Below are 230,686 nucleotides of genomic sequence, written 5' to 3' on the forward strand. Positions count from 1 at the left end.
CTAAAGATAAATCTTTATTTTTCATATTACCTTTTGCATACCAATCTGCATCATTAAAAACTTGGCGTAATAAAGCCATTGCACCCATTCTAGAACTAGGGTAAGCTTGTGTAGATTTAGCACTTTTATTAAATGATAAATACTGTGCAGATTTAGTGTTTAAAATTCGGTAAGCATCAGAAGTATTCGGGTTTAAGGCTATTAATAATCCGTTTCCTTGTACAATTCCGTCATTAGAATGTGTGTTTACAACTCCAAAACCAGCATCAATTAAACTCTTTGCTTTTTTGTCATCAAACTTAAAATTACTAATTGGGTTTGTTTCTGGTCTAATATGATCGTTCCAATAATACCCTTCACGAGTTGGCTCGTATTGTGTTGTTCTATTTCTAGATCTGGGTTGTCTTTCTGGTTTAGAAATTCCAAAATCAGAATAAATATCAATAAATGAAGGGTAGATCGTTTTTCCTTCTAAATCGATTGTTTTTGTCCCATTCGGAATTTTAACAGATTTACCAATGCTAACAACTTTACCGTCTTTAATTAGTAAAGTTCCTTTTTTTACAATCTTTTTATGCGTTACATAAATAGTAGCATTTGTAAATGCAAAACTGCTGTTTTCAGTAGTTTTTACTCCGCTATCTGTAGGGAAATATTCTTGCGAATGCATCGAATAAGCCACAAATAAGGAGAAAAATAAGAGTAATTTTCTCATATAAGTTTGGTTTTTTAATGAATTAAGTTTCTAAAATAATTAGAAGCTTTTTAGAAAATGTTAAAACCAATTATTTTAACATAATTTTAGGAAGATTAAGAAGGATTTGCTTCATTAAAATAAGAAATAAATAAATCTACCACATAATTATAAGATTGCACACCTTTATCTTGTTTATTGGCTTTTAAATAGGCATTGTAACCTTTTTTAACAATTGGCTCAAATGGGTTTTTGTATTGCTGCCAAAATGTATAACTCGCACTAAAATCTTTTAGAATTCCTCTATGAACAGTTTTCCAAAGTTCTTGGGATAAATTTTGGTCACGTTTTCTTAATTCAGAAATACAATAGCCCAAAGCCATTCTATAACTCGCGTATTTAAAATGAAGATCGTCATTATAATTAGCTGCTAAAAAACCAACAAAATTAGCTTCGTTTTCTGCAGCAAAACCAATTTGATGTGCCATTTCGTGACATGTTGTAGTTGGATAACTTGTTTTTGGAAGTTTGTCGTTTACCTGAGCTTCACCTGTTAATGGATTCAGATATCCAGCGGTTCCATTATAAGTTTGCAACAAACTCATTAAAGAACTTTTTACAGATTTATGTTGATATTCTAACTGTGGAAAATCTTTAGATAAATTATCATAACCAGAAATTGCCATTGTATACATCTCTTTTTGAGAATAAGGATTTTCTACCTTTAAAGTATCATTTTTTGTAATTTTATAATGATATTCATTTAGTTTTTTAATTACATGTGTTGTTACTTTTTTAAGTTGCTCTGTGGTATATTTTGTTTGTTGATACTGTAAGTTTTTAGCCAAAGGTTCTCTGTAATAATTCAAGCCCCAAAAAAGATAAAAACAAAAATAAATTACTGATAAAATCGCTGTAAAATGAAGTAGTTTCGGAATTAAATTTTTAAACTTCGTTTTTATCAATCTAACTATAAAACGAATTAAAATAAAGAGTCCGAAAGCCAATAATACATCACCTACAGAAAAAGGAATCCATCCTAAAATAATTCTAAAAAATGATGAAATAGGAGGGTAGATTCCGTTTGAATAATATTTTTCTATAAACGCAGCGTTTTTTGCAGCCAATTGAATTAATAAAATCTGAACAGGAAGTAAAACTGTAAATATTAAATGTTTTTTTTTGAATCTTCAAGGATACTTTTTTGTGTAAATATGCGTTTATATATATTCAAATAAGAGGGTGTTCTAATTTAAAAAAGCCCAATTTAATTGTAAAAATAAGATTTCATTTTGGAAGTTGACTGGTTATTAACAAGATAATAACAATTTTGTTTACAATAAATGTTTACAAATTAAAGCAAAGTTTAACAGACCAATTTCAACCTAAAAAAAGTACATTTGTAGCCATGGAAAAAACGACTCCTGTTACGGGTAAAAAGATAGATAAATCAAGGTTAGTACAACTTGAGAAAGGGAAGATTCCGCCGCAGGCAGTGGAATTAGAAGAAGCTGTGTTGGGTGCAATGATGATTGATAAAAAAGGTATTGACGATGTTATAGACATCTTAAGTGCCGATGCTTTTTACGATCAGAAGCACCAAGATATTTACGCAACTATTTACGAATTATTTCAAAATTCTGAACCAATTGACCTTTTAACTGTATCTAACTTGTTAAAAAAGAATGGAAAATTAGAATTTGTTGGTGGAGATTTCTTTTTAATTCGTTTAACTCAAAAAGTGGCATCTTCTGCACACATAGAGTTCCATGCTAGAATTATTTTACAAAAATTTATTCAGCGTAGATTAATTTCAATTTCTAGTGAAATTATAGAAAATGCGTATGATGAAAGTACCGATGTATTTGACTTATTAGATGATGCGGAGGCAAAACTGTTTGAAGTTACCCAAGGAAATTTAAAAAAGAGTTCTGAAGATGCAGGATCTTTAGTAAAACAAGCCTTAGCTAAGATTCAAGAAATTGGTAATCAAGAAGGAATGTCTGGTTTGGCAACTGGTTTTACCAAATTAGATGCACTAACTTCTGGTTGGCAACCATCCGATTTAGTTATTATAGCTGCACGTCCTGGTATGGGGAAAACAGCATTTGTAATTTCGATGGCGAAAAACATGGCGATTGATTTTGGTCATGGTGTTGCTGTGTTCTCATTAGAGATGTCTTCTGTGCAGTTAATTACGCGTATGATTTCTTCGGAAACAGGCTTAACATCAGAAAAATTAAGAAAAGGAAACTTAGAACCACACGAATGGGAGCAGTTAAACGTAAAAGTAAAACGTTTGTCTGATGCACCTATTTTTATTGATGATACACCGTCTCTTTCTGTATTTGATTTACGAGCAAAAGCACGAAGATTGGTGTCGCAACACGGAGTTAGAATTATTGTAATTGATTATTTACAATTAATGACTGCTGGTGGAAAATCTAATGGAAATCGTGAACAAGAAATCTCTATGATTTCTAGAAACTTAAAGGCTTTAGCAAAAGAATTAGAAGTACCAGTAATTGCACTTTCTCAGTTATCTCGTGCGGTAGAAACACGTGGAGGATCTAAAAGACCTTTACTTTCTGATTTACGTGAATCTGGAGCAATTGAGCAAGATGCCGATATTGTATCGTTTATTTTCCGTCCGGAATACTACGGAATGACAGAATGGGATGATGATGATCATTCACCATGTGAAGGACAAGGAGAATTCATTGTAGCAAAACACAGAAATGGTGGTTTAGAAAATATCCGATTAAAATTTACGGGGCATTTAGCAAAATTCTCAGATTTAGAAGAAGGATTTAGTAGTGAATTTCAATCATCTATGAATGCAGATTTCCCTGAAGATCCTTTTGCAGGACAAGGTGGAGTAGATCCAAAAGATGCTTTTGGAGGTGCTGATGATGTTCCTTTTTAAAACATAAAGAATTTATAATATTATAGAAATACACAATTGCTTTAAAGTAATTGTGTATTTTAGTTTTTAGATATGAAAAAACTCCTCACAATCTTAACTTTTCTCTTAATATCAAACTCAATTTGGGCATCATTTATTTATATCCCTATGAGCCATGATAACCAAGTAAACCACTTAAAATCATACGGAATTGTCTATTTTTCTTTAGAAGCAGGTTTAAAATCTAAATGGTTATTAAATTATGATGGAGGTGCTTTTTTAATTGAAAACAATAAAATTGCAGAAAATGAATGTAAAATACGTGGTGTTTCTTATCAAATAATTTCGGATGCAAAAGCACAATTAATATTACAAGAAATTTCATCACCATCTTCTAATCAAGATGCAGTAACTTTAGAAAAAGTACCAAAAATAGTAGTCTATTCCCCAGAAGATAAAATGCCTTGGGACGATGCTGTTACAATGGTTTTAACGTATGCTGAGATTCCGTTTGATGTGATTTATGATAAAGAAGTTTTAGAAGATAAACTAATTTTATATGACTGGTTGCATTTACATCACGAAGATTTTACGGGGCAATATGGTAAGTTTTACGGTTCTTTTAGAACTGCCCCTTGGTATTTAGAAGCTAAGAAAAATTCAGAAAAAAAAGCTTTAGAATTAGGATTTTCAAAGGTTTCTGAAGAGAAATTAGCTGTTGCAAAAAAAATAAGAGATTATGTAATTGGTGGTGGTTTTATGTTTGCCATGTGTTCTGCAACCGATAGTTTTGATATTGCTTTATCTGCAGAAGGAGTAGATATTGCCGAAGCAATGTTTGATGGAGATGCTTCTGACTTAAACTATCAATCGAAAATAAATTATAATAAAACCTTTGCTTTTAAAGACTTTCAATTGGTTAAAAACCCAAGAACGTACGAGTTTTCTAATATAGATACGACTGATAAGCGAATAATTCCTAAAACTTCAGATTATTTTTCTTTAGGTGAGTTTTCTGCAAAATGGGATCCAGTACCAACGATGTTAACACAAAATCATACTGTTTTAGTAAAAGGGTTTATGGGGCAAACTACGGCGTTTAATAGAAATACGATTAAATCTAATGTATTGGTTTTAGGTGAAAATAAAACCAATAGAGAAGCTCGTTATATTCATGGAACTAAAGGAAAAGGAATGTTTACTTTTTATGGAGGTCATGATCCAGAAGATTATTCACACAGAGTAAACGATCCAAAAACGGAATTAGACTTACACCCAACTTCACCTGGTTATCGCTTAATTTTAAATAATGTGTTGTTTCCTGCTGCAAAGAAAAAGAAACAAAAAACATAGATTTTTATCATTTTAAAATTCTTCTTTTCATAAAATATCATTTTAATTGATCATAAAGCTGTTTTTGCTTACAATTAATCTTGTAAGTTGCTATTAAAAAAATTACTTTTGTCCAAATTAAAATAACAAAATGCCAACAACACAACAATTACAAGATTTTACGCAACAAGTTCGTAGAGATATATTACGCATGGTTCATAAAGTTAACTCTGGTCACCCAGGTGGTTCTTTAGGATGTGCAGAATTTATTACTTGCTTATATCAAGAAGTAATGGACTATTCTACAGATTTTACAATGGACGGAAAGAATGAAGATTTATTCTTCCTTTCAAACGGACATATTTCTCCAGTATTTTATAGTGTTTTGGCGCATAGTGGATTTTTCCCAGTAGAAGAATTATCAACTTTTAGATTGTTAAATTCTCGTTTACAAGGTCACCCAACTACGCATGAAGGTTTACCTGGTGTAAGAATTGCTTCTGGATCTTTAGGTCAAGGAATGTCTAATGCTTTAGGTGCTGCACAAGCAAAAAAGTTAAATGGAGACGATAAAATAGTATATAGTTTACATGGTGATGGTGAATTGCAAGAAGGACAGAACTGGGAAGCAATTATGTACGCATCAGCAAAAAAAGTAGACAACATTATTTGTACAATTGATTTAAACAAAAAACAAATTGACGGGACTACAGATGAAGTTTTAGCAATGGGAAGCATTAGAGCTAAATTTGAAGCTTTTGATTGGGACGTTATTGATGTTGAGAAAGGGAATGATATTGAGGCGATTTTAGCTGGTTTAGCTGAAGCGAAAGCATTAACAGGAAAAGGAAAACCAGTTTGTATTTTATTACATACAGAAATGGGGAATGGTGTAGATTTTATGATGCATACACATGCTTGGCATGGTAAAGCACCAAGTGATGAGCAGTTAGAAAATGCATTAGCTCAAAATCCTGCAACTTTAGGAGATTACTAAAAAATTAGCGTCTTTAGATTCTAAAATTAATATATTAAAAAAGCTTTTCGATCTAATTGAAAAGCTTTTTTTATGCTTTTATTTTGATTTCGACTGTAAGAATAGAAGTATATTTACAACTAATGAATAATATTTATGGATCTTTTACTGTAAATCATTTAATATTTCAAAAAATTATATGAAAATAGGAATTGTTTGTTACCCAACATTTGGGGGAAGTGGAGTAGTAGCTACGGAATTAGGAATGGCTTTGGCAGATAAAGGACATGAAGTCCATTTTATTACTTATAACCAGCCTGTTCGTTTAGATTTTCTATCTCATAACCTACATTTTCATCAAGTTGTAATAGAAGAATACCCTCTTTTTGAATACCAACCGTATGAATTAGCGCTGTCTAGTAAAATGGTAGAAGTAGTTAAAAAGCATGATTTAGAAGTTTTACATGTACATTATGCAATACCACATGCGTATGCAGCATATATGGCAAAACAAATGTTAAAAGAAAAAGGGTTAGATGTTAGAGTTGTAACTACGTTGCACGGAACAGATATTACTTTGGTAGGGAGTCATCCTACTTATAAAACGGCTGTAGAATTTAGTATTAATAATTCTGATGTGGTTACTGCTGTTTCTAACAATTTAAAAGAAACCACAAATACGTTATTCAATATTACAAAAGATATTAAAGTAATTTATAATTTTATTGATGTTGAGAAATATAATAATGCACATAAAGAAGAGTGTAAAAGAATAGCATTAGCAAAACCAAATGAAAGAATTTTTACACACGTAAGTAATTTTAGACCTGTAAAGAGAGTAGAAGATGTTGTTAGAATTTTTAGTGAAGTAAGAAAAGAAATTCCTTCTAAACTATTAATGATTGGTGAAGGACCAGAAAGAGCAAATGCAGAAAAAGTTGTAAAAGACTTAAAGCTAACAGAAGATGTATTCTTTTTAGGAAACAGTACAGAAGTTGCTAAAATATTATGTTATACAGATGTTTTTCTTTTGCCTTCGCAAACAGAAAGTTTTGGTTTAGCTGCTTTAGAAGCAATGGCAGCAGGTACTGCTGTAATATCTACCAATACAGGTGGCTTACCAGAAGTAAATATTCATGGAGAAACAGGTTATTTAAGCAATTTGGGTGATATAGCAGATATGGCAAAAAATGCGATCTCAATTGTAAAAGATGATATTACTTTAGAAAGGTTTAAGAAAAATGCTAAAAATCATACGAAGCAATTTTCTTTAGAAAATATATTACCGGTTTATGAAGAAATTTATAAATCTTGTTATAAAAGTAATGTTATATAAACATAAAAAAAGCTCAAACAAATGTTTGAGCTTTTTTATGTTTAAGATTTAGAAAGTCTTATTTTCCAAAAAGGCCACCTAACATACCACCAATTCCTCCAGAGTTTTTATTATCACCACCTAAAAACATTCCAGCAACATCATCTACAACACTTCCATCTCCATCTGCATCTAATATTTTTTCCAAGAAGCTTTGTTCGTTAGTTGCATCATTACCACCTAACATTCCGCCCAATAAACCTCCTAATCCAGAAGAATCTGTAACGTTGTTTTCTTTAGATTTTTTTGCTAAAACACCCATTAATATTGGTGCAGCTACTTTTAAAATGTTTGCAACAGAACCAGCATCTAAACCAGATTTCTGACCAATGACTTGCTCAACACCTTGTTGTTTACTTCCTAAAATATGTCCTAAAATTCCAGCACCATCTTGTTTTACACTTTCGTCTACACCGCCATCAAATAAACCACCAAGATTGTCTAAAATACTACCATCATGTTTACCAGATAGAGCACCCATTAATCCAGCAGCACCTTCTGGTGTAGCGGAGTTTCTCTCCATAGCTTTCATTAACACTGGTAAAGCCATTGTTAAAACACTACTTGTTTTACTTGTGTCATTTCCTGTTGACCCAGAAACTCCTGAGATTATTTGTTTTCCTAAATCACTATTTAATATGTCTAAAATACCTGCCATTTTATGTTTTTAATAATTAATATGAATCTTTTCTAAAAATTATGACACAATATACAAATAAAGTCACATATACTTTAATTTTTTTTTTACCTTTCAAAATCTTAATTTTTTAAACTATTTAATGAAAAAACTAGCATTACACTGGAAGATTTTAATTGGTATGGTTCTTGGAATTCTTTTCGGTTTCATCATGAACTCTGTTGAAGGAGGTAAAGGTTTTGTTACAGATTGGATAAAACCATTTGGTACCATTTTTATAAACTTATTAAAACTAATTGCAGTACCCCTAATTTTGGCCTCTTTAATTAAAGGAATTTCTGATTTAAAAGATATTTCTAAAATTAAAAAAATGGGAATTAGAACTATGGTTATCTACATGTTAACCACATTGGTTGCTATTATAATTGGCTTAGGTATTGTAAATGTGGTAAAACCAGGAGCAGGTATGTCTGCAGACACTATAGAGAAGATAAAGGTTAAATATGAAACATCTTCTGATGTTGTAGATAAATTAACAAAAGCGAGTGCACAAAGTAATACAGGACCACTACAGTCTTTAGTAGATATTTTTCCGAGTAATATTTTTACATCATTAAGTGATGCAAGTATGCTTCAAATTATCTTTTTTGCACTATTTGTCGGCGTTTCTCTATTATTAATTCCAGAGAAAAAAGCAAAACCATTAATGAACTTCTTTGATTCCTTAAATGAAGTTGTCATGAAAATGGTAGATTTAATTATGCTTTTTGCTCCGTATGCAGTATTTGCGCTATTAGCAAATGTTATTATTGCTTTTGATGATACAGAAATCCTTTTAAAACTTTTAGTCTATGCACTTTGTGTAGTTGGAGGTTTATTATTGATGATAGGGTTCTATCTAATTTTAGTGAGTGTTTATACAAAAAAATCGCCTCTTTGGTTTTTAAAACAAATAAGTCCGGCGCAATTATTAGCATTTTCAACAAGTTCTAGCGCTGCAACCTTACCAGTAACTATGGAAAGGGTAGAAGAACATTTAGGTGTAGATCCAGAAGTAGCTGGTTTTGTTTTACCAGTAGGAGCCACCATTAATATGGATGGTACAAGTTTGTACCAAGCCATTGCAGCAGTTTTTATTATGCAAGTAATTTGGCCAGAAGGACTTACATTTTCTAATCAGCTTGTTATTGTAGCCACAGCTTTATTAGCTTCCATTGGTTCTGCAGCTGTACCTAGTGCAGGTATGGTTATGTTGGTTATTGTTTTAGAATCTATAGGTTTTCCAGCGGAATTATTACCAATTGGATTGGCGCTTATATTTGCTGTAGACAGGCCTTTAGATATGATGAGAACCACTGTAAATGTAACGGGAGATGCTACTGTAGCTATGATAATTGCTAAGTCGTTAGATAAATTACATGATGATCCTAAACCGAAAGATTGGGATGATAATTATGAAGATGTAAAGTAGTTTTATATAACTTTTCTAATTCTTTAATACGATGATGTCCTTAAAAATATCAAAACCGATAGTTTCCGTAGCTTGGTTACAAGAGCATTTAGATCATAAAAATCTGATTATTTTAGATTGTACGATTCCAAAAGTTACAGAAAAGTTTAATGCCGTTAATTCTGATGAAAAGTTACAGATTAAAGGCGCTATTTTTTTTGATATTAAAAATACTTTTTCAGATGTAAACGGAAAATTTCCGAACACCATTTTATCTCCAAAAGAATTTGAACATAAAGCACAAGAATTAGGTATTAATAATAATAGTCTTATTGTTTGTTATGACGATTTAGGAGTATATTCTTCACCAAGAGTTTGGTGGATGTTTCAATTAATGGGGTTTACAAACGTTGCTGTTTTAGATGGAGGTTTACCTAAATGGATAGAACATAAATATCCTATTGAAAAACAACAAAATAATTCACGTTCAAAAGGTAATTTTAAGACTAATTATCAATCAGGAAAAATAAAATTTACAAACGATATTTTGAGTGCAATTAATAATAAAACTATTTTAATTGCAGATGCACGCTCTAAAGGTCGTTTTAATAGTACTGAATCAGAACCAAGAAGTGATGTAAAAGGAGGTCATATTCCTAATTCTGTAAGTTTGCCTTTTAGTGAGATTATAGAAAATGGGACTTTTAAGTCTGAAGAAGCATTAAAGGTTATTTTTAATGAAATAAACCCAAAAAAGAAACCTTTTATTTTTTCTTGCGGAACAGGAATCACTGCGTCCGTGTTGGCTTTGGGCGCAGAAATATCAGGATCTAAAAACTATGCTGTTTATGATGGTTCTTGGACAGAGTGGGGAAGTACGGAGAATTTACCAATAGAAATTTAAAATAAACATTATGAACATCAATTGGACAAAAGAAGAATTTCAAACTTATGTATTGTTGTACGCGGCACAAAGTAATTATATAGAAACCGAATCTGAAAGTGCCTATATTTTATCGAAAGTAAATGAAACTTTATTTAATCGGATTCATACAGAGATTGTACATGATAATGATTATCAATCTATGGAAAAAATTAAAACGTATTTAGCTGAAAATAAATATACAGATATTGAAAAAGAAAATCTTTTAAAAGATATAAAAAATGTCTTTTTTGCAGATGGTTCTGTAGATGTTTTAGAACGAAATGTATTTCTCTTATTGAAAAAAATTATAGCGTAAAATTAAAAAAGCTTCACAAATTGTGAAGCTTTTTTAATTTTATATAAAGACTTAGATTCTATTTAGCAGGTAGAATTTTACCTACACATTCTCCAAAACCAATACGTACTTTATCATTTTTACAATGTGCACGCATAATTACAGTATCGTTATCATTTATAAATTTACGTTCTGTACCATCGTTTAACTTAATTGGGTTTTGTCCTCGCCAAGTTAACTCTAACATAGAACCGTAACTATCTTTTGTTGGACCAGAAATAGTACCAGATCCCATTAAATCTCCAGCTTCTACAGGACAACCATTCACAGTATGATGTGCCAATTGCTGTGCCATAGTCCAATACATATATTTAAAATTAGAATTAGAAACGATGGTTTCTTTTCCTTTTTCTGGTTGTATACCAACTTGTAAATGAATATCGTAACTTCCTTTTCCTTTTTGCTTTAAATACGGTAATGGCTCATGTACTTGTTTAGGGCTTTCTACTCTAAAAGGCTCTAAAGCATCTAAAGTTACAATCCAAGGAGATATGGTAGATGCAAAACTTTTTCCTAAAAATGGGCCTAATGGTACATATTCCCAAGCTTGAATGTCTCTTGCAGACCAATCGTTAAATTGCACCAATCCAAATATATATTCTTCCGTTTCTTCAATCGGAATTCTATCACCTAAAACGTTTGCATCTGTGGTTATAAATGCCATTTCTAGCTCAAAATCTAATAATTGAGAAGGACCAAAACCAGGAGTATTACTTCCTTCTTCAGGTTTTGTTTGTCCGTAAGGTCTTCTAATTTTTGTTCCTGATGGCACTATCGAAGAACTTCTACCGTGGTAACCAATAGGTATGTGTAACCAATTTGGTAGCAATGCATTTTCTGGGTCTCTAAACAAAGAACCTACATTGGTAGCGTGTTCTTTACTCGCATAAAAATCAGTATAATCACCTACAGCAACAGGTATTAACATTTCTACTTCATCCATTCTAAAGATTATTTTATCTTTATGATTGGCATTATCTCTTAAAGTTCCATTGGTAACATCAAAAACTTCAGCAATTCTGTTTCTAACTAAACGCCAAGTTTTACGACCATCCGCAATAAAGTCATTTAAATTATCTTGTAGAAAAATATCATCAGTTAATGGTATCCCTTCAAAATAACCTAATTGATGAAAAGCACCTAAATCTATAGCAAAATTTCCAATTCTACTACCAATAGTAATAATATCATCTCTTGTTATGAAAACACCAAAGGGAATGTTTTGAATAGGGAAGTCTGAATCTTTGTCTACTTTTAACCAAGATTTTCTATTAGGATTATTTGCTGTTATGATCATTCTTTTGAAATTTATTTTTCATCAAACCTACATAATTTTTTTTATTTTAAAATAAAAAAACAATTAAAAACGCATTTTTAACAGTACATTTTTAATAAATATACAATTATAATAAATAATGATAAAATATAGTTAAAACATGTTTTTTACAAATTTGATTTTATTATTTTTGATGCTTCTTTAAAAACAACAACAATGCAAATAGACAATCAAATTTTTGACCTTATACAGGAAGAAAAAGAAAGACAGTTAAATGGATTAGAATTAATCGCTTCAGAAAACTTTGTAAGTGATGATGTTATGAGAGCCCAAGGTTCTATTTTAACTAATAAATACGCTGAAGGATATCCTGGTAAAAGATATTATGGAGGTTGTGAAGTAGTTGATGTTATTGAGCAGATTGCTATAGACAGAGCAAAGGAATTATTTGGTGCAGAATATGTAAATGTTCAACCACACTCAGGTTCTCAAGCAAATACAGCTGTTTATGCTGCTTGTTTAAAACCAGGTGATACCGTTTTAGGATTTGATTTATCTCATGGGGGGCATTTAACTCATGGTTCTCCGGTAAACTTTTCTGGAAAATTATACAATCCTGTTTTTTACGGAGTTGTTAAAGAAACTGGAATTATAGATTACGATCATTTAGCTGCACAAGCTAAAGAGCACAAGCCAAAATTAATTATTGCTGGTGCTTCTGCATATTCTAGAGATATCGATTTTAAGAAATTTAGAGAAGTTGCGGATAGTGTTGGAGCTATTTTAATGGCAGACATTTCTCACCCTGCTGGTTTAATTGCTAAAGGAATTTTAAATGATCCAATTCCTCATTGTCATATTGTTACTACAACTACCCACAAAACGTTACGTGGACCAAGAGGTGGTATGATTATGATTGGTAAAGATTTTGACAATCCTTTTGGAGAAACTTTAAAAAATGGAAATCCTAAAAAGATGTCTACTTTAATTAATTCTTCTGTTTTCCCTGGAAACCAAGGTGGACCTTTAGAGCACGTTATTGCTGCTAAAGCAGTTGCTTTTGGAGAGGCTTTAACAGATGAGTTTTTAGAATATCAATTACAAGTAAAAGCAAATGCTGCAGAAATGGCTAAAGAATTTGTTGCAAAAGGATATAATATTATCTCTGGAGGAACAGACAACCACTGTATGCTAATAGATTTACGTAATAAAAACATTTCTGGTAAAGATGCAGAAATTGCATTAGGAAAAGCAGATATTACTGTAAACAAAAACATGGTTCCTTTTGATGATAAAAGCCCATTTGTAACTTCAGGAATCCGTATTGGAACTGCTGCAATTACTACTCGTGGTTTAGAAGAAGAGGATATGAAAGCTGTTGTTAATTTTATTGATGAAGCTATTATAAACGCTGCAAATGAAGATGCTTTACACAAAATTGGTGAGCGTGTTGCGCACATGATGAGTGCAAGAAGATTATTCGTAATGTAGAAGGCAATGCCTTCTTTACATAAGGTATATAATGATCATATTAGTTCGAGTGATTTTGTTTTTAACAAAATAGTGTCGACAACTTATTTGAATACATATAAAAAAAGCATCAAGTTAATTCTTGATGCTTTTTTAGTTTTAAATATATTATAAAGTTGTTTTACCAACTTTTTACTTCTTTTTCTATGGCTTCACGAGTTTCACCATATTTTTCTTGGATTTCTCCAACTAGTTTATCAAAAGAACCTTCTGCTTCCGTACTCTCATCATTGGTAATACGACCATATTTTTCTTTAAATTCTCCTTTTATTTGTTTCCAATTTCCTTTTGTTGTATCCGAGTTCATATTCATTTCATTTATGTACTACAATAGTACTGGTTAATAATAGTGTAAATTTAGAAAGATTTATAATTGCTTATGAATGCTATCTATTAAAATTTTGACTCATTAGATAAAAGTTATTCTTTTTCTGAACTTTTAATTTTTCCAGCAATTTCATCTGCATCATCAGTAGCACTCTGTATTTGGTTTTTTAATTCATCTTTCTCTTTTTTCTTATCAATTTCTGCTACGATACTTTCTTTTTTGTTATCTGAATCTTTTTCATTCTTTTCATCTGTTTTTACTGTTCCTTTTAAAGGATGTAAACCTCTTTCGTGTTTTATAACTGACATATTTTTTAGTTTTTTAGGTTAATACTCACTTCAAAAGTAAAAAATAAGTAAATTTCAGCTTAACTACATTCGGTTAAATAATAACGCATTAGCTATTCATCAACTTCATTAGCACGTTTAATAATGTTCTCTGGGATAGCCTTTTTAGCTTTAGCACCCATTTTTTTTAACTTTTCTACAGAAGTAATTAAGTTTCCTCTACCTTCAAAAAGCTTATTCATTGCATTTGAGTATTCATTTTTACTGTCGTCAATTCGTTTACCAATTCCAACTAAATCACCTAATAAACCATTAAACTTGTCATATAAAGCACCAGCTTGTCTTGCAATTTCTAAAGCATTTCTTTGTTGTTTTTCATTATTCCACATAGAATCTATGGTTCTTAAAGTCGCCAAAAGAGTAGTAGGAGTTACAATCACAATATTTTTTTCAAATGCTTTATTGTATAAGTGATTATCAGAATTTATGGCAACAGCAAAAGCAGGTTCTATGGGAATGAAAAGTAAGACAAAATCTGGAGATTCAATTCTATAAATATCTTCATATTTTTTTTCTGATAATTGATGTACATGTCTTTGAAGTGATGCCACATGCTCTTTTAAAAACTGTGCTTTTAAGGTTTCATCTTCTTCATTTATAAACTGCTCATAAGCCGTTAAAGAAACCTTAGAATCTACAATCATTTTTTTATTATCTGGTAAATGAATCACCACATCGGGTAGAATTCTCTTACCATCTTCATTGGTGAAGCTTTGCTGTACATAATACTCTCTATCTTTCTCTAATCCAGATTTTTCTAAAACTCTTTCTAATACTAATTCTCCCCAATTACCTTGCATTTTATTATCGCCTTTTAAGGCCTTGGTAAGATTTAATGTTTCTTTACTCATTTGTTGGTTTAGCTCTTTTAAACCTAAAATTTGCTGACGTAAAGCAGCATGATAATCGATACTTTCCTTATGTGTTTTATCTACTTTATCTTCAAAAACTTTAATTTTTTCTTGCAGTGGATTTAAGATAATTTTTAAGTTTTCTTGATTTTGTTGGGTAAATTTGGTTGACTTTTCTTCTAAAATTTTATTGGCTAATACTTCAAAATTATTGGTAAATTTTTCTTGTAATTTTTCGACTTCATTTTTATTATGCGCTAGTTTTTCCTCAACATTTTTGAATTCTGTTTCTAAACGTGTTTTATCTGAAATTAAAGTTTCTTTTTCTTTTTGAACGTATCTAAGTTCACCTTGCAAATCATCGATTGTAATTTCTGTATTTTTAAGTGTTTCATTTAGTTTAGAAATTTCAAATTCTAATACAGATTTTTCCTTTTCAGAAACTCCTTTTGCTTTTTCAAATTTTAATTTGGTTAATAGTTTGCCTATAAAAAAACCTATCACACTAAATATTAGTGCAATTAAAGCGTAAATTATTAATTCGTTCATCCTCTAAATTTTAATATTGTAAATGTAATAAATATTGTATCCCTTTAATCTTTATCAACATTTGAAAACTCATACTTCTTCATTGTCTTTTGTAGTATCTTCCAATGATTTCTTAATTGTCTTTTAATTTCTGGCGCATTTAAGTCGTCTGAAGCTCTGTAAGCATATCGTAAATAATTACCTCTAAATTTTCTGTCAAAATATTTAGTTTTAGCTCTTCCATTAATAAAATCGGTTCTTTTTGCAGGAATTTTTCTTGATTTTACACCTTTAAAAGAGTAAAGTCTATATAATTTTCTTTTAAAAAGAGGAGCTTCATCTACTAAGTTTTCTTCTTTAATATGTTCAACTCGTTTATGTTTTCTTTTTACAGTTTGTTTCATTTCTCTGTAAAACTGAGCAAGATTTTTAGATTTTATTAAAGTTTGATATCCATAAAATTCAAAACCTAAATAATTAAGAGGAACATTTACTTGCAAACTTTTGTCTTTGTTTATCTTAAATGATTGAAGTCTATTATTCTGAGTTTTAAATAATGTAATTTCAGTTTTTTCTTTTGATATTGTTAAATCAATTTTTGCAACTTCATCTATAATAAATTTTTCAACAAAATCTATTTGATTTTCTTTACAGAGAACAACAATATCATCAGAATATCTTCTATAAAAAACATCATGTTTAACTGACAATTCATTAATAACAGCTTCATCAAAAGCTAACATGTACATATTGGCTAATAAAGCACTTATTGGTAAGCCTTGAGGAATTCCAATTAATTTTTTATCTGAATTCTTTTTTTGATTTTTATGAATGATAACTTCAGAGTCTAAAAGTTCTTGAATATTATCAAAAAAAGTATGTTTTCCGTTTTTCTTATTTTTTGCTAATTGTTTTTCATCAAAATGATTATTCTTCGTTTTTAAATCATCTAATTTCACATAAGAAAACCTTGTTACTGCTTTAAAAAGATTATAATGATCTTTTGGTAATGTTTTATTACCTAATATTTTTGCCCAAGCTAATTTTAGCTTTTTATGATTTAGAGTAGGGAAGAAGTTTTCAATATCTAAAACTAAAGCGACACAGTTTTCTCGTCTCTTAATTTCATCAAATACATCTTTAGCAAAATGAACATTATTTTTAAACTTTACATTATCTTCAGTTTCAATTCTTCTGTAAGCAGTTATTGATTCTGAAAGTAATTTGTTTTTACTTAAATACGATTCATATTTAGGAGTAATAATTTTTTGAGTATAATAAGAATACACATGTGCATCCATATGTGTAGCGTATAAAATTTCTCTGATTTTTGTATTAGAAACTAAATCACCCTCTTTTAGCTTTTTATGAGAACGTTTTAATTCTCCGTCAAAACAGGATTCTTTATATCTACGTTGTTTTATCTCTTTAAAAATTAAAGGCGAAAAAGAGTGTTTTGCAATTTTTATTGGATTGAAAACATAGTGTTTTACTTTTTCTTTAACAGACATAGGTGTCTTATTAGAAAAATGAGGATACCCTCTGTCTTTAAACCAATCTTTTTCTTTTTTCTTTATCATAACTAATAAAAGTAAGAGAAGTTCTCGCTCGGTATTTAATCTAATAAACGTAACATCATTAAATGACTGAGCTATTAACCGTGTTCACGATTCCCGATGCAATTGAACGTACTATTGTATTTAGATATAGCAATGCAGCTATTTAAACTTCTAATCCTTATTAATATGATATTAAACAGACTTGAACTTCATTGGTTCTTCAATATATTTATATATATGACTGAACTCACAACTAAATTACTTCAATTAAACACGATTATGTTGACATCATCGTGTTTAATTGAAATAAATAACACTTTTACTAATTCACGTATGTATTAATCCCTTTTAGAAAAAGGTCTGAATTAATTGAAATTAAAAATTTACAATGGCTCAATAAATGTTTATTAAAAATAACTAAAGAACTTCCTTACTTAGAAGTAAATATAAGATTTTTAGTTATCTTTAATGAAAAAATAAGTATGAAAAATAAATATCCTGTTGGTTGTATTGTAACATTTAAATCTCATCCTTTATTATATGATTTTATGATTAAAGGAGACGGAAAGCTAGTTCCTCCTTTTATGATTGTAAAAGAAGCTTTTATTGAAGATATAAAAAAGAAAATTGTAGACGATGTTACTGGAGAACAAATTGCAGAAAGAGTAAAATATACATGTGTTTTTTTTGATGATAATAAGACGGAGTTTAAAGAAGTTATTCTGTATGAATCAATGTTAACTAATTTTAAAGAGATTTTTATAGCAAAAATGGATGGTGATACGAAATCGAAAGAATCAGATTATAAATCTCTAATTAAAGAAGCTTCAGAATATATTGTTCCTGATTATAATTATGGAAATATTATTTACTTTAGAACTAAAAAGTTTGAAGTTTTCAAAAAAAGAAGTTCTATTAAAAGAACTAGAGATTTAATAGATAACAAATCAGTAGAAAATAAAGAATTCACTAGAAAAGAAACTATTCAATATGTAGTTAACTATTCTACACCTGAATTTGTTTTATCCGGAATTAAAAAAGAAAATCACGATAATTTATTTTATCCAAATGGAGATATTAAAAAGTAGTATCAGAAGTTTTATATAAAGTAAAATGGTTTAATTCAAATCAGATGAAGTTTAGTGAAATTTATTTACCAGCAGAATGTTTTACAGATATTCAACCCTATGAAACAAAAGTTCCACATAATTTTAAACCAAAGCTTATTAATGCTTAATTTTGTTCTTTGATTAGAGAATGAAATGAAAACAATTGCAAGGTTTATATTATTTACGATATTAGGATGGAAACTAGAAAACGATTTTCCAAAAGAGCCTAAGAAATACGTTGTTATTGCTGCACCGCATACCAGTTGGTTAGATTTTCCGATTGCAATTTTATCTAGAATGTCTTCGGGTACTATGGTTCATTTTATAGGTAAATCTTCACTTTTTAAAGGTCCGTTTGGTTTTATATTTAAAGCTTTAGGAGGCACACCTGTAGACAGAAGTAAGAGTACAAATATGGTAGATGCCGTTATTGATGTGTTTAACAATAAGGAAGAATTCAGGTTAGGAATTTCGCCTGAAGGAACAAGAAAAAAAGTAGATAAATGGAAAACAGGGTTCTACTATATTGCAAAAGGAGCGAATGTTCCTATTGTTATGGCAACCTTAGACTTTAAAAATAAGAAGATAAAAATATCTAAACCTTATTATGCCACAGCAAGTATAGATGCTGATTTTGAGGTGTTTCACTCTTTTTTTAAAGACGTAAAAGGGAAAAACCCTGAATTATTTTAATTATTTGGTTGGTTTTATAAAAAAGTTTATATTTGTGTGTTACATATAATTATTGATAGAGATTAGGGGCTTTATTTTTAAGAAATATGTTACGCAAATAGTATCATGCTATGATATGGAGTCTTCAGGATACTGAAGACTCTTTTTTTTGTTATGCAAATTTCACAGAAATTTTTTCTGCAATACCTATAATTACTTCTGTTGCTTTCACCATAGATTCTACAGGTACATACTCATATCTACCATGAAAATTATGTCCGCCAGCAAAAATATTAGGACAAGGCAAACCTTTAAATGATAATTGAGAACCATCTGTCCCACCACGAATCGCTTTAATTAAAGGTGTAATTCCCAAATCTGTCATTACTTCTTCTGCAATATCTACAATATGCATTACTGGAGTAATTTTTTCTTTCATATTAAAGTATTGATCTTTAATCGTTACTTCAATTAAGTCTTGATTGTATCTTGTATTAAAATCTAACGCAATTTTGTGCATTAAACTTTTTCTCTTTTCAAATAAATCTAAATCATGATCTCTTACGATGTATTCTAAAACAGTTTTTTCTACATTTCCATTGATATCATGTAAATGAAAAAAACCTTCATAACCTTCTGTTCTTTGCGGAATCTCGTTTGTTGGAAGTGCTGTAATAAATTCATTAGCAATTAGCATAGAGTTTATCATTTTACCTTTTGCATATCCTGGATGTACAATTTTACCAGTAATGGTTACTATTGCCCCGGCAGCATTAAAATTCTCATATTCTAATTCCCCAATCTGACTTCCATCCATAGTGTATGCCCATTCTGCACCAAATTTATCCACATCAAACATGTGTGCGCCTTTACCAACTTCTTCATCTGGAGTAAAGCAAATTCTAATTTTACCATGTTTAATTTCTGGATGCTGAATTAGGTATTCCATCGCGGTTACAATTTCTGTAACTCCGGCTTTATCATCTGCACCTAAAAGGGTAGTACCATCCGTTGTAATAATCGTTTGACCTTTATATTGTAATAAATCATCAAAATAATCTGGCGATAAAACGATGTTTTCCTCTACATTTAAAATAATATTATTGCCTTGATAGTTTTCTACAATTTGAGGTTTTACATTTTTACCTGAAAAATCTGGACTCGTATCTATATGTGCTACAAAACCAATGGTTGGCACTTCATAATCTAAATTACTTGGTAGAGTTGCCATGATGTAGCAATTGGCATCTAAATCTACCTCTTTCATACCAATTTGTTTTAGCTCATCCACTAATACATTGGCTAAATCCCATTGTTTTTCGGTACTCGGAAAAGCAGGATTGTTAGGATCTGACTCTGTGTCTATAGTTACGTATTTTATAAATCTATCGGTAATATGTTGTTTTTCAATCATTTTGTTGAATATTTTTAATTTTTTTCATTAATGCAAGTGCGTCGCATAATCTTTTGTTAACTAAAGAATCGCCATAAACTTCCGCCTTTGCAAGTATAAAATTCTGGTCGTTTATTTTTATAAATAAGTGGCAAACTTGGTATTCAAACTTTCTTTTTTTTCCTTTTGAAACGGTGTAATAAGAAGGTTTTTCTAAAAAAGTAGTCTCTTCAGATTTTATTTTGATGAGATTTTTTGATAGATCTTCTTGCGCTCGTTCTAGTTTAAAAGACGTATCAAAATTAATGTTTTTATTGATAAATGTAACATCTAAAAGCAAAGTTTCTGTTAATTGTTTTGTAGTGTCTGCTGTGTAAATAGAAGATTGTAAATCGTCATAATACAAATTCGTTTTCCATGTATTTGGTATCTCTAAAGAAAACAAATTTTTAACGTCTTTTACTTCTTCTAAATTGTTAAAAGTAGTGGCGTTACAATTAAAGTACTTGCTAATTTCTGTTTGATTTGAACAGGAAACAAAGAGAAGTGAAGTAATTAGTATTAAAAGGATATTTTTCATAAAAATATTTAGAAATATTAAAATGTATATTTTAGAAACACTTTATTTTAAAATTGGTTTTAAAACAGTCCAAACATTTTTAGCCAATATTTGATGTCCTTCTTTTGTAGGATGAATACCATCTTTTTGATTTAAATCTGAAATACCTCCTACATTTTCTAACAAGAAAGGAACTAAATACAGATCGTTTTTTGTTGCCAAATCAGGAAACATATTTTTAAATTCAGTAGTATATTCTTGTCCCATATTTGGTGGAATTTGCATTCCGGCTAACACAATAATTGTTTCTGGATATTTCTTTTTTACAGCATCTATAATATCTTGCAAATTTTCTTTAGACTGCTTTAATGGCACACCTCTTAAACCATCATTTGCACCTAATTCTAATATAAAAATGGTTGGTTTTTGATTTAGTACCCAATCAATTCTATTTTTTCCACCAGATGTAGTTTCTCCACTCACGCCAGAATTTACAATGCTATAATTCAATTGTAAAGAGTCTATTTTCTGTTGAATAATTCCAGGAAAAGCATCGTTAACATCATCTAAACCATAGCCTGCGGTTAAACTATCACCAAAAAAAACAATTGTTTTTACATTGTTATTTTCGGTCTGATTGATTTCAGTATCAGGAGTCGTTGTTTCAGCATTTGTTGTTTTTTTAGAAGCATCTTGTTTGCAAGAGAATATGAATATCAGTAAAAAAATGCAACAAAATTTTAAGAAAACCTTTTGAGATAAATTGTTGATATGTATAAGCAATTGATTATTTTTCAACATCGGAATATTTTAGTAAGAAATTAAATAAAAGTAATGTCAAATATATTAAAGATTAATGATTTAGAGAAAACTTATACTAGTGGTTCTAAAAAATTAACAGTAATTAGCAATATCTCTTTTGAAGTAGAAAAAGGAAGTATTTTTTCTATTGTAGGGCCTTCTGGAAGTGGAAAAACGACTTTATTGGGGTTGTCTGCAGGTTTAGATTACCCAACTGCTGGAACTATTGAGTTGTGCGGCAATTCTTTACAAGATTTAAATGAAGATGAACGTGCTGCATTGCGTAACAAAGAAGTCGGTTTTATTTTTCAGAATTTTCAATTATTACCTACTTTAACAGCTTTAGAAAACGTAATTGTTCCTTTAGAGTTACAAGGCGAAAAAAATGCAGCTAAATTTGGAATAGCATTGTTAGAAAAAGTAGGTTTAGCAGATCGGTTACACCATTATCCATCGCAATTATCTGGAGGAGAGCAGCAGAGAGTTGCATTGGCAAGAGCTTTTGCTAATAGACCTTCTATTTTGTTTGCAGATGAACCAACTGGTAATTTAGATGAAGAAACTGGCGAAAAGGTCATTCAATTATTGTTTGAATTGAACAAAGAAGCGGGCACGACTTTAATCATTATTACACACGATTTAGATTTAGCTAACAGAACACAACAGATTTTACGATTAAAAGGTGGTAAGATTATTTCTAACGAAAAAACAAACACTATTAATGCGTAAAATGACTTCAAAAGTAAATTTTAAGTGGCTATTAAAAATGGCTTGGAGAGACGGAAAAGCAAGCCTTTCTAGGTTGATGCTTTTTATGGCATCTATTATTTTAGGTATTGCAGCTGTAGTTTCCATTCAGTTATTTAGTGACAATTTAAAGCAAAACATAAAGCTACAGTCGAAATCCTTAATGGGAGCCGATTTTATTATTGATAGTAAACAAATACCTTCTAAAAAAGTACAAGCTATTATAGATTCTTTAGGCGCAGATGCATCTGAAGTCAATTTTGTGTCTATGGCTGCTTTTCCTAAAAATAATGGGACAAAATTAGTAAAGGTTAGAGCTATGGAAGGTGATTTTCCGTTTTACGGAGATTTATCTACGGAACCTGAAAATGCTGGTAAAAAATATCAAGAATTGGGAGGTGCTTTGGTAGATGCTACCTTGCTTTTACAATATAATATAAACCCTGGAGATTCTATTAAATTAGGTAAAAATACGTTTAAAATTATTGGTGCTTTAAAATCAATTCCGGGTAGTACAGCAATTTCTTCTTCTGTGGCACCAACGGTTTTAATTCCGTTTCGTTTTGTTGAAGAAACAGGATTGTTACAATTAGGAAGTAGAAAAGAATATCAGTACTTTTTTGAAGCTCCTACAATGGATTTAGTCACTTTAGAAAACAAAATAGATACTATTCTTAAGGCAGAAAATGCCGATTTAGATACGCATACAAGTACCAGTGAGCGATTGGGGAGAAGGTATGATAATGTAAGTCGATTTTTAAATTTAGTCGCTTTTATAGCACTTTTGTTAGGTTGTATTGGTATTGCGAGCTCTGTACATATTTATATTAAGGAAAAACTAAAAAATGTAGCTGTTTTAAAATGTTTAGGAGCTTCTAGAAAACAAACTTTTTTAATTTATTTAATCCAAATTATTGGTATTGGGTTGATTGGCGGTTTAATTGGTGCTGTTATTGGAGTTAGTTTACAATATGCTTTTCCGTATCTCTTACAAGATTTTTTACCTTTTGATGTTGCCATTTCAATTTCTGCTCAACCTATAATAATGGGCGTTGCTTTAGGTGTTTTAATGTCCGTTTTATTTGCATTATTACCCTTGTTAGGTACTTGGTACGTCTCTCCTTTAGAGGTTTTAAGAGGTTCTGAAGATAATTTACAAAAACCTAAAAAAGCACGAATTGCAGTAGTATTGGCAATTTTACTTTTCATTTATTTGTTTTCTTTTTGGATGCTAAAAGATGCCGTAAACGGATTGATTTTTACCGCAGGTATTTTTATCACTTTTGCAATTATGGCAGGTGTTGCTAATCTTTTCATCAAATTGATTAAAAAATTCTTCCCAAGTTCTTGGGGATATACAAAACGTCAAAGTTTATTGAATTTATTTAGACCCAATAATCAAACGATGGTGCTTGTTTTAGCGATTGGGTTGGGGACTTTTCTAATAAGTACGTTATACTTTACGAAGGATATTTTACTAGCAAAAACATCCATAGAAAATAAAAAGAATGATGCGAATATTATTCTAATGGATGTTCAACAAAAGCAGGAAACGGCTATTTTAGAAACTTTTACTAGCAAAGGATTGGAAGTAATTGATAACATACCAATTATTACCATGCGTATGGAAACTATTCATGGTAAAACGGTAAATGAGATTCGGAAAGATTCTACTATTAAAATGAAAAAATGGATCTTAAACAGAGAATTTAGAGTTACCTACAGAGAAGAATTAGCAGAAACCGAAGAAATTATAGAAGGTGAGTGGACAGGAAAAATGACTAAAGGAGTACCAATTAATATTTCTATTTCCGATAATTTTGCTGAAGATGCCAATTTAAAGGTAGGAGATCCAATTGTTTTCAACATTCAAGGTGTGTTGATGGAAACCATCGTGGGAAGCATCAGAAAAGTAGATTGGAGTAGTATGAAAGTCAATTTTATGATTTTGTTTCCAACGGGAGTTTTAGAAAATGCACCTCAATTTAATGTAATGACTACCCATGTGCCAAATAAAGAAGGTTCTGCGGAATTACAGAGAGCGTTGGTGCAAGAATTCCCAAATGTTACTATTTTAGATTTACGTCAGGTTTTTACCATTGTAGAAGATATTTTAGATAAAATCTCTTGGATCATTAATTTTATGGCGTTTTTTAGCATTTTAACAGGTTTTATTGTGTTGATTGGTTCCGTTAGAAATAGTAAATACCAACGAATTAAAGAAAGTGTATTGTTAAGAACATTAGGTGCAAAAAGCAAACAAATTTTACAAATTACGGCCTTAGAATATGTCTACCTAGGAGTTTTGGGTAGTTTAACGGGTATTTTATTGTCTTTAATTGGTAGTCAATTATTAGCCACCTTTATATTTAAAGAACCGTTTATACCATCTGCAATTCCGTTTTTAGTTTTTCTCCCAGGAATTACATTTTTAGTAGTTGTAATTGGTTTGAGTAATTTAAAATCGGTTTTAAAAAGTCCGCCATTGGAAGTGTTGAGGAAAGAAGTTTAATCGAACATAGATAAAACCTAGTTTATTAGTTTTAAAAATATAAAAATAACTGATGAAAGTACACCATGCTACCTATTATAAACAGACTAAAAATTTTGTACTGTACAGCCTGTTGTTAGCCTGTTTTTTTACCCCAATAACAATTGTTAGTCAGGGAATTACGGAGGGTGCTACCAATGCTACAGAAGTAATAGAGACTTCTGTCAAAAATCCTTTAGACCAAAAGACGGTTGAGCAACTAAAAATTACTTATCCAAGGTTTAAAGTACCAGTTTATAATAGTGGTAAAGAAAGTTATTCAATTAAAGAAGTACCGAGTCCAAGAGGCAAAGGAATTATTGGATATGTATCTGATCCATATGATTATATTGATGCTTCTTCAGAAATTCAAATAAATCGATTATTATTTGAATTAGAACAAAAATCATCTGTAGAAGTTGCAGTAGTTGTGGTTCCGAGTATTGGTAAAGAAATACCTAAAGAATTTGCTGTAGATCTTTTCGAATTATGGGGCATTGGTAAAGCAGATACAGACAACGGATTGCTAATTTTAACGGTAATGGACCAGCGGAGAACAGAGTTTGAGGTTGGTTATGGTCTAGAACCAATTTTAACGGATGCTGTTTGTTATCGCATTGGTGTAAATGAAATTGTGCCTAATTTTAAGAATGGAAATTATGGTGAAGGGTTGGTAAATTCGGTGGTTAGAATACGTGAGTTTTTAGACAATCCACAAGTTATACAAGAAGTCTACGGTACTAGTATTGTACATCAAAAAGATGATCATTATCAGTGGTATCATTATTTGTTATTTGGTTATGCTTTTGTTTGTATATTATTTTTTGTGTGGTATTACGGTGTAATATTTCAAACACAAGTATCTAAAGACGATTTTTATGACAAGTATAATCGATTGGACGAATTTAAATTAGGTTGTCTTATCTATTTATTTCCAATTCCAATACTTTTCATTTCTAAATTGGTAAAAAAACGCTTGCAAGAATATCGAACAGCTCCTCGTTATAGTAAAGTGAATGGAGAATTATTACATCTAAAAAACGAATGGACAGAAAATGAATTTTTAGAAGCTGCTCAAATTTTAGAAGAAAATCTCAAATCTACTCGTTACGATGTTTGGGTAACGGAAGACCAAAGTGATATTTTAATTTTAGAATACGAAGGAATTAATAGCAGAAAATATAGTGATTGCACAAAATGTGGTTATAAAACGTACGGAAAAAAATCATCTAAACTTCTAAAAGCTGCAACTTATGCATCTGCAGGAGAGCGCGTTGATTTTTATGAATGTAGGAATTGTAATTATCAAGATGAAAAGAAGGTAGTTCTTGCTAAAAAAGTAAGACAGACTTCCTCGTCTTCTGGTTCTTCGTCATCTTTTTCTTCGTCATCAAGTTTTGGAGGCGGTAGTTCTGGTGGTGGTGGAGCGGGTGTTAGTTGGTAATCATTTACATCATAAAAAGGGTTCGAATATTTCGATTTTTATTATCTTGCACGGTTTTAATTAGATACTTTAATTCAATCAAAATCAGTTTAAATTAAAATTTATGAGGTCCTTTTTATTATTTATATTTCTAAGTACAACACTCTGTTTATCAGCTCAGAAAATATACAACGGAAAAGTTATTGATATCAATAACTCACCATTAGAAGACGTAAATGTTATTATCGAAGGTACATCAACAGGAACTATTACAGATAACAGTGGTAATTTTTCTGTTTCTAGCAATAATGAAAACGCAATTTTAGTTTTTTCTGCATTAGGGTTTAAAACTCAGAAACAACAAGGAGGACGAAACTTAACGATTGTTTTACAAGAATCATCAGAGATTCTTTCGGAAGTTGTACTGGTAGGAACAAGAAATCCAAGACAAACGAAATTAGAAACTCCTGTAGCGGTAGATATTGTAGATGTGTCTAAAATTAAATTAACAAGTGCACAAACTACGGCGAATGATTTGCTAGCGAATTTAGTACCTTCATTTAATTCTAATCGACAATCTTCTTCGGACGGAACAGAACATGTAGATCCTGCTTCTTTAAGAGGTTTAGGTCCAGATCAAGTTTTGGTACTTATCAACGGAAAAAGAAGACACACGACCTCGTTATTAAATAATCAAAACACGGTTGGAAACGGATCTGTTGGTACAGATTTATCTTCGATACCTTCAGCCGCTATCGATAGAATTGAAGTACTTAGAGATGGGGCTGCTGCTCAATACGGATCTGATGCTATTGCAGGGGTCATTAATATTATTTTAAAGAAAAATACTGGTTTAGAGGTTGGTACTACTTATGGTTTAACTTCGGAAGGCGATGGAGAGACTTTTAATTTAAATGTAAATTATGGTACCAAAATTGGCAATAAAGGTGGTTTTATAAACCTTACGGCAGAATTTAATGATAGAGGTAAAACAAGTAGAAGCCAAAATCATAATTTGGTTATTTATGACCAGTCTGATTTAGGCAATTTCTTTGCGTATGATTTTTCTAATGATGGTGCCAGAGAACGTGATAACGAATTGATTAATGCTGCTGGTTTAACTCGTGATGATTTTAATTTTCAAATTGGAGATGCGGCTATAACCAATACCCAGGTTTTTGTAAACCTTGAACTTCCCACAAGTGAAAATGGTACTTTTTACGCAGCAGGTGGTGGAAACTATAGAACGGGTAATGGTTTTGGTTTTAGAAGATTACCTTCAGAAGGTCATGTTTTAGAGTTATATCCAAACGGGTTTCAACCCATGTTGGAATCTACAATAATCGACCTTTCTTTAATCGCAGGTTATAAAACAAAACTTGGTGAATGGGATTTTGATTTGAGTAATACCAATGGTTACAATCAATTTGATTATGGCATTTCTAATACTGTAAATGATGCATTGGGCACTAATAGTCCGACTTCTTTTGATGCAGGTGGACATACTTTTTTACAAAATACCATAAACTTAGACTTTTCTAAATTTGATGATACTATCATGAGCGGACTTGGTTTGGCTTTTGGTGCTGAATACAGATACGAGAATTATACGATTTATGCAGGTGAAGAAGGTTCGTATATTGGCAATGGAGCAAATTCATTTCCAGGTTTTGCACCGAATAATGAAGTAGATGAGCAAAGATCTTCTGTAGGAATATATGCAGATGTTGAGCTTAATTTTACTGACAAATTCTTAGTTGATGTAGCTGGTAGATTCGAAAATTATAATGATTTTGGGAACACCATTAACGGAAAAATAGCAGCAAGATATAAATTAACAGATGCTGTTGTTTTAAGAGGTGCATTTGGAACTGGATTTAGAGCGCCATCTTTACAACAACAATATTTTAATAATATCGCTACCGATTTGGTTGACGGAAACCTTATTAATGGAGGTACGTTTAGAAACGATAGTGAAATTGCTCAGACTTTAGGTATTCCTGAATTAAAAGAAGAAACTTCTACAAGTATAAGTCTTGGTTTAACAGCTAAGGTTACCAATAATTTTCAAATTACTTTAGATGCTTATAAAGTTGATATTGACGATAGAATTATTTATACAGGTAGTTTAGGTAATGATGTTTATGGTGATGAAATATCAGAATTACAAGATATTCTTAAGCCACTAGGTGTTTCTTCTGCACGTTTTTTTACCAATGCAATTAATACATCCACTGCAGGTGTAGATTTGGTAATGAATTATAAAGTACCTTTAAATGAAGGTGCTTTAAACTTTTCTTTATTGTACAACCATAATGAAACGGAAGTAGACGATACACTTAATAATGTTCCGGACATTTTTGTAGGTCAAGAAGATGTGTATTTTGGTGCTCAAGAAAAAAGTTTAATTGAATCTAATAATCCTCAGGACAAAGCAATATTTACGGTCGATTTAACAAAAAATAAGTTTGGCGTAATGTTAAGAAACACGTATTGGGGAGAAATAACTAGAAATGGTTTTCCTTTTGGAGGCGCTCAATTACATTCAGGAAAAGTGACTACAGACTTAACAGGCTCTTACAATATAAATGATAATCTTTCTTTAACAGTTGGAGCAAATAATTTATTTGATGTATTGCCAGATGAACAAATTTATGACAACAGTTATTTTGGTGTATTTAAATATGCATCGGTTCAAATGGGAACAACGGGAGCATTTTATTTTGCAAGATTAAACTACAAAATATAATTAGATATTTCTGAAAAGGAAATAACCAAAGTTCATGAAAGGTAAACACAAAATAGGTTGGAAGACAGCAGCAGCTTTGGTTATTTCCAATATGATTGGTACTGGAGTTTTTACCAGTTTAGGGTATCAATTAACTGATATTCAAAATACATGGAGTATCGTGCTAATTTGGTTGTTAGGTGGTTTATTTGCTTTAATTGGTGCATTAACTTATGCCGAATTAGGTACAAATTTTGATGATTCTGGTGGAGATTACGTATTTCTATCTAAATTAATTCATCCAATTGTTGGGTATATTTACGCTTGGGTTTCCTTAACTGTTGGTTTTTCGGCTCCGATTGCTATTTCTGTAATGGCTATGAAAAGCTATTTAAATCCTATAAATCCAACTATATTTAACGATTGGTTCGGTATTTTGGTGATTTTAATATTGACTGCAATTCACTCTATAAGCGTTGGGCAAAGCGGAAAATTTCAAAACATTTCTACAGGTGTTAAAATTGGTTTTGTACTAATTTTAATTATACTCGGTTTTAGTTTTGTACCTACGCAAGATGTAACCGCTATAGATCTTAGTAATTCTTGGCAAGACGAAATATTATTACCTGGTTTTGCTGTTTCACTATTATATGTAACATATGCATATACAGGTTGGAATTCTGCCGCATACATCGTGGATGAAATTGATGATGCAAGAAGAAATTTACCAAAAGCTTTACTATTCGGAACTGCATTAGTCACCATAATTTACGTACTGTTGCAAGTTGTATTTTTAAAACATGCTTCTGTAGATCAACTTTCGGGTAAGGTGGAAGTCGCTTTTATTTCTTTTAAAAACATCTTTGGCACAGAAGGAGGGAACTGGGTGAGTTACTTAATTGCCATACAACTTATTGCAACCGTAAGCGGTTATCTTTGGATTGGATCTAGAATAACATTTGCAATGGCTAAAGATCATTCTTTTTGGAGGAAAATAGCCGTTAAAAACAAAAACGGAATACCAGTAAGAGCCTTGTGGTTACAAGCAGGAATAAGTATTGTATTAACGCTTACAGGTACTTTTGAGCAAGTTCTTTTATATGCTAGTTTCTTATTACAATTAATGGGAACCTTAACCGTTGCTTCTATATTTTGGTTAAAAGGAAGAAAAGGAGCTTTTAAGAGTCCGTTAAAACCATTTCTACAAATTGTTTTTGTGGTTTTTAGTATATGGATATTAGGGTATATGCTAATGGAAAAACCGAAAGAAAGTGCCATCGGGTTGTTGTTTGTATTAACTGGTATTGTAACGTACTTCTTTTCTGACAGAACAAATAAACAGTAATTCTTATTGTAAAAGAGTTCATTAAAACTCAAATATTTTTATCAATTTATGTTAAAACAACACTTATAGAAACCACTTAATGTTGAGTTTATGCAGCTTCATTTAAAGTTTTAGTTTAATATTTAAAAATATTATGTATTCATCAGCTTTAAGAATTCTAACTTTGGAAAAGTTGCAAAATAGGGGTAAAATATGGTGTATTTAACGTGTGTTTGTAAGTCTTAACATTTATATATTAACACCAACACTTTTATCTTTTTCAAGTACAGAAAAACCCCAATCTGCTATAGATTGTACAACCGGAATTAGAGTTTTACCAAAATCGGTTAATGAATATGATACTTTTAAAGGAGCTTTAGAGGTAAAAACGGTTCTATTAATAATACCATCCTCCTCCAGTGCTTTTAATTGTAAACTTAAGGTTCTTTCTGTAACTGTTGGCATTTCCTTTCTTAATTCATTGTAGCGAAGTGCAGTGTTGCGTAAATGAAATAAAATAACCGTTTTCCATTTACCACCAATCATTCCCATAGTTAAACTTGCGCAACAAGGATATTCTTTTCCTTTATATGTGTACATAAGGCTGTAATTTTTTTTGAACCAACAAAGATATATTACTATACTAAGGTATACAACTATACTTTTTATAGTAAATTTAACATTTAATTTAAGTAGTTGTATTTTAGTTGTTTAAGTATGTTTTGTAAGAGGTTTTGGGTACTATCCTTTTTGACCGTTCTTGTAAGATACAAATGCTCTGTATACTTTTGTCACTATAAAAATGATAGTAAAATAAAAAAATATAATATGAACTTACAAGAAACATTAAACTGGAGATACACCACTAAGGAATTTGATCCGACCAAGAAAATATCTGATGCAGATATGGTGCAAGTTAAAAATTTACTAAGAATGAGCCCTTCAAGTGTAAACCTTCAACCTTGGCATTTTATTATTGCAGAAACTACCGAAGGAAAAGCACGTATGGCAAAGGGAACGAAAGGTTTTTTTCATTTTAACGAACCAAAAGTGGTAAACGCTTCTGCAGTTGTATTATTCTGTTCAAAAACAAGTGAAGGTGCAGATGATGCTTATTTTAAACACCTTTTAGAGTTACAAGATAAAGATGGAAGATTCCCAAATGAAGACGTCAAAAATGGTATGTATGGAGCAATGAACGCTTTTGCAAACATTCATAAATATGACTTAAAAGACTATCAACATTGGATGGAAAAACAAGTATATTTAAACATTGGAAGCTTTTTATTAGGAGTTGCAAGTTTAGAAATAGATGCAACAGCAATGGAGGGTATTGATGTAAAAGCATTAGATGAAGAATTCGGATTAAGAGAAAAAGGTTTTACTTCTTTAGTAGCTGTTTCTTTGGGCTATAGAACTGAATCTGATTTTAATTCAACAGAAAAAACACCAAAATCTAGATTGGCTGAAAGTGAGATTTTTACGGAAATATAAACTTTTAGGATATTATAGAATAAATGAACCTACAAGTATTTTTTTTGGAGCTACTTAAAATTCGTTATAAAAAATATATACAGTTACAGAAACATTATTTGCATAGGAAATAACGGTAATTTTAAGTCGAATAAACAGTATAAGTATCTACTTTTTACTAATAAAATCTTTTGATCATAAATTAAAATTAAGCGTATTATAAAACCAATTAAATAAATTACAAGTTATTTAGTTGGTTTTTTTATCCAATACATTCTTCACATTTCCCTTGTATAAGCACCTGGGAAAAAGCTATTTGTCTGTTCTCTATTTTAGGAATAACAACTTTTACTTGTAAGCAATCTACTTTACCGCAACTTAGACATTGAAAATGCGGATGCACATCTTTGTGCTCTGTAGCTGAACATCCGGTACATTTAGCATACCATTTAAGTCCATCTTTACCAAGAAAAGAATGCAAAACACCATCATCTTCTAGCTTATCTAAAATACGATATATCGTTGTTTTGTTAAATTCAGTATCTAATTGATTTATTAGCATTTTTGCAGAAATAGCTACAGAACTGTTTTTAAACTCATTAAGTAATACTTCTACAGCCTTTGTTTTTCTAATAATTCCCATATAACAAATATAGTGCAACTTAGTTGTAATAACAAATTTATTATTTACATTTGCAACTCAGTTGTATTAATAAAATAGTAATGATTATTTCAAAACAAAAATCCGATAGCATTGGTGCTATAGCAAGTTCTCTTTGTCTTATACATTGTGCTGCTACTCCCTTATTGTTTATAGTGCAAGCAGGCGCATCAGCCTGTTGCAGTACGACACCTGTTTGGTGGAAATTTATAGATTACTTCTTTTTAGTAATCTCATTTTTTGCCATTTATAGATCTACGGAAACTACTACAAATACCTGGATGAAACCTGCCTTGTGGTTTAGTTGGTTGCTACTGTTTATTGTGATTATCAATGAAAAAATAGCATTGCTTTCTATACCAGAAAGCGCAATTTATATACCAGCAATTGCACTAATTATTTTACATACCTATAATAGAAAATATTGCCAGTGTAAAACCGATAAATGTTGTACAAATGAAAAATAAAAAACAAATAGAAATTGTAGGTGACAATCATTTCTCATCAAGTATAAGAACACCTTTACGTGCAGATGCTTTTGATAAAAGTGATGAAGAAAAAATAGAAAACATCCAGCATCATTTTAAAAAGATCATGGAAGAAATGGGCTTAGATTTAACTGATGATAGTTTGTCTGGCACTCCATATCGTGTTGCTAAAATGTATGTAAAAGAGTTGTTTTATGGCTTAAATCCTATAAACAAACCTAAACTATCCACTTTTGAAAACAAATATGGGTATAATAAAATGTTAGTAGAACAAAATATTACGATAGATTCTGCTTGCGAACATCACTTTTTGCCAATAATAGGGTATGCAAATGTGGCATATGTTCCTAAAGACAAAGTAATCGGTTTGTCTAAGATAAATCGGTTAGTAGATTATTATGCACGCCGTCCGCAAGTACAAGAAAGACTTGTACTTCAAATTTTGAACGATTTACAAACTATTTTAGGTACTAAAGATGTAATTGTTTCGGTGACAGCAAAACACCTTTGTGTTTCTTCTAGAGGTATCAAAGATCAAAGCAGTTTTACAACCACTTTAGAATATGGAGGTTGTTTTACTGAAACAGAAAAACGTAACGATTTCTTAAAGATTATCGCTCAAGAAAAAATATAATTTAGCTTTTAATTAATTACGAATTAATAATTATTTAAAGCAAGAATGTAATATGGAATATAATCGAAGAAAATTTATATCTTTTATTGGTAAAGCAGGAGTAGGTTTAGCGATTGCTCCTCAGTTTTTAGTAAGTTGTGGCAATACAACAACTCCTGCAAAAGGAATTGATGTTATGTCTAATGACCAATTCAAAATTTTAAAAAATTTGGTTTTAGAAGGATTATTGCCTTCGGATAAAGACGATTTATTATTAGCCAATGGATTAGAGTATCATTCCATCATTAAATGGGGAGAAAGCATTAATAATACTGATACTTTTGGCTTCAATAATGATTTTATCTGTTTTATTCCTTTGGATGAAAACAACCCTAAAGACGGTTTATTATGGATAAATCATGAATATATAAATCCGTTTTTTGTTTCTGATTTTAATAAATCCGAAGAAAATAAAACACCAAAAACCAAAGAGCAAGTAGATAGAGAAATGTACAATGTTGGTGGCAGTATTGTACGAATAAAAGAGGAAAATGGCATTTGGAACGTTGTTGAAAATGATCCTCATAACAGACGTATTACATCCCAAACTCCCATGACGCTAAATTGGGATACTCCAATTAAAGAAGCGACTACCGTATTTGGAACGAATAGTAATTGTTCTGGCGGAATTACACCATGGAAAACATTTATTACCTGCGAAGAAAACTATGATGCCTGTTTTGGAGAAACAGAATATGATGAAAATAACAATCCTTCTCATCGAGCAAGTGAATATGGATGGGAAGCATTTTATAAATACCCACCAGAACATTATGGTTGGGTCGTAGAAGTAAACCCAAAAGACGGAACTGCACAAAAACACATTGCTTTAGGGCGTTTTGCACACGAATGTTGTACTCTTTACGAACTAGAAGATAAACGTGTTGTTGCATATACTGGTGATGATCATAACGATGAACATCTGTATAAATTTATTTCTTCTAAACCAGGTTCTTTAAAAGAAGGAACTCTTTATGTGGCAGATACCATCAACGGAAAATGGTTGGCTATGGATTGGGAGAATCAACCGATTTTAAAAAGTAAATTCAAAGACCAAACAGAAGTTTTAATTAGAGCTAGAGAAGCTGCAAAACTAATTGGAGCTACTGCATTAAACAGACCTGAAGACATAGAAATAGATCCTATTACCGGAAACATTTTTGTCTCCTTAACAAATAACAAACCAAAAGGTGATTACCACGGATCAATTTTAAAAATTGAAGAAACAAATGGTGCTTTTGATTCGCTAACCTTTAAAGCAGAAACGTACAAAGCAGGAGGAGAGGAATCAGGATTTTCTTGTCCGGATAACTTAGCATTCGATTTAGCAGGGAATCTTTGGATGACATCAGACATGTCTGGTAGTGCAATGAATAGAGCCGATAAACCGTATTTACCTTTTAAAAACAACAGTTTATTTGTAATTCCGAGATACGGAAAAGACGCTGGTAAAGTAATTAGAGTTGCCACTGCACCAAGAGATGCAGAACTAACAGGACCTTGGTTTTCTCCTGATGGTAAAACCTTGTTTTTAAGTGTGCAACATCCTGGTGAACAAACAAAAGATTTAAGTAGGCCTACAAGTACGTGGCCTTTTGATAAAGATAATATTCCTAAACCTGCAGTGGTAGCAATTACAGGAAATTTAATTGAAAAAATGAATAAATTAAATTTACTAGAAGTATAAATCAGCGTAAGCGTTTTTACAATATGGAAGCAATTATTACCATTGTCGGCTTTTTAGGATCAGGGAAAACTACTTTATTAAACTATTTAATAGATCGTTTTACTGAAAAAGAATGGAATCCTTTTGTGATCTTAAATGATTATGAAAATGCCAATATGGATGTACAGCAGTTTCTAGATAAAGTAAATAACAAACATATAAAAGCGCTTACCGGAAGTTGTATTTGTTGCAGTGGCATACATGAACTTAGAAATTATGTAAACGGAATTCCTATTAGAAAAAACGGAATTACTTTAATTGAAGCCAACGGAACATCAGATGCATGTACGCTTATGGAGTTTTTAGGAGTAGGTGTAAACAATCGGTTTTTACCACCTATACAAATCTCTGTGGTAGATGTACTAAATTGGCAAAAACGTGGTGAACACAATGATTTAGAAGCGAATCAAATACAGGTATCCTCTTTAATTGTGTTGACACATCTTGATGGACCTTCAGAACATAGGAAGGAATTGGTAATTAAAGACTTAAAAAAACACAACCCTTTTGCTAAAATTATCGCTATGGAGAAGCTAGATGTGGAGTTGTTACCCATTCTTTTACCTTCTAAAAATGTGGTTGATAAATTAGCGCATCAAAAAGCACATTGGTCTTCTTGTTCTATAGATTTACCTGTTTTACCTTCTAAAGAGTGCATAGATCTTATATGTAATCAGTTGCCTAAGAGTATACTTAGAGTTAAAGGTTGTGTACAAATAGCTAAAGAAACAAATTACACTTATTTTGAAAGAACTCCAGACGGAAAAATATTTGTAAGACCATTTAAAGGCGTGCCAATAACAGGAACTAAATTACTAACTATTGGTGCTGGTAGTGAACCTGCTGTTTTAGAACAAGCGATTGCAAATAGCTTAAATATCTTCAATTAATTACGATAACCTTCATAAATAATCCCAATTCTAAATATAAAATAATAATGATAAAAGGAATTAAAAAATTACCAGTAACTGTTTTAAGTGGATTTTTAGGAGCTGGTAAAACCACATTATTAAATCATATTTTGCATAACAAAGAAGGGTTAAAAGTAGCTGTTATTGTAAATGATATGAGTGAGGTGAATATAGACGCTCAGTTTCTAGAAAATGAAAACACACTTTCTAGAACCGAAGAAAAGTTAGTCGAAATGTCTAACGGATGTATTTGCTGTACGTTACGAGAAGATTTAATGATTGAGGTTGAAAAACTAGCTGCTCAAAATAAATTTGATTATTTACTTATAGAAAGCACCGGAATTAGTGAACCGATTCCTGTTGCTCAAACTTTTACATTTGAAAGTGAAGATGGTAAAATAGATTTAAGCAAGTTTAGCTATATAGATACGATGGTTACGGTGGTAGATGCTTTTAATTTCTTAAAAGATTTTTCTAGTGCAGATTATTTAGCCACAAGAGAGTTGACGAATATAGAAGGAGACGATAGAACTATTGTAAACCTGTTAACAGACCAAATTGAATTTGCAAACGTAATTATTTTGAATAAAATAGATTTAGTTACTGAAGAACAAGTAGCAACGCTGCATGCAATTATTCAAAAATTAAATCCTGAAGCAAGTATTATTACCACACAAAACTCTAAAGTTGTAATAGAAAGCGTTTTAAACACGGGGTTATTTGATTATGAAAAAGCAGAAGCTTCTGCAGGTTGGTTAAAAGAATTAGAAAATGAGCACGTGCCAGAAACGGAAGAATACGGAATTAACTCTCTCGTTTATAGGAGTAAAAAACCATTTCATCCAGCTCGATTTTTAAACTATTTAAATACAGATTTTCCTCAGAATATTATAAGAAGTAAAGGGCTTTTTTGGTTAGCCTCTAGGTCTGACCAAGCTTTACTTTGGAGTTCCGCAGGAGGATCTTGTAAAGCAGACTCTGCAGGTGTTTGGTGGGCATCGATGTCTTTTGGAGAACGCATTAGTTCTGCTGTTTTTGTAGAAAATAAAGACGATATAGAAAAAGGTTGGGACGCCATATATGGAGACCGTAAAATAGAATTAGTTTTTATTGGTCAATATTTAGAGAAAGAAGCCATAATCGCTCGATTAAACACCTGTTTATTAACAGATGAAGAAATAGAGACTTGGAAAGCTAAATCATTTCCTCAAGAAGATCAATGGCCAATAACACAATAAAACATCACTAAAATAAATCACATGATTAAAACAGAGAAACTGACAAAGAAATATGGAGATTTTGTTGCCTTAAATGAATTATCCTTACAGGTAAAACCAGGCGAAATATATTGTCTTTTAGGTGCTAATGGAGCGGGAAAATCTACCACTATAAATTTATTATTAGGTTTTCTGAAAGCAACTTCTGGTACAGCATTGATTAATGGAAAAGATGTAGAAAAGAACAATTTAGAAACCAAAAAAGACATCGCTTATATTCCCGAAAACTTAATGTTGTACCCAACATTGAACGCTGTAGAAAATCTTGATTACTTTTCTGGTATCGGTGGTCAGAATTTAAAAAAGGAACAGTTAGAATCTCTTTTAACACAAGCTGGTTTACAATCGGATGCTTTTTACAAACGCACCAATGCTTTTTCTAAGGGAATGCGACAAAAAGTAGGGATTGCTATTGCACTTGCTAAACAGGCAAAAGTACTTTTGTTAGATGAACCAACCTCTGGTTTAGATCCTAAAGCAAGTAACGAATTTGGTTTATTACTACAAGAACTTAAAAAGAAAAATGTAGCTATTTTAATGGCTACTCACGATCTTTTTAGAGCAAAAGAAATCGCTACAAATATAGGGATTATGAAAAACGGACAATTGTTTGAACAATTTGTTTCTAAAGACATTTCTTTATCAGAATTAGAGAAAGTATATCTTAAAACCATGATTGTAAATACGCCGTAAAAATGATTAAAAAAACAATTATAAAAGAAATCCAAGAGCTCTTTAGAGATGGTCGTGTTAAACTTTCTGGAATTATTGTATTGTTATTATTGCTTGTTTCCGTTTGGATAAGCAGAAATCAATATAAAAAATCGATTGGAGAAGTAGCATCAGCAAAAACAGAAGAACGTGCTGTTTGGGAAAATCAGGGAGAGAAAAATCCGCATTCTGCGGCACATTATGGTAATTATGTATTTAAACCTAAACATCCACTTTCGTTATTAGATCAAGGGGTTAATAAATACACAGGTACTTCTATTTTTTTAGAAGCACACAAACGTAATGAAGCACAATATAGTAGTGTTGCAGACCAAACAGGTTTGGCGCGTTTTGGAGTGCTTTCACCAGATTTTATTTTACTATTTATCTTACCGCTTTTAATTATTTTAATAGGATATAATAGTGTTACCAAAGAAAGAGAAATGGAAACTATGGCTTTATTAAAGAGTCAGGGTATGGTATATTGGAAAATGATTTTAGGAAAGTGGGTCTCTATTTTTCTACCTATTTTTATTCTTACAACTTTATTATTTGTGCTTTCTGGTATAGTACTCTCATCTATAGAAGGCTATACATCGTTTAGTTGGCTTTCTTTAGGTTTATTGCTATTGATCTATTTATTTTATTATACTGTATTTATCAATATTGTACTTTTTATTTCTATTCAAGTTAAAAAATCGAGTGTGTCGCTTGTTGTCGCATTGGGTGTTTGGATTATCTCTTGCTTAGTAGCTCCAAAAGTTGCTAGTAATTTTGCAGAATCAAAATATCCATATCCAACTCATCAAGAATTTGCGACTACTATTTCTGATGCTAAAAAAGAAGGGTTAGACGGACATAACCCTTGGAGTGAAGCTTCTAAACAATTAGAAAAAGACGTGTTATTAGAATATGGTGTGGATAGTTTAAACCAACTTCCTTTTAATTTTATTGCGTATCGTATGCAAAAAGGAGAGGAGTATCAAGCTAGTATATATAAAAAGCATTATGCTGTTTTAAAGGCACAGTTTCAAAAGCAAGTAGCTACGTACAATACACTTTCTGTTATTTCACCGTTTCTTTCTGCTCGATTTTTATCTATGGGAATTGCTCGTACGGATTATCAATCTCATTGGGATTTTGCTGATGCTTCTGAAAGTTATAGAATTGAAACACAAAAGTTTTTAAATGATAATTACGCGAATAACACAAGTTATATGGAGCGTGGTTATTTAGCAAAATCAGATACCTGGAAAAACCTTCCGAAGTTTGAATACGAGCATGTAAACTTAAGCACTGTTTTAAAACAACAGAAAATTAGTATGCTTATTTTATTGGCTTGGATATTGTTTACTACCTCTTTATTATTCGTTTTTAACCGTAAAAAAAATTAACTATCGCATGCTGTACTATAATTTTAAATATGAATTAAAAATACTTCTGCGCAGTCGTTGGATACAGTTGATTAGTATTCTTTTATTGGGTTTATTTGTTTTTGCTGCTTTTAATGGCGAAAATAAAGTAGAAAAAAGGAAAGTAAATATTTCGAAAGCAAGAACTGAAGTGCAAGCTTCAGATAAAAACAAGCTAGCTGTTTTAGATTCTTTGGAAAACGGAATGAATGTGCATGTGTCTCGTTATAAAATTCCGACGAGCCCAATTTCTATTGGAAATTACTACCCTAGAGTTGCTGCAATGGATTCTAATGATATGGGCTTTTTAGCTGTAGGACAAAGTGATATTTTTACGCATTATGTATTGCCAACAGTATTTGGAGATGATTTTGCACTGAATTTCACCGAAATGACCAGTCCAATTCAGTTGCTTTTTGGAAGTTTCGATTTAATGTTTGTCATCGTTTATTTACTTCCGTTGCTTATAATAGCATTTTCTTACAATGTTTTATCCGAAGAAAAAGAAAGAGGTACTTTACGTTTGCTGGCATCGCAACCGATATCTATTAGAAAATGGGTATTGCAAAAATTAGCCATGCGCTTGTTTTGTTTGTTTATCATTATTATTGTGGTATCCGCCATTGTATTTGGTTTTTTCGCTAATGTACCTTTTATAAGTTTCCTTTCGTTTTTAGCCCTGGTATTTTGTTATATGCTATTTTGGTTTAGTTTGGCTTTTGCTATTAATATTAGTAGCTCTAAATCTGCAAAAAACGCTTTGTCTCTTTTAGGATTATGGATTGTTTTTGTATTGCTAATGCCTTCTATTATCAGTCAGACCGGAGATATTTTTTATCCAATTCCGCCAAGAACAGAAATGATTAGTGAAATACGTGAACACAAAGCAGCAGCTACTAAAAAGCAAGATCAAATATTAGATAACTTTTTAAGAGATCACCCCGAATATGCTGTAAATGATCCATCTCAAGCGCGTTCGTTTTGGCACGGATATATTGCTTCTCAGCAATTAATTAAAGAAGAATTGGAACCACTTTTCTCTGATTATGAAGATAAATTAAAAAAACAACAATCTTGGGTATCTAAATTTCAATGGATATCTCCAGCAATTATTACGCAAAGTGCCTTAGGTACTATGGCAGGTACTACAAAAGAAGATTATAACAATTACCAAAATCAAGTGTATCAATTTGCTGCAGATTGGCGTAATTATTTTGTTCCTTTATTGTACAACAACAAAACGTTTAATAAAACGATGTATAAGGAATTACCAACATTTACGTATGCGCCTAAAAAAGATCATTCTTTACTTTATGCCATTGTTGGTTTGTTACTAATTTCTGTGGTTGTTATTGCCATTACCATGTTTAGTTATACCATCAATTTAAAAAGAAAAGGAATGGTATTGATGCAATAATGATGTCAATTAAAAATATAAAGTAAAAGTGTCATAAACACATTAAAATGCTAAAAACAAGTAGTCTTACTTTTCAATATAATAAAAATGATCGTATTTTTAGTTTTCCTGATATCGCTTTAGATAAACAAGAAAACTTACTCGTTATAGGAAAATCGGGTATTGGTAAGACTACTTTTTTACATTTATTGGCAGGATTATTAGAACCTGTAAATGGGACTGTTGTAGTTAATGATATCGATATTAATGCATTGTCTAACCACAAATTAGATGCTTTTAGAGGGGAGAATATCGGACTTGTATTTCAGAAAAAATATGCAATTCAAGCTTTAAATGTATTTCAAAACCTACAAGCGAGGCTTTTATTTAGTAAAAAACCGATTAATCATAAGGAAATAGAAGTTTTATTAGCGCAATTAGGTTTATCTAAATTTAAAAAAAGTAGCATAAAAACACTTAGTGAAGGCCAATTACAACGTTTAGGTATTGCTTTAGCAGTGATTCATAAACCTAAAATTATTTTAGCAGATGAACCTACTTCTAGTTTAGACGATGAAAATTGTGAAATTGTGATGAATTTACTCCTGAAACAAGCAAAGCAAACTGGAGCGAATTTAATTGTAATTACACATGATCAGAGAGTAAAACCGTTCTTTAATAAAACCGTTTTATTATGAAAATCTGGAGCATAAGCCTACATAATATAAAATCGAAACCTTTATATACTTTTTTAAGTGTCTTTATTTTGTCGTTAAGTATTGCCCTTTTAATAGGGATTCAACAATTAAAAAACGCTTTTAAAAACCAAATTGAACACAATGTAGGTAATATCGATTTAGTAATAGGAGCAAAGGGAAGTCCGTTACAACTGGTGTTAGCTTCGGTATTGCATTTAGACAATCCTACTGGAAATATTTCTTATAAAGAAGCCAAAAAAATTGGCAAGCATCCAATGATACAATCTGCCATACCTATTTCTTATGGCGATAATTACAAAGGATATAGAATTGTAGGAACCACCAAAGACTATTTTGGTCTTTACAATGCAACTTTAGAAAAAGGAAGATTTGTATCAGCCTCTATGGAAGTTGTTTTAGGAGCTACTGTTGCAGCACAATTACATTTAAATATTGGTGATACTTTTTTAAGTTCTCACGGTTTGGTAGAAAATAGTTTAGATGTGCATCAAGATGCAATAACTGTAGTTGGAATATTAAAGCCTACACAAAAAGTTATTGATCGTTTATTGATTACTAATTTAGAAAGCATTTGGGATGTACATCATCATGAAGAGGAAAAACATGAAGAACATGCAGCAGGGCATCATGATGAACACGATGTGCACCACGAAGAAGAGAAAGAAATCACTTCTTTATTAGTTCGTTTTAAAAGTAAAAGAGCACTTCTAAGCATACCTAGAAAAATAAATAAGGATACCAATATGCAAGCTGCATTGCCTGCTTATGAGCTGCATAAACTACAGGAATATACAAGCATTGGTTTTAAAACCATTTCAGGAATCGCTTATTTAATTTTAGTAATTTCTTGTCTCACAATTTTTACGAGTTTGTATAAAATGGTAAAAGAACGTGCTTTTGATTTGGCTGTTTTACGTACCTACGGAGCTAGTAATTTTCAATTGGTGCAAATGGTTTTATATGAAGCACTAACTATTGTATTTACAGCGTTTTTATTGGGTTTTCTGTTTGTTAAAACAGTCTTCTTTTTTACACTAATTAGCATGCAAACTAATTATCAGCAAGATGTACTGCAAGCATTGCCTTTTAAAGATTTATTACAAATAGCAACCCTCATTTTTACAATGATAATTGTATCGGTTGTATTGGCTATTTATCCTATTATAAAAATGAATATTTCAACAATTTTAAGTAATGAAAAATAAACAATTACTTCTTGTTTTGCTTTTCTGTAGCTTTTATGGTTACAGTCAACAAGAAATTACCTGGCAAGATTTAGCAGCAGTAACGTATACAGATAAATTTTTTACAGAATATAATGAAACTTTTATGTATCCTACTTTTTTACCGTCTGTAAAGGCGTTAGATGGAAAGCAAATTACTATTAAAGGGTATTTTTTAAATATTGCTCCAGAAGAAAATATTTACATATTATCTAAAGGACCTATGTCTTCTTGTTTTTTTTGTGGAGAAGGTGGTCCAGAAACTGCAGTAGAACTTTATTTTAAGAACAAACCAAACTTTAAAACAGATAAAATTGTAACCGTAACAGGTGTTTTTAAGTTAAATAGAGACGATGTGGAGCATTTTAATTATATTTTAACAGAATGTACAGGTAAATTAATAGAATAAAAAAAGGATACTATTTTTTAAATTATTAGCTTTCGGCCTCATATGAAAACCATGAAATTATTACATTTTATTTGCGGTCTACTGCTTGTAGTTTCTTGCAAAAAAGCCGATCAGCAACTCACAAAAATAACGGCTAAAAATATTGCTATAGATAGTACATTTGTACCATCTACAAAAATAACAAATCTCATAGCACCTTATAAAGAACAACTTACCGGTGATATGCAAGAAACCTTAACGTATACACCTATAAAGTTAACCAAGCAAAATATTGGTAGACAAAGTACTTTAGGCAACCTATTGGCAGATATGTGTGTAGCAGTGGCAAACCCACTTTTTAAAGAGAAAACTAATAATTCTATCGATTTTTCGATGTTTAATAGTGGAGGAATCCGTGCGAGCATTCCGGCAGGAAACATTACCAAAGAACACGCATTTAAATTAATGCCATTCGATAATGAATTGGTTGTTGCTACCCTTACAGGTGATAAAATAAAAGAATTAGTTACCTATTTTATAAAAAACAGCGCCGCACATCCTTTGTCTAAAAATATAGAATTGACCATTATAGGAGACACTTATACATTACTAATTAATGGCAAGCCATTGGATCAAATGAAGACCTATACTGTATTAACTTCAGATTATTTACAAGATGGAGGTGATAAAATGAATTTTTTTAAAAATCCTGTAGCATTAACTGTATTAGATTACAAAATGAGAGATGCTATTATAGATTACTTTAAAAAAGTAGATACATTACAAACTACCATTGATAACCGTGTAAAACTGAACTAATGAAAAGAAGAGATTTTATAAAACGTACAGGAGCCTTTTCTACTATGGCCTTAGTTGGTGGTATTACATTACCGTCTTTTATTGCAAAAAAACAAAGACATATTACTATTTTACACACCAATGATACGCACAGTCATATAGAACCTTTTAAAGCCAACCACAACAGATTTCCGAATGGAGGAGGAGTAGCAAGACGCGCTACCTTGATAGAACAAATACGAAAAGAAAATGAAAACACCTTGTTATTAGATGCTGGTGATATTTTTCAAGGAACGCCTTATTTTAATTATTTTGGAGGAGAATTGGAGTTTAAGTTGATGAGTATCTTAAAATATGATGTTGCTACAATTGGTAATCATGATTTTGACAATTCTATAGAAGGATTGTACAAACAATTACCAAACGCTAAGTTCGATTTTGTTTCTGCCAATTACGATTTTAAAAATACAGTGTTAGATACGCATGTGAAACCTTATAAAATACTGCATAAAGACGGACTTAAAATAGGTGTTTTTGGTTTGGGGATTGAGTTAGAAGGTTTGGTAGGTAAGAAGATGTACAAAGAAACCGGTTATTTAAATCCGATTGAAATTACACAAGATATTACACGTCAATTAAAGCAAGAAGAACAATGCGATTTGATTATTTGTTTATCGCATTTAGGATATTACTATAAAAGCAATCCAGATAAAGTTTCAGATTTAACACTAGCGAAGGCTACTAAAGACATCGATTTAATTATTGGCGGTCATACCCATACTTTTTTACCAAAACCAACCATTGTAAAAAATGCAGATGGAAAAAACACCTTGGTCAACCAAGTAGGAGCTTATGGTGTAAACTTAGGACGTATTGATTTTTATTTTGATGAAGATGCAAATAAAACTGCAAAAGGAACTACTATTTTGGTGTAATTAACATTGCAAACCCGAAACGCTTTATTTTCAGATTGTTACTCTTATAAAGGTTTGCTAGCCTAACAAAGCAACAAGTTCTGAACATTAAATTAAAGCATAAAACTGAAAAAAAAACAAAATATTTTTAGGTCATTTATGAAAACTTTGTATATTCGCACACCTTAAGAAAACAAGGTAGTTCTTTACAACAAAATCTGATGTTATTTGGTTAACTTTTACAACAGATTTGTAGGAAAAATAAGTAAAAAGGGGAGATACTCAAGCGGCCAACGAGGACGGACTGTAACTCCGTTGACTACGTCTTCGCAGGTTCGAATCCTGCTCTCCCCACAATTACTTTCCTCTTTAAAATGAATTAAATTCCTTCTTAATTTTCAGTATTAAACCGTTTATATTACTTCTTATTTTTAACATTTTAACCATCAATATTCAATTCTCCTGTACTAGGTTTTTTTTTATCTAAAACCAGTTAAATACTTGTTTTTACACTTCTAAAAATTAGACAAGACGTTTTTAAATGTTTTAAAAATAGAGCAAGTATTTTAAATGCTCGTGAAATTGGTGAAAGAATTATATCAAAAATGAAAAAATTTATTGATGTATTTGTTACAGGAATGACTGCATAATTTATAGCCTTCAATATTGACCTCGTTTTTTATTTAAATTAAGTTAGATTATTACATCTGTAGAATCCCGTATTTGAAAATTATTTAACCATTATACCGAATATTCAATTCTAGTGCCAACTAGAAAAAAGGATTTAATGCTCAATTAATAGGATATCAGATTTGACAAACCTAGAGTTGTTGTTTCTTATATTATTTATTGTTGGATTGAATCCATAACATTTATACTAGAATCATAGACACAATTAACTTTAAATATTAAAATATTATCGTAAAATTGCATTAAATAAATATGTATTATAATTTATATTATGTTAAATAGGGTTTTTAAGAACATACAATCCTCTCTTTAAACAGGTAAATTATATAAATACAGCTATTAAGTGCAAAACAGCAGTATTTATATAATTTGATAAAACTAAGAACTAAAAGATTACATATTCTGTGTGTAGAAATTATAGTCCTTTAAAACAACATCTAAGAACTCTTTATCTGTTTTGTGAATAGATTTTATTCCGGTAACTTCTAAAACTTTAGAGCGAAGTTTTATTAAGGTTTTAAAATCGTTATATTTCTTTGCTGAATTAAACGTGTTTTTAATAATACGAACATCATTGTCAGACAGTTTAATAACATTCGGATACGTTGGTACATAAGCATTTGAAATATTTTCTAAGATGGTTTCAGAAAACTGTACATCATCCTTTAGGTAAACAACAACCGTATTAGCAATGATATCACCAAAACGTTGTTGATTATCTGTGAATAATATCAATAAAAAACCAATCATTTTTCCAAAGAAAAAAAGCAACATTAATAAAGCTACTTCATCATCTAATCCTAATGAAGCCACATAAACAAATAGTAATGTAAAAAGGTTAAAATCTACCACTCTTAAAAACCAACGGATGATGAAATCTGTTGTAGAAGGTTTAAAACCATCAATATTAATTACCTTTAAATGGAATAATTTTTTACCTACTGTTTGTCCGTTTAAGAGTATTTCTGAATACAAAGAATAAAAGGTAACTGGCAGAAAAATGAGTACATCTATGGCACGTAAAGACCAAGAATCTCCTTCCAATGCCGTTTGAAACATTCTAAAATCTAAAATTTCAATGGCAAAATAGAGATATGCAAATTTTATAACATTATCTACTCCAAATGCAAATAGCCTTTGGCCAACATTTGCAAGGGTAAAATTGATGTTTACATTTTGTGCTGTTTTTATTTGGAGTCTTTTCATGCAATGGTTAAATTCGCTCTGTATGAGAGAGGTCGCTTTTATAAAGCAAAATAAAGAAAAATGGCTCGAATTTGAACAAGGTTTTTCAAATAAAGAGAAAAAAAGTCCAGATGACATTGCAAACCTGCATATAAAAATCATGAACGATTTGGTATATGCACAAACCTATTATCCTAAAAGTAAAGTTACTCAGTATTTAAATAAGTTGGCAAAGTCTAGTTTTGACAAGGTTTATCACTCAAAAAGACGCAACAAAAATGTTTTATTGTATTTCTTTTTTGACAAAGTACCACTACTCGCCTACCAGTACAGAAAATATATTTATCTCTCTTTTATTGTCTTTTTTGCTTGTTTTTTCATCGGTTTGTTATCAACATTAAACGATACTTCATTTGCAAGACAGATTTTAGGAAACAATTATATAGATCAAACGCTAGAAAACATAGAAAGTGGCGATGCCATGGCAATTTATAAAGGAGGTAGCAATTGGGGTACTTTTATTGGTATTTACGATAATAACCAACGAGTTGGATTAAAAATGTTCTTATCTGGGTTATTTATAGGTATTGGTACTGGTTTTTACGTGGTATATAATGCTATAATGGTGGCTGTTTTTCAAGCATTCTTTTATCAAAATAATAGTTTGTTCGACAGTTTAAAAGGAATTTGGATTCATGGTACCTACGAGATTTTTAGCATGATCATAGAAGCAGCAGCAGGATATATTATTGGCGCTAGCATTTTGTTTCCAGGAGCATACAAACGTTTCGAATCCTTTAAAATAGGTATGAAAGCAGCGTTTTATATTTTTATAAGCACCATTCCGTTTACCTTAGCAGCTGCTTTTTTAGAAGGTTATATTACCCGATACTCTAATATTATGCCTACCGTTTTGTGTTTTGCAATCATTGGTTTTAGCTTAGCTACTATTAGTTATTACTACTTAATTTTACCTTTTAAGGTAGCTAATAAACATCAATTACGTTAATGCAAAAAAAGGTATTTCTTTTCGTCTTAATTTTTACTTCCATTAGTTTTGGACAGGTTGATAATGACAGTCTTATTTTATTTGAAAAAGACACTGTTCATTATGAAAAATCTATTGAGTATGCCCAAAAAAGAGCGTTTACAGAAAATATAAAAGAAAAGTATAACGACAAAGAGTTTCAATATACAGAAGAAGAAATTGAAGAGACAGAGCCAGAAAAACCTTCTGCAGGAGAATCTGCATTTGTTGGAGCCTTTTTATTTTTTATCAGTACTATTTTTCCTTTTTTATTAGGGGGTATTATCATATTTATTATTTTAAAAACCTTGTTAGGTACAGAAACCAATTTTTGGAATTTTAAAAAATCTAAAAAGATAGTGGCCAAAAAACTGATTTATGAAGATGAAGATATTCATGAAACAGATATTGACGGATTGTTACAAAATGCTATTCAAGATAAAGAATATCGATTGGCTATTCGTTATTATTATTTATCGGTTTTAAAAACACTATCAGAAAAGAAAATGATAGATTATCATAAAGATAAAACCAATTCAGAATACCTTTTTGAAATTGAAAATACCGCTACAAGAACTGATTTTTCATATTTATCGTATGTATATTCTTATGTATGGTATGGAGATTTTCCGATAGACGAAACCAATTTTAAATTGGCAGAAAGCAAGTATCAATCTTTTAAAAACACTTTAAAATAATGATACTACAACATTTAAAAAAATACGCTCCTCTCCTGCTCTTGATTCTACTAATTGGTTGTAATAAAACAGATTGGAACGAGAATTTTAAAGAGAAAGAGAAAAGTCCGTTTGGCAATTATATTATTTACAATGAAGCTGAAACGCTGTTTAAGAATCAAAAAGTAACCTTGTTAAAGGAAAATATTTATGACTATTTAGCATTTAAATCAGCGTATGACAGCACAAGAATACACAATTATGTTGCCATAAAACATAGTGGTTATAAATTGACAAATACAGGTGTTACAGAGCTTTTAGACTTTGTAGCTAAAGGAAATAACGTGTTTTTAGCATTTAATAGTTTTAAAGACAGTTTAAAATCCTCTTTAAAATTTACTACGAATAATTTAGATAAAGACGTATATGATGTAAAGGGTTTAAAAAAGTTAGAAGGAACTTTTGAATTGAATAACAAAGCTTTTTCTAAAACATCTTTTTCTTTTGATAGAAACATTAGAAGAAACTACTTTTTACAATACAATGAGAATACTACAAGTGTTTTAGGAACCTTTGCGGTTGATAGAGAAAAAGTACCTAATTTTATTAAAATCCATTATGGAGAAGGAGCTTTTTACTTACACACACAACCCATTGCTTTTACCAATTACTATTTGTTAAATAATAAAGAGGAGTATGCAGCCAATGTATTTTCGTATTTACCAAATGCAGACGTTATTTGGGATCCGCAGATAAAATCTAGTAAATATGAAGATAAAAAAGAGGATGATAATAATGTGTTTAAATTCTTTTTAGAGCATCCAACGTTAACATGGTTTTTATTTGTTTCTTCAATAGGGTTATTGCTGTTTATGCTTTTCAATGCAAGAAGAAAACAACGTCCGATTCCTATTATAAAACCCTTACAAAATTCGACAGTAGAATTTACTCAAACTATTGCCAATTTGTATTTAAAAGAACAAGATCATAAGAATTTAGTTGATAAAAAAATAGCCTACTTTTTAGAGAAGGTTCGTTCTAAATACCTTTTAGATACCAGCAATTTAAATACTGATTTTATAGAAAAATTAGCTTCTAAATCTGGTAATGATTTGCAAAGAACAAAGTATTTAGTAAATACAATTATTACTTTAAATAAGAAGACAGAATGTCTTGAAGAAGAATTAATTGTATTGCATAAAATGATAGAAAATTTCTTAAATAAATAAGATATGGAAACACCGAATAACGAAGAAGTACAACAAGGTATCTCTTTTGAAAATAGAATTGATTTATCTGAATTACAAGAGAGTGTTTTTAAGATAAAAAAAGAACTACAAAAAGTAATTGTAGGTCAAAAAGACATGATGGATTTATTGATCGTTGCACTGCTTGCAGATGGTCATGTTTTAATAGAAGGTGTACCTGGAGTTGCCAAAACCATTACTGCTAAATTACTAGCAAGAACTATAGATGTTGGCTTTAGTAGAATTCAGTTTACGCCAGATTTAATGCCTTCAGATATTTTAGGAACTTCGGTTTTTAATGTAAAAACATCTGAATTTGAGTTTAAAAAAGGTCCTATTTTTTCGAGTATGATTTTAATTGATGAAATAAACAGAGCGCCTGCAAAAACACAAGCTGCTTTGTTTGAAGTCATGGAAGAAAAACAAATTACTATAGACGGACAAACATTTAAGTTACAAGAGCCTTTTGTAGTTTTAGCAACGCAAAACCCTATAGAACAAGAAGGAACGTATAGATTACCTGAAGCACAATTAGATCGCTTTTTATTCAAGATTAATGTCGATTATCCTAATGCAGATGAGGAGTTACAAATTCTCTTAAAAGAGCAAGCTTTAGAGAATACGACAAAAGCAAGTAAAATTGAAACGGTTATTTCTGGAGCTAAAATAAATGAATTTAGAAATTTAGTCAACCAGATTAAAATTGAAGAGAATCTATTAAAATACATTGCCAATATTGTGGTGAATACTAGAACGAATTCCTTTTTATATTTAGGAGCTTCACCAAGAGCAAGTATTGCAATTTTAGGTGCATCAAAAGCGTTTGCTGCTATTGAAGGACGTGATTTTGTGACGCCAGAAGATATTAAAAGAGCCACAATACCAGTATTGCAACACAGGGTTATTGTTACACCAGAAAGAGAAATGGAAGGTTTAACAAGTAAACAAATTATAGAGCAAATTATTGAAGCGGTGGAAATTCCTAGGTAGTGCTTGTTGACCAGTAATCAATTATCCGTAAAAAAAAAGTAGAAAGTCTTCGATAAAGCGCAGACTGATATTGATAAAAACACGCGTCATTACAAGGAACGAAGTAATCTGTTTGTTATTTAGTTCTTTGTTAAGTAGAGATTGCTTCGTACCTCGAAATGACAAAAAAAACGAATACAAATAAACAATTACATAAAATATTGAAACATTTTTACAACACTTTATTCTTAAACAATCGATTTTTCTATATTTTAGGAAGTATCTCAGCTCTTTTTGTGGTTGGTTTTTTCATTCCTTTCTTTTTTGAAGTTTCTAAAATGTTGCTTTTTGTTTTAGTGGTGCTACTATTGGTTGATGTTTTTATTTTATACAATACCAAAAATGCAATTAAGGTGAATCGCTATTTACCAGAGCGATTATCTAATGGAGATGTAAATAAAATATCGATGCAACTGCAAAGTTTATATGGTTTTAAAGCACATCTTTCTATTATAGAAGAAATTCCATTTCAATTTCAAAAAAGAGATTTTATATTCAATATTATCCTATCAAAAAAAGAAGAAAAAACAATTCATTACGATTTAATTCCAACAGAACGAGGTGTTTATTTATTTGGAAATATAAACGTGTACGCCAGTTCTCCGTTGCAATTAGCAACTAAAAAACACGTTTTAGGAGAAGGAAAAGAAGTAAAATGCTATCCATCTTTTTTAAAGTTGAGAGAATTCGATTTTAAAGCATTTAACAATGATGCTGTTTCTTACGGAACAAAAAAAGTAAGAAGAATTGGGCATTCTTTAGAGTTTGAACAAATTAAAGAATATGTTTCTGGAGATGATATTCGGTCTTTAAACTGGAAAGCCACTGCAAAGAGAAATCAGTTGATGATCAATCAGTATGTAGAAGAAAAATCGCAACCTGTTTATGCTATTATCGATAAAGGTCGTGCCATGCAAATGCATTTCAATAATTTAAGTCTGTTAGATTATGCAATCAATTCTACATTAGCAATTAGCAATGTTATTTTAAGAAAACAAGACAAAGCAGGTATGTTATCGTTTTCAACAAAGTTGGAAGATTGGGTGGTTGCAGAAAAAAGAAACTCTCAAATGAGTTTAATTTCGGAAGCATTACATAATATCAAAACAGATTTCTCAGAATCGGATTTCAGTACGTTATACGCCGTTGTTAAAAGAAAAATTACACAAAGAAGTTTACTGATTCTTTATACAAATTTTGAAACTATGGATGGTTTAAAGAGACAACTCCCCTATTTACGGGCGTTGGCTAAAAATCATTTGGTATTGGTGGTCTTTTTTGAAAATATAGCATTAGAAGCTTTAACCACAACACAAAGTGAAGATGTTTTAGGGGTATATGATAGTATTATTGCAGAAAAATTTATGTACGAAAAGAAAAGTATTGTAAAAGAACTCAAAAAATACGGAATTCAAGCTGTTTTAACAAAACCAGAAAACTTAACAGGAGATACCATTAACAAGTATTTAGAGTTAAAATCTAGGGGGTTATTTTAGGTTAGAAATCATAAATAAAAACGTTAATGTAGGACAGATATAGATTAAGTTAATCGAGTAATTATTGCTTCTAAAATTCATCACTTTTATGAGTCTTATTTTAGTTACAGATTGTATTATGGAAAACAATTATGCATAATTAATAAGGACTAACACTTAAAACATGTGTAAAAATAATTAGATTAATGCTGTTGGTAAAGAATAAATAATATATTTGTAAGCTTATTAAAAAAACTAAACTTTTTAGAGTGAATTGGTATATAAAAGTAATAAAACAGTATTCAGACTTTAAAGGAAGAGCAAGACGTCAAGAATATTGGATGTTTATTTTAATAAATTCGATTATTTCTATCGGTTTTATGTTTATGGACAAAATTTTTGGTACAAATTACGGAGAATTTGGTGAAGATGGATATCTTGAAACGTTCTATAGTTTAGCTGTTTTATTGCCATATATAGCTGTTACAGTAAGAAGAATGCATGATGTTGGTAAAAGTGGTTGGTATATGTTAATACCAATCTATAATTTTATTTTAGCTTGTACAAATAGTGAGAATGGCGAAAATAAATGGGGAGAAAACCCAAAAGGTGAAGGAAATAGCTCAGAAATTAATCAAATAGGTCAAGAATAGTATAATTATTAAAAATTAAAAAAATGAATTGGTATTTAAAAGTAGTAAAAGAACATTACGCAGATTTTAACGGTAGAGCAAGAAGAGAGGAGTATTGGATGTTTACATTATTTAATGCAATAATTTCTATTGTAATAAGTATTGTGTTTGCAGGGATTGGTATTGCTTTAGAATCACCATTATTAACAGGTTTAAGCTATATTTATACTTTGGCTGTTTTAGTACCAAGTTTAGCTGTTCTGGTTAGAAGATTACATGACACCGGAAAAAGTGGTTGGTTCATTTTAATTGGACTAATACCTTTAATTGGTGCTATATGGTTATTGGTAATATTATGTACTGATAGTGTTTCTGGTGCAAATAAATGGGGAGAAAACCCTAAGGGAATTGGAAATAATGCTGCTATAAATGAAATAGGTAGAGAATAATCCTTTCAAATATTAAAATACAATAGAAGGTTGCTTATTTAGCAACCTTTTTTTTTGTTTATTTTTCTCAACTTTAACCCCTAAATAAAACTACTTTTGCCTTGTGAAAATTAGACAAAAATCAGAATCGGAATTTATTATTGTAATGGCCTCATTAATGTCTTTAGTTGCTTTTGCAATAGACGCATTATTACCTGCTATTTCAGATATTAGTGAAACAATTCATATTATAGACCCCAAAAACAATCAGTTATTTATAACAATGATTTTTTTAGGAATTGGTTTTGGGCAACTTATTTCAGGACCATTATCTGATAGTTTTGGTAGAAAACCTATTATCTATGTTGGATTTAGTGTTTTTGTACTTGCTAGTTTTATTTGTCTTTTTGCTACTAATTTAGAAATGATGATTGTTGGTCGGTTTTTACAAGGAATTGGCTTATCTGCCCCAAGAACCATAAGTATTGCTATGGTTAGAGATCGTTTTAGCGGTAATTACATGGCGAGAGTTATGTCTTTTATTACGGTAATCTTTCTTTTAGTACCTGTTATTGCTCCTGCTTTAGGTAAAATATTATTAGATGCCTATGGATGGAAATCTATTTTTTACAGTCAGTTAATTATTGGAGTTTTCATTATGCTTTGGGTTTGGAAAAGACAACCTGAAACTTTAGTGGTAGAAAAAAGAAAGAAATTTAAGTTAGCACTTTTTGTAGAAGGTCTTAAAGAATTTGTAAAGTATAAATATGCTGTAATTTTTACCATATTCTCTGGTTTTATTACAGGATCTTTTATGGTATATTTAAGTGCTAGTCAACATATTTTTGTAGAACAATATCAGTTAGAAGAAGAGTTTCCTTTTATTTTTGCTTGTTTGGCAATTAGTATTGGAATGGCTACTTTTTTAAATGGGAAGCTCGTAGTAAGAATGGGAATGTTTAAACTAGTTTCCTTTTTTACAATAATGTTTACAGTAGTTTCACTAATCTACATTCTCTTTTTTTATGGAGATGCAAATCCTAATATTTATGTTTTATTGATATTTTTTGGTTTGCAGTTCTTTTCAATCGGATTTTTATTTGGTAATACTAGAGCTTTGGCAATGGAGCCTATAGGACATATTGCAGGTGTTGGAGCGGCTATTAATGGTTTTGTTTCTACTATAATGGCAGTACCAATTGCAACTTTTATTGGTAGTTATATTACGGACACCGCTTTGCCTCTATTCATTGGTTTTTTTGTTTGTGGTACTATTGCTCTTTTGTTAATTCTACTTCTAAAGTTAAGGAGAAATTAATTTTAAAAGACGTGTATTTATATAAAAATAGCAGATAAAAATAACCAAATATTAGCTTATCAACTTTAAAAATTATTATAATATTTTAGTATGGAAATTCCTATAATTTATCAAGATGAGTTTATTATTTGCGTTGCTAAACCTAATAATGTACTTGTACATCATGCACATCATTCTAGAAATGTTGCTGATGAAAAATCTCTTTTACAGCTTTTAGATGAACAAGTTGGTGGTAAGTTTTATCCGATTCATCGGTTGGATAGAAAAACATCTGGAATTATTCTGTTAGCAAAGGAAACACACTTTGTTTCTAAGTTTCAAGATTTGTTTACTACTAATGAAATTCAGAAAACGTATTATGGAGTGGTTCGTGGTTTTTCTCCGGAATCAAAAATTATTGATTCTCCAGTAAAAGGAAGAGATGCGAATGTGCACAAAGAAGCTTTAACACATTTAAGAACTCTGGAGCAAGTCACTTTAGATATTCCTGTAAAACCGTATGATTCTTCTCGTTATAGCTTGGTAGAATTATCTCCTAAAACAGGAAGAATGCATCAATTACGTGTGCACTCTAATAAAATAAGTCACCCATTAATTGGTGATACAAAATATGGAGACAAGAATCATGATGTAATGTTTGAGGAAAATTTTGGTTGGAAAAATATGTTTTTACATGCAGGAAAACTAGAGTTTAAACATCCTTTTACGGAAGAAGAACTTATCTTAAAAGCTTCTTTTCCTGAAGATTGGACTAGCTTATTTAAAGCTTTTTCTTGGGTTAATCCCATTGGGTAAACAAGTTGTTTCGCAGAGATTCATAGAGAAAAAGCACAGCGTTTTACGGAGTTTTTTTTAAAATATCTTTGTAAATCTCTGTGTAATAATTATTGTTCTATAGATTGTGCGCTAAAACTAGTCAATTCTCCTTCTTCAAAAATTGGTGTAATTTCTATAGGATTACAACAAACTTCGCAATCTTCTATGTAGGTTTGCTGGTAGACGCTTTGGTCTAATATCATTGATATTTCTTCCCAACAATGTGGACATTGAAAAAAATGCTCTACTTCCACTATTCTATTACTTTTAGCACTAATTTACCTTTTTTATCTCCAGAAAATAGTCTGTTATAGGTTTCTTGAAAATTTTCAATACCCTCATAGATATCTTCACGAGACTTTAATTTACCCTCTTTTAACCAAAGTGCCATTTGCTTTGCTGCTTTGCCAAAATCTTTTGTATAATCCATAACAACCATACCTTTCATTGTAGAACGTGTAACTAGTAAAGACAGGTAATTACTTGGTCCGGCTACCTTAGATTTGTTGTTGTATTGAGAAATTGCTCCACAAATTACTACGGTTGCTTTCATGCGCAGCTTGCTTAAAGCGGCGTCCAAAATTTTTCCGCCTACGTTGTCAAAATAAACATCAATTCCTTTTGGGCATTTTTGTTTTAAAGCAGTGTAAATGTTTTCGGACTTATAGTCGATTGCGGCATCAAAACCTAGTTCATTTACAATATAATCACATTTTTCTTTACCACCAGCAATACCAATAACTCTACATCCTTTAATTTTTGCAATCTGCCCAACAACACTACCAACAGCACCTGCAGCGCCTGAAACTAATACAATATCTCCTTCTTTTACATTCGCTACTTCTAAAATACCAAAATAAGCAGTCATTCCGGGCATACCTAAGATACCGAGATACGCTGGCATTGGAGCTAATTTTTCATCTACCTTAAAACAGCCTTCACCATTTGAAACAACATATTGCTGTACGCCTCCCCAACCAGAAACACAATCGCCAATTTGAAAATTAGGATTGTTATTGTTGTTGATTACTTTACCAATAGCACCGGCTCTCATAACACTATCTAATGCTACTGGCGGTATGTAAGATTTGGTATCGTTCATCCAACCACGCATTGCTGGGTCTAAAGAAATATAATGTTGCTGAATTAAAATTTCTCCTTCTTCTAAAGCCGGAATTGGATTTTCTTCAAATTGCCAAGTATTTTTGTCAGGTGTTCCTATCGGACGGTTTTTTAAAGTGATTTGTTTGTTGTTCATTAGAAGATATTTAAGATCTAAAAATAGCAAATTTTAATAATCTATCAAATTTAAAATCGCTTTTTCTAATCTATTTTTTCCTAAATATTGATTTTCTAAATTTTTATCAAACGGAATTGGAGTTCCTAAACTAGCGACTCTTTTTACAGGAGTATCTAAGTGTTCAAAACAGTTTTAATTGATTAAAGCTAAGATATCGTTCAAAATTCCGCCAAACAACGAGTCTTCTTGACCGATTTAAGAAAACCATTTAGATATTTTTCCTTGCCTTTAAAGAATCAGTATTTTCTCCTCGATTAAGCGAGGTTTTATCATATTTTTATAGAGGCTTAATGATGTATCCTTATAAATGGAAGAAGGTTCAATAAAATCAATTTTTGAAGACATAAATTGTAGATTTTATCGTTATGCTAACAAACATACAGATAAAGGGATAATCCATAAAAAAAACCTTATCATTTTACTGATAAGGTTTTAAATGGTATTAAAAAAAAAGAAGCTTACAATTGTTGAAAAATTTCGTGCATCATTCTTTTTTTATCATTGATGCTTTCTTCTAAAGCAATCATTGTTTCTGTTCTATTTACTCCAGGAATATCGTCTATTCTGTAAATAATATCTTTTGCATCGTTAGTACCTTTTGCTCTTACTTTACAAAAAATATTGTATTTGCCAGCAGTTACATAAGCTACAGTAACATTAGGAATATTTCTTAAATCTGCAATAACATTCTGAGTCATAGAGGTTTTTTCTAGATACACACCTACATGTGCTATGAAAGAATACCCCATTTTCTCATAGTTTAAAGTAAGCGTAGATCCCTGAATAATACCCTCATCTTCCATCTTTTTTACACGTACGTGGATGGTACCTGCAGATACTAATAGTTGTTTTGCAATATCGGTAAAAGGAGTCCTTGCGTTTTCAATTAACACATCTAAAATCTGATGATCAATTTCGTCTAATATAAATTTTTTCATTTTTTACGTATTATTCAAATTACTACGCAAATTTATGATTTTAATTTAATTAAACTAACATAAAACTAACAAATACTTAAACTTTTTTACCTTCGAAAACGATTTCGCAGTGTCCAATCTTAGAAATTAAACTATTTTCATCTACTTTGTTTAATTTTGAGACAAATTTACCTTCTATTATTTTGTCATCATACTGATATGCAACGTCTTGTTTTGGATCAGCATATCTATGAATGATATCGTAGAAAATTTTATCATTATTCGGAATATTAAAATATTCCTCGTAATTGATAAATGAAGTTGAATTTGCAATGTGATGCAATCCTTGTAATATAGAAAAGAAAGTATATTTTCTCGACTCTTCCCTGTCGTAGTCATCCGGATAATGACCAGATTCAATTAAAATAGTATTGTATCCTAATTTTTGAAAATTATCTCCTGTAGCTGTTGGATAAAATTCATCCGTATATCTACCAACAAAATTAGGAATCACGTTTTGTAACATCGCATTCATACTCACAATCACATCCATGGTAGCTATTCTCCCTTTTGTAAGTCCTCTTGTAATTTCTTCCGAAGGAGCTAAAAAAGAAATCGTTGCAGGGTTTTTGGTTCCCTCTACGCTAAAAATAGTTCTCTGATCGTGTAGGTTAAAACAAAACTGTGGATTAAAATCTACTAAAATACTACGTAAAAGTTTACTTTCCTTTGCTTCTCTATTTACTGCATCTCTATTAAGATCTACATTATTAGCATTAACTCTAGTGTATGCTAATGCACCATCAGGGTTTAACATCGGTATAAAAAGCAACGTACATTCTTCTAGTATTTTATGAAAAGTACGCTCAGATGAATTTAAAATACAGTTAAAAAGATCAAATAATGCTCTTGTACCTGTGCTTTCGTTTCCGTGCATTTGAGACCATAATAATATTTTTTTAGACCCCGTACCAATTTTTAATTGATGAATAGGTCTGTTTTCTTCAGAAGTACCAATTTTAGAAACCTCAAATTTTGAATCGTATTTAGAAAATAGGTTTTCGATGTCTTTATAGGTAATCCATTTTCCTTGTAGTGTGTTTTCTTTTTCTGCGGAATAAATATTTTCTAAAAAATCGATTGGTAAAGTATTCATGGTATGCTGATATTTTTTTTTCAAAAATAAAGAATTTTTAAAAGTTAGCTATCATTTAAATTTAATCATATCCATAATTATTTATAAAAAAAGAAGGTTTAAGGATTACATGAATTGTCGTTTTAAAATATTTTTTTATTAAGTAATTGATGATCATTTATGCATTTACAATTGTTAATAGTTTACAAGTTACAATTGTAAATTCATTACTTGTTACAAATGTAAATTGAGTTTCGGGACACGTATGTTACTTTTGTAAATTGCATTATGTAATCAGTACTATTCGTGTTGTTCTCAAGTAAAACTAGATAGCAAAATTCTATATGTTAAATTTAAAATACTATTATTAAGGTATTTATGTGGTTTATATAAAGTTTTACTTCATTATAAATATCGCTATTTAAACTGTTTACAATTATATCTTTTGCTGCTATCATTAGATTGTATACATTTGTATAAAGAAACGTTATTACAATGGTAAACATATCTGAATTTACTACACGATTAAAACAAGTGATGGAATTTCACCAGTTATCTGCCTCTATGTTTGCAGATAAAGTTGGTGTACAGCGTTCCAGTATTTCCCATATCCTATCCGGAAGAAATAAACCAAGTTTAGATTTTATTCTAAAAGTAACTACAGAATTTAATGATGTAGATATGTATTGGTTGTTAAACGGAAAAGGTAGTTTTCCTAAAAATGCAGAACCGAAGGCAACTACTGCTCCAACTTTTTTTAATGATACTTCATCTGAAACAGTTGGAAAAAAAATACAGCGTATTGTCGTTTTTTATTCTGATGGTACTTTTGATGAATATCAGAAATAGTAAAAACTTTAACAAAAGGAGATCAAAACAAATATTCCTCTTTTATCTTCAATTTAGATAAATAGCATAATTTAGTCTTTATGAATAAAATTGATATTAGAACAGTAAATGTTGTACAATACTTACAACCTTTACGAGAAGGTGGTTCTTTGCCTGCAATCGTAAAAGCAGATGATGGTTTTTTATATGTACTTAAGTTTAAAGGTGCAGGCCAAGGTAAAAAAGCATTGATTTCAGAATTTATTGGAGGAGAACTTGCTAGAGCAATTGGCTTACATGTACCAGAATTGGTTTTTATGAATTTAGATGATTCTTTTAGTAAAACAGAACCCGATGAAGAAATTCAGGATTTATTAAAATTTAGTGTAGGTTTAAATTTAGGATTACATTTCTTATCGAGTGCAATTACCTATGATCCTTTGGTTTCTACTGTAGATACATTAACAGCTTCTAAAGTTGTTATTTTAGATAGTTTAATTAGTAATATAGATAGGACTGCAAAAAACACCAATCTTTTAAATTGGAATAATGAACTTTGGATTATTGATAATGGAGCTAGTTTTTATTTTCATCATAATTGGGCAACTTGGGAAAATCATTTAACAAGAACTTTTCCTTTAATTAAAGATCATGTGCTTTTACCTAAAGCAACAAATTTACAAGAAGCTTCATCAGAAATTAAAAAAGAGATAAATGCAGATGTAATACATGAAATTGTTGCCAACATTCCAGAAGATTGGTTATTAAATGAAGGAGAAGTTTTAACGTCAGATGAAATTAGAGCAGCATATATTCAATTTTTAAACGCAAAACTTTCTATGATTGATCAATTAGTAAAAGAAGCGGAAGATGCAAGATAAAGTTACATTCGAATACGCCATTATTAGATTGGTGCCAAAAGTAGAACGTGAAGAATTCTTTAACGTGGGCGTAATTTTGTTTTCGAAACGTAAAAAATTCTTAGGGATAAAATACAAGATAAATGAAGATAAACTAAAGGCACTAGCACCAGAATTAGAGTTAGATTTTTTAAACAATTATTTAAATGCTTGGAAATTAATTTGCGAAGGAAAAGCTGCTGGTGGCAAAATTGGTAAATTTGAAATATCAGATCGCTTTAGATGGTTGGTGGCTTGTAGAAGCACCATTATACAGAGTTCTAAAACGCATCCTGGTTTGTGCGAAAATCCTGAAGGAGAATTAAAGGATATTTTTGAAAAGTATGTTTTATAATTTTAATAAAAATTAAATGGAGTTGTTAAAGACAATTTTAGAATTCGAACTTTTTAGTTTTGAAGAATACAGCCTAAAGTTAGGTGCTTTATTCCTAGTGTTACTAATTTACTTAGTAACAAAAGTAGTTTTGTGGTTGTTAAAAAAATCTTTATTTAGAAATAAAAGTGTAGATGAGTTTAGTAAAGGAAATACTTATTCTTTATTTCAAATTATCAAATATATAATTTGGGTTCTTTCATTTGGTTTTATGTTAGAGGCTTTAGGTATTGAAGTAACTCTTCTAATCGCAGGTTCTGCAGCATTATTAGTCGGGGTTGGACTTGGTTTACAACAAACGTTCAATGATGTTATTTCTGGTATTATTTTACTCTCAGAAAGGTCTATTAGAATTTCTGATGTTCTAGAAATTGATGGAGATACTGTAAAAATACAAGAGATTGGTTTGCGAACATCAAAAGGATTAAATACAGACGATATTTCTATTATTATCCCCAACTCTTTAATCACTACTAATAAAGTGATTAATTGGAGTCATCAAGCTAACTTGAATCGTTTTAGAATTGATATTAGAGTTTCTTACAATTGTGATGTAGAATTTGTAATTAAAATTCTAGAAGAAAGTGCTAGAGAACACGCGGAAGTTAGTATAAATAAAAATGTAGAAGCAAGATTACTGAGTTTTGGAGAATCGTCTTTAAATTTTCAAGTATTGTTTTATAGTAGTACCATTTTTAGATCCGATAGAATGAAAAGTGATATCCGTAGAGTTATAAGGCGTAAATTTGTTGAAAATAATATTGCTATCCCTTTTCCACAAATGGATGTACACATGAAACCAAGCAAATAACATTACTTAAAAAAACACACAATTAACATTAAACTTTTAACTAACATTAAAGTCTATATAATAGATTTTTAAAATAAAACAATCATGGCAAAAAGAAAGACACCAGCATCACTTCAAGTTAGAATTATTCACAGATATTTAGGTTATTTTTTATCCGGAATTATGTTTGTGTATGCTTTAAGCGGAATTATAATGGTGTACAGAAACACAAACTTCTTAAAAACCGAAGTTGTTACCGAGAAAAAATTAGCTCCAAACTTAAACGACCGTCAATTAAAGCCTATTTTTAAGAAAGGTGCAGAAGTGTTAAAAAAAGAAGGTGACGTTGTATATCTTAAAAATGGAAATTATAATAAAAAAACAGGTATTGCTACCATAAAAAAAATGGAGCTTCCTTTTATTCTTGATAAAATGGAACACCTTCATAAAGCAAATACTAACAGTCCGCTGTATTTTTTAAACATCTTTTTTGGAGTATCCTTATTATTTTTTGTTTTTTCTGCTTTTTGGATGTATACACCTAAAATGCCTGTATTTAAAAAAGGAATGTATTTTACGGCTGGCGGAATTATCCTAACACTTATTCTATTGTTTATATAAATTATTTAAGACAATACGAAATTTAAATAAAGTCTTATAGTTCACTATAATTTTTCTCCGCTAATAAGTACATTGATTTTTTAATGTATTTATTAGCGGCTTTAAGTTAATACGTATCTTAATTCAAATTACGAATATATCCGTACGTTATCAACTCTTCATTTGTCTTAATTTCTTTTACAGAACCATCTTTAATAATTACTGTTCTAGTTGTAATATCTAAAATGTTTAGATAATCATGGTCTGTAATAATAAAAGCTTTGTATTTAGATTGTTCAATTATCAAATTCTTTATTTCTTCTTTATAAATAGGTGCAATTGCATTAAAAGGTTCATCCATTAAAATATATTTAGCGTTAGATAAAACAATTAGAAATATTTCTACAACTCTCTTTTCTCCTCCAGATAGTTGTTTGCTTTTCTTATTAAGAAGTGGTTTTATTAAATGATTATTAAATATTGTAGAAGCATTTTCTTTATCGCAGAACAGTTTTATAATTGTGCTAATTTTGATGTGATTAGGGAGGAAATTTTCTTGAGGTAAATATTTTATTAAATTTCGGGTGTCTAGGATTCCTTTTATTAATTTACTATCTGCTCTTACAAATTTATGATCTGCTTTTATGGAACCAAAAATAATTTCTAATAATGTTGACTTCCCTACTCCATTTCTACCAAGCAATCCAACAATTTCTCCTTTTTTACAGGTTATAAAAATATCCGTTAATATTTGTTTATTTCCGTATGTTTTTAAGACACTATCAACATGTAATTTCTTCATAAAAAACCAATTAATATTGACAATATTAAACTAAAAATAAAATTACTAAACCATAATATATATTTACTTAACCCAAGGTTGTAATAAAAATAGTATTCATTTGGATTTTTTGTTTCGTAAATAATGTATTGAAAGAATAATGAAAAAACAAAACATGATCCAGCAGCGGCTTCAGAAGAAAAGATAGGGATTGTATCACCTGAATTTCCTAATAAAATTAAAATATATTTCTGAAGAAACCCAATTAAAATAGACATCAAAAGTGTAGGAACTATTAGTTTTTTGTAAAATAACAGAAGTGAAGTAATGATTTTCATAATTTTTTATTGAACTCAGATTGCATACAGTGACTATTAATAATTACTTTAAGTATTTTGCTTTTTAAAATAAATAAAACAAAATCCTTATAATTATTCTGCAATATCTTTTAAACCCCAAGTATCTAAACTTTTTAGAATTGCTTCTAAAGATTGCCCTCTTTCTGTTAGCGTATACTCTACTTTTGGGGGAACAACAGGATATACTTTTCTTGAAATTAGCCCGTCTTTTTCTAACTCTCTTACCGTTTGTGTAAACATTTTGTTAGAAATACCTATAATGTGTTTTTGCAACACTCCAGAACGCAAACCTCCTTCTAATAAATGGAATAATATTAAAGGTTTCCACTTAGTACCTATTAAATTCATGGTGTAATTTAATGGACATACATTTTTTTCTATCAAATTATAATTTTTAAAATACTCATAATCATTAATTTATTCGTTTAGGTAACTATACTACTTTTAGGTAAGTTATTGCCTATAAGGCAAATATAAATTAATTTTGAAGTCTAAATTAAAAATTATGACTAAAAATACAAGTTACCCAAAATCATTCTCACATATTGGTCTTACCGTTCCTAATATTAATGAGGCTGTAAAATTTTATTCAGAAGTAATGGGTTGGTACATTATTATGGAACCTTCTACTGTTAAAAAAGAAACTGAAACTGCCATTGGTAAAATGTGTATTGATGTTTTTGGTGAAGATTGGACAGAGTTTGAAATTGCACATCTGTCAACTTCAGATGGTATTGGTGTTGAGTTGTTTTGTTTTCCGAACGGAATTAAAGAAGCACCAGAATTTAGTCCTTTTAATACAGGTCTTTTTCATTTTTGCATTCAAGATCCTAATATAGAAGAATTGGTCGATAAAATTGTTGCTTACGGAGGAAAACAAAGAATGCCAATTAGAGAGTATTATCCAAAAGACAAGCCATTTAAAATGTGTTATGTAGAAGATCCTTTCGGAATTGTTTTTGAAGTGTACACACATAGTTACGAGTTAACCTATTCTTCTGGAGCGTATGCAAAGTAAAGCGAACAGTTTTGTCATTACGAATGAAGTACGAATGAAGTAATACCTATTTGGCCAAAGAGATTGCTTCGTTCCTCGCAATGACAAACAGACTGTCATTACGAGGACGACAGGACGACGTAATCTGTTTATTCCGAGTTACAAATTATGAGATTGTTTCGTAACCTCGCAATGACAAACGGACTGTCATTACGAGGACGATGGGACGAAGTAATCTGTTTATTCTGAGCTACAGATTAAGAGATTTCCTTGTTTCTTCTCAATGATAATTAAAACTGAAATAACCAACCATCAGACAAATCATTCCAATTAGGATTTTCTAAATTTACCATATCATTTTTACGTTTTCTATTTCCAGCTTTTAATTGTTTCTCTCTTGCTATAGCAGAATTTATATCATCATATTCTTCAAAATACACTAATTTATCACAATTGTATTTTGCTGTAAAACCTTTGTACTCTTTCGTTTTATGCTGATAAATTCTTTTTAATAAATTACTAGTGACTCCAATATATAGAACAGTATTATTTTTATTGGTTAAAAAGTAAATATGGTATTTTTTCATGCTTTTTCCCTCTAAAATAAATAATTTTGTCATTACGAGGAAGTTCTGACGAAGTAATCTGTTTATTTTGAGTTACACATTAAGAGATTGCTTCGTTCCTCGCAATGACAAATGGACTGTCATTACGAGGACGATAGGACGAAGTAATCTGTTTGTTTTGAGTAGCATATTATGAGATTGCTTCGTAACCTCGCAATGACAAATGGACTGTCATTACGAGGACGGTAGGACGAAGTAATCTGTTTATTTTGAGTTACACATTATGGGATTGCTTCGTAACTTCGCAATGACAAACGGACTGTCATTACGAGGACAATAGGACAAAGTAATCTGTTTATTTTGAGTAGCATATTATGGGATTGCTTCGTAACCTCGCAATGACAAACGGACTGTCATTACGAGGACGATAGGACGAAGTAATCTGTTTATTTTGAGTAGTATATTATGGGATTGCTTCGTTCCTCGCAATGACAAACGTACTGTCATTACGAGGAAGTTCTGACGAAGTAATCTGTTTATTTTGAGTTACACATTATGGGATTGCTTCGTAACTTCGCAATGACAAACGGACTGTCATTACGAGGACAATAGGACAAAGTAATCTGTTTATTTTGAGTAGCATATTATGGGATTGCTTCGTAACCTCGCAATGACAAATCTACTGTCATTACGAGGACGATAGGACGAAGTAATCTGTTTATTTTGAGTGATACATTAAGAGGTTGCTTCGTTCCTCGCAATGACGTTGAAAAACTACTCTTTCAAGCATTTTTCAATCAAATTACTTTCTAGCGTTATTCTAGGAACCTTAAAATCGAAATATTTGTGCAGCGGAATTTCAAATCCTTTGTGATTTAAGTAGTTGTTTAAAGCTGAATTTAAACCCTCGCTATATAAATGATGCTCTGCTCCTGTTGGATCTTCGTGATATAAATCGTTTTCTGCAAATCCTTTAAATTCTGGACCAATAATATTAATCTCAAATTCGTCTGGGTTTTTACCAACCGGACTGTGGCTTGTGCACGCAAATTGATGCCAAAAAGCAGACTGAATGCAATTGTTGTAAAATAACTGACGTACCACTTCTAAAGAATCGATGGTTTCTTGCGCTGTTTCTGTAGGAAAACCAAACATTAAATAGGCATGTACCATAATATTTTCATCAGAAAAGGCTTTGGTTACCCTTGCAACTTGTCCGATGTCAACTCCTTTTTTCATTTTCTCTAACAATCTATCAGAGGCAACTTCTAATCCGCCAGTAACCGCAATACAACCAGATTTAGATAATAAGGCACACAATTCTGCATTAAACGTTTTCTCGAAACGAATGTTGGTCCACCAAGTAATATACACTTTACGCTCTATCAACTTGTTTGCCAAGGCTCTTAACATTTTTGGTGGCGCTGCTTCGTCTACAAAATGGAAACCTGTAATTCCGGTTTCTGATATTATTTGTTCAATTTTATCCACCAAATCATCGGCTGTGGTGTTTTGGTAATTGCTAATATAATCTAGATTTACATCACAAAAAGAACATTTTTTCCAGTAACAACCGTGAGAAATGGTGAGTTTGTTCCACTTTCCGTCAGACCACATTCTGTGCATCGGATTCATTACATCTAAAAAAGACAAATATTTTTCCGTTGGCAAACCAATATAACTTGGTGCAGGTAAATTCTTATGATGAAATATTGTGTTGGGCAATTTATTTGCATATACAACTTCGTTATTTCTACAGATATAGGTTCTTTCTAGTTGCTCCTCACCTATTTTTCCGTCTAAAAATTCTGTGATTCTTAACAACGGACCTTCGCCATCATCTAACGTGATAAAATCTACAAAATCGAAAATTCTAGGATCCGACAAACGTCTTAATTCGGTGTTGCAATAACCGCCACCCATTCCTATTTTAATGTTCGGATAATTCTGTTTGATAAACTGTCCGCACCGCAACGCAGAAAACAAATTACCAGGAAAAGGCACTGTAAAACAGATTAAATCGTACTTGTTTTCTTGTAATTCTTGGTCTAACAAATACAACATTTCGTCTTCTATCAGCGTCGTTTCAAACTGCAAACAGTCGTCTAACTCATCGAAACTAGAGGCTGCTCTACCAATTTGTTCGGCATAACGAGTAAACGAGAAAAACTCATCTACATTGGCGTTTATAAAATCGCCCAATTCTTCTACAAACAACGTGGCAATATGTTTGGCTTTGTCTAAGATTCCTAATTTGCCAAACTCGGTACTTAAATCTTTGTCTAATTTTATGCGTCGATGTCCGTGTGGCAAATAATCTTTATGTACAATTTGATACGCTGCCGTAACTTCTTGCACACGCAAATAGTTCATTACAGAATCTACTTTATTAATGTATTCTTCTTTTTGTTGCCAAACCAAAGGCAATTCTTTACCACCCAGCATTTCTGCTTGTTTAAAAATGGCGTCTATAAATTCTTTGGTAAACACTGCCGTAAACAACTCGATACTTAAATCTATTTGTGTTGTTGGTACCTCTTTAGAATCTAAAAATCCTTTAATGTAGGCGGTTGCAGGATACGCAGTATTTAACTGTGTAAATGGTGGAGTTACTAGAAGTGTGTTTACAGACATAAATAAAATAAAGTGCAAAGATACTACCTCATTTAGGAAAAGGGCAGAAAAGTTTTATTGGTTTTTGTTGATGTGGATTTGGAAGGATGTTTTTGGTTGATAACTTTACATAACAGATATGTGTGTATTCTAATTTCCTTTCTAAAAAATCTTAACTTCGTAAGCTATGTTTATGAAATATAAAAACGTTGAATAAACATATTAAATCTGTGTCTAATATATCAACAAGACAAAATTAAATGTTAGAATTAAAGAAAAATCCGTTCAAACCAAATGTTATTGAAAATAACCCAACTGCTTTTGGCTTAAGGACAAAAGAGATAGTTTTCTCCATAACCTCTTTATTAAATGATAACAGTATTTTTATTACTGGTTCTAGAGGTATTGGAAAATCCTCATTAGGATTGCAATTACAAAAAGTAATGTCAGGGAATGAAACCTTATTAAAAAGGTGTAATATAAAAAATACGGAAAATGATGTACTATGTATTTATTACGCTTGTGCTGAAGATACTACTATAGAAGACTTGTGTCTAGATATATTATATGAATTAGAACAAGAGATTTTATTACTTCCCAAGATTAAACTTGCGAAAATAAAACCCTCACTAGAACTAAACTTTGGTATAATTAAAGCGAAGTTTGAGACAGAAATTGAATCGAATCGTCGAAGCCCTTCTTCAATTGCCAATCGCTTTGTTAATGGTTTGAGAGCTATTTATACTGATGCTTTAAAATTAAACGTCTTTACCGCTATTAACATAATGATTGACGAGGTAGATCAACTTCCAACTTCAATAAACTTCGGCCATTTTATTAAAATAATTCATGAAACATTAAACAATAGAGGCTGTAATAAACTAACTTTTCTTTTTGCAGGTCAACTAGGTTCGTATACAAGATTTAACAAAGAAGATCCTTCATTTGAGAGAATTGTTAAGTGTATCACATTAGATAGACTTTCATGGGAAGCTTCCAACTATATTTTAGATTATGCTTCTGCAACATCAACACCTAAATTCGAAATAAAGGAAGACGCAAGAAAACTAATTCTTTCACTCTCTTCTGGCTACCCATATATAGTCCACTTAATAGGTGATAGTTGCTTTAATGAAATGTCCGATGATAATATTATAACTAAAACAATAGTGCTTTCTGCACTTGAAGTTATTCTTTTAACAGATAAAAGAGAAAAATTCACTGAGAAACTAAGAGAATTAAATGACATGGAAAGAGAATTAATTTTTTTCATGGCAAGTCAATCTGTAAACATGCTACCTGCTGAAATTCCTTATAATTCCATATATGACAAAGACAATGATAATAGTGATATAAAAAAGCAACTTGACTTATTACTAAACAGCTTAATTACAAAAGGATATTTATATTCTATTAATGATAAGGCATTGTATATCTTTAGCGAAGAACTCTTTAGGATTTTTGTTTCATATATAAAAATAGAGTTATCAATAACTAAAACCGCTAGAAGAGAGTTTTCTGACATGAATACAAATATCAATTTATTGAAAGAGAGATTAGAGCAAGATGAAAAACATCTTGAAATGGAACTTGAAGGAGAATATTCTAACTCAGCAGAAGCAAATTACGTTAGTCCTGAAGAGAAAAAACAACTTTTCAATGAATACATAAGTTCTAGAATGCCAACCAAATACAGTAACGCTTGGGAAGAAGACAACTTTAAAAAATAATTAATGCCCGAAAATTCAAGAATCCTTAATGACGAAATTCTAAATTCAAATATTAAGAATGATATCATTGCATCAACAGTTATTAAAATATTTGAAAACCATGAAGATTTTATTCTAAAAACAAAAGTTAAAAATGGTTGTTATGACATCGAAATAAATTATCAGAAAAATTTATATGACAATATTTTTGGTAACAATGCTAAATCTCCATTTGCTTTATATGTTGGTAAAAAAAAATTAACATTTTGGTTTCGTAAAGAAGAATCTTTTTTTAGAAAATTCACACTACCTGTAAATTCGAATATAATAAAATCAACATCTCCAAACCATAGATTATTTAAAATTTATAGCATTAAAGACTTAGCAGAAATTATTAAATATGTGTTTATTGATTCGTTAAAATCAAACTCAATAAACTTTTATAAATTACTTGAAGATAGTTCCAAGAGTGAATTTGAAAATAAAGTTAACATAGTAGAAGATGGCAAGAGTCTTAATCTTTCGAGAAGAGGTCAGCAACAATATAAAAATAATCTTCTTATAAAATGGGGATTTTGCTGCAGCGTTACAGAACTTAACAATACATCATTATTAATTGCTTCTCACATAAAACCATATAGTAAATCAAGTCCTATTGAAAAATACGACACAGAAAATGGATTATTATTAATTCCAAATCTAGACTCACTTTTTGATAAATTTCTAATAAGCTTTGGGAATGATGGAACTATAATTATAAGTAATACTTTGTCTAATGATGATTATATAATTTTAGGGATATCTAAATTAATGAGATTAAAAAAGGTTACTAAAGGAATGCTTCCTTATTTAACATGGCATCGAAGTAAATTAGTGAAAAATTAAAACTCCTCTTGTTAAAACTAGTTTAAGAATATTAATCATTATCTGATTAAAAAATATAACTTGCTAAATAGATTAATATATTAAATAAGCGTGTTAGCATTATCCCCAAATAGAAAAAGAAACTCACCTTGCCACTAACCATAAAAGAACCAAGAATAAAATGTTACAAATGCATGCGATCATCAAGCACGTGTATTTGCAAACACATTAGTTCTTTGCAGACGAAGACCCATTTTATTATTTTGATGCATCCAAAGGAGTACAAAAAAGAAAAAAAAGGAACGGGATTTATGACGCATCTTCAACTTGAAAATTCAGAAATCATCGTTGGTGTCGATTTTACGAATCATAAACGTATCAATGAAATACTTACTGAAGAAAAAAGTACCTCATTTTTATTATATCCTGGCAAGGACAGTTTTAATTTATCAACAAGAAAAAGTGCAGAAATACATACGGTTATAGGAAACAATGCAAACATTTTTATTTTAGATGGCACTTGGCCTTGTGCTAGAAAAATGTTGAAACTAAGTAAAAATTTACAAGCTTTAAAAAGAGTGAGTTTTGATAACAAGATAACATCAAAATTTATTATTAAGCAGCAGCCAGATCCTCTTTGTTTAAGTACTATTGAGTCGGTCTATACGGTCTTAAATTTATTAAAGAAAGCCGAATTAGAAAAATGCGATACCAAAGACTTTTTAATTCCTTTTGAAAAAATGATTGACTATCAACTAGAATATACGCTAGACCCAACTCATAAAAACTATTGCGCTACAGAAAACAGTACAGAAATTTCTAAGAATCTGTATAAAAAACCAACAGAAAGACGGGTTATTTTTGAATAGCAATAAATAGATTTACAGTATCGATACCATTTTATACGCTGCTAGATGTTTTCTTTGTTAAAACTTCCTTAAGACTATTGACCCTTGTGGTTTTTTAACTGAAAAACCTTAAATTCGTTAATGCTTACGCTTCATTAGTGAAACGTTTTATAGCACCTCACGGATTACATCACATTATTAAGATATCTTAAAATGGCATCAAAAAAAAGTATCCTATTCATCATGGCAATAGCCATTATTTCGTTGCAATCTTGTCAAAAACAGACTTCCACTTTTAAAAACTACGACGATTTTAAAACCATTAACGCAGACTTTATAGTAAACAGTAAAGCTGTTGTAAATGGCGAGTTGTTAGCCGCTTACAAATGCGAAGAAAAAGTAAAAGATGTAGAAAATTCCATCCCTTTATCTTGGGCTAATGTACCAGAAGGCACCAAATCTTTAGCGGTTGTAATGTATCATTATCCTAAAAAAAATAATATTGACGAAGTAAACTCGTACTTACTTTTATGGAACATTGATCCATCGGTAACTTCTATTCCGTACAAAATGGCCAACAACCCCAATTGGGCAATGGGAGCAAATAAAGACGGAACCGCAATTTCTTACACTTCGCCTTGTTCTCGTGGCCCAGGAAAACACACCTATACCATTGCGTTATTTGCGTTAAAAGAACCTTTAAAATCGCTTCCTAAAAAGAGTTCTGTACTTGTAAATTACACTACATTTATGGAAGCCATTTCTAAAGTTGAAGTGCTAGACAGAACAAGCTTAACATTTACAGATTTAAACGAATAATATAAAAATGAAAACTTTAAGAGAACAAACAGATGCTAAAATAGCAGCAGGACGAAATGCAAAACCAGACTTTATGAAAGGTGTTGATGACGTTATTGAGAAAGCAAAAGCTTTTGAAGAAGGAAAAAATGCGCTTAAAGTTGGCGAAAAAGCACCCAATTTTGAGTTGCCAAACGCTGAAGGAAAAATGATATCCTTAGATATATTATTAAAAAATGGCCCCGTTGTAATTACATTTTATCGTGGAGATTGGTGTCCGTATTGCAACTTACAATTAAGAGCATTACAAGCTAGATTACCCGAAATTCATAAACTTGGCGCAAGCTTGGTTGCTATTAGTCCGCAAGTACCAGACGGTTCCTTAACCAAAAGTGAAATTAGCGAAATGGATTTTACGGTATTATCCGACCAAGATGCAAAAGTAGCTACAGTATATGGTGTTGCTTGGAAAGTGCCAGAATTTTTAGCAGAACACATGCGTGCAGACCGAGGTTTAGATTTAGATAAAGTAAATAACGGAGATGGAAGTATATTGCCTATTCCTGCTACTTTTATTTTAGGGAAAGATGGCGTTGTTACTTGGAACTATGTAAATGTAGACTACAGAACACGTTCTGAACCAGAAGAAATTATTGAAGCTTTAAAAAAGCTGGCTTAAATTATTTATATTTGAATATCACTTTAAAAAAAATCCATGAAAATTAAAATTATTACCCTTTTTATCACCGCTTTATTAGCTGTTAATTTACAAACATCTGCACAAGAAAGTACCGATGTTCTATTAAAAAATGCACAAACAATAGCTAAAAAAGAAGGAAAAGCTATCTTTATAAAGTTTGAAGCTTCTTGGTGTGGTTGGTGTCATAAAATGACCAAAGACATGAAAGCAGAAACCACAAAAAAGTTCTTTAATGATAATTATGTAATGGTACCTGTTGTGGTTAAAGAATCTAAGGATAAAAAACATTTAGAAAACCCAGGTTCAGATCAATTATTAAAGCAATACAATGGCGATACAGCAGGTTTGCCTTTTTGGGTTATTTTAGATGCAGACTTAAAGGTAATTACCAATTCTTATGATGTGAATGGTAATAATTTAGGTGCTCCAGGAAGTGCAGCAGAAGTAACAGTATTTATTGAAAAAATAAAGAAATCTGCCAAAAAAGTTACGGAAAACGATATTGAAAACATTACAAATCAATTTGTAATGAAAAAATAAAAACCAGATTCAACACGGTTATAGTACAAAATAGGCATCCAACATTTTAGATAATGTTGGATGTTTTCTGTTAAATCCCTTTTCTGTTTTCAGTAAAACAAACTTTACAAAATATTTTACAGTATAAAAGTTTTACTATAAATTTAAAAATTAAAAGATATTAGGTTTTTCAAATAATAAATACCCTATTTTTTAAAATTTAAAAACGAAATTTAAAAAGACTAAAACAGTTTTTGTTTCCTTAAAATAGTAAGAATGAAATTTATACAAATTAAAAAGCTACTCCTATTTTTCATTCCATTATCTGTAATAACGTATCTAGTTATCGATAATTATTATACAATTATTACTGAAAATCAATTGGAGATTATTAAAAATGGAGCTGCTAATGATTTGAATTCTAAAGGAATTTTAATTAATGATATGTATAAATATCTAGCAAAAGATATTGATATTATTGATTGGGAGTACAAAAAAGATTTTGCGTTAGATTTAGAACCAAATAAAGACAAATTAGAAGACCTTTTTCTTCATTTAGCTAATTTACAAACTACTTATGATCAAGTTCGTTTTATAGATACATTGGGTAATGAAATTGTTCGTGTAGATTTTGATAGTATCAATGCAGCAAAAGTTACAGATTTTAAGAAGCTTCAAAATAAAAGTGATCGATACTATTTTAAAAATGCTCAGAAATTAGAAAAAGATGATATCTATTTTTCTGATATTGATTTGAATATGGAATATGGTAAAATTGAAATCCCATACAATCCAGTGCTTAGAGTCGCTAAAAAAGTATATACCACAGATGGAAATTGGAATGGTGTATTGATTATCAATTATTTTATGGACAATCTGTTTCATAAATTATCTACTCAGAGTAATCTAGAATATACCAGTTTTGAACTAAGAACCGCAGAGGGATTCAACTTAGTTTCAGAAGACACACACAAGAACTTTAAGCACATTACGTCTAGTTCTGATAGTTTGGCGTTATACAATACAGATCAAGAATTTTGGAGTGAAATTCAGAAAAATCCGGTTGGAAATTATGCATCTAAAGATGTGCTCTATCTTTATAAAAATTTAAAAATAGATAGCAATAGTACCAAAAATAGTAATTATAAAGCCAAAACATCATTTTTACTTATTCATAAAATAGATTTAAAAAAAGTACAAGCCTCTCAGTTTATTTATGTTTTCTACAAATGGTCTTCTTTTATTATTATAATCGTTTTAATACTTTTTGTGTTATTAGGAATTCAATATTACAATCATAAATTGCATGTTCAAAATAATTCGTTACAAGGTAAAAATGATGAATTAGAAAATTTAAAAAATAAACTTCAAGAAACTTTAAGAATCAAATTAGATGAATTAAACCTGACGGAGAAAAAGTTTTATTCGATCTTTAATAATGCAGGTATTGGAATTACACTAATTGATTTAGCAGGAAAACCTGTATTTACAAACAAAAAATTAATAGATGTTTTAGGATATTCAGATAAAGAACTGAAACAAATGACTTTTTCTGATTTTACATACCCTGATGATTTAGAAACCGATTTGATTCAATTTAATAAGTTAATAAATAGAGAGATAGATTCTTACAACATAGAAAAACGATATGTACGTAAAGATAAAGAGGTTATTTGGGGAGATTTAAACGTTTCTCTATTACTTAATGACGAAAACGAAATTATAAATGTAATAGGTGCTGTTAGTGATATAACAGAACGTAAAGAAGCACAAAAAGAAACTAAAAACCTTAAAAAAATAATTCACAGTCTAAACTATATTGCAACAGTTTTAAAAATTGATTCTACAGAGAATATTTCTGAAGTGAATGAATCTGTCAATTTAGTAAAATACATAGAAAAGCAATCGGAAGATATTTTAAATGCCAACAAAGCAAGAGAAGAGCTTTTAACAAATTTAGAACACAAAAATACCGAGTTAAACAACTATGCACATATTGTTTCACATGATTTAAAATCGCCTTTAAGAAGCATTTATACCTTACTAAATTGGATTCAAGAAGAACCTGAAAATACATTAACAGAAGAAAGCAACATGTATGCTCAATTAATTTTAGAGAACCTAGAAAAAATGGAATCTCTAATTACGGGAATCTTAAGTTACTCGAGTATAGACGATGATAAAATGTCTGAATACGAGATTAATACGCATGATTTGGTGAACGAAATTGTAAAATTAATTCTTGTGCCAAAATCTATTGAAATTAAGATAGATCAAAACCTTCCTATTATTAATGGAAATAAACATCGAGTTCTTCAGGTGTTTCAGAATTTAATTCAGAATGCTATAAAAAGTATCACGAATGAAACAGGTAAAATTGAAGTTGGTGTAAAAGAAATGCCTGATTTTTGGGAGTTCTATGTAAAAGATAACGGAAAAGGAATTGAAGAAAAATACTTCAAAAAAATATTTGAGCTATTTCAAAGTATAGATGAGAGTGAAACTAAATCAGGAATTGGGCTTTCTATTGTTAAGAAAGTAATTCATTTTTACAAAGGAGAAATTTGGGTTAAAAGTGAAGTTGCTAAAGGAACTACTTTTTACTTTACGCTTCCTAAGATTTCAAATAAATAAAAAACACTTTTAATTTCCACTTTGTAAAGTTGATAAAACAAAAAAAATCTAAGCTTATTAAGCTTAGATTTTTTGTTTTTAAGAAACTGTATTAAAAAGGAATCGTTATAATAATTTTGCCATTCCTTCTTTTATAATTTCTGTATTTCTAACTTTATTATCTGTGTCTTTTGCCTTTTGATCACTTATCATGGTTCTCATTAAATTGATAACCACTTTATCAAAATTAAAGGACTTATATTGATTTCCTTTAACCACCATATCATCTACTAAATTCTGAATTGCCTCAGAATTATTACTTTCAGAGATTTGTTTAAATGCTTTTTGATACAAGCTTTTTGTAGCATCGTCCCCTGTTAAAAACATACCAGATAACACGCTTTTTGCTATAAAAGGCAATTCGTTTTCGTCTTTTTCTTCAATGTAAATACGTGTTAAAGGCGTCGCTAATATTTTTCTAATTTCATCTGGTAATTCTCTAGACTTAGCAACTGCTGTTGGTTTGTCTATATAATACATGGCAACCAAAGATTTTCCTATTACAGAATACGATTTACTTTGTAAGCCTTTCTCGAAAATGCCTTTTAATTCTGGATCTGTTAATTTACCCAAAGTTTCAATAGCGGTTGCTTGTACTAATGTTTTCTCATCATTATTTGCCATTTGCATTATTTTATGAATGGCATCTTTTTTAGAAAACTTATTTATTAAGTCGATTTTCTGTAAAGCAAGTATTCTAATTTTGTAAGAAGCATCACTCATTGCTCCCTCAACTGCATTAAATGCATCTTTTTCTTCTTGTTTTTTTGCTACTTCTAACAATGCTTCTCTTCTATGTTGATAATTCTCTGCATTTTTTAACTGAAATATATAATCACTTAAAACCTTATTCTCTGTTACTTCAGATAACAAAACTCCGTCCGCATTTACCTGAATTAACGTTGGCTGTTTTGTATAAGGAAACGTAAAAGAAGCGTCATTTCCATTTACAAAAACGTTATGCCTTGTTTTTTTTCCGTTTTCGAAAATATCAATGGCTAAAGGAAATTTAAACTCATTTACATTTAACTGTAAAAGGTTTACAGTTACTTTTTTCTGAATGGTATTGTAGTCATAAGAAACCTCTATTCTTGGGTGTCCTGCTCCAAAATACCATTGGTTAAAAAACCAGTTTAAGTCTTTACCCGTTATTTTTTCAAAAACCAATCTTAATTGATGAACTTCTGCTGCTTGGTATTTATTTTCAGTTAAAAATGTTTTTAATCCTAAGAAAAAAGCTTCATCACCTAAATAGTTTCGCAACATATGTAAAATAGCACCACCTTTATTATAGCTCACTAAATCGAACATATCTTCTTTATCAACATAGTTAAAACGAACCAAATGTTTATCTGTATTTTGTCCGTCTAAATACGCCTGACTATCTTCAAATAAATGCATGTTTGCGTCTAATTTTCCGTACTTATGCTCTCTCCAAAGGTATTCACTGTAATTTGCAAAAGACTCGTTTAACGTTAAATTAGACCAACTTTCTGAAGTAACCAAATCTCCAAACCAATGATGAAAAAGCTCGTGTGCAATGGTGTTTTCTTGTGTGTTTTCATCAATTAATTGACCTGGTGTTTGGTAGGCTTGTTCTCCATGAATTACTGCTGTTGTGTTTTCCATAGCGCCAGAAACATAATCTCTTCCTACAATTTGGCTATATTTATTCCAAGGATACTCTACTCCTAAGATGTCAGAAAAGAAACCAATCATTTCTGGAGTTAAACCAAAAATATCTTTTGCATACGGAGCATATTCTTTTTCTACATAGTAATCTACAGGAATATTTTTATACGAATCTTTAATAACCTCATACTCTCCTACTCCCATAAAAAATAAGTAAGGCGCATGTTTTTGATCCATTTTCCAATAATCGGTTCTGTTTGTTCCGTTTTTAATTGAACTTTCTAATTTTCCATTAGAAAGTGTCACAAACTTATCTGGGACCGTAATATAAATTTCTTGGGTAGTTTTCTGATTCGGACTGTCTATGGTAGGAAACCAACAGCTGCTTGCTTCCGTTTCACCTTGCGTCCAGATTTGTGTTGGCTTGTTTTTGTCAGAACCATCAGCATTTATAAAATAGAGACCTTTTGCATCGGTTATTGCAGCACTACCTTTTTGTTGTACTTTTTCTGGACGTGCAGTATATTTTATATAAAGTGTAAACTCTTCGTCTTTTTTATATTCTTTTGGTAGGTCTATAACAATGCTTGCATCATCATAATTATAGTCTAATTTCTTGTTATCTAAAGAAACTTGATGAATAACCATCGCTTTTGCATCTAATGTAATTTTATTAGTTGCATAAAAGTGAGGTTTGGCAGTAACCCAAGCTTCTCCATTTAGCTGTTTTTCATTGAAGTTAAAATCAACCTTTAATTTTGTATGAACTAGATCGTTAATTTTATCTCTTTCTGGTTTATAAGTAGTATAGTTTTGAGCAAAACTGATCGTACTCACTAAAATTAAAACAATAAACAGCACTTTTTTAATCATCATAAATTATATTTTCGTAAAGTTTCAAAAGTAATAAATATTACTAGTGCAATTCGTTAATTAGCCGTTAAATAGTTGATAGTTAAAGTTGCTGTCTGTTCTGTTTTATATCTTTGATGTAAAAAAAGGAATCAAAAGGAAAAAAAACTTGCAATTTTGTTATTTTAAATGAAGAGAATAACTACATAAAGTTAAGTGTAAATTGGTTTTATTTATGTTTACATTTTAATTTTCATAGAAAGGACAATTATAGATCTCATTCATTTTTTAGAATATTTCTTATCCTTTAAAATAGAAGTAATTAATTCGAAGACAAAAAAAAAGCTGTAATTTCTAATGAAATTACAGCTTTAAACTTATTATAAGAAGATTTATTTACCTTTAAAAATGGCACTAAATTGCTCTAGGTTTACGTTGTCTCCATCAAATTTAACGTTGTTCATCATTTCTATAATTTTAGCAGGATTCATATTGTCGCCTAATAAACGGGCAACTCCTACTCCTATTTCATTACCGTAACCAAAAGCAATTACTTCATCGATAGATTCTGTATCCCCAGTATAGTAAAGACTTACGTTCATTCCTTGTGCTTTTAGAGACATTAAAGATTTATAATCTTCATTATCTTTAAAAATACTTTTTAATTTAGTTTTCTCAACTTCATACGCAGCTTCATTTCCTTTAATTGGCAAAGCTACTACATTAACTTTTCGGATACTTTTTAACGTTTCTTTTACTTCGTCTGAAACAACTTCCGATTTTAACTGCAAAAAGCTTGTAGGAATATCTACAGTTATAAAACCTAATTTTTCTTGACTTTCGACTAAATATCCTTGTAATGATTTTTCATTTTTACATGAAGTAATCATCAAAACAAGTAATAAAAGTGAAAGTATTTTGGTTATATTTTTCATGATTTATTTTAAGTTTTTGTTGATATATTGTCTTTTTGAGCCCAGTTGAAAATTACCTCTATCGTTTTAGAACTGATAAAGTTCTCAACTGCACTCAAGAAGATATTATTTTAATGATTTAATTTTTAGAAAAAGTGTCTGCTAATTCAGACATTTTATTAATATCTATGTTTCCTGTTAAAGAAACAACAATCGCGTCTGCCTGTCCACTTGTTTGTTTATCAACACCTTTAATAAACATTAAAACTTCACTCACATAATCTTTATTTGGTGTAGATTGTACATAAATTTTTACACGAGAATTATTGTCTTTAATACGCATTAACTGTGTTAAATTCTGCTTCTTAATTGCAGCATTTGCCATTGCCTCCATTTTATTTGCGATGTCTGTATCTTTTGTAGAAAACATTTTAAATTCTTTTAAATCTTGAATCATTTGAAAGACTTTCATGCCTTCGTTATCATCTACTTTAACATTTTTAAACTTAGAAATTAATTCAAAAGCATCTTTGGTAACTACTACCATGTCTACTCCGTTCATATCTTCTAAAGTGTCAAAAAAGGACTGTGCGCTTGTTACCATTGGGGCAACGACTAACGCTATTAATATTGCTATTTTTTTCATAATTTCTGTGTTTACTTGGTTTTACTATTGTTACTTGGTTTTTTATTTTAATATTTTTTTTACGGTATCTTCATAAGTATATAAGGTTGCCACCGCTTGCTCTCCTTTTTGAAGGTTAGATGATAAAAGCATTAACCCTTTACTTATTTGCTCGAATTGTTTTTTAGCTTGGTATCTTTTGTATTCTTGCTGACCAATAAATACACTAAATAATAAGACTACAGACGCTGCAACAGATAACCATTTTAAGTTTCTCTTTTTAGATTTCTTAGGTTCTAACTCAATGGTTTTTGTGTACGTTTCATCCTTGCTAGCAGCAAAATAATTAAACATGTATTCGTATTCTTGCAAATGTGGTGCAACATTCCCTCCTGTGAAATAGTTTCTTAGGGTTGTTTCTTCTTGCAAAGACGTTTCTGCGTTTTCGTATTTTTCTACTAATTTTTCTATGTTAGCTAACTCCATAGTTATGTTTTTTAATTAATTGTTCTCTTATTGTTTTTCTTGCTCTAGACAATGCTACTCGTACTGCAGTAGGTTTCATATCTACCATTTTGCAGATTTCATCAAAATCATATTGTTCAATATCTCTTAATTGAATAATAATTTTTTGTTGCTCTGGCAATGCTGCTATCAATTGGTGCACTTGGTTTACACTGTCTCGATGTTCTACTTGCTTATCTAAAGACGTATCTTTTTCTTTATAATTACTGTGTATTAATGTTAAATTACTTGCTTGTTTACTTTTTAAACGATCATAACAATAGTTTTTTGTCATGGTCATAGCAAACGCTTCAACATTTTTATAATCAGCAATCTTTTCTTTGCTTTTCCATAATTTAAAGATCAGCTCTTGTGTAGCATCTTCAGCTTCTTCTGTAGAAACTAAAAGTCTTTTTGCTAAACGGAAGACTTTATCCTTAAAGGGTAAAACAACTTTTAAAAAGTCTGACTGGTTCATTTGGTTTGGTTGATTTTTGTTGTAAACTGATTTATAATATCGGGTTTACATAATTAAGACGATGCACAATATATTTTGTTACAACATATTTAAAAATAATACTATTTCTTTTTATCTTGCGTTGTATTCTATAAACATAAATTTATGAAGTTTAAATTATTCCCTAAAATAATATTTGTTTTCATTGTTTCTCTACTCTTTTTTAACTGTGATAAAAGTGAAGATGGCATTCCCACTGATTTAGAAATTGAAAATTTTGTTTGGGGAGGTCTAAATGCTTACTATTTATGGCAAAGTGATGTTCCTGATTTGTCTGACTTACGTTTTAGCAATCAGAATCAATTAAATAGTTACTTAGAAGGTTTTTCATCTCCAGAAAATTTATTTGATAATTTATTATATACAGCAGAGAATAGTTATCCTGCAAATGAAAAGGGTTATGATCGTTTTTCTTGGATTGTTGATGATTATGTTGCTTTAGAAAATGCTTTTCAGGGAATTACTGTAAGCAACGGAATGGACTTTCAATTATATTTAGAAAACGGAAGTACTACCAATGTTTATGGCGTTGTTAGATATGTAGTACCTGGTTCTGATGCAAAAACACAAGGAGTTTTAAGAGGTATGGTTTTTAGTAGTGTTGATGGAACTCAAATTACAGCAAATAATTATCAAGATTTATTATTTGGTACAAATACAGATTACACCATTAATTTAGCCGATTTTAATGGTGGAAACCCAATTTTAAACGGTACTTCTATTGCTTTAAGTAAAATTCAAATACAAGAAAACCCAGTAGCAATTGTAGAAACTTTTACTGAAGGAACTAAAAAAATTGGATATTTATTATACAATCAATTTGCAAGTTCTTATGATAGTGAATTAAACGCTGCTTTTGGAACTTTTAAGGCAAGTGGAGTTACAGATTTAATCGTAGATTTACGCTACAATGGTGGTGGATCTGTGCAAACAGCAACGTATTTAGGTAGTATGATTACTACAGAGTCTAATACAACTGTTTTTTCTAAACAAGTTTGGAATGAAAAAGTAATGGAAAATAATGATGCTAGTAATTTTATAAATTATTTTACCGATAAAATTACAGATACAAACGAATCTATCAATAGTTTAAACCTTTCTACTGTCTATTTTATTGTTTCCGAAGATACCGCATCTGCATCTGAATTGGTTATAAATGCTTTAAGTGCTTATATTGATGTAAAATTAGTGGGTACACAAACTGTGGGTAAGCAAGTAGGATCTATTACCTTATATGATTCTGAAGGTTATGGAAGAAATGGTGCAGACTTAAATACCAATCACACCTACGCAATGCAACCTATTGTTTTAGAAATAAAAAATGCTAATGAAGAAAATAATCCTAATGGATATACAGCAGAAGTTCAATTGGAAGAAGATTTTGGTCTAGATACTGGTGTTATAAATTTAGGTGAATTAGGAAGTAAAACAGAACCTTTATTAGCGAGAACTATTCAATATATAACTACTGGAGCTAGATCTACAGGAAAAACGATAACTACTTTCAATAAAAATAAAATTACCAATTCTAAATTACAAAGACCTTTTGCAAACGAAATGTATGTAGATTTTAAATAATTAGAATTGAAACTTATAAAAAAATCAGCTGGCGCGAGCGTCCCGCTCGTGCTTCTACATAATATTTATTTATTCAAAAAATAATAATTTAAAACAGCATATATCAGCTTTTTGTAAATTGCTTGTTGACTTTTTATTATTGTGTCACGAGCGGGACGCTCGCGCTAGCAGCAGATAATGATATTAGCTTCTAGCTTAAAATGAGTATAATTGATATTGAAAAACAGAGTGTAGCCAATTAGTAGATTCTATAAATAGTTTTTTAGCGCGAGCGCCTCGCTCGTGTCTATACACATAACGTGTTATTTTATTAAAAAGCTAATCATTAAAATATCTGATGTTTGCTTTTTATAAATTGCATGTTGACTTCTTATTATTGTGTCACGAGCGGAACGCTCGCGTTAACGGACAGTAATTATGAGTTTCTAGTTTAAAATAAATATTATTGACTTGTAGAAAACTAATTGCTGCCAACAAGTAATTCTACAAACAATTTCAATCAATAATAACATATATTCAAGCTAGCGAGAGCGCCTCGCTCGTGCCTCTTACCATCATAATAATCTAATTCAAATCTATCTCTAAAATCGTAGAATCGTCATTGCCATAATTTCTAGCGCTGCTATATTTCCAATCTATAGAATCAGTTACAAAACCAGTTTCTACAGGATTATTATGAATATATTTTAGTTTTTGCTCAAATATCTTTAAAGACCAAATTTCAATTGGTTGATTGTGTTGTTGCCAAAATTGTTTATTGGTAACATTACTATTCTTTTTTCCAGCACGTTCAAACATCCAAAGCATCCATTCTTTTCTGCTTTCTTGCGGATTCTCTTCAATCGCTTTCAACATTTTTTTTGAAGTAAAACCTTTAAAATCTCTAATTAATCCAGAGGGATCATTTAATGCAGAACGAAAAATTAAATGTATGTGACTTGGCATTATACAATATCCATATATTTCCATTCCCTTATGCTTTCTGCAATAATCTAAAGATTCTATAATACACCAAAAATAAGCATCTCTTGTAAATACATCTATCCAATTTACCGTAGCAAAACTGATAAAATAAGCTCCTGATTTTTCTCCAAATTTATATTTTCTGCTCATATATAAAGTTTATTATGTTTATCTGCTGGCGTTAGCGTCCCGCTCGTGCCCACGCCCACACAATATAAACATACTATTTTAGAAAAAACACAATCACTATAAATGATTCAAACAAGCGTTGCGAAAATCGTTTGTTGTGTTTTATTTGTTGTTTCACGAGCGAGACGCTCGCGCTAGCGAAAGAAATACACGCTCAATCGTTAAGTTTTATTTTTGAAAATCGAACTAACCTTATCCGCTGGCGCGAGCGTCCCGCTCGTGTCTACATAATATAAACATACTATTAGAAAAAATACAATTTCTATAAATGACTCTAACAAGCGTAACGAAAATCGTTTATTGTACTTTATTTGTTGTTTCACGAGCGGGGCGGTTGCGTTAGCGAATGATTAATATAAGTGCGATTATTGATGAAGTGTCATAACCGTTATATCTGAAGGCCTAAAAAAATAAACTAATTAACTTACAAATTTAAGTACCATCCGTTGGCGCGAGCGTCCCGCTCGTGCTCACACAATATAAACATACTATTTTAGAAAAAATACAATCACTATAAATGACTCAAACAAGCTTTGTATAAATCGTTTGTTGTGTTTTATTTGTTGTTTCACGAGCGAGACGCTCGCGCTAGCGAATGATTAATATAAGTGAAATTATTGATGAAGTGTCATAACCGTTATATCTGAAGGCGTAAAAAAATAAACAAATTAATTTACAAATTTAAGTCCCATCCGCTGGCGCGAGCGTCCCGCTCGTGCCCACATAATATAAACATACTATTAGAAAAAATACAATTTCTATAAATGACTCGAACAAGCGTAACGAAAATCGTTTATTGTACTTTATTTGTTGTTTCATGAGCGAGACGCTCGCGCTAGCGAATGATTAATATAAGTCGATTATTGATGAAATATCATAACCGTTATATCTGAAAGCAAAAAAACTAATTAACTTACAAATTTAAGTCCTCTAAATCATCTAAACCTTCTTCTATTTCTTGATCTGTTAAAACATCGGGTCTAAATTCACTCATTAATTCTTCTCTCTTAGACTTTGCATATTTATAACCAGATTTCCACCATTTACGCATTAAAGTTTCATCAAAAACTAAAGAATTGGTAGTTAAAACCGTTGGAGTATAATACAAATTTAGTTTAATATTTTTATTCGTAGCAGCTAATTTACCAATGGTAATATTGTGTCTTTCTACGTGTGCCAACATAAAATCGAACACATCAAACAATAAAGAAAACGGATTTGTAGCGGGCAACTTATTAAACTGAGTGACTTCTGTTTCTAAGATAATAGCATCAATTTCTGTGGCACCACGTAAAATAGCTTCTCTAATAGGTACTAAAGACCCAAAACCACCGTCTGCATACTGACAATTATTTTTTTCTAACAAACTCATAAAAGGTACATAGTTGCAAGATCCCCAAATCCAATCACAAAAATCGTCATACGTACAATCGTTAATAGATTTATATTCAATTTGATTGGCTGTTAAATTAGAAACTGTTACAACAACCTCTTTATTGTTTTCTCTAATCTCATTATATATTTCTTTGGTAATTTTTTTCTTAATTAAAGTCCGTAAGTTTTTACTTTCTCCAAAAGTTTTTCTTCCGTTTAAAAAGTTCCAAAAGGTATTTAAATGTCGAATAGTAACCACTTTTTCTCCAGCTACTTTTTTAATTTTAAAAGGATTATTACTGAAAATAGTTTTTTGATTTACATTCGTGTATAATTTTTTTAGTTCATCTAATTTTCCAAGAGCTAAGTGAGAAACCATTAAACTTCCCGTAGAAGTACCAATATATATATCGTAATCTTTTTTTTCTTTTTTCATTAAGTATTGCGCAACTCCGCCTGCAAATGCCCCTTTACTTCCTCCTCCTGAAATTACCAATGCTTTTTTCATTATCTAAAAATGATTTGTTATATTTTAGTGCCATAAAAGTATCAAAAATGAAGAGAATAATCATATTTATTTTTGGTTTCCTAGGTTTGACGTCTTGTGCAGTCAATTATCAACCTAGAGAAATCAATGCTATTACCGTAAAAGAGTTCAAAATAGACAGCGTTAGCATTCGTGCAATTCAGGTTGTCAATAAGCATGAAGTTATATATGCAGGTTCTAATGGAGATATTGGTTTCTTTTCAGATAGCGAAGATTATAAGTTGACACCAAGGGTTTTAGAAGTGAAATATCAAGATTCTATTAGACCTAACTTTAGAAGTATTGCTTCTAATAACAAAGCTGTTTTTGCCTTAAGTATTAGTAATCCTGCTTTATTATATCATCTTTCAGATGGAAAAGCAACTTTAAAATATACAGAAAACCACGAGAAAGTTTTTTACGATGCTTTACAGTTTTTTGATGATAACCAACATGGAATTGCAGTTGGAGATCCTACAGAAAATTGCGCATCTATCCTTTTGACTTCGGATGGTGGAGATACATGGTCTAAAATTCCGTGTGCTAATTTACCTGAATTTGAAGAAGGTGAAGCATTTTTTGCGGCAAGTAACACCAATATAAAAACGATTGGTAGCACGGTGTGGATTGCATCCGGAGGAAAAAAAGCTCGTATTTTAAAGTCTGATGACTATGGAAATACTTGGCAAGTTTATAATACACCAATTGTACAAGGAAATGGACCACAAGGTATTTATTCTATTGATTTTACTGATAAAAATAACGGAATTGCAATTGGTGGTGACTACTCAAAACCTCTAGAAAACAAAGCAAATAAAGCCATAACAAATGATGGCGGACTCACTTGGACTTTAGTTGCAAATGGACAAAACCCTAACTACAAAAGCTGTGTACAGTATGTGCCTAAAACCAACGGAAAAGAGGTTTTTGCTGTTGGTAAAACAGGAATTTCGTTCTCTAATAATGGAGGTCTTAGTTGGGTAGAAGTCAGTAAAGAAGCGTATTATGCAATTCAGTTTGTAGATAAAAATACGGCTTGGTTATCTGGAAACAATAAATTAGGGAAATTGATTTTAGACTAGTGTAACAGAAGATTTAAACTATTTTTTAATAATTAAATACTTTAGATTTTCATTTACACACCAAAACGGGAATTAAACACCCATATTATCAGCTTTTTAACGAATACACCTAAGAATTAAGAAGTAATATTTTTACTTTAAAACGAAATAATTCGATGGATTTTTTTACCTTTAGTTAGGTTCATCAACCTTATCAAAAAAAAAGTATATTTGCCTTCGATTTTAATTTAAGGTGACAATAATGATCTCTAAGTTTTTGTAAATAAGTTTCATTTATGTGAGATATTAGAATCCCTAAAATTTTTATCTTTTTATAAATAATTCAAAAATTATATATTATGAAACAATTAATTACAGCAGTAGCAGCAATTTTAGTTAGTACAGCTTCTTTCGCACAATTTCAAGTATCTGCAAGCACAGGATACGCAATGAGTAGTGCAGGAATGCTTACAGGAACCACAACAACTACAACTAGTACCGAAAATAATTATGGTAGTTACGGAGAAGGTTCAAATGTTCAAATAAGAGGAACGTACTTTTTAAATGAAAAATTTGGATTAGAATTAGGTTTAGGATATTTACATGGTGCAGACCAAACAATTAACAAAACATCTATACCAACAGTTGCAGAAGTAAATGCAGTTGCAAGAGCTCGTGCATTTGGAGCCTCTGCTTCTATGGTATATAATTTTACAGAGAACTTTTACGGGCGTATTGGTGCTTTGATAAAAGTTGGTGGTAAAACAGAAGCAGTTGTTTATAATAAAGTATTCTATACCGATGATAATCCATCGCCTCAAGGCTTACCTAATGGTTCTTATTCTGAAACTAATTATATAGAAGACTTTCACGGACAATTTCCTTTAGGTTTTGTAGGTGCATTGGGATATTCATTTGATTTGAATGAACATTTTTCTCTTTTTGTAGAAGCAGAATATTACGGAATTAGTTTAAAAAGAAAAGATTCTGAATTAAAAGAATTCAATACAGATGTTGCTTTACCTGATGGTACAGTCGTTGCTAATTTCAATTTAGATAACTTACCTGATGGTTTTTATAAGGAAACTACATACGTAGATGAATTATCTCATGCAGAGGCAGCAGCTCAAGCAGAATCACCAGATCCAGATCATATAAAAAAAATATCTCAAAAAGTACCTTATTCTTCTTTCGGATTAAATTTTGGAGTTACTTATAAATTTAGTGGTTCTAGTAAATAATAGTATTACTATTTAAGTACAAGTGGTTGTCTAAAAAAGTTTTAAATCATGTTATACTGAACTAGCTTCAGATTGATGTAAAACTTTCTTTTAGACAACCATTTTTTTGTCTTCTTCCGTTTTATTAAACGGCATCTCCTTACCTATTTCTTTTTAACTTCTTCTTTTTTATCATTGATAAAGATGATTTTCAATAACTTTAAGCACCTTTTTACTACGTAGATAATCTTCTATTAATGGACTTAAAGATTGAAGTAAACCTTGAAAACTGAAGTAGTTTACTACTTTCTATTAGAATCCAGTTACAAAAAAGTCCTACCGAAGCAGGACTAATATTTTCTTTTACGTTATGTAGTTTTACATTAACAGTAAGTTATTTTATCAATATAACTCGCTAGAACATCATGTTTAAACAAAAACATAAACCACTTTATTTAAGTAACTTAGATAACTTATAGTAAAGAATAGATTTAAGTTTGTTGTTTATCTCTTTTAAAATCTTCTTTAAGAGATGCTACTTGTTGTTTATACTCTTCACGCTTTTTAAATATATAATCATCGTCTCCTTTTGGTTCAGCCGCTAAACGTCTTATACTTTCTTCGTCGTACTTAATAAATTTGGCTACTTGGTTTTTTAATGTTTCTTTTTCGAAACCAACTTTAGTTAAAACATCACAAGCCAAGGTTAAGGAAGTATCTAATGTTTCACGATAAATATTTTCAATTCCCAAATTAACCAACTCATAAGCATCATATCTGTTTCTTGCTCTAACCATTAATTCTACATGCGGATATTTTTTCTTAACCTGTTTGCTTATTTGATGTGCAGCATCTGGGTTGTCTACTGCACAAATTAAAATTTTTGCTTCTGCAATACCTGCAGACTCTAACAATCCCATACGTGTTGCATCACCATAATACACCTCAAAACCTAATTTTCTAAGATAATCTACACGATTAGAATCGTGATCTAAAATTGTGGTTTCTATATCATGAGATTTTAAAAAACGACCTACAGTACTACCAAATTGTCCAAAACCAACCAATATAATTTTTTCAGATTTAGTGTGTTCGTCCATTGGTCTTTTTATAGACTCTTTTGTACCTATTCTAGGAAGAATTAAGCGTTCGTTAATCATACTTGCAATAGGTGTAATACCCATGGTTAAGGCGGTAACTACAAGCATAATATCTAATTGTTCTTGCTCTAAAATACTAGATTGAAATGCAAATGACAACAATACAAAAGCAAACTCCCCTACTTGTGATAAATTAAAAGTCAACAATAAATTTTGATCTATTTTTAATTTAAAAACAAGTCCTACTATAAATAAAACAATGGCTTTAATAAAAATAACGGCAAGTAAAATACCTCCAATAGTAAAAGGACTGTTTTGAATTACAATAAAGTTAATCGAAGCTCCAACAGCTATAAAAAACAACCCTAACATTAAGTTTTTAAAGGGTTCTAAAGTACTTTCTAGCTCGTGTTTAAACTCACTGTTAGATAGTACTACACCTCCTAAAAATGCTCCCAATGCCGGACTTAAGCCAACGTATTCCATTACAAAGGAAATTCCGAATACAATTAAAAAAGCAGCTGCAATTAAGAGTTCTCTAACTCCAGATTTTACAACTTTACGTAACATAGGTACAATTAAATAACGACCTGCTATAATAATAAAAACTACAGATGCAATAATGGCAAGCGTTTGCAATTCCATTGGCAAACCATCTAATAAGTTTACATGACCGCCATGAGTATCTGCAGGCATCTTTGAATTAGAACTCGCCATTAACGGAATAGAACCAATCATAAAAATAACAATGATATCCTGAAATAGTAAAATTGAAAAAGCAGAAGCCCCCGAAGTGGTATGCATCAATCCTTTTTCTTTTATCGTTTGTAGTACAATTGCAGTAGAAGAAAGTGCGACTGCCATAGATAACACCAAGGCAACTTTAGACTCATAATCAAAAGAAGTAAAGAGATAATAAGACAACAACATAGTTAGAGAAACTTGTATACCTCCCATGCCTAAAATGGTTTTTCGCATCTCCCAAAAATTCTTTGGTTCAATTTCGAGACCAATTAAAAACAACATTATTACAACTCCAAACTCAGAAATATGCATAATATCTTGTCCTTCTTCCCCAATAACTCCTAGCATATAAGGTCCAATTACTACACCTGCAATCAAATACCCTAATACAGAACTTAAGCCCAATCGTTTGGCAATAGACACGCAAATAATTGCTCCTGCTAACAATATAATTGCTACAAAAAGTAAACTTCCTGTCATATTTTTACTCTATTTATTTGGTTCTTTATTTATAATTACAACTGCAAAAGTTGCAAATCATTATATTAAGTTCAAAGATATCACGATTATTAAATTAATTACTTATTTTTTTAAGAAATCGAATGTTTAAAATTAGTTTTAATTAAAAGACCTTTTTTTATCATTGATAAAAAAAAAAGAAAGGTTTCTGCTATAAATAAGTATAAAGAGTCAAGAATAAAAAGAACTTCTATAGGAACGCCAAAAGAATACAGTTTACTTCTTTTATAAGCACTTAAAATTAACTAATTACAATTAAAAAAATAAATTCAAAATAAACAATTTATTTACATATCCATTATTTAATTAACCAATATGTAATAATAAGTTTCAATTATTTTAACGATGTAAGGTTAATATTGTGGCTATTCTAAAAGAGAAAATATGTATAAAAAAATTACAATTTTAACTGCAGCCTTATTTAGCTATTTTGTTGGTTATTCACAAACAACCTTAAAAATAACAGAAATATGGTCCGGTAATAGTAAGGGGAGTAATCTTACTGGTGATTGGTTTGAAATAACAAATACAGGCTCAGAAGCATGGACTCCTGCCATGGGAGACCTTTATTTTATTGATGATAGAGATGAAATTGATTATATAGATGACGCTGTACTCATAAACGGTATTGCTGTTATTAAGCCAGGTGAATCTATTATTGCTATTAAAGATGAAGATATTACAGAATTTACATCGGTCTGGGATGACGTTTATGATTTAACAGATGTTCAAATAGGAACACACGACGGAAAAGGATTAGGGAAAGGTGGTGATGTTGTTAATTTATTTATCAGTGCAACCGTTCCTACGGATAATAGCACAAGAGTAGATTCTGCAGCGTATCCAGATACAGAAGCAAATCCAGGTCAGTCTTACGATGTTACTAAAGGCGCTTTTAGTGTTATTGGTGAAGCACCATATGTTCCGGTTGCTACAGCAGTAAATGATGAAGGTGAATCTGCCATTGCATCTCCAGGAAACACAGGTTCTACAGCACCTAATTTACAAATTACAGAAATATGGCCTGGTAACGGAAAAGGTGATAATCTTACTGGTGATTGGTTTGAAATTACAAATACAGGTTCTGGCGCATGGACTTCTGCCGAAGGAAACCTTTATTACGTAGACGACAGAGATGAAATTGACTATGTAGACGATGCTGTATTATTAAATGGTGTTACCATAATACAACCAGGAGAATCTATTATTGCTATAAAAGATGAAAATTCTACACAGTTTATTGCTGTTTGGGAAAGCGTTTACAACCTAACCAATGTTCAGATTGCTACGCATGACGGAAAAGGGTTAGGTGGCGGAGGAGATACGGTTAATTTATTTGTAAGCACCACTACTCCAACGGATAATAGTACAAGAGTAGATTCTGAAGCATATCCAGATACAGCAACAAATCCTGGTCAGTCTTACGATGTTACCAAAGGAAGTTTCAGTGTTCTTGGAGAAGGGCCGTTTGTACCTGCAGCTACAGCGGTAAATAATGAAGGTGAATCTGCAATAGGATCTCCTGGTAACTTAGAAAAAGTAGCTGCTTCTACTATAAATATCGTTGTAGATACGGCTAATTTAACGTCGTTTTTAGATGTTTCTGAAACAAATGCTGGCTTTGTTAGTGGTGTTGTAAATGATGCTACCGATCCTGCAAGCACTATTGGTATTCCTTTTTTAATTTCAGACTCTAATACCGCATTATCAGATTTAACTGTTTCTATAAACAGTAGCAATGAAGCCGTTGTGTCTAACGCGAACTTAGTTCTTACAGGTACTAGTGGAGAAAGATTATTAAAAATTATACCGAGTACTTTTGGCTTTTCAACGATAACAATTACTGTTAAAGATACAGAAGAAAACGCTGCAACATATACCATTAATTATGCAGCTTCAGCAGCTTCTATTACACCAAGTACAAGTCGTTTTCATACTGGTTCTGCAGACGGTTCTACAGGAATTGCTATAGATGATGATTATATTTGGATTGGTGATGATGAAGATCAAACGATTCGTTTATACAACGCAAATCAATCAGGTTTACCTGTAAAAGAAATCGATTTTAATAGTTTTTTAGGTTCAACCAAAGAAGCAGATTTAGAAGGTTCTTTTAGATTAGATGATACTATTTATTGGATTGGTTCTACAGCAGAAGCTGATAGATCGGTGATTTTTACTACAACTTTATCAGGAACCGGAACAGCCTCAAACTTAACGTACAATGATAAATACAACAATTTACAAGAAGATTTATTAAACTGGGATGAGAATAATCTACATGGATTAGGCGCTAACTATTTCCAATTAAGTACTGTTTTAGAAGTTGAAGCATTGGCACTTGCACCAAACAGCACAACCACTGCTTATTTAGGGTTGCGTAGTTCTACTGTAGAAAACAAAGCCATTGTAATACCTGTAACTAATTTTACCAGTTTACCAGGTATGCCTTCTGGTTCTGCAACTTTCGGAACACCTATTTTATTAGATTTAGCTGGTAGAAGTTTAAGAAGTATGGAATGTAACGAAAACGGATGTATTTTAATCGGTGGTCCTTTCGGAACAAAAACAGATTTTAAATTATATACTTGGACCGGAAATGAGGCTGATCAACCAGAACTAAGAAATGCAGATTTAACAGCATTAAATGCAAACGGTTCTTTTGAAGGTTTGGTTTCGTTGCCAAATTCTACCTTTTTAGGAGCAGATGGTGATACAGATACTGTAAAATTATTGGTAGATTTAGGTGCAACTGTTATTTATAACGATGGTGAAGAAAATAAAGGCTTACGAGATCAATGGAAAAAATTTAGAAGTGATGTAGTTACTTTGGGAACTGTTGGCACACCATTTATTAAAACCCCTGTAATAAACGAGTTTGTAATCGATCATTCTGGAACAGATACACGAGAATTTATAGAAATTTATGGAGATCCTTATACGGATTATTCAAATTATACGATTGTAGAAATTGAAGGAGATAGCGGAAATACCGGTTTAATTGATGATGCAACTTTTACCGTAGGTACTACGGATGAAAATGGGTATTGGACCAGTCCTTTTCAAGAAAATACTCTTGAAAATGGAGCAACAACATTTTTATTAGTGAAGGATTATAGTGGGGCACTTGGAGATGATATAGACACCAATGACGATGGAACAATTGATACCACTTATTGGTCTGCAGTTGTAGATGGTATTGCTAGTTCGGAAGGACAAACCGGTGATTTAGTCTATGCTTTAGATTTAGTTCCTGGTTTTGATGGGAATGAAAATCAAGTTGGTGGTGCTTCTCGTATTCCAAATGGTGTAGACACAGATAGTACAAGCGATTGGGTAAGAAATGATTATAATGGTGAAGGTTTTGACGGATTTACAGGAACTCCTGTAGAAGGTGAAGCAATTAATACACCGAATTCTTACAACAAACTTGTTGGACCTGTTTTAAATATTACAGAAATCTGGCCAGGGAACGGCGAGGGTGATAATCTTACTGCAGATTGGTTTGAAATTACGAATAATGGACCATTACCTTGGACACCAGAATTAGGTGGACTTTATTTTGATGATGATTCTCAAGATCCTGCATCTGCAGTTTTAATTTCTGGGATTACTTCTATTCAACCAGGAGAATCTGTAATTGCAGTTGATGCTTCAGACACAGATAATTATATATCAGTTTGGGGCGGAGTTTATGCTATTTCGGATGTTCAAATAGGAACCTATGCTGGTGCTGGTTTATCTGGCGGTGGAGATGCTGTAACTTTATGGATTGGAGAACCAACTACGGTTGGAACAATCGTTGACTTTGAAACCTATCCGGATACGGCTTCTAACCCAGGACAATCGTATGATGTTGAAAAAGCTGGATTTAGTGAAATTAATATAGCACCTTATTTTGCCAATGCAACCGTAGTAAATGATGCAAATGAAGCAGCTATAGGTTCACCAGGAAATAAAGGAACTGTTTTAAGTGTTTACGATAATGCAGTAAATACGGTTAAAACGTTTCCTATTCCTTTTGATGATACATTACATTTACAACTAAATACATCAACGAATATAACAATGGCTACCGTAAAAATTATAGATATGTTAGGTGCTGTTGTTTTTAGTAAAAAAATGGACCTATCAACTGGTAAAGTAACTTTAGACAATATGGTTAGGTTGCATTCAGGAGTTTATGTCTTACACATTGCTGAATTAAATACGACCATGAAGATTGTAAAGAAATAAGCATTCTTTTTAAAAAGTAAAAGCCAGTTAGTAAAACTACTAACTGGCTTTTTTTATTTAAGATTATCTTGAAACCTTCAGATATAAAGTTTAAACTAAAAAATTTACTTTAAAATTATGTGGTTATCAAATCAAAAGAAATTTTAATACCTGTAATTACCATACCTGTACCAATAATGGCAATGATTAAACCCATTATTTTACCAATCACAGAAATTACGTTATTCCCCACTACTTTTACTATTAAATCACTCAATCTAAACGTATAAAAAGTAATTAAACTCATGGTTCCGAAGATCACAATCACTAAAATGATGTGTATGGTTTGTACATTCGCCACAAAGTTCATGGCAGTTACAATGGTTCCTGGACCTGCCAAAATAGGAATTGCCAATGGAGACACCGCAATATCTTCATCAACATCTACATTTTTAATGTTCTTTACATCAGATTTTTTAGATTGTAGCATTTCAAATCCAATGTAAAATATTAAAATACCTCCTGTAATTTTAAATGCAGGGACACTTATATTAAACAATTCAAAAATATATTTACCTAAAAGCACAAAAACAGTTACAATTACAAAAGCAATAATATTACTTCGTTTGTTAATGTCTCTTTTCGTTTCTTTGTCCAAACCTCTCGTTAAAGACACAAAAACCGTCATGTTAGAGATCGGGTTGGTTATTGCAAAAAAGCCTGTAAAAACAGTTATTGCAAAGGTTATTAAATTATCCATTTATTCTAAAGTTTTGAATCTGCAAAACAATTGAATTAGTTCTTTATAACCTAAGTAATTATGATATTTTTTTCTTAAAATATTTACACACATATATCCTCTTTTTAAACCCCAAAAAAATCATTAAAATATGTCTTATCTGAGTTTAAAAAAGAGGAAGAATACATACGCTTAAATCAACCTATTTAATTGAGCCTTTTTAAGTGTTTTTATTTTATCTATTATTCTAATATATGTATTTCTAAGGTAGTTTCAATCCTAAATTCTGGTACTACCAATTCTTTTACTCAAAGCTGAAAAACCGGAGGGAATTGTTTGGTGTAAATTTCTGTTCAATGTTCCTATAAAATCGAGTCCTCAAAAGAAATGAGTACGTCAATTAAATTGTATATTTGCCTTTATTTTTACAACAAACATTTACCTTTTTTTAGATATGCCTTTTAAAAAATTACATGCTGATATAAAAGAGATCTTAGAATCTCTAGAAATAACAACTCCTACTCCATTTCAAAGTAAAAGTATACCTGTTATTAAAAGTGGTGCAAATATTTATTGTACAGCTCCAGCAAACAGTGGAAAAACGACTACACTAGTACTTACTACCTTGCATAAATTAAAGTGCCAAGAAGTTGGTTCTGCTCCAAGGGCATTGGTTTTAGTAGAAAATTCTGAAAAAGCACTTGCATTGCATGATGAATTTATAAAACTTAGTAAATACGATGCTTTACGTGTCTATGCTTGTGATGACAGAGAACACATAGAGTTGTTAAAATCAGAAATTTTTGAAGGTGTTGACGTGCTTATTGCTACGCCTAAAACCATGAATAAATTACTTTTATTAGAAGGTGTAAATACCACACAATTAAAGATTTTGAGTATAGATGATGCCCTGTTTTTAGTTGAAAAAACTGCCTATGCAGCATTAATGGCAATTACACAAAGTATTCATAAATGCCAATATGTATTATATTCAGAAAAAATGGACCCTATTTTAAAACGATTTGAGTCTTATTTTATGCAATATGCTAAAACAGTATCTGTTAAATAATATTTCACCCCAAAAAATAAACAAATGTCAATAACTACAGAAGCAGAATTAATAGGAATGCAAAGGGTTAGTGAAGTTGTTGGAACAACGCTAAAACTCATGAAAAAACATGCCAAAGTTGGTATGTCAACTAAAGAGTTAGATGCATATGGAGCTGAAATATTAAAGAGTTATGGTGCTAAATCTGCTCCTTATGAAACTTATAATTTTCCTGGGTATGCTTGTATCAGTGTAAATGAAGAAGCTGCTCACGGAATTCCTTCAGACAAAAAAATATTGAAAGAGGGGGATTTAATAAATATTGATGTTTCTGCAGAGTTAAACGGATTTTGGTCTGATAATGGAGGTTCTTTTGTAATTGGAAAAGACATTCATAATCACCAACCTCTTGTAAATGCTTCTAAAGATATTTTACATAAAGCTATAAGCAACATAAAAGGTGGTGTAAAAATAGCTGATATTGGACATTTAATAGAAACAGAAGCAAAAAAATCTGGTTTTAAAGTGATTAAAAATCTGGCAGGACATGGAGTAGGAAGAAGTTTGCATGAAGAACCTGAAAACATTTTAAACTACCGTGTAAAATCTAATCGTGAAAGGTTTAGAAAAAATACAACAGTAGCTATTGAAACATTTATTTCAACAAAATCAACTGTAGCTGTAGAATTAAATGACGGTTGGACTTTAGTTGGAAATAGAGGTGGATACGTTACACAACATGAGCAAACAATATTGATTACAGACAAAAATCCTATTATTTTGACTGAATCTAATGGGATGTGGAATTAAAAACCACTTACTAATAAAACGCATTCATTTGCGATTATAACCATCACCCTAAAACGAACACAAAATGATTCCTAAACTACACTATATATCTCAAGGTAATTCTCCAAAAGAACATTTAGAAAATATTCAGAAAGCATGTTCGTCTGGAGCAGAATTGGTACAATTAAACATTGCTGGTATTTCTGAAAAGAAATATCTAAAATTAGCACTAGAAGCGAGAGAAATTACATCTCATTTTCAAACTAGATTAATTTTAAGCAATCACTTTAAAATTGCGAAAGAAGTAAAAGCAGATGGTGTTCATTTAGAGGACATAGATTTCTGCGCTACAACGGCTTTAGAGCATTTATTTACTTGGCAAATTGTTGGTGCAACAGCAAACACCCTGCAAGATTGTAACACCTTAATTAGTAAAAAAGTAGATTATATTACTTTAAGTCCGTTTAAGAATAAGGAAGCGAAAGAGAATTCTATAAAGGATTTAGGTTTAAATGGTTTTTCTTTAATTGTAGAAGCTTTAAAAACTGAAACTCCTATTATTGGTGCTGGAGGAATCACAACAGATGATGTTACTGAAATTTTAGAAACTGGAGTTTCTGGAATTGCGGTTTCGGATGCAATTTCACAAAACTTTGATTCCATTAAAAAGTTTAACGAATTGTTAAATGCATCTTCTACACAAGAGCAACGACACACTTTTTAGTCTCAATAATTTACTTTAGAGCTTAGCGCTATAAAATTATTATACATGTTAGCTATAAGCTAAAATGCTACTACTTTATAAAACGAACTGAAGAATTTGGTTTGTTTTAAATACATTTATATAATAAGTCGCCCTTTTTTTTAACATTAAGGCTTATTTAAAATCTTCATTTATGAAAATTACACATCAATTATACGATTATTTAGTAAATACGGGAATCCCTGAAACCTATGCAGCATATATAAATATGTTTGCTTTGCTAATAACTGTATTAGTTCTTACATTTTTAATTGATTATATTATTAGAAAAATTCTTGTACAGTTGTTCAGTCAATTTGCTTCAAAAAGTAAGACCAATTTTGACGATATTTTAGTAAAAAATAAAGTACCTCGAAATATAGCGCATATCGTTCCATTAATTTTTGCTTTAGAATGTGTGCCTTTTGTGTTTTTTGATTTCCAATATATAGAAAATATAATTCAGAAAAGTTTAGAGGTATTTACCATTGTTTTAGTCCTTTGGATAGTAAGAAGTTTCTTAAATTCTCTAAAAGACTATTTTAAAACCTTACCAAATTTAAAGGATAAACCGATAGATAGTTACATTCAGGTGTTTATGATTTTTGCTTGGGCAATCGGTATTTTATCAGCCTTTGCTATTATTACAGGTATCGAGTTTATCAAATTTATTACTACCATTGGAGCTGCTTCTGCTGTTATTATCTTGATTTTTAAAGATACTATTTTAGGTTTTGTTGCCAGTATTCAAGTATCTATAAATGATATGGTAAGAATTGGCGATTGGATTACATTTGAAAAATATGGTGCAGATGGAGATGTTATTGAAATTAATTTATCAACAGTAAAGGTTCAAAATTTTGACAAAACGATTACAACAATCCCTACCTACGCCTTAATTTCTGACTCTTTTAAAAACTGGCGTGGAATGACCAATTCTGGTGGTAGACGTATTAAAAGGTCTTTAAATATCAACTTAGAAAGCATTCATTATTTATCTACACAAGAAGTTGAAGACTTTAAGAAAATTCAGTCTATTAGCGCTTATTTAGAATCAAGACAAGCAGATATTGATGCGTATAATGAAAAAAATAACATCAATAAAGAACTATTATTAAACGGTAGAAATTTAACGAACATTGGTGTTTTTAGAAAATATATTGAAACCTACATAGAAAACCATTCTGGTACCAATAAAGATATGATGATTATGGTGCGCCAAATGCCACCAGAAACGCAAGGTATTCCGATTGAAATTTATGCTTTTAGTAGTGATAAGCGTTGGAAAAACTACGAATACATTATGTCGGATATTTTTGACCATGTAATTGCAGCAGTTCCTTATTTTAATTTACAAGTTTTTGAACTACCTAGTAATTCTAGCTTTACAAGCTTAAAGCAGCAATAAATTAAAAGCATATAAAAAGGAGGGTAATTTTACAATTACTCTCCTTTTCTTCAATCAATCAACCAATATATTTACCTTAATTTACATCTATAACACCCACTACTTCATAAGCTCTAGTGCCATTTACTTGTACTTTTTCATATAGAATATTTGCATATTCATAATAGGTTTGTCCGTCTATAACTACTTTTTCATAATCATTTGGTAACTCATAAACCACAGTTCCTACTTCTGGTTCTACTACTTCATATTCATTATTTATATTTAGATAAAAAGTACCATTTACATTGTAATAATTGTAATTGTTAAATCTAATTCTTTTATAATTTGTTGGTAAAACACGTACTCTAAACCCAATTTTTGGAGCTATTACGATATAACGTCCTCTAGATTGTGTGTAATACTTATTATTTGCATAATAATAGTTTTGTCCTTTATGGCTTACAACCGTTCTATTTGGTACATTTCTAACAGAAACCACTTTTTTTGTAGGCTTTTTATACGTTACTGTCTTACTTGGTATTCTTCTACTTGCCGTACTTCTTTTAGTCGTTGTTGTAGTTACTGTTCTTGTTGTTTTTGTTGGAGTAGATTTAGTTGTTGTGGTTCTACGTGTTTGTGCAGAAACTTGTGTTGCAACAGCAACGATAAACATAGATGGTATAACGAATGTTTTTATAAATGCTTTCATAATATTCATATTTTTAAATTAAACTTCTTTTTTATACTTCTAAGACTGCTAAATATAACTTAGGTTTAATGACTTTTTAGAGGAATAGATAAACAGGGGATTTATATCTATGAACAAGATCATTTTATAGACGCAATTATATATGAAAAGAGGCCAATACACTCCTATCCTTATTTCATTTAAAGTATTATTGTTAGTTTTAGAGTAGTAGAGAACCATTTGATGACTATAATAGCTTTTACACTACGTTAACCAAATCTATAATAGTATCAATAAAAGACAAATCTTATTAGAAACAAAAGAAGGCATACTTAAAAGCATGCCTTTTTTTTAACCAACTCAAAATTATATTATTTCAATAAATCTAATAAACCTGTTAATTCAGTTAAATTTAAAGTAGCATTATTATCTGTATCTAATACGTTAAAGTTTTCTGATACAGAACCAATTGCTTCGGTTGTGCTAATTGCTTCATCTTTATTAGTGTCTAATAATGTAAAAAGAGTAGAAACTTGCTGTACAGTAGAGTTTGAACTTAAAGAACCTAATAAGGTTGCAGCTTGTTTAAGGTTAGATGAAGAACCAATGTTCTGAATACTATTACAACTAAACATTGTAACGGTAAGTACTAGGGTTAATGCGATTTTTTTCATGTAATATATGTATGATTTTATGTTGCATCAAAAGTACTTTTAACGATTGGCTTTATAAAACAAAATAGACAAACACCATATATTTACCGCTTAATAAGAGCTCACAACAGATAAAATAAAATGGACTGGATTATTTTGTGAATGATGATAAAAAACTGCCTATAATTATAGAGTAATTATAGAATAATTAGTTATTAAATAGTGATTTTGAAGTAGATTTTTTAGCTAAATTTTAGTTTATAAAGCCAATTAATAATACGTTACTCTATTTCTTCTTGCAACTTTGTAATCAGTATTTTGGTTTTACTATGTAAAGTTCTTGCGTAACCTAATTGTATTTTGGTTTGTAATAATCGATCAATAATACTGTTCTGATATTCTTTTGTAGCCAATAAGGTTTTATAATCAGATTTATTTCCAAATTCTTTAATATGTTTATACTTTAAATCATTGTCAGGAAGCATATCTATCAATGAAATAAATTTTTCTAAAGTAGGTTTTATCTTGTTTTCTACGATGTTTTTATTTTTCTTATCCTGATTATTAAATTGCTCAATTTTGGTTAAATACGTAGCTATTAAATCTTTTAACTTACTACTTTCTATCAGTTCCAATTTAGCTGTACTAAGAATAGATTTTACAGAACTGTCTTGTAAATTAACTTCTTTCACTGCTACATTTAAAATAGTATCTTTTGCACCCTGTGTTAGTTCATTGGTGTTTTTACCAACATAATTTAACGTATTTTCTAAAGACGTTATAGTTTCTGTATTTTCTTCCAAAGAACGTTTTAATAAACGCAAATTGGTTGTTAATTCATCATGTAGATTGGTGTAAATTTCATCTACCAGACTGTTGTTTTTTTGAATATCGCTTAAATCATTAATTTTCCAAGCAATGGAAACAGCAATTACAATCAAAATTATTTCACCTAAAGCATATAAGGCATAGGATTTAAACTTTCTTAAGTCTATTAAATTTCTTCTTATTTTACGAAACAGTTTCATAATACTATTTTGAATGATTTTTTTGTGGATATATAAAAAAAAAGTACGCAAATGTTTGTGCATATTTTCCGAAGAAAAAAGAAACACAAACACACACGCACTAGTATTTTAACAGTCTTTTTAAGTTGTTACTCTATTAAGTAATCATGTATTTTAATAACGTACTATTTCACTTTTACAGGACATCCAATAGCTTTTGTAAAGTTTGGTGTCGGTTTTTTACCATTTTCTAAAGCCGCAATAGCATTTTCTACATATTTTACTTTAACAGCTTTTGCAGATCTTGCATTATCATCAATAGTACCAATGTATTGTACTTTTTTATTTGCGTCTAATAAAAACACGTGTGGCGTTCTTACAGCTCCAAATTTAGGAGATACTTCCTGGTTTTCATCAGCTAAATACACAAACGGGAACGCTTTTTCTGAGGCTCTTTTTTGCATGGATTTAAAACTTTCTTTATCATTATCTTCACTTACGTTCGGATTGATAGCAACCACAGCATATCCTTTAGAAGCATAGGTGTTATGAAGCGCTGTTAACCTGTCTTCATACAATTTAGAAAACGGACATTCATTACACGTAAAAACTACAATGTATCCTTTTGCATCCTTAATATCTGATAAAGAAAACGTGCTTTCATCTACATTTTTTAATTTAAAATCAGCAGCTACATCTCCTATTTTGTATCCACCAATTTCTTCTAATGTTTTAGATTGTACTGGACTGTGTCCGCCTCCTGGAGGACCTTTTCTTTCTCCGTTTGGTGGTGGTCCTTTTCTATCTTGTGCCGTTGCTGTATGGGTAATAAATAGACTACTCATTAAAATAATGGCAGCGAAAACTAATTTGCTTTTTTTCATGATTGTGGTTTTAATTTATTTTTTTTATTTCATTTTCAAGGTCTTCTGTACTCTCAAACATACGTTCATGAAAAGTCCTTTTTTTATTATTGAATATGATTGTAAATGGTATAGATCCAGACCAATTTGGGTCTATTTTATCGATCCAACTATTAGCGTCTGGATCGTCTAAAAGAACTACATTAGATATAATTCCTTTTCGTTTTAAAAACGGTTTTACTTTTGTTTCTAAATCATCTGAAAAATCTAAACTTACCAATGTAATTTTTAAATTAGGATGTTTCTTTTGATACACTTCTAGTATTGGTAATTCTTTTACACAAGGTGCACACCACATTGCCCAAAAATTGACAATATGTATTTCTTCCGAATCTGTATATAAATAAGGCTTTAAAGTTTCAAAATTTAAAACTGGAATATTTATGTTTTTGCTATTCTGTGAATTACTTTGCGTTGTAAAACCAAGAAATAGTAAAGAAACTGCTATTAAAATATTTTTATACATATGTATCTCTAATTATTTGATCTTTTAAAGTTTAAAAGTATTTGTATTATTCTTTTAAATAAAACAAAATAGATAATACCTCACATTTTATCTATGAAACTGTCTTTATTATAGAAGAAAATTAGAAAACTATAGGGATCTGTAAATGAATAAGATCTCCGTTCGAACGCAGTCGAGAACTAGTTGAGTTTTACAATTCCGACAACGGAGGAATCTCATAAAATGCATAATGTTCTCTTGTTAGGCGGTTCCTCAATTCTTCGGAATGACAAGTTTGGATTGGAATACCACAATCCTCGATTGAAATAACAGTAATTCGTTACAAAGAATTATTATTTACAAACTCTAAAAACTTAGGTTTGTAATTTTCAGAAACAGTAATCCGTTGTTTGTTAATTACAATCTGACTTCGTTCTATTACTTCAATATTTTTTAACGATACAATAAAAGAACGATGCACGCGCATAAATTGAGTTTCTGGTAGTTCTTCTTCTAAAGATTTTAAACTCATCAGTGTTAAAATAGCCTTTGGATTGTCTTTCAACCAAATTTTAATATAATCTTTCAATCCCTCAAAATACAAGACATCTGCCAATTTAATACGCAATAGCTTGTATTCAGATTTTACAAAAAGAAATTCTTTTTCCTCAGAAACTATAGGCTGTTTTTTGCCTTTTACCAACTCAAACCAGGTATTTGCTTTATTAGCAGCAGCTAAAAACTCTGCATAATCAAAAGGTTTTAATAGGTAATCTAGTGCTTCCACTTTAAAACCTTCTAACGCATATTGATCAAACGCAGTGGTAAAAATAACACGAGTTTCTTTTGGTAGCATTTTAGAAAATTCAATACCTGTTAAATCTGGCATTTGTATGTCTAAAAAGAGTACATCTACCGGCTCATTTTTTAAAAATTCCATGGCTTCTATAGCACTGCTACACTTCTTTTTTAGTACTAAAAAAGGTGTTTTTTCTACATAACTTTCTACTAAATTAAGCGCCATTGGTTCATCATCTACAATAACACAGGTAATTTTTATATTGCTCATTATTTAGTTGGTTTCAATTTCTAATTTAGCTATAAAACGATTGTCTTTTACAGTGGTGTTAAAACTATTTTTATTCGGATATAATAATTCTAAGCGTTTTTTAATATTTACAAGTCCAATACCAGAACCACTTTTATCATCAGATTTTTTAGGAAAATCATCATTTTCGATGGTAAACAAAACCGTTTTTTCTAAGGTACTAATATTAATACCAATAGTGCTTGGTTTACTCGCGGAAACACCATGCTTAAAGGCATTTTCAATTAACGAAATAAACAATAAGGGCGCAATCTTTATACCTGTTTCTTCGGGGGGAAAATTATAATTGACAACAGTTTTGTCGGAAACACGTAATTTCATTAAATCGATGTACTTTTTCATAAAGTCTATTTCTTTAGATAAGGAAATAGTTTCTTCATTGGTTTCATACAACATATAGCGCATCAGTTTACTTAAACTGTGAATAGATGTTTTGGCTTGATCTGGTGAAATATCTACCATCGCATAAATATTATTTAACGAGTTAAAAAAGAAATGCGGTTGTAATTGATAATGTAAATGTTGTAATTCTGATTTTAATTTAACATTCAACGCTTCTTTACGTTCTGCTTCTGTTTGTATCCATCTTTTGGTGGTTTTTATGGCTATTGAAAATAATAAAGGAGCCATATATGAGAGCATTTGTACGTACAAAAACATTTTTATAGGTGGCCCATTTCCGTCTTTATTAGCTGTTTTCTTTAAACTTTCAGCAAAAAATAAATCTTCAAGCAATTCTTTTAAAATAAGGCTGAACGCAATTATTACTATGTTAATAAGAATAAACTGAACTGTTTTATTAGAAAATAAGTATTTGTCAATTAATACAAAATAATTAATATAGAAAATAACAGCGTAAAACGCTATGGGTACCCAAAAATGAGCAATAACTCTATTTAAATCTTGCTCTTGTCCGTAAGATAATATGTAAGGCATACTAAAGAGCACGAGCCAAACGAGTAGATGAGAAAAGAGGGTTATTTTTTTATTTTTATGCATTTTGTTAGTGTTTGAAAGGCAAACTTATTTCGCTTACAATTCATTATTTAATAATGCGCTTTTTAAAGCACATACCAAAGGTAAAAATATTTAGGCTTTTGGTAGTATATAATTGCTATTTTACAGTATTCTCTATTCCAATACAACCTTTTTATAGATGAGAATTACTTTTATAAAGAGCAAACAGTAGCACAACACTAACCTTTTTGTTATAAAGCTACTACTTGTTTACTCGCTGTTTACTTAGTAAAAGTATGTATTTAAAAAATACACACCCCTAACCTACCCAAACAAACACTCAGGATAAACCAAATGGGTCTCTTATAAGGTAATTTGTAAATCATTGCACCAAAGCTCTTTTTAGCTTTGGTATTAACTTATACTTTAAACATAGGCTATACTAGTGTTATTAAGACACCTTCTTTATCTTAATCACTGCCATATCCACCTTACTTTGCTTTTGATAATCTTAAAATGATGTGGTTACTTATCTAGGTAAATACACCTCTTTATTCGATTTTTGTTGGTCTGTCTTTAGTGTAAACATAGGGGTAGTTTAACTCATATGGGAATTTAGTCATATAAATTAATTATTTACCTCTCCGCAAATTAAAAATGCCAATTCGAGCAAACACAACGTGTTAATTAATTGCTTTTTTTGGGCGCATTTGGAAAATTCCTTCTGAATTTCGGCATTCGTGTTTTATTTAGTAAATTAGTTGTTTAACCACGTAACAAAGCTTAGACAAATATGTTACCAAACATTTAAGCTAAAAAACAGACTATGAGATTAACATTTGTATTTATTCTATTTACTTGTTTGACTTTTGGACAAAAAAAATCAATAGTTTTCTACGATGAAAGTGGAGAGGAAATAAGCAAACAAAAGTTCTTTGAAACTAAAGATTATAGTAAAAATTTGGATATACATTTTGAGAACGATACAACAAAAATAGCTCTATTAGTAACGCGACAAAATTTCGGACAACTAGATAAAAGTACTTTTGATAATCTGAAATCATACTTAACTAAATTGACTGCTAAGCAAATTGACTCGTCGCAAAACATTGTAATTAATTACTTAACACCATTTCCAAAAAAGGTTAAAAATACGACCACAAAATCAGGTTGGAATGTTTTACATAGAAATTATCTAAAAAAACTACATAAAATAGCAAATATTAATCAATTTTGGATAAATTCACCCAAATGCGATAATCTAGAATACAATCATTCCAAAAAAATAAATTGGATAGCAGATAAAGAAAATTTATTCAAAAAATTGTTTTTTCCTTACGATGTAAGATTTGGAAATTATATTCTCATTAAACCCGATGGAAAATTTTATTATTATTTAGGAGAACATAGTAAATATAACATTTGGGAAAACGCCGAAAAGTATTTTAAATAAAATGATTTTATATTAAAAATTTAGAATCTTAAAATGAATATAACAAAGAAAACTTTAAAACCTTTTTCTGCTAAAGTAACATTAGGACTTGAATTAGGATATACCGAGAAATTAATAGAAAAAACAGAAATTATACAATATCTTCAAAAGATACAGAAAGACTTAATTCTTACTGAAAATATTTATTTAAGTGTTTCAATATCCGATACCAATATTGTAATGAGCGGTCAAATTGAACCTCATATTTTATTAAGCTTTATAAATTACCCTAAATTCCCTTTAAAGCCAGAAAAATTAAAGAAGGAAATTGAGAAATTGACAAAGCAATTAATGAGAAAATTTAAACAAAACAGAATAGTTATTGAATATTTAGACGAAACAGTTATGTTAGAACAAAGTAAAGAGATTGACAATAGAATTAAACAATAACTATTAACAATCTAGTAGGTAGCTCCGCTATTGAATAATGGAGTGCCCCTCAAACCAAAGCTCTTTTTAGGTTTGGTATTTTCTACTTTAAGCAAAGGCTATCACCAGAGTACTCCTATTAGAATTTTTAAGAGAATTACATTCATTCCTTTCCTCCTTGTGAGCCTATCAGAGGTATTGTCTTTGCTAGTTTCTTGAAATTTTTGTGATTTCTCTTTTATCTCAATCTCGTACATAACTAACTACTTCCATTTTGTCCTATCGCTAGAGTTAAACCTGCATAACTGCAAAGTTCACTTTAACTGTTAAAGCAATCGAAACCGTCACTTTTTATATACAAGACCGATATAATGGCAGAACGGAACTGCTTATTAAAAAATAATTACATAAAAATGTAACAATTCATTATTATTATCTTCAAATAGTAAAACAAATGTTTATGAATATAACAACAGACTTTAACAAATACTGTTTTGAAATTATTGAAAATGGAAACTCTATTTGCAAATTAACATCTGATTCTAATTCAATTGGAAAAACAAATTATTTAGGAGATTCTATTGAGTTTAGAACAAAAGATAACTGGTGGGAAAGATATCAATATTCTATAATTAAGAATTCAAAAACTATTGGCTCTATCAAATTTAATTGGCTTCTTGATAGTATAATAACGATTAATCAAAAAGGACTAGAAAAAAAATACATCTTAAAAATAAATACTTTTAAGCAGGAATTCAATCTGTATGATGACAATAAAATTCATTTATTAAAGTACAAAAAGACTGAAGGTGATTTTTCTGTTTTTGAAATAAACTGTAAAATTATAAAACAGCCAGAGGAAATAATTGATTTAAATGAATTAATTATTTATTCATACTACCCAGCATTTCTAATTATGCATGGAACATTAATTAATCAAATGAATGGTGGCGGATAATAAAAACTACACAAAACAAAGCACTGTGGTAAATAAAACAAGTAAAAATCACTTAATTTTTCACTAAAATACTTCTATAATTATTATCATATGTCAATCCTGATTTAGCAATCGCAAAAGCTTGTTTTAATAGCTTATTAGAAACGACTATTCACAGTAATGGTGCATCTTTTTGTTTTATATAAAATAAGCGATATAAAGACATCATATCAAAGAAAAATGTTCTTTATTCAAAAAGGTCTACTTGATAATTAATATATTTAATTTTATATAATAGAATTGGCAGTAATGCTAAAACGAAACTAAAATGATAGACAGATTTTTAAAAGCAAAACATTGGCAACTTTTCACATTAATGTTTGGAATTCCAATACTATTCCAATTAGTAATGATGGGAACCATGTTTTCGAAAATTAATTCCGAAACAAATCCTGATCCAACAGAAATGTTTAATATATTTAAATTTTTTCCAATAATAATGATACTCTACATGGGCGTCTTCTTTGGTTGGTTTTGGTCTATTGCAATTGGCTTACAAAAGAAAATACCAGAAAACGTAATAATGAAAACGAAGACATTTAAAGTATTTTTCTTTATTCCATTAGTTTATATACTCTGTATTTCTATTTTTATTGGTGGAATGTTCAGCGGAATCATGCAAACCGGAACAGGACCAAGTGCAGGATTTGTCGCTGGAATGGTTGGAATAATTCTTCCTCTTCATTTATTGTCAATGTTTGGAATGTTTTACTCTTTGTATTTTGTTGCAAAAACATTTAAAACAGTTGAATTGCAAAAAGAAGTGAATTTTGGGGAGTTTGCAGGTGAATTTTTTATGTTATGGTTTTACTTTATTGGAATTTGGATTATACAACCGAAAATTAATAAAATGTCGGAAACTGAAAACACGTTAGCAATAAATAACTGAGCTAGAAAAGCATTGACAACAATAAAAAATGAGAAATTACCTACGAATATTTAATATGCTAACCGAACATGAAATCGACCTCTTTGAAAGTAAGGTTCAGAATATTAAATTGAAAAAAGGTGATTTTTTTATCAAAGAAAATCGTGTCTCTAAAGAAGTCGCATTTGTCTTTTCTGGATTGTTTAGGTCATTCTATTACTCTTCTTCCGAAGAGGAAGTTACCTATTGTTTTACCTTTTCAAATTCATTTGTTAGCGCCTACTCTTCTTTCTTATCTCAAACCAAAACTATTGAAAATATTCAAGCCCTCACAGATATAGAACTACTAACGATATCTAGAGAAGATATTTTAATATTGGAGAAATCAAGTACAAATTGGTTGAAATTTTTCAAATTAATTACTGAACAAGAATACATCAAAATGGAAAAGAGAGTTTTGTTGTTGCAAAAAGAATCAGCTGAAAAAAAATATACAGATTTACTTATAAATCACCCAGAATATTTACAATCCATACCTTTAAATTTTCTGGCTTCATATTTAGGTATCACCCAAAGACATTTAAGTAGAATAAGAAAAACAATTACGAATTAGACAAATGTCCTTTTAAAAAAGTAACGAAGTACTGTTCTTTGTCTAAAACAAAGAACAAGTATGAAAACAATACTAATTATTAATGGACATCCAGATAAAGAGAGTTTTAATTATGCTTTATCAAGTGCTTATTTAAAAGGAGCTGATAAAACAGATGCAACAATACTACAAATTAATATTGCGGATTTGAAATTTAACCCTAATCTAGAATTTGGCTATCGAAAACGAATGGAATTGGAACCGGATCTATCTGTAGCAATAGAAAAGATTAAAAAAGCAGACCATATTGTTTGGATATTTCCTATGTGGTGGTATTGTTACCCAGCTATAATGAAAGGATTTATTGATAGAGTCTTTTTACCAGGAATTACATATCAACCAATTGAAGGGAAATCATTACCTGAAAAACTTTTGAAAGGAAAATCTGCAAGATTAATAATTACGGTAGATCCCCAAAATGGTATGATTTCCTGATTATGAAAAGTCCAGCTATTAACCAATTCAAAAATGGAACATTAAAATTTTGCGGAGTAAACCCTGTAAGAACAACTTATATTGCTTCAATAAAAAATCCTCTTCAAACTTTAGAACAAGTTGGTTGAAAAAAGTGACATTTTTAGGAGAGAGGTTGAAATAAGTATTGAGTTAAAAAGCAACTCTTTTATACATTATTATTACAAGCTCATAATTCTATTCGTTAGTATTTTAAGCTTTTATTTTTTATTTAATTACTATTTATTTTGATAAAACAGAAACGTAGGATTCGTAATATGGTAAGCCTTATTTTGCAATAGCAAAACGTTGTTTTTTTCAATTTATTTGAAACTGATATCAAAACTAATTTCTTACCATTACCTACTTGCAAAAGTCTTCGAGGTCATTCTTTGTCGGTAATTATTTACTATATTAGTTTCTTAAAACACGCAACAAAACACATACAAAAACATCGGTAACCATATGAAAATAAAAATATTAAATATTATTTTAATAGTAAGTATTTTAGTTTCTTGTAATGAAAAAGCTAAAACAAAAGAAATACTTAAACCTGAATTTCAATCAATTATTGATTCAAGTAATGTAGATGGATCTATTCTAATTTATAATCTACATAAAGATTTATTTTATTCTAATAACTTTGATTGGGCTAAAACGGGACGATTACCCGCATCTACATTTAAAATTCCGAATTCTATAATTGCTTTAGAAACTAAAGTTGTAGAAAATGATAGTACATTATTCAAATGGAATGGAGAAAAAAGAGCTTATAAAATCTGGGAACAAGATTTAATATTAAGAAATGCTTTTCAATATTCTTGTGTTCCGTGTTATCAAGAAATTGCTAATAAAATTGGAGAAAAAAGAATGAATAAATATCTTAAAAAATTACAATTTGGAGATATGAATGTTACCTCTAAAAATTTAGATATCTTTTGGTTAGAAGGAAAATCAAGAATTAATCAATTTCAACAAATAGATTTTTTAAAACGTTTTGTTAATTCAGAATTGAAAATTTCTAAAAGAACTGAAGAAATCCTAAAAAGAATATCTTTTATTGAAGAAAACGAAAGATATAAATTATATGGAAAAATAGGTTTATCAGTTAGAAATGGAAATCATAATGGTTGGTTTGTAGGGTATCGTAAATCGAAAAATAACACGTATTTTTTTGCTATTAATATTGAACCTAATGAAAATACGAATAAAGAATTATTTCCAAAATTAAGAAAAGAAATCACTCTTAAAGCTTTAGAATTTATGAAATAAATACAGTTATTAATATCTGTATAATTAATAGGTTTTGCTCACTTACAAAATTCCTTGCAGATGTTCTATTCTGTTTTTATTTACTAAATTAGTTACTTAAACATGCCAATAATCATACACAAAAACCGTTGGGAACAATTAAAACCAAATGAACAGACTACTGATATTATTTTTTTCTTTATCCATAATTGGTTGCAGTAAACAAAAGAAGTTTTTGGACAACGGATTGATCAAAAGTGTGGAAGAAATAACCGAATACACGATTCGAATTCAAGAAGATTCCTTAAAAAACGAAATTCAAGACACTCTTTTAATTGCGATAAAAAGATATAGAGATGATGACCAAATTGCTCTTCAAACTCGAAGAACTTTGTTTGACAATGAACAGATGGAAATTGATTATGTCTATGACTCTTCCGACAGATTAAAGCAAGAAATTGTAAAAATGTCAACAGACAGTATGCCTATCAAAGTAAACTATTCATACAAAAACTCTTTGCTTTTTCAGTCAAGCGGAATTATGGACAATGCAACTGAAAGGTTTGAGCAAATAGAAAATTATTATTACAGAAATAACAAAACCAAAGAAAAATCGATAATGAGACAAATATTTATTGATAAAGAAACTAATGACACGATTCGAAATTCAACGGTGATTACTTACTTCAATACTAATAAAAAAATTGACAGTATTTTATCTATCAATCTTCCTAGACAAGGACAGAATCGAAAATCAGTTTACGAATCTGATCGAAAGAATTTTATAGGACTTAAGGAATATAATGAAAAAGATTCTTTGCTGTCAAATTAGAAATTTGAGTATAAAATAGATCAATTTGACAATTGGACTGAAAAAAAGATAATTGAAAACGGAACTTTGAAAACAATGATAATCCGAGAAATAAATTACAAATAACCATACCCAACAAAGAACTGAGCTAAAAAACAACTCTTTTCTTCAAAGGTATTCACAATTATATTACTTGAACGAAAAGAATATATGGTAAAATTAAATAATTCCTTAAAAATACTATTGCTCATACCCATAATAATTAATTATCCACTATTTCTGTAAATACTATCAAATTTTCCATTCGGTTTTTGTAGTTAATTTAATTACTTTAAACACATTGGCAAAAATTAGAAAACGATTACAAAAGTCGTACATGCTTTAGGAGTACAATTCCTTAATTAAAAAATAAAGAAAATTAAAATTAGATAAATTAATTAAGCCTTTAATTACTGATACTTTTTATAGTTTTATACCTTTGATGCATTGTTTAAAGGCATTATTAAGATTTAAAATATGAGTAAAAATTTATCCAATTCCGTATTATACTTAATGAGTATATCTGCTGGACTTGTTGTTGCAAACCTTTATTACAACCAACCTCTTTTACACCAAATGGTTGTAGAATTTGGGGTTAGTGAATCTGCCGTAAGTAATGTGCCTTTAGCAACACAATTAGGGTATGCTTTTGGATTGTTATTTATTGTGCCTTTGGGGGATAAAGTTTCTAACAAAAAAATATTACAGTTCGATTTTGCTTTAATGATACTTTCATTGATTGCGGCTTCATTATCAAGCACATTATATCTATTGATTATAAGTAGTTTTTTTATTGGTTTTTCATCAGCAATACCTCAATTATTTGTACCGATGGTTGCACAATTATCGGATGATAAAGGCAGAGGACGTGCCATTGGTATTGTAATGAGCGGACTGCTTATTGGTATTTTAGGAAGCCGTGTTATAAGTGGTATTGTTGGCAAATGGTACGGATGGCGCTTTATGTTTACTGCCGCAACAGTACTCATGGTATTGTTGTTTATTTTACTTCAATATAAAATACCAAAAATTAAACCTAGTTATAAAGAAAGTTACGGAAGTTTATTAAAATCTATAGGACATTATTTTAAAACAGAACCCTCATTAAGATTGGCTGCATTACGTGGCGGACTTGGTTTTGCAGGATTGAGTGTTTTTTGGACCACCTTTGTCTTTTTAATGGAAGATCATTTTGGTTACGATAGTGATATTGCTGGAGCCTTTGGTGTTTTTGGTATTGTTGGTGCACTTGGAGCAACCGTTGTAGGGAAGATAAGTCATAAATATAAACAAAAACAACTTATTGTCTTTTCTACCATACTATTGATGATTTCTTGGGTGATTTTCTTTTTTTCGGGATACTCTTTAATTGGTTTAGCATTAGGGGTAATTATTGTAGATTTAGGTTTGCAAGTTTTACACATTACCAATCAGGTTAGTATATTTTCTAAGAATCCGGAAGCTAGAAACCGCGTGAATACAGTTTATATGGTCGGTTTTTTTATAGGTGGTGCTTTCGGTACTTTTTTAGGAGCTTTTGCATGGGAACATTTTGGTTGGCAAGGTGTTTCTACTTTAGGTTTCCTTATAGCAATCACTATTTTAATCGTTCAATTTATTTATGACCCAAAGACTTCAATCATAAAAAAAGACTAACTGTTTTAAACAATTAGTCTTTTAAAATATACTTAAATAGCTGTTATATTTTAATTATTAAATTTAATGCTATTACTCGTAACGAAGCGCTGTTATAGGATCTAATGCTGATGCTTTTCTTGCAGGATACCATCCGAAGAAAATACCTGTTACAGCACAAACTACAAAAGAAATAATAATAGAATATAACGCCACACTGGTAGGCCAATTTAAGAATTTTTCTATAAACACCGTTGCTGTAAGACCTAATAAAACGCCTAATAATCCGCCTGTAATACTTATTAAAATTGCTTCTATTAAAAACTGCATTAAAATATCAGCTCCCTTTGCTCCTACTGCCATTCTTAAACCAATTTCTTTGGTACGTTCTTTTACAGACACATACATAATATTCATAATACCAATACCACCAATTAATAATGAAATACCTGCTACTGCTACTAAAAGTAGCGTTAACATTTCACTGGTAGAACTAAAAGTAGAAATTAATTCTTCCATAGAACGTACATTAAAATCGTCTTCATCAGTTTCTCTTAGTTCGTGTTGGGTTCTTAAAATTTCTGAAACTTGCGTTACAGCTTCTGGTGCTTCATCTTCACTTATTGCAGATGCCATAATAGATTCTAAATGAGTTATAGCTAAAATCCTTTTTTGAACCGTTGTGTAAGGTGCTATTACAATATCATCTTGATCTTGACCAAACGTATTTTCTCCTTTTTCTTCTAAAACACCAATAACTTTAAAAGGAATATTGTTAAAACGAATCATTTTCCCTACAGGTTCTGCTCCATCAGGAAAAACATTATCTACCACAGTTTGTCCTATTAAAGCAACTTTTGCAGCTGTTTTTACTTCGGTATCTGTAAACATACTTCCGCTTTGTAAATCGACTACTTTAATTTTTAAATAATCTGGGTTTACACCATAAATAGTACTTGGCCAGTTATTAGCTCCACTAATAACTTGTCCACCTCCATTAACTAATGGTGATATATACGTTAGTAAGTTTGCTTGTTCTTTAATGGCAAAATAATCACTTAACTTTAATGTTTCCATAGCACTTCGTGCTTGCTTAACACCACCTCTTACATCAGACCCTGGTCTTATAGTAATCATATTAGAACCCATGGCAGAAATAGAAGTTCTAATACTTTCTTTAGATCCTTCACCAATTGCCAACATGGTAATTACAGAAGCCACACCAATGATAATGCCTAACATGGTTAATAAGGTTCTTGTTTTATTAAGAACGATGGCTTTAAATGCTATTTTTAATAAGTTTAATAGTCTCATAATTAATCGTCTTGTTTAGGTAATTTTGCTAATTCTATCGCTGCGGATAGAATTTTTTCATTTTGATAATCTTTAATAACATTACCGTCTTTTAACACAATTGTTCTATTACTAAATGTAGCTATATCTGGCTCGTGCGTTACAAACGTAATGGTAATGCCTTGTTTATTTAACTCTTGAAATAAGGACATAATTTCGTAAGATGTTCTAGTATCTAAATTCCCTGTAGCTTCATCGGCAAGAATCATTACAGGGTTATTTACTAAAGATCTTGCAATGGCAACACGCTGTTGTTGTCCTCCAGAAAGTTGAGATGGTGTATGATCCATTCGCTCTCCTAAACCAACCATTTTTAAGGCTTTTATTGCACGTTCTCTTCGTTCTTCTGTAGAAACTTTACTGTTGTATAACAATGGTAATTCTACGTTTTCTATGGCAGAAGTTCTTGCTAATAAATTATAAGATTGAAAAATAAATCCTATTTTTTCATTTCTTATCGTTGCCAATTCATTTCTACTTAAGTCTTTCACTTTTACCCCATCAATCTCATAAATACCAGAAGTTGGCTGGTCTAAACATCCTAAAATATTTAATAGGGTACTTTTACCAGAACCACTAGAGCCCATAATAGTTACAAACTCTCCTTCTTTAATATCGAAAGAAATACCTCTTAATGCATGAACCGTTTCGGTTCCCATGGTAAACTCTCGTTTTAAACCTTCTATTTTAATGATTTCTTTATTCATGGTTTTTTATTTTTTTTTGCCTCCTGGACGTTGTGGAATAAACGGACTTTCATTAGAATTAGCTCCTGATCCTGCTGTTGATTTCGTAGTTTCCTTTAAACTATACACTAATTTATCACCTGTAGAAACACCTCTTAATATCTGAACATTTACACCATCACTTGCGCCTAAGGTTACTACTTTTGGAGTAATACTTCTGTCTTTATTCAATACCCAAAGCGTCGTTTCATTTTTTGTAGGAAAATTGGTTGCTTCCAATATATTATGATGTGCATTATAGGTCGATAAAATTGCTGCTTGTGGACTAAAATTAATCGCTTTTGCTTCTGCAGTTAACACATTATTCAACTCTAAAGTAAAAATAGAAATGGTTGCTGTTAAGCCTGGTTTTAATTTTAAGTCTTCATTATCAGCTTTAACCACAACTGTATAAGTCACTACATTTGAGGTTACTGTAGGATCCAAACGTACTTGCGTTACAACACCATTAAAAGTTTCGCCTATATAAGCATCTACAGTAAACTCTACTCTTTGTCCTTCTTTAACCTGACCTATATCTGCTTCATCTACATCTGCTTCTACTTGCATTTCTTTTAAATCTTGCGCAATGGTAAACAAGGTTGGTGTGCTTAAACTTGCTGCAACAGTCTGACCTTCATCTATAGCTCTCGATAATACTACGCCGTTTATTGGCGAATAAATATTAGCATATCCTAAATTTGTTCTTGCAGATTGTAAGTCTGAATAACGTTGAGTAACCGTTCCTTTTGCGGTTTCATAATTATAAGTTGCCTCATCAAAATCTGCTCTACTGATTACTTGATTGTCAAACAAAGATTTTTGTCTGTCGTAAATCGTTTTCATGTAATTTCTTTGACTTACCGCATTATCATAACTTGCTTGCGTTTGCGAAAGTGACGATTTTAAATTGGTTTTATCCAACTCTGCAATTAACTGACCTTCTTTAACAACACTGTTATAATCTACATATATCTTTTCTACAACTCCAGAAACTTGTGTACCTACTTCTACTTGCGTAATTGGTTCTATCGTTCCGGTTGCAGTAACCATAGTAGTTACATTTTCTTTTTTAGCCAACACTGTTTTTGCTTCTATAATGATAGCATCATCGCTATTTATAAAAGAGTATCCTACAATAGCCAATACAACGACTACAATGCTGATAATGATGATATTTTTATTTTTTTTCATGATTTTATTAATTAAAGTTTGATATCGTTTCCTTGATAAAATTGTAATAATTGATGGTATAAAATATTTAAGTATTTAGATTGTAAATAGTTTTGTTGTGCGTTGGTATACGTGTTCTGACTAATCACTAAATCTGTAGTACTTAAAGCGCCTAATTCGTACTTTTTTTGAGCTAGTTTATAAGATTGTTCTGCTGCTGTTTTAGAGGCTTCTGCTGCAATAACTTGCTCTTGTGCAGACAATGCGTTTTGATACGCTGTTTCTACTTTTTTATACACTTCTTTTTCTGTAGATAACTTTTGTATTTCTGCTTTTTCTATGTTGATGGTTGCCGTTTGTACAGCACTTTTAGTTTGATTTCTATTAAAAATAGGAATGGTTAAAGACACCCCTAATTTCTGATTGAAATTCACATCAAACTGACCTGAAAATGTATTATCGTTAATACTTGTATACCCAGAACCTAAACTTCCTGATAAAGCCAGTGTTGGTAAAAATCCTCCTTTTGCAATGTCTAGTTGTTTTTTATTGGCTTCTATATTTAAGTTACTAGATTGTATTTCTGGTAAAATCCCCAATGCTTTTTCATACACATCCGCTTTGTTTAATTCTATATTTACCAAATCCATATTTTCATTAATGGTTTCAATTTCCAACTCTTGAATTGGTGATAATTCTAATAATTGTTTCAATGCAATGATGTATTGTTGATAGTCGTTTTTAGCAGTAATTACATTGTATTTGTTAGTTGCTGCCTGACTTTGAGCTTCCGTAAAATCACTTAATGCAATGTTACCTGCATCTAAACGAGATTTTGCTCTTAACACTTCTGTTTCTGAAGCTAACAAGTTATTTTCTGCAATTACAATACTTTCTTTACTATAAAGCGTTTGTAAATAGATTTCTAAAATATTTAAAACAATGTTATTTTGTGTTACTTCTTCTTCAAATACACTTTGGCTAAATAAGATCTTATTTTGTGCTATTTGGTTGGTAATCTGATTCCCTTGAAACAACGTCATAGAAGTATTGATACCTACGTTTGTACTGTGTATCTGGTCTGTAACAAAATCACTAGTAATAGGGTCTATTGTATTACCGCTAGAAAAATTTTGAGAAGCGCTTGCAAATAAATTTGGTAATCGAGACGATTTCGCTCTGTTATAATCAATTTCGGCAATGTTTTTAGTAAGTGCTGCATCTTTAATTGTAATATTGTTTTCTAAAGCATATTCGATGCAATCTTGCAAAGACCATACTTTTGATGCGGAATTTGTAGTTACATCTTGCGCAAAAGAAAACTGCACAAATAGTAAGCTTGCTATGAGTATATATAATTTCATTTTATCAGTGTTTTAAATTAACACTTCAAAGGTGAAACTATATACTATCTTATAAGAATGTAATATACGTTTGCAGGAATTGACTATACGAAAACCTTTTTTTTATGGATGGGAATTTTATGATTTGTTTCATGAAGAAGACCTTTTTATAATAAAAAGGATTCTTTATCACCATGAGATTTAAACCGACTTCAAGTTTTTAAGATCTAAAAGGTCTTTTTAAGTTACAATTAAATTGACTGTGAGTAACGGGAATTTAGCTAGAAGAATTAAAAAGTAAAACTTTAATAACTCTTTTAAAAACTATTTTCATTGTTCTTTTCCATTGATGAAAAGAACCAAAAATCTAGACTTCTGATAATTTTATTGAATTCTACCAGATATTGCTCTATCGTGTCCAGACCGCAAAAGCTCTTTGGACACTTGCCGCTCCATATCTTTTGAATTACTACTAAAATTATAATATGTCGGGGTTGAGATTGTTGCTAAATAAAAGAGAATAAATTAAAGACCATCTAAATACAATTTCCCAATATTATAGATCTTTTCAGAATCTTTATTATCCAATCCAGAATACTCAGACAACGGAAAACTAACAGTCATTTTTGTGAAATCAAACTTAAAATTTTCTGCAGCATGCGATTTTAAATAAGTAGCATGTGTAATTACTTTAAAGGTCGAATTTAATTGTAAAGGTGTTTTTGGGGCAGGTTCTGCTACATAACTTCCTATAATGGGTAATCCTGATTTTAGAAAGGGTTTTATCGGAAAATTATCTAAAATTCCGCCATCGGAATACAAGGTTTTATTGATGATAATAGGTGTAAAAATACCAGGAATCGCACAAGATGCCAATACAGGTTTTAATAATTTACCCTTACTAAAATAACGAGGTTTACCGCTTTGCATATTAGAGGCAGTAATGTAAATTGGAATTTTTAAATCTCTAAATTTATCTTTTATTTTATTTTCTATAATCGATTTGAATAAAAAAGTATCAAAAATCCCTGCTTTTGTCATGCTAAAGAAGGAAAACTTAAAAAGACTCGTTCTTTTAAAGATTTCTAAAATTTCATGCGTAGAAATACCAGAAGCATATAATGAGGCAACTAAAGCTCCACCACTACTTCCAGAAATAGCATTTATTTGTAAGCCTAACTCTTCTATTTTTTCTATCAAAGCTAAATGTGCGGCACATTTAATTCCTCCACCAGATAAAACTAGGTTTATAGGTATATTTACATTTAATTTAGAAAGTTGTTCTGTGTAACTACTATGCACTCAATTATTTTTAACATCTAAAATAGAAGGGATTATATCCTTATAAAATACACGTAAATATACTTTTAAAATACTTTCAAAGCTATTTTTGATTCATTAAATTTTAATTTAACTCATCCATTATTTCTGCAAATAACTCATAAGAACGAATTCTATCTTTAATACTATAAATATTAGTAACAGCTATTAATTCGTCTGCTTCTGTTTTTTCTAAAAAGGCTTTTACTTGCGTTTTTACAGTTGCTTTACTTCCTATAAAAGAATATTTAAGCATTTGATGTACTTGCGGATTTTGTAAAATCTCTTTATAATATTCCGTCATAGCCGTTGGTGGTTGTACAAAACCTCTTTTACCAGTAAACAAACCAACAATCATACTAATTAAAGAAGTAGATAAATTGGCTGCTTCCTCATCCGTTTCTGCAATAATTATATTTACACCAACAATTGTATATGGTTTTTGTAAAAAATCTGAAGGTTGAAATTCTTGTCTATAAATAGCCAGAGCATTCCATAAATGTGTTGTAGCAAAATGACTTGCAAAAGCATACGGCAATCCTTTTTTAGCTGCCAAATGTGCGCTATCAGTGCTAGAACCTAATACATAAAGTGGTACATCTACACCTTCTGCAACGGTTGCTCTTACTTTTGCTTGCTCGTTTTCTTTAGAAAAATATGTCTGAATTTTTTCTATTTCTCTAGGAAAATGTTGTGCTGCTTCCATAAAATCAGATCGAATGGCTTGTGCAGTTTCTCTATCGGTTCCGGGTGCTCTTCCCAAACCTAAATCGATTCTATTCGGATACAAAGAACCTAAAGTTCCAAATTGTTCTGCTACAATTAAAGGTGAATGATTTGGTAACATTATTCCGCCAGAACCAACACGAATTGTCTTCGTTCCTTGCGCAGCATAACCAATTAAAACCGAAGTAGCAATACTACCAATATTAGGAGAATTATGATGTTCTGCTAACCAATAACGTGTGTAACCAAAACTCTCTGCATTTTGTGCCAATTCTAGTACATTGTTAAAGGTTTCTTTTAAGGTATTTCCTTCGGAAACTAATGCAAGATCTAAGATAGAATACGCTGTTTTTATCGTTTTCATTCGTACTTTTAATAAATTATAATAGTTGTTTTTAATAATGCAAAATTACATAACAGGAAATGCATTTTTTATAAAAATATCATAAAATAACTTCTAAAAATTTTATTCAGAATAACAAGATTTTAATAATTAAATTCAACAAAGTTTTATGATCGTTCAACAGTTAAAATCCAAAAGCGCTATCATCACCACGTTTATCAGCTCCTCCTTCTAATTCTCCGTTAGATAATACTCTAATAGCATCTACTTTACCAATAATTGGTGTTCTTTTTTCATTAATTATATAGCCTTTAGATTTAAGATTTTCTATTAAATTAGGAGAAAAACCATAAGGTTCAAATATAACCTGGTCTGGTATCCATTGATGATGAAAACGAGGAGCATTAACAGCATCTTGCATGCTTAAGTTAAATTCATATACGTTTAAAATAGTCTGTGCTACTGCAGTAATAATTGTAGATCCTCCAGGTGTACCAACAACCATATATAACTTACCATTTTTCTCTACAATTGTAGGTGTCATACTGCTTAACATTCTTTTTTCCGGAGCAATACTATTTGCTTTTGCACCAATTAAACCAAACATATTTGGAACTCCTGGTTTTGAGCTAAAATCGTCCATTTCATTATTCATAAAAAAGCCTAATTCTTCAATATAAAGTTTAGAGCCATAACCACCGTTTAATGTTGTTGTTGCAGAAACAGCATTCCCTTCATTATCTACAATAGAATAATGTGTAGTTTCCATACTTTCGTAAATTTCTACATTTCCGTGACTTACTTCGGATGATAAAGTTGCTTTATCAAAAGAAAAACTAGACATTCTTTCTTTAAGGTATTTATCGTTTAATAACATATTGTAAGGAATTTCTACAAAATCAGGGTCTCCTAAGTAATAATTCCTATCAGCATAAGCGCGTCTTGAAGCCTCTGTAAATAACTGAACAGTTTGATTAGAATTATGGCCGAATTTAGCAACATCATAAGGTTCCATCATTTTAAAAATCTGGTTCATAGTTACACCTCCACTACTTGGCGGACTCATTGATATAATTTTAAGTTCCTTATAATCAAACACAATAGGGTCTCTCCATTTAGCTTCATATTTACTCATATCTTCTTCTGTAATTAAACCACCATGTTCTTGAATAAATGTGGCTAATTTCTGAGCAACTTTTCCTTTATAAAAACCATCTTTTCCTTCAGTCATAATAATCTCTAAAGTCTTAGCCAGTTCAGGATACTTTATAGTGTCTCCTTCCTTAAATAATTGTCCGAATTTGGTACTTTCTCCATTTACTTCAATAAATCGATTTCGTGTACCTTTTAATCTTTTTGCTTGTTTTTCGGTAACCACAACACCTTTTTTTGCCAAAGCAATAATCGGTTTCATAATTTCATTTAAGGGAAGTTTCCCAAATTTTTCATGCACAGCCATAACACCAGCAACAGTTCCAGGAACTCCAGATGCTGTTCCTCCAGATGTACTCATTTTAGGAATTACATTTCCTAAAGAGTCTAAATACATGTCTTTATGTGCTGCCAATGGTGCTTTTTCTCTATAATCAAGAGCTCCTATTTCACCATTATTTTTTCTGTACACCATAAAACCTCCTCCGCCAAGGTTTCCTGCAAATGGATAAGCCACTGCCAAAGAAAGTTCTGTTGCTACCATAGCATCAAAAGCATTTCCTCCTTTTTTTATAATCTCGGCGCCAATTTTAGAAGCTTCTTCACGTGCAGAAACAACCATCGCTTTTTCTCTAACCAAACCTGTGGGAGCAATTTCTTGTTCTTGTTTACAATTTGTAAAAATTAGTAAGAATGTAAGTACATAAAGTATTTTTCTCATAAGTAGTTATTTTTAGTTGTAAATGCTATTTGTTTTTAATGTTCTCTAACATTAGTTTCATGAGTTCGTTAGCGCCTATTACAGCTTTTTCTTTTAGAAAGTCACGAGGCGTATTATCTCCAACTTCAAATACTAAAGCTTCTGCACCATGTTCTATAAAAAAATAATTTCGTGAAACCGTGGTTGGAACCAATTTATCATTCGGACTTATATTAGGGTCGTAACCTTCTATATTTTCCTTTACTTTACTCAACCAATTAGGAACTAAGTTTGGCATATTTCCTTTTAATTTAGGATCTACAGTGTAGTAAATGTCATCCCAAGTAGAATGAAAATCAATCCCGAAATAAAACTTCCCTTTATTTTTGGCTACCAAACTTTCCATAAAATCCTTTACTGCTCGGGTTTCTGGCTGATTAAAATTAGCCCAATCTCTGTTTAAATCTATTCCGCCTGCATTATGTCTCCAAAAACCATTATCTACTCCATCAGGATTCATTAGCGGTACTACATAAGTTGCAAATTTCTTTCTAAATTTTTTAGCTAATTTAGAATCTGATGCAATCGTCTCTACAAAAGCTTTCATAGCTAGATACCCTGTAACCTCAGGAGGATGTTGTCTTGAAATAATCATAATCCTATTTTTAGATTCTGTATTACCTAAACTAAGCATATTTAAATCTCGTCCTTCTGTACTTTTTCCAATGGTACTTTTTGTAACGTATTTTTTTTGGGTTAAACTATCTATCCAGCTATTTACTAAAGTTGAATTTTGCAATTCCTGCCCTGCTACCCATAAAGTATCTGGTCCTATATCTAAACGTAATTTAACTTTTAGAGGCAAAGCACTATTACCAAATGTTTTAGTATTACCTGTATTGTATGCTGTATAACGCATAGAATCTAATGCTACCCAACCTATTCCATCTGTACTAAGTTTTGGATAATACCTATGTTTTATCAATTCTTGATACGTTAATATTAGATTTATAGTTTGCTTTTTCTTAGACCAAACCTTAAAAGCATACCAAGGACTAATATTTATTGGTGTATTTTCTGAGGTGATTAAAGCTGTATATGTACTATCGTTATTTTGAGTAATTCCGTTTAATCTTGCTCCTTCAAACTCGTTAGAAAATGTAACATCGTTATCAGAAAATTTAAATTCTCCTTTCCATTGTTTTTGTACGGGTTTAGAATCTGTAGCAACAATATTTATTGGGCCTTGTCCTTTAAATTTTTCTTTCTGAGCGTAACTAACACAGACACTAAATATGAAAAATAACAGTAGTGTTTTCTTCTTCATTAAATTAAAAATAAAGTCGATTTTAATTAGTTTTAAATACATAAAATAAATTATTTTTTTTGATTATATTTTTCTAAATAAACTTTAAAATTCTCTTGATGTGAACCGTCTAAATTCAATTGTTTCCCTCTAATAAATGCTATTGATAAAGAATTAGACTGAATATCAAGTGCATCTCCATTAGAAACAAATAAACTTGCCTCTTTACCAATAGAAATAGTTCCTATTTTATCATCAATACCAAGTATTTTAGCAGGATTTAATGTAATTGTTTTAAGAGCTTCTTCTTTAGTTAATCCAAAAGCAGCAGCTGTTCCTGCATAAAAAGGCAAGTTCATTGCATTTGATAATGAACCTGCATGATTTAATGCAACTACAATACCTTCTTTCATTAATAAACTTGGCAACTTATAATAAGTATCATAATCTAAGTCTGATGATCTTGGTAAATTATAAGTAGGCGGAAGTATTACAGGAATTTCGTTTTTCTTTAAAAATTGCTTAACTTTTAATGTAGCTTCAGAAGCTTCTAAAGCAATATTTTTAACTCCGAATTTTTGAGCAAACATAATTCCTTCAATAATTTCTTTAGGTTCATTGGCATGAATTACTAATGCTTTTTCACCAAGATATAAACCTTCTAAAGCTTCTAATTTTAAATTGACTCTTTTATCTTTTGATGCTAAATAAGTTTTAGATGCACTAAATAAATTTTCTAGTTTTTGTCTCTGTATTTTATAAGCAGAATTTGGTAACATTTGACGTGTATTTGTCTTTTTATCAACTATCGCTTTAAGAGAAGATGGCCAATGAAGATGTACCGCAGCTTCCTTTTTAAATACAGCATCTTGCCAATTCCAACCATCCATTTCCATTACAGAAGAAGTACCAGATATAACACCACTAGATCTTATAGATTCTACATACAAAATACCATTAAAACGTAAAGTTGGTATATACGTAGAACCTGTATCAAAAGCATATACCGTTTTTAAATTAGGATTAAAATCGCCTTCTTCTAAAACATCATTAGAATGCGGAACGGCACTTATTTCTTGAATACCAATTGTAGAATTTAAAAGTATAAAACCAGGATAAACATGCTGCCCAGAGATGTCTATAACGTTATAAGATTCTTTATCTAAATTCTCTTCTTTCCCTATATAAGTAATCTTACCTTGGTTAAAACCAACTGCAGTATTTTCTAGAACAAGACCATCTCCTGTATGTATCGTTCCGCCTGAAAGTAAAATAGCTTCTTTTTGTGGTTTTGAAACATTCGGCATCCATTGTCCTAACAAATTATTAGAAAATGAAAGGGACATAATTGATATTAATATTGTAAAAATTTTATATGTTTTCATCGTTTTTAATATTTAAATTAATTTCCCATTTGAATGTATTCACAATCAAACTCTATTCTTTCTTTCGATATTTTTGTTGGATTTACACCAGTATTTCCTAATCCAGACATTTTACTTAGAATTCTAGCTCTTTCTTCTCGCATAACTTTTCTTAGTTTTTTATCCTTTTCGATATCAAAATAAATAGCGCCTTCAATAATTGTTTTTTCGGCTTTAGAGTAAATAGATAAAGGTGGTCCAGACCATAATACTACATCTGCAGATTTCCCTATTTTTATGCTTCCCATTGTATCATCTAAATGCAATAATTTTGCAGGATTTAATGTTACCATTTTTAAGGCATCTTCTTGAGAAGTCTTACCGTATTTTATGGCTTTAGATGCTTCATGATTTAAATGTCTAATAGTTTCTCCACTATCTGAATTAATAGCTGTAACAACACCAACATTATTCATTATTGTGGCATTATAAGGAATTGCATTTCTTGTTTCCCATTTAAAATTCCATCGATCAGAAAAAGTACTACCACCAACACCATGCTCTTTCATTTTATCTGCAATACGATATCCTTCTAAAGCATGCGTAAATGTGTTAATTCTAAAATCGAATCGTTCTGCAACATCCATCAGCATTAACATTTCTTTTTGTTGATAGGAGTGTGATGAAATAAATCTTTCTTCTTCAATAACCTCTAACATTGCATCGTGTACTAAGTTTTTTCTAGGTTTAATAGTTTTAGCTTTATTATTCTTACTTAAGTTATTATAAGTGTCCCAATTTTGTTTGTAATAAAGAGCTTCTGTAAATGCATCTGTATAAAATTGTTCCATTCCCATTAAACTTCTTGGAAAACGAATAGAAGGTTTACTTTTTGATCTTTTTGGATTTTCTCCTAAAGCAAATTTTATAAATTTATCTGTGTTTTTTATAATTAATCCATCTGGAGATTCTCCCCATTTTAGTTTGATAATAGCAGATTGACCACCAATAGGGTCTGAAGAACCATGCAATAAATGAGCAACTACAACTCCACCAGCTAAAGCTCTATAAATACCAGGATCTTCGGAATCTACAACATCTTCCATACGAACCATACTAGAATTCGGAGCAATTTCATTAACACCTCTTAATGCGATATGAGAATGTTCATCTATAATTCCTGGAGTAAGGTGTTTTCCTTTTCCGTCAATAATAGTAGCATTTTTAGCTACTAAATCTTTTCCTATTTTTGATATTTTACCATCTTCTAATAAAACATCTGTATTTTTTAATATACCAACATCTTCATTAGTCCAAATAGTTACATTGGTAATTAATATTTTTTCTGATGTTGTTTTACTTGTATCTCCAAAGGCTAAAAAAGGATAATACACATCACCTAAGTTTGTATTATTTGTCTGATTAGTTTTTTTATCTGTTATTTTTTCGTCTTTAATTTTTACTGCAGTCCAAGCTATTTCGTCTTTAAAATTTAACAAACCTATACCTTTAAAAACATCAATATCCTTTTCAATTACATTCCAACCTTTTAAATTAAATTGAGATTGATTATCATTAAACTTTAAAACAGAAAGTTCTCCATCCATTTTAAAATCAGCCTTTTTTTCTGATCCATCCGAAGAAATAATTGTTGTCACATATTTCCCTTTATGAACATCAATATTTAACGTTGTACTAAAATCACCAACTTTTAAAGAATACGAACCAGCTATCGTTTTATTAATACTTTCTTGAATAATATAAGGTTTCCCTTTTATCCAATTTTCTAATAACAATGTTCCGTTTTCTAAAATATCTCCATCAGAAATAATAAAATTCGCTAATTTTCCTTTTGATAATGTTCCTACTATTTCTTCTACTTTTAAAAGTTTGGCAGGTGTTGTAGTTAAACTAGAAAGTGCTTTTTCTTTCGTTAAGCCAAAAGAAACTGCTTTTCTTAAGTTTTCTAAAAAATGTAATGGATTTTCTTGAGGATATGTTGTTAAAGCAAACGGAATTCCGTTTTTTTCTAAACTAGCCGGATTAGAAGGTGCAAGCTCCCAATGTTTTAAATCTGCCAATGTTATTTTGTCTGTAATTACAGGATCTGAAACATTATATGATGATGGAAAATTGATAGGAATAACTAAAGGAGAATTTAATTGTTTAATTTCTTCTATACGTTGGTATTCATTACCTCCTCCTTTAATAATAAACTTAATATCAAACTCCACTCCTATTTTATTTACTTGAATATCTGTTAACCAATCTTTGGCTTCAAAAATTTGAGGTAAATTTTTATTGATTTCAATAGCTTCTAAACCAAGGTCAGAAAAAGAACGAGAAGTATTTAATGCATACCATTCCGCATCATAAAAAGTTTGTCTTAATAAAGAAATAGATCCCATTGGAGAAATAGGATAATCTTGTGTAGAACTTCCTTTATCAAAAGAATAATGACTCGCAACTTTACTCTTTAAGGTCATGTTATTATCGTTATCATTACCAAGCGCTACAAATGTTGCTGTACCTCTTGCAATTCCGTCTGGTTTCATGCTTGCCACAGTACCAAAACCTTGTGCTCTTAATTTTACCGCACGTTTTTCATCAACACTAAAATGTTCTGTTCCGTTATAATCAGCTTTAATAGCTTCGTTTGCATTATAAGGTCCTTTAATACTCGATTGTATTTGTTCTCTTTTTATAAATGGATTTACTTTTTTAGGAACAACAACTTCTGGTTGTCCATATGTGCTAAACATATCTATAAATGATGGATAGAGATATTTACCACTAACATCTATTTGCGTATAACCTTCAGGAACATTTCCATCGTTAAGTACAGCTTCTATAATTCCATCTTTAATTAATAAAATTGCATTATTTATTTTAGTTGATGGATCTACTACAATAGTAGCATTTGTAAACGCTACATTTTGTGGTCTGGCATCTGTAACATCATTTTTAGGGAACGTTTCTTGACTATAACCTTGTTTTACACAAAGTAAAATACCCAATAGCATAAGAAACCTATAAACTGTTTTATTGTTCATTTTAAGTGTATTAAGAATTACTATTTATAACTTTATTAAAAACAAAACCCACCTTTTAGATTTAAAATATCGATAAAGGCAGGTTTTATTTAATTTTAAAATTGACAAAGAGTCAATTTTAATTTAATTGATTTGTGTTTCTACAAACTCTAAATAACTTGTTATTGACTTTACAAATCCTTCAGAAAATTTTTCTCTATTTTCTTCAGAAGCACGAACTTTATAATTAGCTTCTATTTGTAATCCAAAGACTTTTGGGTGTTCTTTAGAAGTATACCTTCTTGTATTATAACCTCCTGTAAAGTAAGCTTCATCAGATTTTGGATATGGATCTTGTAAACTAGGCACTGCAGGAAATCCGTTAGATTCGAAATAAGTACCTAAAGCATTTTCTCCTGTCATTAGTTCTTTAAGAGATTTACTGTTACCAGTTAAATTCAATAAATTATTAAGAGATGATTTAGCATTTAATTCTGAACCACTTTCTCCTTTACTATTTTTCTCTAAATCTGATTTACGTAATTGATAACCTAATTCTAATCTTTTTACAGGGTGACTTTGACCATGTAAATCTATATAAAGAGCATAACCATATTTTTCTATCGCTTTATCAAGCGCCTCTTCTATATATTTATGATACTGTTTCCAAGTAGAATACATTAAAGGGTTTTTACAAGTAGCAACTTCCATATCTCTATTCAAGTCAATTTTTGCTCTTGCAATTTGAGAAACAATTAAAAATGGTTTTTTACCTTGTTTTTCAAAAGCTTCACTTATCTGATATGCTAATAAATTAGTATTATCATCTTTTTCTTTTGTACCACATATACGATCCGAGATTTCTTCAGGAGAAATTCGTCCTCCATGAGGAGCACTTATCACTAAAGGAATATTACCTTGGGTGGTTTCTATCCAAGAAGGATCGAAAACATCTTTTACAGCAACAGTTTCTTTATTTTCTGAAACTACTTTTTTACTACTACACTGCATTTGTAAAAATGCAGTGGAAGTAAATAAACATAATGCAATATACTTAGTAAAATATAGTTTCTTAATTTGTTTATTGGTTTTCATATTAGATGTTTAATATTATTGATTTACCTCTGTAGCTTCATATAAACCTGGATCTGACGGAGCCATTGTATTCGATAGGATTTCATCTTCTGGGTACAACATGCGTTCTACATTTTGTGTACTTGTAGCTACATTTAAAGCAAATGGAACATCGATATCAGAATCCGATTTTTGTAATCTTCGTGTATCATCAAAAGCCATAAAAGTTGTAAAACCAGAAACATATCTTTCTTCTATAATTTCTCTTAATAAAGCACTATCTGTATCTATACTATCTAGGTTCTCAATTCCACCTGCATTAAAATCTTCCGTGATATAAACTTCATAAGCATAAGATTCTGAAGAAAAATTATCATTTAAAAAACTACCCGAATTTAAAAAAGTACGTAATTCATTTAAATGCACTAGACCTGTAGAAAAACCATTTGTTCTTAATCCTGATTCAGCTAAAATTAGAAGGTTTTCTCTATAAGTAATCATTGGTTGAGGTTCTAATTCATGAGCTATACCAAGGTTAGCATCTCCACTTGTTTGGTCTATAGTGTAATATTTTAATCTTGCTGTTTCATCTGTTTTAGAATTGTTACGAGAAACACTACTTGTTTCATCTAACAATTGTTCTAAATAACTACCACTTGTACCTGTATATGGACCTGCTTCTAATAAAATATAATATTTATTTTTCGTACTATTTTCTCCTGTAATATCTAGCGGATTAAACATCATATTATTAGCACTAGATGAAATTCCATTTGAAGCAGCATTATAAGCCAAACTATACTCTTTTGTATGTGTATAATAACGTCCTTTAAGGGTCCAGGCAGATTCTAACCATTTTTGACGATCACCATTAAAAATAAAATCCTCTAAAACACCATAACCTTCTGCATTTTCAAGCTCTGTAATTGCATCATCTAAAAGAAGTTGTAATTGTGCAAAAACAACTGTTTGTTTATCAAATATTGGATTTTCAATATCTGTTAAAGCTTCAGAATAAGGAATATCTCCAAATAAAGAAGCATAAGTACCAACTAAATGGGCTTCTATTACTTTAGAAATACCTAATAACAAAGGATTATCTATTGTTCTTTCTTGAATTTCTCTTAAAGGTGTTAATACACTTTGGTAACCATCCCAATCGAATGTACTGCTAGTAACACTGTATTGATAACGTTCAAATTCAGTTTGTTCAAAACCTACTAATTGTCCAGACCAATAACCTGCCATTCTACTGTAAGAACCTAATTGAATACTTATATTAGATAATTCCGCCCCATTTAAGAAAAGACCTGCATCTATATCATCCAATGTTAATTGATTTGGATTTTCATTTAAATCGTCAACTAATTTTTCACACCCCATAAATACAAAGGCTGTAAAAATTAATAGAAATATTGTGTGTGTTGATTTCATAATAATAAGGTTTTAAAAATTAGCTTGAATATTAAATAAAACAGATCTAGTTCCAGGATTATTGAAATAGTTCATTCCAAATGCATTACTAACTCCGTAATTGTTAGTTTCTGGATCTACATCCTGAATACCTGTCCATAAAATCAAATCACGACCTGTAACAGAAAATCTTAAAGATTCAAAAGCCATTTTTTTACTAAGCTTAACATTAGATAAAGTATAACCAAGAGTTACATTACGTAATTTTGTCCAAGTAGCATCTTCTATATAAAGATCATTAGTTTTATTAAAACCTAATCCCCCACCAATTCCTCGATACCAAGATTCATCTAATAATACATCTCCATTTCCAAAGTTTTCTATATTACCTCTTACTGTTGTACCTGCTGTAAAAACTTCTCCATTTACGTTTACAAGGTTTTCTGTTAAAGTAACCTCGTTAGCTACATTTGCATGATTACCAAAACCATAAAGAACAATGTTAGTACGGTTAATATAATCACCTCCTTGAGAATGCTCAAATAAAAGACTAAAATCAAAGTTTTTATATTGTAAATTCAAACCTAGTCCACCACGCCAATCAGCATTTGGGTCACCTAACACTCTACTTTGTGTATCTAATTGCGGAAAACCATTAGCATCTAGGTCTAAACTATTATCATCATTTCTAAGTGTTCCTGGTAAGTAAAAAGAACTCATAGCATATCCTTTTACAGCTTTAGACGTTCCTCCAATATCTACCGTTTCTGCCCCTGCAATATCAACTACAACATTTTTATTGTGGTTATAATTTGTGTTTAATGATAACTTAAAATCATCTGTATTAATTATTTTACCTGTAAGATCTATTTCTAAACCTTTGTTTTCTATAATAGCTGCATTTTTATAATTATAGTTGAAACCAGAACTAGGGTTCGCTTTTACTGCAAATAAAATATCTTTTGTTTCATTGCTATAATAAGTAACGCCTAATGATACTTTGTTTTGAAAAAATCTTAAATCTGCTCCAACTTCCCATTCTGTTTTAATCTCTGGTTTTAAGTCTAAGTTTCCTTTTTCCGAATCTACCATAAAAGCTCCACCAAAAGAAGAAAAACCTGTAGTTGCTAAAGTTTCAAATTTATAAGGTGATGGCTGTATACCTACTTTACCCCATGATGTTCTAAATTTTCCAAAACTAAAAAAATCAGAATCTATTAAATCACTAAATTGCCATGCTATATCAACTGAAGGATAAAAAAAGCTCCCCTTAATTGTAGAAGATGCTTCTAAAGCTCCAGAAAAATTGATAAACAATTGTTTATATAAACTTAACCCTACAATTCCGTAACCACGATTAGAACTAATTTCAGTTAAAGTTCTGTCCCAATATGATGCTGATTGATCTGGATTTAAATCTGTCGTTGTTAAATCTGAATCCACTGCAAAAGGACTTAAATTATTGTAATTAACAATTCTATCTCTGTTATTGTAGTTAAAACCGAAAGTGCCAGACACCCCTAAATCTTCACTAAAATCATAAGTTGCTATCGCAATTCCATCAAAATTAATTTCTTTATTAGTAATATCTGTTTGAGCCCAATAACCACCACTTCTTGTACCACTTGCAGATCCTATGGGGTAAAACTCACTTCTTGTATCATTATAATAATCCATACCACCTCTTAAAATAACTTTTAACCAATCTACAGGATCAATCGTTAACTCTGGATTTACTATAAAACGATTTACATCACTTGGCGCTTTTTGCTCGTTAAGTGTCCATAATGGATTGTTATAAATTGGATTTTCTGATTGCCCTAAATGTCTTCTATAAGAACGTTGTCTATTTGTATAGATATCTCCGCTAGTATCAGTGTAAGTTCCTTTATAATCAGAAATATCAAAATCTGGAGAAGCTCTTAGAAGCCCTAATAAAACTCCATTTGTATTTTCTCCTGCTTGCACAATTCTGTTAGAAGTAGTATTTGTATAAGAAACTCTATTATTCCAAGCTAGCCAATCTGTAATTTTAAACTTAGTGTTTAATCTAATATTTTGTCTTTTATAATCGTAATTTTTAATAATTCCTTCTTGATCTAAATTTTCGTAACTAAAAAAGTAAGAACCAGCTTGCCCACCACCATTTACAGAAATATTATGTTGAGAATAAGCTCCTGTTTGAAAAACTTGATCATAATTACTGTCTTTAAAAGTTTCTTTAGAATTTTTAGAAATTACAGAATAATATTGTTGGCCAGAAGTATTTGATGTAAAAGAGGCCCCTGAGGTATCAACAACGTCTGCTTCACCAGAACGATCTGCTATTTTATCTCCCCATGATTCTCCATAAGAAGTACTATAGACTCCATTTCTACCTTGCCCGTATTTATCTTGAAGTTGAGTACGTACACTAATATCATCATAAGATTGAGAAAAAGAATATTGTACCGAAGGTTTCTTATTTAATTTACCATTTTTTGTAGTTATCATTATAACTCCATTTGCAGCTCTAGAGCCCCAAAGTGCTGCTGCAGACGCACCTTTTAAAATTTGAACAGACTCGATATCTTTAGGATTAATATCGTCTAAACGAGATTGCTGACTTACACTAACGCTACCAATATTATCATTACTAACAGGAATTCCATCTAAAATAATTAAAGGTTGACTTGCTCCTTGAATGGTATTAGCTCCACGAATTTGAATTGATGATCCTGCACCTGGATCTCCGTTTGATTTACCAATACGAACACCAGAAGCTTTACCTGCTAATGAATTAATTAAGCCAGTTTCACCAGATTTTTCAATATTTGCAGATTGAATAGAAGAACTTGTTGCACCCGATCTATCTTTTAATTGTTTTGTACCAATTGCTGTAATTATAACTTCATCTAAGCTATTAACCCCTGGTTTTATAGAAACATTAATTGTTGTTTCTTCTCCTACTATTACTTCTTTACTTTCATAACCTACATAAGAAAATATTAATGTTTTTCCCTTATCAACTTCTATTGTATAATTTCCGTCAAAATCTGTAACGACACCTTTATTAGAGCCTTTAATAACAACACTAACACCGGGTAAGGTTATATTACTTTCATCTGTAACATTACCTGTAACTTTAATAACATCTGCTTTAATTTCTTTTATAGATTGCTCATTATTAGTATCTGAAATTTGTTCTTTCTCTATAAGCACAATTAATTTTCTTCTTACCTCAAACGAAACATTACTCTCTTTTAAAATAATATCCATTAAAGTTCCTATTTCAACCTCTACCACGTTAACGGTCATCTTTTTGTTCAAATCAAGAGAAGAGTCTTTATAAAGGATGTTATAATCAGTACTTTTTTCTATCTCATTGAAAATATTTACTATAGATGCATTTTCCATTTTCATAGAAATCGATTGTAAAGTATTGCTTGTTTCTGCGTTAACTTTAAATAAGCTAGCAAATAAAAATAAGATGGTTATTTTCATTTTCAGATCTATTTTACTTTTAAAAAAGTTTCTGCATAGTGAGTTTTTCATATTTTAAGTTTGTTTTAATAATTGATTTTTTCGTTATTAAAGAGTTTTATAGTTATATTTATAACTCTTTTAGGTTGTTACTAAATGTTATTTCATGTATTATTTGCTTTTTTGAGTTAATATTATTTTTTTGTCTTTTAAAGTGTATTCAAATTTTTTGATTCTTTGAAAACCTTCTAACACTTCTTCAATACTTTCCGTTTTAAAACGACCTGTAAATTTTTCTGTTTTTAATGAATCCTCTTTAATTTCTATTTTTACAGAATAATGTCTTTCTAATTTCTTAGTGATATGAAAAAAGTCTTCATTTTTAAAAAATAAAACCCCTTCTTTCCATGAAATATATTTATTAACATCAACATTTTCTATAATTAAATCTTTCTTAGAATTGCTGTAAGATGCCTTTTGATTTGGTTCTAAAAACACAAACGAAGATATCGGATCTCCTACTTTTTTTACAGCGATACGCCCTTCTACTAAAACAACGTGTGCAATTTCATCGTCTGGATAACTAGAAAAATTAAACTGAGTTCCCAAAACCTTTGTCTTTAACATTTTTGACTTTACCATAAACGGTCTTAAAGAATCTGATTTTACGGAGAAATAAGCTTCTCCAATTAATTCTACCTTTCTTTCTCCTGTACTATAAAATGCGGTTGGATACGTAAAAGTTGATCCTGAGTTAAGAAACACTTCTGTACCATCAGATAAAACAACTTGAAACTTTTTACCATAAGGCACATTTACCGTATTGTAAACTAAAGGTTCTGCACTATCGTTTTTATCAATATCTTGTTTATTATATGTAATTTTTGTCCCTTCTTGTTTTGCTATATATTTATCAGAATTAGAAATAACACTAGAATTTTTTTCATTTAAAATCTCTTTTACTCCGTTATTAAAAGTAATTGTAACATCATTATTTACACTTTTATCTATATCTGATGTTTGTAAAAACAAATAGGTAGCACATGTTAAAACACCTACAAAAATTGCAGCATATTTAAACCAAGTAATTTTATGTTTCTTTTTTGGTTTTGTATGGTTCTCTAATTTAGAAAGCAATTCTTTCTTAAACGTTTCAGTCTTACCATTATCCATATCTCTTGTAAGCAAATAATGTACTTCTACATAATCTTTATAAGAAGTAGGATTTCTCTTAGCCCATTTGGTCAGTTTTTTAATATCTTCGGCTGTTGCCCTATTTTCTAAAAAACTAGCAATGATTTTTGAAATATTTTTATTTTTCATAATTATTAATTACGGAATCCCGAATACTTATTAGTGAAACGATTAGTTTTTATCAAACCCTTGGTTTTTTTTGAAATTTATTAGTAATATTGAATCTTTTATGAAAGAATACAATAAAAATACAAGCAAAAAAAGCAATAACATTGAATTAATCGCAATTCGAAATGGCAATAAAAAAATGTTTATGAAAGTAATAGACTTGTACTATAATGAAATATACATATACGCTAAAAGCCTTTGTCGTGATGAGTTTTTAGCAAAAGACTTAATACAAGATGTATGCTTTAAATTATGGGAGAAAAGAGAGAGCCTAAGCACAAATACGGTATTAAAAGGTTGGCTTTATAAATCTATTAAGTACAAATATTTAGACCACATAAAAAAGTATAAAAAAGAAACTTTTGCTATTGAGAAGACTTTTTCTGATACATTAACAAATGTTATACAGCAAGAATACGATGAAAACCTAAACAGAAAACTAGAATTACTTGAAAAAGAAATAGAAGTACTTCCTAAAAAGTGTAAGCAGGTTTTAGTTATGAGTAAAAAAGAAGGTTTAAGTAATATAGAGATTGCAAATTATCTAGGTATTTCAATAAAAACCGTAGAAGGACATCTCACACAAGGTTTTAAGATTCTTAAGAATAATTTAAATAAAAAATATCAATTACTATTTACATTTCTTTCTTTATCTAAAACGAAGCTGTAACCCACTACTTTCAGGTTAACTATGATCACTTATACATATTACCCTCCCCTCCTACTATCAAAAAAATTATAATGAAGTTGCGGTGTTTTGAGTTTTCATAAGTATTTAAAATCAATAATTATATCTAAAATATAAAGTCGTTTTGAGGGGTACAAAATTACAGAAAGCAGTACGTTTTTAAGGGAATATTTTGTTAATATACATAATGAAACCTTAAATTTGTATATCACTCTTAAAGCCAAAAATATAGATGCATAGTTTTATAAAATCAATCCCTGTTTTAGATTTAGAAGGTAATGCTGTAGATTTAATAACTGCTTATCAAAATAAAGTTTTACTATTGATAATTTATAACAACGATTGTTTAGGCTGCACGGGGCGTGCCATTCCGTTGGCGTATGAATTTCAGCAAAAATATCCAACCATTCAAGTTGCTGGCATTCATGCCGATTTTCCAAATAGAGAAGGAACAAAAGCCAATATTAAAAGTATTTTTACAAGTGGTGAGAATCCATTTCCTATTTATATTGATAAAAACCACAAAGTTTATGATCAATTTAAAGCAGAAGGAACGCCACAATGGTTGTTAATTACAGAAAAAGGAGAATTGTATCGTTCTATTTTCGGGTCGCAAGAAAATGCAGCAAATCGTTTGTTTTATGCTTTAGAAAGTTTAGTTGAAAAGTAATTTACTGAACAATGATTTTTTAATTTACTATTATTTGGTACTGTAATACCAACATACCTTTACGTTCATCTACTTTTATTTGATTGTTTATATTTTGATAAACAGGTCTATTTTGATATCCTAAACTTAATTTATTACTGTGCCCTTTAAAGAAACAGTTTACTCCTAAATCATACACCACCATGGTATCATCTAAGGCATCAAAATCTGAATATTGTATAGCAATATTAGGTTGTAATTGATAACTTTTTTTACCCTTTGCTAATAAATATCCTAATTGAAAAAAGGTAGTATTTCCGGTTCCCATCATCGGAAAATCATTACCACTTCCATTAAAAGAGGTCCCTCCTGAAGTAATATCATTGGCACCAACGTTTCTAACATAATTAGGGCCAAAATCATTATGATTGTATCCTAAATAAGTAGTAATAGCAGTTCCTTTTTCTTTATTTAAAGGAGCATCATAAAACACATCTACTGCCCAATTTTTAAAATCGTAATATTTTTCGATACCATTTACCAATTGCGAAGTCATTTTAGGTTGATTCATAAAACCAGCACCTAGATTTAAAATATTTTTTGTTCCTAAATAAGTTCCTGCCCCTCCGCTGTAGGCAGATTTGTTACTTTCATTATCTAAAAACTCATATTTGACATAACCAGAAATTTTTTTTCTTGGTTTATTAATTGCATAGTCTACTTTACCTTCCGTTGCTGCTATTCCATATTGAACAGGGTCTTTTAAAGATAGAATATAATCAAACTTATGTATTTGTCCTTTAGCCCAAATACCTAATCCACGAGCAATATCATCATTTTTATTTACTGTTAATAGAGAAAACAAAGGAGCATCAATAGCCATTAAATTAGCACTACTTCTTACATTCCAACGGTTTAAACCATCCCAACCAGATTCTCCAAAACCTAAAGCAAATTCCTTTGCAAACTCATATTCGGCATACAAATCTAAAACACCAAACTTAAAATCTTTTTCAGATTTGCTATTCATATTATTACCACCAAACAAAGAGTATACATATAATTTAGGTGTTAATTGTGCAGAAACTCCCATTCTTAATCTTCTTATAGAGACATCAAACACATTGTTAGCAGTTTCATTATTTATAATTGTACCCGGGTTAGTATCCATATACCTAGCCCATAAATTCATTCTAAGCGAGGCTTTTATATAGGTTTCCCCTGTTTCATCGAGATTTAATTTTAGTTTATTGCTTTGTCCGTAGCTAAAATTGGATAATAATGTTAAAATAAAAAGAAGTCTTATTACTTTCATAATTGGTTTAATAATTGTTTGATGCAATTAATGTTCAAACACTTTACAAGCAGCAAAACTATATAAATTCTAAAATAGACTTACTGACATTTGTCACTTAATTACTTTTTTGAAATATGTCTCGATTTTTTAGATTTTAAAGGCTATCATGATTAAATATTATCAAAGATAAAAATAACCACAAATTTCAGTTTTTGAACCTTAGATCATAATTATATCAATAAAAAACAGAAGTATTAGTGTTTAAGCACTTCTAACTGCACAAGAGATTACACTCCTCTACTTTTCCAAACATTTAAATACTGGCCTGTTTCCATTCTTCTAGACGCATCTTTGGCTCTTTGTGCTACATCTCCAACATATAAAGAATCAATTGTTTGAAACCAAATCTGTAACCATTGTCCAAAATGTTCCTGACTCATGGTATGCTTTAAATGTTTATCGACTTTTAAATGTGCTTTTGTAGGGTTGCCTTTAAAGCAAACATCACCCAATAATGCCGTCACCCAAAAATCGGTTAATTTTTCTAAATGTGGAGGCCATTGTTCTGCTTTTAAATGATGATTAAATATAGGACCTAATAACGCATCTTTTCTAACTTCATTATAAAAAGTAGTGACCAATATATTTATATCTGCTCTGTTTTCTATTTCTTTCATTTTATAAAAAATTAAATCAGCACAAACCTATGAAAGGCCTATGCTGATTCTATATTAATTTAAAAATTAATTTTTCTTTTTGATACAATAAATGGTTTCTTGTATGGTAAACCAACAAAAGTAAAAGATACCTACAGAAAAAATAACGTCACCAATCATACGCATCCATTTTAAGGTTTGTACTGTTGGAGAATACAATAATTCTGCATCTCTTGCAAAAGAATATCCTTTTGTAATTGATGTGTATGCCTGTATAATTCCTATAGGTAACATGCTTAAAAAGACCATAGCTATTAAACCAATATTTAAAAACCAAAAAGCTCTTTTTAATTTTACAGAACTCCATACTCTGTCAGAATAAAAACGCAAACAGATAATAATGAATCCCATACCTAACAATCCATAAACACCAAATAAAGAAGTATGTGCATGTACGGCTGTGGTATTTAATCCCTGAATATAATACAATGCAATTGGTGGGTTAATTAAGAAACCAAATACACCTGCTCCTACCATGTTCCAAAATGCTACTGCAATAAAGAAAAATATAGGCCATTTGTATTTCTGAATCCATTCGTTAGATTTTAAAAGATTCCAATTTTCACGAATTTCAAATCCCATTAAAGTTAACGGCACTACTTCTAAAGCACTAAAGGTTGCGCCTAAAGCAATGGCTTGCACGGGTGTTCCAGAATAGTATAAATGGTGTAAAGTTCCAATAATTCCACCTGCTAAAAATATGGTAGCAGAAGCAATAGAAGCTTTTCCTGCTGTTTTTGCTGATAAAATTTTCATTCTTAAGAAAATAAAAGCAATAACTACAGTTGCAAAAACCTCAAAGAAACCTTCTACCCAAAGGTGTACAAGCCACCATCTCCAATAGTTAATTACTGGTAAACTACTGTTTTCTCCATACATTAATCCGGAGAAGAAAAACATACCAATGGCAATAACAGATATTAAAAGAATAATTAATAAATGTTTAGAATCATCATTTTTCTTGATAGCAAACACTACGTGTCTACCTACCATAAGTACCCATAAAACCAAACCGACACCTAAGAATATTTGCCAAAACCTACCTAAATCCATGTACTCATATCCTTGATGACCAAAGAAGAAATTGGTTGTTAAATCTAAAAATTGATGCACACCTAACCACTCACCCATCATAGAACCCAATACAATAAGTAATAACGCTATGAATAGAAAATTGATTCCGAATACTTGATACTTCATATCTTTACCACTAATCATTGGTGCTAAAAATAATCCTGTTGCTAACCACGTTGCAGCAATCCAAAAGACAGCCAATTGTGTATGCCAAGTTCTGGTAATAGAATATGGAAGAAAACTAGATAAATCAAAACCAAAAAACGCTTGACCTTCTACGGTATAATGCACTGTTAAAGCCCCTAAAACAACTTGTAAGGCAATTAATAATGAAATTACAATAAAGTATTTTAATACTGCTTTTTGAGATCTAGAAAGCACTAAAGTATCTAAAGGATCTTTGTCTGGGTGTTTTACAGCTTCTCCTTTTTCATGATTACGAATGTAGTAATACGTTAATCCTCCGATAAATAAAAGTAAAAGAACAATAGAAAACCCAGACCATATTTGAGAGTCTGGCGTAATTGTATTGTCAATTAAAGGTTCGTGAGGCCAATTAGATGTATACGTATAATCTTTCTCTGGTCTGTTGGTACTTGCTGCCCAAGAAGTCCAGAATAAAAAAGCATTTAATTGTGCTAATTTTGTAGTGTCTACTAAAGCCCCTTTAGGAATTGCATATTTTTCATATCCATTAGAAAAAATGTCTGTATAATGTTTGTAATTTTCTAATATAGCCGCATAACGATCTTTAGAAATGGTAATGCTACCTGTTTTAGCATTATAGGTATTTGTTTTAATATGCTGAATTAATCGTGCTTTTAAAGCAGCCTTATTTTCTACACCTAAGTTTTCGTAAGTTGAATTAAAATCTTTTTCTGCCCAAGCATTCAACATAAATACGGCTTCTTTATGTATCCAATCTGCAGACCAATCGGGTGCTACATAACTACCATGGCCCCAAATAGAACCTACTTCCATTCCTCCAATAGATTCCCAAACATTCTGACCAATTTGTATATCTGCTTTGGTTAAAAATGTTTCTCCGGTTTCTTTTATAATAACGGTTTCTGGGATGGGTGGTTGTGTTTGATATACCTCTGTTCCTACCCAAATAAGTACTATAAAGGAAAGGGTTACTACGCTAGTAAATGCGATCCAAACTTTTTTCATTTCTCTTTTCTTTTAATAAATTATACTACGTCTTTTACTCTTTGTACACTGTCTGCAACTGAAACTGTAAGTCTAATTATGCAATCTTCTTTACAATATAAATCGTGAGGTACATTTGCGTCTAACGCAATTAAGTCTCCTCTTTTTAATAGTTGTTTTTCTCCTTCTACTCCAAAATCTATCGCTCCTTCAAATATTTCTATCACAATAGGAAACGGTGCTTTGTGCTCTTTCATTTGTTGCCCTTTTTTCATAAGGATTCTTATCTCTTTTGTAGTTGCTGTTTTAATTAATACGGTTATTGCAGGTTTGTCTTCTCCGTAGATTAAATTTTCTGTTATTGATGTTGCTTTCATAATGTTTAAGTTTAATTAAAGTATTAAAAGATTTTTATATCTTTTATTTGATTAAATTTTTATCGTTTTAAGATGAAACCTTCTAAATTCATATCATTTAAAAGTGATGTAATAGAAGTGTTTTCTAACATTTTTTTTAGGTTTTCACGGATATTAACAAATTTATAATGTAACGGACAAGGTGAATTTGCATCACATTGTTTTAAACCTAAACCGCAACCTTTGTAAATGGTATCTCCATCTAAAACACTTACAATTTCACTTAGTTTGGTTTCCATTTTGTCTTCTGTAATAGTAAAACCGCCATACGGACCTTTTACAGAGGTTACAATATTATTTCTTTTTAATTGCTGTAAAATTTTAGCTGTAAAAGCTTGTGGTGAGTTTATTTCTTCAGAAACTTTACTCATACTGACTTTATGACCATGAGCAGTTTCTTGCGCTATAAATAGTACTGCTCTTAAGCCGTATTCACAAGTTTTTGAAAACATATTATCTTAGTTTTAATGCCGCAAATATATGGTATATTTTATAAAGGACAAATATATCCCTTATAAAATAAATATTAATTATGCATCCCTCCTTTTTTCCTAAAAAAACAGTTTCTTGCTAATAAAAAAACCTTGTACTATTCCTTTTGGAACAATACAAGATTTAAATTAGGGAAATAATAAATGAGGAATTGTTATTCTATAGGGATTGACAGTAACGGAATATTTTGCCCAGAAGCCATGACTCTTGTTTTACTTTTATGTACAATAGATTCCCAAAAACCATATTTTTTTGGCATCATAACCAAAAGATCTGAATTCGATTTTTTAATTTCACTCTCAATTGATTCAATTACAGAGTTCGATTTTACATTTTTATAAAAATGGGTAACATCTTCTAATTCTTTATTTAAGATACTAGGTGTTTCTATCTTTAATTCTTCAACTTTTTGATCCACATAAAAAACAGTTACAGCAGCTTTTAAACTTAAGGCAACCTGACGCAATTTAGCCAATGTTTTTAATGGAATATCTTGTAAAATATCACACGCAAAAAGTATTTGTTTTATTTCCTTAAATTTTGCTTCTAAAGGAATTGCTAATACCGGAAATTCTTTCATACTGATGACACTCGTTGTTGGATTCCCTAATAAATTTTGTTCCATAGATTTTGGAGACATTCCAATTACTAAAAAACGACCGTTATACTCTTTCATTAAGTGATCTACTTCTTCTCCTAAATCGCTATAACTACTCTTGTAAGAAACTTTAATTTGAAACTCTTTACTTAAATTGGCAGCTAATTTTTTTAATTTTTCTTTATTTTTTTGAAATAAAATATCTAAAGACATGGCAGACAACCTACTATTTGCAGCATGTACAGGTAATCTAAATGCATGGAAAAGTACAAGTTCTGACTGAAATTGTTTTGTTAATGCAGCGGCGTATAATACAGCGTTATCAGATAGTTTAGAAAAATTGGTAGCTACTATAATACTCATAAGGTAGATGATTTGATTATACTCAAAGATAAAAAATAATCAGCATTATGAGGTAGTCGAAAAAAGGGATGTATTGGTCAAAAACGTGTTTTTAGAGAAGTTTAACAAAAAATTGTACTTCAATTAATTTGTGTTTTTTCTAAAGTAAGAAGGTGATACACCTGTATTTTTCTTAAAATATTTACCAAAAAAAGAAAGGTTGCTAAATTTTAATTCATTTGCAACTTCAGAAATACTTAATAAAGGATTGCTTAATAATAATTTAGCTTCCATAATTACAGCATCATCAATTAATTGACTGGCAGTTTTATCTGAAACCTCCTTTAAAACCTTTGATAAATGTGCAGCTGTTAAATGCATGCAATCAGCATAGAACTTAACAGAACGTTCATTTTTAAAATGATCATTTAAAATGGTTAAAAACTGAAGTGTTAATTGCTGTTTCCTATTTAAATGCGCTTCTAAATTTGGATATTCTCTTTTAAAAATGGCTCCGTAATGATATAATAATAAACCAAAGGAGTGCATTATAATTTCATTTCTAAAAGGTAAAAGAAGTGCATCTGCATTGTTGTTATTCGCTAATAATTTAGACAATACTATAGAAGTTTCTTTTTCTTCGTTTAATAATTTTAACTTCGGATAACTGTTTGCCGTTAAAAAGTCTATGGCATCAAATTCTGCTTTTTTTAAAAGGATCTTAAAAATAAAATCGACTGTAAAACTAACGCTAATAATCTCTAGATCTTTACTAATTTCTGTAATTTGAGAAACCGTTTGGGGTTTCACAACAATCATCTCACTACTTTCTAAAGTGTGTTTAATTAAGTTTAACTGTAACTTAATGAATCCTTTAAGTATTAACAAAAAAGTATAATTCCCAGATCTAAAGGGTGCTAAAAAAGGAGTTTCATCAAAATTATTTTTAGACATATGCACATGTAAATCTGTGTACAGTTGTGGCTTGTCTCCAATAATTTTGACAACGTCGTTAATACTATAATTTTTAATGAAAGGTTCTTGCAATTGTTTCTTCTAGTTATTGGTTGATCAAAGATACCAATTTCTATAATCAACTTGTATTATATCTCTTTTCTATTGTCTTCCCTATTCTAGATTTACTTTTGGTTATGCACCGTAATCAATTATATCTATAATTGTATAAATATAAATCTTTGTTAAAAAAAGAATGAACGTTCATTTTTATGTACATTTGCATCAGAATAAAACAATATGGCAAGGCTTCAAAAAAGTATAGATAAACGTAATGCACTAATAAAGGCAACAATTGAGCTCGTTAATAATAACGGATTTCATGCGACACCTATGAGTAAAATTGCGAAAATGGCAAATGTATCCCCTGCTACCATTTACTTGTATTTTGAAAACAAGCAAGATTTAGTAAATAAAACCTATATAGAAGTAAAAGCAAGATATACAGATTATGCATTTGAAACTTATAAAGCAAATATGTCTATTGAAGAAGGTTTTAAATTAATTTGGTATCGCATTGCAACCTTTAAACTAAAGGAATGTGAAAATGCTATGTTTTTAGCACAATGTGATAATACACCAATGATTGATGAACCAAGTAGACAAGAAGGAATTAAACATTTACAACCCCTACTCGATCTTTGGATAAAGGGAAAAAAAGAAGGAATTATAAAACCTATGTCAGAATACTTATTGTATGCATATGCTATAAATCCTCTATCATTTTTAATGATGGCAGAGAAAAGAGGTTCTTTTAAATTAGACGAGACTCATTTAGAAGAAGCGTTTCAGTCTGCATGGAGCAGTATAAAACTTTGTAAATAAGATGAAGAAAACGGCAATCATATTAGGTGCAACCGGTTTAACTGGCAATCATATTCTTCATAAATTAATTGAAGATAAAACCTACGAGACAATAAAATTATTTTCTCGTTCTAAAATTGATGGTTTACCAAAAAAGGTAAAACAATTTATAGGTGACATTTTAGATCTAGCACAATTTAAAGCAAATTTTACAGCAGACGAAGTGTATTGTTGCATTGGTACAACTGCTAAAAAAACTCCCGATAAAACATTGTATAAAAAGATAGATTATGGCATTCCGGTTACTGCCGCAAAACTATCAAAAGAAAATAACATCGCTACTTTTTTAGTGGTTTCTGCAATGGGAGCGAATGCACAAAGTACTGTCTTTTACAATAAAACAAAAGGCGAAATGGAACATGATGTTTTAAAACAAAATATTATAAACACTTTTATTTTAAGACCTTCCTTAATTGGTGGAGAAAGAAAAGAAAGTAGAATCTTAGAAAAAATAGGTTTGGTTGTTATTAAATTAATTCAACCTTTATTTATAGGAAAACTAAAAGAATATAAAATTATAGATGCTGAAAATATTGCACAAGCAATGATAAACTTAGCAAATACTAAAAATAATGCCGGAGTCATAATTACTTCAAACGATATAAAAAAACTTTCAAAAAAATAAATAAAGAACAGAATATGGAATTATTAGATAAATTAAATTGGAGATACGCTGCAAAGGCAATGAATGGTGAAGTTGTAGCAGAAGATAAAGTAGAACGTATTTTAGAAGCAGCTCGTTTAGCAGCAACTTCTAGTGGATTACAACCTTTTGAAATCTATGTAGTTAAAAGTCAAGAGGTAAAAGAGAAAATTAGACCAATCGCTTGGAATCAATCTGTAATTACAGACTGTTCTCATTTATTGGTATTTGCAGCTTGGGATACGTATACCCCAGAACGCATTAATTATATGTTCGATTTAACAAACGAAATTCGTGGTTTTGAAAACGAAGGTTGGGAAAACTACCGTCAGATGCTATTAAGCTCTTATCCGCAAAGAGATTCAGAAGAAAATTTTAATCATGCTGCCAAACAAGCGTACATCGCATTCGGACATGCAATTATTGCTGCAGCTTACGAAGGAGTAGACGCAACGCCAGTAGAAGGTTTTGACCCTGTAGCGGTTGATGAAATTTTAGGCTTAAGGGAAAAAGGTTTACGTAGTGCTGTTTTATTGCCATTAGGTTATAGAAAAGAAGATGAAGATTGGTTGGTAAACTTGGTAAAAGTTAGAAAACCGATGAAAGATTTAGTGACTGTAATATAATAAAAAAAAGAAAAATGAAAACGATTTTATTAAACAATAGACCACAAGGAAAACCAACAACTTCTAATTTTGAATTTGTAACGGAAGACACTGAGTTAGCAATTAAAGATGGAGAAATTCTTCTAGAAGCTGCGTACGTTTCTGTAGATCCTTATTTAAGAGGAAGAATGAGCGACGCAAAATCTTATGTACCTCCTTTTCAATTAAACGAACCAGTACAATCTGGTGTTATTGCTAAAGTTACTGCTTCTAAAAATGATAATTTTAAAGAAGGAGATTATGTTTCTGGTTTATTAAACTGGCAAACACAACAAGTTTCTAATGGAGATGGTTTAAATAAAGTAGACGGAACAAAAGCACCATTAAGTGCCTTTTTAGGTATTTTAGGTATGACTGGTTTAACTGCTTATTTAGGACTAAACGAAATTGGAAAACCGAAAGCTGGAGAAACAATTGTAGTTTCTGGTGCTGCAGGTGCAGTTGGTTCTGTTGTTGGGCAAATTGCTAAAATTCTTGGATTAAATGTAATTGGAATTGCAGGTACAGATGAAAAAATTGATATGCTAAAATCTAAATTTGGTTTTGATGCAGGTATCAACTACAACACCAATAAAGATATAAATGCTGAAATTAAAAAATTAGCACCAAATGGTGTCGATATTTATTTTGATAATGTTGGTGGGCCAATTTCGGATGCTGTATTATTTAACATCAACCGTTTTGCAAGAATTATTATTTGTGGAGCAATCTCAGTTTATAATGAGACTGAAATTCCTAAAAGTGTAAGTGTACAACCGTTTTTAGTTAAAAATAGTGCACTAATGCAAGGATTTATTGTTTCTAATTATGCTGATAAATTTCCAGGAGCTATTAAACAGTTATCAGAATGGTTAGCAGAAGAGAAGTTAACTTACACAGAAACTATCGTAAATGGTTTCGAGAATATACCTACTGCTTTCATCGATTTATTTGATGGTAAGAACAAAGGTAAAATGATCGTTAAAATCTAAAAAAAATAAAAGAAGATGAACAATTTCGAATTAAAAAATCCTACTAAAATTATTTTTGGAAAGGATACAATTAAACAATTAGAAACTGAAATTCCTGCAGATGCAAAAGTATTACTGTTGTATGGTGGAGGAAGTATAAAGAAAAACGGAATTTACGACCAAGTAAAAAAAGCGTTAGCAAATATTGAAGTTGTAGAGTTTGGAGGAATACCTGCAAACCCAGAGTATGCAACCTTAATGGAAGCTTTAAATGTAATTAAAGAAGAACAAATTACGTATTTATTAGCTGTTGGTGGTGGATCTGTAATAGACGGAACTAAATTTTTATCTGCAGCTGCAGTATTTGAAGGAGAAACTCCTTGGGATATTTTGACAAATAACGTTAAAACAGAAAAAGGAATGCCTTTTGGAACTGTTTTAACATTACCTGCTACCGGTTCTGAAATGAATTCTGGTGCTGTAATTACTAGAAGAGAAACAAAAGAAAAACTAGCAATGGGTGGTCCAGGTTTATTTCCTGTATTCTCTATACTAGATCCTCAAGTAATTGCCTCTATTCCGCAACGTCAATTACAAAATGGATTAATGGATTCTTTTACGCACGTTTTAGAACAATACATGACGTACCCTGTTAATGGATTGTTACAAGATCGTTTTGCAGAAAGTATTTTACAAACTATTATTGAAATAGCTCCAAAGGTTTTAAAAGACCCTACAAATTATGATGCAGCTGCAAACTTTATGTGGAGTTGTACCATGGCTTTAAACGGATTGATACAAAAAGGAGTTCCTGGAGATTGGGCTGTGCATGCAATGGGGCACGAATTAACGGCTTTATTTGGTATAGATCACGCACGTACTTTAGCTATAATTACACCTAGCCATTACAAATATAACTTTGATGTTAAAAAAGAAAAATTAGCTCAATATGGAGAACGTGTTTGGAAAATTAAAGAAGGTAGTAAAGAAGATAGAGCGTATGCTGCTATAGAAAAAACAGTTGCCTTTTTCCATAAATTAGGCATAGAAACAAAATTATCTGATTATACAGATAATTATGAAGGAACTGCAGAAGAAATAGCAAAACGTTTTACAGATCGTGGTTGGTTAGGTTTAGGTGAACACCAAAATTTATCGCCAGAGAAAGTAAAAGAAATTGTAAAAATGGCTTACTAATTTTAAATATGAAATTTACACAAATTATAGCTTTAACGCTTACAATTATTACAGCTTCTAGTTGTAAGGATTCTAAAAAAGAAACTACTATTGATAAAGTATCAGAAGTAAAAACAACAATTAAAAAAGAAAAAAAAATGAATATATTATTTGTATTAACATCTCACGATAAATTAGGAGACACAGGAAAAAAAACAGGATTTTGGGTAGAAGAATTTGCTACTCCATATTACACATTATTAGATAAAGGAGCTACAATTACTATTGCAACACCAAAAGGTGGCGCTGCACCTATAGACCCAAGTAGTGATGCTCCAGATGCAGCTACAGCTTCTACAGATCGTTATAATAAAGATGCAGCTACTAAGTCTTTAATTGAAAACACAAAAGTATTAGCAGATATGAACGCAGATGATTTTGATGCTGTATTTTATCCTGGTGGTCACGGTCCTTTATGGGATTTAACAAACGATAAAGTATCTGTTGCGTTAATCGAGAAATTCGATCGTCAAGAGAAACCAATTGCATTTGTTTGTCATGCACCTGCGGTATTAAGAGATGTTAAAAATGCTGATGGAACTGCATTAGTTAAAGGTAAAAAAGTAACAGGATTTTCTAATAAAGAAGAAGCTGCTGTTGGTTTAACAGAAATTGTACCATTATTATTAGAAGATATGCTTATAGAAAATGGCGCATTTTATTCTAATGGAGAAGATTGGGCTCCGTTTGCAATACAAGATGGTAATTTAATTACAGGTCAAAACCCTGCATCATCAGAATTAGTTGCAGATAAATTATTAGCTAGTTTAAAATAATTAGTATTCTTAAACTCTAGTAAAAAGTTTATTAGTATTTAAAAGGCTCGCAAAATGCGAGCCTTTTAAATTTATAGAAACCAAATAGAACCTCTCCTTTTCATAGAAATTTAAATTTACGTGCATTTAATAGTAAAAATTAATAATTTGGTTTATAAACACAAATATTGTTATTATTTACCTTTTTTCCAATACCTATAAATAGGTATATTTGTGCTAATGAAAGAAATAACTAGTATTCAAAATACGTATGTAAAAAATTTGCTTAAACTGCAAGAAAAAGCACGTGAACGAAGAAAACAGGGTTTATTTATTATTGAAGGTAAACGAGAAATTACACTAGCAATTTCTGCTGAATATGAATTCGATACGATTCTTTTTTATCCAGATTTAATTTCAGAAAATGAAATTTTACATCTTTTTAATGCAAATGTAAATAGAATTGAAATCTCTAAAGAAGTTTATCAGAAACTGGCTTATAGAGGATCTACAGAAGGAATAATTGCGATTACAAAAGCAAAAGACTTCTCTTTAGAGAATATCTTGTTTCAAACTAAAAATCCATTAATATTAATCGCAGAAGGTGTTGAAAAACCTGGAAATATTGGCGCCTTACTGAGAACTGCAGATGCCGCAAATGTAGATGCTGTTTTTATAGCAAATCCTAAAAGCGATTTGTATAATGCAAATATTATTCGTTCTAGTGTAGGTTGTGTTTTTACCAATCAGATTGCCATAGGAACATCCGAAGAAATAATTACGTTTCTACAAGAGAAGAACATCAATATATATGCTGCCACTTTGCAGAATTCTAATGAATATCATGTAGAAAATTATACTGAAAGCACAGCAATTGTTGTAGGTACAGAAGCAACTGGTTTAACTGATGTTTGGAGAGAAGCTGCTACACAAAACGTAAACATACCTATGCAAGGACAAATAGATTCGATGAATGTTTCTGTTTCTGCTGCAATTATTTTGTTTGAAGCAAAAAGACAAAGAAAATTTAAATAGTAAATATGAAAATATTAGGAATTGATATCGGTGGATCTGGAATTAAAGCCGCAATTGTAAACACCAAAACAGGAGAATTACTTTCTGAAAGACACCGAATAGATACTCCAAAACCAGCAACACCAGAAGCAGTAGCAAAGGTTGTAAATGAAATGGTAAATCATTTTAATTGGAAAAAAGCAATTGGTTGTAGTTTTCCTACCACCATTGTGAATGGTAAATGTATTCATCCAGGAAATTTAAGTGAAAAATGGTTGAATGTTAAGGTTGATAAATTATTTAGAAAAGAATGTAAATTGCCTTTTTATGTAAGTAATGATGCCGATTTAGCTGGTTTAGCTGAAGTTAGTTTAGGTGCTGCTAAAAAAGAAAAAGGCGTTGTAATTATGGTTACCATTGGTACTGGAATTGGTTCTGGTTTGTTCTTTAACGGAAACCTAATTCCTAATTTAGAAATAGGTAAAATGCTACATACTAATGGAAAAATAATTGAGTTTTATACAGCCGATTCCGTAAGGAAAAAAGAGAATTTAAAATTAAAAGAATGGGCAATAAGGTTCGATTCTTTATTAGAATATATTAGAATTGTATACACACCTAGTCTTATTGTTTTAGGTGGTGGAATTAGCAAAAGATATGACGGTTTTAAAGAATATTTACAAACTGATGTAAAAGTAAAAGTTGCTGAATATAAAAATAATGCTGGTATTATTGGAGCAGCAATTTATGCGAGCAAAGAACATAAAAAATAAAACACGCTTTATTAATTTCCTTTTACAATACTACTTTCAGTAAAACTTAATGGACTATGAACTTTAGAAAAGCTAGCATAAACGACATTTCGGATATTATTAAAATGATTGCTGAAGATGAACTTGGTCAAAAAAGAGAAAACTTTCAGAATCCTTTACCAACCTCCTATTTAGAAGCATTTAAAAAAATAGATGCTGATAAAAATCAAGAACTTATTGTTGTCGAAAATAATGATTTAGAAATTATTGGAACTTTACAAATTACTTATATTCAGTATTTAAGTTATTGTGGCGGTATGAGAGCACAAATAGAAAATGTGTTTATTAGAAGCGATCAAAGAGGTTTAGGAATAGGAAAAAATGTTTTTGAATGGGCAATAAATCGAGCGAAAGAAAAAAAGGTGCATTTAGTACAATTAACTTCTGATAAAAAAAGACCTCGTGCAATTAAATTCTATGAAGAATTAGGGTTCAAAGGAACGCACGAAGGAATGAAATTACACTTTTAATAAAAACAACACTAAACACACTGTTTAGATCCTTTCAACTATTTTATGCAACCAACTACTTTATTCTATATCATTATTGCCATATTAATCATCAGTTTTCTGGTTGATAAAATTTTAGACACGTTAAATGAAAAACGTTTTGATGCAGAAATTCCAGAAAAGTTAAAGGATGTTTATGATGAAGATGAATACAAAAAATCACAAGCTTATAAAAAAACCAGTGCAAAGTTTTCAAATATAACTTCATTCTTTTCTACACTATTAACCTTAGTTTTCTTTTTTGTAGATGGGTTTAAATATGTAGATAATTTTGCAAGAAGCTATACAGATAATCCAATTTTGGTTGCTTTGCTTTTCTTCGGGGTTATTATGTTGGCATCAGAAGTAATGACCACTCCTCTATCCTATTACAGCACGTTTGTCATTGAAGAGAAATTTGGTTTTAACAAATCTACAAGAAAAATATTTTGGTTAGATAAATTAAAAGGATTGGTAATGAGCGCTTTGTTAGGTGGCGGAATTTTAGCTTTAATTATTTGGTTTTATCAACTTACGGGGGAGAATTTTTGGATTTATGCTTGGGCTTTTGTTGCTATTTTCTCTTTATTTATGAACATGTTTTACGCTAAATTGATTGTTCCTTTATTCAACAAACAAAGTCCGTTAGAAGATGGCGAATTAAAAACAGCCATAGAAAAATATGCAAAAAGTGTTGGTTTTACCATCAATAATATTTTTGTGATAGATGGTTCTAAAAGATCTACAAAAGCAAATGCTTATTTTTCTGGTTTTGGATCACAAAAAAGAATTACGTTATATGATACTTTAATAAACGACTTAGAAACGGATGAAATTGTAGCTGTATTAGCGCATGAAGTAGGTCATTATAAAAGAAAACATATCGTTTTTAATTTAATTGCTTCAATTTTATTAACAGGATTAACGTTGTTTATTCTTTCCTTATTTATTAATTCTGCCGTTTTATCTGAGGCATTAGGTGTTTCTATACCTAGTTTTCATATTGGATTAATTGCATTCGGAATTTTATATTCGCCGATATCAGAAATTACAAGTTTATTTATGAATTATATGTCTCGTAAATTTGAATATCAAGCTGATAATTATGCGAAAGAAACTTTTGAAGGAAATGCCTTAATAACATCACTTAAAAAATTATCTAAAAATAGTTTGAGTAATTTAACTCCGCATCCGGCTTATGTTTTTGCGCACTACTCTCATCCAACTCTGTTGGAAAGAATTAATAATTTAGAAAGTTAATTTTTTTCTATTACGGAATGCACTATTTTCATTAACATCATTTTATCTTTAGCATCTGCATTAACAGGAAGCATGGTTGTAAGTTCTATACAAGTGTTTTGATCTTGTTTTATATAATATTTTTGTTTAGAGAACTCAATTCCTTTTTTAATTACCGTACCACTTAACAATAAAATATTTTTACTATTTATCTTCTGCTCCCCTTTAAACTCCATTCCTTCATCAGGTTTATTATTTATTTTTGTCTTTTTAGTTTCATAAGAAATAGGTAAAAACAAACCTACAATTAACGCTTGTGGATTTTGTGATACATACATATTTGTAGTTACACTTGTAAAAACATCTTTATTTATATCTATTTCTACTTTCTTTTTTTGAAGTTCAAAAAGACGATTCTGCCCTGCTTTTTCTTGAGAGTTAATAGTAAAACTGATAAATAAAACGATAAAACTGATACAAATATTTTTCATTTTACAAAAATAAGAAATAAATATATTTAGAAAACGAAATACTTGTATGTTAAAATACTTATTCTTAATTTCACTTTGAGTTAACCCCTAGTAATAAAATAACGCATTTGGAATACACCGCAACCATAGAAGAGGAAAATAAAGAAATAGCAAAACGATATAAAGATTTGCTAAAGGGTACGTATGAGATTATGTCTAAAGAAGATAAGGAACTCATAAGAAAAGCATTTGACATTGCTGTAGATGCGCATTCTGATCAACGCAGAAAAACAGGTGAACCTTATATTTATCATCCCATTGCAGTTGCAAAAATTGTTGCTTATGAAATTGGTTTAGATGCGGTTTCTATAGCTTCTGCCCTTCTGCACGATGTTGTAGAAGATACAGAATACACCTTAGAAGATATGGAAAACCTTTTTGGGGAAACCATTGCTAAAATTGTAAACGGATTAACTAAAATATCTCGCTTAAACAAAGAGCAAGATGCTTCTATACAAGCAGAGAATTTTAGAAAAATGCTTTTAACATTAAATGATGATGTTAGAGTTATTTTAATAAAAATTGCAGATAGATTACACAACATGCAAACTATGGATGCAATGCCTGCTCATAAACAGGTTAAAATTGCATCGGAAACTTTATATATTTATGCGCCTTTAGCTCATAGATTAGGTTTGTATAATATAAAAACAGAATTAGAAGATCTTGGCTTAAAATATACAGAACCAGAAGCTTATTTTGGTATTCTTGGTAAAATAAAAGAAAGTAAAGAAGATCAGAAAAAATATTTGCAACGATTTGAAGAGACTTTAAAATCTGGGTTAGATAAGGAGAATTTTGACTATGAAATAAAAGGACGTTTTAAGTCTATTTATTCTATTCGTAGAAAAATGATCAATCAAAATGTAACTTTTGATGAGGTTTATGATAAATATGCCATTAGAATTATTTATAACCCAAATTCTAATGATGATAAGTTTGATGCGTGGAAAATTTATACCATTGTAACCGATTACTTTAAACCCAACCCTACTCGTTTAAGAGATTGGATTTCTCAACCAAAATCTACCGGTTATGAGGCCTTACATATTACGGTTGTAGGACCAGATTCTCAATGGGTAGAAGTACAAATTCGTTCTAATAGAATGAATGAAATAGCAGAAAAAGGGTATGCTGCACATTTTAAATACAAACAGGGAGTAACTAAAGACAACGGATTAGATGATTGGCTAAATAAATTAAAAGAAACCCTAGAAACACAGACTTTAAATGCGGTAGATTTTGTAGAAAATTTTAAACTGAATCTATATTCTAAAGAAATATATGTTTTTACACCTAAAGGTGATTTAAAATCGCTTCCAAAAAATGCAACTGCTTTAGACTTTGCTTTTTCGATACACACAGATGTTGGTTTAAAATGTAGAGGGGCAAAAGTAAACGGAAAATTATTGCCTTTAAGTCACCAATTAAAAAGTGGAGACCAAATAGAAGTAATTACCAGTTCATCTAACAAACCAAATGCTAGATGGTTAGATTTTGTAATTACAGCAAGAGCAAAAGCAAGAATTAGAGCCGCTTTAAATGAAGAAGAAAAATTAATTGCAGACGAAGGGAAAGCAATATTAATACGTAAACTACGTCATTTAAAAATTACTTTTAATGATAAAACAACCAATGAACTCGTTAATTATTTTAAATTAAAAACAAGTTTCGATTTATTTTTTAGAATTGGTAATGGTGCTATAGACAATACACAGTTAAAAGCTTTTGTTTCTCAGCGAAATAGTAAATTATTTAATTTCTTTAAATCTAAATTAAAAAGAAATACTCCAGAAAAAGAATACGTAGAAACAGAAGAAGTATCGAGTAAATTTGATGCTTTAGTTTTTGGTAAAGACGAGCAAAAACTAGATTATAAACTATCTAAATGTTGTAATCCTATTCCAGGAGATAAAGTTTTTGGTTTTTTAACTATTAATGATGGTCTTAAAGTTCATAAAATGAACTGCCCAAATGCTATTTCTTTACAATCTAATTATGCCTATAGAATTATGCCTGCAAAATGGATTGATTCTACAAAACAAGACTTTAAGGTAATTTTACACATTTCTGGTGTAGACAACCAAGGTCTGGCAAATGATGTAACCCGTACCATTTCTGGTAATATGGGCGTGTTTATTAATAGCATTAATATTAAAGGAGATGAAGGTGTATTTGAAGGTAAAATCTCTATAAGTGTAAAGAATATTTCACAACTAGATAAATTGATAAAAAAACTTCTTAAAATAGAAGGAGTTAAAAAAGTAGATCGTGTTAATACTTTATAAATATCAATTGATTAAAAGTCGTATTTAATTAAGAAATAACTGTAAATTTGCTTTTTGTAAAAAATCAATCTAAATGAGTAGTTCTCTTGAAAATCAAGAAGTAGTAAAAAAAGTTTTCACCACATACTTAGGCGAAAATAAGCATAGAAAAACTCCAGAACGCTATGCTATTCTCCAAGAAATATATGCGGCTGAAGAGCATTTTGATATAGAATCTCTATATATAAAAATGAAAAATAAAAATTATAGAGTTAGTAGAGCTACACTTTATAATACAATAGACTTGCTTTTAGATTGCGGTTTGGTTAGAAAACATCAGTTTGACGGACAATCGATGGCACGTTATGAGAAAAGTTATTTCGATAAAAATCATGACCACGTTATTTTTACAGATTCTGGAGAAGTAAAAGAATTTTGTGATCCACGAATTCAAATTATAAAAAAAACCATAGAAGAAGTTTTTGATATTGATATTCATAATCATTCACTTTATTTTTATGGAACAAAAAAGAACAAATCTTAATTAACAACATAACAAAATAAACAACAATTAACACAACTATAATGGCTGTAGATTTATTACTAGGATTACAATGGGGAGATGAAGGAAAAGGTAAAATTGTAGACGTACTTACAAGAAACTATGATATCATTGCACGTTTTCAAGGTGGACCAAATGCAGGACACACTTTAATTTTTGATGGACATAAACATGTTTTACACACAATTCCTTCTGGAATTTTCCACAAAACAGCTTTAAACGTTGTTGGAAACGGTGTTGTTATTGACCCTGTAATCTTTAAAAAAGAATTAGAAAATCTAGACAAACACAATATAGATTATACTTCTAAATTGTTAATTTCTAGAAAAGCACACTTAATCTTACCTACACATAGGTTATTGGATGCAGCTTCAGAAACTTCTAAAGGTAAAGCTAAAATTGGTTCTACATTAAAAGGTATTGGTCCAACTTATATGGACAAAACCGGTAGAAACGGAATGAGAGTTGGAGATTTAGAGTTAAACAACTGGAAAGAAAAATATGATGCTTTAACTGAAAAGCACATTAAAATGCTAGAATTCTTTGATGTTCAGGTTGAATATGATTTAAAAGAATTAGAAGCAGAATTTATTAAAGGAATTGATAAATTAAGAACTTTAGCTTTTATTGATAGTGAAGAGTTTTTAAACCAAGCTATAAAAGACAAAAAAACAATTTTAGCAGAAGGAGCGCAAGGTTCTTTATTAGATATTGACTTTGGTACATATCCTTTTGTTACTTCTTCTAACACTACTGCAGCAGGTGCTTGTACAGGTTTAGGAGTTGCGCCAAATAGAATTGGTGAAGTTTTTGGAATCTTTAAAGCATATACTACTCGTGTTGGTTCTGGACCTTTTCCAACTGAATTATTTGATAAAGATGGTGAAGACATGGCAAGAATTGGTCATGAATTTGGAGCAACAACAGGTAGAGCAAGACGTTGTGGTTGGTTAGATTTAGTAGCCTTAAAATATGCTGTAGACGTTAATGGTGTTACACAATTAATGATGATGAAAGGTGATGTTTTATCTGGATTTGATACTTTAAAAGTGTGTACTTCTTATAACTATAAAGGAGAAGAAATTAGTCATTTACCATACAACATAGAACCAGAAAATGTTTCTGTAAACTATTCTGAGTTTAAAGGTTGGGATGAAGATTTAACTAAAATGACTTCTGCAGATCAATTACCAAAGAATTTAATGGATTATGTTGCTTTTATTGAAAAAGAAACTGGAGTTCCTGTATCTATCGTTTCTGTTGGACCAGATAGAAAACAAACAATTACTAGAGAAATTTCTTAAGAGAAAATTTTTATTCTATAAACTTAAAAAGCATCTTTCATTTATTTGAAAGATGCTTTTATTATTTATGCTGCTGTTTATTAATTTTAAAAATCTTTAAATCTTTATTTTAAGCTTAATTAGAGTTTGATTAACAATCGATTATAGCGTTCTAAAATACTCTAAAACTGCTCTACTTTCTTCTTCTGTTAAATGTTGATTAGCCATTGGAGATCCTTTAAATTGAACTAATAAAGCTTTTGCAATTGGATCCTTTTTAACCATTTCTTCAGGGTTTAAAATCATATTCATAATCCATTCAGGAGAACGTCTTGCTATAACTCCTTCCATACTTGGGCCTATAAATTTTCTATTTACTTTATGACAAGATGAACATTTGTTTTTAAATAATAATTTACCATCTGCAACCATATTTTTATCAATAGTTTCTTTTAAAGTTACAGTCTTTACAGGGCCAATTCCTTTGTTATTTAAATCTATAGCTATTTCTTCTTTTTCTACTACTTTAGTTTTTTTAGCTTTTTCAGGAGCTTTTTTAACAGCTGCTTTTTTAGTAGGTATGTCATCTGTAGATTTCTTTTTTTCTTCTTTTCCACAACTAATTAATAATAGTACTGCAAATAAGGCGATTAAATTTCTTAATTTCATTTTTGTTTTATTTAAAAGGTTAATTGTTATTTTTTCTATCGATATTATTTTTTATAATACTTTTTCCTGCTAGTTGATTTGTATTACTCCAAACAAATTTAAAAAAGTAGACTGCTAAAAAACATGACTATTATCACATTTAAAAGACTTTTTTATCTTTTATAAAAACAGTAATTATTTAAAAACAAACAGTACATAATTCTTTATATACATAAAAAAGCCTCTTTTAATATTAAAAGAGGCTTTTTCATGTTATATATTGTTCCTTATAAATTCTCTATTTCTAGACCTATTAAAACAAGTTTTTGTTGTTCAATTTTAAGGGAATTTAAAAGTGTTTCTTTACTATTTTTAAAAGCATCTTTTTTCGCTAAAAATAATTCATTATAGTACTCAATTCCGGCTTCTAAATTCTTTTTAAACTTCGTTAAAGTTCTCAATTGTTTTTTATCAATTGTAGTTTTTGCTTCATTTACTTTATCCTGTAAATGAGTAATATAAAGAGATAGTTCTTTTACAAAAACATTTGGTCTATCTGTTCTAGTTAGCATGTTTTTTCTACCATAAATATGGTCTGTAATATCACACAAACTCATTATTTTATCATAATATGCCATATTAGGTCCAGGACAAACAGAAACTCCGTCTCCTACTTTCTTTGTACTTATATTATTTAAAAGTAAAGTTGATGTACCTAAACCAACACAAATACAAGATTTTTCGGTGACTTTATTTACTCTTTCTTCTTTTTCTTCTGATGAAATTTCTAAAGCATCAATTTCTTTCAGTTTTAAATGCTGATACTCTCTAGATGCCGTACACAAACCTGTATCTTTAAATTCATGATTTAAAGCGATAAATTTATTAGGGCAAGAAGTACCTGGTCTTCCTTTATCGATAAGCATTTGTCTTTGCACATCTTTTGTATTTCCTTTTAGAGTGTTAAAAGGAACTCCCAAAGGAGAACTGTTACTTAAATACAAATCCTGTTCTTTGGCTTCTGCTAATTGTGCTACCGTTTTCTCATCGACACTTGTTGCTTCCGGAACCAATAAAAATGGACTTCCCCACCCTACAGAATCTAATTGATATTCTTCTAATAAAAAAGAATGCTCTTCACCAGTACCAACACCACCTTGCGTTGTTATTTTAAGTTCTAATTCTTTGGTAGGAATTATACGGTCTGCATCTTTTAAAGCTTGCTGCATTAGTTCTTGCGTTTGACTTATTAAAGTCTCCTTATTTTCTTTAAATTCCTTTAAAACAGGTCCCATTAAAAAACCATCAGTTGCAAAAGCATGTCCACCACAATTTAATCCAGATTCTACTCTATATTCAGAAACCCATAATCCTTTTTTAGCCAAAAACTTTCCTTGAATAAAAGCAGATCGATAATCACTAACTTTTAAAATAATTTTCTTTTTAATGTTTCCGTTTACATCTGGAAAAAAATCATCAAAATTACTCATGTAGGTATATAACCTTGGATTCATACCTGCAGAAAGAATTAAAGACGAAGATAGTTTACTATTAGAATACCCTCTTAACGCAGCATGTGCATCGTTGTATTCTATTGGTAATAACTCTTTATCTACATAATTTCCTTTATCAATTTTGGTCATAATATTAACATCAATACTACCCATTGATAAATTCTTATTTGCCCAATCTTTTATCTTAGAAAAGTCGACTCCTTCTTCAGTTAACTTTAAAAAGTCTTTTTTTAGTGAAGAATATTCTGGTAACATGTGAATATAATCCATTAATACTTTACTTTTTTCTGATGTAATATTCTTTAATTGATTGAACTTTTCTTCTGTTTGGTCGTGTAATAAATCTAAATAAGAAGTAATTCTCTTTGCTCTAAAATCATCAACTTTATCTGAAATTTCTTTATATGGTATTTCAAATTTTTCGCTGTAAATTTTTCGCATTTTTTCTACTAAAATATCATCCACTAAAGAAATAACAGAATCAATACCAAATTGTGCTACTTTTAAAGGAGAATCTATAGTAAAACCAATTCCCATAACAGGAATGTGAAATGAATGTGAGTTTTTCATTGTTTAATTTAAATGTTTAACTAAATTTAATTAAGCTTGCAATTTATATTTATTTGCTTCTACAAAACATGATTAATATCATTAGAAATAAAAAAAACTAAGCATTAAATAAATAACACTCAGTTTTTTACACTGTCTCTTAAGAATAAAATATTCTTATTGTTTATTTTTTTTCTCTAAAAGAATGGCTTTAGGAAACAAAATATTATTTTCTAAATGTATATGTTGATGTAAGTCTTGCTCAAACTCATCTAACTTAGCATACAACGCTTTAAACGTATTACAAGCTCCTTCTGGTGGTGTATAATTATTAGAAAGTTGTTTAATTTCCTTTAGAATATCACCTGCACTTTCATGTTCATCTTCCATCATTGCTATTGGATTATTTACGGTTCCAAAATGAGGTTGATTTACTTTTACACCTTCTTTATCTGCGTTTACTAACTTTTTAATAAAAGGGAATAAAATAAGTTCTTCCTTTTTTAAATGAGCCGATAATTCTTGTGCAACCAAATTAAAAAGTCTGTTAATTTCTATAACTTCTGTATAATGATGCCCATGAACTTTTGCAACTTTAACTGCATATTGCAATACTATAGGGGTATTTTCTTCTACATAAGCATGATGAATGTTTATAATATGATCTACCAGAAAATCTAGCTTCCAGCTATCATAATTGTATGCATTAGTACTTGGGGTATTTATATCTAGTAGTTCTTTTTCCATTTCTTCAAAAGAAACATTGTGTTTTTTACACGCTTTTTCTATGCTAATTCCGCCTCCACAACAAAAATCTATACCGTGTTTTTTAAACACATCTGCCGTTTTAATATTATAAGTTACTACTTCTGCTACTGTATTATCTTTTGTGATTTTCATTTTAATATGTTTTAATAGTTTCTATAATTTTTGTAATCGTTTCTTTATTATCAACACCTAAACCTTCTTGCTGATGTACTAATTCTCCATTCGGGTTAAAAACACTTATAATGTTAGAATGAGAAAAATCTAAAGGAGAAATTTGTTTGTATTTTACCGCTAGTACATTTGCAAATTCTCTAACACCACTTTCTGTACCTTGTAATAAGGTCCAATTTTTATCTGTAAGAAAATTCTCTTCTGCAAATTCTTTTAACCTCTCTGGCGTATCATTCTCTGGATCTATACTTACCAAAACAAATTCTACACCTTCCTTTAATTCGGATGGAATTTTAGCATCTATATTTCTCATATCAGCTGTTAACCTAGGGCAAGCAGCTTTACAAGTTGTATAAATCATTACCATAACCAAAGTTTTACCTTTTAACTCTTTTAACTGAATTTCAGTACCATTTTGCGTATTCCATTTAGAAGTTAAGTTAAAAATAGACTCATCAGAAATCATCGTAGACAAAACTTTTTTCACTATTTTAGATGTTGGTTTTAAATCCATTTTGCAAACAAGACAAGCGCCTTGTTCTAAATAAACTTTATCTCCTTCACATTTCATAGGACATTGGTATTCTACCTTACTACTTTCTTTAGAAATAGATGTATTACAAGAACTTAATGAAGTAACTGTAATAATTAATACTATAAGATATTTAAGTGTTTTCATGTTGCTATTTTTTATCATCTTTTACACATCTAAAACCTAGGTTTTTCATGGTATATTTTGCTTTTAAACTCCCTCTAATTGCATACCTCATAAAAGCAGCATAATTCATTAAATCTGTTGCATTTACAGCAGCGCTTCCACAAAACAGATTACTATCTGTATCTACATCTTTTCTAGATTCACCTGTAATTAATACAGAATTAAAATCTGAAGTCCATTCCCAAACTAAACCATGTAAGTCAAATACTTGCCAATAATTTTTAAAAGTAGACCCTATAGTTTGATTGAAGGTCTTTGGTTTTTCGTACCAACTTAAAATAAAAGCATTGTACTCTTTTTGTTTTCTAGCATCTGGTATTTTTTTATTTGCCATGGCTACATATTCCCATTCATCTACAGATGGCAATCTTTTTCCCTGACATTCGCAATAATCTTTTGCTGCAAACCAAGATACTTGAGTAATTGGAGAGTTTTCTTTTTTGTTTTCTCCTAAAAGAGTATCCGATTTCCAATCACGTAAATAGCTTGCATCCGCAAATAATTTTATAACTTTACTTTTCTGCCATTTTGGATACTTTTTTACAAAAGCCACATACTCTTTATTTGTAACCGGATATACATCCATTAAAAAGTTATCTATTTCAACTTTCATAGAATCTCTACCGTATAATGGGATGTAAGCTCCTCCTTTAATTGGTACCATTTTAGATTGACAACTTGCATAAGTTATATTTAGGAGGATGAAACAAATTGTCAATCTTAAAATAGTTTTCATAGAAATTGAATTGAAATTATTATTAATTATTTTTTACATCTTGTACATTCTTAATGGTAACATTGGTTTTATTATTACCCCAAGAATTATATACATAGGTCATAACATCTGCAACTTCCCCTTCCGTTAATGTTTGTCTTGTCATTACACTATTATATTTTTTACCATTAACAGTAATTTCTCCTGTTTTACCATGCAAAACAATACCAATAGCTCTATTAACATCTGCATTTAAATAATCTGATTTTGCCAATGGAGGAAATGCATTTGGTATTCCTTGCCCTTCCGCTTGGTGGCAAGCAAAACAAGTAGTCATATACACTTGTTTACCATCTGCTATTTTTTTAGCTAAAGGTTTTTCTGTAGTAACCGCAACTTCTTTTTTATTTTTATCTACTGGCATGGTTTGAATTGTTCCACCCTCTGGGTGATAAATTCCTTCTTGTTTTACTCCAGAATATAATTTTTTATTTTCTTCACCAGACACTTTCAACATTCCTAATGCTCCTTTATTAAAAGCTCTAAAAATTGCATGATCAACCAAAATAAATGTTCCAGGAACTTCTACTTTAAAATCTACAATTGCTGCACCACCAGCAGGAATAGACGTGGTTTGTACGTTTGTATTAATTAAATCTCCTCCTTCTACATGCACATTATCAAAAATTTCTCCAATAACATGAAAAGATGAAGTTAAGTTTGGACCACCGTTACCAACAAACAAACGAACCGTTTCACCAACATTTGCAGTAATAGCGTTATCACCAGTTAATGATCCAACCTTACCGTTAAAAACAACATAATCTGCATCTTCTTTAATTGCTTTTGTCATATCAAAAGGTTGTAAGCCTTTTTCATCAGTAGCTCCTTTCGTATAAAAATCACCTTGCATAATGTAATATTCCTTGTCTACTTTAGGTAAACCTCCTTCTGGTTCTACCAAAATTAAACCATACATTCCATTTGCAATGTGCATTCCAACTGGTGCTGTAGCACAGTGATACACAAACAAACCAGGATTTAAAGCTTTAAAAGAAAACGTTTTTTCATGTCCTGGAGCTACAAATGATGATTCTGCTCCACCACCAGGGCCCGTCACAGCATGCATATCTATATTATGAGGTAATTTATTGTCTGGATGATTAGATAAAGTAAATTCTATTTCATCTCCTACTCTAGTTCTTATAAAACTTCCAGGTACTGTACCTCCAAAAGTCCAATAAACATATTGTACTCCATCTGTCATGGTTCCTTCTTTTTCTAGAATTTCCATATTTACCAATAATTTTTTTGCTGTTCTATTTCCTATTGGAGCTGGCACAAAAGGTGGAGAAGTCAATTCTGCTTCCATAGTTCCTTTTATATAAATTGTAGAACTATCTGCTTTAGCTAATTCTTCTTTTGGTTCACTTTTACAATTAACTAGTAGTAAACTTCCTGCAAATAGTATGCACACTGCTTTTAATAATTTCATTTTTTTGATTTTTTAGGTTTAGTTATAATAAAAGACCCTTTAATCTTTTATTGTGAAGCAAAATTATTAATCTTGATTAAAAAAATAAATGATATTTATCATACTAAAAGATAGTTTTATCTTTATATTTTTACAAAAAAAATAAAATGTTATCAAATTCAAGTAAATATGCCATTAGAGCAGTTCTATATCTTACAGAAAAAGCGAGTGTAGACAATAAAATTGGCTCTAAAAAGGTTGCGAATGATTTAATGATGCCAGCTCCTTTTCTAGCTAAAACTTTACAAGAATTAACTAAAAAAAATATTATAAGCTCTGTAAAAGGTCCTCATGGAGGGTTTTATTTAACACAAGCTAATGAAAAAAACTCCTTATTTGATATTATCGATTGTATTGATGGTGTAGAAAAATTTAATGAATGTTATTTAGGACAATCAGAATGTAGCTCCGAAAATCCTTGCGTTGTTCATCATTTATATGCACCATTTAAAGATAAATTAATTTCTAAATTAAAAAAGAAAACCATCTTAGAAATGTCTATTGAATATGTAAAAAATAATAATATTATAAATACGTTATAATAATGATAAAAGCCAAAACACAAAGTTTTGTGGCACTTTTGTATTTTTTAATCGCTTCTTCTTTAGGTATTCTATTACGTCTTTTTCCTATTATTGATATAAATATTGATTATAAATTTTTTGTACACACCCACTCTCATGTAGCACTTTTGGGTTGGGTATATATTGGATTAACTAGCTTATTATTTTACTTGTATATAAATGAGGATGCTAAAAAAAAATATACAACACTATTTTTGTGCACTCAGATTACAATTGTAGGAATGCTTATTAGTTTCCCAATAACTGGCTATGCTTTATTTTCTATTATTTTTTCTACGTTATTTATAATTTGTTCTTATTGGTTTTTTGCGTTTTTTAGAAAAAATAATCATTTAGAGAAAGACAGTTATGCTTTAAAATTTATAAGTACCTCACTAGTTTTTATGATTATTTCTAGTATTGGCCCTTGGTCATTAGGAATTATCATGAACACTTTAGGTAGTACATCTCATTGGTATAAAAATGCCATTTATTTCTATTTACATTTTCAATATAATGGATGGTTTATATTCTGTTTATTAGGGTTGTTTTTTTCACTTTTAGAAAAGCATCGCTGCGTTATTTCTAAAAAAAAAGTTGGTTCCTTTTATAAATTGATGCTATGGGGATGTATACTAACTTTACCACTATCTTTTTTATGGATTAAACCACACGTAACTATCTATTTAATAGCTATATTAGGTGTATTTATCCAACTCTTTTCTTTAAACTATTTATATCAAATAATAAAGAGCCATAAATTTGTTTTAAAACAGAAAACAACTCGTTTTTTCTTTAATTTAATCTGCTTTGTTTTGGTGTTTTTTACTCTAAAAACTTTAATGCAATCTATAACGGTAATTCCTTATTTTGTAGAATTATCTTATCAAATTAAAGACTTTGTAATAGGGTATTTACACCTCGTTTTTTTAGGGGTAATAAGTTTGAGTATCTTCTTTTTTTTACATCAAAACAAACTATTAAAATTACCCAAAGTTTGGATAAGCATCTACTTAATAGGATTTCTTTTTTCTGAAATTTTAATATTTTATAAAGGTTTTTGCAATTGGCAGCAATTATCTATTATCAATAATTATTATACAATATTAGTACTGATTTCTGTATTGATGCCAATTGGTGTTTTGGGAATATTTATTACCAATATAAAACCTACTTTTTCCAATCTAAAAGAATCTGTTTAGCAAATACTTCACATTGGTCTAAAGTGTCTGTAACATGCTTTAAAGTTGTTTTAGGGTTTATTAAACACATTCTAATAACCACTTGATTTTGTAAAACAGTGGTTACTAAAAAGGCTTCTCTAGAATCTACCACTCTCGTAGAAATTTCTTGGTTTAATGTATCTACTTCTTTTTCTGTTAAATCTTTATTTAACGGGTTATATCTAAAGTTAATAATTGCTAAAGTAGCCGGAGAAACAATTTCCCAGTTTTTACTTTTTCTTAAGATATCTTCAGTTTTATCAGCCAAATCTATATTATAGGTAATGGCTTTCTTAAATGCATTTAAACCATACGTTTTTATAGACATGTAAAACTTTAAAGCTCTAAACCTTCTTGTTAATTGAATCCCGTAATCATAAAAATTAATTTCAGACTCATTCCCTTCAATATCCCTTAAATATTCTGGTTTTTCACTAAATGTATTACTTAACCAAGAGGCATCTTTTACTAGTAGACAACCAATCTCGTACGGTTGAAAAAACCATTTATGAGGATCCACTGTTAAAGAATCTGCACGTTCTATTCCGCGTAAAATTCTACTCCCTTTTTTAGATAAAATTGCAGCAGCACCATAAGCACCATCTATATGAAACCAAAGATTTTCTTTTTCACAGATGTCTGCTAAATCGTCTAAAGGATCTACGGTACCTGTATTCGTAGTACCTGCGGATGCAATAATACAAAATGGTTTTTTACCTTCTAACTGATCCCTTGCTATTTCATTTTTAAGTTTATTCATGCTAAACTTAAATTCAGAATCTGTCGGAATTATTTTAATTTGTTCTTTTTTAAACCCTAAAACCTGAATTGCCTTAATGTTAGAAGAATGTGCTTGGTCAGATAAATAGATAATACCTTTAGAAAAATCATCACCACACTTTATTCTTCTAGCAGTAGTTAAGGCTGTTAAATTAGCCATAGAACCACCACTTGTAAAAATTCCGCCACCTTTAGTAACAGGGAAATGAAACATTTTTAGCAACCAATTTAAAGTTACTATTTCTAACTCTGCAGCCGCAGGGGAAACAATCCATCCACCAGAAAAGATATTAAAACCTGTTGCTAAAGAATCTGCCATAGTACTAATAAAATTACTTGGCCCAGGTACAAAAGAAAAAGATTTCGGATGGGTAGATATATTACTATTTGGTAGCACATTATTCACCACAAAATCTAATACTTCATTTGCATCGGTAGCATCATCTGGAGCTTCACTTAAAAATAATGAGTCCATTTCTTCTCTAGAAGCCTTAATTACTGGCTTTTTATTTTCTTCTTCTTTGTAATGGTCTACTATAATATCTACAATCTTATAACCATAAGATTTCATTTCTTCTTTTGTTAAATAAAAAGGTGATTTCATTTTAAAATAATTTTAGCGCAAATTACATCATCTTAAACTTTTATTGAAGGTAAAAGTTGTTTTATCTCAATAGTAAGTCCAAAAAATTTCATTTTAACGTTATGAATAAATGATTTTTATTCATCATTTAACATGTACTTATCCGAAAATGATATCGTTTTAATACAAATATCTATAATTATGTAAAAAAGTGACAAAAGTCATTTTTTATCCCTAATAATAAGAGCATATTTGTTAAGAATTCAAAGCCTATCATTGTGAAGGATCTAATGAATAAAAGTGTTGCAACAATAGTTATTGAGAACATAAATACTGCCTCCGTTTTTAAAAAATATAAAATAGACTTTAGTATTCATGGAAACATGTTACTTAGTCAGGCTTGTGAAGAAAAAAACACCAATTTAAAACAAATTCTAAAAGATTTAAAGTCGGTAAATAATAAGGTTTACTATTTAAAAGATTATAATTCTTGGAAATTAGATTTTTTAATTGACTTTTTAGTGAATATTCAACATGAATACAAAGAAGAAAATATATTGCTACTAAAGGAATATGGAGAAAAAGTAGCAGCTATTTATGGAGAAGAATATAAGGAGCTTATAGAAATTAATCTGTTAATATTAAAAGTTGCAGATAACATTCTTGAGCATATGAAAAATGAAGAACGTATTATTTTCCCTTATATTAAGAAGCTTATTGATGCGAATACTAAAAAAATAGTGACTAATACAAGTAACTCTCCCTTAAACATACCTATTGATATCATAGAAGATGATCATGAAAAGGTGAGTAAAACCTTTAAAAAAATAGCTAAATTAACTAATAATTACAAAATTCCAGAAAATGCATGTATTTCTTTTAAAGTTTTATACTTAAAACTGCAGCAGTTTGAAGAATTATTAAATAATCATATTCATATAGAGAATAATATATTGTTTCCAAAAGCTAAAAGGTTAGAACAATCTTTAACTATACTTTCATAGATTTATTTCAACTAATTTTTACTTTTCTTTAATACTTAGCCATTATCTTTTCATTATTTTTGCGTAAAATTCATCATCTTGAAAAGAATACTTTTTTTACTTCTTGTTATTTCATCGGCCATTTCTTTTTCGCAAGAAAACAGAAAAATTGAATATTATGCAGAACAGCAAGAAGCTGATGAGGAAAAATATCCTGGAGCAACATTATTAATTGGTAATGTTAAAATGATTCACGACGGAATTATTTTAACAAGTCAACAAGCATTGTACTATAAGGACAAGAACTTCTTTAAAGCTATTGGAAATGTGCTAATTAAACAAGGTGACACCATTACACAAACAAGTAGTTATGCAGATTACGATGCTAATTCTAAGCAGGCAGTTTCTTGGGGAAATGTAGTTTTAAAAGACCCAACAATGACTTTAACTACAGATACATTGCATTTTGACAGACTAAATCAAAAACTGTATTATAAAAGTTACGCTACTATAAAAGACGAAACAAATACCTTAAAAAGTAAAAATGGAAACTTTTATTTAGAAGATAAAAAGTTTACTGCAACTACAAGAGTTACTGTTGTAAACCCAGAAAATCACCTAGAATCTGATCATTTAGATTATTATACCAATTCCGGACTTACCTACTTGTATGGCCCAACTACCATTACAAATACAAAAAATGATAATAGAATTTATTGTGAAAAAGGATTCTATAATACCAAAACAGATGTTTCTCATTTTGTTAAAAATGCAAAACTCTATCTAAAAGAAAGAACTATAGAAGGTGATAGTTTGTATTATGATAAGAGAAAAGGGTTTGCTTCTGCAACGAATAATATCCAGGTAATAGACACGGTTCAAAACTTTATAACCAAAGGAAATTACGCAGAAATATTTGAATTTAAAGATTCGCTGTATATTATTAAAAAAGCTGTTGCCATTTCTATTATTGATAAAGATTCTATGTTTATTCATGGAGATACTCTTTTAGTTACCGGTAAACCTGATAAAAGGGTTGTAAGAACTTATCACAATGTAAAAATTTTTAAATCGGATTTACAAGGAAAATGTGACTCCATACATACAAACCAAGAAACAGGTTTGACAAAAATGTTTAAAAACCCTGTAATTTGGTCAGATCAAAATCAAATTACAGGAGATACAATCCACTTAATATCTAACGTAGAAACCGAAAAATTAGACTCTTTAAAAGTTTTAAACAACTCATTTATTGTCTCTAAAGATTCTGTTTCTAACAAAGACTTTAACCAAATAAAAGGTAGAAATATGTTTGGGAAGTTTAAGGAAAATAAACTGCACTTGCTTTTGGTAAAAGGTAATGCAGAATCTGTTTATTTTAATAGAAATGAAGAGACAAATGTATTAGAAACCATTACAAAAGAAATATCTAGTAACATAGAATTCACCTTAGACAGTGGGCAGATTGAAACTATAAAGTATTTAAAAAAATCTGATGGTAATACCTATCCTCCTTCTAAATTACCAGATGATGTTAGAGAGCTAAAAGGTTTTATTTGGCGTGAAGATGAACAACCTAAAAAGATGGAAGACATTTTTATAAAAGACAATAAAGATACAATCCCTACTAAAACAGAAGATAAAGTCGAAAATATTTCTGACCTTCTTAGTCCAAAAAAGAATACGAAAAAGAAAGAAGAAATTAAATTACCAAAGTCAGATATTTCTCCTAAAAAACAATAAGCTTGAAAAAAGATTTTTTTAAATACCAAGCACAAACTACTCCTCACCCACTTGCAATAGAAATTTCTAAGGCAAAAGGAAGTTATATTTACGATACTTCAGGAAAAGCATATTTAGACTTTGTTGCAGGTGTTTCTGCAAATAGTTTAGGTCATAATCACCCTAAAGTTACAGATGCCATAAAAAACCAATTAGATGCGTATGCGCATGTTATGGTTTATGGCGAGTTTATACAACAACCTCAAGTAGCATTGTGTAAAATTTTAGCACAAAATTCTCCAGAGAATTTAAACACTGTTTATATTACAAACTCTGGAACAGAAGCAACAGAAGGTGCTTTAAAATTAGCCAAAAGAGTTACTAATAGAGCAGAAATAATTGCTGCAAAAAACTCTTATCACGGTAATACAATGGGTTCTATGAGCGTTTCTGGGGTAGAAAAACAGAATCAAGCTTTTAGACCTTTAATTCCTGGAACAAGATTTATTGAATTCAATAATGAAAGTGAATTAGATAAGATCACGAATAAAACTGCTGCTGTAATTATAGAAACCATACAAGGTGGTGCTGGTTTTATTGAATCTAAAGATGATTTTTTATCGAAAGTAAAACAACGTTGTTTAGAAGTTGGTGCTTTGTTAATTTTAGATGAAATACAAACAGGAATTGGTAGAACTGGTACATTTTGGGGATTTGAAAACTACAATGTAATTCCGGATATCATAATTACTGGGAAAGGTTTAGGAGGTGGAATGCCAATTGGTGCATTTATTTCCTCTTTTGAAAACATGAGTTTATTAAAAGACAATCCTAAATTAGGTCATATTTCTACTTTTGCTGGTCATCCTGTTATTTCTGCAGCAGCCGTAGCAACTGTAAAAGAAATTACTCAGAATAACTTTATTAAAGAAGTTTTACGAAAAGAAGCGTTAATCAGAGAACATTTAGTACATCCTTCAATTGTAGAAATTAGAGGAAGAGGATTAATGTTAGCCGCTATTTTAGAATCTGCCGAATTAAATTCTAAAGTAATTTTAAAATGTTTAGAAAACGGATTAGTTCTATTCTTTTTATTGTTTGAAGAAAAAGCAATGAGAATTACGCCTCCATTGACCATTTCTGACGAAGAAATAATTAAAGGCTGCAACATCATTTTAAAGACAATTGACGAAGTAACCGAATAGGTGTTTTCTAAATTTATCCAAACTTTTTATAAACAGAAAAGGGCAATTATATAATATATAATTACCCTTCAAATAAATCAACCATTAACACAATAGTAGATATATTTTTTTTCTGTTATCTTGTTACACTTCCAGATAAAATTGGTAATGGTCCTGTTACCATATTTATTACTGTAAAAGTCATTGCATCTGCTGGTACAACATGCGCTAAAGGCTTTAAAGCAAAAGGTGCAGAACTATTATCTGGACTTGGCTCTACTGAAATTACCACTGTTTTTCCTTTTAAATCTGTAGGGAAATCTACACCTGCTGCAGATCCTGTTACAAAATCTTCACCGGGATAACCTGGTCCATTACTAACAGACCCTTTAAAAGGTGATGTTGCTGCGTTATCGTCTGCTACATCAACTGCAGTAAAAGTACCTGTACTTACTGGAGTTCCATCTATAACAACCCATCCTTCATATTTCCATCCATCAGTTAAAGTTGGTAAACCTAAACCCGCAACAGTAGGATCGTTAGAATTATCTAAAAACCAAATTCCACTTGCATCATTTGTATCGTCATTATCTGTAGGTGTAGCTAAAATATATTTTCCCCATGAAGATCCTAAATCTTTAATTTCTCCACTAGCATCAACAACTATGTTGTCTGAATTTACACTTGCTATATTTCCAGAAAAGTTACCTGCTAAAAGTTTCGTTGCTGCTGGTGCTAAAGCTTCTGCTCCTGTTTCTCCAGCTGGCTCAATAGATAAAACAAACGTTGTTGCTGCTTGTAAATCATCAATACCAACAGTATACGTTTGTGGAAAAGTTACGCTTGTAAATGTACCTGTACTTACCGGACTTCCGTTTACAATTAACCAACCTTCGTAAACGAAATCAGCTCCTAATGCTTCTAAACCTGTAAAGTCTACTGTTAAATCTCCTGTTGTTGGTGCAATGTTGTTGTTGTTGTCATCGTCGCTACAAGCTACAAAAGTAGTTGCAATTGCAAATGCGAATGCTAAATTTAAAATTTTTTTCATCTTATTAATATTTATGTTAATGTTGATGACAAAATTATAAGTTTAACAAGTCTTTAAATGTTAGCTAGCTAACACTTATGCTATTTTTTGAAGTAATCTTATCTCTTTTCTATTGAAACTGATAATGTTTGCTTCCTTTAACTCATTCATTAATACATTTAAATTAGATCTAGAAGTACCAATTAAAGAGGCTATATCTTTTTGTGTATATGGATGGACTATTACTTTATCACCTGTTTTTTCACAATCATGACCAAATTCCTCACAAAGCTCTTTCATAAATTCTAAAAACCTTGTTTTAGAATCCTTAAATAATATTAATTGTAATCGTCTTTCTAATTTCTTAAAACGAAGTCCTAAAAACTTATAAATTTTTAAACTAAAGGTTTTATTATCACGCATTAAATCGTGCATAGTCTCTACTCCTATGGGACAAATTGATGTTGATGCATCTACAGATTGCGCAAATTCATTTCTTATTTCCTCTCCTAAAATGGCTTTTTCTCCAAACAATTCTCCTTTGGTTAAAATGGCTTTAACAACTTCATTTCCCTCTTCTGTATAATACCCTAACTTCACTTTTCCTTTTTCTATGAGATAAACCTTACTTGCAGAGTCTTCTTCAAAGTAGATGTAATCACTTTTTTTATAAGCATCAAAAGAATGACACTTTTTATATTCTTTAAATTTGTGAGGACAAAGAAGGTTAAATAAGTTTACGTTATCAAAAAACCATAAGTTATTCATAAAAGGAGTTTTAGTTTTGGTTACCTATTGAGTCTATAAACAGCGTAATAGCTTACAAAAAAACTAAATAGCTAATTTTAGTAATAAATTTGGGTTTGGACAATTATTTTTATAAAATGCTATATTTTCTTTGGATGACACTCCAGGATAGTCTCCAAAATTATCTTCTAAATCTCTAATAATTTGAAAGTGTAAATGTGGCGCATACTCTCCGTTTACAGTAGAACTTCCTAAATATCCAATGGTATTTCCTTGTAAAACAGCATCTCCAACTTTTATATTTTCTATGGATGCTAATGACAAATGTCCATATAAAGTATAAAAAACCTCATTTTCTATTTCATGCTTTAAAATAATAGTTGGGCCATAATCTCCAAAATTTTTATTATTTTTAAAACTATGGACTTCCCCATCCAAGACCGCTAATACTTTGATGCTTTCTTTACACCATAAATCAATACCTAAATGAATGTTTCTTTTTTCATTTTCTGATACATTTTTAAAATAATTACTTCTGTCGTAAATATTTCTTTTTTCGAAATAACCTCCAAAAGCTATTTTAGCTTTGTTTTTCTCTAGAAACGATTTTAAATATACTTCCCATTCCGATGAAGAAGAGATATCAAAATTTAATAACTCTTTATTTTTGGATGAAATTACTATTGGAAAATAACTTTCTAAAGAAATTGCTGCATCTATTACAGGTAGAGGCTCTTTTGAAATTTTATTTAAAAACTGATTAAATTTTTCTGTATTCATAATTTGAAGTAACAAAAAAACTCTCGAATTTCTCCGAGAGTTTTATATTTAAAACGCTTAAATTTTAAGCATTTTCTTTTTTAATTAAGTTTAAGGCAGAACCTTCATTATACCATTCAATCTGACCTTGATTATAAGTATGGTTTGTAACAATCATATCTTTAGATCCATCTGCATGAACAACTTCTATCGTTAAAGGTTTATCTGGAGCAAATTCATTTAAATCCACAAAGTTAAACGTATCATCTTCTTGAATTAAATCATAATCTGCTTCATTATTAAATGTTAAACCTAACATTCCTTGTTTCTTTAAGTTGGTCTCATGAATTCTAGCAAAAGATTTTACTAAAACAGCAGCAACACCTAAATGTCTAGGCTCCATTGCAGCGTGCTCTCTAGAAGAACCTTCACCATAATTATGATCTCCAACTACAATAGATTTTATACCTGCAGCTTTATAAGCTCTTGCAGTATCTGGTACACCTCCAAACTCACCAGTTAATTGGTTTTTAACAAAATTGGTTTTCATTCCAAACGCATTTACAGCTCCAATTAAACAGTTGTTAGAAATATTATCTAAATGCCCTCTGTAACGCAACCATGGTCCCGCCATAGAAATGTGATCTGTTGTACATTTACCAAATGCTTTTATTAATAATTTTACACCTTCTAATTTGTTTCCTAAAGGAGTAAAAGGTTCTAATAATTGTAATCTGTCAGAATCATCTTTTACTGCAATCTTTACATGACTTCCATCTTTTTCTGGTGCTAAATAACCATCATCTTTTACTTCAAAACCTTTTGGAGGTAATTCCCATCCTGTTGGTTCATCTAACATTACTTCTTCTCCGTTTTCGTTGATTAATTTATCCGTAATCGGATTAAAATCTAAACGACCAGCAATTGCAATAGCTGCTGTTAATTCTGGTGAAGCAACAAAAGCATGTGTATTTGGGTTACCATCTGCACGCTTTGCAAAGTTTCTATTAAAAGAGTGAACAATACTATTTTTAGGTGCATTTTTTGGATCTTCATAACGAGCCCATTGACCAATACATGGTCCACAAGCGTTTGTAAAAATCTTTGCATCTAACTTTTCGAAGATACCAATAATACCATCTCTATCTGCTGTATATCTTACTTTTTCAGATCCAGGGTTAATTCCTAATTCCGATTTTATTTTTAAACCTTTATCCAGCGCTTGTTGTGCAATTGAAGAAGCTCTCGATAAATCTTCGTAAGAAGAGTTTGTACAAGAACCAATTAATCCCCATTCTACTTTTAATGGCCAATCGTTATCATTAGCAGCCTTTGCCATATCTGTTCCTACTTTTGTAGATAAATCTGGCGTAAAAGGTCCGTTTAATAATGGTCCTAATTCTGATAAATTAATTTCTATAACTTGGTCAAAATATTCTTCTGGGTTTGCATAAACTTCAGCATCACCTGTTAAATACTCTTTTACTTCGTTTGCAGCATCTGCAACATCACTTCTATCTGTAGCGCGTAAATAACGCTCCATAGATTCATCATACCCAAAAGTAGAAGTTGTAGCTCCTATTTCGGCTCCCATATTACAAATGGTACCTTTACCTGTACAAGACATAGAAGTTGCTCCTTCACCAAAATATTCAACAATGGCTCCTGTTCCTCCTTTTGCAGAAACAATACCTGCTACTTTTAAAATAACGTCTTTTGGTGCAGTCCAACCAGATAATTTACCGGTTAACTTCACTCCTATTAATTTAGGAAACTTTAATTCCCAAGCCATACCTGCCATTACATCTACTGCATCTGCACCACCAACACCAATAGCAACCATACCTAAACCACCAGCATTTACTGTGTGAGAATCTGTACCAATCATCATTCCTCCTGGAAATGCATAATTTTCTAAAACTACTTGGTGAATAATTCCTGCTCCGGGTTTCCAAAAACCTAATCCGTATTTATTAGATACTGATTCTAAAAAGTTAAAAACTTCATTACTGGTATTAAGTGCAGACTGTAAATCCATACTTGCACCGTTTTTAGCTTGAATTAAATGATCACAGTGCGTGGTTGTAGGAACTGCTACTTTACTTTTACCAGCTTGCATAAATTGCAGTAATGCCATTTGCGCAGTTGCATCTTGTAATGCAATTCTGTCTGGTGCAAAATCTACATAGTCTTTACCTCTAACAAAAGCTTTATCTGATGTTTTATCCCATAAATGCGAATACAGAATTTTTTCTGATAAAGTTAAAGGTTTTCCTGTAAGTTTACGAGCAGCATCCACACGTTCTACTACGTTTGAATACACTTTTTTAATCATATTAATATCAAATGCCATAAGATTATATATAATTTAGTTGTTAATATTTATAAGTACACTAAGATACAAAAATATCTACTAGTTTTATAACTGAATTTTGCTAAGAAAAGATTTAATACTGATAGTGAAATAGATAATTTTGATAGAAAATAGTTGCTCGGAATATGCAATTACATCAAAAGATACGAATAGCCTGGGTTAGGGATTGAAGTGAAAATCCTTTTTGAGAAGTATGAACAAAAAGATTGTAACATAAAGCCCGACCTCGCCTCTTTTGGCGAGGGAACCCCAAACTCTAATCTAAGTTTTATCTAAAGTAAATATTACAAATACTTAAAAATCATTTTGACTTTAGATTATTATAATGACCCTACAAGTTTTATTTAAATTATGTTTATTGATATTAAAGCATAATGGCTATTTTGATATATAATCTATTTAAAACTCTGCAAATTCAGATCAATTTATTTCTTTTATAAGAAGAACAAAAAAAGCCTGAGTTTAAAACTCAGGCTTTTTAATATATAATTAGAAACTTAAAACTATCTCACTAATTGTTTTTGAGATGGTTTAAACTTCGTTAAAACAATTCCGTCTACTGCTGCTTCATATTCAGCCATAGTTGGTGTTCTACCTAAAATTGTAGACAATACAACTACAGGTGTAGAAGATAATAAAGATTCACCTTTTTTCTCTCCAGAATCTTTTACAACTCTTCCTTGGAATAAACGTGTAGATGTTGCCATTACTGTATCTCCTGGTGCTGCTTTTTCTTGGTTACCCATACATAAGTTACAACCTGGACGCTCTAAGTATAACATGTTTTCGTATCCTGTACGTGCTACTCCTTTTGGTGCGTTATCATCGAATTCGAAACCAGAATATTTTACTAAAACATCCCAATCTCCTTCTGCTTTTAATTCATCAACAATATTATACGTTGGTGGTGCAACTACTAAAGGTGCTTTAAATTCAACTTTGCCATATTGAGCCTCCACATTCTTTAACATTTGAGCTAATATTTTCATATCACCTTTATGAACCATACAAGATCCTACGAAACCTAAATCTACTTTTTTAGTACCTCCATAGTAAGATAATGGTCTGATGTTATCATGTGTATAACGTTTAGAAACGTCATCATTATTTACATCTGGATCTGCAATCATTGGTTCTGCGATTTCATCTAAATCGATAACAACTTCTGCATGATACTTCGCATTTGCATCTGGTCTTAAAGAAGGTTTAATACCTGTTTTAAGTTCTACAATTCTATTTTCTGCTTTTTCTACTAAACCTTTAAGAACTTTACCTGCATTGTCCATTCCTTTATCAATCATGATTTGGATACGACCTTTTGCAATCTCTAAAGACTCAATTAAAGTATCATCTTCAGAAATACAGATAGAAGCTTTTGCTTTCATCTCTGCAGTCCAATCTGTAAATGTAAATGCTTCATCTGAAGTCAATGTACCAATATGAACCTCAATGATTCTTCCTTGAAATACGTTTTCTCCACCAAATTGCTTAAGCATTTGAGCTTGTGTAGCGTGTACAACATCACGGAAATCCATATAAGATTTCATTTGTCCTTTAAAAGTAACTTTTACTGATTCTGGAATTGGCATTGAAGCCTCACCTGTAGCTAATGCTAAGGCAACGGTTCCTGAATCTGCACCAAAAGCAACACCTTTAGACATACGTGTGTGAGAATCTCCACCAATAATAATATCCCAATCTCCTACTGTAAGATCGTTTAACACTTTATGAATAACATCCGTCATTGGAAAATATTTCCCTTTAGGGTCACGACCAGTAATTAAACCAAAATCGTTCATAAACTTCATTAACCTTGGTATGTTCGCTTTAGATTTATCATCCCAAACAGATGCTGTGTGACAACCAGACTGATAAGCTCCATCTACAATTGGAGAAATCACTGTTGCAGCCATCATTTCTAATTCTTGAGAAGTCATTAAACCTGTAGTATCTTGAGAACCTACAATATTTACTTCTACACGAACATCAGAACCTGCATGTAAAACTGCTCCTGGTGTTGTTCCAACTGCATTTTTATTGAATATTTTTTCAACTGCTGTTAAACCTTGTCCTTCAATAGAAATTTCTTTTGATGGTGCATAAACAGGCACTACATCTATACCTAATACTTTAGAAGCAAAGGTTTGTAATTTTTTACCAAAAACAACAGCATAAGAACCACCTGCTTTCATAAACTCCATTTTTTGTGGTGTAAATGCTGCAGAAATATCTTTTAATTCTGTATCTCCGTTATATAATTTTTTTTCTTTTGTATTAATTGTAAGGACAGTACCTGTTGCAACAGAATACTCTTCTTTTAAAACAGGGTCTCCGTTTTCATCACGAATAGTATTTCCTTCTACATCTTTTTGTTGTATCCAGTTTTTAAGGTCTAAACCAATACCACCAGTTACACCAACAGTTGTTAAGAAAATTGGAGAAATTCCGTTTGTTCCAGCAATTACCGGAGCAATATTTATAAATGGCACATATGGGCTAGATTTAATACCTGTCCATAAAGCAACATTATTTACACCAGACATTCTAGAAGAACCAACTCCCATTGTTCCTTTTTCAGCAATTAACATCACTCTTTTGTCTGGATGCTGTGCTTGTACTGCTTTTAATTCTGCTTGTTGTTCTTTATTATGCTCAAATAAACACTGACCGTGTAATTCTCTATCTGAACGAGAGTGTGCATCACCACCTGGAGATAATAAATCTGTAGAAATATCACCAACTCCTGCGATAAACGTAACAACATCTATTTTTTCTTCTATTTCTGGTAATTTTGTAAAAAACTCTGCATTTGCGTAACTTTTAATAAGATCAATTGCAATTTTATTACCACTATTAAACGCCTCTTCTAAACGAGCTGTATCTGCTTCGTAAAGAAAAACTTGTGTTTTTAATACGTCTGCTGCTTGTTTTGCAACGTCAGCATCTGATCCTAATGCTAAATCTAATAGCACTTTTACAGATGGCCCACCTTTCATGTGTGATAATTGCTCAAAAGCAGAAGAAGTTGTAATTTCTTTTACGATTGATTCACCTAAAATAATTTCTTTTAAAAATTTAGCTTTCACTACAGCAGCACTTGTAGTTCCTGGTAAAACATTATATATAAAAAAGTTCAAAGATTCTTCTCTGTACTCGTTTTCTAAATCTTTAATTTGTTCAATGATTTTGCTTAGTAATTCTGCACCATCAATTGGTTGTGGATGAAGACCCTGTTCTTTACGTTCTTCTATCTGCTTAAGGTAGTCTTTATAAATACTCATGAAAGAAATCTTTAGTTACTGTAGGCCTTTTTAATTCTTATAAACGAAAAGACAAACTGTAAAATTATTTATTTATTTTAGTATGACAAACTTACATTTTTTATATTAAAATTAAAAGATAAATAATAGATTGCGTGAATTAATGAATAAAAAAAAGTTATTCGATAAAACACTGATTTTAAATCAATAAAAAGGATTGTTTGTTGATTTATTTTGAAGTTTTAATAATTATATAGAAAATGCAGACTAATAAGCCGAATCCTGTTCCTTAAAAAGGCTCTTATCATTTATCTAGAGTTACAATTACTCGTAACTTCTATCTGCCTACCCTTTAGAATCGAGCGAGTAGCTCTCAAGCTCTAATTTACATGGCATTGCACCTCATAGAGTTTACCTGGTTTCACTACAGCCTAACTGTACATTCTTTCTGTTGCACTGGTCCTCAGCTCTCGCTGGACGGATGTTATCCGCTATGATACTCTTTGGTGTCCGGACTTTCCTACTTGCATACACAAGTCGATAAGATAAGTCTGCAATTTCTATATTATGTTATAATTTTATCTTTAGTCATAAAAAAAACCCACTCATAAATGAGTGGGAAAAATTGCTATGAAAAAGAAAAAGTGTTGCCGATAAAATCAGCAACACTGCAAATGTACATTAAATATTGTAAATAAAATACAACTTCTTTTAAAAAGATACTTATTAATTTGAAATTAACATTTCGTTAAGAAAACATGTCTTTTACTTTTTCAAAAAATGACTTATCTGATTTATTTGGACTAGGTCTAAAATTTTCGTTGTCAGACATTTTATCAAAGAATTGTTTTTGTTCTTTATTCAACTCTTGTGGTGTCCAAACATTTATATGTATTAAGAAATCTCCAGTACCATATCTTTCTATACTTGGTAAACCTTTTCCTTTTAATCTTAAAATTTTGCCAGATTGTGTACCAGCATCAATTTTGATTTTTACTTTACCTGTAACTGTATCAACTTCTTTGCTTGTTCCTAAAACAGCTTCAGAGAAATTTACATATAAATCATAATGAATATTGGTTCCTTCTCTCTTTAAAACATCATGAGGAACTTCTTCAATTAATACTAATAAATCTCCAGCAACAGAATTTTTACCAGGAGCTTCATTCCCTTTTCCTCCTACTTTTAATTGTACACCTTCTGTAACTCCTGCAGGAATATTAATTGGTACAGTTTCTTCTTTTATAATTAAACCTTGTGCATCTGCTTCACTTGGTTTTGTACTAATTATTTCTCCAGCACCAGAACAAGTACCACAAGTAGTTGCAGTTTGCATTCTACCTAAAATTGTATTGGTAACTCGCATTTGTTGTCCAGATCCATTACACGTAGTACAGGTTTTATAAGTTACTCCGTCTGCTTGTACTTTACGTCTAACCTTTACTTTCTTTTCTACTCCTTTAGCTATTTCTTCTAAAGTAAGTCTTACACGAATTCGCATATTACTTCCTTTTACTCTAGCTTGTCGTTGGCCTCCGCCACCTCCAAAACCACCAAAGCCGCCTCCGAAGCCACCGCCTCCGCCGCCAAAGATATCACCAAACTGACTAAATATGTCATCCATATTCATGCCGCCTCCACCGAAACCGCCGCCACCTTGTGGACCTTCAAAACCTGCGTGACCGTATTGATCATAACGAGCTTTTTTGTTTTCGTCACTTAAAATTTCATAAGCTTCTGCAGCTTTTTTAAAATTTTCTTCAGCAGTTTTATCATCCGGGTTTTTATCAGGATGATATTTGATCGCCATTTTTCTATACCCTTTCTTTATTTCTGCTTGAGTAGCAGATTTTGAGAGACCTAATATTTCGTAAAAATCTTGTTTTGCCATTTTTTATTTTTAATTTTCAGTATTTCACAACAATTTTTCAGCTCTCACTGCTCACTGTCATTAATACTTCTTTAGTTTACAACATTAGTTTTGCATATGTTGCTCACTGTTATTGTAAACTGAATACTTTTTTACTGTCCGATAACTACTTTAGGGTAACGAATAATTTTGTCGCCTAATTTGTATCCTTTTTCAACACAGTCAATTACTTTTCCTTTTAAATCTTCTGATGGAGCAGGAATTTGTGTAATTGCTTCATGAATTTCAGCATCAAAAACATCACCAGCTTTAGTTTCCACTGTAGACAATCCTTTTAATTCTAAAGTGTTAAATAATTTTTGATAAATTAACAACACTCCTTTTCTTAATTCTTCTGCCTCTTTATCATCTTCAATATGTGACAGCGCACGTTCAAAATCATCAATAATTGGCAGTAAAGATGTCATTAAATCTTGTCCAGCAGTTTTAAATAATTCTATTCTTTCTCTGGAAGTTCTCTTTTTATAGTTTTCGAACTCAGCAAACAAACGTAAAAACTTATCTTTTTCAGTTTGAAGTAACTCTTCTGTTGTAGGTTCTTCTTTTACAACTTCAGCCTCAACCTCTTGATTTTCTTCAACTTGAACAGTTTCTTGTTCGTTCTTTATTTCTTCTTCTTGGGTGTTATCTTTCTTACTCATTATCTTTGTAATCGTTAAAATGTCTACTATTAAAAGGCAAAAACGTTGCCAACAAAAAAATAGTGTCAGATTGACACTATTTTTAACCTCTTTATATTTTAACATGGCTCCAATTTTCTCCAGATTTAATTCTATGAATTTGCATATCTGAAACTCCAAATCGTTTGGCAATCATTGTGATTCTTGTTCTTTTATTTTTAAGTTGCCTTTTTATGATTTTTACTTTTCCTTCTGTAAGCTTATAACTAGTTTTTTTATTTTTAATAGCTTCTATATACACAGGGTTTTTAAATTGATGCAACTCTTTCTCTCTTTTAGTTGCCCACTTTAAATTCTCTACAGTATTATCTGTTTTGTCATAATTTTTATGTAAAACATAAATTTGATCTTCGTTTTCTTTTTCTAAAAAATGCTCTGCCACCAACTTATGTACATATCTACTTGTAGATTTGTTATTAGCAACTTGCTTTACATAAATAGTTTCATATCCATTTATAAAACTCTTATTTCTTAAAAACTCTTTATCTTCTTTAAAATAAAGCACTCTTCCTAAATTAGAAATCTTAAATTTTTTTACATCAGAAATTTTCTCATCAAATTTAATATGCTTCCATTCTTCTTTCCACAAACTTCTTATCATGATCTAAAAGTATTTTTAAATTAATAAAAAACTTTTTCTTATTCAGCAATTCTTTCAATTTTAGCACCAATAGATTTTAAACGAGCTTCAATATTCTCGTAACCTCTATCTATTTGTTCTATATTATTTATTATAGATGTTCCTCTAGCAGATAAAGCAGCTATTAATAAGGAGATACCTGCTCTAATATCTGGCGATGTCATTTTGGTAGCTTTTAATGAGCTCTCAAAATTCATACCAATTACAGTGGCTCTATGCGGGTCGCACAAAATTACTTTCGCCCCCATGTCAATCAATTTATCAACAAAAAACAAACGGCTTTCAAACATTTTTTGATGTATTAAAACAGTTCCCTTTGCTTGTGTTGCAATTACCAAAACAATACTCAATAAATCTGGTGTAAACCCAGGCCAAGGAGCATCTGCAACGGTTAAAACAGAACCATCTATAAAATTCTGTATTTCATACGATTCTTGTTCAGGAATGTAAATATCATCTCCTTTTCTCTCTAATATAATCCCTAATTTTCTAAACACATTAGGTATTTGTCCTAAGTTGTCCCAACTAACATCTTTAATGGTTAATTCAGATCTTGTCATTACTGCAACACCAATCCAAGAACCAATTTCAATCATATCTGGTAAAACTCTGTGCTCACAACCACCAAGAGCATCTACTCCTTCTATGATTAATAAGTTAGAGCCAACTCCTGAGATATTAGCTCCCATAGAATTCAACATTTTACATAATTGTTGAATATAAGGTTCACAAGCTGCGTTATAAATTTTTGTAGTTCCTGTAGCTAAAACAGACGCCATTAAAATATTAGCGGTTCCTGTTACAGATGCTTCATCTAATAACATATCTACACCAAACAATTCTTCTGCTTCTACGCCGTAAAAATGCTCTTCTTTATTATAACGGAATTTTGCGCCTAATCTTATAAATCCTTCAAAATGGGTATCTAAACGTCTACGACCAATTTTATCTCCTCCAGGTCTTGGAATATATCCTCTACCAAAACGAGCTAAAAGTGGACCAACTATCATAATAGAACCACGTAAAGAACTTCCGTCTCTTTTAAAATCTGCAGATTCTAAATACTCTAAATTGATTTCATCCGCTTGAAAAGCGTAAGAATTTCTACTTAATTTTTCTATTTTTACACCTAATTCTCCAAGAATAAAAATTAGTTTGTTGACATCAATAATATCTGGAACATTATTTACAACAACTTTTTCTGGTGTTAATAAAACAGCACAGAGTATTTGTAAAACTTCGTTTTTTGCTCCTTGTGGAGTAATGGTTCCGCTTAATTTATGACCGCCTTCAATTTTAAATGATGCCATGTACTAATATCTTTTTCTATTTTTATTTTGATTGCTATGTTGTGGTTTCTTGTAAGTACCTTTACTTGTACTTTGGCCTTGTGTACGTGGCTTTCTTAACAAGTTTTTACTTTCAGAAAGTTCTTCTTCTGTATTTCTTAAATCTAATTTACCATCAGATAAATCGAATAAATGTTTAAAAATTACAGCATCATCTACAGTGTCTTTATTCCAATTTAAATAACACTTTTTCATGTGATTTGCAATTGTAAATACCAAAGCTTCTTTTTTCTCTCCTTCTTCCCAACTTAAAGCAATATCTATCATTGTTTGAATATTGTTACCATAATAACGATATCTAGAGGCTGATTTTGGGTACGCTAATCCTTCTGGCTTCTCTTGTAATTCTTCTTTAGATGGTTGAGGATATGGAGACTCTACATCTAATTTAAAATCTGCCATGATGTATAACTGGTCCCAAAGTTTGTGTTTAAAATCTGGTACATCACGTAAATGTGGTTGTAAATTTCCCATAACATCTACAATAGCTTTTGCCATTTTATCGCGTTCATCTTTAGTTTCTAAAGCCAAACAATGGTCTACTAATTTTTGTATATGTCTGCCGTATTCTGGTATTATCATTAACGGTCTTTCTGAATTGTATTCTAAATCGAATGTCATTTTTATATTTTTGAGAAGTGTTCTCGATACATTTTCCTTTATCATTTTAACCAAAAGAAAACACTAGAACTGAAAAATTATAGTTTGTAGTTATTTAACGTTGCAAAATAACAATTTATTTTTAGTTTTATGGATTGATTTTTAACCAATCACTTTTAATTTGGCAAATTGAAGTAATAATTTCTTTTTACCAACAGTACCAAATTTAATTTCTGCCTTTTTATTTGGTCCATTTCCTTCTAATCCAATTACCTCTCCTGTTCCAAATCTATTGTGTTCTACAAAATTACCCACAACAATATTACCATCAAATAAATTGGGTTTTGAGGTTGCTTGAGATACCTTTTTTAGGTTTTTAGGAATAATAATCTCTTTTTTCTTCACCAAATCACGTTCCATTTTTTTACGCTGAATCGGTTTTTGAAAACGAATTCCTTTTGGAGCATCATCAAAAATACTTTTATCAACAAAGTTATTGATTGCTGGATTGGTACTTTTTGGAGTGATGTAATTTAGATACTGATCATCTATTTCCTCTAAAAATCTACTAGGTTCTGCATCTACCAATTTCCCCCATCTGTAACGGGTTTGCGCATAACTTAAATAAGCTACTTTTTCTGCCCTTGTTATAGCTACGTAAAACAACCTGCGCTCTTCCTCTAATTCACTTCGCGTATTCATACTCATTGCAGAAGGAAATAAAGATTCCTCTAATCCAACAACATACACATACATATACTCCAATCCTTTAGACTGGTGAATAGTCATTAAAGAAACAGATGGTTTGTCATCTTCTTTTTTAGCATCAAAATCTGTTGCCAACGCCACATCTTCTAAAAAAGTAGTTAAAGAAGTATCGCCTCCTTCTTCAATTTTATCGGTAATAAAATCTTTAATTCCGTTTAAAAGTTCTTGAACGTTTTCTACTTTACTAACTGCTTCTGGCGTTCCGTCTTTTTCTAAATCTTTTATTAATTGTGCCTTTTTTACAACAGTTTCCGCAATTTCGAATGCATTTTTTGTTTGCGATTCTACTTGCAAACTTTGCATCATCGTCATAAAATTACGAAGCTTATTTTTAGTACCAGTATTTATTTTTAAATCTATTTTGTCAATATATTTAATAATATCGAAAATAGATTTTTTATAATGATTTGCAGCTATTGTTAACCTATCTATGGTTGTTGCACCAATTCCTCTTGCAGGATAATTGATGATTCTTTTTAACGCTTCTTCATCATTTGGGTTGATTAAAATACGTAAATAAGACAAGATGTCTTTAATTTCTTTCCTTTGATAAAAAGAGATTCCTCCATAAATTTTGTAATCAATTCCTTTTTTACGCAACGCATCTTCAATAGCTCTAGATTGTGAGTTTGTTCTATACAAAACACAAAAATCATCTGGAGTTAATTGATGGTTCATTTGGTTCTCCCAAATGGATTGTGCCACAAAACGTCCCTCTTCTCCGTCGGAAATAGTACGCATTACATTTATAGCTTCTCCAGGATCATTAGAGGTCCAAACTTCTTTATCTAATTTTGTTTTATTTTTTTCGATAACAGAATTTGCAGCGTTTACAATATTACTTGTAGAACGGTAATTTTGCTCTAATTTAAAGGTTTTTACATCTGGATAATCTTTCTGAAAATTTAATATATTCTGAATATTTGCTCCCCTAAAACTATAAATACTCTGAGAATCGTCTCCAACCACACAAATATTCCCGAATTTGTCAGCCAAAGCTCTCACAATAATATATTGAGAATGGTTTGTATCCTGATACTCATCTACCATTATATATCTAAAACGATCTTGGTATTTTGCCAAAGTTTCTGGAAAACGAGCCAATAACTCATTGGTTCTTAACAACAAATCATCAAAATCCATTGCACCAGCCTTAAAACATCGGTCTACATAGGCTCTATAGATATTACCAACTTCTGGTCTACTTGCATGTAAATCTGCTTCTTGTAATTCTGGGTTATTAAAATAGGCTTTAACCGTAATTAAACTATTCTTAAAGGAAGAAATTCGACCTAAAATCTGTTTGGGTTTGTATTGTTCTCTATTTAAATTCTTCTCTTTAATAATTGCTGATATTAAACGAACAGAATCTTGAGAATCGTAAATTGTAAAATTAGTTGGAAACCCCAATTTGTCTGCTTCGGTACGCAAAATTCTAGCAAAAACGGAGTGAAAAGTTCCCATCCATAGGTTTCTAGATTCACTATGACCTACAACACCGGCAATTCTAGCCTTCATTTCTTTGGCTGCCTTGTTGGTAAATGTAAGTGATAAAATGTTAAAAGAATCTACGCCTTGCTTCATTAAATGCGCAATTCTATAGGTTAATACACGTGTTTTACCAGAACCCGCACCAGCAATAATAATCATGGGTCCGTCTTTCTGTAAGACAGCCTGTCTCTGTGGTTCGTTTAAAGAATCTAAATATGTGCTCAATGGTTTATTTTAAAGGAATTTGAAAGCGTGAAATTAACCAAACTATTCGTTTCTATAAAAGAAGATGAATACTATTTATTCACAATTTTTACATAAGAAAACCTAAACATATCTGCTTAAGAACAGATAAACACAAATATCTGCCTATAGGCAGATAATTTAAAATATCTGCTTACAGACAGATAATATTGTTGTTTAGCTTAATAATTGATATATTAGCTAAAAATTAAGATTTACAAATGACTAGTATTTTAACAGGCGACATCATCAATTCTAGAAAAAAGGATGATAATTTTTGGTTAGAAACGCTAAAAGAGGCGTTAAGTACTTTTGGTGACTCTCCAAAATTTTGGCAGATTTACAGAGGAGATAGCTTTCAATTAGAAATAGAAAACTGTGAAAATGCATTTTATGCAGCTTTAAAGTTGAAATCTCATTTAAAATCTACAGTAGATATAGATGTTAGAATTGGAATTGGAATCGGAGAAAAAGAATTTAATACTCCAGAAATTACAGCGTCTAACGGTGAAGCTTTTATAAATTCTGGTTATGCGTTTGACACTTATTTAAAGAAACAAACCATTGCCATAAAAACACCTTGGCAAGAATTTGATGCAGAACTAAATATAGCTTTTGATTTAGCTTTATTAACCATGGATTCTTGGACAAAAAACTCTGCAGAAGTATTTAAAATATCCTTAGAATCAAAAAACAGTACGCAAAATGAAATTGCAGCTATTTTAGGAATTACACAAGGACGGGTTAGCGAACGCCAAAAACGTGCTGGTTTTGAACCTATTATGAAACTAGAAAAACGTTTTAGAAAAATTATCAATCAAAAAACACATTTATAAAATGCTCTTATTGTTAAAATTTTTGTTAGCTCATATTTTAGGAGATTTTGTTTTTCAACCAGAAAAATGGGTTGAAAATAAAGAAAAAAAGAAGGTGAAATCGGTAAATTTATATTATCACATTGTGCTTCATGCCCTATTTTTAGCGTTAGTGATTCAATTTAATTTAAAAGAATATTGGCCTGCTTTTTTGTTAATTATAGTATCTCATTATGGTATAGACCTATTAAAACTCTATCTTCAAAAAAAGAAAACAAAACGGATTTGGTTCTTTATAGATCAAGTTTTGCATCTTATCGTACTAGCGTTTGCGACTTCTTTTTATGTGAATTTTTCTTTATCAACTGAAAACTTAATAACAGATCAACTCTTATTACTGATTATCTTTTTACTGTTGGTTATTTTTGTTTCTGCAATTATCATCAAAATAATAATTACACAATGGAACCCTGAAAGTAAAAAAGAAAACGATGATTCTCTTGCAAAAGCAGGTCGTTATATTGGAATTCTAGAACGTTTATTTGTTTTTACCTTTGTAATTACCAATCATTGGGAAGCAATTGGTTTTCTATTAGCAGCAAAATCTGTTTTTAGATTTGGAGATTTAACATCATCAAAAGACAGAAAATTAACCGAATATATTTTAATTGGTACTTTATTAAGTTTTGGTATTGCTATCTTTTTAGGAGTACTATATTTGTACACTTTAAAATTCATCTAATTTATGGAAGATAAACTAATAGAAAGTATTGCTTATATTCTACCCGCTGCTGTTACCGGTTTCGTTGCTTATTATATTTTTAACAGATTAATCATAAAGCTAAGTTCTGATGAAAAAATAGCGCTATTATCTCAAAGAAAAAAAGAAGCTTTACCAATAAAATTACAGGCTTACGAAAGAATGTTGTTGTTTTGTGAGCGCATTACCCCTGTTAAAATGTTGGTAAGAATTAAACCAATTACAGAAGATACACAAGATTATTTACAATTGTTGATTGCAAATATAGATCAAGAGTTTGAACATAATTTAGTACAGCAAATGTACATTACAGACGATTCTTGGACAGCAGTTGTGGCTACAAAAAATACCATTATTAATAAATTAAGACAAGTTGCAGAAACTGCAAAAACTGCTAATGAATTGCGCGAAAACGTGATTATCGATTACTCTAAAACATTACCTCCAACAGATACTGTTATAAGTATTATTAAAAATGAAGTAAAAAAGTTATTATAAAAAAGAAGACCATCTAAAATAGATGGTCTTCTTCCTCTTTTCGAAAATAGCAAATTTCCCTTTATTAAAACTGAAGTCTTACTCCTAATTTAAAGTTTCTACCACGTGTAGAAAACCCTAAAATATCATCATAATCTTCGTTTAAAATATTTGTAACTCCACCAAATAAAGTTACAGTGTCTCCTAATAATTTATAATTAGCAGCAAAATCTAATACTTGATAACTCTCTAAAGTAACATCTTCTCCAGCGGTTCCAAAAGAACCATATCTATCATAAATACTTCTATCTCCTACATTTTTATAAGTAATATTGAAGAATGTATTTTTTAAAACATCCACATCTAAACCTGCTACAAATTTATTTGCAGGAATATAATCGTTAAAATCTTCTGTTTTATCTTTATCTACATACGTATAAGAAGCGTTAACAGTTAAGAAATTAACAGGTGTAATATTGGTATTTATTTCAAAACCATTTGCATCCGACGAACCATTACCATATTTGTAAGTAGCATTATCATAAATAATTGCATCTTCTTCTTTTCTATTAAAATAAACCACATCAAACTGAAGCCAATCTTTATAATTTACATCAAAACCTGCTTCAAAAGTTTCATTAGATTCTGGTTTTAAATCTAAATTACCAGAAAAACCATCATATAATTGATACAAACTTGGTGTAATAAAAGCCGTACTATAAGAGGTTAATAACTTAATAGTAGCATTTTCATTCTTTAAAACTGAGTACGCAAGATTTCCGTCATAAACTGCATGATTACCATATACATTATGAATATTTAATCGTCCACCTACATTGGCACTTAAACCAAAATCTGTTATATACACTACACTTGCATAAGGATCTACAGTATTAAAATTTGCAATTCCTTTTTCAATTTCTGCAAAAGGAGTAACTGTATTATTACTATGAATTTGGTAATTTAAACCCGTAATTAATTGAATTTTACCATCCTTAAAATCATATCTATTTACTAAATCTAAATTTACACTTCTACCAACAAACTCGTAGCTATCTAAAGTACCACCATAAGAATTGAATTGCTCTAGATTTCTTTCTACCACATTTGCAGAGGCTAATAAGTAAACTTCTCCTTTATTATAAGTGTATTTTGGTTTTACACCAACTCTAAACTGCTCTTGATCTCCAGTATTTGCATCACTATCAGAAAAAGCCCCTGCGTCAAAATCATAATCAAAATTATCATAATTTAAGAAAGTCTCTATAGAAAACTTATCATTTACCGCATAACCTAATTTTAACAACGCATTTTTACTGTAAAAACTATCATTTTCATAAACAGCATTTGTTTTACTTTTTGCAGCAGACATTCCGTCTGTTCCAGTAATACTAAAAGAACCTAAGAAATTAAGTTTTCCTAAAGTACCGTTTAAACTTACATTCTGGTTATTGTCAGACAATCCGCTTTCTTTAACATTTGCGGTATTATTTGTACCAACACTTGTTTCAAAAGAACCAGAAATTTTATCTGCTGATGCTTTCTTTAAAACAACATTAATAACTGCAGTAGCTGCTCCAGAACCGTACAATGTAGATGATGCTCCTTTTAAAATTTCAATAGATTCTATTTGACTAACGGCTAATAAACGTAAATCGAATTGTTGATTAATTGCAGATTGATCTGTAACTGGCACACCATCAATTAGAACCAAAACTTGTCTATTTCTTCCTCCTCTAATATTAATACTTCTTGGTTCAGATGCATTAGAATTCACACCTCTAACATCAATACCAACAACATTATTTAGAATTTCAATAACATTTTTACCAGCATTTTGTTGCAATTCTTTTTGAGTAATTTTCTGAATTACCTTACCAGTATTCTCTTTTTTTAGATTGAATTTTGTTGCTGTAACAACAACTTCATCTAAAGCTTCTACTTTTTCTTTTTGCTGTGCAAAAAGATTTGTGCTAGCAAAACTATATGCCAAAACACCAACAATTAATAATTGTTTTTTCATTTTTAATGATTTAATTTAAGTCTTCTCCTTTTACAAGAAAACAATAATGTTTCACTCCTTGTTAAACAAGGAATCTAAATAAATCAGGTAAATTTGTGTACAAAATAGAATTAGTACATAAACCTTTATCCCGAAAGTTTTAAACTCGTGATTTATGGCAGGTTTCCTGACTCGTTTTATGTTATTATACCTTCCCAACAAAAAAATGTCAGTGGTAAAAGAATTAATAACATCCTCTAAAGAGGGACTAAATGATGCTAAAAATAAACTCAGCACAAACTTAGTATAAACTTACAGTTGCGGGAACAGCTCTGGATTTTAACCAGATTCCCTTTTAATTCGATGCAGATTATCTCTACATCAAAACCAAAATCTTTGCAAATATATATGCATTCTTATGAACAATCTAATTAATTCGTTTCCAAATTTTATACCTTTAAGGATTGATAATTTTGATAGAAATGAGAATAGAAAATGAATTAAAGTTAGGTTTTAAAGATGTAATGATTCGCCCAAAACGATCTACACTAAAATCGAGATCACAAGTAAGTTTAGAAAGAGAGTTTACTTTTTTACACAGCGATGTTGTCTGGAAAGGAATTCCTATAATGGCTGCAAACATGGACACTGTTGGTACTTTTGAAATGGCAAAAGCTCTTGCAAAACACGGACTTTTCACCGCAATTCATAAACATTATTCTATAGAAGAATGGAGAGAATTTGCAGCAAAAGCTGATGAAAAAACTTTAAACAATATTGCCGTTAGTACAGGGACAGGAAAAGATGATTCTGAAAAAGTAAAACAAATTTTATCCGAATTTCCGAAAATAAACTTTATTTGTGTTGATGTTGCCAATGGCTACTCGGAACATTTTGTAAATTTTGTTCAGAAAATGCGTAAAGACCATCCTAATAAAGTAATTATTGCAGGTAATGTAGTTACTGGAGAAATGGTTGAAGAATTATTATTGGCTGGTGCAGATATTATAAAAGTAGGTATTGGTCCGGGATCGGTTTGCACAACTCGTGTAAAAACTGGAGTTGGTTATCCGCAACTTTCTGCTATTATAGAATGTGCAGATGCAGCGCATGGTATGGGTGGACAAATTATTTCTGATGGAGGTTGTAAAATTCCTGGAGACCTTTCTAAAGCTTTTGGTGGTAGTGCAGATTTTGTAATGCTAGGCGGCATGCTTGCTGGACATGAAGAAAGTGGTGGTGAATTGATTGAAAAAAATGGAGAAAAATTTAAAGCTTTTTACGGAATGAGTTCTACAACAGCCATGAATAAACATGTTGGTGGTGTTGCAAATTATAGAGCTTCCGAAGGAAAAACGGTTGAAGTTCCTTACAGAGGAAATGTAGACGATACTATTATAGATATTTTAGGCGGAATTAGATCTACATGTACCTATGTTGGTGCAAGTAGGTTAAAAGAATTGACCAAAAGAACTACTTTTATTAGAGTTCAAGAGCAAGAAAATCAAGTATATTCATAATGAAAAACATAAATTTAATTCCTGTTTTATTATTTTTGTTGATGACCGTTTCTTGTAAAAAAGAAGCTGTTAAAGTTGATAATCATACACAAGTAAAAAGTACTCTTAAGTACGCAAAGGGATTTGATATTGTAGAAGATAATGGCGTTAAAAAGTTAGTTATAAAATCTGCCTATCAGAACTCTAAAGAAGTTACTGAATATATTATTAAAAATAAATCAGAAAATAATACACCTATAGAAAACACCATCTATACTCCTATTCAAAAAATTGTAGTTACTTCTACAACTCATATCCCTATGGTTGAGTTGTTAAACGAAGAAACTTCAATTATCGGTTTTCCTTATGCTAGATATGTATCATCAGAAAAAACAAGACAGTTAATTGATGCAGGAAAAATAAAAGAAATAGGAAAAGAAACCTCTTTAAATACTGAAATACTATTAGACTTACAGCCAGAACTAGTGGTTGGCTATAGTGTTACTTCTGCAGATAAAAGCTTAACAACTATACAGAAAGCAGGAATAAATGTAATTTATAATGGAGATTGGTTAGAAGAAACTCCTTTAGGAAGAGCAGAATGGATTAAATTTTTTGGTGTTCTTTTTGATAAAGAAAAACAAGCTGATAGTATTTTTAAAATAATTGAAGGTAATTATTTAGCAGCAAAACAAATCGCACTAAAATCAACAAAAAAACCAACCATTTTGTCTGGTGCAATCATGAGTAAAGATATTTGGAATTTACCTGCAGGAGAAAGTTTTGTGGCACAATTTATAAATGACGCAAACCTTAATTACTTATGGAAAAACACAAAAGGAAAAGGAAGTTTGTCTCTAAGTTTTGAAAGTATTTTTGATAAAGGTCAGAATGCTGAATATTGGATTTCTCCTGGATTTTTTTCTACCAAAGAGCAATTATTACAAAGCAATAAAATTTATACTGAATTTGATGCTTTTAAAAATGATAAAGTTTATACATCTACAATCAAGAAAGGAAAAACGGGCGGAATTATATATTATGAATTAGCTGCTACGAGACCTGATTTAGTATTAAAAGATTTTATTAAAATTACAAATCCAGATTTATTGCCCGATTATAAAATGACATTTTTTGAGAAAATGAAATAAAAAAAAGACCTTCAATATTTCTATTGGAGGTCTTTACTATTAAAATTATTGGGGGTAATTTTATATTTCAAATTTACTATATATATTAAGTAATTCTATTTATTTTACGGGTAGTATTGGGGTAGTATTTGGGTGGTTTCAACTAAAAACCCTAGTGTTTTATGACTTTTTTTAATGTTAAAACTTCTTTTCTACTTTTAATATTTAATTTTCCATAAATATTTTTGACATGAAATTTTACAGTATTTACAGAGATATTTACTTCAGCGGCTATTTCTTTATTTGATTTACTAGATACAATTAAATTAAAAATTTCTCTTTCTCTAAAACTTAAAACATCTAATTTTATCTTTATAGGTTCCTCTTGTAATGTAAGTTGCTCTATTTCTTCTGAAAACTTTATAATCTCATTTTTCATTAAAGAGTTATACTTTCTTAAATCCTTTTCCCTATATATCACAGCAAATGAAAGGATTATAATCTGTATAAAACCACCTATTTTTAAATTAGTGGCATTGGTTTCAAATAAAGAAATTCCGAAATTTTTTAAAACATAAAAATCTATTCCGCTAAACAATATAATTACATAAGAAAACGTAAATAATTTAGTATGCGTGTTTTCCTTAAAAAGTAACACACCTAAAAACCAATAGATAAGTAGAATTATCGATGTTAAAATACCTAAGATTATATATAAATCATTCTTTTTAAAGATTAAAAATAAAATTACAAATAGAATAATAGCACCACCTATAATATAAGTATAGTTTTTTACTTTAGGATAATAGTCATCTAGTAACAGAAAACCATTAGCAAACTTAGAAGAGCAATATGTGAGTATCACATAATTTAAAAGAATTAAAAATTCAATATTTTTTTCATCTACAGCAAATAAATGCAAAATACCGTCCGATAAAATAAAACTAAGCGTTAAGCTTGCCAATAAAAAGGCATGATATAAAAATGAATTGTCTTTAAAAAAATAAAAATAATTAATACTGAACAAAATTACTAAAAAAGCGACTCCATAATAAAAACCATCAATAAGTAATTGTATTTTTTCTTCAAAAGTAGCATCTTCCACTGTATTTAATTCAACAGGAAAATAAGAACTAAAATTAGAACTAACTTTTATATAGATTGGTGATCCTCTAGAAAATTTAAAAGATGAATACCTTTGGTTATTCAACTTTTTAATTTCACTTAAATTTTGATATGCCTTTGCATTAGTGGCTCTTATACTTTTAATTCTAAATATATAATTTAAGTCAGTTTTATTAGCAGGCACTTTAAACCAAAAAGTAGCATCAGAATGTTTTTCTAAAACTTGTTTATTTAGAGGTTTAAATTCTTCTTGAGCAATGTTACTATAACTTAAACTGCTATTAGCATCTTTAAAATAATAAATTTCAGATTGAGAAAAAGTAGATACTACAAAAAAAAGAAAAAGTAGTAGTGCCTTAAATTTCATGCAAACGTTCCTATTATTATTATTATTGTTGTTGTTGTTGCTCTTGTTGCTGTTTTGTTTTGTCTTTTTGATATTGAATCTCAGGTGACTTATCTTCCTTTTTATCGTTATCCTTTAATCTAGAATTATCTTCCATAAAACCTTAAAATAAATATTTATTAAAACAATTTCGTCTGATTTTCATCATCTATTTTTTTCTGCTCTGCTTTTTTTCTTGCTATCGATTTTTGTAATGCAATTTTTGCTTTTTCTTCTGCAGAAAGTTCTTCTAAAATAGGTTTTTTAGTTTCTGGTACTGGAATATCAATAGGCAATTCATCTTCAATAACTTCCTCATCAACAACCTCCATATCATCAGATATTTCTTCTTCTGGTTCTTCAAAAGGTAAAGGCGCTAATAAATTAACCTGTTTAATTTTATCGGTTGTTAATTGATTTCCTTGTGCTTTTATACCCTTTACAGCTATAAATTCTTCAAAATTAACTTCTTCGTTTTCTAAACTTCTTTTAGAAAATTGAACTTCAGCGATTGGTCTATAATCAGTTGCAACAATTTCTAACTGACTTTTTACATGATCAGAAATAAATTCTTCTTCTTTTTCAGTTGTTTCAATTAAAAAACGTTTTACATAGTAACGCTCTTTTTCACCATCAAAATATATTGCAGAAATTGGCTTATTAGGTTTCCATTTTTCTAAGACAATCATATCATCTTCAAAATGCATTGCTAAGTTTGGTTTTACCGCTTTTGCTTTTCCACTTTGTGTAACAATCAATAACTTATCCTCAGCTCTAAATTCACCCAGCAACTCACCTCTTTCATCAACGTTTAAACGCTGCACAGTATCATCAAACCAAATTTTACGAGGTTTTAATGTAGAAACACCTTCAGATTTAAAATCTACAGATTTAATAGCATACTTTGTAATTCTATTTCCTCTTACCGCTCTACCTTTTACAGCTAAATCTGCAAAATCGATATCCCATTTTAATTTTTTAACACTACCAGCTGCACGTAAATTAACAGTTACAACTTCTGCTTCTCCATTTGGATTTGCGCTAAAATAATGCACAATAGACCCTTTATTTCCGTTGGTTAAATCGTATTCTTTATCTCTTGTAACAGACGTAACGTTAAAACGCTTCATATAAGACATGCCTCTTGCTCCATCTCTATACATAAAGTTATAAACGGTTCTTTTGTCTTTCTTTTTAAAGATAGCAACATGAATAATATCTTTCCCCACAAAGGTTTTAGAATCTACTTTTGAGACCATCATTCCACCATCTTTTCTAAAGACAATAACATCATCAATATCAGAACAATCAGTTACAAACTCATCCCTTTTTAGAGAAGTTCCTATAAACCCTTCTTCTCTATTTACATAGAGTTTTGCATTGTTCATTGCTACTTTAGAAGCCACAATATCATCAAAAATTCTAATTTCTGTTTTTCGCTCTTTATCTTTTCCGTAAGTCTCTTTTAATCGCTTAAAGTAGTTTATGGCAAACTCTATTAAATTTGCCAAATGATTTTTAACTACAGCAATTTTTTCCTCTAAACCTTCTATAAATTGTCTTGCTTTATCAATATCAAACTTAGATATTTTCTTAATTCTAATTTCTGTTAAACGTGTAATATCGTCTACAGTAATCGCACGTTTTAGATGTTTTATATGTGGTTGTAATCCTTTGTCTATCGCCTCAATTACACCGTCCCAAGTTTCTTCTTCCTCTATGTCTCGGTAAATTCTGTTTTCTATAAAAATACGCTCTAAAGAAGAAAAGTGCCATTGCTCCTCCAGTTCGTTTAACTGAATTTCTAATTCTTTTTTAAGCAACTGAACTGTTAAATCTGTAGAGTGTTTTAACATTTCAGAAACACCTACAAAAACAGGTGTATTATTTTCTATGGTACATGCTAAAGGCGATATAGATGTTTCGCAACTTGTAAAAGCATACAACGCATCAATCGATTTATCTGGCGATACATTTGGCGGCAAATGGACTAATATTTCTACTTCTGCAGCTGTATTATCTTCAATCTTTTTTATTTTAATCTTCCCTTTATCATTGGCTTTTAAAATACTATCAATTAAAGTTGTGGTAGTCGTAGAAAACGGAATTTCAGTAATCACCAACGTTTTTTTATCTAGTTGATGAATTTTAGCACGAACTCTTACTTTTCCCCCACGTTTACCATCATTATAATGAGTAAAATCTGCAATTCCTCCTGTTAAAAAATCAGGAACAATTTTAAAACTTCTCCCTTTTAAGTATTTTATGGAAGCATCTATTAATTCAATAAAGTTATGTGGTAATATTTTAGTAGACAAACCAACCGCAATTCCCTCTGCTCCTTGTGCTAACAATAACGGAAATTTTACAGGTAAATCTATCGGCTCTTTTCTACGTCCGTCGTAAGACATTTTCCAAGCGGTCGTTTTCGGATTAAAAACAACATCCAAGGCAAATTTAGACAAACGAGCCTCAATATAACGAGAAGCAGCAGCCCTATCTCCTGTAAGAATGTTACCCCAGTTTCCTTGCATATCAATCAGCAATTCTTTCTGACCAATTTGCACCATGGCATCAGCAATAGAAGCATCACCGTGTGGGTGATATTGCATCGTATGACCAACAATATTCGCTACCTTATTATAACGTCCATCATCCAAATCTTTCATAGAATGCATAATTCTACGCTGAACTGGTTTTAATCCATCTTCTAACGACGGAACTGCTCTTTCTAAAATCACATAACTCGCATAATCTAAAAACCACTCCTTGTACATTCCTGTAACTTTGGTTATGGTTTCTACTGCTTCAGCCGGATTTTCTAGAGAATCAGATTGATCTTCAGGATTCGTTAATTCTTCTTCGTGTTCGTTCTCGTTAATTTCTTCACTCATTTTTAAACGTTTAACAGTTTAATCGTTGAACTATGTATTTTTCTATATTTAAAATATAAATGTAGATAAAGCTTTTGGGCGTTACCTAAAGGTCGGGCTTTTCGTTGTATCTTTTTTATGAAAAATAAAAAAGGATGTCACTTCAATCCCTAACGCAAGTATATTTACCAACTATATTCTTTATTTTTTTTCCTTTTTTAAAACCAATTTTATTTCTCTCTAGCGTATTTTCTTTCTTCTCCACCAATTCATATAAGCTAGATAATATGGTAACTCCTTGTTCTGTAAAAACCATTGGAGCATAACGTAAACTCATCGTTTCAGAATTGGAAGTGCCAAATTGAAACCTCCAATTTTCATGCTTATTTTTTAGGTTCTTTATTTTTTATTTGCATAGAAATTATAAACAATGCACCAGATAAAACTCCAAATAATGCACCAGAATTAGATTTACTAGACATGTTATTCCAATCTATTTGAAACAACCAAAACAATAAAAGCAACGCAAAAATTCCGGTAAGAATATTCTTAATTAGTTTTTTATTATATTTCATCCTCTTCAATAGTATCCAATTCAACCTTTAAATTCTCAATAATAAACTTCTGTCTGTCAGGAGTATTTTTTCCCATATAAAACTCTAGCATTTGCTCAATAGACATTTCTTTATCTAACATTACAGGATCTAAACGAATATCATTACCAATAAAATGCACAAATTCATTCGGAGAAATCTCTCCCAAACCTTTAAATCGAGTTATCTCTGGTTTTCCCCTTAATTTATCAATTGCTTCTCGTTTCTCTTCATCAGAATAACAATAAAACGTTTCTTTTTTATTTCGAACTCTAAACAACGGAGTTTCTAAAATATATAAATGCCCTTCTTTTATTAATTCAGGGAAAAATTGCAAGAAAAATGTAATCAATAACAAACGAATGTGCATACCATCTACATCGGCATCGGTTGCAATTACAATATTATTATAACGCAAATCTTCTAAACCATCTTCTATATTTAATGCTGCTTGCAAAAGATTGAATTCTTCATTTTCATACACAATTTTCTTACTTAATCCGTAAGAATTTAAAGGCTTTCCTTTTAAACTAAAAACGGCTTGTGTATTTACATTTCTAGATTTTGTAATAGAACCAGATGCAGAATCTCCCTCTGTAATAAAAAGTGTAGATTCTAAATACGCTTCTTTTTTTGTATCCCCCAAATGGATTCTACAATCTCGTAATTTTTTATTGTGTAAACTAGATTTCTTAGCCCTATCTTTTGCTAGTTTTCTAATTCCAGAAAGTTCTTTACGTTCTTTCTCTGCCTGAACAATTTTTCTATGTAACGCATCTGCAACATCTGTATTTCTATGCAGGTAATTATCTAGTTTTGTTTTTAAGAAATCATTAATATAAGTTCTTACAGTTGGCAAATCTCCTCCCATATCTGTAGAACCTAATTTTGTTTTTGTCTGACTTTCAAATACAGGTTCCATTACCTTAATAGCAACCGCAGAAATAATAGATTTTCTAATATCTGAAGCTTCAAAAGCTTTGCCGTAAAATTCTCTAATTGTTTTTACAATTGCTTCTCTAAATGCAGATTGATGCGTTCCTCCTTGCGTGGTATGTTGCCCATTTACAAAAGAATGATATTCTTCTGAATATTGCGTTTTACTATGGGTAATGGCTACTTCTATATCATCTCCTTTTAAGTGAATTATTGGATACAACATATCATCTACATTGTTGTTGTCTTCCAATAAATCTTTCAACCCATTTTCCGAAAGGAATTTTTCTCCATTAAAAATTATGGTTAAACCGGGGTTTAAATACACATAATATTTTAACATTTTGGCTACATACTCATTTCTGAATTTGTACTTTTTAAATATTTCTTCATCCGGAATAAAAGAAACCTTAGTACCTTTTCTACGAGATGACTCTTCTAAAAACTCCTGATTTTCTAAATTTCCTTGGCTAAATTCTGCCGAAGCAGATTTTCCTTCACGAGAAGATTCTACTCTAAAAAATGACGAAAGTGCATTTACCGCTTTTGTACCAACTCCATTTAAACCTACCGATTTTTTAAACGCTTTAGAGTCGTATTTTCCACCAGTATTCATCTTAGAAACTACGTCAACTACTTTCCCTAAAGGAATTCCACGTCCGTAATCTCTAACAATAACTTTGCTTCCATGAATAGAGATTTCAATGGTTTTACCAGCGCCCATAACATACTCATCTATAGAGTTGTCTAAAACTTCTTTTACAAGAATGTAAATTCCATCGTCTGCAGAAGACCCATCGCCCAATTTACCAATGTACATTCCGGGACGCATTCTTATATGCTCTTTCCAGTCTAAAGACCTGATATTATCTTCGGTATATTTTGTTTCTTGACTCATGAAATATCTTACTATTGTTAGGTTTGAAGCCTTGCTAAAATAGCATTAAACAAACTAAAATAAAAGGATTCAGACAATTAGTTATCAACATGATTTTAACGTTTTTTTTCTCTAAATTTCATCAACTTATAAAAAATAAAATCTAAAAAAATTAAGGTAAAAATCATCAAATTTAACAGGAACTCAAAAATACAAATTCCGCATAAAAATCACAAAAAAAAACAATATGTTATATTTTCAAACAAGTCATTATTTACTAAACAATTTTATTACTTTTGACGTCTGATATAAAATAAAACAAAGTGAAAAACGCACAATTAATTAAGTTAGCAAATACATACGGAAGTCCGTTATATGTTTACGATACAGATAAAATAGAATCTCAATACAACAGACTAACAAATGCTTTTAGTAGTGTTAAAAGTTTAAAGTTAAATTATGCTGTAAAAGCACTTTCTAATATTAATATATTAAAGTTCTTTAAAGACTTAGGTTCTGGTTTAGATACTGTTTCTTTTCAAGAAGTACAATTGTGTTTAACAACAGGAATTGAGCCTCACGATATTATTTACACGCCAAACGGTGTTTCTTTATCAGAAATTGAACAAGTTGCTAAATTAGGTGTTCAAATTAATATTGACAACCTTTCTATTTTAGAGCAATTCGGACAAAAACACCCAGATATTCCTGTTTGTGTACGTATCAACCCACATATTATGGCGGGTGGAAATTCTAAAATTTCTGTGGGTCATATCGATTCTAAATTCGGAATTTCGATTCACCAAGTACCTCATATTAAACGTGTGGTAGAAAATACGGGAATGAACATCAACGGAATTCACATGCACACTGGTTCTGATATTTTAGATATCGATACTTTTTTACGTGCTTCTGATATTTTATTTGATGTAGCTAAACAATTCGAAAACATCGATTTTATCGATTTTGGAAGTGGATTTAAAGTTCCTTATAAAGAAGGAGATATTTCTACAGATATAGAGCAATTAGGTTTGCAATTATCAGAAAGATTCAATGAATTTTGTGCAAATTATGGGAAAGACATTACTTTAATGTTTGAACCTGGTAAATTTTTAGTTTCTGAAGCAGGTTCTTTTTTAGCGAAAGTAAATGTTGTTAAACAGACAACTTCTACCGTTTTTGCACATGTAGATTCTGGTTTCAATCACTTGGTAAGACCAATGATGTACGATTCTTACCACCACATTACCAATATTTCTAACCCAAAAGGAAGAGATCGTTATTACTCAGTAGTAGGTTATATTTGTGAAACGGATACGTTTGCATCAAATAGAAGAATTGCAGAAATTTCTGAAGAAGATGTATTATGTTTCCACAATGCTGGTGCATATTGTTTCTCAATGGCGTCTAACTACAATTCTCGTTATATTCCTGCAGAAGTTATGGTGCATAAAGGAAAAGATTACCTTATTAGAAAAAGACAAACTATTCAAGATATTTTACACAACCAAGTTGTAGTAGATTTTTCTAAAACAGAAAAAGTAGAAGCTTAGAAAAGCTTTTAAACAAGTTATAAATCCATCAGAAAATATATTTTTTGGTGGATTTTTTTATTAAATTTACCTTCTACATTTAAAACAAATTTAAAATGAAAATATTAGGAATTGGAAGCAACTACGTTACCGACTTAAAAGATATCGAAGACAAAAAGAAAGGTAAAAAATTTATCTTTTCTAAGCCAGAAAGTAGTTTGGCTGTTAATTGTGATGTGGAATACCCAAGTAGCATAACAAACGAATTAATTTACGAAGTTGAACTTGTTGTTAAAATTGGTAAAGAAGGAAAAAACATTACTAAAGAAGACGCTAATTCTTACATTTCTGAAATTGCTGTTGGTATCGATTATACGGCAACAGATATTTTAAAAGATGCTAGAGAAACAAAACATCCTTGGGATTTTGCAAAGGGTTTTGATGGCGCTGCACCTATTTCTAGTTTTAAACCCGTTGCTGATTATAATTTAGCAGATATCGATTTCGATTTAAAAATTAACGGAGAAGAAAAACAAAAAAGTAATACGGCTTATATGATTAACGATTTTGCTGATATTATTGTGTTTATATCAAAGTACATGACGTTACAAGCTGGAGATTTAATTTTTACAGGAACACCTGCTCTTGGTAAAGGAGAAATTTTTAAAGGAGATCAATTACAATGTTCTGTAAACGGAGAATTGTTGTTAGATTTTAAAATGATATAATTTATTTTTTTTGATGAAAATTAGACTTTCTAAAATTGAAGACGTTTCAGAAATTATGATTATTATTAACGATGCCAAAGAACTTTTAGCATCTTTACATATTGATCAATGGCAAAACGGATATCCAAATACAGCGCAAATAGAAAATGATATTCTAAAAGGCGAAAGTTACGTTGTTATAAATGATGAAAATCAAGTAATGGCAACCTCTATGTTTACTACAAACCCAGAACCAACCTATAAAATTATTGATGGTAATTGGAGTATTGATGAAACAGAAGTATACGGAGTTATTCATAGAATGGCGATTAAAAAGGAATTTAGAAAATTAGGTTTAGCTACTTTTCTATTTGATGAATTTCATCAACAATTAAAAGATAAAAAAGTAAAAAGTTTAAAGATAGATACACATGAAGAAAATATCGGAATGCAATCTTTAATCAAAAAATTAGGCTACCAATATTGTGGAATAATTTACACCAATTACAATGCAAAAAGATTGGCTTTTGAGAAAGTAATTTCATAATGTCTATTCGAGTGCAGTCTAGAACTTTTTAACCTTTTCACTACGCTCAAGGAGACAAAAATCTATTATATTAGCAACCTCATAAATTCATTTTTATGAGGTTTATTTTTTCTGATAAAATTCAAATAAAAAATGCAAATCCTTCAATATATAATTCAGCAAACACAACTTTCTTCTAAATCTGTAGAAAACACTATTTCATTGTTAAATGAAGATGCTACAATTCCTTTTATAAGTAGATATAGAAAGGAAATGACAGGTAATTTAGATGAAGTAGAAATTGGAGAAATCGTTAAATTTAAAGAAGTTTTTGAGGTCTTAGAAAAGCGAAAAAAAGCCATTTTAAAAGCATTAGAAGAACAAAATGTTTTAACATCAGAATTAGAACAAAAAGTTACTACTTCTAGAGATTTAATTGCTTTAGAAGATTTGTATTTACCATTTAAGAAAAAACGTAAAACAAAAGCAGAAACAGCTCGTTTACAAGGCTTAGAACCACTGGCAAAAATGATCATAAGTCAGCGTGTAAACAACTTAGAACATACTGCATCTAAATACACATCCAAGGAAGTTGCAACTATTGATAATGCACTTGAAGGAGCACGATTTATTATTGCAGAATGGATTAATGAGCGCACAGATATCAGAAATAATATTAGACGCGAATTAGAACGTTATGCTACAATTTCATCTAAGGTAATAAAAACAAAGTCTGAAGATGAAAAAGCGCAGAAATTTAAAGATTATTTTGATTGGAGCGAATCTTTAAGTAGAATTCCATCACACCGTTTTTTAGCAATTTTAAGAGCAGAAAATGAAGGTTTTATCCGTGTTAAAATAGAGATTGATACAGAAAGAGCCATTCAAAAAATGGAAGAACGAATTATTCGTACGCAAAACGAATGCACTCCACAAATAGAACTCGCTATAAAAGATGCTTATAAACGCTTATTGTATCCATCTTTATCTAACGAAAGATTATCATTAGCAAAAGAAAATGCAGATGAAGATGCTATAACCGTATTTTCTAAAAACTTAAAGCAATTACTTTTAGGTGCTCCTTTAGGCGAAAAAAGAATCTTAGCAATCGATCCTGGATTTAGATCTGGTTGTAAAATTGTGTGTTTAAATGAGCAAGGAGATTTAGAGCATAATGAAACTATTTTTCCGCATGCACCACAAAATCAAACCATAGAAGCCATCAAAAAAATAAATTCTTTAGCAGAAGCGCATAAAATTGAAGCTATTGCTATTGGAAACGGGACTGCTTCAAGAGAAACGGAGCAATTGATACAAAAAATTGAATTTAAACATCCGGTTGATGTATTTGTAGTAAGTGAAGCTGGAGCGTCTATTTACTCCGCTTCTAAAATTGCAAGAGATGAATTCCCAAATTTTGACGTTACTGTTCGTGGTTCTGTTTCCATCGGAAGAAGGTTGCAAGATCCATTGGCTGAATTGGTTAAGATTGATGCAAAATCAATTGGGGTTGGACAATATCAACATGATGTAGATCAAACAAAACTAAAAAAATCTCTTGATACAACCGTAGAAAGTTGTGTAAATACCATTGGTGTAAACATTAATACTGCAAGTGAATCTTTGTTGAGTTATGTTTCTGGAATTGGACCTAAATTGGCCGAAAACATTGTAAATCATAGAAATGAAAATGGTTCTTTTACTTCTAGAAATGCCATTAAAAAAGTACCTCGTTTAGGAGGAAAAGCATACGAACAAGCTGCTGGTTTTTTACGAATTAAAAAAGGAAAAAATCCGTTAGATAATTCTGGCGTGCATCCAGAAAGTTATGCTTTGGTTGATAAAATGGCTAAAGATAATAACATAAAAGTTTCTGAGTTTATTGGTAACAAAGAATTAATTCAGAAAATAAACCTGAAAAATTATATTACAGAAACTATTGGTTTGCCTACTCTAGAAGATATTATTAAAGAATTAGAAAAACCAGGTTTGGACCCAAGAGAAAAAGCGAAAGTATTTTCTTTTGATAAAAACATTAAAACGATTGCCGATTTAAGAATAGGGCAACTCTTACCAGGAATTGTAAATAATATTACCAATTTCGGCTGCTTTGTAGATATTGGAATCAAAGAAAGTGGCTTAATTCACGTTTCTAATTTATCGGATACTTTTGTAAAAGATGTAAGTGAAATTGTAAATCTACAACAACAAATTATAGCAAAAGTAATAGAGGTTGACGTGGTTAGAAAACGAATTCAATTGGCTTTGGTGAAGTAAAATTCTTATCTTTATAAAATGACTAAGAAAACAGAAAAAAATGATCTTTGGGATGACTTAACGGATTCTCAAAAGAATGAGATACAACAAGAAGTTAATGAATCTAACAAAAAGAAAAAAACAACTTGGGACGATGTTAAAAAAGAACTCTCAAAATTGAAGTAATATATTTCCTTCGATTTTTTTAAAAAAAAAGTTTTTTTTGTTTCCTAATTTTAAGGTAAAAAATCATTGTTCTTTTTCCTTCACAATTATTGTGAATTTTTAGAAATTGATATAGCGAAAAAACGAATTCAATTAGCTTTGATGAAGTAAAATCGTCCTTAAAAAATAAAATAATAGAGAATATAGAATTAAGAAAAAAACTATATTCTCCATTAAAGTACTTACCTAAGGTCTATTCTATTAAAAGGTTTAGTTTCAATAAATAGCTTATCCTCCATTTCAACAAAGCAACTGTTTATTACTTTATTGTTCTCTAAAAATAGATAAAAAACACCTTTTTCAACCCTAAGTACTTTTGTAAAGCCATTTATTTCTTCAGTTTCACCTAATTTTAAATTACTTAAATTCAATAATTTAGTTTCTTTTAAAAGTTTATCCTCCATTTCAACAAAGCAACTGTTTACTACTTTATTGTTTTCGTGAAATAGGTAGATAACACCTTTTTCAACTCTTAATACTTTTGTGAAGTCATTTATTTCTTCTGCTTCACTTAATTTGATAATTTGCATAATTTATCAGAAAGATATTTTAATATTTAAGAACCATTTCTAAAATACGCTTCTTTCTATTATTATATACACATAATATTATAATTGAAAATTTAGAATGCTATCTTCAATTTTAATTTTCTATTTTCTTTCAAAAAAACGAATCAGTATTCTTAATAATTTTCTTAATTTCGAATTCACAAAAAACACAAATGAAAGTCTGTATTGCCGAAAAACCATCTGTAGCAAGAGAAATTGCTAATATTCTAGGAGCCAACACAAAACGTGATGGTTACTATGAAGGAAACGGTTATGCGGTAACCTATACTTTCGGACATCTATGTACACTTTTAGAACCTAAAGATTACAAACCGCATTGGAAAAGTTGGGATTTGAATAATTTACCAATGCTTCCAGAACGTTTTGATACCAAAGTTACAGGCGATGCAGGAATTAGGAAACAATACAATATTGTAAAAGCTTTATTTGATAAAGCAACGGTTGTCATCAATTGTGGGGATGCCGGGACAGAAGGAGAATTAATTCAGCGTTGGGTAATTAATCAGGCTGGTTATAAAGGAGAAGTTCAGCGTTTATGGATTTCATCCTTAACAGAAGAAGCTATAAAAGAAGGATTTAAAAACTTAAAACCTGCAGAAAAATATGATAATTTATATTATGCCGGATATTCTAGAGCTATTGGAGATTGGCTTTTAGGCTTAAATGCAACACGTTTGTATACCGTAAAGTTTGGTGGATTCAAACAAGTATTATCTGTTGGTAGAGTGCAAACTCCTACCCTAGCGATGTTGGTTAATCGTTTTTTTGAAATTAGAGATTTTAAACCACAACCTTATTGGGAATTACAAACAAAATACAGAAATACACTTTTTAATTATGAAGATGGTCGTTTTCTAAAACAAGAAGATGGTGAAGTTTTAGCGAATAAAGTAAAAGAATCTGACTTTGAAATTGTTTCTGTAACCAAAAAGAAAGGAAAAGAATATGCTCCTAAACTTTTTGATTTAACAGGCTTGCAAGTATATTGTAATAATAAATTTGGTTTTTCTGCGGATGAAACTTTAAAAATGGTTCAGAAGCTATATGAGATGAAAGTTGTTACCTACCCAAGAGTTGATACCACTTTTTTACCAAATGACGTATATCCTAAAATTGGCGGAATTTTATCTAAGTTAACAAACTACAGTGCATTAACACAACCTCTTTTAGGTAGTAAAATAAAGAAATCAAAACGTGTTTTTGATGATAAAAAAGTAACAGATCACCATGCTATTATTCCTACAGGAATCCAAGGGAATTTGCAATACAATCAGCAACAGGTGTACGATATTATTACCCGTAGGTTTATTGGTGTTTTTTATCCAGATTCAGATGTTTCTAATACCTCTGTAATTGGTAAAGCTGCAGAAGTACCTTTTAAAACGACCGGAAAAGAAATTTTAACCAAAGGTTGGCGCGTTGCTTTTGAAACCGAAGAAAGCAAAATTAAGAAAGAATTAAACGAGCAAATGACCTTGCCTTCTTTTGTAAAAGGAGAAAAAGGAGCTCATGAACCTTCGTTTTTAGAGAAGGAAACAAAACCACCAAGAAATTTTACAGAAGCTAGTTTATTACGTGCCATGGAAACCGCAGGTAAACAAGTAGATGATGAAAATTTACGTGAATTAATGAAAGAAAATGGAATTGGAAGACCTTCTACAAGAGCAAGTATTATAGAGACTTTATTCCGAAGAAAATATATTGAACGTAAGAAAAAATTGGTTTTACCAACACAAACAGGAATTGATTTAATTAATATTATTGACAACGAATTATTGAAATCTGCGGAGTTAACAGGACGTTGGGAAAAACGTTTAAAAGAAATTGAACGAGGAGAATTCAATGCAGGAACTTTTATTAATAACATGAAAAAAATGGTAGATCAATTGGTCTATGAGGTTCGTTCTAACACTACTAAAAAACGAATTACTTCTACTCCACCTGTCAGTTCGAATGCAGTTGAGAGTTCTTCTAAATCAAAAACTAAAAAATCAACAAAAAAACAAGTAGCAGGAAAAACTTGCCCGAAATGTAAAAAAGGACAACTCTTAAAAGGTTCTTCTGCCTTTGGGTGTTCTGAATATAAAAACAATTGTGATTTAAAAATTCCTTTTGAAATTTACGGAAAAAAGGTTTCTGAAAATCAATTAATACGATTGGTTGATAAAGGTTGCACCACCAATTTAAAAGGTTTTAAAACAGATGCAGGTGCTGTTGAAGGATTAATACGTTTTGATGATGACTTTAAATTGAAATTAGAACCCAAACAAAACGTCAATGCGAGTGAAACGAAGCAATCTGTTAATAATAATGAGATTACTTCGTCGAAAACTCCTCGTAATGACAATGATAAAATTACGTGTCCAAAATGTAAGCAAGGAACAATTTTAAAAGGAAAAACGGCGTATGGTTGTTCTAACTATAAAAATGGATGTGATTTCGTTTTCTCCTTTGAAAACATCAAAAAAATAGCCAATGGAAAACCATTGACTAAAGATTTGGTTATAAAAATTATAAGTGCTTAAATTTTAAACGATTTATAATTTCGAAATGCGCTTTATACGGCCAATAAGTAAAACACTACTTACTCAGCATACATTTTATCAATAAGTGCTTTATATTTTTTATAAATTACTTTACGTTTTAATTTTAAAGTTGCTGTAATTTCTCCGGCTTCAATACTAAACTCTTTCGGTAATAAAGTAAATTTCTTAATTTTTTCAAACTTAGAAAACTCTTTTTGTAATTCTTCAAAACGTTTTTCTAACATCGTTTTAATTTGATTATTAGCAATCAAATCTTCTATATCTTTAAAACTAATTTTATGCTCTTCAGCATATTTTTTAATATTTTCGAAACTTGGTACAGCCAAAGCCGTAACATACTTTTGTTGATCTCCTATTACTGCAATTTGCTCAATAAAAGAATCACTAACTAAAGCCATTTCAAGTTTTTGAGGAGCAATATATTTACCTCCAGAAGTTTTCATTAAATCTTTAATTCTATCAGTAATTACTAAGTTTCCTAATTCATCAATTTTTCCTGCATCGCCTGTTTTAAACCAACCATTATCAAAAACTTCAGCAGTAGCTTCCGGTTTTTTATAATATCCTTTCATAACACCAGGACCTTTTACCAAAACTTCATCATTAGCGCCAATTTTAATTTCAGTTCCAGAAATTGGCTTACCTGCAGAATTAAATTCAAAAAACTGATTTCCGAATAACGTAACGGTAGCAGTTGTTTCCGTTAAACCATATCCACATTTTATATTTAATGCAAAAGAATGAAAAAACGAAACCATGTCTGGCACTAAAGGTGCTCCGCCACAAGGCATAAATTTTATATTTCCACCAAAGACATCACGTAATTTACTAAGCACCAATTTATCTGCTATTTTATATTTTAGCTGTAATATAGCTGGTACTTTTTTATCAAGACGCTGATACTTATTATGGTATTTATTTCCAACCCCTAATGCCCAACTTGCTAATTTCATTTTAGTAGGTGAAGCTTCTTTTCTTTTTTCTTGAATAGCAGCAAAAATTTTCTCAAAGATTCTAGGAACCGTACACATTAATGTTGGTTTTACTTCTTTTAAAACATCTGCTATTTTTTTAGGGTCTTGATTAAAATAAACCTGAATTCCTTGTTGTAGACAGAAAAACACCCAACTACGTTCATAAATATGACTTAAAGGTAAAAAACTTAAAGAAACATCATTTTCATCAACATCTAATTCTGCTTCATGTGCTTTTAATGAGGATGCAAAATTATTATGATCTAACATTACACCTTTAGGTTCTCCTGTTGTACCAGAAGTATAAATAATACTTGCTAAATCATCTAATTTAGAATCTAAATGACGCTTTTCTAAAACTGTTTCAATACTTTTTGGAAATTCTGCATTTATAAAATCAGTAAAATAAACAGCGTTTTTATGACCTCTTAAATCTACAGTACTTGTTAAGGCTACTATTAATTTTAGATATTTATTATTTTCAGATATTAATTCTACTTTATCAAATTCTTCTTGATCACCAACAAACAACACACTAATTTCTGCATCATTTACAACGTATTCAACTTCCTTTTGAGAGTTTGTTGCGTAAATAGGAATCGTTACGGCTCTTACCCCCATAATCCCTAAATCTGCTATAATCCACTCGGTCATATTTTGAGCAAAAACACCAATATTGTCCTGTTCTTTAATTCCGAAATTGATTAAAGCTTTAGAAACTTGTTGAATTTGAAAATAAAAAGAATCCCAAGAAATACCTTTCCAATTTTTTGAAGCTTCATCTTTATAAAAAACAGCTTCTTTAGTTGTAAATCGACTAGTGTTATCTTTAATTACTTTTAGTAAATGTTTATAATTCATCTTTCGATTATTTTAAAATAAGGATTTTATAACCATCAAATTTACGAATATTTCAATGACTTGTACATATATTAATGTTAATGAAATACAAAACCAGTTTATAATTTCATTTTTTTTATTAAATTTTTACAGATTAAAAATTAATATTTTCCTTTTTAAACTTTTTATTATATTTTTAACAATAACTAATGATAAAACCTATAGCTGTTTCCATATTTTACCTTAGTTTTATCAAAAATTTTAAAAAAGTAAATGGATTTTACAAACCCACTAGTATATGGTGTACCATGTTTCTTAGCACTTATTTTAGTCGAATTAACATATAGTAAGCACAATAAAAAAGAAGAAAAGAAGAAAATTTATAAATGGAAAGATTTAGCGGCTAGCCTTACCATGGGTATTGGTTCTGCTATTCTAGCTCCTTTAACAAAAACAATCGCGGCAATTGTACTTTTTAGTTTTGTCTATGAAATATTCAATCCTTTAGTTGATGGAGTTCGTACAAATATTATGGGGTACGAATCTTTTGGTTATGCTTGGTATATATGGCTTATTTGTCAGGTATTAGACGATTTTAGTTATTATTGGTTTCACAGACAAAATCATAATGTTCGTTTTTTATGGGCGGCACATATTGTACACCATTCTTCCGACAATTTTAATTTAGGAACTGCCGTTAGAAACGGATGGTTTACCATTCTTTACAAACCTTTCTTTTATGTTTGGATTGTTGCTATTGGTTTTCCTCCAGAAATGTTAGTAGTTTGTTTAGGTATAGAGGCTTTGTGGCAATTTCAATTACACACCGTTTACATTGGTAAATTAGGCTTCTTAGATAAAATATTAAATACGCATACCATGCACCAAGTGCATCATGCTCAAAATTTTGAGTATATGGATAAAAATCATGGTGGATTTTTAAATACTTTTGATAAAATGTTTGGTACTTTTAAAGAATTCGACGAAAATATTGACATCAAATATGGAGTTACGCATCCACCAAATTCTTATAATCCATTTGTTATTCTAACACATGAATATAAAGATATTTGGAATGATATGAAAAAATCTAAAAACTGGTATCATAAATTTATGTATGCATTTGCCGCACCAGGTTGGAGTCATGATGGAAGCACACTAACCATTAAACAAGCCCGTAAGGCTTTACAAGAAGAATAATATTTGTTTAAAAAGTAAAACTTTTCAACTAAAAAAAAAGGAATCTCAAAATAAATTTGAGATTCCTTTTTTAGTTAAATCAGTTAATAGGCAATTAAACTTAGCCCTAACTAAAACATCATACTTTTTGAGGCACGAAAAAGATGCCGTCTTTATACTTCGCTCAAGATAAATTCCAAAGAGGAAATAGCTTCTATAAAACTAAGAAGTTATTTGACTAAAAAACTCAAAAATCTCTCCTTTAGAAATAGAACTTCCTTTTTCTATTAAATCGAAAATTTCGCTATTTCGGTCCTCTTTATTATAAGGTTTTGTGCCTTTAAAAATCTCTACAGAATTATCCATAGGGTTTTGCATCAACCATTCAAATCCTTTTTGCTCTAATAAATTAATATCCCAAGTAACTTTAATAGCAATTCTATGTATTTCTTCTGCATCACACTTAAACAGGTTTACAGAGGTTTTAGAAAAATGTTCTACGTAATTTGTTTTTGTTAGCACATTATCCCAAACAACATCAGAAAAATCATTCATCTCCTCTTCTGCAACTTCTGGTGTTTTTTCTTTTATTTGATTCCACTCTTTAACGTCTATACTTTGGGTTGCTAAAAAACGGGCAAAATCTTCGTGTAAGCTTTCGAATTGTTCTTTGGTAAGTTGTCTATATTTCATAATTTATGGTAAAAAAAAACCGCCCAATTATGGGCGGTTCAAATATCTGAATTCTTTATTGATTTAGAAAGAATATCTTAAACCAACTTGTGCTTGCCATCTAGAAAGTAACGTAGAATTATATACAAAAGTTTCTTTTAAGTCTGAATTAAAACTATAGGTTGGTAAACCTGTATTATCTACAGTAACACCTAATAACTGTACTGCATCTGGTTGTTGCACTAAGCCCCAGTTTGAGTTTAATAAGTTACCAAAATTTAAAATATCTATAGTAAACTCTAAAGAATTATTGTTTCCTAATTTTAAATTCTGAATAAATTTTACATCCATTTTTCCTCTCCAAGGTGATAATGCTCCATAACGTTCTGCATATTCTCCCTGTCTATCACTTAAATAATCATCTTGATTGATATAATTTCTTAAGCCATCTTTTTGATCTTGAATAGATAAGTCTCCAGTATTTACTGGTGCTTTAAATGTCATTGCATCTATTTCGCTATCTGTTGGTATGTAAATTAAATCATTTAAGTTAGAACCATCATTATTAAGATCACCTGCGTATGTGTAGTTAAAACGACCTCCTTTTGCCAATTCATAGAAAGAAGAAATTGTTGTTGTCCATTTATCATTTGTTCCATAATTCCAAGATTTAGAAGCTACCGCAATAAAACGATGTGTATCTCCATATTTAGAATGTGCTAATGTTGCATCATTTGCATTAGATAAAACTGGATTAAAATCGAAAGCATCTCCAGTTATTTCTGCTTCAATAGAGTTTACATCTTTAGAATTTAAGTAATTATAAGCTGCCATTAAATACAATCCATTATCAAAATTTCTCTGTGCTTTTAAGGATGCATTTAAAGTTCTTCCTTTATCAGAGTTGGTAAATACGTAAGCATTTGATTTATCATTTGGACCTCCCCAATTAGGACTTCTATCTGTATCTGTGTATACTAATCTGTTGTCTATACCTCCTGCTAAAGTTCCGGTTGGTGTTTTTAACCCCCAGTTTTGTACATGTGCTCCATTAATGTCTTTTGTATAAGAAAGGTCTGTAGTTAAAATAGTACCATCTTTTAATTTTACATCTGCTCCTAAACTTGTTCTCCAAACTTGTGGAAATTTAAAATCTGGATCTACTACTTGATAGAAATATACATTAGGATTTGCTATTTGGTTACCTAACCAAACAAAAGGAAAACGACCTGTAAATAAGCCAGAACCACCACGTAATTGTAAAGAGTTATCTCCATTTACATCCCAGTTAAAACCAATTCTTGGTGAAACTAAGAAGTTGTTATTTGGCATTTTAGTTGAATCAAATAATACTGTTTCTCCTGTAGAAGGGTCTGTGTATGGATTATTAGGTAAGTAAAAACTTTTATCTATAACATCTTGTGCTTTATCTGCAGAATTAAAAAATAAAGGTTTATCAAAACGAACACCATATGATAATTTAAAATTATCGTTTATATTCCAATCATCTTGTACATAAAAAGCAAACTGACCAACATTTGTTTCTGCTAAAGCCCAAGAATCATTGGCGTTATTAGTTGTAAATGTGCTTTGAGCAGCAGCCATTGCATCAGCTAAAAGACCATTAGAAACTCCTGTTCTAAAGGCATCCATATTGGCAAAATCTCCACCAAATGCACCAACATAACCTCTTGCATCTCCAAAACCATATGCTCCTAAATTAAACGAATTCTCAAATTCAAATTTTTCAAAAGAAAAACCAATTGTATAGTTATGGTCCCCATTACTGATATTTAAGTTATTTGTAATTTGAAAAACTTTTTGATCTAATGTATTGTTAATTGAAAAAGGTTCATGACCTGAAATTATATAATTCCCTCCGTTACCATCTTGAATTCTAAATGCTGGCATAGGTGCTGATTTAGGGCTTCTAAAATCATCGAAATGTGTATATCCTGCTTGAAACTTGTTTGTTATATTATCTGTAACAGTAGAATTTAATTCAAGTAAAAAAGAATTTAAATTATTATTAATTTGATATCCAGAATTTTCGAATTGTAACATTTGAGAACTTGGACCTCTAAAACCTAGTGCTGTTGGATGCGCTGGCAAATCTCTAGAGGCATTTAAAAAATTATAGACAAATGATAAACGATTGTCTTTGGTGATATTCCAATCTAACTTAAATAACCCTTTCGTACTGTTAGAGTCATGGGTAAAACCTTCATAAGCACCGGTACTGTAACCAATACCTGCTAATGCGCTTTGAACTTCATCTAAATCTGATTTTAAAACTCTAGACTCATTAATAGCTCCCGACCCCGTGTTAGGTAACCAAGACTGACCTAAATCTGATCTATTGTCTTTTTCGAAATTTATAAAAACAAATAATTTATCTTTTATAATCGGTGCGCCTACACTAGCTCCTACTTGAGATTGTGATAATTTAGGAACAAAAATACTTTCTCCTTTAATTTTACCTCCTGTAAAATCTTGATTTCTGTAATATCCGTAAGCAGTTCCTGTTACTGTGTTTGTTCCACTTTTGGTTACTGCATTTACAGAAGCACCTGTAAAACCAGATAAAGTAACATCATAAGGTGCAGTAGAAACAGAAATTTGCTCAATCGCATCTAAAGATACTGGTTGAGAAGCTGTTTGCCCACCAGGTGTTGCTGCATCTAAACCAAATGGATTGTTAAATATAGAACCATCTAATGTAAAGTTATTAAATTGGTCATTTCTTCCTCCAAAAGATCCACCTGAAGCAGAAGGGTCTAAACGTGTAAAATCTGATGCCGATCTAGATATCGTTGGCAATATCTTTAAATCTTTAGTTCTAATACTGGTCTGCGCTCCTGTTCTATCGTTATTAAAAACAGCATTTTTACCAGAACTAATTACAACTTCTTCTAAAGTATTACTATCTTCGGATAAAACAACATCAATATTTGAGGTTTTTCCTAAGGTTAAAAAGATATTTGTTATCTTATTAGATTTAAAACCTAGATAACTAATTGTAATCGTATAAGGACCTCCAATTCTTAAGTTAGATAGCGCGTATCTACCATTATCTTGTGCTGTTGTACCAGATACAGTACCTGTAGGAGTATGCAAAGCAACAATAGTTGCTCCGAATAATGGTTCTCCAGAATTGTCCGTAATAGTTCCGTTAATTTTTGATGTTGTTGTTTGTGCGTTTGCAACAAAACTAAACATTAAAATAAATGAACATAAAAAAAATAATTTTTGCTTCATGTTTTTGGATTTAAGTTTATATAACCAAAAATAAAGCAAAAAAAAAGTCTACTCGTTAAAGTAGACTTTTAGTTCTTAACAATTATTTAACAATTGTTATTTATTCAGCAATAACTTCAAAAGAAATTTCAGCAACTACTGCTCTGTGTAATCTTACAGAAGCTTCATATTTACCTAATCTTTTTACAGAACCACCAACAACCTTAATAAATTTCTTATCTAAGTCTGTTCCTGCTTTTGCAAGTGCTGCAGCTAAATCGATGTTGTTTACAGAACCAAATAATTTGTCTCCTGAACCAACTTTAGATGCAATTTTAATTTCATATCCTTTAACTGCTTCTGCTATTACATTAGCGTCTTCAATTAATTTAGCTTCTTTGTAAGCACGTTGTTTTAAATTCTCTGCTAAAACTTTCTTTGCAGATGAAGTAGCTAAAACTGCTTGTCTTGTAGGGATTAAGAAGTTTCTACCATAACCGTTTTTCACGTCTACGATATCATCTTTAAATCCTAAATTTTCTACGTCTTGTCTTAATATCAATTCCATGTTCTACCTCTTTATTATTTTAACATATCTCCAACGTAAGGCATTAACGCTAAATGACGCGCTCTTTTAATTGCTTGCGCAACTTTACGTTGATATTTTAATGAAGTTCCTGTTAAACGTCTTGGTAAAATTTTACCTTGTTCGTTTACTAAATACATTAAGAAGTCTGCATCTTTAAAATCGATATACTTGATATCTTTTTTCTTAAATCTACAGTATTTAGCTTCTTTTTTAGTGTCTATATCTAATGGTGTTAAATATCTAACGTCAGCAGATTTACCGCCTTTTGCTTGTTGTTCTATTGATGCCATTTCTTATTTTTTTGTAGATTTAACACGTTCAGTTCTAATTTTTGCCCAAGCAGCTGCATGTTTGTCTAATTTAACAGTTAGGTAACGCATAACGCTATCATCTCTTCTAAATTCTAACTCATATGCAGAGATTTCTTCTCCAGCAATTTTAAACTCAAATAAGTGATAAAAACCACTTTTTTTCTTTTGGATTGGATATGCTAATTTCTTTAAGCCCCAATTCTCTTTTGAGATCATTTCAGCTCCTTTGGAAACTAAATAATCTTCGAATTTTTGTACTGTCTCCTTTATCTGAGTATCAGATAAAACGGGATTCAAAATGAAAACAGTTTCGTAATGATTCATAAATTAAATATTTATTGTTTATTTTTAAGGCTGCAAATATAATAACTTTTTTATAACTAGCGTTATATATAACAGTTATTCTTATCAACTTTAAGTAAAAGTGGAAAATTCTAGGTAAAAAAATGTAGATACTTCTATTTCTTTACATCAAAAGTAAAATTCTTAGATATATTTCTAAAGAATTAAATTTTTATTTATAAAAGTGTAATTCAAAAAAAAGGTTGATAAAACCTCTAGGTTGAAACACAAAACAACACCAGAGGTTTATCAAAAATATTCTAGTTAAAATTAGACTTCAAAAGCCTCTAAATGAAAAGCTTCGCTAATTTCTTTATAAACAATTTTTCCTTTTATAATATTTAATCCTTTTTCTAGAGATACATCTGTAGCACACGCTTCTTCCCATCCTTTGTTTGCGATATTTAAAATATATGGCAATGTTACATTTGTTAATGCAATTGTAGAAGTATAAGGTACAGCTCCTGGCATATTTGCCACACAATAATGTACTACATCATCTATAATATAAGTAGGATCTTCGTGTGTTGTTGCTTTTGTAGTTTCAAAACATCCACCCTGATCTACAGCAACATCTACTATAACAGTACCTGGTCGCATGTCTTTAAGCATGTCTTTAGTAATTAATTTTGGAGCCTTTCCTCCTTTTACTAAAACACCTCCAATAATTAAATCGTGTGTTTTAATTAATTGTCTAATACTATATTCACTTGAAAAAGCTGTTGTAACATGGTTTGGTAATACATCATTTACATAACGTAAACGTTTCATATTAATATCCATAATAGTTACATGAGCACCTAAACCTGCTGCCATTTTTGCTGCTTGTACTCCAACAACTCCTGCTCCTAAAATTAATACTTTTCCTGGAGCAACACCTGGTACACCACCTAATAAAATACCACGTCCTTTAATTGGTTTTTCTAAATACTTAGCACCTTGCTGAATTGCCATTCTTCCTGCAACTTCAGACATTGGTGTTAATAAGGGTAAAGTTCCTTCACTATCTTCTACCGTTTCATAAGCAATACAAATAGATTTACTTTCTATCATTGCGTTTGTTAAAGGTTCGCACGATGCAAAATGAAAATACGTAAAAACAATTTGATTTTCTTTAATTAAAGGATATTCCGAAGCAATTGGTTCTTTAACCTTTACAATCATTTCACTCTGGCTGTAAACTTCTTCTATGGTAGGTAAAATAGTTGCTCCTACCTTAATGTAATCTGCATCAAAGAAACCACTTCCTTCTCCTGCTGTTGACTGTACGTAAACAGTATGATTTTTTTTCGTCAACTCAAAAACACCTGCAGGTGTCATACCAACTCTACTTTCGTTATTCTTAATTTCTTTAGGAATTCCAACTTTCATTATTGCTTAATTTAGATGTTTTAAGCAAGTAAATTTACAGTCTTTTTGTTTGTATTTTAACAAAAAAAATAAAAATTGTTATTTTTACTGATGTCCTATTTTTTATTATTTTAAAATGATTTAAACCAAAATTCTATTCATTAAAATTATCAAATACTCAATAAAACTCACAAAAAATTGACATCACTAATATTATCTTTAACGATTTAATCTAAATCTAAACGAATTCCCATAGAAATGTTTCTAGTTTCGGTATTTTTAAACAATGGGTTCAAATCATATTTCACATAAAAACTAGTAGATCTATAACCTACATAAGCACTTAATCCATAGTTAACAGTATTCATATTAAAATTATTGAATTGCACTTCTTCAACTTCAACATTGTTTTCATCTTTGTATTCTAAATACTGTCTTGTTCCTAATTTAAAACCAACAAAACCTCCAAGACCTAAACGAACCGATCTGTTTGTTCTATCTTTTACAAAACCATCTTTATCCGTCTTATTTTTAGAAAAATCCCACTCTACATGCATCGGAAAATTCATTTGTACATGACGCAATCTGCTTTCTGATAATTTATTATCAAAGACCTGAACTTCTGTCATATCGCCATCTTTTACATGGATACTATTATTATCTAAACGTAAGTTATTCCAAAGAAAAGAAAGTCCGTATTTAAAGTACAATTTAGAAGGTTCTTTAGTAAATCTTGTTTTCCACGTCCAGCCTAACTCATAAAAATGAGACTGCCAGAATTTATAATCAGAATCATTTAAAGAAGATACTTCATGGTCATTTAATACATTATTAACCCCCATAGAAAACACAAACTGAGATGTAGTTTTTCTATTCATTTTTCTTTTTCTCTTTTCTATTCTTTCACTTTTATCATCATTATTTAAGTTAAATGAAAATGTTTTCTTTCCAACAGTAAACGTATTATTGTCATCATCAAACTCACTTTCTTCATCTGAACTCGCTATTCTACCATTGGTTTTATCTTGCACCAATAATTGCAACAAACGCTCTTGTTCTCCTATTAACTTTTCAATTCTTCTAGCATGATAAGAAGCAACCTCTTTCTTTAAAGTGTTAGAAGTTACTTTTGTAATTTCTCCTTTTTCTAGCCTTTCATCAATAGCAACCACTTTTATTCTTAATGAATCTTTTTGAGTTGCTGTAATGTGCTCTATCCTTTTAGATATTTTATTTACTTCTTTCTCAAAAGTTGTTTCTTGAGATACGGCAATAGTTGTACTAAACAACACTAATATTAGTAGTATTCTTTTCATTTTGTATGTTTTAAAAAATTGTTTTTGCTTGATAAAATCCTTTCATAAACTAGTTTCAATTAAAACGTCTTTTAATTTTACTGCAACAAAAAGTGATTTAACTTAGTCGTTTCTACTTGCAATAGCAGTTGCAATATCTGTTACTCTTTTCTTTAAAGATTGTAAGAAATTATTCTGAAAATCTTCTTCTCCAATAGTGCGTTCTACTTCAGCCAAAATAGCTTCTGGACTCACTTTTATATTAGAGTTTTTAAGCTCATTTTTAATCGTACTTAAAACATCTTCTCTAGTTAAATTTAGTATTGCATAATACTCCTTTACTTCTGTAGACGAATGTGTTACCGCGAATAACAAATCATCACTATTAATTTTTATGCTACTATTAGGGTCTTGTTTTAAGGTTTCTTTATTTATTGTTTTCTCCTTCGTCGGATGATCTTCAGATACTGCTACCACTGTTTCGATAACTTCCTCCGTTGTCGGAATTACTTTGTTTTTATTGTTTGCAACTATAGAATTATTAATTGATTTTTTAGATTCCTCCTTTGTAACTACATTTTTATTAGAAATCTCCACTTGCTTCTCTTCTACTTTATCAATCTTAACAATTGCTTCTTCTGCAGGAATTTCTTTTATAAATTGATCTATTTTTGCATCAATTGTAATCGTATCTATTGGGTTTTCAACAATAATTTCTATTGGTTTAACATCTTCATTTTTATTGAAAAACAGAAAACCAACACTAACTAACAATAAAATACTTGCCGCAGCTCCTACATAAAAAAACCACCCTTTTTTCTTCGCTTTTGGTTGCTCGTCTAATTTTGTAGACAAACGTTCCCAAGCAGAAGCCGATGGATTGATCGTTCTATTTTGAAACTTATTTTTTATGTTTTTATCTATATTATTTGTCTCCATTACTCACTGTATTCATTTTGTAATAATTCTGTTGCAATAATTTACGTGCTTTAAATAATTGCGATTTAGAGGTACTTTCTGAAACATTTAATTTCTCTGCAATTTCTGAATGTTTATACCCTTCTATGGCATATAAATTAAACACCATTTTGTAACCTTCTGGCAATTGATCTATCAATTTCTGAATATCTTCTACAGACGTGTTTTCTAAACTATCTGTAGCTGCATCATTAAAGACATAATCTTCGTCTGACAAATCAATTAAATTCTTTTTACGGAGATAAGAAATACAAGTATTCACCATAATTCTGCGAATCCAACCTTCAAAACTACCTTCGTGTTTAAACTTGTGTAAGTTGGTAAAAACCTTTAAAAAGCCTTGTAATAATAAATCTTCTGCATGATGCATATCTTTTACATATTGCCTACAAACTCCCAACATTTTAGGAGAATATTGCTCAAACAATTGTTGTTGCGCTTCCCTATTGTTGTCTATCGCTTTTTTAATTAACGATTTCTCTTTGTTATGTAATTTTATAATTTTCAAGCCTCTCGTTTCGTTTTAACTGCCTTACAAATATATAGACTACAGAAGTCTTAAAAAGGTTGCTTGAAGATAAAAAAAAATTTTATTTATCGCACCAACCAAACTTAAACCCCTTGTTTTCCAAATAATAAATGAAAATAAATTATTTTATTTTTAATAAAATTAAGAACATTATTATTCATTCTTAATTACTAGAAACAAAAAAAGGGACTCAAAACTGAGCCCCTTTTTTTAAATAGAATATTAAAAATTCTTAATTATTGTTATTGTCTTTATCATCTTCTTTAGAAGTTTGATTCCAAATTTTAATATCATCATCTTTGGTAACTCCTTCTAAAATCTCAACATTTACACCGTCTGACGTTCCTAATTTTACATCTTTCTTATCAAATGTTCCTTCTGCATTTTTAATTTCTACATAAGGCAATTCCGTTTTTCTATCAAACTGTAATAAAGATTCTTTAATAGATAAAACACTGTCTTTTCTTTCTAATACAATTTCTGCATTTGCACTGTAACCAGCTCTAATAAAATGCTCATCATCTAAAGAAACATCCGCTTTAATTTTAAATTGAACTGCTCCTGCTTCCTCTGTTCCTTTTGGTGCAATAAAGTTTAAAACTGCTGGAAACTTCTTGTTTTCGATAGCTCCTAAAGAAATTTCTATTTCTGTTCCTTTTACCAATTTACCAACTTCAGATTCATCTACTTTTCCTTCAAAAATCATTTTAGTCATATCTGCAATGGTAGCAATTGTGGTACCTGCACTAAATCCATTTGTTTCTACAACCTGATATCCTTTTTTAACAGGAATTTCTACAACCATCCCAGAAGTTGTTGCTCTAATATTTGTATTTGCACCAGAAGAACCTGCAGATCCTTTTTTAATAATCTGATAATCATTTTGTGCGTTACGTAAATCGTTTTTTGCTTGATTATAAGAAAGTTCTAGAGATTCAAATTCTTGACGAGAAATAACTCCTTTATCAAATAATTTTTTATTTCTGTCGTATTGTACTTTTGTATTGTTCAATTGAATTTGAACAGAATTAATACGCCCTTTTGCACTTGTTAAAGACTGTTCGTTTGGTACAACTCTTACTGTTGCTAACAAATCTCCTGCTTTTACAATTGCGCCTTCTTCCACAACAATTTTATCTATAATACCTGCTATTTGTGGTTTTATCTCTACTTCCTCTAACGGAGTAACTTTACCAGTAGCAACACTTTTTTTAACAATTGTTGCTTTAAAAGCTTTTTCTGTTTTGTACTCTATCGGTGATGCACTGTTCTTTTTACCAAACCAAATTAGTACTGCTATTAATGCAACAGCTATTCCTCCAAAAATGATTACTTTTTTCATTTATCTTCTATTTATTCTTGTTAGTTGATTTTTTTTTATTCTTCTCTTAATGCGTCTATTGGTTTCACTATCGTTGCCATATACGCAGGTATAAAGCCTATTAATGTTCCTAAAAATACTAATACTGCATATGCTATTAAAACAATAGGAATATCTACTGTAGGATTTACAAGAAATTCTACAAAATTATCTAATAACATTAAAACTAATCCACCAGCAATGATTCCTAAAGAACCTGCTAACAGCGTTAAAAATAACGATTCTAATATAATTTGTTGTCTAACTTTATTTGGCGTTGCCCCTAAAGCTCTTCTAATTCCTATTTCTTTTGTTCTTTCTTTAACAGTAATCAATAAAATATTACCAATTGCAAAAACACCAGCTATTAAGGTTGCAATACCTACAAACCATGTTAAAAACTGCATACCTGTTAAAAAACCTGTAACTTGTTTTATACGTTCTCCTAAATTAAATCCTCTAAATGCTCTGTTATCATCTGGGTGGATTTTATGTAAATTTTTCAATAATAATTTTACATCAGATTCTAATTGAACGATATCAAACTCTTCTTTTCCGGTTACAACCATCCATTCGAATTTGTCTCCTTTATTATAAACTAATTTAAAGGTACTAAAAGGAATGTGGATGTTGTTTTTCCCTTCAAACTGACTTGTTTCATAAACCCCAACTACTTTATAATTGATGCCACTTACTTTTATATAAACACCTATAGCCTCTTCATTTCTATCAAATAATTCTTTATAAACACCTTCACTAATAACACAAACCTTTTTGTTTCCGTCCATGTCATTTTGATTGATAAATCGACCTTCTATCAAGTTCTTTTTTTGAACTTCATCTATTAAAGGAAAATCTCCAAAAATGGTGAAATTACCAGTCTTTAGACCATGAACCACTTGCCCGCCAGTTGCATTTCTTGGCACTACAAACTGAATACCTTCTATTTCTGAACGAATTTTATCTACATCACTTAATCTTAAACTAATTTGGCGTCCTTCTTGAAAACCTTTAAAAGGCATTGAAGTTCTACTCCCAGACATAAAAACACTGTTAGTAGCAAAATTACCAAACATGCTATTAAAACTATTTTCTATTCCTTTGGCTGCACCTAATAAACCTACCAGTAATAGAATTCCCCAAAATGCCCCAAAAATGGTGATTGCAGTTCTAGTTTTATTCTTTCGAATACTACCGTAAATTTCTTGCCAAGTATCTTTTTCAAATAAAAATCTCATAATTAATCTGAATTTAATGCTACCACGGGTTTAATTTTTGCTGCTTTTTTGGCTGGTAAATATCCTGCAATTAAACCTGCACAAACAAGTGTTAATGTTGCTCCAATAACTACAGGTTGAGAAACACTTGGATTTAAAATAAAGTATTTTTCTAAACTTGGTCCAGCAATTTCTAAAATCCCTATTCCCAGTAGTAAACCTGAATAACCAGATATTGCCGTAATAAAAACAGCTTCTTGCATTATCATGGCAACAATCATACTTGGTGTTGCGCCAACTGCTTTTCTAATTCCTAATTCTTTCGTTCTTTCTTTAACAATATATACCATAATATTACTAATACCTACAACTCCAGCTATTAGTGTTCCAAAACCAATTACTAGAATTAAAATGCTTAAGCCAAACATCATCCCAGATACCTCTTTATTATTTGTTGCGTAGTTATCTAAACCAATTCCTCTTTGGTCGTTAGGCGAAACATTGTGTCTTTTCTTTAATTCTCGGTGTAACTTACTACTAAATGCAATGGCTTCATCGATACTTAAATCCGGGTTATATGTAATTCCAAATTCATCTACATAATCATTATTACCATACATTCTTTGCATTGTAGAAAATGGTGTATAAATATATCTTTCATCACTATCTCCTCCAGGATCAGAGAAAACACCAATAACTTTATACATAATTCCTCCTATATTTATTTGTTTTCCAAAAGCGCTTAATTGACCAAACAAATCTTTTTCTACCATTCTACCAATTACAACAACTTTTCCTCTTTCTTGTATATCTCTATAATTTAAAAAACGACCTTCTGTTACTTCTGCAGATTCCAACACGTAATATTCTGGATATACACCTCTAATGGTGTAGTTATCTTTTTCGTCTTTATAAACAACATTTTCAGATCTCTGAATTCTTGGACTTATGGTTTGAATTTTATCTCCAAAATTCTCTTTGATATAGGTAAAATCATCATTTTTAAACTGAATTCTTCTGCCTATTTGGTTTCCTTTATAAGCTATTGTGGTGTTATTACTCCAAATATAAATGGAGTTCATAGCATCTTTTGCAAATTCATTTTTAAAGGTATTTTGAAGTCCGTTACCAATACCAAAAAGTAACGTAAAAAGTAAAATAGCAAACGCAACCGTAAAACCAGACAACGCAGAACGCAACTTATTTTTACTAATGCTTTGAAAAATTTCTCTCCAACGATCTAAATCAAACATAATTAAACTGTTTTAGATACATTTGTATATTCATCACTAATAATAAGACCGTCTTTTAAACGTACAATTCTTTTGGTTTGCTCTGCAACTTCCTCCTCGTGCGTAATAACAAACACCGTCATTCCTTCATTATTAATGTCTTTTAATAAATCCATTACAGAATCTGTAGTTGTAGAGTCTAAAGCTCCTGTTGGCTCATCTGCTAAAACAACTTTTGGTTTTGTAACTAACGCTCTTGCAATTGCTACACGCTGTTTCTGCCCTCCAGAAAGTTCGTTTGGTAAATGGTTTGCCCAATCTTTTAAACCTACTTTTTCTAAATATTCTAAAGCTTTTTCTAAACGTTCTTTTCTTGCCATTCCTTTATAATACAAAGGAAGCGCTACATTTTCTAAAGCGGTTTTGTAAGAAATAAGGTTAAATGATTGAAAAATAAAACCTAAGAATTTATTTCTAAGAATTGCTGCTTTTTTTTCATTCAAGTTCTTTATTAGTTGTCCGTTTAGGTAATAATCACCTTCATCATGTTCATCTAATAAACCAACAATGTTTAATAAAGTAGATTTACCAGAACCAGAAGATCCCATAATAGAAACAAATTCGCCTTCTTTTATATGTAAATCGATACCTTTTAAAACATGTAGAGAATCTTTACCTATCGGATAAGATTTGTGTAGTTTTTCTATTCTAATCATTGGTTGGTTAATTTTAAGCTAAAATATTAAAAGTAAATATCCTTAAAAAAAAGACCTATTTACTCGAATACTAACATAAGACGCCTCATTAAAAAAAATGTTACAAGAAAATTACATTTTTTTTAATTTTGCTGATATATTTAGATTTTATTATAGAGAAAACTACTTTAGAAACCATAGTTCTTTTTTATGGGTTTCGAAAAAAGATAAAGTATCTTTGCTTTCTTTAATTTTGAGATGCAAAATGAATGATTTACCAGAAGACAAAAAGATTATTTTATTTGATGGAGTTTGTAATTTATGCAATGATTCTGTCTTAAAGGTAATAAAATACGATACAAAAAACACCTTTTTATTTACAGCTTTACAGTCTGATAAGGGGAAAGAAATCATCAATCAATTAGGAATTGATATTTCTAAAATTGATTCTATTGTTTTGTATGAACCTGGTGTTTCTTATGAAATAAAATCTACAGCAGCTTTAAAAATAATGAATGACTTTGGAGGAATCTGGAGCCTAAGTCAAATCTTTTTATTTTTACCAGAAGGATTTAGAAATTATGTCTACGATTATATTGCCAAAAACCGTTACAAATGGTTTGGAAAAAAAGAAACTTGCATGATTCCTACACCTGAATTAAATGCGAAATTTTTAGATTAAAAATAAAGAATAGAAAAAAATTATATAAATGAACTTACCAAAAGAAATAAAATGTGTCATTTTTGACATGGATGGTGTAATTATAGATTCAGAAGAAATTCATAAAAAAGCGTATTACGAAACCTTTGCCTCTATTGGTGTAACTGTTTCTGACGATTTATACAAAACTTTAACAGGTTCGTCTACCATTAATGCTTTTCAGAAATTAGTAGCACACTTTAAGTTAGATTTAGATCCGGAAGAATTGGTTTTAAATAAAAGAAAACGCTATGTAAATTTCTTTGAAAATGACCCAACATTGCATTTGGTAAAAGGTGTAGAGGATTTAATAAAACATTGTCATAAAAAAGGTTTGACCTTAATTTTAGCATCTTCCTCTGCGATGGTCAATATCGATAGAGTTTTTAATCGATTTGATTTAAACAAATATTTTACAGCTAAAATTAGTGGAGCAGATTTAACGGAATCGAAACCAAACCCAGAAATCTTTAACAAAGCAGCTTCTTTAGGAAATACACCAAAGGAAAACTGTGTGGTTATAGAAGATTCTGATAACGGTGTTAAAGCAGCCAATGATGCAGGTATTTTTGTATTTGGTTACAGAAACCCAATGGCCGAAGATCAATCTTTAAAAAATGCCGATTTTATCGTTAATAATTTTAAAAGGTTGCATAAAATTATTTAAGTCGTTGTTTATCGTCAAATTAGTAAGAAAGAACTTTATTAAAACATTATAATGAGAAAAATATTAGTACTATTTATCATATTTGGAATTTGGAGTTGTAAATCTGATAAAAAACAAATTGAACAAGTCACTTCTTTTAAAGGGCAACAAGTAACAGGTGTAACTGTTAGTGATAAAGGTAGAATATTCGCTAATTTTCCAAGATGGAGAGAAAACATTAAAAATTCGGTTGTTGAAGTTCTTGATGATAAAAATTCGACTGCTTACCCTAACCAAAAATGGAACAGTTGGAAATTAGGTGCAGCAATGTCTGATAGCGTATTTGTAGCAGTACAATCTGTTGTTGCATTCGAAAATATTGTGTATGTTTTAGATACCCGTAACCCATTATTTAAAGGGGTATTAGATAATCCTAGAGTTTTTGCTTTTAACCTTTCTACAAATCAATTGATAAGAACCTATATTTTATCAGAAGATAGTTTTCTAAAAGATTCTTATATAAACGATTTACGTGTTGATAAAAAAAAGGGTAAAATATACTTAACAGATTCTGGACATGCGGGACTTGTAGTGATTGATATAAATTCTGGAGATTCTTTTAGAGTATTAAATAATCATACCTCAACACTTGCAGAAACCAATCACTTAACTTTTAAAAACAGTGTATGGAAAAACACGGTTCATTCAGACGGAATTGCATTGGACACTAAAAATGATATTTTATATTTTCATGCTTTAACGGGTTATAATTTATATGCTATATCTACTGAATTTTTATTAAAAGGTAATAACACTAAAATTGAAAAAAATGTAAAACTTATAGCAAAAACAACTGCTCCAGATGGAATGATTTTTGATCAATCAGGTATTTTATTTCTTGCTGATTTAGAAAGTAACAAGATTATGAAATTTAATATATCTAATGGTAAAATAAGTGTTTTTGCTGAAGGTGAAAAAATTAAATGGGCAGATACATTTAGCATCTATAACGATGAATTATACTATACCAATTCTAGAATTAATGAAGTTAAAGAAGATATTATAAACATGGAATTTACTATTCATAAAATGAGCATAAACGGAGCAAAACAATAGCTAGAAACTTACTGTTTACTTCATTTTAAAGCTTTTTTTTTATTCTGTAATAATTATCACAAAAATAGCCTGGAAAACCTCCAAGCTATTTTTTATTTTAAACCACAAAATATTCAATTCTAGACAACCAATTTAATATTGATTAATCCTCTAATAAATGAATTATATTTTTCAAATAGTTCTTTTATCCTCTTTTCCACCAAGACTTCTTAACCTCAGCTTCTCCATAACCGTAGCCATAGCTATAACCGTAACCATACTCTGCTTCTACATCTACATCATTCAATAAAACGGTCATATTAGGTAAACGTTTGTCTTTGTATAACTTTGCAGGTATTTCTAACAAACGTTTGTCTAAATAATTGGCTCTAATTGTATAAATAAACAAATCGGCACTTCTACCTAGTAACATAGTATCTGTTACTAATTTTACCGGAGCAGTATCAACAATTACAAAATCGTAATGTTCTTTTCCATACGCTAAAAGATCTTCAAAACGTCCGTTACTTAGTAATTCCGAAGGGTTTGGTGCTATTACACCAGAGTGTAACACATCAATATTAAGTGCATCTACATGTTCAATTACATCAGGAACTTTTAACGAATTATCTGTTAAATAATGGGTGATTCCTTTACCTAATTTTATACCTAGATATTCTTCTAAACGAGGTTTTCTAATATCCGCACCAATTAATAATACCTTTTTGTTTGATAATGCCAATACCGCAGATAAATTTACAGAAATAAAAGTTTTACCTTCACTCGGTAATGTAGAAGTTATAAAAATAGTTTTTCCTCCATCTTTAATTCCGGCTCCAGAAAGCATAAAATCTAAATTTGTACGAATCATTCTAAAAGATTCAGACAAACCACTTCTATCATCTTTCTGAATGACTTTACTAGTATCCTTTGTTTTTGGAATTTCTCCCATTAAAGGTGCTTTTACAACAGATTCTACTTCTTTGGTGTTGTGTACTTTATTATCTAATAAAAATAACACATAAATAATTGCAAATGGTATTGCTAAACCTAATGAAATAGCAATCAAATATACCACTTTACCTTTAGCATTTATTGGGCTATTACTACCTCTTGCGGTATCAATTACTTTTGCATTAGGTACTGTTACTGCTAGTGAAATTGCATTTTCTTCTCTCTTTTGTAATAAGTACAGGTATAATGTTTCTATTATCTGTTGTTGTCTTTCAATATCCCTAAACTCTCTATCTTGTTTAGGTACAGAAGACATTCTATAGCCTACTTTACTTTCTGCTTTTTTGGCATCAATTAAAGAAATAGTTAAAGATGATTTTAAGTTTACCAAACTTTGATAAATACTACCTCGTAACTGAGCAATTTGAGAGTTTAAATTAACAATTACTGGATTTTTAAGACTAGATCCTTTTAAAATTCTATTACGTTCTAAAATTAGCTCATTGTACTGAATACTGTTGCCGTCTAAATTACCATCATTTAAACCTAAATTAGCAGGTATTAAATTTTCTTTATTTTCAGTGATATAAGACATTACATAATCAGTTAACCTAATCTGCGTATTTAAATCTACAATTTTCTTTTCTAACTCTGCATTATTTTCTAATACTATGGCCGCTTCCGCAGGAATACCAGTTAACCTGTTATTAGATTTAAAATCTTCTACTCCTTTATCTACAGCAGATAAGTCTTTTTCTATAACAGCCAACCTCTCATCAATAAAAGTACGAGTATTGTTACCTATTAAATTTTTACCAGCAACAGCATCTTCATTATACTGTCTTACCAATCCATCTAAAATTGCTGTTGATTTTTCTTTATTTTGAGATATTAAACTAAGTTCTAATAAGCTAGATTTTTCAAACATTAAACCTACTTGCAGCGCTCCTCTTAAACCTTCAACAACATTTTTTAATGCAGATATTCTAACCGTTATGGTTTCATTAATATTCTTAATTTCTGTCTTTGTAGGTGTTATCGTTATCTTACCAAAGACGGTACTTACACTCTCGCCAAAGACATGTTTCTTTACACTTTCATCTTCTGAAATAAGCTCAAATTGAGATGCAGATAGTACATGAATTTTAAATGTAGTATTTAAATTATATACTTTTTCTTTAGAAAAAAAAGTTATTTTAAAAGGTACTTCTGTATCATACAATTCTGTAATACGCCCTCTATCTTCTTTGTAAAATGTGGTATAGACTCCTAATTCCTTTACAACACGCTCCATAAGCGTATACGATTTTAAAACTCCTATTTCATTGTCTATCGATTTTTTTCCTCCTCCTATTAAACCTAAATCTTCAAAGGCAGAAAGCTCACTAGATAAACCACCATTACTGTCATCATCAATTAAAATTGTTGTTGCTACTCTATATTGGCTTGGTGTATAATAAGAATACGCATATGCTATTCCTATTGCTACTATTACAGTAAAAACAAACCATTTCCAATGAAATAAATATTTTTCTAACTGTTCTCTTATATTTATAGGTTCTTCTTCCTGAAAAATATAATTTAAAGGGTTCTCTTGTTGCATAATTTAAAAAATAGTTATTGTATTAAAATGGCAATAATTGATATAAACGTGGCTATCGAAGTAAATATAACACTCGTATTTGCCCCTATACCAGAAGAGTTAATCTTACTTTTATTGGGTTCCACATAAATAAGATCGTTTTGTGACAAGTAGTAATATGGGGAATTAAATAAGGCTTTATTGGTAATATCTATAGGTATAAAAACACGTTCTCCATCTCGCTCTCTTATTAATGTAATATCTCTATTTCCATTAATTGTTAAATCTCCAGCTAAACCTAAAGCCTCTACAATGGTGATTCGTTGATTTTGAATTTGATATGTACCAGGCTTATTAACCTCACCCAAAACAGTTACTTTAAAATTGATGGTACTAATATTTATAATAGGATTAGATATATATTCTGCC

General features: G+C 30.4%; 203 protein-coding genes, 1 tRNA gene, 1 other RNA gene, 2 pseudogenes and 1 riboswitch (2 of these 208 cut by a window edge). Of the genes and pseudogenes, 104 read left to right on the plus strand and 103 right to left on the minus strand.

All coding sequences use genetic code 11. From position 1 onward, the window contains the following. Both H0I29_RS15120 and H0I29_RS15125 read right to left on the minus strand, forming a co-directional pair. On the minus strand, window positions 1-715 hold the start of the coding sequence (locus tag H0I29_RS15120; RefSeq protein WP_218753082.1) for an amidohydrolase family protein. Its footprint begins 2,243 nt before the window's first position; only the first 715 of its 2,958 coding nucleotides appear in the window; its start codon is at window positions 713-715; its stop codon lies beyond the left edge, outside the window. A gap of 95 nt (window positions 716-810) precedes the next feature. Then, complete coding sequence (locus tag H0I29_RS15125) at window positions 811-1,821, minus strand: DUF3810 domain-containing protein (protein WP_254712642.1); 1,011 nt, start codon at window positions 1,819-1,821, stop codon at window positions 811-813. A 281-nt stretch (window positions 1,822-2,102) separates the two neighbouring features. Here H0I29_RS15125 and dnaB point away from each other — a divergent pair, with 281 nt between their 5' ends. From dnaB to bshA, 4 genes are all read left to right on the plus strand, one after another. Next, window positions 2,103-3,620, plus strand: coding sequence for a replicative DNA helicase (dnaB, locus tag H0I29_RS15130; protein WP_218733826.1), 1,518 nt, complete (start codon window positions 2,103-2,105; stop codon window positions 3,618-3,620). Between the two features lie 147 nt (window positions 3,621-3,767). Further along, window positions 3,768-4,952, plus strand: coding sequence for an asparagine synthetase B (locus H0I29_RS15135; RefSeq protein WP_218753083.1), 1,185 nt, complete (start codon window positions 3,768-3,770; stop codon window positions 4,950-4,952). Between the two features lie 130 nt (window positions 4,953-5,082). Continuing rightward, window positions 5,083-5,928 (plus strand): transketolase, encoded by an 846-nt coding sequence (locus H0I29_RS15140; RefSeq protein ID WP_218730380.1) that lies wholly within the window; start codon window positions 5,083-5,085, stop codon window positions 5,926-5,928. 178 nt (window positions 5,929-6,106) lie between these two features. Beyond that, complete coding sequence (bshA, locus tag H0I29_RS15145) at window positions 6,107-7,243, plus strand: N-acetyl-alpha-D-glucosaminyl L-malate synthase BshA (protein WP_218753084.1); 1,137 nt, start codon at window positions 6,107-6,109, stop codon at window positions 7,241-7,243. Between the two features lie 58 nt (window positions 7,244-7,301). Here bshA and H0I29_RS15150 read toward each other — a convergent pair whose 3' ends face one another. Then, window positions 7,302-7,940, minus strand: a complete 639-nt coding sequence (locus H0I29_RS15150) for a DUF937 domain-containing protein (protein ID WP_218753085.1) — start codon at window positions 7,938-7,940, stop codon at window positions 7,302-7,304. Window positions 7,941-8,061: 121 nt separating this feature from the next. Between H0I29_RS15150 and H0I29_RS15155 the strand changes: the two genes are divergently transcribed. Genes H0I29_RS15155 through H0I29_RS15165 form a run of 3 tightly spaced genes read left to right on the plus strand, consistent with a single transcriptional unit; the run spans window position 8,062 to window position 10,610 of the window. After that, the gene (locus H0I29_RS15155; RefSeq protein WP_218753086.1) at window positions 8,062-9,390 is read left to right on the plus strand and encodes a dicarboxylate/amino acid:cation symporter; all 1,329 of its coding nucleotides are present in this window, start codon (window positions 8,062-8,064) and stop codon (window positions 9,388-9,390) included. 31 nt (window positions 9,391-9,421) lie between these two features. Then, the gene (locus H0I29_RS15160) at window positions 9,422-10,273 is read left to right on the plus strand and encodes a sulfurtransferase (RefSeq protein WP_218753087.1); all 852 of its coding nucleotides are present in this window, start codon (window positions 9,422-9,424) and stop codon (window positions 10,271-10,273) included. A gap of 10 nt (window positions 10,274-10,283) precedes the next feature. Further along, window positions 10,284-10,610 (plus strand): hypothetical protein, encoded by a 327-nt coding sequence (locus H0I29_RS15165; protein ID WP_218753088.1) that lies wholly within the window; start codon window positions 10,284-10,286, stop codon window positions 10,608-10,610. A 58-nt stretch (window positions 10,611-10,668) separates the two neighbouring features. On the opposite strand, the gene fahA is transcribed toward H0I29_RS15165, so the two are convergent. Then, on the minus strand, window positions 10,669-11,946 hold the full coding sequence (fahA, locus tag H0I29_RS15170) for a fumarylacetoacetase (protein WP_218753089.1): 1,278 nt from the start codon (window positions 11,944-11,946) through the stop codon (window positions 10,669-10,671). A 195-nt stretch (window positions 11,947-12,141) separates the two neighbouring features. On the opposite strand from fahA, the gene glyA reads away from it, so the two are divergent. After that, complete coding sequence (glyA, locus tag H0I29_RS15175) at window positions 12,142-13,416, plus strand: serine hydroxymethyltransferase (RefSeq protein ID WP_218753090.1); 1,275 nt, start codon at window positions 12,142-12,144, stop codon at window positions 13,414-13,416. Between the two features lie 160 nt (window positions 13,417-13,576). On the opposite strand, the gene H0I29_RS15180 is transcribed toward glyA, so the two are convergent. The 4 genes from H0I29_RS15180 to H0I29_RS15195 form a co-directional block, all read right to left on the minus strand. Further along, a complete protein-coding gene (locus tag H0I29_RS15180) occupies window positions 13,577-13,762 on the minus strand; it encodes a CsbD family protein (protein ID WP_165731176.1) in 186 nt (61 codons plus the stop codon). A gap of 113 nt (window positions 13,763-13,875) precedes the next feature. Beyond that, window positions 13,876-14,091, minus strand: coding sequence for a hypothetical protein (locus tag H0I29_RS15185; protein WP_218730388.1), 216 nt, complete (start codon window positions 14,089-14,091; stop codon window positions 13,876-13,878). Window positions 14,092-14,183: 92 nt separating this feature from the next. Further along, window positions 14,184-15,530 (minus strand): DNA recombination protein RmuC, encoded by a 1,347-nt coding sequence (gene rmuC / locus H0I29_RS15190; protein ID WP_218753091.1) that lies wholly within the window; start codon window positions 15,528-15,530, stop codon window positions 14,184-14,186. Window positions 15,531-15,574: 44 nt separating this feature from the next. Then, window positions 15,575-17,089: a reverse transcriptase domain-containing protein gene (locus tag H0I29_RS15195; RefSeq protein ID WP_218753092.1), complete on the minus strand. Its 1,515-nt coding sequence runs from the start codon at window positions 17,087-17,089 to the stop codon at window positions 15,575-15,577. A gap of 461 nt (window positions 17,090-17,550) precedes the next feature. Here H0I29_RS15195 and H0I29_RS15200 point away from each other — a divergent pair, with 461 nt between their 5' ends. Together H0I29_RS15200 and H0I29_RS15205 are read left to right on the plus strand one after the other, a co-directional pair. Continuing rightward, the gene (locus tag H0I29_RS15200) at window positions 17,551-18,156 is read left to right on the plus strand and encodes a hypothetical protein (protein ID WP_218753093.1); all 606 of its coding nucleotides are present in this window, start codon (window positions 17,551-17,553) and stop codon (window positions 18,154-18,156) included. A gap of 174 nt (window positions 18,157-18,330) precedes the next feature. After that, window positions 18,331-18,870 carry a 1-acyl-sn-glycerol-3-phosphate acyltransferase gene (locus H0I29_RS15205; RefSeq protein ID WP_218730389.1) on the plus strand — a complete coding sequence of 180 codons (540 nt, stop codon included), beginning with the start codon at window positions 18,331-18,333 and terminating at the stop codon, window positions 18,868-18,870. A gap of 151 nt (window positions 18,871-19,021) precedes the next feature. On the opposite strand, the gene pepT is transcribed toward H0I29_RS15205, so the two are convergent. From pepT to H0I29_RS15220, 3 genes are read right to left on the minus strand one after another with little or no spacing between them, the layout of a single operon-like run. Further along, a complete protein-coding gene (gene pepT / locus H0I29_RS15210; RefSeq protein ID WP_218753095.1) occupies window positions 19,022-20,263 on the minus strand; it encodes a peptidase T in 1,242 nt (413 codons plus the stop codon). After that, the gene (locus H0I29_RS15215) at window positions 20,256-20,822 is read right to left on the minus strand and encodes a hypothetical protein (protein WP_218753097.1); all 567 of its coding nucleotides are present in this window, start codon (window positions 20,820-20,822) and stop codon (window positions 20,256-20,258) included. The genes pepT and H0I29_RS15215 overlap by 8 nt, the downstream gene beginning before the upstream one ends. Window positions 20,823-20,864: 42 nt before the next feature. Then, on the minus strand, window positions 20,865-21,602 hold the full coding sequence (locus H0I29_RS15220; protein WP_218753099.1) for an arylesterase: 738 nt from the start codon (window positions 21,600-21,602) through the stop codon (window positions 20,865-20,867). A 33-nt stretch (window positions 21,603-21,635) separates the two neighbouring features. Between H0I29_RS15220 and H0I29_RS15225 the strand changes: the two genes are divergently transcribed. From H0I29_RS15225 to H0I29_RS15245, 5 genes are all read left to right on the plus strand, one after another. After that, window positions 21,636-22,331: an ABC transporter ATP-binding protein gene (locus H0I29_RS15225; RefSeq protein WP_218753101.1), complete on the plus strand. Its 696-nt coding sequence runs from the start codon at window positions 21,636-21,638 to the stop codon at window positions 22,329-22,331. A 37-nt stretch (window positions 22,332-22,368) separates the two neighbouring features. Continuing rightward, entirely contained in the window at window positions 22,369-24,861 is a 2,493-nt protein-coding gene (locus tag H0I29_RS15230; protein WP_218755247.1) for an ABC transporter permease, read from the plus strand. A gap of 52 nt (window positions 24,862-24,913) precedes the next feature. Further along, the gene (locus H0I29_RS15235) at window positions 24,914-26,323 is read left to right on the plus strand and encodes a YgcG family protein (protein ID WP_218753103.1); all 1,410 of its coding nucleotides are present in this window, start codon (window positions 24,914-24,916) and stop codon (window positions 26,321-26,323) included. 103 nt (window positions 26,324-26,426) lie between these two features. After that, the gene (locus H0I29_RS15240; protein ID WP_218753105.1) at window positions 26,427-29,051 is read left to right on the plus strand and encodes a TonB-dependent receptor; all 2,625 of its coding nucleotides are present in this window, start codon (window positions 26,427-26,429) and stop codon (window positions 29,049-29,051) included. A gap of 34 nt (window positions 29,052-29,085) precedes the next feature. Continuing rightward, complete coding sequence (locus tag H0I29_RS15245) at window positions 29,086-30,375, plus strand: APC family permease (RefSeq protein ID WP_218753107.1); 1,290 nt, start codon at window positions 29,086-29,088, stop codon at window positions 30,373-30,375. Window positions 30,376-30,603: 228 nt separating this feature from the next. Here the strand turns inward: H0I29_RS15245 and H0I29_RS15250 are convergent, their stop codons facing one another. Further along, window positions 30,604-30,954, minus strand: a complete 351-nt coding sequence (locus H0I29_RS15250; protein WP_218753109.1) for a helix-turn-helix domain-containing protein — start codon at window positions 30,952-30,954, stop codon at window positions 30,604-30,606. A 228-nt stretch (window positions 30,955-31,182) separates the two neighbouring features. On the opposite strand from H0I29_RS15250, the gene nfsB reads away from it, so the two are divergent. After that, entirely contained in the window at window positions 31,183-31,848 is a 666-nt protein-coding gene (gene nfsB, locus H0I29_RS15255) for an oxygen-insensitive NAD(P)H nitroreductase (protein WP_218753110.1), read from the plus strand. 241 nt (window positions 31,849-32,089) lie between these two features. Here nfsB and H0I29_RS15260 read toward each other — a convergent pair whose 3' ends face one another. Next, window positions 32,090-32,470: a Fur family transcriptional regulator gene (locus H0I29_RS15260; RefSeq protein WP_218753112.1), complete on the minus strand. Its 381-nt coding sequence runs from the start codon at window positions 32,468-32,470 to the stop codon at window positions 32,090-32,092. Window positions 32,471-32,550: 80 nt separating this feature from the next. On the opposite strand from H0I29_RS15260, the gene H0I29_RS15265 reads away from it, so the two are divergent. From H0I29_RS15265 to H0I29_RS15330, 14 genes are all read left to right on the plus strand, one after another. Continuing rightward, window positions 32,551-32,955 carry a MerC domain-containing protein gene (locus tag H0I29_RS15265; protein ID WP_218730400.1) on the plus strand — a complete coding sequence of 135 codons (405 nt, stop codon included), beginning with the start codon at window positions 32,551-32,553 and terminating at the stop codon, window positions 32,953-32,955. Beyond that, window positions 32,945-33,610: a GTP cyclohydrolase I FolE gene (gene folE / locus H0I29_RS15270; protein ID WP_218753114.1), complete on the plus strand. Its 666-nt coding sequence runs from the start codon at window positions 32,945-32,947 to the stop codon at window positions 33,608-33,610. The genes H0I29_RS15265 and folE overlap by 11 nt, the downstream gene beginning before the upstream one ends. A gap of 52 nt (window positions 33,611-33,662) precedes the next feature. Further along, the gene (locus H0I29_RS15275) at window positions 33,663-35,336 is read left to right on the plus strand and encodes a PhoX family phosphatase (protein WP_218753115.1); all 1,674 of its coding nucleotides are present in this window, start codon (window positions 33,663-33,665) and stop codon (window positions 35,334-35,336) included. Between the two features lie 23 nt (window positions 35,337-35,359). Beyond that, a complete protein-coding gene (locus tag H0I29_RS15280; protein WP_218753117.1) occupies window positions 35,360-36,265 on the plus strand; it encodes a GTP-binding protein in 906 nt (301 codons plus the stop codon). Between the two features lie 47 nt (window positions 36,266-36,312). Continuing rightward, window positions 36,313-37,524, plus strand: coding sequence for a GTP-binding protein (locus H0I29_RS15285; RefSeq protein WP_302850005.1), 1,212 nt, complete (start codon window positions 36,313-36,315; stop codon window positions 37,522-37,524). 21 nt (window positions 37,525-37,545) lie between these two features. Continuing rightward, window positions 37,546-38,256: an ABC transporter ATP-binding protein gene (locus H0I29_RS15290; protein ID WP_218753119.1), complete on the plus strand. Its 711-nt coding sequence runs from the start codon at window positions 37,546-37,548 to the stop codon at window positions 38,254-38,256. Window positions 38,257-38,258: 2 nt separating this feature from the next. Then, window positions 38,259-39,668: a DUF3526 domain-containing protein gene (locus H0I29_RS15295; protein ID WP_218753121.1), complete on the plus strand. Its 1,410-nt coding sequence runs from the start codon at window positions 38,259-38,261 to the stop codon at window positions 39,666-39,668. Window positions 39,669-39,735: 67 nt separating this feature from the next. Beyond that, the gene (locus H0I29_RS15300) at window positions 39,736-41,103 is read left to right on the plus strand and encodes a DUF3526 domain-containing protein (RefSeq protein ID WP_254712643.1); all 1,368 of its coding nucleotides are present in this window, start codon (window positions 39,736-39,738) and stop codon (window positions 41,101-41,103) included. A 47-nt stretch (window positions 41,104-41,150) separates the two neighbouring features. Continuing rightward, complete coding sequence (locus tag H0I29_RS15305; protein WP_218753125.1) at window positions 41,151-41,780, plus strand: ABC transporter ATP-binding protein; 630 nt, start codon at window positions 41,151-41,153, stop codon at window positions 41,778-41,780. Next, window positions 41,777-43,006: an ABC transporter permease gene (locus H0I29_RS15310; RefSeq protein ID WP_218753127.1), complete on the plus strand. Its 1,230-nt coding sequence runs from the start codon at window positions 41,777-41,779 to the stop codon at window positions 43,004-43,006. Before H0I29_RS15305 ends, H0I29_RS15310 begins: the two co-directional genes overlap by 4 nt. Beyond that, on the plus strand, window positions 42,996-43,433 hold the full coding sequence (locus H0I29_RS15315) for a hypothetical protein (RefSeq protein ID WP_218753128.1): 438 nt from the start codon (window positions 42,996-42,998) through the stop codon (window positions 43,431-43,433). Before H0I29_RS15310 ends, H0I29_RS15315 begins: the two co-directional genes overlap by 11 nt. Before the next feature lie 51 nt (window positions 43,434-43,484). Beyond that, window positions 43,485-44,231, plus strand: a complete 747-nt coding sequence (locus tag H0I29_RS15320) for a 5'-nucleotidase C-terminal domain-containing protein (protein ID WP_218753130.1) — start codon at window positions 43,485-43,487, stop codon at window positions 44,229-44,231. Beyond that, entirely contained in the window at window positions 44,231-45,145 is a 915-nt protein-coding gene (locus tag H0I29_RS15325; protein WP_218753132.1) for a bifunctional UDP-sugar hydrolase/5'-nucleotidase, read from the plus strand. Before H0I29_RS15320 ends, H0I29_RS15325 begins: the two co-directional genes overlap by 1 nt. A gap of 251 nt (window positions 45,146-45,396) precedes the next feature. Then, window positions 45,397-45,478 (plus strand) — tRNA-Tyr (locus H0I29_RS15330). A gap of 729 nt (window positions 45,479-46,207) precedes the next feature. On the opposite strand, the gene H0I29_RS15335 is transcribed toward H0I29_RS15330, so the two are convergent. Beyond that, entirely contained in the window at window positions 46,208-47,020 is an 813-nt protein-coding gene (locus H0I29_RS15335) for an RDD family protein (protein ID WP_218730412.1), read from the minus strand. A gap of 22 nt (window positions 47,021-47,042) precedes the next feature. Here H0I29_RS15335 and H0I29_RS15340 point away from each other — a divergent pair, with 22 nt between their 5' ends. The 9 genes from H0I29_RS15340 to H0I29_RS15380 all read left to right on the plus strand — a co-directional run bounded on the left by H0I29_RS15340 (window position 47,043) and on the right by H0I29_RS15380 (window position 55,627). Continuing rightward, window positions 47,043-48,008: a stage II sporulation protein M gene (locus H0I29_RS15340; protein ID WP_218730413.1), complete on the plus strand. Its 966-nt coding sequence runs from the start codon at window positions 47,043-47,045 to the stop codon at window positions 48,006-48,008. After that, window positions 48,008-48,724, plus strand: a complete 717-nt coding sequence (locus H0I29_RS15345) for a DUF4129 domain-containing protein (protein ID WP_218753134.1) — start codon at window positions 48,008-48,010, stop codon at window positions 48,722-48,724. The genes H0I29_RS15340 and H0I29_RS15345 overlap by 1 nt, the downstream gene beginning before the upstream one ends. Continuing rightward, entirely contained in the window at window positions 48,724-49,932 is a 1,209-nt protein-coding gene (locus H0I29_RS15350) for a DUF4350 domain-containing protein (RefSeq protein ID WP_218753136.1), read from the plus strand. The genes H0I29_RS15345 and H0I29_RS15350 overlap by 1 nt, the downstream gene beginning before the upstream one ends. A gap of 3 nt (window positions 49,933-49,935) precedes the next feature. Beyond that, a complete protein-coding gene (locus H0I29_RS15355) occupies window positions 49,936-50,940 on the plus strand; it encodes a MoxR family ATPase (RefSeq protein ID WP_218753138.1) in 1,005 nt (334 codons plus the stop codon). A 200-nt stretch (window positions 50,941-51,140) separates the two neighbouring features. After that, on the plus strand, window positions 51,141-52,475 hold the full coding sequence (locus tag H0I29_RS15360; protein WP_254712644.1) for a DUF58 domain-containing protein: 1,335 nt from the start codon (window positions 51,141-51,143) through the stop codon (window positions 52,473-52,475). 248 nt (window positions 52,476-52,723) lie between these two features. After that, complete coding sequence (locus H0I29_RS15365) at window positions 52,724-53,107, plus strand: DUF805 domain-containing protein (RefSeq protein ID WP_218753141.1); 384 nt, start codon at window positions 52,724-52,726, stop codon at window positions 53,105-53,107. A 23-nt stretch (window positions 53,108-53,130) separates the two neighbouring features. After that, entirely contained in the window at window positions 53,131-53,535 is a 405-nt protein-coding gene (locus H0I29_RS15370) for a DUF805 domain-containing protein (RefSeq protein WP_218753142.1), read from the plus strand. Window positions 53,536-53,638: 103 nt separating this feature from the next. Continuing rightward, the gene (locus H0I29_RS15375; RefSeq protein WP_218730420.1) at window positions 53,639-54,832 is read left to right on the plus strand and encodes a multidrug effflux MFS transporter; all 1,194 of its coding nucleotides are present in this window, start codon (window positions 53,639-53,641) and stop codon (window positions 54,830-54,832) included. A gap of 90 nt (window positions 54,833-54,922) precedes the next feature. Continuing rightward, window positions 54,923-55,627: a pseudouridine synthase gene (locus H0I29_RS15380; RefSeq protein WP_218753143.1), complete on the plus strand. Its 705-nt coding sequence runs from the start codon at window positions 54,923-54,925 to the stop codon at window positions 55,625-55,627. 89 nt (window positions 55,628-55,716) lie between these two features. Here H0I29_RS15380 and H0I29_RS15385 read toward each other — a convergent pair whose 3' ends face one another. From H0I29_RS15385 to H0I29_RS15400, 5 genes and pseudogenes are all read right to left on the minus strand, one after another. Next, entirely contained in the window at window positions 55,717-55,902 is a 186-nt protein-coding gene (locus tag H0I29_RS15385) for a CPXCG motif-containing cysteine-rich protein (RefSeq protein WP_254712645.1), read from the minus strand. Further along, window positions 55,902-56,906, minus strand: coding sequence for an NADP-dependent oxidoreductase (locus tag H0I29_RS15390; protein ID WP_218753144.1), 1,005 nt, complete (start codon window positions 56,904-56,906; stop codon window positions 55,902-55,904). Before H0I29_RS15390 ends, H0I29_RS15385 begins: the two co-directional genes overlap by 1 nt. Before the next feature lie 33 nt (window positions 56,907-56,939). After that, window positions 56,940-57,137: pseudogene (locus tag H0I29_RS18395) on the minus strand (transketolase C-terminal domain-containing protein); the annotation flags it as partial. A gap of 269 nt (window positions 57,138-57,406) precedes the next feature. Continuing rightward, window positions 57,407-57,886, minus strand: coding sequence for an Lrp/AsnC family transcriptional regulator (locus H0I29_RS15395; RefSeq protein WP_068452778.1), 480 nt, complete (start codon window positions 57,884-57,886; stop codon window positions 57,407-57,409). A 76-nt stretch (window positions 57,887-57,962) separates the two neighbouring features. Beyond that, window positions 57,963-59,045: a M14 family zinc carboxypeptidase gene (locus H0I29_RS15400; RefSeq protein ID WP_254712646.1), complete on the minus strand. Its 1,083-nt coding sequence runs from the start codon at window positions 59,043-59,045 to the stop codon at window positions 57,963-57,965. Window positions 59,046-59,495: 450 nt separating this feature from the next. On the opposite strand from H0I29_RS15400, the gene H0I29_RS15405 reads away from it, so the two are divergent. From H0I29_RS15405 to H0I29_RS15425, 5 genes are all read left to right on the plus strand, one after another. Next, the gene (locus H0I29_RS15405) at window positions 59,496-59,849 is read left to right on the plus strand and encodes a helix-turn-helix domain-containing protein (protein WP_218753145.1); all 354 of its coding nucleotides are present in this window, start codon (window positions 59,496-59,498) and stop codon (window positions 59,847-59,849) included. Window positions 59,850-59,929: 80 nt separating this feature from the next. Continuing rightward, window positions 59,930-60,709 (plus strand): HipA family kinase, encoded by a 780-nt coding sequence (locus H0I29_RS15410; RefSeq protein WP_218753146.1) that lies wholly within the window; start codon window positions 59,930-59,932, stop codon window positions 60,707-60,709. Further along, a complete protein-coding gene (locus H0I29_RS15415; protein ID WP_218753147.1) occupies window positions 60,699-61,082 on the plus strand; it encodes a DUF3037 domain-containing protein in 384 nt (127 codons plus the stop codon). Before H0I29_RS15410 ends, H0I29_RS15415 begins: the two co-directional genes overlap by 11 nt. 16 nt (window positions 61,083-61,098) lie before the next feature. Next, window positions 61,099-61,932 (plus strand): mechanosensitive ion channel family protein, encoded by an 834-nt coding sequence (locus H0I29_RS15420; RefSeq protein ID WP_218753148.1) that lies wholly within the window; start codon window positions 61,099-61,101, stop codon window positions 61,930-61,932. An 84-nt stretch (window positions 61,933-62,016) separates the two neighbouring features. Beyond that, window positions 62,017-62,532: a hypothetical protein gene (locus tag H0I29_RS15425; protein WP_218753149.1), complete on the plus strand. Its 516-nt coding sequence runs from the start codon at window positions 62,017-62,019 to the stop codon at window positions 62,530-62,532. Window positions 62,533-62,650: 118 nt separating this feature from the next. Here H0I29_RS15425 and H0I29_RS15430 read toward each other — a convergent pair whose 3' ends face one another. Further along, the gene (locus H0I29_RS15430) at window positions 62,651-63,313 is read right to left on the minus strand and encodes an ATP-binding cassette domain-containing protein (RefSeq protein ID WP_218753150.1); all 663 of its coding nucleotides are present in this window, start codon (window positions 63,311-63,313) and stop codon (window positions 62,651-62,653) included. A 410-nt stretch (window positions 63,314-63,723) separates the two neighbouring features. Next, a complete protein-coding gene (locus H0I29_RS15435; protein WP_218755251.1) occupies window positions 63,724-63,999 on the minus strand; it encodes a helix-turn-helix domain-containing protein in 276 nt (91 codons plus the stop codon). A gap of 157 nt (window positions 64,000-64,156) precedes the next feature. Here H0I29_RS15435 and H0I29_RS15440 point away from each other — a divergent pair, with 157 nt between their 5' ends. Continuing rightward, window positions 64,157-64,669, plus strand: coding sequence for a VOC family protein (locus tag H0I29_RS15440; protein ID WP_218753151.1), 513 nt, complete (start codon window positions 64,157-64,159; stop codon window positions 64,667-64,669). 269 nt (window positions 64,670-64,938) lie between these two features. Here the strand turns inward: H0I29_RS15440 and H0I29_RS15445 are convergent, their stop codons facing one another. Beyond that, entirely contained in the window at window positions 64,939-65,268 is a 330-nt protein-coding gene (locus H0I29_RS15445; RefSeq protein ID WP_368384537.1) for a GIY-YIG nuclease family protein, read from the minus strand. 720 nt (window positions 65,269-65,988) lie between these two features. Further along, window positions 65,989-67,848 (minus strand): radical SAM protein, encoded by a 1,860-nt coding sequence (locus tag H0I29_RS15450; RefSeq protein WP_218753152.1) that lies wholly within the window; start codon window positions 67,846-67,848, stop codon window positions 65,989-65,991. Window positions 67,849-68,087: 239 nt separating this feature from the next. Between H0I29_RS15450 and H0I29_RS15455 the strand changes: the two genes are divergently transcribed. From H0I29_RS15455 to H0I29_RS15485, 7 genes are all read left to right on the plus strand, one after another. Next, window positions 68,088-69,557 (plus strand): hypothetical protein, encoded by a 1,470-nt coding sequence (locus H0I29_RS15455; RefSeq protein WP_218753154.1) that lies wholly within the window; start codon window positions 68,088-68,090, stop codon window positions 69,555-69,557. A gap of 3 nt (window positions 69,558-69,560) precedes the next feature. Next, window positions 69,561-70,421 (plus strand): HNH endonuclease, encoded by an 861-nt coding sequence (locus H0I29_RS15460; protein ID WP_218753156.1) that lies wholly within the window; start codon window positions 69,561-69,563, stop codon window positions 70,419-70,421. Window positions 70,422-70,636: 215 nt separating this feature from the next. Further along, window positions 70,637-71,269: a tRNA-uridine aminocarboxypropyltransferase gene (locus tag H0I29_RS15465; RefSeq protein ID WP_254712647.1), complete on the plus strand. Its 633-nt coding sequence runs from the start codon at window positions 70,637-70,639 to the stop codon at window positions 71,267-71,269. Window positions 71,270-71,461: 192 nt separating this feature from the next. Beyond that, window positions 71,462-72,067, plus strand: coding sequence for a YbhB/YbcL family Raf kinase inhibitor-like protein (locus H0I29_RS15470; RefSeq protein WP_218753160.1), 606 nt, complete (start codon window positions 71,462-71,464; stop codon window positions 72,065-72,067). Window positions 72,068-72,074: 7 nt separating this feature from the next. Further along, the gene (locus H0I29_RS15475; RefSeq protein WP_218753162.1) at window positions 72,075-72,725 is read left to right on the plus strand and encodes a peroxiredoxin-like family protein; all 651 of its coding nucleotides are present in this window, start codon (window positions 72,075-72,077) and stop codon (window positions 72,723-72,725) included. Between the two features lie 36 nt (window positions 72,726-72,761). Then, window positions 72,762-73,286 (plus strand): thioredoxin family protein, encoded by a 525-nt coding sequence (locus H0I29_RS15480; protein WP_218753164.1) that lies wholly within the window; start codon window positions 72,762-72,764, stop codon window positions 73,284-73,286. A 255-nt stretch (window positions 73,287-73,541) separates the two neighbouring features. After that, window positions 73,542-75,899, plus strand: a complete 2,358-nt coding sequence (locus H0I29_RS15485) for an ATP-binding protein (protein ID WP_218753165.1) — start codon at window positions 73,542-73,544, stop codon at window positions 75,897-75,899. Between the two features lie 105 nt (window positions 75,900-76,004). On the opposite strand, the gene H0I29_RS15490 is transcribed toward H0I29_RS15485, so the two are convergent. From H0I29_RS15490 to H0I29_RS15510, 5 genes are all read right to left on the minus strand, one after another. Continuing rightward, on the minus strand, window positions 76,005-78,446 hold the full coding sequence (locus H0I29_RS15490; protein WP_218753167.1) for a M1 family metallopeptidase: 2,442 nt from the start codon (window positions 78,444-78,446) through the stop codon (window positions 76,005-76,007). Window positions 78,447-78,814: 368 nt separating this feature from the next. After that, window positions 78,815-79,357 carry a DUF4252 domain-containing protein gene (locus H0I29_RS15495; protein ID WP_218753169.1) on the minus strand — a complete coding sequence of 181 codons (543 nt, stop codon included), beginning with the start codon at window positions 79,355-79,357 and terminating at the stop codon, window positions 78,815-78,817. 118 nt (window positions 79,358-79,475) lie between these two features. After that, window positions 79,476-79,982 (minus strand): DUF4252 domain-containing protein, encoded by a 507-nt coding sequence (locus H0I29_RS15500; RefSeq protein ID WP_218753171.1) that lies wholly within the window; start codon window positions 79,980-79,982, stop codon window positions 79,476-79,478. A gap of 42 nt (window positions 79,983-80,024) precedes the next feature. After that, window positions 80,025-80,447 (minus strand): hypothetical protein, encoded by a 423-nt coding sequence (locus tag H0I29_RS15505; protein ID WP_218730442.1) that lies wholly within the window; start codon window positions 80,445-80,447, stop codon window positions 80,025-80,027. Next, window positions 80,434-80,943 (minus strand): RNA polymerase sigma factor, encoded by a 510-nt coding sequence (locus tag H0I29_RS15510; protein WP_218730443.1) that lies wholly within the window; start codon window positions 80,941-80,943, stop codon window positions 80,434-80,436. The genes H0I29_RS15505 and H0I29_RS15510 overlap by 14 nt, the downstream gene beginning before the upstream one ends. Before the next feature lie 144 nt (window positions 80,944-81,087). On the opposite strand from H0I29_RS15510, the gene H0I29_RS15515 reads away from it, so the two are divergent. Beyond that, complete coding sequence (locus tag H0I29_RS15515; RefSeq protein WP_218753173.1) at window positions 81,088-82,560, plus strand: S41 family peptidase; 1,473 nt, start codon at window positions 81,088-81,090, stop codon at window positions 82,558-82,560. A 564-nt stretch (window positions 82,561-83,124) separates the two neighbouring features. Here the strand turns inward: H0I29_RS15515 and H0I29_RS15520 are convergent. Together H0I29_RS15520 and H0I29_RS15525 are read right to left on the minus strand one after the other, a co-directional pair. After that, on the minus strand, window positions 83,125-83,673 hold the full coding sequence (locus tag H0I29_RS15520; RefSeq protein WP_218753175.1) for a transposase: 549 nt from the start codon (window positions 83,671-83,673) through the stop codon (window positions 83,125-83,127). A 952-nt stretch (window positions 83,674-84,625) separates the two neighbouring features. Beyond that, a complete protein-coding gene (locus tag H0I29_RS15525; protein ID WP_218730446.1) occupies window positions 84,626-85,594 on the minus strand; it encodes a patatin family protein in 969 nt (322 codons plus the stop codon). A 47-nt stretch (window positions 85,595-85,641) separates the two neighbouring features. On the opposite strand from H0I29_RS15525, the gene H0I29_RS15530 reads away from it, so the two are divergent. Both H0I29_RS15530 and H0I29_RS15535 read left to right on the plus strand, forming a co-directional pair. Continuing rightward, window positions 85,642-86,694: an oxidoreductase gene (locus tag H0I29_RS15530; protein ID WP_218753176.1), complete on the plus strand. Its 1,053-nt coding sequence runs from the start codon at window positions 85,642-85,644 to the stop codon at window positions 86,692-86,694. Between the two features lie 338 nt (window positions 86,695-87,032). Continuing rightward, window positions 87,033-87,914: an outer membrane beta-barrel protein gene (locus H0I29_RS15535; RefSeq protein ID WP_218753178.1), complete on the plus strand. Its 882-nt coding sequence runs from the start codon at window positions 87,033-87,035 to the stop codon at window positions 87,912-87,914. Window positions 87,915-88,384: 470 nt separating this feature from the next. Here H0I29_RS15535 and H0I29_RS15540 read toward each other — a convergent pair whose 3' ends face one another. Next, window positions 88,385-90,217, minus strand: a complete 1,833-nt coding sequence (locus tag H0I29_RS15540; RefSeq protein ID WP_218753180.1) for a cation:proton antiporter — start codon at window positions 90,215-90,217, stop codon at window positions 88,385-88,387. A 423-nt stretch (window positions 90,218-90,640) separates the two neighbouring features. On the opposite strand from H0I29_RS15540, the gene H0I29_RS15545 reads away from it, so the two are divergent. Further along, window positions 90,641-94,492 (plus strand): T9SS type A sorting domain-containing protein, encoded by a 3,852-nt coding sequence (locus H0I29_RS15545; protein WP_218753182.1) that lies wholly within the window; start codon window positions 90,641-90,643, stop codon window positions 94,490-94,492. A gap of 115 nt (window positions 94,493-94,607) precedes the next feature. On the opposite strand, the gene H0I29_RS15550 is transcribed toward H0I29_RS15545, so the two are convergent. Then, window positions 94,608-95,231, minus strand: coding sequence for a MarC family protein (locus tag H0I29_RS15550; RefSeq protein ID WP_218730451.1), 624 nt, complete (start codon window positions 95,229-95,231; stop codon window positions 94,608-94,610). A gap of 433 nt (window positions 95,232-95,664) precedes the next feature. On the opposite strand from H0I29_RS15550, the gene H0I29_RS15555 reads away from it, so the two are divergent. The 4 genes from H0I29_RS15555 (at window position 95,665) to H0I29_RS15570 (ending at window position 99,197) form a co-directional block, all read left to right on the plus strand. After that, on the plus strand, window positions 95,665-96,279 hold the full coding sequence (locus H0I29_RS15555) for a DEAD/DEAH box helicase (protein ID WP_218753184.1): 615 nt from the start codon (window positions 95,665-95,667) through the stop codon (window positions 96,277-96,279). A 24-nt stretch (window positions 96,280-96,303) separates the two neighbouring features. Then, entirely contained in the window at window positions 96,304-97,068 is a 765-nt protein-coding gene (gene map / locus H0I29_RS15560) for a type I methionyl aminopeptidase (protein WP_218753186.1), read from the plus strand. Between the two features lie 64 nt (window positions 97,069-97,132). Beyond that, window positions 97,133-97,771, plus strand: a complete 639-nt coding sequence (locus H0I29_RS15565) for a thiamine phosphate synthase (RefSeq protein ID WP_218753188.1) — start codon at window positions 97,133-97,135, stop codon at window positions 97,769-97,771. A 172-nt stretch (window positions 97,772-97,943) separates the two neighbouring features. Beyond that, entirely contained in the window at window positions 97,944-99,197 is a 1,254-nt protein-coding gene (locus H0I29_RS15570) for a mechanosensitive ion channel family protein (RefSeq protein WP_218753190.1), read from the plus strand. 76 nt (window positions 99,198-99,273) lie between these two features. On the opposite strand, the gene H0I29_RS15575 is transcribed toward H0I29_RS15570, so the two are convergent. The 7 genes from H0I29_RS15575 to H0I29_RS15605 all read right to left on the minus strand — a co-directional run bounded on the left by H0I29_RS15575 (window position 99,274) and on the right by H0I29_RS15605 (window position 104,939). After that, entirely contained in the window at window positions 99,274-99,888 is a 615-nt protein-coding gene (locus tag H0I29_RS15575) for a DUF6515 family protein (RefSeq protein WP_218753192.1), read from the minus strand. A gap of 350 nt (window positions 99,889-100,238) precedes the next feature. Next, window positions 100,239-100,541, minus strand: coding sequence for a hypothetical protein (locus H0I29_RS15580; protein WP_218753194.1), 303 nt, complete (start codon window positions 100,539-100,541; stop codon window positions 100,239-100,241). 260 nt (window positions 100,542-100,801) lie between these two features. Next, window positions 100,802-101,548, minus strand: coding sequence for a hypothetical protein (locus H0I29_RS15585; RefSeq protein WP_218753196.1), 747 nt, complete (start codon window positions 101,546-101,548; stop codon window positions 100,802-100,804). Between the two features lie 164 nt (window positions 101,549-101,712). After that, a complete protein-coding gene (locus tag H0I29_RS15590) occupies window positions 101,713-102,411 on the minus strand; it encodes a thioredoxin family protein (protein WP_254712648.1) in 699 nt (232 codons plus the stop codon). A 10-nt stretch (window positions 102,412-102,421) separates the two neighbouring features. Then, entirely contained in the window at window positions 102,422-102,916 is a 495-nt protein-coding gene (locus H0I29_RS15595; protein ID WP_218753198.1) for a TlpA disulfide reductase family protein, read from the minus strand. A 319-nt stretch (window positions 102,917-103,235) separates the two neighbouring features. Continuing rightward, window positions 103,236-103,964, minus strand: coding sequence for a LytTR family DNA-binding domain-containing protein (locus H0I29_RS15600; protein WP_218753200.1), 729 nt, complete (start codon window positions 103,962-103,964; stop codon window positions 103,236-103,238). A 3-nt stretch (window positions 103,965-103,967) separates the two neighbouring features. Further along, on the minus strand, window positions 103,968-104,939 hold the full coding sequence (locus tag H0I29_RS15605) for a sensor histidine kinase (RefSeq protein ID WP_254712649.1): 972 nt from the start codon (window positions 104,937-104,939) through the stop codon (window positions 103,968-103,970). A gap of 847 nt (window positions 104,940-105,786) precedes the next feature. Here H0I29_RS15605 and H0I29_RS15610 point away from each other — a divergent pair. The 9 genes and pseudogenes from H0I29_RS15610 (at window position 105,787) to H0I29_RS15650 (ending at window position 113,548) form a co-directional block, all read left to right on the plus strand. Continuing rightward, window positions 105,787-106,413: a hypothetical protein gene (locus tag H0I29_RS15610; RefSeq protein ID WP_218753204.1), complete on the plus strand. Its 627-nt coding sequence runs from the start codon at window positions 105,787-105,789 to the stop codon at window positions 106,411-106,413. A 33-nt stretch (window positions 106,414-106,446) separates the two neighbouring features. Then, the gene (locus tag H0I29_RS15615) at window positions 106,447-106,842 is read left to right on the plus strand and encodes a hypothetical protein (protein ID WP_218753206.1); all 396 of its coding nucleotides are present in this window, start codon (window positions 106,447-106,449) and stop codon (window positions 106,840-106,842) included. Window positions 106,843-107,281: 439 nt separating this feature from the next. Continuing rightward, window positions 107,282-107,779 carry a hypothetical protein gene (locus tag H0I29_RS15620; protein WP_218753207.1) on the plus strand — a complete coding sequence of 166 codons (498 nt, stop codon included), beginning with the start codon at window positions 107,282-107,284 and terminating at the stop codon, window positions 107,777-107,779. A 307-nt stretch (window positions 107,780-108,086) separates the two neighbouring features. Further along, the gene (locus tag H0I29_RS15625; RefSeq protein WP_218753208.1) at window positions 108,087-108,707 is read left to right on the plus strand and encodes a hypothetical protein; all 621 of its coding nucleotides are present in this window, start codon (window positions 108,087-108,089) and stop codon (window positions 108,705-108,707) included. A gap of 28 nt (window positions 108,708-108,735) precedes the next feature. Further along, window positions 108,736-109,299, plus strand: a complete 564-nt coding sequence (locus H0I29_RS15630) for a Crp/Fnr family transcriptional regulator (protein WP_218753209.1) — start codon at window positions 108,736-108,738, stop codon at window positions 109,297-109,299. Between the two features lie 60 nt (window positions 109,300-109,359). After that, window positions 109,360-109,936, plus strand: a pseudogene (locus H0I29_RS15635) (NAD(P)H-dependent oxidoreductase). A gap of 320 nt (window positions 109,937-110,256) precedes the next feature. Beyond that, window positions 110,257-111,063: a class D beta-lactamase gene (blaOXA, locus tag H0I29_RS15640; RefSeq protein WP_218753210.1), complete on the plus strand. Its 807-nt coding sequence runs from the start codon at window positions 110,257-110,259 to the stop codon at window positions 111,061-111,063. 148 nt (window positions 111,064-111,211) lie between these two features. After that, the gene (locus tag H0I29_RS15645; protein WP_218753211.1) at window positions 111,212-111,874 is read left to right on the plus strand and encodes a hypothetical protein; all 663 of its coding nucleotides are present in this window, start codon (window positions 111,212-111,214) and stop codon (window positions 111,872-111,874) included. A gap of 495 nt (window positions 111,875-112,369) precedes the next feature. Continuing rightward, window positions 112,370-113,548 (plus strand): MFS transporter, encoded by a 1,179-nt coding sequence (locus tag H0I29_RS15650; RefSeq protein WP_218753212.1) that lies wholly within the window; start codon window positions 112,370-112,372, stop codon window positions 113,546-113,548. A gap of 72 nt (window positions 113,549-113,620) precedes the next feature. On the opposite strand, the gene H0I29_RS15655 is transcribed toward H0I29_RS15650, so the two are convergent. The 14 genes from H0I29_RS15655 to H0I29_RS15720 form a co-directional block, all read right to left on the minus strand. Further along, on the minus strand, window positions 113,621-114,841 hold the full coding sequence (locus tag H0I29_RS15655) for an ABC transporter permease (protein WP_218753213.1): 1,221 nt from the start codon (window positions 114,839-114,841) through the stop codon (window positions 113,621-113,623). Between the two features lie 2 nt (window positions 114,842-114,843). Continuing rightward, window positions 114,844-115,587, minus strand: coding sequence for an ABC transporter ATP-binding protein (locus tag H0I29_RS15660; RefSeq protein WP_218753214.1), 744 nt, complete (start codon window positions 115,585-115,587; stop codon window positions 114,844-114,846). Window positions 115,588-115,593: 6 nt separating this feature from the next. Beyond that, window positions 115,594-116,799 (minus strand): efflux RND transporter periplasmic adaptor subunit, encoded by a 1,206-nt coding sequence (locus tag H0I29_RS15665; RefSeq protein WP_218753215.1) that lies wholly within the window; start codon window positions 116,797-116,799, stop codon window positions 115,594-115,596. 11 nt (window positions 116,800-116,810) lie between these two features. Next, the gene (locus tag H0I29_RS15670; protein ID WP_218753216.1) at window positions 116,811-118,142 is read right to left on the minus strand and encodes a TolC family protein; all 1,332 of its coding nucleotides are present in this window, start codon (window positions 118,140-118,142) and stop codon (window positions 116,811-116,813) included. A gap of 504 nt (window positions 118,143-118,646) precedes the next feature. Next, entirely contained in the window at window positions 118,647-119,423 is a 777-nt protein-coding gene (locus H0I29_RS15675; protein WP_218753217.1) for a patatin-like phospholipase family protein, read from the minus strand. A gap of 103 nt (window positions 119,424-119,526) precedes the next feature. Next, complete coding sequence (locus H0I29_RS15680; RefSeq protein WP_218753219.1) at window positions 119,527-120,531, minus strand: LLM class flavin-dependent oxidoreductase; 1,005 nt, start codon at window positions 120,529-120,531, stop codon at window positions 119,527-119,529. A 163-nt stretch (window positions 120,532-120,694) separates the two neighbouring features. Beyond that, window positions 120,695-122,383, minus strand: coding sequence for a gamma-glutamyltransferase (gene ggt / locus H0I29_RS15685; protein WP_218753221.1), 1,689 nt, complete (start codon window positions 122,381-122,383; stop codon window positions 120,695-120,697). A 25-nt stretch (window positions 122,384-122,408) separates the two neighbouring features. Next, window positions 122,409-123,731 carry a M14 family metallopeptidase gene (locus H0I29_RS15690; protein WP_218753223.1) on the minus strand — a complete coding sequence of 441 codons (1,323 nt, stop codon included), beginning with the start codon at window positions 123,729-123,731 and terminating at the stop codon, window positions 122,409-122,411. Window positions 123,732-123,739: 8 nt separating this feature from the next. Then, a complete protein-coding gene (locus H0I29_RS15695) occupies window positions 123,740-125,053 on the minus strand; it encodes an amidohydrolase family protein (protein WP_218753225.1) in 1,314 nt (437 codons plus the stop codon). A gap of 17 nt (window positions 125,054-125,070) precedes the next feature. Then, window positions 125,071-128,085, minus strand: a complete 3,015-nt coding sequence (locus tag H0I29_RS15700) for an amidohydrolase family protein (RefSeq protein ID WP_218753227.1) — start codon at window positions 128,083-128,085, stop codon at window positions 125,071-125,073. Between the two features lie 123 nt (window positions 128,086-128,208). Next, a complete protein-coding gene (locus tag H0I29_RS15705; RefSeq protein WP_218753229.1) occupies window positions 128,209-129,159 on the minus strand; it encodes a hypothetical protein in 951 nt (316 codons plus the stop codon). 15 nt (window positions 129,160-129,174) lie between these two features. Beyond that, window positions 129,175-130,572, minus strand: a complete 1,398-nt coding sequence (locus H0I29_RS15710; protein WP_218753231.1) for a SusD/RagB family nutrient-binding outer membrane lipoprotein — start codon at window positions 130,570-130,572, stop codon at window positions 129,175-129,177. A gap of 12 nt (window positions 130,573-130,584) precedes the next feature. Next, complete coding sequence (locus H0I29_RS15715; RefSeq protein ID WP_218753233.1) at window positions 130,585-134,034, minus strand: SusC/RagA family TonB-linked outer membrane protein; 3,450 nt, start codon at window positions 134,032-134,034, stop codon at window positions 130,585-130,587. A 150-nt stretch (window positions 134,035-134,184) separates the two neighbouring features. Next, a complete protein-coding gene (locus H0I29_RS15720) occupies window positions 134,185-135,336 on the minus strand; it encodes a FecR family protein (protein WP_218753235.1) in 1,152 nt (383 codons plus the stop codon). 184 nt (window positions 135,337-135,520) lie between these two features. Between H0I29_RS15720 and H0I29_RS15725 the strand changes: the two genes are divergently transcribed. After that, a complete protein-coding gene (locus tag H0I29_RS15725) occupies window positions 135,521-136,045 on the plus strand; it encodes an RNA polymerase sigma factor (RefSeq protein ID WP_218753237.1) in 525 nt (174 codons plus the stop codon). 250 nt (window positions 136,046-136,295) lie between these two features. Continuing rightward, complete coding sequence (locus H0I29_RS15730; RefSeq protein ID WP_218753239.1) at window positions 136,296-136,733, plus strand: redoxin domain-containing protein; 438 nt, start codon at window positions 136,296-136,298, stop codon at window positions 136,731-136,733. Window positions 136,734-136,752: 19 nt separating this feature from the next. On the opposite strand, the gene H0I29_RS15735 is transcribed toward H0I29_RS15730, so the two are convergent. The 7 genes from H0I29_RS15735 to H0I29_RS15765 all read right to left on the minus strand — a co-directional run bounded on the left by H0I29_RS15735 (window position 136,753) and on the right by H0I29_RS15765 (window position 143,846). Further along, entirely contained in the window at window positions 136,753-138,027 is a 1,275-nt protein-coding gene (locus H0I29_RS15735) for a porin (RefSeq protein WP_218753241.1), read from the minus strand. 269 nt (window positions 138,028-138,296) lie between these two features. Continuing rightward, window positions 138,297-138,686 carry a group III truncated hemoglobin gene (locus tag H0I29_RS15740; protein WP_218753243.1) on the minus strand — a complete coding sequence of 130 codons (390 nt, stop codon included), beginning with the start codon at window positions 138,684-138,686 and terminating at the stop codon, window positions 138,297-138,299. 66 nt (window positions 138,687-138,752) lie between these two features. Beyond that, the gene (locus H0I29_RS15745) at window positions 138,753-140,972 is read right to left on the minus strand and encodes a nitric-oxide reductase large subunit (protein ID WP_218730479.1); all 2,220 of its coding nucleotides are present in this window, start codon (window positions 140,970-140,972) and stop codon (window positions 138,753-138,755) included. Window positions 140,973-140,992: 20 nt separating this feature from the next. Then, entirely contained in the window at window positions 140,993-141,328 is a 336-nt protein-coding gene (locus H0I29_RS15750; RefSeq protein WP_218730480.1) for a cupin domain-containing protein, read from the minus strand. Window positions 141,329-141,387: 59 nt separating this feature from the next. Further along, window positions 141,388-141,819 carry an Rrf2 family transcriptional regulator gene (locus H0I29_RS15755; protein ID WP_218753245.1) on the minus strand — a complete coding sequence of 144 codons (432 nt, stop codon included), beginning with the start codon at window positions 141,817-141,819 and terminating at the stop codon, window positions 141,388-141,390. A gap of 194 nt (window positions 141,820-142,013) precedes the next feature. After that, window positions 142,014-142,820, minus strand: coding sequence for a universal stress protein (locus tag H0I29_RS15760; protein WP_218753247.1), 807 nt, complete (start codon window positions 142,818-142,820; stop codon window positions 142,014-142,016). Between the two features lie 123 nt (window positions 142,821-142,943). After that, entirely contained in the window at window positions 142,944-143,846 is a 903-nt protein-coding gene (locus H0I29_RS15765) for an AraC family transcriptional regulator (protein WP_218753249.1), read from the minus strand. 207 nt (window positions 143,847-144,053) lie between these two features. Here H0I29_RS15765 and H0I29_RS15770 point away from each other — a divergent pair, with 207 nt between their 5' ends. From H0I29_RS15770 to H0I29_RS15815, 10 genes are all read left to right on the plus strand, one after another. After that, the gene (locus H0I29_RS15770) at window positions 144,054-144,638 is read left to right on the plus strand and encodes a TetR/AcrR family transcriptional regulator (protein WP_218753251.1); all 585 of its coding nucleotides are present in this window, start codon (window positions 144,054-144,056) and stop codon (window positions 144,636-144,638) included. Between the two features lies 1 nt (window position 144,639). Beyond that, window positions 144,640-145,302, plus strand: coding sequence for an NAD(P)H-binding protein (locus tag H0I29_RS15775; protein WP_218753253.1), 663 nt, complete (start codon window positions 144,640-144,642; stop codon window positions 145,300-145,302). 14 nt (window positions 145,303-145,316) lie between these two features. Beyond that, the gene (locus H0I29_RS15780) at window positions 145,317-145,946 is read left to right on the plus strand and encodes an NAD(P)H-dependent oxidoreductase (RefSeq protein WP_165734085.1); all 630 of its coding nucleotides are present in this window, start codon (window positions 145,317-145,319) and stop codon (window positions 145,944-145,946) included. A 14-nt stretch (window positions 145,947-145,960) separates the two neighbouring features. Next, a complete protein-coding gene (locus tag H0I29_RS15785; protein ID WP_218753255.1) occupies window positions 145,961-146,956 on the plus strand; it encodes an NADP-dependent oxidoreductase in 996 nt (331 codons plus the stop codon). A gap of 15 nt (window positions 146,957-146,971) precedes the next feature. Further along, on the plus strand, window positions 146,972-148,132 hold the full coding sequence (locus H0I29_RS15790; protein ID WP_218753257.1) for an iron-containing alcohol dehydrogenase: 1,161 nt from the start codon (window positions 146,972-146,974) through the stop codon (window positions 148,130-148,132). A gap of 8 nt (window positions 148,133-148,140) precedes the next feature. Then, window positions 148,141-148,947, plus strand: coding sequence for a type 1 glutamine amidotransferase domain-containing protein (locus H0I29_RS15795; protein WP_218753259.1), 807 nt, complete (start codon window positions 148,141-148,143; stop codon window positions 148,945-148,947). A gap of 219 nt (window positions 148,948-149,166) precedes the next feature. After that, window positions 149,167-149,961 (plus strand): RNA methyltransferase, encoded by a 795-nt coding sequence (locus H0I29_RS15800; protein WP_218753260.1) that lies wholly within the window; start codon window positions 149,167-149,169, stop codon window positions 149,959-149,961. Between the two features lie 5 nt (window positions 149,962-149,966). Then, complete coding sequence (gene ppgK, locus H0I29_RS15805; protein ID WP_218753262.1) at window positions 149,967-150,713, plus strand: polyphosphate--glucose phosphotransferase; 747 nt, start codon at window positions 149,967-149,969, stop codon at window positions 150,711-150,713. 56 nt (window positions 150,714-150,769) lie between these two features. Beyond that, a complete protein-coding gene (locus H0I29_RS15810; protein WP_218753264.1) occupies window positions 150,770-151,222 on the plus strand; it encodes a GNAT family N-acetyltransferase in 453 nt (150 codons plus the stop codon). A gap of 45 nt (window positions 151,223-151,267) precedes the next feature. Continuing rightward, window positions 151,268-152,500 (plus strand): M48 family metallopeptidase, encoded by a 1,233-nt coding sequence (locus H0I29_RS15815; protein ID WP_218753266.1) that lies wholly within the window; start codon window positions 151,268-151,270, stop codon window positions 152,498-152,500. On the opposite strand, the gene H0I29_RS15820 is transcribed toward H0I29_RS15815, so the two are convergent. Beyond that, complete coding sequence (locus tag H0I29_RS15820) at window positions 152,497-152,970, minus strand: hypothetical protein (protein ID WP_218753268.1); 474 nt, start codon at window positions 152,968-152,970, stop codon at window positions 152,497-152,499. The genes H0I29_RS15815 and H0I29_RS15820 overlap by 4 nt on opposite strands. A 107-nt stretch (window positions 152,971-153,077) precedes the next feature. Between H0I29_RS15820 and H0I29_RS15825 the strand changes: the two genes are divergently transcribed. From H0I29_RS15825 to H0I29_RS15835, 3 genes are all read left to right on the plus strand, one after another. Then, window positions 153,078-155,297, plus strand: coding sequence for a bifunctional (p)ppGpp synthetase/guanosine-3',5'-bis(diphosphate) 3'-pyrophosphohydrolase (locus H0I29_RS15825; protein WP_218730495.1), 2,220 nt, complete (start codon window positions 153,078-153,080; stop codon window positions 155,295-155,297). Between the two features lie 73 nt (window positions 155,298-155,370). Next, a complete protein-coding gene (locus H0I29_RS15830; RefSeq protein WP_165734070.1) occupies window positions 155,371-155,820 on the plus strand; it encodes a Fur family transcriptional regulator in 450 nt (149 codons plus the stop codon). A 41-nt stretch (window positions 155,821-155,861) separates the two neighbouring features. Beyond that, window positions 155,862-157,142 carry an adenylosuccinate synthase gene (locus tag H0I29_RS15835; RefSeq protein WP_218730496.1) on the plus strand — a complete coding sequence of 427 codons (1,281 nt, stop codon included), beginning with the start codon at window positions 155,862-155,864 and terminating at the stop codon, window positions 157,140-157,142. A 141-nt stretch (window positions 157,143-157,283) separates the two neighbouring features. Here H0I29_RS15835 and H0I29_RS15840 read toward each other — a convergent pair whose 3' ends face one another. The 6 genes from H0I29_RS15840 to nirK all read right to left on the minus strand — a co-directional run bounded on the left by H0I29_RS15840 (window position 157,284) and on the right by nirK (window position 163,699). Then, window positions 157,284-157,790: a cytochrome c family protein gene (locus H0I29_RS15840; RefSeq protein WP_218730497.1), complete on the minus strand. Its 507-nt coding sequence runs from the start codon at window positions 157,788-157,790 to the stop codon at window positions 157,284-157,286. Window positions 157,791-158,056: 266 nt separating this feature from the next. Next, entirely contained in the window at window positions 158,057-159,853 is a 1,797-nt protein-coding gene (locus H0I29_RS15845; protein ID WP_218753270.1) for a hypothetical protein, read from the minus strand. 156 nt (window positions 159,854-160,009) lie between these two features. Beyond that, window positions 160,010-160,732: an iron-sulfur cluster repair di-iron protein gene (ric, locus tag H0I29_RS15850; RefSeq protein ID WP_218753272.1), complete on the minus strand. Its 723-nt coding sequence runs from the start codon at window positions 160,730-160,732 to the stop codon at window positions 160,010-160,012. A gap of 1 nt (window position 160,733) precedes the next feature. Further along, window positions 160,734-161,285, minus strand: coding sequence for an SCO family protein (locus H0I29_RS15855; RefSeq protein WP_254712755.1), 552 nt, complete (start codon window positions 161,283-161,285; stop codon window positions 160,734-160,736). A 169-nt stretch (window positions 161,286-161,454) separates the two neighbouring features. Further along, window positions 161,455-162,225, minus strand: coding sequence for a formylglycine-generating enzyme family protein (locus H0I29_RS15860; RefSeq protein ID WP_254712650.1), 771 nt, complete (start codon window positions 162,223-162,225; stop codon window positions 161,455-161,457). A gap of 22 nt (window positions 162,226-162,247) precedes the next feature. Continuing rightward, complete coding sequence (gene nirK, locus H0I29_RS15865) at window positions 162,248-163,699, minus strand: copper-containing nitrite reductase (RefSeq protein WP_218753278.1); 1,452 nt, start codon at window positions 163,697-163,699, stop codon at window positions 162,248-162,250. 146 nt (window positions 163,700-163,845) lie between these two features. Between nirK and H0I29_RS15870 the strand changes: the two genes are divergently transcribed. After that, the gene (locus H0I29_RS15870; protein WP_218730503.1) at window positions 163,846-164,280 is read left to right on the plus strand and encodes an Rrf2 family transcriptional regulator; all 435 of its coding nucleotides are present in this window, start codon (window positions 163,846-163,848) and stop codon (window positions 164,278-164,280) included. 2 nt (window positions 164,281-164,282) lie between these two features. After that, entirely contained in the window at window positions 164,283-165,503 is a 1,221-nt protein-coding gene (locus H0I29_RS15875) for a hypothetical protein (RefSeq protein ID WP_218753280.1), read from the plus strand. Here the strand turns inward: H0I29_RS15875 and H0I29_RS15880 are convergent. Further along, the gene (locus tag H0I29_RS15880; protein WP_218730505.1) at window positions 165,472-166,908 is read right to left on the minus strand and encodes an aspartate aminotransferase family protein; all 1,437 of its coding nucleotides are present in this window, start codon (window positions 166,906-166,908) and stop codon (window positions 165,472-165,474) included. The two genes, H0I29_RS15875 and H0I29_RS15880, sit on opposite strands and share 32 nt — an antisense overlap. A 269-nt stretch (window positions 166,909-167,177) precedes the next feature. Here H0I29_RS15880 and H0I29_RS15885 point away from each other — a divergent pair, with 269 nt between their 5' ends. The 3 genes from H0I29_RS15885 (at window position 167,178) to H0I29_RS15895 (ending at window position 170,797) form a co-directional block, all read left to right on the plus strand. Then, window positions 167,178-167,891 (plus strand): DUF542 domain-containing protein, encoded by a 714-nt coding sequence (locus H0I29_RS15885; RefSeq protein WP_218753282.1) that lies wholly within the window; start codon window positions 167,178-167,180, stop codon window positions 167,889-167,891. Between the two features lie 78 nt (window positions 167,892-167,969). After that, a complete protein-coding gene (locus H0I29_RS15890; RefSeq protein ID WP_254712651.1) occupies window positions 167,970-169,613 on the plus strand; it encodes an OstA-like protein in 1,644 nt (547 codons plus the stop codon). 2 nt (window positions 169,614-169,615) lie between these two features. Continuing rightward, window positions 169,616-170,797: an aspartate aminotransferase family protein gene (locus H0I29_RS15895; RefSeq protein ID WP_218753284.1), complete on the plus strand. Its 1,182-nt coding sequence runs from the start codon at window positions 169,616-169,618 to the stop codon at window positions 170,795-170,797. 115 nt (window positions 170,798-170,912) lie between these two features. Here H0I29_RS15895 and H0I29_RS15900 read toward each other — a convergent pair whose 3' ends face one another. The 12 genes from H0I29_RS15900 to H0I29_RS15955 all read right to left on the minus strand — a co-directional run bounded on the left by H0I29_RS15900 (window position 170,913) and on the right by H0I29_RS15955 (window position 186,629). Next, a complete protein-coding gene (locus tag H0I29_RS15900; RefSeq protein WP_218753286.1) occupies window positions 170,913-171,827 on the minus strand; it encodes an anti-sigma factor in 915 nt (304 codons plus the stop codon). A 75-nt stretch (window positions 171,828-171,902) separates the two neighbouring features. Then, a complete protein-coding gene (locus tag H0I29_RS15905; protein ID WP_218730509.1) occupies window positions 171,903-172,574 on the minus strand; it encodes a Crp/Fnr family transcriptional regulator in 672 nt (223 codons plus the stop codon). Between the two features lie 63 nt (window positions 172,575-172,637). Beyond that, window positions 172,638-173,333 (minus strand): peptidoglycan DD-metalloendopeptidase family protein, encoded by a 696-nt coding sequence (locus H0I29_RS15910; RefSeq protein WP_218753288.1) that lies wholly within the window; start codon window positions 173,331-173,333, stop codon window positions 172,638-172,640. A 64-nt stretch (window positions 173,334-173,397) separates the two neighbouring features. Then, window positions 173,398-175,665 (minus strand): aconitate hydratase, encoded by a 2,268-nt coding sequence (locus H0I29_RS15915; RefSeq protein WP_218753290.1) that lies wholly within the window; start codon window positions 175,663-175,665, stop codon window positions 173,398-173,400. A gap of 524 nt (window positions 175,666-176,189) precedes the next feature. Next, window positions 176,190-178,967: a bifunctional aconitate hydratase 2/2-methylisocitrate dehydratase gene (locus tag H0I29_RS15920; protein WP_218753292.1), complete on the minus strand. Its 2,778-nt coding sequence runs from the start codon at window positions 178,965-178,967 to the stop codon at window positions 176,190-176,192. A gap of 234 nt (window positions 178,968-179,201) precedes the next feature. Then, window positions 179,202-179,504: RNase P RNA component class A (rnpB, locus tag H0I29_RS15925), an RNA gene on the minus strand. Window positions 179,505-179,694: 190 nt separating this feature from the next. Next, entirely contained in the window at window positions 179,695-180,837 is a 1,143-nt protein-coding gene (gene dnaJ, locus H0I29_RS15930) for a molecular chaperone DnaJ (RefSeq protein WP_218753293.1), read from the minus strand. A gap of 131 nt (window positions 180,838-180,968) precedes the next feature. Further along, window positions 180,969-181,517 carry a nucleotide exchange factor GrpE gene (locus tag H0I29_RS15935; RefSeq protein WP_218753295.1) on the minus strand — a complete coding sequence of 183 codons (549 nt, stop codon included), beginning with the start codon at window positions 181,515-181,517 and terminating at the stop codon, window positions 180,969-180,971. 91 nt (window positions 181,518-181,608) lie between these two features. Then, entirely contained in the window at window positions 181,609-182,157 is a 549-nt protein-coding gene (locus H0I29_RS15940) for an HNH endonuclease (RefSeq protein ID WP_218753297.1), read from the minus strand. A gap of 38 nt (window positions 182,158-182,195) precedes the next feature. Continuing rightward, window positions 182,196-183,506 carry a UDP-N-acetylglucosamine 1-carboxyvinyltransferase gene (gene murA / locus H0I29_RS15945; protein ID WP_218730516.1) on the minus strand — a complete coding sequence of 437 codons (1,311 nt, stop codon included), beginning with the start codon at window positions 183,504-183,506 and terminating at the stop codon, window positions 182,196-182,198. A 3-nt stretch (window positions 183,507-183,509) separates the two neighbouring features. Next, a complete protein-coding gene (locus H0I29_RS15950) occupies window positions 183,510-184,166 on the minus strand; it encodes a DUF4290 domain-containing protein (protein ID WP_218730517.1) in 657 nt (218 codons plus the stop codon). A gap of 141 nt (window positions 184,167-184,307) precedes the next feature. Further along, window positions 184,308-186,629, minus strand: coding sequence for an ATP-dependent helicase (locus tag H0I29_RS15955; protein WP_218753299.1), 2,322 nt, complete (start codon window positions 186,627-186,629; stop codon window positions 184,308-184,310). A gap of 239 nt (window positions 186,630-186,868) precedes the next feature. On the opposite strand from H0I29_RS15955, the gene H0I29_RS15960 reads away from it, so the two are divergent. From H0I29_RS15960 to H0I29_RS15970, 3 genes are read left to right on the plus strand one after another with little or no spacing between them, the layout of a single operon-like run. Next, the gene (locus H0I29_RS15960; RefSeq protein ID WP_218753301.1) at window positions 186,869-187,483 is read left to right on the plus strand and encodes a SatD family protein; all 615 of its coding nucleotides are present in this window, start codon (window positions 186,869-186,871) and stop codon (window positions 187,481-187,483) included. A 1-nt stretch (window position 187,484) separates the two neighbouring features. Continuing rightward, window positions 187,485-188,204 (plus strand): DUF3307 domain-containing protein, encoded by a 720-nt coding sequence (locus H0I29_RS15965; RefSeq protein WP_218753302.1) that lies wholly within the window; start codon window positions 187,485-187,487, stop codon window positions 188,202-188,204. A gap of 3 nt (window positions 188,205-188,207) precedes the next feature. Further along, window positions 188,208-188,720 (plus strand): hypothetical protein, encoded by a 513-nt coding sequence (locus H0I29_RS15970; RefSeq protein WP_218753304.1) that lies wholly within the window; start codon window positions 188,208-188,210, stop codon window positions 188,718-188,720. A gap of 64 nt (window positions 188,721-188,784) precedes the next feature. Here H0I29_RS15970 and H0I29_RS15975 read toward each other — a convergent pair whose 3' ends face one another. Then, entirely contained in the window at window positions 188,785-190,722 is a 1,938-nt protein-coding gene (locus H0I29_RS15975; RefSeq protein ID WP_218753306.1) for a TonB-dependent siderophore receptor, read from the minus strand. A gap of 138 nt (window positions 190,723-190,860) precedes the next feature. Then, a riboswitch (cobalamin riboswitch) is annotated at window positions 190,861-191,108 on the minus strand. A gap of 75 nt (window positions 191,109-191,183) precedes the next feature. On the opposite strand from H0I29_RS15975, the gene H0I29_RS15980 reads away from it, so the two are divergent. Beyond that, window positions 191,184-192,221: a GMP reductase gene (locus H0I29_RS15980; protein ID WP_218753308.1), complete on the plus strand. Its 1,038-nt coding sequence runs from the start codon at window positions 191,184-191,186 to the stop codon at window positions 192,219-192,221. After that, window positions 192,221-193,351, plus strand: a complete 1,131-nt coding sequence (locus H0I29_RS15985; RefSeq protein ID WP_218753310.1) for an ABC transporter substrate-binding protein — start codon at window positions 192,221-192,223, stop codon at window positions 193,349-193,351. Before H0I29_RS15980 ends, H0I29_RS15985 begins: the two co-directional genes overlap by 1 nt. A gap of 151 nt (window positions 193,352-193,502) precedes the next feature. On the opposite strand, the gene H0I29_RS15990 is transcribed toward H0I29_RS15985, so the two are convergent. From H0I29_RS15990 to H0I29_RS16010, 5 genes are all read right to left on the minus strand, one after another. Continuing rightward, window positions 193,503-194,822 (minus strand): LuxR C-terminal-related transcriptional regulator, encoded by a 1,320-nt coding sequence (locus H0I29_RS15990; RefSeq protein WP_218753312.1) that lies wholly within the window; start codon window positions 194,820-194,822, stop codon window positions 193,503-193,505. 158 nt (window positions 194,823-194,980) lie between these two features. Then, window positions 194,981-197,734 carry a DNA gyrase/topoisomerase IV subunit A gene (locus H0I29_RS15995; protein WP_218730526.1) on the minus strand — a complete coding sequence of 918 codons (2,754 nt, stop codon included), beginning with the start codon at window positions 197,732-197,734 and terminating at the stop codon, window positions 194,981-194,983. 142 nt (window positions 197,735-197,876) lie between these two features. Next, window positions 197,877-198,050, minus strand: coding sequence for an ORF6N domain-containing protein (locus H0I29_RS16000; RefSeq protein ID WP_218730527.1), 174 nt, complete (start codon window positions 198,048-198,050; stop codon window positions 197,877-197,879). A gap of 46 nt (window positions 198,051-198,096) precedes the next feature. Beyond that, complete coding sequence (locus H0I29_RS16005) at window positions 198,097-198,288, minus strand: hypothetical protein (RefSeq protein WP_218753314.1); 192 nt, start codon at window positions 198,286-198,288, stop codon at window positions 198,097-198,099. Next, on the minus strand, window positions 198,278-200,140 hold the full coding sequence (locus H0I29_RS16010; protein WP_218730529.1) for a DNA topoisomerase IV subunit B: 1,863 nt from the start codon (window positions 200,138-200,140) through the stop codon (window positions 198,278-198,280). The genes H0I29_RS16005 and H0I29_RS16010 overlap by 11 nt, the downstream gene beginning before the upstream one ends. A 302-nt stretch (window positions 200,141-200,442) precedes the next feature. Here H0I29_RS16010 and lysA point away from each other — a divergent pair, with 302 nt between their 5' ends. From lysA to H0I29_RS16035, 5 genes are all read left to right on the plus strand, one after another. After that, the gene (lysA, locus tag H0I29_RS16015) at window positions 200,443-201,672 is read left to right on the plus strand and encodes a diaminopimelate decarboxylase (protein WP_218730530.1); all 1,230 of its coding nucleotides are present in this window, start codon (window positions 200,443-200,445) and stop codon (window positions 201,670-201,672) included. A 95-nt stretch (window positions 201,673-201,767) separates the two neighbouring features. Beyond that, on the plus strand, window positions 201,768-202,379 hold the full coding sequence (locus H0I29_RS16020) for a fumarylacetoacetate hydrolase family protein (RefSeq protein ID WP_218753316.1): 612 nt from the start codon (window positions 201,768-201,770) through the stop codon (window positions 202,377-202,379). Between the two features lie 13 nt (window positions 202,380-202,392). Further along, window positions 202,393-202,905 (plus strand): GNAT family N-acetyltransferase, encoded by a 513-nt coding sequence (locus H0I29_RS16025; protein ID WP_218755254.1) that lies wholly within the window; start codon window positions 202,393-202,395, stop codon window positions 202,903-202,905. Between the two features lie 132 nt (window positions 202,906-203,037). Then, window positions 203,038-205,161, plus strand: a complete 2,124-nt coding sequence (locus H0I29_RS16030) for a Tex family protein (protein WP_218753317.1) — start codon at window positions 203,038-203,040, stop codon at window positions 205,159-205,161. Window positions 205,162-205,179: 18 nt separating this feature from the next. After that, window positions 205,180-205,326 (plus strand): hypothetical protein, encoded by a 147-nt coding sequence (locus H0I29_RS16035; RefSeq protein WP_218753319.1) that lies wholly within the window; start codon window positions 205,180-205,182, stop codon window positions 205,324-205,326. A 221-nt stretch (window positions 205,327-205,547) separates the two neighbouring features. Here H0I29_RS16035 and H0I29_RS16040 read toward each other — a convergent pair whose 3' ends face one another. Beyond that, complete coding sequence (locus H0I29_RS16040; RefSeq protein WP_218753321.1) at window positions 205,548-205,895, minus strand: hypothetical protein; 348 nt, start codon at window positions 205,893-205,895, stop codon at window positions 205,548-205,550. Window positions 205,896-206,086: 191 nt separating this feature from the next. Between H0I29_RS16040 and H0I29_RS16045 the strand changes: the two genes are divergently transcribed. Then, complete coding sequence (locus H0I29_RS16045) at window positions 206,087-208,459, plus strand: type IA DNA topoisomerase (protein ID WP_218753323.1); 2,373 nt, start codon at window positions 206,087-206,089, stop codon at window positions 208,457-208,459. Window positions 208,460-208,518: 59 nt separating this feature from the next. On the opposite strand, the gene H0I29_RS16050 is transcribed toward H0I29_RS16045, so the two are convergent. Then, entirely contained in the window at window positions 208,519-210,315 is a 1,797-nt protein-coding gene (locus tag H0I29_RS16050) for a long-chain fatty acid--CoA ligase (protein WP_218753325.1), read from the minus strand. A 252-nt stretch (window positions 210,316-210,567) separates the two neighbouring features. On the opposite strand from H0I29_RS16050, the gene H0I29_RS16055 reads away from it, so the two are divergent. Beyond that, window positions 210,568-211,494 carry a sterol desaturase family protein gene (locus tag H0I29_RS16055; RefSeq protein ID WP_218730537.1) on the plus strand — a complete coding sequence of 309 codons (927 nt, stop codon included), beginning with the start codon at window positions 210,568-210,570 and terminating at the stop codon, window positions 211,492-211,494. Window positions 211,495-211,695: 201 nt separating this feature from the next. Here the strand turns inward: H0I29_RS16055 and H0I29_RS16060 are convergent, their stop codons facing one another. From H0I29_RS16060 to H0I29_RS16120, 13 genes are all read right to left on the minus strand, one after another. Beyond that, window positions 211,696-212,166, minus strand: coding sequence for a DUF6495 family protein (locus H0I29_RS16060; RefSeq protein WP_218753326.1), 471 nt, complete (start codon window positions 212,164-212,166; stop codon window positions 211,696-211,698). Between the two features lie 63 nt (window positions 212,167-212,229). Next, complete coding sequence (locus H0I29_RS16065) at window positions 212,230-215,403, minus strand: carboxypeptidase regulatory-like domain-containing protein (RefSeq protein ID WP_218753328.1); 3,174 nt, start codon at window positions 215,401-215,403, stop codon at window positions 212,230-212,232. 100 nt (window positions 215,404-215,503) lie between these two features. Further along, window positions 215,504-215,950: a 50S ribosomal protein L9 gene (gene rplI, locus H0I29_RS16070; RefSeq protein WP_166384849.1), complete on the minus strand. Its 447-nt coding sequence runs from the start codon at window positions 215,948-215,950 to the stop codon at window positions 215,504-215,506. Window positions 215,951-215,964: 14 nt separating this feature from the next. After that, the gene (rpsR, locus tag H0I29_RS16075; RefSeq protein ID WP_068452452.1) at window positions 215,965-216,261 is read right to left on the minus strand and encodes a 30S ribosomal protein S18; all 297 of its coding nucleotides are present in this window, start codon (window positions 216,259-216,261) and stop codon (window positions 215,965-215,967) included. A gap of 3 nt (window positions 216,262-216,264) precedes the next feature. Further along, entirely contained in the window at window positions 216,265-216,606 is a 342-nt protein-coding gene (gene rpsF, locus H0I29_RS16080) for a 30S ribosomal protein S6 (RefSeq protein WP_105048729.1), read from the minus strand. A gap of 288 nt (window positions 216,607-216,894) precedes the next feature. Next, entirely contained in the window at window positions 216,895-217,995 is a 1,101-nt protein-coding gene (ald, locus tag H0I29_RS16085) for an alanine dehydrogenase (RefSeq protein WP_218730540.1), read from the minus strand. Window positions 217,996-218,201: 206 nt separating this feature from the next. Further along, window positions 218,202-219,290, minus strand: coding sequence for a hypothetical protein (locus H0I29_RS16090; protein WP_218753329.1), 1,089 nt, complete (start codon window positions 219,288-219,290; stop codon window positions 218,202-218,204). Between the two features lie 102 nt (window positions 219,291-219,392). Further along, window positions 219,393-220,208 (minus strand): hypothetical protein, encoded by an 816-nt coding sequence (locus H0I29_RS16095; protein WP_218753330.1) that lies wholly within the window; start codon window positions 220,206-220,208, stop codon window positions 219,393-219,395. Beyond that, window positions 220,195-220,755 carry an RNA polymerase sigma factor gene (locus H0I29_RS16100; protein ID WP_218753331.1) on the minus strand — a complete coding sequence of 187 codons (561 nt, stop codon included), beginning with the start codon at window positions 220,753-220,755 and terminating at the stop codon, window positions 220,195-220,197. The genes H0I29_RS16095 and H0I29_RS16100 overlap by 14 nt, the downstream gene beginning before the upstream one ends. Window positions 220,756-221,008: 253 nt before the next feature. Beyond that, window positions 221,009-222,118 (minus strand): efflux RND transporter periplasmic adaptor subunit, encoded by a 1,110-nt coding sequence (locus tag H0I29_RS16105; RefSeq protein WP_218730546.1) that lies wholly within the window; start codon window positions 222,116-222,118, stop codon window positions 221,009-221,011. 35 nt (window positions 222,119-222,153) lie between these two features. Next, the gene (locus tag H0I29_RS16110; protein WP_218730547.1) at window positions 222,154-223,374 is read right to left on the minus strand and encodes an ABC transporter permease; all 1,221 of its coding nucleotides are present in this window, start codon (window positions 223,372-223,374) and stop codon (window positions 222,154-222,156) included. Between the two features lie 2 nt (window positions 223,375-223,376). Beyond that, window positions 223,377-224,606 carry an ABC transporter permease gene (locus tag H0I29_RS16115; RefSeq protein ID WP_218730548.1) on the minus strand — a complete coding sequence of 410 codons (1,230 nt, stop codon included), beginning with the start codon at window positions 224,604-224,606 and terminating at the stop codon, window positions 223,377-223,379. Between the two features lie 2 nt (window positions 224,607-224,608). Then, entirely contained in the window at window positions 224,609-225,301 is a 693-nt protein-coding gene (locus tag H0I29_RS16120; RefSeq protein WP_068452426.1) for an ABC transporter ATP-binding protein, read from the minus strand. Window positions 225,302-225,545: 244 nt separating this feature from the next. Here H0I29_RS16120 and H0I29_RS16125 point away from each other — a divergent pair, with 244 nt between their 5' ends. Genes H0I29_RS16125 through H0I29_RS16135 form a run of 3 tightly spaced genes read left to right on the plus strand, consistent with a single transcriptional unit; the run spans window position 225,546 to window position 227,742 of the window. Next, window positions 225,546-225,962, plus strand: coding sequence for a thiol-disulfide oxidoreductase DCC family protein (locus tag H0I29_RS16125; RefSeq protein ID WP_218753332.1), 417 nt, complete (start codon window positions 225,546-225,548; stop codon window positions 225,960-225,962). A 28-nt stretch (window positions 225,963-225,990) separates the two neighbouring features. Then, entirely contained in the window at window positions 225,991-226,647 is a 657-nt protein-coding gene (locus H0I29_RS16130; protein ID WP_218753333.1) for an HAD family phosphatase, read from the plus strand. A 51-nt stretch (window positions 226,648-226,698) separates the two neighbouring features. Next, window positions 226,699-227,742: an L-dopachrome tautomerase-related protein gene (locus H0I29_RS16135; protein ID WP_218753334.1), complete on the plus strand. Its 1,044-nt coding sequence runs from the start codon at window positions 226,699-226,701 to the stop codon at window positions 227,740-227,742. Window positions 227,743-227,926: 184 nt separating this feature from the next. On the opposite strand, the gene H0I29_RS16140 is transcribed toward H0I29_RS16135, so the two are convergent. Then, complete coding sequence (locus H0I29_RS16140) at window positions 227,927-230,278, minus strand: polysaccharide biosynthesis tyrosine autokinase (protein WP_218753335.1); 2,352 nt, start codon at window positions 230,276-230,278, stop codon at window positions 227,927-227,929. 14 nt (window positions 230,279-230,292) lie between these two features. Beyond that, on the minus strand, window positions 230,293-230,686 hold the 3' portion of the coding sequence (locus H0I29_RS16145; protein WP_218730553.1) for a polysaccharide biosynthesis/export family protein. 362 nt of this gene lie beyond the right edge of the window; the window shows 394 of its 756 coding nt (coding positions 363-756); the start codon falls outside the window, past its right edge; it ends in the stop codon at window positions 230,293-230,295.

The sequence above is a fragment of the Polaribacter sp. R2A056_3_33 genome (genome assembly GCF_019278485.1).
Classification (GTDB): domain Bacteria; phylum Bacteroidota; class Bacteroidia; order Flavobacteriales; family Flavobacteriaceae; genus Polaribacter.

What these genes read in the sequence shown, in the direction of transcription:
- H0I29_RS15775 (WP_218753253.1), top strand. Translation starts at nt 144,640, where the DNA reads ATGAAGAAAACGGCAATCATATTAGGTGCAACCGGTTTAACTGGCAAT.
- H0I29_RS15155 (WP_218753086.1), top strand. Translation starts at nt 8,062, where the DNA reads ATGAAAAAACTAGCATTACACTGGAAGATTTTAATTGGTATGGTTCTT.
- H0I29_RS16005 (WP_218753314.1), bottom strand. Translation starts at nt 198,288, where the DNA reads ATGAAATATAATAAAAAACTAATTAAGAATATTCTTACCGGAATTTTT.
- H0I29_RS15830 (WP_165734070.1), top strand. Translation starts at nt 155,371, where the DNA reads ATGAGTAGTTCTCTTGAAAATCAAGAAGTAGTAAAAAAAGTTTTCACC.
- H0I29_RS15950 (WP_218730517.1), bottom strand. Translation starts at nt 184,166, where the DNA reads ATGACATTCGATTTAGAATACAATTCAGAAAGACCGTTAATGATAATA.
- H0I29_RS15450 (WP_218753152.1), bottom strand. Translation starts at nt 67,848, where the DNA reads ATGTCTGTAAACACACTTCTAGTAACTCCACCATTTACACAGTTAAAT.
- H0I29_RS15680 (WP_218753219.1), bottom strand. Translation starts at nt 120,531, where the DNA reads ATGAAAACGATAAAAACAGCGTATTCTATCTTAGATCTTGCATTAGTT.
- H0I29_RS15295 (WP_218753121.1), top strand. Translation starts at nt 38,259, where the DNA reads ATGATTAAAAAAACAATTATAAAAGAAATCCAAGAGCTCTTTAGAGAT.
- H0I29_RS15380 (WP_218753143.1), top strand. Translation starts at nt 54,923, where the DNA reads ATGGAAATTCCTATAATTTATCAAGATGAGTTTATTATTTGCGTTGCT.
- H0I29_RS15980 (WP_218753308.1), top strand. Translation starts at nt 191,184, where the DNA reads ATGAGAATAGAAAATGAATTAAAGTTAGGTTTTAAAGATGTAATGATT.
- H0I29_RS15650 (WP_218753212.1), top strand. Translation starts at nt 112,370, where the DNA reads ATGAGTAAAAATTTATCCAATTCCGTATTATACTTAATGAGTATATCT.
- dnaB (WP_218733826.1), top strand. Translation starts at nt 2,103, where the DNA reads ATGGAAAAAACGACTCCTGTTACGGGTAAAAAGATAGATAAATCAAGG.
- H0I29_RS15325 (WP_218753132.1), top strand. Translation starts at nt 44,231, where the DNA reads ATGAAAAGAAGAGATTTTATAAAACGTACAGGAGCCTTTTCTACTATG.
- H0I29_RS15995 (WP_218730526.1), bottom strand. Translation starts at nt 197,734, where the DNA reads ATGAGTGAAGAAATTAACGAGAACGAACACGAAGAAGAATTAACGAAT.
- H0I29_RS16095 (WP_218753330.1), bottom strand. Translation starts at nt 220,208, where the DNA reads ATGGAGACAAATAATATAGATAAAAACATAAAAAATAAGTTTCAAAAT.
- H0I29_RS15940 (WP_218753297.1), bottom strand. Translation starts at nt 182,157, where the DNA reads ATGATAAGAAGTTTGTGGAAAGAAGAATGGAAGCATATTAAATTTGAT.
- H0I29_RS15855 (WP_254712755.1), bottom strand. Translation starts at nt 161,285, where the DNA reads ATGGATTTAAAACCAACATCTAAAATAGTGAAAAAAGTTTTGTCTACG.
- H0I29_RS15755 (WP_218753245.1), bottom strand. Translation starts at nt 141,819, where the DNA reads ATGTTTTCAAAAACTTGTGAATACGGCTTAAGAGCAGTACTATTTATA.
- H0I29_RS15810 (WP_218753264.1), top strand. Translation starts at nt 150,770, where the DNA reads ATGAACTTTAGAAAAGCTAGCATAAACGACATTTCGGATATTATTAAA.
- H0I29_RS15265 (WP_218730400.1), top strand. Translation starts at nt 32,551, where the DNA reads ATGATTATTTCAAAACAAAAATCCGATAGCATTGGTGCTATAGCAAGT.
- bshA (WP_218753084.1), top strand. Translation starts at nt 6,107, where the DNA reads ATGAAAATAGGAATTGTTTGTTACCCAACATTTGGGGGAAGTGGAGTA.
- H0I29_RS15205 (WP_218730389.1), top strand. Translation starts at nt 18,331, where the DNA reads ATGAAAACAATTGCAAGGTTTATATTATTTACGATATTAGGATGGAAA.
- H0I29_RS15960 (WP_218753301.1), top strand. Translation starts at nt 186,869, where the DNA reads ATGACTAGTATTTTAACAGGCGACATCATCAATTCTAGAAAAAAGGAT.
- H0I29_RS16055 (WP_218730537.1), top strand. Translation starts at nt 210,568, where the DNA reads ATGGATTTTACAAACCCACTAGTATATGGTGTACCATGTTTCTTAGCA.
- H0I29_RS16025 (WP_218755254.1), top strand. Translation starts at nt 202,393, where the DNA reads ATGAAAATTAGACTTTCTAAAATTGAAGACGTTTCAGAAATTATGATT.
- nirK (WP_218753278.1), bottom strand. Translation starts at nt 163,699, where the DNA reads ATGAAATTATTAAAAGCAGTGTGCATACTATTTGCAGGAAGTTTACTA.
- H0I29_RS15180 (WP_165731176.1), bottom strand. Translation starts at nt 13,762, where the DNA reads ATGAACTCGGATACAACAAAAGGAAATTGGAAACAAATAAAAGGAGAA.
- H0I29_RS15535 (WP_218753178.1), top strand. Translation starts at nt 87,033, where the DNA reads ATGAAACAATTAATTACAGCAGTAGCAGCAATTTTAGTTAGTACAGCT.
- H0I29_RS15910 (WP_218753288.1), bottom strand. Translation starts at nt 173,333, where the DNA reads ATGAATACAGAAAAATTTAATCAGTTTTTAAATAAAATTTCAAAAGAG.
- H0I29_RS15425 (WP_218753149.1), top strand. Translation starts at nt 62,017, where the DNA reads ATGGCAAAAAGAAAGACACCAGCATCACTTCAAGTTAGAATTATTCAC.
- H0I29_RS15900 (WP_218753286.1), bottom strand. Translation starts at nt 171,827, where the DNA reads ATGAAAAAAATTTTAAATTTAGCATTCGCATTTGCAATTGCAACTACT.
- H0I29_RS15905 (WP_218730509.1), bottom strand. Translation starts at nt 172,574, where the DNA reads ATGAATAACTTATGGTTTTTTGATAACGTAAACTTATTTAACCTTCTT.
- H0I29_RS15460 (WP_218753156.1), top strand. Translation starts at nt 69,561, where the DNA reads ATGCCCGAAAATTCAAGAATCCTTAATGACGAAATTCTAAATTCAAAT.
- H0I29_RS15320 (WP_218753130.1), top strand. Translation starts at nt 43,485, where the DNA reads ATGAAATTATTACATTTTATTTGCGGTCTACTGCTTGTAGTTTCTTGC.
- H0I29_RS15595 (WP_218753198.1), bottom strand. Translation starts at nt 102,916, where the DNA reads ATGTATAAAAATATTTTAATAGCAGTTTCTTTACTATTTCTTGGTTTT.
- H0I29_RS15625 (WP_218753208.1), top strand. Translation starts at nt 108,087, where the DNA reads ATGATAGACAGATTTTTAAAAGCAAAACATTGGCAACTTTTCACATTA.
- H0I29_RS15415 (WP_218753147.1), top strand. Translation starts at nt 60,699, where the DNA reads ATGCAAGATAAAGTTACATTCGAATACGCCATTATTAGATTGGTGCCA.
- H0I29_RS16125 (WP_218753332.1), top strand. Translation starts at nt 225,546, where the DNA reads ATGAATGATTTACCAGAAGACAAAAAGATTATTTTATTTGATGGAGTT.
- H0I29_RS15800 (WP_218753260.1), top strand. Translation starts at nt 149,167, where the DNA reads ATGAAAGAAATAACTAGTATTCAAAATACGTATGTAAAAAATTTGCTT.
- H0I29_RS15515 (WP_218753173.1), top strand. Translation starts at nt 81,088, where the DNA reads ATGAAGTTTAAATTATTCCCTAAAATAATATTTGTTTTCATTGTTTCT.
- H0I29_RS15845 (WP_218753270.1), bottom strand. Translation starts at nt 159,853, where the DNA reads ATGAAAAACTCACATTCATTTCACATTCCTGTTATGGGAATTGGTTTT.
- H0I29_RS15780 (WP_165734085.1), top strand. Translation starts at nt 145,317, where the DNA reads ATGGAATTATTAGATAAATTAAATTGGAGATACGCTGCAAAGGCAATG.
- H0I29_RS15725 (WP_218753237.1), top strand. Translation starts at nt 135,521, where the DNA reads ATGAAAGTAATAGACTTGTACTATAATGAAATATACATATACGCTAAA.
- nfsB (WP_218753110.1), top strand. Translation starts at nt 31,183, where the DNA reads ATGAACTTACAAGAAACATTAAACTGGAGATACACCACTAAGGAATTT.
- H0I29_RS15220 (WP_218753099.1), bottom strand. Translation starts at nt 21,602, where the DNA reads ATGTTGAAAAATAATCAATTGCTTATACATATCAACAATTTATCTCAA.
- H0I29_RS15975 (WP_218753306.1), bottom strand. Translation starts at nt 190,722, where the DNA reads ATGAAAAAACAATTATTAATTGTTGGTGTTTTGGCATATAGTTTTGCT.
- H0I29_RS15915 (WP_218753290.1), bottom strand. Translation starts at nt 175,665, where the DNA reads ATGGCATTTGATATTAATATGATTAAAAAAGTGTATTCAAACGTAGTA.
- H0I29_RS15315 (WP_218753128.1), top strand. Translation starts at nt 42,996, where the DNA reads ATGAAAAATAAACAATTACTTCTTGTTTTGCTTTTCTGTAGCTTTTAT.
- H0I29_RS15700 (WP_218753227.1), bottom strand. Translation starts at nt 128,085, where the DNA reads ATGAACAATAAAACAGTTTATAGGTTTCTTATGCTATTGGGTATTTTA.
- H0I29_RS15875 (WP_218753280.1), top strand. Translation starts at nt 164,283, where the DNA reads ATGATAAAAGCCAAAACACAAAGTTTTGTGGCACTTTTGTATTTTTTA.
- H0I29_RS15420 (WP_218753148.1), top strand. Translation starts at nt 61,099, where the DNA reads ATGGAGTTGTTAAAGACAATTTTAGAATTCGAACTTTTTAGTTTTGAA.
- H0I29_RS15690 (WP_218753223.1), bottom strand. Translation starts at nt 123,731, where the DNA reads ATGTATTTAAAACTAATTAAAATCGACTTTATTTTTAATTTAATGAAG.
- H0I29_RS15555 (WP_218753184.1), top strand. Translation starts at nt 95,665, where the DNA reads ATGCCTTTTAAAAAATTACATGCTGATATAAAAGAGATCTTAGAATCT.
- H0I29_RS15240 (WP_218753105.1), top strand. Translation starts at nt 26,427, where the DNA reads ATGAGGTCCTTTTTATTATTTATATTTCTAAGTACAACACTCTGTTTA.
- H0I29_RS15185 (WP_218730388.1), bottom strand. Translation starts at nt 14,091, where the DNA reads ATGTCAGTTATAAAACACGAAAGAGGTTTACATCCTTTAAAAGGAACA.
- H0I29_RS15665 (WP_218753215.1), bottom strand. Translation starts at nt 116,799, where the DNA reads ATGAAAAAAAATAAAAATATCATCATTATCAGCATTGTAGTCGTTGTA.
- H0I29_RS15495 (WP_218753169.1), bottom strand. Translation starts at nt 79,357, where the DNA reads ATGAAAAATATAACCAAAATACTTTCACTTTTATTACTTGTTTTGATG.
- rpsF (WP_105048729.1), bottom strand. Translation starts at nt 216,606, where the DNA reads ATGAATCATTACGAAACTGTTTTCATTTTGAATCCCGTTTTATCTGAT.
- H0I29_RS16140 (WP_218753335.1), bottom strand. Translation starts at nt 230,278, where the DNA reads ATGCAACAAGAGAACCCTTTAAATTATATTTTTCAGGAAGAAGAACCT.
- H0I29_RS15620 (WP_218753207.1), top strand. Translation starts at nt 107,282, where the DNA reads ATGAATATAACAACAGACTTTAACAAATACTGTTTTGAAATTATTGAA.
- H0I29_RS15335 (WP_218730412.1), bottom strand. Translation starts at nt 47,020, where the DNA reads ATGAAAAGACTCCAAATAAAAACAGCACAAAATGTAAACATCAATTTT.
- H0I29_RS15750 (WP_218730480.1), bottom strand. Translation starts at nt 141,328, where the DNA reads ATGAAAGCAACATCAATAACAGAAAATTTAATCTACGGAGAAGACAAA.
- H0I29_RS16050 (WP_218753325.1), bottom strand. Translation starts at nt 210,315, where the DNA reads ATGAATTATAAACATTTACTAAAAGTAATTAAAGATAACACTAGTCGA.
- H0I29_RS16090 (WP_218753329.1), bottom strand. Translation starts at nt 219,290, where the DNA reads ATGAAAAGAATACTACTAATATTAGTGTTGTTTAGTACAACTATTGCC.
- H0I29_RS15545 (WP_218753182.1), top strand. Translation starts at nt 90,641, where the DNA reads ATGTATAAAAAAATTACAATTTTAACTGCAGCCTTATTTAGCTATTTT.
- H0I29_RS15510 (WP_218730443.1), bottom strand. Translation starts at nt 80,943, where the DNA reads ATGAACCAGTCAGACTTTTTAAAAGTTGTTTTACCCTTTAAGGATAAA.
- H0I29_RS15230 (WP_218755247.1), top strand. Translation starts at nt 22,369, where the DNA reads ATGGCTTGGAGAGACGGAAAAGCAAGCCTTTCTAGGTTGATGCTTTTT.
- H0I29_RS16045 (WP_218753323.1), top strand. Translation starts at nt 206,087, where the DNA reads ATGAAAGTCTGTATTGCCGAAAAACCATCTGTAGCAAGAGAAATTGCT.
- H0I29_RS15645 (WP_218753211.1), top strand. Translation starts at nt 111,212, where the DNA reads ATGAACAGACTACTGATATTATTTTTTTCTTTATCCATAATTGGTTGC.
- H0I29_RS15200 (WP_218753093.1), top strand. Translation starts at nt 17,551, where the DNA reads ATGAAAAATAAATATCCTGTTGGTTGTATTGTAACATTTAAATCTCAT.
- H0I29_RS15480 (WP_218753164.1), top strand. Translation starts at nt 72,762, where the DNA reads ATGAAAATTAAAATTATTACCCTTTTTATCACCGCTTTATTAGCTGTT.
- H0I29_RS15760 (WP_218753247.1), bottom strand. Translation starts at nt 142,820, where the DNA reads ATGAGTATTATAGTAGCTACCAATTTTTCTAAACTATCTGATAACGCT.
- H0I29_RS15305 (WP_218753125.1), top strand. Translation starts at nt 41,151, where the DNA reads ATGCTAAAAACAAGTAGTCTTACTTTTCAATATAATAAAAATGATCGT.
- H0I29_RS15730 (WP_218753239.1), top strand. Translation starts at nt 136,296, where the DNA reads ATGCATAGTTTTATAAAATCAATCCCTGTTTTAGATTTAGAAGGTAAT.
- H0I29_RS15245 (WP_218753107.1), top strand. Translation starts at nt 29,086, where the DNA reads ATGAAAGGTAAACACAAAATAGGTTGGAAGACAGCAGCAGCTTTGGTT.
- H0I29_RS16115 (WP_218730548.1), bottom strand. Translation starts at nt 224,606, where the DNA reads ATGTTTGATTTAGATCGTTGGAGAGAAATTTTTCAAAGCATTAGTAAA.
- H0I29_RS15885 (WP_218753282.1), top strand. Translation starts at nt 167,178, where the DNA reads ATGAATAAAAGTGTTGCAACAATAGTTATTGAGAACATAAATACTGCC.
- H0I29_RS15605 (WP_254712649.1), bottom strand. Translation starts at nt 104,939, where the DNA reads ATGCCTTACATATTATCTTACGGACAAGAGCAAGATTTAAATAGAGTT.
- H0I29_RS15140 (WP_218730380.1), top strand. Translation starts at nt 5,083, where the DNA reads ATGCCAACAACACAACAATTACAAGATTTTACGCAACAAGTTCGTAGA.
- H0I29_RS15525 (WP_218730446.1), bottom strand. Translation starts at nt 85,594, where the DNA reads ATGAAAAAAGCATTGGTAATTTCAGGAGGAGGAAGTAAAGGGGCATTT.
- H0I29_RS15160 (WP_218753087.1), top strand. Translation starts at nt 9,422, where the DNA reads ATGATGTCCTTAAAAATATCAAAACCGATAGTTTCCGTAGCTTGGTTA.
- H0I29_RS15405 (WP_218753145.1), top strand. Translation starts at nt 59,496, where the DNA reads ATGGTAAACATATCTGAATTTACTACACGATTAAAACAAGTGATGGAA.
- H0I29_RS16000 (WP_218730527.1), bottom strand. Translation starts at nt 198,050, where the DNA reads ATGAGTTTACGTTATGCTCCAATGGTTTTTACAGAACAAGGAGTTACC.
- H0I29_RS15520 (WP_218753175.1), bottom strand. Translation starts at nt 83,673, where the DNA reads ATGAGCAGAAAATATAAATTTGGAGAAAAATCAGGAGCTTATTTTATC.
- H0I29_RS15985 (WP_218753310.1), top strand. Translation starts at nt 192,221, where the DNA reads ATGAAAAACATAAATTTAATTCCTGTTTTATTATTTTTGTTGATGACC.
- pepT (WP_218753095.1), bottom strand. Translation starts at nt 20,263, where the DNA reads ATGATTGAAAAACAACATATTACCGATAGATTTATAAAATACGTAACT.
- H0I29_RS15990 (WP_218753312.1), bottom strand. Translation starts at nt 194,822, where the DNA reads ATGAAATTTAAGGCACTACTACTTTTTCTTTTTTTTGTAGTATCTACT.
- H0I29_RS15710 (WP_218753231.1), bottom strand. Translation starts at nt 130,572, where the DNA reads ATGAAATCAACACACACAATATTTCTATTAATTTTTACAGCCTTTGTA.
- H0I29_RS15235 (WP_218753103.1), top strand. Translation starts at nt 24,914, where the DNA reads ATGAAAGTACACCATGCTACCTATTATAAACAGACTAAAAATTTTGTA.
- H0I29_RS16130 (WP_218753333.1), top strand. Translation starts at nt 225,991, where the DNA reads ATGAACTTACCAAAAGAAATAAAATGTGTCATTTTTGACATGGATGGT.
- ppgK (WP_218753262.1), top strand. Translation starts at nt 149,967, where the DNA reads ATGAAAATATTAGGAATTGATATCGGTGGATCTGGAATTAAAGCCGCA.
- H0I29_RS15575 (WP_218753192.1), bottom strand. Translation starts at nt 99,888, where the DNA reads ATGAAAGCATTTATAAAAACATTCGTTATACCATCTATGTTTATCGTT.
- H0I29_RS16120 (WP_068452426.1), bottom strand. Translation starts at nt 225,301, where the DNA reads ATGATTAGAATAGAAAAACTACACAAATCTTATCCGATAGGTAAAGAT.
- H0I29_RS15815 (WP_218753266.1), top strand. Translation starts at nt 151,268, where the DNA reads ATGCAACCAACTACTTTATTCTATATCATTATTGCCATATTAATCATC.
- H0I29_RS15350 (WP_218753136.1), top strand. Translation starts at nt 48,724, where the DNA reads ATGATACTACAACATTTAAAAAAATACGCTCCTCTCCTGCTCTTGATT.
- H0I29_RS15435 (WP_218755251.1), bottom strand. Translation starts at nt 63,999, where the DNA reads ATGAATTTAATAGGTACTAAGTGGAAACCTTTAATATTATTCCATTTA.
- H0I29_RS15310 (WP_218753127.1), top strand. Translation starts at nt 41,777, where the DNA reads ATGAAAATCTGGAGCATAAGCCTACATAATATAAAATCGAAACCTTTA.
- H0I29_RS15260 (WP_218753112.1), bottom strand. Translation starts at nt 32,470, where the DNA reads ATGGGAATTATTAGAAAAACAAAGGCTGTAGAAGTATTACTTAATGAG.
- ric (WP_218753272.1), bottom strand. Translation starts at nt 160,732, where the DNA reads ATGAAAATCACAAAAGATAATACAGTAGCAGAAGTAGTAACTTATAAT.
- H0I29_RS15870 (WP_218730503.1), top strand. Translation starts at nt 163,846, where the DNA reads ATGTTATCAAATTCAAGTAAATATGCCATTAGAGCAGTTCTATATCTT.
- H0I29_RS15670 (WP_218753216.1), bottom strand. Translation starts at nt 118,142, where the DNA reads ATGAAATTATATATACTCATAGCAAGCTTACTATTTGTGCAGTTTTCT.
- H0I29_RS15795 (WP_218753259.1), top strand. Translation starts at nt 148,141, where the DNA reads ATGAAATTTACACAAATTATAGCTTTAACGCTTACAATTATTACAGCT.
- H0I29_RS15745 (WP_218730479.1), bottom strand. Translation starts at nt 140,972, where the DNA reads ATGAAAAAAGTTTGGATCGCATTTACTAGCGTAGTAACCCTTTCCTTT.
- H0I29_RS15715 (WP_218753233.1), bottom strand. Translation starts at nt 134,034, where the DNA reads ATGAAAATAACCATCTTATTTTTATTTGCTAGCTTATTTAAAGTTAAC.
- H0I29_RS15735 (WP_218753241.1), bottom strand. Translation starts at nt 138,027, where the DNA reads ATGAAAGTAATAAGACTTCTTTTTATTTTAACATTATTATCCAATTTT.
- H0I29_RS15610 (WP_218753204.1), top strand. Translation starts at nt 105,787, where the DNA reads ATGAGATTAACATTTGTATTTATTCTATTTACTTGTTTGACTTTTGGA.
- H0I29_RS15445 (WP_368384537.1), bottom strand. Translation starts at nt 65,268, where the DNA reads ATGACAAAATTATTTATTTTAGAGGGAAAAAGCATGAAAAAATACCAT.
- rpsR (WP_068452452.1), bottom strand. Translation starts at nt 216,261, where the DNA reads ATGGCATCAATAGAACAACAAGCAAAAGGCGGTAAATCTGCTGACGTT.
- rplI (WP_166384849.1), bottom strand. Translation starts at nt 215,950, where the DNA reads ATGGAATTGATATTAAGACAAGACGTAGAAAATTTAGGATTTAAAGAT.
- H0I29_RS15340 (WP_218730413.1), top strand. Translation starts at nt 47,043, where the DNA reads ATGAGAGAGGTCGCTTTTATAAAGCAAAATAAAGAAAAATGGCTCGAA.
- ald (WP_218730540.1), bottom strand. Translation starts at nt 217,995, where the DNA reads ATGAAAGTTGGAATTCCTAAAGAAATTAAGAATAACGAAAGTAGAGTT.
- glyA (WP_218753090.1), top strand. Translation starts at nt 12,142, where the DNA reads ATGCAAATAGACAATCAAATTTTTGACCTTATACAGGAAGAAAAAGAA.
- H0I29_RS15395 (WP_068452778.1), bottom strand. Translation starts at nt 57,886, where the DNA reads ATGAAAAAATTTATATTAGACGAAATTGATCATCAGATTTTAGATGTG.
- H0I29_RS16040 (WP_218753321.1), bottom strand. Translation starts at nt 205,895, where the DNA reads ATGCAAATTATCAAATTAAGTGAAGCAGAAGAAATAAATGACTTCACA.
- H0I29_RS15835 (WP_218730496.1), top strand. Translation starts at nt 155,862, where the DNA reads ATGGCTGTAGATTTATTACTAGGATTACAATGGGGAGATGAAGGAAAA.
- fahA (WP_218753089.1), bottom strand. Translation starts at nt 11,946, where the DNA reads ATGATCATAACAGCAAATAATCCTAATAGAAAATCTTGGTTAAAAGTA.
- H0I29_RS15935 (WP_218753295.1), bottom strand. Translation starts at nt 181,517, where the DNA reads ATGAGTAAGAAAGATAACACCCAAGAAGAAGAAATAAAGAACGAACAA.
- blaOXA (WP_218753210.1), top strand. Translation starts at nt 110,257, where the DNA reads ATGAAAATAAAAATATTAAATATTATTTTAATAGTAAGTATTTTAGTT.
- H0I29_RS15695 (WP_218753225.1), bottom strand. Translation starts at nt 125,053, where the DNA reads ATGAAAACATATAAAATTTTTACAATATTAATATCAATTATGTCCCTT.
- H0I29_RS15390 (WP_218753144.1), bottom strand. Translation starts at nt 56,906, where the DNA reads ATGAACAACAAACAAATCACTTTAAAAAACCGTCCGATAGGAACACCT.
- H0I29_RS15880 (WP_218730505.1), bottom strand. Translation starts at nt 166,908, where the DNA reads ATGAAATCACCTTTTTATTTAACAAAAGAAGAAATGAAATCTTATGGT.
- H0I29_RS15565 (WP_218753188.1), top strand. Translation starts at nt 97,133, where the DNA reads ATGATTCCTAAACTACACTATATATCTCAAGGTAATTCTCCAAAAGAA.
- H0I29_RS15490 (WP_218753167.1), bottom strand. Translation starts at nt 78,446, where the DNA reads ATGATGATTAAAAAAGTGCTGTTTATTGTTTTAATTTTAGTGAGTACG.
- H0I29_RS15165 (WP_218753088.1), top strand. Translation starts at nt 10,284, where the DNA reads ATGAACATCAATTGGACAAAAGAAGAATTTCAAACTTATGTATTGTTG.
- H0I29_RS15440 (WP_218753151.1), top strand. Translation starts at nt 64,157, where the DNA reads ATGACTAAAAATACAAGTTACCCAAAATCATTCTCACATATTGGTCTT.
- H0I29_RS15430 (WP_218753150.1), bottom strand. Translation starts at nt 63,313, where the DNA reads ATGAAGAAATTACATGTTGATAGTGTCTTAAAAACATACGGAAATAAA.
- dnaJ (WP_218753293.1), bottom strand. Translation starts at nt 180,837, where the DNA reads ATGGCAAAACAAGATTTTTACGAAATATTAGGTCTCTCAAAATCTGCT.
- H0I29_RS15280 (WP_218753117.1), top strand. Translation starts at nt 35,360, where the DNA reads ATGGAAGCAATTATTACCATTGTCGGCTTTTTAGGATCAGGGAAAACT.
- H0I29_RS15475 (WP_218753162.1), top strand. Translation starts at nt 72,075, where the DNA reads ATGAAAACTTTAAGAGAACAAACAGATGCTAAAATAGCAGCAGGACGA.
- H0I29_RS15770 (WP_218753251.1), top strand. Translation starts at nt 144,054, where the DNA reads ATGGCAAGGCTTCAAAAAAGTATAGATAAACGTAATGCACTAATAAAG.
- H0I29_RS15290 (WP_218753119.1), top strand. Translation starts at nt 37,546, where the DNA reads ATGATTAAAACAGAGAAACTGACAAAGAAATATGGAGATTTTGTTGCC.
- folE (WP_218753114.1), top strand. Translation starts at nt 32,945, where the DNA reads ATGAAAAATAAAAAACAAATAGAAATTGTAGGTGACAATCATTTCTCA.
- H0I29_RS15530 (WP_218753176.1), top strand. Translation starts at nt 85,642, where the DNA reads ATGAAGAGAATAATCATATTTATTTTTGGTTTCCTAGGTTTGACGTCT.
- H0I29_RS15345 (WP_218753134.1), top strand. Translation starts at nt 48,008, where the DNA reads ATGCAAAAAAAGGTATTTCTTTTCGTCTTAATTTTTACTTCCATTAGT.
- H0I29_RS15570 (WP_218753190.1), top strand. Translation starts at nt 97,944, where the DNA reads ATGAAAATTACACATCAATTATACGATTATTTAGTAAATACGGGAATC.
- H0I29_RS15550 (WP_218730451.1), bottom strand. Translation starts at nt 95,231, where the DNA reads ATGGATAATTTAATAACCTTTGCAATAACTGTTTTTACAGGCTTTTTT.
- H0I29_RS15820 (WP_218753268.1), bottom strand. Translation starts at nt 152,970, where the DNA reads ATGAAAAATATTTGTATCAGTTTTATCGTTTTATTTATCAGTTTTACT.
- H0I29_RS15285 (WP_302850005.1), top strand. Translation starts at nt 36,313, where the DNA reads ATGATAAAAGGAATTAAAAAATTACCAGTAACTGTTTTAAGTGGATTT.
- H0I29_RS15860 (WP_254712650.1), bottom strand. Translation starts at nt 162,225, where the DNA reads ATGAAAACTATTTTAAGATTGACAATTTGTTTCATCCTCCTAAATATA.
- H0I29_RS15840 (WP_218730497.1), bottom strand. Translation starts at nt 157,790, where the DNA reads ATGAAATTAAGAAATTTAATCGCCTTATTTGCAGTACTATTATTAATT.
- H0I29_RS15370 (WP_218753142.1), top strand. Translation starts at nt 53,131, where the DNA reads ATGAATTGGTATTTAAAAGTAGTAAAAGAACATTACGCAGATTTTAAC.
- rmuC (WP_218753091.1), bottom strand. Translation starts at nt 15,530, where the DNA reads ATGAACGAATTAATAATTTACGCTTTAATTGCACTAATATTTAGTGTG.
- H0I29_RS16010 (WP_218730529.1), bottom strand. Translation starts at nt 200,140, where the DNA reads ATGAGTCAAGAAACAAAATATACCGAAGATAATATCAGGTCTTTAGAC.
- map (WP_218753186.1), top strand. Translation starts at nt 96,304, where the DNA reads ATGTCAATAACTACAGAAGCAGAATTAATAGGAATGCAAAGGGTTAGT.
- H0I29_RS16030 (WP_218753317.1), top strand. Translation starts at nt 203,038, where the DNA reads ATGCAAATCCTTCAATATATAATTCAGCAAACACAACTTTCTTCTAAA.
- H0I29_RS15920 (WP_218753292.1), bottom strand. Translation starts at nt 178,967, where the DNA reads ATGAGTATTTATAAAGACTACCTTAAGCAGATAGAAGAACGTAAAGAA.
- H0I29_RS15215 (WP_218753097.1), bottom strand. Translation starts at nt 20,822, where the DNA reads ATGAAAAATATCCTTTTAATACTAATTACTTCACTTCTCTTTGTTTCC.
- murA (WP_218730516.1), bottom strand. Translation starts at nt 183,506, where the DNA reads ATGGCATCATTTAAAATTGAAGGCGGTCATAAATTAAGCGGAACCATT.
- H0I29_RS16020 (WP_218753316.1), top strand. Translation starts at nt 201,768, where the DNA reads ATGAAAATATTAGGAATTGGAAGCAACTACGTTACCGACTTAAAAGAT.
- H0I29_RS15785 (WP_218753255.1), top strand. Translation starts at nt 145,961, where the DNA reads ATGAAAACGATTTTATTAAACAATAGACCACAAGGAAAACCAACAACT.
- H0I29_RS15590 (WP_254712648.1), bottom strand. Translation starts at nt 102,411, where the DNA reads ATGAAAAAAAGCAAATTAGTTTTCGCTGCCATTATTTTAATGAGTAGT.
- H0I29_RS15355 (WP_218753138.1), top strand. Translation starts at nt 49,936, where the DNA reads ATGGAAACACCGAATAACGAAGAAGTACAACAAGGTATCTCTTTTGAA.
- H0I29_RS15485 (WP_218753165.1), top strand. Translation starts at nt 73,542, where the DNA reads ATGAAATTTATACAAATTAAAAAGCTACTCCTATTTTTCATTCCATTA.
- H0I29_RS15275 (WP_218753115.1), top strand. Translation starts at nt 33,663, where the DNA reads ATGGAATATAATCGAAGAAAATTTATATCTTTTATTGGTAAAGCAGGA.
- H0I29_RS15225 (WP_218753101.1), top strand. Translation starts at nt 21,636, where the DNA reads ATGTCAAATATATTAAAGATTAATGATTTAGAGAAAACTTATACTAGT.
- H0I29_RS16065 (WP_218753328.1), bottom strand. Translation starts at nt 215,403, where the DNA reads ATGAAGCAAAAATTATTTTTTTTATGTTCATTTATTTTAATGTTTAGT.
- H0I29_RS15195 (WP_218753092.1), bottom strand. Translation starts at nt 17,089, where the DNA reads ATGATAAAGAAAAAAGAAAAAGATTGGTTTAAAGACAGAGGGTATCCT.
- ggt (WP_218753221.1), bottom strand. Translation starts at nt 122,383, where the DNA reads ATGAGAAAAATACTTTATGTACTTACATTCTTACTAATTTTTACAAAT.
- H0I29_RS15705 (WP_218753229.1), bottom strand. Translation starts at nt 129,159, where the DNA reads ATGAAAACCAATAAACAAATTAAGAAACTATATTTTACTAAGTATATT.
- H0I29_RS16135 (WP_218753334.1), top strand. Translation starts at nt 226,699, where the DNA reads ATGAGAAAAATATTAGTACTATTTATCATATTTGGAATTTGGAGTTGT.
- H0I29_RS16110 (WP_218730547.1), bottom strand. Translation starts at nt 223,374, where the DNA reads ATGAGATTTTTATTTGAAAAAGATACTTGGCAAGAAATTTACGGTAGT.
- H0I29_RS15970 (WP_218753304.1), top strand. Translation starts at nt 188,208, where the DNA reads ATGGAAGATAAACTAATAGAAAGTATTGCTTATATTCTACCCGCTGCT.
- H0I29_RS15150 (WP_218753085.1), bottom strand. Translation starts at nt 7,940, where the DNA reads ATGGCAGGTATTTTAGACATATTAAATAGTGATTTAGGAAAACAAATA.
- H0I29_RS15740 (WP_218753243.1), bottom strand. Translation starts at nt 138,686, where the DNA reads ATGAAAGAAATAGAAAACAGAGCAGATATAAATATATTGGTCACTACT.
- H0I29_RS15410 (WP_218753146.1), top strand. Translation starts at nt 59,930, where the DNA reads ATGAATAAAATTGATATTAGAACAGTAAATGTTGTACAATACTTACAA.
- H0I29_RS15580 (WP_218753194.1), bottom strand. Translation starts at nt 100,541, where the DNA reads ATGAAAAAAATCGCATTAACCCTAGTACTTACCGTTACAATGTTTAGT.
- H0I29_RS15500 (WP_218753171.1), bottom strand. Translation starts at nt 79,982, where the DNA reads ATGAAAAAAATAGCAATATTAATAGCGTTAGTCGTTGCCCCAATGGTA.
- H0I29_RS16060 (WP_218753326.1), bottom strand. Translation starts at nt 212,166, where the DNA reads ATGAAATATAGACAACTTACCAAAGAACAATTCGAAAGCTTACACGAA.
- H0I29_RS15600 (WP_218753200.1), bottom strand. Translation starts at nt 103,964, where the DNA reads ATGAGCAATATAAAAATTACCTGTGTTATTGTAGATGATGAACCAATG.
- H0I29_RS15470 (WP_218753160.1), top strand. Translation starts at nt 71,462, where the DNA reads ATGGCATCAAAAAAAAGTATCCTATTCATCATGGCAATAGCCATTATT.
- H0I29_RS16105 (WP_218730546.1), bottom strand. Translation starts at nt 222,118, where the DNA reads ATGAAAAAAGTAATCATTTTTGGAGGAATAGCTGTTGCATTAATAGCA.
- H0I29_RS15965 (WP_218753302.1), top strand. Translation starts at nt 187,485, where the DNA reads ATGCTCTTATTGTTAAAATTTTTGTTAGCTCATATTTTAGGAGATTTT.
- H0I29_RS15720 (WP_218753235.1), bottom strand. Translation starts at nt 135,336, where the DNA reads ATGAAAAATAAAAATATTTCAAAAATCATTGCTAGTTTTTTAGAAAAT.
- H0I29_RS15135 (WP_218753083.1), top strand. Translation starts at nt 3,768, where the DNA reads ATGAGCCATGATAACCAAGTAAACCACTTAAAATCATACGGAATTGTC.
- H0I29_RS15615 (WP_218753206.1), top strand. Translation starts at nt 106,447, where the DNA reads ATGAATATAACAAAGAAAACTTTAAAACCTTTTTCTGCTAAAGTAACA.
- H0I29_RS15250 (WP_218753109.1), bottom strand. Translation starts at nt 30,954, where the DNA reads ATGTACACATATAAAGGAAAAGAATATCCTTGTTGCGCAAGTTTAACT.
- H0I29_RS16035 (WP_218753319.1), top strand. Translation starts at nt 205,180, where the DNA reads ATGACTAAGAAAACAGAAAAAAATGATCTTTGGGATGACTTAACGGAT.
- H0I29_RS15655 (WP_218753213.1), bottom strand. Translation starts at nt 114,841, where the DNA reads ATGAGACTATTAAACTTATTAAAAATAGCATTTAAAGCCATCGTTCTT.
- H0I29_RS15660 (WP_218753214.1), bottom strand. Translation starts at nt 115,587, where the DNA reads ATGAATAAAGAAATCATTAAAATAGAAGGTTTAAAACGAGAGTTTACC.
- H0I29_RS15505 (WP_218730442.1), bottom strand. Translation starts at nt 80,447, where the DNA reads ATGGAGTTAGCTAACATAGAAAAATTAGTAGAAAAATACGAAAACGCA.
- H0I29_RS15540 (WP_218753180.1), bottom strand. Translation starts at nt 90,217, where the DNA reads ATGACAGGAAGTTTACTTTTTGTAGCAATTATATTGTTAGCAGGAGCA.
- H0I29_RS15455 (WP_218753154.1), top strand. Translation starts at nt 68,088, where the DNA reads ATGTTAGAATTAAAGAAAAATCCGTTCAAACCAAATGTTATTGAAAAT.
- H0I29_RS15630 (WP_218753209.1), top strand. Translation starts at nt 108,736, where the DNA reads ATGAGAAATTACCTACGAATATTTAATATGCTAACCGAACATGAAATC.
- H0I29_RS15585 (WP_218753196.1), bottom strand. Translation starts at nt 101,548, where the DNA reads ATGAAACTGTTTCGTAAAATAAGAAGAAATTTAATAGACTTAAGAAAG.
- H0I29_RS15790 (WP_218753257.1), top strand. Translation starts at nt 146,972, where the DNA reads ATGAACAATTTCGAATTAAAAAATCCTACTAAAATTATTTTTGGAAAG.